The sequence below is a fragment of the Bacillus sp. FSL K6-3154 genome, from assembly GCF_040869395.1.
Taxonomy (GTDB): Bacteria; Bacillota; Bacilli; order Bacillales; family Bacillaceae; genus Bacillus; species Bacillus safensis.
This window is the reverse complement of the sequence record NZ_CP152033.1, coordinates 2356984-2587669: the sequence shown is the minus strand read 5'-3', so window position 1 is coordinate 2587669 and position 230686 is coordinate 2356984. Positions and strand designations below refer to the sequence as shown.

Sequence of the window (230686 nt, the reverse complement as noted above, 5' to 3'; positions counted from 1 at the left end):
TTGCCTTAATTCGAACAGCTACTGTGGTGTTAGGAGTTCTTTCTTCATTTTTAGTGAATTTAATCTTCCTGCCGCCAAAGTATGAAACAAAGCTTGTTCATCACATTATGGAAAATACGGAGGAGATTTTAAAATGGATCCGTCTGACCTCCAGACAGTCTACTGATCATTCCACATTAAAGGATGACATCGATCAAATAAAAGAACGCATGATCAAATTAGATCATATTTACTTGTTATACAAAGAGGAACGAAGCTATTTAAAGAAAACCACCTATGTCAAATCAAGAAAGCTTGTTTTGTTCAGACAGGCCATTATGACATCAAATCGTGCTCTGTATTTACTGAAAAAGCTTCATAAATTAGAAAATGAAATTCATTTGATGCCAGAGCATTTCAGGGAAAGCTTAACGGATGAAATTGATTATTTACTGTATTGGCATGAGCGCACCTTGATGAAATTCGTCGGAAAAATGAAGCCGCAGGACGATGAATTTCAAAATGAATGCTCTCTTCGTCTTGAGACGTTAACGAAATCATTTATTCAGCATCAGCAAAACCAAGAAAATGACTTACTCGATTACAACATGCTGAATGTCATGTCCAGCATCATCGAATACCGTGATGAGCTAGAGCATTTAGATACATTGATTACAAGCTTCCAGACGTATCACCCAAAAGATAGTGAAATTGAGACAGAAGAAAAAGAAGCATAAATAGAAAAGACCGATTCCTAGAATCGGTCTTAAATTGTTGACAAAGAGCTAAAATGATCTTGATTTTAGCTCTTTGTCTTCTTTTCAGCGTGACCTGAAAACCTTTGCAGTCTAGGAAGAACGAGTACCGGAGCGGAGCGAATGAGTATTCGTGAGCACCGGCACGCAGGACTGACACCGAATGCGAGGGTTTGCCCGCGCGCTGAGACCGATTCTGAGAATCGGTCTTATTTTATTTTCTTCATTTTAGGATCTAGTGTGTCTCTTAATCCATCCCCCATCAGGTTAAAGCCTAAAACAGTCAGCATGATCGCTATTCCTGGGAAGATTAATGTCCAAGGGGCTTGAACGAGATAAGGTCTTGCGTCGGCGAGCATTTTCCCCCATTCTGGACTTGGCGCCTGTGCCCCCAATCCTAAAAAGCCTAAAGCGGCTGCCTCAATAATTGCCGTTCCGATCGCTAGCGTCGCCTGTACGATGACCGGCACCATACTATTTGGCAGGATGTGGCGCAGAACGATGCGGCGGTGTGACATCCCCACCGCCTTTGCTGCCAGCACGTATTCTTCTTGTTTAATACTCAGCACTTTTGAACGAACGAGCCGTCCAAAGGTTGGGACATTAATAATCGCAATGGCAATAAGGGCATTTTGTAAGGAGGGGCCTAGGATGGAGACAATAGCAATCGCTAATAGAATGCTAGGAAAAGCAAGTAAAATATCAAACAATCTGGAGATCACAGCATCTAACACTCTTCCGCCATAGCCTGCTATCAATCCAAGCAGTGTGCCTAAAATGACAGACCCGAGGACCGAGAAAAAACCGACCCATAAGGAAATCCGTGCTCCATGCACAACTCTTGAAAATATATCTCTGCCGAAATCATCCGTACCAAACCAGTGTGCAGCTGAAGGGGCACTAAATCGCTCACCGAGTGATTGTTCATTGATTCCATAAGGAGCAATGAGCGGTGCAAAGATCGCTAGGATCAGAAATAAAAAGACAATCACACTGCCAATGACCGCCAGCTTATGCTGAAAGAACTGCTTCATCGATTCAAGAATCAATGATTGAGAGCGTTCATCTTTTGGCTGAGGTGGTTCAAGCTCTTTTTGTGCTTCCATATTGTCACTCTCCCTCTCTAATATTTAATCCTTGGATCAATGACCGCATACAAGATGTCCACAATGAAATTGATCAGGACAAATATAAGCGCAACGACGAGAATACCTGTTTGAATGACTGGGTAATCACGATAACTGATGGCATCATATATATACCGCCCGATTCCCGGCCAAGCAAAAATGGTTTCTGTTAAAATCGCTCCACCAAGCAAGAGGCCCGTCTGAAGACCAATAATCGTCAAGATCGGAATGAGCGCATTTTTCAGGCCATGCTGATAAATGATAAAAAATGAGCGTACTCCTTTTGCTTTTGCTGTTCGAATAAAGTCGGAATGAAGCACTTCCAGCATACTTGCCCTTGTAATTCTCGCAATAATCGCAGCAGGGATTGTTGCGAGTGCTGTACTTGGTAAGATCAAATGCTTGATGCTGTCAGCGAATTGATCAAACCGGTCTTGTAAAAGCGTGTCCAGTGTATGAATATACGTGATCGACTCCACTGGATTCCTTACGTCTTCTCGGCCCGTTGTCGGCAAAATACCTAATTCGATCGAGAACAGCCACTGCCCCATTAAGCCTAACCAGAAAATTGGCATGGACACTCCGATGAGTGCAATAAACATCGCGGCATAATCAAAGAAAGAATGCTTAAACCAAGCACTGATGATTCCGGCATTCACTCCCACAACAATCGCCAGCACCATGGCAAAAAAGGTCAATTCTAACGTCGCAAATAAGTAAGGCTTCATTTCCTGGGCAATAGCCGCTCCTGTTCGAATGGAAGTCCCTAAATCCCCTTTTAAAAGGCCAAGCATATAATGACCGTATTGAACGTACCATGGCTGATCTAAACCGAGCTGGATCGTTAATTGTTCTACAGCCTCTTTCGTTGCCCGCTGTCCTAAAATGACCTGCGCTGGATTTCCAGGTATAAAACGAATAATTGAAAACACGACCAATGTCATTCCGATCAGTACTGGGATGAGCATTCCTGCCCGCTTCATACAATAAGCAAACAAACAGCTTTCACCGCCTTTATCTTTGTTTGATAAGGGAGATACATGATCTCCCTTATTTGCTTATTCGAAATACACGTCAGTTAAAGCTTCTGAACCAGTTGGATGCGGCTGATAGCCTTTTAAATCATTAGAAGCGGCAAGCATTGGAATCGAATGCACCAATGGAATCCAAGGCGCTTCGTCATGAATGATTTCCTGCGCTTTTTTATACAGCTCATTTCGTTTCTTTTGATCTGTGTCTGTTTGCGCTTCAATAAGAATGTCATGCATTTTATCGTTTTCGAAGAATGTATAGTTGTTACCGCCAATGCTGTCTTTGTCCAGCAGTGTGTAAATGAAATTATCAGGATCACCATTGTCCCCTGTCCAGCCTAATAAGAACACATCTGCTTCCCCTTTACTTGCTTTATCTAAGTAGGTTGCCCAGTCATATGTGACAATTTCTGCTTTGACGCCGACCTTTTCAAAATTTGACTGAATGACTTCTGCTACCTTCATCCCATCTGGCATGTATGGACGTGGTACAGGCATTGCCCAAAGCTTGATGCGAAAGCCGTCAGGGAAGCCCGCTTCTTTTAATAGTTCTTTCGCTTTTTCTGGATCATACGGATATGGCTCAATGTCGTCATTGTAGCCTTCTAAAGCTGGCGGCAATGGATTTTTTGCTGGCTCAGCAAGTCCGCCATAAAATGACTCAATAATCGATTCTTTATCGACCGCATAATTGAGTGCCTGACGAACGAGCTTGTTATCAAGCGGCTTTCTTGTGACGGTCAGTCCGATATAGCCTACGTTCATCGATGGTCTTTCAATAAGCTGGAGTGCTTTGTCGGTTTTAATGCCATCTAAATCTGACGGATTCACGCCATCCATTAAGTCGATCTCGCCTGTTTTAAGGGCATTTAAACGAGCAGAATTTTCTGGAATGGAGCGGAAGATGATTTGATTCAGCTTTGGTTTATCCTTCTGCCAATAATCCTCGTTTTTTTCTAACACGATACGGTCGTTTTGCTTCCACTCTTTAAACTTAAATGGTCCTGTCCCCACTGGATTTTCTCTAAATGAATCACCGCTTTTTTCAATAGCCGCTGGACTGGCAATGCCAAATGGTGACATAGCAATGTTTTTGAGGAATGTTGCCTGCGGGCGCTTTAGCTGAAATTCAATTTCATGCTCGCCTTTGACGATGATGTCTTTAATGACATGCCCTTTATCTTTTTTATAGCCGCCAAACATACCATAGTAAGGAAACTTTTCTGCGTCTCCATTCATCCAGCGTTCAAAATTGAATTTCACTGCTTCTGCGTTAAAGTCTGTGCCATCGTGAAATTTCACACCTTTTCTTAAGTAGAACGTGTATGATTTTCCGTCCTTTGCAACATCCCATTCTGTTGCGAGGCCAGGATGGATGGTCGTGTCTTTCTCACCGTAATTCAAAAGCTTTTCAAATATATTCTCTGTGACCTTGAAGGTTTCGCCTTCTGTTGTTGTGATTGGATCTAGTGAAGTGGAATCTCCCCCTCTGCCAAATACGAGGGTATCTTTTGTTGCCTTTTCTTCTGATGTCGGTGAAGACGAGCATCCGCCTAAAAAGAGCGCCAATGCCAGCACAAAAATGAAACTACTGAATAACCATGTCTTCTTCATTGTGTTCCTCCTTTTGATATAAATAACACGCGGCCGCGTGCCCCGGTGCCTCCTCATACAAAGCAGGAACTGCTTTCAGGCATTTCTCCCATCTTTTTGGACACCTTTTGTAGAAAGGACAGCCGCCGCGTTCCGTCATTGTGGTTTCTTCTGCTGCCACATCTTGCGCCTCTAGTACGTGATCCATATGTGGAATGGATTTCAGAAGCAGCGATGTATAGGGATGAAGCGGGCTGTGAAACACCTCTTCGGCAGGCCCCATCTCGACAATGCGCCCAGCATACATGACGGCGATCCGATCGCTCATATACCTGACAACCCCAAGGTCGTGAGAAATAAACAAATACGTCAAAGAAAGCGTCTTTTGTAATTCAAGCATCAAATTCAAAATTTGCGCTTGAACGGATACATCTAAAGCCGAAACTGGTTCATCGGCAATGACAAGACTTGGGTGCGTAATAAGTGCTCTAGCAATACCGATACGCTGCCTTTGCCCGCCGCTGAATTGATGCGCATAACGTTCCCCGTAGGAAGGATCAAATCCAACAATGTGCAGCATCTCTTTTACCCGTTTCCGTCTTTCTGCTTTCGTCCCATGCTGATGGACAATCAGCGGTTCCTCTAAAATATCTTTGATTTTCATTCTCGGATTTAAAGAAGCATATGGATCTTGAAAGATCATTTGAATATCTTTTCTTAAGGAACGCATGTCTCGTTCTTTTAGAAGGGTGATCTCCTGCCCTTTTAATTGAATAGAACCTGACGTCGGTTCAGTCAATCTCATTAGGCTTTTGCCAAGTGTTGATTTACCGCAGCCTGATTCACCAACAATGCCAAGCGTTTCTCCTTCCTTCACGTGAAAGGACACTTGATTTAAAGCCAAAGTCGATTGTTTATGTTTAGAAAAAAAAGCGGCTGTGTCATACCGTTTTGTCAGCTGATTCACTTGCAAGAGTGGGTGACTCAGTGTCTTCTCCTCCTTCCATTAGAAAACATGCCACGCGGTGATTCTGTTCAATGGATTGTAAGGCTGGATCTTTTTCAAGACATTGCGCCATTTGATATGGGCAGCGTGGTGCAAATTGACAGCCGGACCGGATGGCTCCTGGCTTAGGCACATGACCTGCAATAGAGATGAGTTTTTCTTTTTTCTCTTTAAACGATGGAACTGAGGCGAAAAGACCTTTCGTGTAGGGATGCAGAGGTTTTTGAAAAATACGGTCAACGGTTCCTTCTTCTACAATTCGACCGGCATACATAATCATGACTCGCTGGCATATTTGCCGCACGACACCTAGATCATGGGTAATAAATAAAATAGCAGTGTCCATCTCTTCGTTCAGCTTTTTGAGCAGACGAAGGATTTGCGCTTGGATGGTGACATCAAGTGCAGTTGTCGGTTCATCAGCGATCATGAGCTTTGGGTGACAAAGCATTGCCATCGCAATCATGACTCGCTGGCGCATACCGCCTGATAATTCGTGTGGATATTTTTTAAGTAACGATTCCGCTTGCTTCAACCCAACTGTTTCAAGAAGATCAACTGCCTTCGCTTTTGCTTCTTTCTGACCGATTGCTTGATGTGTGAAAAGGGCTTCCGTCATTTGTTTGCCGATGGGCATTAATGGGTTCAGAGAGGTCATGGGCTCTTGGAAAATCATCGAAATGTCATTTCCTCTTATCTCTCGCCACTGTTTCTCTGAAAGTGACAGCAGATTTTGCCCTTCGAAGTGAACCTCGCCCGTTGTATCGGTTTGCTGATTCAATCCCATTAATGACATGCTTGTGATACTTTTCCCGCAGCCAGATTCGCCCACAATTCCTAACGTTTCCCCTTTTTGAATCGAGAACGATATGTGATGGACGATGGGCACTTTTTGCTTTTTCTGCTGAAACGCAATGGACAGCTGTTTGACATCTAGCAGCACGTCTTGTTCTTTCACATATTCACCACCCCGTCATACTTTTTAAAATTGTATTGAGACAAGCTGGGAAATATGTCATGTTTTTGACAAGCATAAAAAAGCCTATCCGCTAGAATCGGATAGGCTTCTACTAATTTAATGTTTGAATGGTAAATAAATGACGATAGTGGCTGTCTTGGTTCATTAATTCTTCGTGTGTTCCTTTTTCCACAATTTCGCCTTGTTCCATGACCACAATTTGGTCAGCGTGTGTAATGGTTGATAATCGGTGTGCAACAATAAAGGTTGTGCGATCCTTCGCCAGCTTTTGCATCGCTTCTTGAATGTAATGCTCACTTTCTAAATCAAGTGCAGACGTCGCTTCGTCTAAAATCAACAGCGGTGGATTTTTTAGAAATACCCTTGCAATGGAAATCCGCTGTTTTTGTCCGCCTGACAGCTTCACGCCCCGTTCTCCTACTTTCGTGTCATATCCTTCAGGAAGAGACATAATAAAATCATGGGCGTTTGCCGCTTTTGCAGCCGACACGATTTTTTCAAAAGATGCTTCAGGGTCACCAACGGCAATATTTTCTTTAATCGTGTCACTGAATAGGAATGTATCCTGCAGCACCATTCCGACTTGATTTCGAAGGCTTCTTGCTTTGTACTCTTTTATATCAATGCCGTCAATTTCAAGTGACCCGTTTGTGACATCATAAAACCTTGGAATTAAGCTGACGAGTGTCGACTTTCCTCCACCGCTCATTCCTACAAGGGCAACTGTTTGTCCTTTTTCTACTTTCAAGGAGATATTGTGCAGAATCTCTTCCTGCGTGTGTTCATACCGAAACGACACATTTTTAAACTCTACCTCTCCTTTTAAATGATTGGCTTCTTTTGCATTCGGCCGGTCTGTGACCTCATATGGCTCATCAATAAACTCAAAGATCCGATCCATTGATGCAACGGACTGGGTTAACGTCGTGGATGAGTTAATGAGACGGCGAATCGGATTGTACATCCGGTCAATATAGCCGACAAAGGCGATCATGGTCCCGATCGACAGCGATCCGTTAATTACTGTATAACCCGCAAATGCAATGATTAATAGCGGTGCAATGTCAGTGATGGTATTGACGACAGCAAATGTTTTGGCGTTCCAATTCGTATGGTTGATTGCTTTGTTTAAGAAATTTTTGTTTTCATCATGAAAATTCTCTTGTTCATATTCTTCAATCGCAAAGCTGCGAATGACCGGCATTCCTTGTACCCGCTCATGCAGGTGCCCTTGCACTTCAGCCAGCGCCTGTGACCGCTCTTTTGTCAGCTTACGAAGCCGTCCGTAAAAATACTTTACTGCAAACGCGTATAGCGGAAAAATAATGACAGACACGATGGTGAGCTTCAGATCCAGTGTACACATAATAGCGATCACGATCAGTACAGTCATCATATCCAGCCAAATGTTCATGAGCCCTGTGATGACAAATTCCTTTGTCTGCTCCACATCGTTGATCACTCTTGAAATAATTTCTCCTGTTCTCGTGTTGGCATAATAACGAAGACTTAGCTTTTGAATATGCGAGAACAGCTTCTCCCGAATATCAAACAATACCTTACTGCCTGTCCACTGTGCGTAGTATTGTCTATAGTATTCAACAGGCGGCCTCAACACTAAAAATAATACGAGCATGATTCCCATTATGATCAGTAGAGTTGATGTCTTTTCTTCAGCTGACCCCGAGCCTTGAATGACATCATCAATGACGTACTTTAAAAGCAGAGGCAATGTTAAGGGAATCGAGAACTTAATCATTCCGATGACCATTGTCAATGCAATCTGTTTTTTATACGGTGTTACAAAAGCCATGTAGCGTTTAATGACCCCCATGTAAATCTCCTTCCCAATCTATCAGTGCCTCTTATCCGTACGCAGTCAAAAACCTGTTAGCCTAAAAAGCCAAACAGGTTTTTCGATGCTCTTGCTTATTTTGTATAATGTAAAAAACGTTCATACCACATATCCACAAATTCAGGAGCAAACGGACCTTTCCGCTGGTGAATCCAATGCAGTAATGTATTCAGATGCTCTCTTAAGATACTATCGATTTCTTTTGGATAATTCATCTGCCTCTTATGATCTGCATATTCGTCCTCATCCAAAATATTGTACGTCATGTCTGGAAAGACTTTGACGTCTAAATCGTAATCAATATACTTAATTGCCTCATCATCTGTCGCAAAAGGAGAGCTGATGTTGCAGTAATAATATACCCCATCATCTCTAAGCATCCCAATTACATTAAACCATTGTTTTGCATGGAAATAGCAAATAGCCGGTTCTCTCGTCATCCAAGTACGGCCGTCGGATTCAGTCACCATTGTACGGTCGTTTGCACCAATGATACACAATTCCGTTGCTTTCAGAATGGTGGTTTCATTCCAAATCCTGTGGATCAAGCCATTATGTTTATAGCTTTGAATTTGGATGGTTTCTCCTTCCTTGGGATAGCCCATATTTTCTCCCCTACTTTCTATAACAAACAAACCTAACAGTCCAAAGACCTAATTTCCCAACTAAACATGTCTCTATTATATTATACCGTTACATCATTAAAAAATGAAATGAAAAAGCCATTCAACCCAATTGAACGGCACACTGACTTACATCACGCTAGAACTCTTTTCCATCTGTTTATATGAGCTGATGACCTCTTCTGTCTGTTTTGTAAACAAGGTTTGCACTTTTTGCAGTTCCTCACGTTTCTGTTTGATCTGATCACAAAGCTTATGCCACTCTTCTTTTTTTTCATCCTGCAGCAATTGTTTTTCTGTTTCTAAGCATAGATCGAGTTCTCCCTGCACATCGAGCAGCTGATCCATGAGCTGCATTTGTTCTTTTACAAGCTGATCGAAATCAGACATCTAACTCCTCCCTTTTCATCGAATCCACTTTTTGTCTGTATACCATTTCTTGAAAGAAGGAAGAAATCCTTTGACTGTTTATGTAGAGGTTTTACAGGTTTTGTCGGATGGTGGTGAGAGGCAAAAAGAAAAGCACTTCATTCGTATATGAAGTGCTTTCCTTTGTTTCAGTGATTAGCTGTTTTGTTGTTTGTTTTGCTCAGCTTTTTGGTTGTATTTTTTTACTTGCTGTGCGTCAGTCTCACTAGCAAATTCAGTACCAAATTGACCGCCTTGTGCAGAAGCTTGGTTTTGTTTCTTCACTTGTTGCGCGTTTGTTTTGTTTTGTTGTTGATCCATCATTATCACCTCCACGCACATTAATTTGTGCAGAAGGTGTACATCCTATTCATGATTTTTTTAAACAAGCAAAGAACGTCCGCCATCCACAATAATCGTCTGGCCTCTAATCATGTCTGCTTTGCCTGATACAAGGAATTCCACGCTGTCGACCATGTCTTTAATTTCCACCATTCGGCCGGCAGGTGTATTTTTCTTCGCATCTTCTAAAAGCTCTTCACGGTTCGGGAAGTGCTTGAGTGCATCGGTATCGATCGCGCCGCCTGATACTGCGTTGACGACGATATTTTTTTGTGACAGCTCTACAGAAAGGTAACGTGTCAAAGCTTCTAGTGCTGCTTTTGATACGCCGACTACTGTGTAATTTTCAAGGTAGCGAATAGAGCCAAGAGAGCTAATGCTGACGATATGTCCGCCGCCGTTTTTCTCCATTAGTTTCGCCGCTTCTTGTCCGCAGAATAACAAAGCTTTCGCATTGATATTCATCGTCCAATCCCAATGATTTTCTTCAAGGTCCATAATTGGACGCTGAACACCTGATGCCGCGTTGTTCACAAATACATCTAAACGGCCAAAGGTTTCGTCAATTTGTTGAAACATGTCTTTGATTTTCTCAGGCTGGCCAACATTGGCTTTGACAACCAATGTTTTAACGCCCATCGCTTCAATTTCTTCCGCTGTTTCAAGTGCGGCTTTTTTGCTTCTCGCATAGTTAATGACAATGTCATATCCTTTTTCAGCGAGGCGAAGGGCAACTTCTTTCCCTACCCCTCTGCTGCTTCCTGTAATTAATGCACATTTACGTTGACTCATTATGGTTCATCTCCTGATTTGAATAGTTTTCGTTCATTCGCTTCACACTAATAGGAAAGTTCCTATTAGGAGGTTACATTCATGTATGTCGGACGCGATTTAAGCCAGCTTGGCATGATGTCCAAGGATCAATGGAAAGATACTGAGCTTGCTTACTTTCATCATGCTTTCCAACAAATTTTACCTTATTTGAATGAAGAAGGGCAATCTAAGTATCGAGAAATCATTTCTGAAATCGAAGACCGCGGGGGATTGCACAGAAATGAAGCTGATTATACCCACGGGACAACGGTTAAATACGACTAGGCTGCTCAAGTGCCAGCTTCCAAATTTTTTGGTGTGAGACTGGCAAAGCATATGCCTCAAATTCTTCTGTTGTGACTTTTTTCAGCTTCGTGTCATCAGATACAGAGGTAACTCGTCCAAAGAAAACAGAAATATTCCAGATGAGGTGGGTAAATACATGCTGGATGGTGCCTTCTAGATCACCAAGCTCCGCTTGTACACCCGCCTCCTCTTTTAAGAAATCAATGAGCTGCTCTTTTTCCGTTTTTCTTCCCTTTGTTGTTTCCATGTTAGGGAATTCCCATAAATTCGCAAGGAGGCCTGTACTTGGCCGCTTATGAATATATAGGTTGCCTGCGTCATCAAATAACACCGCTGCTGCCATTGATTTCGCAGTCGGCTTTTTCTTTTTGCTTTTCACTGGGAGCTCATGCTGAACGCCTTCCTCGAATGCCGAGCAATGCATGTTTACAGGGCAAATGAGGCAGGCAGGGGAAGTTGGAGTGCAAATGAGCGCACCAAGCTCCATCAGCCCTTGATTAAATTCTGACGGCTTTTCCCGGGAAATGAGCTGATCGACCGCAAATTCGAAAACATTTCTCGTTTTTGGTTTTGCAATATCATCCCATATGGACAAAATACGAGAAATGACCCTCATCACGTTGCCGTCTACCGCAGGATACGGCTTGTTATAGGCGATACTCAGCACTGCGCCGCTCGTATACGGGCCTACACCTTTGAGCTTTGAAAATTGCTCTTTCGTATTAGGGACAACACCGCCGTAGGATTCATATACTTCTTTCACAGCTGCCTGTAAATTACGCACTCTTGAGTAGTAGCCAAGACCTTCCCATGCTTTCATGACCTTTTCTTCATCAGCTAAAGCGAGATCCTTCACCGTCGGAAACTGCTCCATAAACCGGTTGAAATACGGAATGACCGTATCTACTCTCGTTTGCTGAAGCATCACTTCTGATACCCAGACACGGTATGGATCTTGATTTTCACGCCATGGCAATGTTCGTTGTTCTTTTTCATACCAATCAATTAAATCATGCTGAAAGCCCGCAATATCTTTGCGGTCCAGCTTTTCTTGAATATCTTTCATATCTATACTCCTTCTTATTGGACCGAGGGCTAACGTTCTGAATAGAACCTTATTTGTTGTATACTGTTTGTAGATACGTTAACATGTTACATTAAATCGGGATAAAGCAAAAGTGATTTTGCACATAGTCTTGATTGGAGACGTATACTTTGTATGATTGTTCCTAAGCATGACAACTAGGAGGTAATCAATTGGACACTGGTACTCATGTAGTAATGGGCATTTCTCTTGGGGGACTTGCACTTTTAGATCCAGCCGTCAGCGCAGATCCACACATGGCACACGCCGTGATGATCGCGACCATCGCCGGCTCCCAAGCACCAGACATTGATACTGTGCTAAAACTAAAAAATAATGCGGTTTATATAAGAAATCACCGAGGATTTACACATTCCATTCCGGCTGTACTGTTCTGGTCATTGCTGATTCCGGCTGTGATTTTCCCATTTGTGCCGGGGGCGAATTTACTTCACCTTTGGTTATGGACACTATTAGCCGTTGTGCTTCATGTGTTTGTCGATATTTTCAATGCATACGGTACGCAGGCCATTCGTCCATTTTCGAAGAAATGGGTAGCGCTTGGGATCATTAATACGTTTGATCCGTTTATCTTTTTTACACACCTTGTCGCTATTGTCGTTTGGGCGATTGGCGGACATCCCGGCTATACGTTTATTACGCTGTATGCCGTGATTTTCTGCTACTATATCGTCAGGGTCATCATGCAGCTTCAAATTAAACGTCAGCTGCGTGCACGATTCGATGAAATTGAAGAGATTATTATTTCGCCTACAATGAAGTTCAGGCAATGGCGCATTGCCGTGAAATGTAAATCCTCTTTCCATGTTGGGCGCAGCATGAATGGAGAAGTCGTCATTTTAGACACCTTTAACCGTGTGCCTGTCCCTGATACTGAAATTATGAAAATTGCCAAACAAGATGAAAACATTTCAGCCTTTCTCTCCTTCTCCCCTGTCTATCGGTGGGAAGTAGATAAATACAAGGATCATTATGAAGTGCGGTTCATTGATTTGCGCTACCGAAGCAAAGGTCATTATCCTTTTGTCGCAATCTGCCATATCGACATGGACCACCAAATCAAAAATTCCTATACCGGCTGGATTTTCAGTGAAGAAAAACTGCAAAAAAAATTAAGACTCGGCTCTGTGTGAGCGAGTCTTTTTTTGTACTTCACTTTTACAACTTCGTCATATATTCCACAATAAACTCCCAAAATCCAGGTCCTTCTTGGTAAATCAGCCGGTCTATTTTTTCGATGAGTTTGATATAGAGTTCTTGTTCGAGGTCTTCTCTTTCTTGATATGCCGTGTTTTGTAGTTTCTTTTTGATCATGGGTGTGAAGGTTTCAATGAGTTCTTCCATTTCTCCATTGGTCATTTTGTCTTCGTGCACGGACATCTCCCCCTGTTTCTTCTTTTAGTTTGTTGAGTGCTTTTTTGTGAATGTTTGAGATGTTTTGTCTTGTTTCGCCTAACTGATCGGCTATTTCCTTCATCGTTTGGCCTTCGACATAGATTTGGGTTAGGACCATTTTTTGTTTGTCTGTGAGCTGCTGGTAGGCCTTGTACAATGTTTGATCTTGCAGATGCTCCCCTAAGTCTTGCTGGTTGAAGAGCACGGCTTCATACGTATCTGTTTGAACAGGGTCTTTCACTTCTTGTGTATCAGGATGATCGAGTATAAGCGGAAAACGCTGCTGTTTCTTTTTCACTCGTTTGTCAAAGTCGACTGAAAAGATGCGTATCATTGTGGAGATATACTTGATGATGCGGATTTTCTGATAGAACTGTTTGAACTCGGAATCTAGTTTTTTGGCATTTTCCTCGTTTGGCTCTTCCATAACTTGCTGGAGCAGCTGCTCGTTTTTCGGGTTGCTTAAAAACTGCTGAATGAGCGGGTGATCAATGATTTCCTTCCATTTTGCTTTCAATAACAGCCGATAATCCATGTGCATCCTCCCCTTTGTTCCCTCTACTAGCATTAAGTGGACAAAAGTTAAAAAAAGTAAACTTCGTGAAACGGGTCTAATGATTCATTTTCTCCCCCTCTGCTTTCCTTTTTCTTCTTTCATACCACTTATATAGAAGACGAGCATCCGCTGGGAGGTGAGACAAATGGAGCCCTTTTTTTCAGAGGAATGGCTGAAGCAGCTCGGTCAGGCTGGCTTCCCTGCCATTTTGACGGTTTACTTGCTGACACGCTTTGAACGAAAGTTTGATGAATTAAGCAAGCTCATCCAACGATTAGTCGCTGCTCAAAAAAATGATGAATCAGATTGACATCTGCCTGATTCGTTTCACCTTATGAAAACGAGGGCGAAATGAAAGGCCTTTTGTCACCTCACACAATACGATGTTGAAAGGGGATTTTATCATGAGTGAAAAGCAAAATGGAATACCACAGCCGATTCGAGGAGAAAAAGGAGCAACGGTCAAAATTCCACGTAATCTCGAGCGGGACAGACAAAATCCAGATATGCTCACGCCGCCAGAAACCGATCATGGAACAGTCTCCAACCTGAAATATTCTTTTTCTGATACACACAATCGTTTAGAAAAAGGCGGCTACGCCCGAGAGGTAACAGTCCGCGAACTACCGATTTCTAAAAGTCTTGCATCTGTTAATATGCGGCTAAAGCCTGGTGCGATTCGTGAGCTTCACTGGCATAAGGAAGCGGAATGGGCGTACATGATTTATGGGGAAGCCCGGATTACATCGGTTGATGCAGAGGGGCGCAATTTTACAGAGGATGTGACTGAGGGTGATTTGTGGTACTTCCCTTCTGGCCTGCCGCACTCTATCCAAGCACTTGAACCGGGAGCTGAATTCTTGCTTGTGTTTGATGATGGGTCATTCTCAGAAAATAGTACGTTCCAAGTAACCGATTGGCTTGCCCACACGCCAGAGGAAGTCGTGCTCAAGAACTTCGGTATGACAAAAGAGCAGTTTGACAAGCTGCCAGAGAAAGAAAAGTATATTTTCCAAAAAGGAATTCCTGGTTCCCTTGAATGTGACAAGGTGAAAACAGAGCAAGGAGAAGTCCCGAATTCCTTTAAATATGAGCTGTTAAAACAGGAGCCGATTACATCAAGCGGCGGACAAGTGTGGATTGCAGACTCTACCAATTTCAAAGCATCTAAAACGATTGCATCCGCTCTTGTGAAAGTTGATCCAGGTGCCATTCGCGAGCTGCACTGGCATCCAAATACGGATGAATGGCAATATTTCATTTCTGGAAAAGCACGAATGACGGTATTTGCTTCTGATGGACATGCGAGAACCTTCAACTATCAAGCCGGAGACGTTGGATATGTCCCATTTGCGATGGGGCATTATGTAGAAAATACAGGCGACGAACCGCTTTATTTCTTAGAAATCTTTAAGAGCGATCATTATGCAGATATCTCACTCAATCAGTGGCTTGCGGTCACACCGAAACAGCTTGTTCTTGATCATTTGGATCAAGGTGAAGATTTCTTAAAACTGCTTGATACTGAAAAACATCCTGTGATCGCTGCACCTAAAAAAGAGGATTAACATATAACTTCCTGCAAAAAGGCTGTCCTTTTTGCAGGTATCTTCATGTAAAGGAGTGTTTGTTCAACTATGCAGCAATCTGTTCATGCTTTATGGCAAGGGCTGAAATGGCTCATGGCGGCGTCTGCTGTCTGTTACATATTTTTGTTGTTTTGTGTACTGTTCTTTCATTTAACGGGTGCTTTTTATCAATCGATTTTATCGATGCTTTTATTTATGGGCATCTATGTGGTACTTGGGATATCCTTTGAGCATGTGGAGCATGTGCTTATGAGAGTTGTTAGAAAATGCCGTTCCAAAAAACGCTCCATCGTTTTCTATGCCATTTCCATTCATCTCTTGTTTATTTGGGGTGCTGTCTATTTATCAGATGAATTGGTAGGCGGCATTTTACTGTCTACTTCTGAGGAAATCCTCTTTGCCCTAAGCCTTTGGTTGTTTCATTTTTTGTTTGATTATGCGACGTTTTCGTTTGAGAAAGAAGCTTAATGATTTGCTTCATATGATGGATATCGTGCTCGATCAGCCTTTGGAAGATAAAAAAACACCACTTATGATGAAAAGTGGTGTTTCTTGTGTTGTCTTCGTGCATATAGGATCGCACCGATCAAACTGACGAGTGAAATCAACGCGAGAATTCTGATATAAGGCGGATAGTAGGTTAGCACAATCTCGTTTTTGCCTTTTTCTATTGGAAAACCGATAAAGGCGTAATTGGCTTGTTCAATATCAGTCTGCTGTCCGTTTACTGTGAGCTCCCAGCCTTTTTCATATGGTACTGGCAGAACCATATAATCATCGCCGCGCTTGTTATCATATGAAATCGTAAAGCGGTTGTTTTCAAGCTTTACTTGCTGGCTGCCATTATCCTGTTTTTCTTTTTCATATGCCTTTTCTAGGATGCGGTAAGGCTCTTGATACAGCCTCAGTTGATTGAGTTCATATGTCCCTTTTGGTACTCGAATGGAAAGGATTTTTTCCGCAGGGACTCGAATCGTCACTTCATTGACGCCTGTTTTGTAGATGGATGTATTGCTTTTTCGTGAGGTGACGTAGTTGTCAACGGATAACTGAAATCCTTCGTTCCGGTCTGTCCGCTTCACATAAAAGCTCACATACACATCCCCAGCGCGGGCCATATCATCTGGCAGCGTGATATTCAGACCGCCTGTTTCTCCGTATACATCAAGCACGCCATGTTCATATATGGCTTGTTCGGTATGAATGTTTGTATCCTTGACTCGATCTGGCGCATGCTCAATTTCAGCGTTTCCTTTTTTGTCTAAAATCACACCTTGCAGCATCGCATGCTCCCTATCAAGTGCTGAGGCATCCTTTAAGGATTCTTCTGAATAAACGGTGCTTGTTGTTCTTGCAAATGGCAACGGCCGTGTATTTTCATACACTTTATAATGCTCGCTTTCCAATATTGGCTTAAAATAAGCTGGCGGTGAGTAAGACATCGTGTTGTCTCTCATATAATACTTTCCGTAGGTCAGGCTGTATAAATTCGCCCTGTCCCCCATTGTTGCATAACGGCTGACACTTTCACGTCCCATATCGATTTGCAGGTCATTCCAATAAAAATTGAGCAAATGTTTATTTAATATACTTGAATACGCACTCATGCCTTGAAAGCCTTCAAATAACGGGGTGTTGTTGCGCACGCCGTTCATCCAATCAATCCGGGCAAGCGGATCTTTTGAAGAGCGGCTTTGAATCTGCTGAATGAGCTTCATTTGTTCATGTCCAGCATATGCCTCACTATTCAGATACGTATCTGATACGCTCTTAATATTGCTTCTTTCAGATAAATAGCCCTGCTGATACACGCCTGCTGTCAGTAAGCTGACAACGATGAGCACAACTGAAAAGAGACGAAGGTGCTGGCGTTTTTCCCCATGAATCACAAGGAAAAACAAGCTGATCACAAGCAGTCCTATGCCTGTAAATACAACAACATCCATATTTCCCTTTGCTCGTTCTGAAAGGGCGACGGCGAGAAGGAACACGATCCAAGCGCCTAAGACCGCACGCTTTTTCCACTTCCACTCGATTTGCGAGAAATGCTTGATGGTGATGGCTGCGACCGCTCCAACTGTAAAGGCAAGAATGTATTCAAACCTGTACTGCGGTGCTGAAAAACCATTAAACACGCTCGCCATCTTTGGACTGTAGTGAAAAACAATGAGCAGAACGCTGATCGATGTAAACATGAAAAACCACCTGTTCCGGTAAAGCGGAACGAGGAACATACAAATGAGAAAAATCACAGGTAATAAATACACCCTGCTTGTAAACAGCAGATGATCATGCAGATCAAACCAAGGTATAGATTGATCATATGGCGGTCTTATATTATGAAGAAATCCATAGACAGACGGGACAAAAAAGGCAGCACTGATTCCAAAGGATAACAGCGTAGAGACCGCCAGCGTCCAGAACACCTTCCACCCGTTCTCCTCACTTCGAAGCTTGATGATATATCTGAAGACAAGATAGATCGCTAAAAAGATAAAATGAATATAAGCAAAGTAAAAATTGTTGATAAGCATCAGGCTGCAACTCGCAATAAACCAAGCCGGCTTACCTGTTTTGAAAATCCGTTCAACCCCAAGTACAAGCAGCGGGAGCCACATCATACTGTCGGTGAAAAACTCCCAAAACGTTTGATGTCGAAAATACACAATAGACAATCCGTAAATTGCGGCTCCTGTTAATGCGCTCAGCCTATGCTGAACCATTGAAAGAAGCACACGGTAAGCGATGAAAAGAATAAGCGTCAGCTTGATCACACTCAGCCAAATGACGGCATTTGCCCAGAAATGAATATCCGTTGACTGGATAAGATGAAGCGCATTCATCAACCAGACGACAGCGACCGTGACCATAAAGACAGTCGACGTTGTGAAATAATAACCTAATTGCGTATATGTACCGCCGCCTAGACCGAATTGATAGGAATAAAAGAAGTTCCCTTTGACGTATTCATCGTACAGCAGCTTTTTAAATGGGAGCATTTGGGAGATCCCGTCTCCATCTCCTGTCATATACCGGCCCTGCGTATATTCATATAAGAAAAAGGAGTGTCCTAATAAAGCGAGAATGAGGCACATTCCTATCATTATCCATCTACGTTTCATCATCTAAATCCTTTCCACAAAAGATCCACTATTCTTTGAAACAAAACAACCCAGCAAGCGATTCGTGCTTGCCGGTTATTTGACTCCACGTTATTTAAATAACTGTGTTAACACTCGGTCTTGTTCCTTTGAGCTTGTCTCTTGTTCCATCACATTTGATTCCTGGATTAAATAATGCGGCCTCTTTTTCGTTTCATAATAAATACGGCCAATATATTCTCCAATCACACCTAGACTCAAAAGCTGGACACCTCCGAGGAACAGCACAGCCGATATTAAAGTAAAATAACCCGGCACCATAATGCCCGTTCTGACGATTTGAATAAAGGTGGCCACGATGTAAATCAATGAGAGAAATAAGATCAGTATGCCAGTATAAAAACAAATTCGCAGCGGGCGGTTGTTAAAAGAAATAACGCCATCAATGCCATAGTTAAATAATTTCTTCAGTGACCATTTTGTATCACCATGCTGTCTTTCTACATTTTCATAATAGATGACCTTTTCTTCAAACCCAATCCAGCAAAAAAGCCCTTTCGAAAAACGATTTCCCTCTTTCAGCTGAAGCAATGCATCGATGGCTTGGCGTGAAATTAAACGGAAATCCCCGACGCCATCACGCAAGTCCACTTCTACTACCTTGTTCATCACCTTATAGTACATGGATGACAGGTAAGAGCGCAGCTTGCTGTCACCTTTGCGATTCCGTTTGGCAATGACTTGATGATAGCCTTCTTCATACCCTCTGACAAAGTCCTGAATTAAATACGTCGGGTGCTGCAGATCGGCGTCCATAATAATCGCAGCTGCTCCTTTTGCATGTTCAAGACCTGCCAAAATAGCGGCTTCCTTTCCAAAGTTACGCGAAAAAGAAATATATTTAACCTTTGCACTTTTGCGAGAGAGCTCTCTCATGTATTGAAGCGTGTTGTCTTTGCTTCCATCATTTACAAAGATGATTTCAAAGTCATAATGAAAATCGCGAAACTCTTCCTCGAGTGCCTCAAAGATTCGTCTGATGTTTTCACCTTCATTGTAAGAAGGAATTATAACAGAGAGCAGTTCCCGTTCCATATCGCACCTTCTCTTCACTTTTTTCACATAGTCTGATATGTTCATTATTCCTTTTTTGTCAGAAAACGAAACCCTTTTTTATTATCCATAAATTACATGTCTCTTCAATCGTTTCATTATATCAGAGTTTTATTTCCAGTGATTTTCAGCAGGATGAATTTAATGTAATTTTAAGTTTAATCATTGTAAAAAGCCTGTAATTTCGATCACAGACTGGGTATTGTTTCATAAAGTTATTTGTTCGTTTGTATATTTTCCTTATGATTGAAAAAGATGAATGGAAGTAAAAGGGCAACCTTTTAATGAAGCAGCCCTCGATTGTTTTGTTGCAGATGCTCGTTTGCCTTTGATTGTTTATTTTGAAATAAATGCAGCTGCGCTCCGTAGCTCTCGATCCACTCTTGAACAATTCGTTCTGTTGTTTCCTGTCCTTTATACTTGCGGCCAGCCTTTGCATAAGTCGTTTCAAAATCACTCCAAAGCAGCTCTACCCATGTACGGGCTTCGTCATATGTCAGCATATTGTTTTTTTCCATAAGTTGTTCTGTTAATCGCTCAAAGTATTGTTCCATGCTTGTTCCTCCTTCATCTAGCAGAAAGTGCCTTTTTAAAAAAACTTCTTTTTTCATATACTACCCTTACGTCTTCAAAAGACGCAAATGATTTGTATTGTTTGGAGGGAATCGATATGCGTAATAAAGCAAAAGGCTTTCCAAATCAGGTAAATCACAAGTTTGAAGGCGAACCAGGCGCTACAGATGCTTATGCGTCTAAACGGCCGAATGGTGAAACGAATACACGTCCACAGGAACGTATGAGGGCATCAGGGAAACGCTAATTTTTCCAAAGGGAGTGCTTGAGATATGAGTTCAAATGGGAAATCGTATATGGCAGACTTTGTTCAATTAAGGACAACCGCTTACCCTCAACCATGGGCAAATGCAAAGCATTCTGCCTCTCAGGTCAACGGAGAAACGCAGCAAACGCAGCACGACATCGTACTTCAGAACAACGTCCGTAAACAGCGTTCGAAGTAAAGAAAAGGACTGATCTCTTTGGATCAGTCCTTTTGCGTCAGCATTGAAATCGGCAGGGCATCTTCTTTATTTGGAGCCGATACTCTGTATCCCCACGCAAAAACGCCATTTAGATATTCTACATAAAACTCTTCGTCTGTGTCTTTGATTTGATAAGTCGTTTTCGTTTGAATCGAGGCTGGATCTAATAAGTAGGCTTTTGCCATATCGATTTTCCGTTCTAAAACTGCGTATTCATTCACAATGCCAAGCTGTTCAGCCTTTCGTGCTTTTTCAGAAAGGGCGGCAATCTCCTGCTTCAATTCGTATTCTGTCATCTCACTATAGCGTTTTTCCATCTGTCATTCCCCTTTGTCTAAAACGTGATCAATTGTATCAAGATCAAAGCCTTTTCTGAACAAAAATTGCTTTACTTTCATCTTCTTTTCAAATGATCCGTCATATCCTACCTTGCGTTTTGCCTTCTCCAGCATATAAAGGAGGGCTTCTTCTTCCTTTTCCTCTTCTTGTCCATCATAGGCTTCTTGAAGGGCTTTATCAATGATCTCAAACGAAAATCCTTTTCGTTGCAGCTGCAGCTTGATGCGCTGCTCGATCTCTTTTGCAGAACGATTTTTTTCTTTTTTGACAAGCTTGAGAACCTGCTTTACAGCTTCCTCGAGCTGTAGGTCATCAGGGTATTGCGATAGCGCCTGTTCAATCGTGTCATCATCTATCCCCTTGAGCTTCAATTCTTTTTTTAGGACGGAGGGTCCTTTGCTGTTCGTTTTTCGGTGGGTGCTGACATAGGCTTCTGCAAATTCAAGATCATTTACATACTTATAATGCTTCAATTTGTGTATAATTTCACTAATAGCAGGTGCAGGGATTTCTTTTTTCGTTAAATAATCGGTGACTTCTTTCACTGATCTCATGCGGTAGGATAAATAATCAACGGCCTGCTGAAATCCTTTTTTCACTGAATCACCGAATTGAATCTCAATGATATCTGCTTCGTCCAGCTCTTTTCCTTTTTTCAAATCATGCTGGACGAGCACATCTAAATCAACGCTAAAGGCGTATTTTTCATCAAGAAAGATGTTGACCCGCTCGGTATTGTTTTTCTGAGCAGAAATTTTTGTAATATAGGGCATCCTGTGATCACTCCTTTTCCAAAACAGTCAGGATGTTTCTTCTGATTCAAAATCGTGAAAGATATAGGTATGTATATGAGAGGAGAGATGTCAATTGAATATCGCCATTACCGGAGGAACCGGTTTTATCGGCCAGCATGTCACAAAAGTGCTCGCTGCTGAGGGACATCATCTATATATTTTAACAAGAAATCCAAAGGAATCCGAACAAAATCATTTACATTATGTGCAGTGGCTGACTGAAGGTGCTGCACCTGAGCATGAATTGCCTGCCATCGATGTATGGATTAACCTTGCTGGAAAATCCATTTTTACACGCTGGACAGACAAGGCAAAAGAAGGCATCCTCTCCAGCCGTCTCAAATCAACACAAGAGGTAAGACGCATTATAGAAGCGCAGGAATCGAAGCCATCTGTACTGATTCAAGCAAGTGCTGTCGGGATTTATGGCACTTCTCTAACAGGAGATTTTACGGAGGAGTCACCTCCTGCAGATACTGATTTCTTAAGTCATACATCAAAGCTTTGGGAAGCTGAGGCGCAAAAAATTGAAGCACTCGGCATTCGTACAGTCTACACCCGCTTTGGCGTCGTGTTAGGCGAAAAAGGTACACTGCCGCTGATGACACTTCCTTACAAGCTGTTTGCCGGCGGGACAATCGGCTCTGGCTCGCAATGGGTTTCATGGATTCATGTTGAGGATGTGGCACATCTCATTGCTTATGCGATTCATAATGACGACCTCTCAGGCCCGCTCAATGTGACATCACCGAATCCTGTTCAAATGAAACAGCTTGGACAAACCATTGCTTCTGCCCTTCACCGCCCCCATTGGTTGAAGGTGCCATCTTTTGTGATCAAAACGGCCCTTGGTGAAATGTCATTACTTGTTTTAGAAGGTCAGCGTGCTCTGCCAAAAAAAGCACTGCTCTCTTCTTATGACTTTTTGCACCCTGAACTAAAAGAAGCGATTTTGCATTCTAAGGAATAAATGTTGTCAAAAACACCCATCCTATTAGAAATGATATGAGGGGGCGATTTTGATGAAGAAAAAAGAACACCAGCCAACTTCGAAGCTGAAGAAAACCCAAGAAGTCCTGTATCAGCAGGAATTCAAAAAAGCGGAAAGAGCAGCAGAAAAAAGAAACAAATAAGACGGATATTCCCCTCCAACAAGCACATAACTAAAGTGATCTTGTAAAGGAGGGAAAGGCTTTGAAAAAAGACCAACACAAAAAATCCAACCACGAGCTCGCGGCACAAGAGACGGATGGCGAATATGTTGAATTTTCCAAAGAACTTGCAGATCCGAATGACGTAAAAGCAATGGCACGTATGAAAGCGGCCGATCAGCGCGCCAAAAAACAATAAGTAAAAAAGCAGACCTTATTCAGGGGACTGACCCCATAAGATGAGACAAATAAAAAACACCTTCAAGTTTGAAAACGGATCGTTGTAATCCGAAATAAAACATGGAGGTGTTTTTTCTATGGGGACAAGAGTGAGTTATCCGGTTGAAGTCAAACAGAAGGCTGTAGAAATGAGATTGGCAGGCGTATCAATGAAAGAGATTTTGCGGGAATTGAATATCAAAAATAAAACGCAGGTTCAGACATGGGTGAGGTGGCATAAGGCTGGGGATACACACCGGTTCGAACAGCCTGTTGGAAAACAATATACCCATAGAAAGGGTCCCGAGTACTCTTCCGAATTAGAGAGACTGCAGGCAGAAAATCGCTATCTGAGTCAACAGAATGAAGTTTTAAAAAAGTACAACGAATTGGAAAGGAAGTTGATAAGGAAACGTCAATCAAACTGGTAGAAGAATTGTGCAAAACAATGACAGTACAGGACATCTGTGTCCATTTAGGCGTCTCACGCGCTTCGTACTATAGATGGAAAAAAGATCTGACTCAGAATCATTCTAAAAAACAACTAGAGGAACAAATCGGCACGTTGTGCCGAGAGCACAAGTATCGATATGGATATCGAAAAATCACAGCCATACTAAAAATGAGGATGCATATTAACCATAAAACTGTTCAACGTATCATGCAGAAAAACCAGTGGCAGTGCCGGGTTAAAATGAAAAAGCGTAAGAAGAATGGGCAGCCCTATGCCGTGGCCGGTAATATACTGGATCGGAACTTTCAATCTGATCGCCCTCTTGAAAAACTAGTAACGGACATCACGTATTTGCCTTATGGACAGAAACAATTGTACCTTTCCAGTATATTGGATTTATATAATGGAGAAGTAATTGCGTTTACGATTGGTGATAAGCAGGACACAGACTTTATTTTAAACACACTTGATCAGCTCCCAGCACTGCCTGAAAACTGTGTGTTACATAGCGACCAAGGTTCTGTGTATACATCTTACGAGTATCAGAAAGCTGTTCATATAAAAGGCATTACCATGAGCATGTCCCGTAAAGGGACGCCCGCTGATAATGCCTCCATCGAATCGTTTCATTCCTCGCTAAAGTCTGAAACGTTCTATCTTAACAGCATTGATCGAACTACAACCAACATTGTAGAACGCACTGTCAAAGAATACATTTATTATTATAACAACATTCGTATTCAAACAAAACTAAACAACCATTCACCGATCAACTATCGGCAATTGGCTGTATAAAGGTGTTTTGATCCCTGTCTCAAAAACGGGGGTCAGTCCCCAGCGGTCTGCTTTTCTTTTATTTGATTTCAGTAAGAAGACTTGATGCTTTCTGGCGTGATTTTTCCTCAGGCACCTCTTCTGGATAACCTATATGAAGGATCGCAGCAAACCGTTCGTTTTCCTTTAATCCCATTTCTTGTTGAAAGCCTTTGTCGTATAAAATACGTCCGCTCTTCCATACCATACCGATCCCTTGATCCCACGCAAGCAGCTGAAGATTTTGAATAAGTGCGCTGACGGCGGCAAAATCATCATTTCTCACGACAGGGTTCTCGTCTTCTTTTAGCACAACAAGTAAAAGCGCTGGAACCTTAGAAAAGTATTCTCTGTATTGATTGATTTTTTCTTCTTTTGCATCTGGGTTGTTGCGCTGAAAGAAAGCAATAAAGCGCTCTACAAAAGTCGCTTTCGCTTCATCCGTCACCGCATATAAAAAGCGCCACGGCTCCGTGATTTTATGGTTCGGTGCATAGACTGCATCCTCTAATAGCGGCTGAAGCTGCTCAATCGTCACCGGTATGTCTTTGAATTTTCGAATCGATCGTCTATATCTGACAGCGTCTCGAACTGTTAACGCTTCTGTTTGTTGTTTCGTTTCTGGCATATATGTCATCCTTTCAATCAACTTAATTGAAATTGATTCTCATTCACATTATAAACGTCATCGCATGCAGTTGCAAATCAAGTATCCCTCCTCCCGTCTAAATAGTTGTTTGACTTTTTCAAGTAATGTTACAATCATATTACGTTTTAAACAAATTTTGAGAAAAAAACCAAGATGATGAAATGATTTTCAAGTATTCCCATTTTGTCTGATCTGTTTTTTTTGTCAAAAGGCTTTCAACCATGATTGGAAGGGAGGCTTCTGGATGGAATGAAAATCAATATTGGACAAATCATTAAACTCTACCGTTATAAACAAAATATGACCCAATCTGAATTGGCAGAAGGAATTTGTTCTGTCTCTCATTTAAGTAAAATTGAAAATGGCTCAAAGGAGGCCAATCAAGATACGATCAATTTGCTGCTTGAACGGCTTGGCATCAGCCAAGAAAAGCTGTCACAAAAGGCGCGTCATCTGCTGTCACTTTTAGATGAGTTTCAAATGAATATGTATTTCTATGCTCTCGATCAGGCTGAACAAAATGCAGAAATGATCATTCAGCACGAGGAGCAGTTCTTTTCGCTCGATTTAGGAATTCAGTACCATTTGTCTTTATTTCAATTTTATTTATTAACGGACAAACAGCCGCTTGCCTTAAAAACACACCGCGTGCTCAAAAAATTCGAAAAAACCTTTATTGAAACGGAAAAAGAAATTTTTGAATATCTTGACGGCATTCATCAAATTAAAATTGGTCAGCTTGAAGATGGGCTCAAAAAGCTTGAAAGCTGCTTTTCCTACGCTTCAGTCGAACAAAGTGATTTGTATTATCACTATGCAAAAGCACTTGGAAACATGGGACAGCTGGGTGATGCGCTTGAAGCGACACATCAAGCGATGGATTTATATAGACAAAAGAACAATTTCAAGCGGATTATTCACTGTACACTCATTCACGGCGTGATCTCACTTGAACTAAAAGCCTATCAAACTGCGAAGAAATATATAAAGGAAGTGATTTTGCACACGTCCCTTCATCCTGATGCCTATATTAAAATGTCCGCTTATTTTTATTACGGGGTGCTCTTAAAACGTGAAGGTGATTTCTCTTCAGCTGTGCCTTATTTACTAGATTCACTCAATTACTTTAATCAAGAACAGATAGAAGACCGTTACTGTGAAACGCTATATGAAATTGCGACACTATATGCTGAATATGACCGCAAAAAAGCACTTCCCTACATACACGAGCTGTTAAAACAGCCTCGTATTCAGCCAAACTGTTTATATATGATCAAAATCTATAAATTGATGATTGAGGAAAACCCACTTGATTTGAAAACCTATTTGGTCGAAGCAGCCCTTCCTTACTTTGAACACAATGAGCTGCACAGTGAATATTTGTTTGCTCTTAGGACCTTACTTACCTATGCAGGTGCTGAGCTTGATGAGCAGGCCTATAAGTCCTACACAAAGAAATTGCTCGATCATTTAACAGTATATCTTCCCTATTACAAAAAAGCATGACCTTCTGCCGATCGAAGGTCATGCTTTTTCTATTTATTAAATGGTCTCTTGTTGATCTGTGTCATGATGGTTCACCCGTTTGACAGAATGAATATACCGTCTTTTTGCAAAGAAATCGTACGCATGCTGTCCAAAGCCAAGCCAGATGCTGAGCACGATGAATGGGACCGTTCCCCATAATGCAGGGATATGGCAGGCCATACGCAGCCAAGTATAAATCCCTGAATTCTTTTGATTTTTGGCTAGGGAAATAGACACAATTCGTTTTTCCGCCTTCTCTTCACTGATTTTATTCAGCCTGAGCAGCTGCGAGTGTCTAAAGGATTCAAAGTGAATCCGATTTTTCCAATCGAGTGATCTTAACACATCAATCGTTTTTGCACATGCAGGGCTTTGTCCGTCATAAAACACAAGCAGCCTCAGTGATTTAATGGAACGCTGTTCTCTTTTTTTCGATTCAGCGAGCTTCTTTTTTTCTTGATCGAGATAAATGATTTTTTTCATAAATTGATCGCCTGTCCTTTTCCATCATTTTTTTAGTTCGTTCAAAGGAGATTACAACTAGATTACTATAGTTGCTGGGCCTCTTGTATTGGGAAAAAGCCAACCGTTGTGCGTTATATGAGCCTTTGGATAAGGGCAAAATCATTGATTTCATGGCATATATGAGGTTTTTCAACTAAAAGTGGTTGGGAAAATCGTGGTGCTTTGCGGTTTTCTGCGGTATTTGATAGAATTCTGCGGTTTTCTACATCTTTATGCGGTGGTTTTGTAGGTAAAACGCAAAAACAAGATAAAAAAAGACTACTTCCCATTGCGGCGAAGTAGTCTTTTGGTTTATATTTTTGCCAAAACTTCTACTATTTCTTTCTCAATATCTTTCCATAAGTAGCGGTCTGTCGTATAGTGATGTGCGGCTTCTTTCGCAAATACTTGAAAAGCTTCTTCATAATCAGGTGCATCTTTGTCCGGTTTTTTCTCGTCGACAAAGCGCTGCGCCTCTACTGAGCGAGGTCCCCATTTGCCCACTTCATTCCCGTCCTGATCAATGATGACGATAATCGGAATCGATCTTGCGGTCCCGTTCGTTAAATACTGATCCATCAGGTCTAGATGCTCATCTCGAATGAAATAGCGCGCATCAATGAGTGCTTCATTTGCAATACGCATGAAAATTGGAACATTGACCATCGCATCTCCGCACCAGTCCGCTGTGATGACAAGTGCTCTGAGCTTTTTCTTTTGCAGCTTTTGAAGCAGCTCTTTTTCTTTTTGATGAATTGCATACTGGTTGTACACCGTGAGCAGATTTTCCCGGTTTTTCTCCATGTTGTGTACATATGTACGTTCAGCTAATCCCTTTGTAAACCATTCATTTAATGTCATATGAACATCCCCCTTACCCTTCAACTTTACCACTTTTGCTATTCTTTTGTCTAAAAAAACCTTCACCTAGTGAAAGGTAAAGGTCTTTTGGTTTATGGACGGCGCTTTCGATTTGGGTCCATCCCGATCAGCTTGGTGACAAGTACCATTGTGACAGGCAGTGACGTATTCTTTTTATACGCTAAATATTTCCCGCGCCATTCAGGCTTATATTTCTGTTTAAATGACCGTAAACCGCTGAAGCTGTACATGTATCTGACATTGTTGAAAATAACACTCGCCAAACGCTCCGTGAGAAAGGACTGATGGAACGTCCCCACATTCGATAAAGGTGCCATTCCCATGTTAAACGATTTGTAGCCTCTTTCTTTCGCCCATTGAAACAGGTGGATAAACAGCGCATCCATCATCCCGTTCGGTGCATCATGCATATGACGCATTAAATCGATGGAAATCTCCCCTTCTTGATACATCGGCATCAATGATACAAAGGAAATGATCTGCCCTTGCTCATCCTTTAGAATTGCAATCGGTGCTTTTTGAAGATAGTCTTCTTGAAAATAACCGAGCGAAAATCCTTTTTCTTTTTTCTTTCCGAGCCAGCTGTCAGAAATCTGTTTTAAGGTTGAGATCAACTCATTTGAAAAGGGAGGTTCCAGCATTTCAAAGGTGTAGCCTTCTCGTTCAAATTTATTCGCCACAGCTCGTAAATTTGATTTTTTCTTACCTGACAGAGTAAACGTTTCTAAATCGACCATGGCTTCTTCCCCAAGCTTAAAGAAGTGAAAGCCTAAGTCATGATAAAGAGCCATCCCTTCTCGTTCTACTTGATAAAAAGCGACGCGGTAGCCGGCTTTTTCTGTCTCCTGTAAAAACTCTTCAAGTACAAGCGGATAAGACGCCTCACGTCCAGATGGATCTCCGAGCACAATGACGCAGCGGCCAATTCGCCCAAACTGAAGCATTGCTTCTCCATCACTTGAGAAAAATAGTTTTTTGTCGCCTAAAAAGCCAAGATGACTGAGGGCATTTCCGCCCTTTTCTTCTAAAAACGTTTTTAGTTTTTCCTCATCTGCTTTTTCTCCAATCGGAAATGCTTTCTTATTAAAGATCAATTTACTAATGAAGAAGAAAAGCGGTACGCCAATGAGAGCGATCATGCTTGTCATCGTGATATGCCGTTCATTATGCACCAAGTAATCCTTACTCAAGAAATGCCCGATTTTTGTCCAAATAAAGTTGCCAATAACATTATAGTTAAAGAGCACGAATAAATAACCAGCGGCAGCCGCCACAAACTGATACAAGGAATAAGGTGCCTGCTGCTTTACAAATTGATTTCGAAGAGAGAAAAACACAGCCATGATGACTGGCAAAATAAAAATCAGACTGAGGTTAAACCCCTTTAACAAAGTAAACACAAAACCGCCTGCTAAAGAGATCATTGTCAGCACATACGATCTTTTCGTTCTTTTATACACTTCAATGGACAAAATCATCAGAATGATTCCGAACATTAAAGAAAGACCATTAAATCCTGATAACAGAAAGCGCGGAATGCTGGTAATCACACCTAATCGATCGACTGGAAGCACAACAGATGCCATGATAAGCAAGCCGCTTCCAAAGGTTAAAATCGATAAAGATCCGTACAATAAACGGATTAATAAAGCACGGTGCAAAACAATTAAAACGTTCGTTGTTTCAATGGCAGGTGCCATTTTCGGATTGCCTTCAAGACGTCTAAGCGTCGTTCCCGTTAAATCGTAAGCAGCTAGACAAAGCCCTAAGATAAACGGGAAAATCGAGTACACGAAGCGGTACAAGACGAGCGCCGTCAGCACCATCTCTTTATCAAAACCAATGTATTGCATGCTCAGTAAAAAGATCAGGTCAAACGAACCAAATCCGCCCGGAACCATACTGATTAAACCGCCGATTGACGCAATCGCAAATACACCTAAGACTATTCGGACATCGACATTCATCCCCATAGAGACGACAGCCATGTACATGACAAGTCCAGCTGCCAGCCATTCTAAAAACGATGCACCGATATAAGCGTAAATTGGATGCTTTAGTCCATTTTCACCGCTCTCGATCGAGCTTTTTCGAATGGATGCCATGACGATATAAATCGGTACAATACAGGCAAAGATAATGACAAATGCCCATAGCCACGGCTCCTGGCTGATAATACTTTCAACAGGAAGCACCCTGACCAAGATCAAATCACTGAAAATAGATAAGCCCAAAAGGACAGAGGAAGTCAAAAGGGCAATGCCTTTCAGCAATTTTTTCGTATCTGTTATGTACTCCTTATAGAGAAGCGTTCTAAGCCCTGCTCCTGATAGACCGCCAAATCCAAGAACACTGTTAAAGGAGTTCGCAATCCATGAAATGCGTATCGTTTTCCAGCCGCTGATGGGCATATCAAGGCTTTTTCGTAAAATAAAATCATATAAGGACATTGATAAAACCGCGACAAGTCCAAGAAAGACAAGAATAAACAAGTCCATTCGGTTCAAGCTGTCAATAATATAAAACGTCTTTTTAATGGAAAGTCCGCTCAGCTCCTGCTTCGCGACAAAAATCAAGACAAGGATAATGACGATCGGAAAAAGCATTTTTAAGATCGTCATACCCGTTTTTTTGTTCCACATGTTTTTCCCAACTTTCTAGGTTGCTTCATTATTTCAACTGAACATTATTATACAACAAATACCACTTGATTCATGCAGTTTAACATTCAAAAGCTTGACGAACCTTTCAATTAGAAGTAAAAATCAGTAATATAAAGAAAAGAGCCGCTTAAAGGAAGTGAACAAGCGTGGAATATAATATTCATGACACCACCGTATTAAAAGAAGAGATTCTATCTCCAGAAGAAAAAAAGACATGGGTTCTTTATATGAAAGTACTCACAGCTGCAGGTCTTGGAGATGTTTCTGAATGGATGAAGCTTGATATGAGTATGCCTCAAATGAAGGTGCTCATGCTGCTCAATAACCATGGCTCTCTCAAAGTATCCGAAATCGCTGAAAAAATGGGCGCTTCTTTGTCCAATATGACAGGTCTGCTTGACCGGTTAGAACAGTCAAACTTTGTCGTGCGAAAGCACTCTGAGCGTGACCGGAGAATCATTGTCGTAGAACTGACAGAGGAAGCGAAAAATATTTTCAGAAGTATTTATCAAAAAGGACACGAAAAAATCAAAAATTCCCTGCAGCGGCTCAATGACGAGGAAAAAGAAAAAGTCAATGAAGGCCTTGCTATCTTAGAAAAAGCACTGCGTCCTGAACGCGGCTAAACATGAAAAGGGGAAAAAGACGGTCACTTGTTGTCCGTCTTTTTTGTTTCTTCTACTTGTCGATCTGGGGTGAAAAGATTTTTACGAATCACTTCCCTGTCATCCCATAAAAGATAGGCTAAGCCAATGATGAGGAAAAAAATGCTGATCCACGTACCGCCAGGAATCAGCTGTTCAAGTTCCTCAATCGTTCTTTCTGAGCCTAAGCTGTTACTATAGCGTATCTCAAAAAGAGCATATTTCGCTATATAAAACAATGCCGCCATACAGATAAACATGGCGCCGACAATTCTTCTTCCAGACATGCGTTTACTCCTTTAATTCCACTGATTTCTTTTGATTAATTCCGTGATATGGGCAAGGTGATGCTTTGAATGCCAGACGTACATTCCTGCTGCATCATATAAGGACACCGTTTGTTGATCGGCAGGGTGATAATAAGAAGCGTTGAAGTCCTCCTCTGACATTCCCCGCAGTAAAGTGACCCACCTGCGATGCAGACTGCTGATCAAAGGCAGGGATAAACTGATGGGCGCCTTGCTGTCAGGAAGTGAGGCAAATCCCTCCTGATCATATGGACGTATGTCAGGTGTATCTTCTGTGAGAGCAAGCTTGAATCGTAAGTATGCATTTAGATGGCTGTCTGCTACGTGGTGAATGAGTTGACGAACAGTCCATCCTCCCGGGCGATAAGGTGTATCAAGCTGAGCATCTGTCAGCGGTGCAGTCACCGCTTCATACTCTTCGGGGATTGCGGCCAGCTCATCAATCCATGCTTCAAGCTGTGCTTTCGTTTTTGTTTCAACCGGTTCATATAAGCCAATCGGATATTGTAATGACGTCATACGCTTTCTCCTCTCTCAAATCCTTCAAGCACAAATTTTCCAATCATCTTTCCTTGCTCAAGCGTTTGATGTGCCTGCTTCAAGTTAGCAGCATTGATCGGACTGAGAACCTTTGTTAAGGTATGCGTTATTTTTCCCTGCTCAAATAACTCACCCGCCTCTGTCAAAAGCTCATGCTGTTTGATCATGTCCGCTGTTTCATACATAGGGCGTGTGAACATGAATTCCCATACAAATGCCGCACTTTTATTTTTGAGTAATTGAATGTCTAGATTGTGCTCGTTTTCGACAATGGTACAGATCGTGCCTTGCGGTTTTATCGCTTCTGCCATGCCTTTGAAATGTCCATCTGTATCATTTAAGCATAAAATAAAATCCACTTCGCCCATTCCTTTTTCCTCGAGCTGCGCTAAAAGCGGCTGATGATGATCAATGATATGATCGGCACCTAATGACAGACACCACTCTTTTGTTTCTGGTCTTGATGCGGTAGCGATCACAGTTGCCTTCGCTAATTTGGCTAGTTGAATGGCGATAGACCCAACACCGCCTGCACCACCAACGATCAGCAAGGTTGAACCTTCAGCATTCCGCTTCATATGCATCCGGTCAAATAAAGCCTCATAAGCCGTAATTGTTGTAAGGGGCATCGCGGCTGCTTCTGCAAAGGATAGATTGGCAGGCTTTTTCGCCACAATACGTTCATCCACAAGCTGATATTCACTATTCGACCCTTGACGCGTAATATCTCCCGCATAGTATACGTGATCACCTGGCTGAAACAATGTACACGCTTCGCCCACTTCTACAACCGTACCGCTTGCATCATAGCCTAGAATTTTCAGTTTTTCTTCCTTCTGATCCTTCGGTGATCTCACCTTTGTATCAACTGGATTCACTGACACAGCCTCTATCTTCACGAGTACATCCCTTCCAGACGCCTTAGGCTTTTCAACCTCCTGATCCATCAGGCTTTGCTCATGCTCAATCGGCAAATACTCCAATAGTCCAACTGCTTTCACTCGCTCGCACTCCCTTTCTCTATTCTTTCTTTCCACATTTTATCATAATTTTCTGATGTTTATGGCTGGATCAAACGAGTGATGGCACATTTATGACCTTTTCAGGGCCTTTCGCTCCCTCGCGATGTATGAAGGACGTGCTTTTTGCAAAGAAGGAACATAAGTGAACCAGCTGTTGGATTTAAAAAACAGCTGAACGTAGTAAAACTGGATGTGTTGCAGGAAAACAATGATGATGAAAAAAGTAATGAAAAAGAGGTTAGACATATCTGCTATCCCCTGGATCCATTCGTTTATAAAAAACACCACAAAACTGATCATCATCAGCTGTTCAAGCCTTTGCACGATCTTGGTCAAGCCATGTCCTCGTTTTGATAGATCACCAGACTGATGCTTTCTGATTTTTCTCGATTTATAAAACCAAATGATACTTTCCGCTAAGTTATGAGTGATAAAAAGTACAATGAGCGCAATGAATAAAGGCGATGGGTGATAAAAGAATGGGATTAAAAATGGAATGACAAGAAAATAAATGGCAATACATGCGTGTCTGACTGATAAGAGAAATAGGTCTTTTTCTATAGATGTTTTCATCTGTTTCACCTCCATATGTACTACGTTTTAATTGCCAAAATGTTCCCCTTCGCTATCAAAAAAAGGATGCCCCAAGAAGGCATCCTTTTCATGAATAAAGCTTAAAAAGCAGCGCTTAGTACGACAGGACCTTGTGGGAGCTTGTTATCCTTTTTTGGTTCAAGGGTCACAGCCACGGTATCCCATGATTCGCTTGCTTCTTTTTCAGATAACGCATAGGTGACGGTTCCTTCCCCTTTGTTATCTGTTTTAAAGGCACCGGCTGGAACCGGCTGATCTCCTTTAATGAGCCACACTTGATAAACAGCAGATGAATCAAGCTGACCCTTTAAGCCGTCTGCACTCACCACAAGTTCTTTTTTGCCGTTATGCTCTATCACTGAAAAAGCACCCGTCGTTTTTGGTGATGCGGCCGATGCCAGTGATTTTGTGGCAACAACCCTGACAGGTTCTTCCGCCTGTTCTTTTCCATTCGATAAGAAATACACATTTCCAGCTGCTGATATGAGAAGCAGTGCCGCAACGAGCGGTAAGAGCCACTGGTTTCGTTTCTTTTGCAGCGGTTTGATTTCGTTTGGCTCAGGTGCAGCCTTGAGCTCTTTTTTATGGCTATTCTTTTCTTCGACTGTCTCCTCTTCAAACACCTGGGATAAAATACGGTCTTTCATCCCTGCCGGAGGTATTTGGTCTTCGGCTAGAAATGGAATGTCAGACATGAGCGATGTCAATTCTTCAAGCTCTTCTTTGCAAGCTGAGCAGTGCTTGATGTGCGCTTCAAATTGCGTTTTTTCTTCTCCTTGTAAATGCCCATTAAAATAATCAATTACTTGATGTTTACACTGATTCATGCCTCTTCCTCCTTTCCACCGAGCGACAGTTTCGATCGCAAATGCTTCAGTGACAATCGAACCCTTCCCTTTACCGTACCAATAGGGATGCCCAGCTTTTCGGCGATGCTCTTTTGTGTCATCCCTTTAAAATAAACATCTTCTATAATGGTTTGCTGTTCTTTTGACAATGTAGATACTGCTTCACGTATGTTCTGTTTTTCCTCGTTCCATTCCACTTCTTTTGATACATCTTCTTGATGATCAGCTAAATATTCAATATGCTCATCATCCAAAGCCGTTTCATTCCGATGCTTTCTTAAAAGGTCAATGGCCGTGTTGCGTGACATCATGAATAACCACGAAGAGAATTTCCCTTTATCGGTATGATATTCTCCTATGCCGCGCCAGAGCTTGATGAAGACCTCTTGAAGTACTTCCTCCGCGAGCTCACGGTTGCCAGTCATTTTATAAATAAACGAATATAGCACACGTTCATAACGATCGTACAGCACTTCAAGCGAAGGCTTGTGACGATCATATTTGATCTTGTGATACAGCTCAAAATCTTGCAATGTGTCCATGGTCATCTCCTTCCTTTTTCATGAGAAAGAGCATGCGCATCCATCATGAAATCCTTCACGTATTGCTAATCACTCGATTTGCTGAAATAAGCCTACCTTGTACTTTACTCTTTTTTCAAGGAGAAAAAAAGAGCGTTGAAATAGGAAGTGTGCTCCTCATGAGAATGTACTTACTTTACGACCTAACAGACCATTTGGATCACCGAATCCATGTGTGACCACTCTCTGATCAGGATTTTAGTAAATCTCATCTCCCTCTCCATTCAATAGAGGTAGAACGCATTCATTCCACATGTCATAATAGGGTGTAAATTGGAGAAATTGGAGTGTCCGTATATGATGGTGACGATTGTTCTTTTTTTATTAGCAGGTTTAGCAGAAATTGGCGGAGGCTATTTGGTATGGCTTTGGCTGCGTGAAGCAAAACCTGTCAGCTTCGGGATCGCCGGCAGCCTCATCTTGGTTGCATATGGCATCATTCCAACCTTCCAGCAGTTCCCGACTTTTGGACGGGTTTATGCTGCCTATGGCGGTGTTTTTGTCATTCTTGCTGTGTTTTGGGGCTGGTGGGTCGATCGGAAAACACCTGATCTATATGACTGGATGGGGGCTTTGATCTGTTTGGCTGGAGTCAGTGTGATGTTATTTGCGCCTCGCAGTTAATGGACCCATATAAAAAGTGCTGCCACATACGGGCAGCACTTTGCTATGTTATTTGAATGCTTCAACGAGCTCCAGCTGTTTGTAATTCTTTGTTTTTCTCCTTAAAGCGTTCGTTATGAGAGGAAACGTATGCCACTTTTTCAGCTTCTGGTTCGATGTAAAGCTTTGCGCTATTCAGTGCATTGACTCCATCAACAAACGTGCCGGCAATTAAGCGGACCTTGCTTTTATGTGTACACAAGTCGCCTACCGCATAGACGCCCGGTAAATTGGTTTCCATTTTTTCATTAACCTCGATCAGTCCCCATTCACCTTGCTTGAGGCCCCATTCTGATAGCACGCTTAAATCGCCTTTCATCCCGTGATTGACAATCACAGCATCTGTTTCGATTCGTTCTTTTTCGCCTGTCTCTATGTTTTGAATAGTGACAGCAGCAATTTTGTCGCCTTGACCATGCAACTCTGTTAGTTCATGCGGGGTTAAAATTCGTTTGCAAGTTGCCTTCATATTGGCGACGTTTTTCTCATGTCCGCCAAACATGTCACGCCGATGCACGACGGTGACACTTTCAGCAATCGGTGCAAGGGCATTGGCCCAGTCAACGGCTGAGTCGCCGCCTCCAGAAATCACAACCCGCTTCCCTGCAAATGTCTTAAGCTCCTGGACAGTGTAATAAAGGTTTGTCACTTCATAGCGGTCTGCATGCTCGATTTCAAGTTTCCGCTGAACTGGAATGCCGTGACCCATCGCTAATATGAGGGTCTTTGTCAAATGACGATCACCATTTTCAGCCGTCAGTATGATGTGATTATGTTCATCTCGCTCAAATGACGTGATTTTTTGATTCAGTGCAATCTCTGGTTCAAATGTTTTCGCCTGTGTTTCCAGCTGCTGTATCAGCTGTTCTCCTCTTGTTGGCGGTAAACCGCCGACATCCCAAATGACCTTTTCAGGATACAGAAGGATTTTCCCGCCAAGGCTTTCGTTGTACTCAAGTACCTTCGTCTTTAAGTCCCGCATCCCACTATAAAAGGCGGTGTACATGCCTGCTGGACCGCCGCCAATAATGGTGACGTCAAACAATTCAAGCTGATCTGTCATTTGAGTCCCTCCAGTTTTCCATCGAATGATCTATTTTTCAGTGATATTGATTCTCATTATCATATGTACCTATTGTAGTCTACTCTAGTGAAGGGAATCAATAGCTTTCTTCAAAAAAAGAACAGGACGAGCGCTCACTCGTCCTGTCATCCATCATACAATGGTTAAACCAAGGTCTTTTAATTCAAGAGAAACAAGTCTTGCAATCGCATCTGCGCCTTCTTTTGTAAAGTGCGTGCGATCCTCAATTCCTGTTGACAGCATAAAGTAAGAGGTCGTTTTCTCTATACCGGAAATTTGATAAAACTGAAGACTTGCGGTATTTAAATCGACGAGAAGAACTTCTTCTTCATCGGCTAATTCTTTCATAGCGGCACAGTAATCAGGAAAATCATTGATAAATTCTCCGTCTTTTTCATGAAAACGTCCGACTGGCGTTAATAAAAGTGGTGTTGCCCCTTTTGCTCTTGCTCCATGAATATATTGAGACAGGTAGCTTTTATAGGTTGTGAAAGGATCTGTATGCCGCTCAGGCTTTTCCTTGGAAGCATCATTGTGCCCCATTTGTGTGAAAAGCCAATCTCCTGGCTGAATGTCAGCCAATATGTCATCAAGGCGTCCTTCTTCAATGAATGTTTTTGAGCTTCTTCCACCAATGGCACGGTTCTCGACGTTCACCCCGTGCGCTGTATAGCGGTGTAAAAACTCTCCCCATCCTCCTTGAACAGGACGATCTGGATAAGATGAAACGGTCGAATCACCAGCTAAATAGATGGTTGTCATGTTCATACGCCTCCCTTTTTCATTGAGCCACTTCACCCGAGCGATACGGACATGCTAGTGGCTGCTGAAAAGATATGAAACAATCAGCATCGCTATTTCAATTATTCTCTTTTTAATGATCAAAACCCTGCTTACCGGTAGATGTGAATGTGTTAAATATGCGGCGGAAGTTCTATTTTTGATTCCACTGCTTGATGTAACGCCTGAAGCATATAGCCAATTCCTTTATATGGAGCCAGCGGATAATTTGCTTTTTGATGAGGCTGTAATAAAGGATCGATCACTTTTCGATATTTCTTTCCACCTAGTACCACCAGTTCATCATATGCGAAAAGATTTTTTTGATGAAATTGCTGGCTCAGTTCTTCTCGTGTGATCTGCTTAGCATGCGGTGTACCAAAAGCCACATCATAATTTTCGTGAATGATATCATCTGCCTTTAAGAAGCCGTGCTTCGCTGATAAGATCATCCAGTCTGAAAAGAACGTTTGAGCATAGCTTTTCGTACGCTGATGCAGGGGACTTAAATAGACATGGTTCGCTGGCTGGCTCCCTGCTTCTGGATCGACATCCCAAATTTTCTTCGCGCCACATGGAATGATACAAACTCGCTTCACTCAAATTTCTCCTTCCTTTTTCGATAGATCTGATACACGATACAGCCTAGTGCTGTGCCAAGCGTATTTAAAAGAATATCATCAATATCGCTGCTTCTTGTAATGATACCAGATTGCGAGAACATCCATTGGAGCAATTCGATCATGGTTGACAGGAGAAAGCCCCCAAGAACCGCCTTTTGCCAGCGCAAGGTTCGAAAGGCTTGATATAGAAAAAAACCGAGTGGAACAAATAACAATATGTTCCCTGCTAAATTTAGAAAGACAAGATTGGGATAGCCATGATGGTACGCGTGAAGATTTTGATAAATGGACTGCAAAGGCATGAGGTTGACACTCACCTGATCTCTTGGGGCGGAAAAACGATTTGGAAAGACCGTTAAATATAGTAAAACATTCGTATAAATAAACAGACTGGCAAGGACCAATTCTGTCCGCAAATAGATAAAACGATTGTGCTTTTTTGCCTGTCTGTATCTCATATGTAAATAGAGCGGGACGAGCAGGAGAAAATAAGCAATGGAAAACATAGCACTGGAAGTCATACAGAGAGCTGCCCCTTTCTCACATGATGATGCTTGACCATATTTACAGCATATTCAGGCTTGCCCGCATCTATTCATCACTTATTCTCACATTCAATGAAGAGAAAACCATATTGACAAATCGTCAGTTTCTCGCTAAACTGAATGACATTCAGTCATTTAAGGTCGGTGATGATATGTCGAAACGAGAAAAGATTATGCTTGCTGCGATTGATGCGTTTAAAGAAAAAGGCATCGAAAAGACGACCATTTCGGATATTGTGAAAGCAGCAGGAGTAGCGCAAGGAACGTTTTATTTATATTTTCCTTCAAAGCTTTCCGTCATGCCTGCAATCGCAGAACATCTTATCGCACAGATGGTGCCTGCAATCGAAAAGGAATTAACTCAGCATGCAGATGTCCTCGATCAAGCAGATGCGCTTGTTGAATTCATTTTCGCTTTTACAAGGCAATACCGTGATGTCCTTGCCCTGACCTACTCAGGCTTAGCCGCCACCGAGCATTTAAAGGAATGGGAAGATATTTATGAGCCGATTTACAAATGGGTCGCTGCTTTTCTAGAAAAAGCAAAGCAGGACAAACGAGTCCGCGCGAATTTGAACTGTCAATATGCAGCCAAATTCATTATCGGTTTACTCGAATCGTCTGCTGAGCAAATGTACTTGTTTACGGAAACAGATACAGAAGAGGTTCTGATTCAAAAGCGAGAGGTGAAGCAATTTCTTCTTTACGCACTTGGCATAGAGACACCTTAACTTAGTACAGCACTTGCTGTACGCAGCGTGTAGACAAACCCTCGCATTCTTTGTCAGTCCTGCGCGCTGGTGCTCACGAATGTCAAATTCGCTCCGCGCCAGTGCTCGTCTTTCCTAGACTTCAAAGGTTTTCTATCACGCTGAAAAGAAGACAAAGGGCTAAAATAAAGTTCATTTTAGCCCTTTGTCGACAATCTGAGTACAGCACTCGCTGTACGCTCTTTTTTGGTTTCAAAATGACGAATCGTCATTTTTAAGTTTTTAGGAGGAAATACGATGAAAAAAAGCTGGATGTATGTTGCACTCACTTGTTTATTCGAATTACTTTGGGTGTTTGGTTTAAATAGAGCCGATGCTCTGTGGGAATGGGCGATCATTATCTGCCTGATCCCAGTTGATTTTTATTTTTTAATGAAGGCATGCGAGAAGCTGCCGACAGGGACCGTGTACGCCGTGTTTGCCGGAGTTGGAACGATAGGGACATCTTTGATGGATTATGCGCTGTTCGGCGGTTCGTTTTCGTTAGAAAAGCTCTTATTTATGGGTATTTTAATTCTCGGGATTATTGGACTGAAAGTGTCTGATGGAGATGCCCATGAGCAGAAAGGAGAAGCGGTATAACATGGGCTGGTTCTTTGTACTGTTGGCCTCTGCCTGCGAAATCGGCGGAACCATAGGCCTCAATATGTTTAGTAAGAAAAAGCAAATCACGACAGGCATTTTATTTGTCGGCGGGTTTGCCTTATCCTTTTTGTTTTTATACGCCTCGTTCTCATCCGTTCAAGTATCCGTCGCCTATACGGTCTGGATTGGACTTGGAACGGCGGGCTCTGTCTTGTTTAATATGATTCTATTTAAAGAGCCGAAAAACATGATTCGTATACTCAGCTTGCTGCTGATTGTGATTGGTGTGGTTGGGCTGAAGTTGTTTGCGTAATTGAGTCACAAGAAAGAAAAAGTTTATGATGGTATTAGCCATTACATTAGCAATAGAAAAAGCAATGGAATTGATTTTCCATTGCTTTTTAAGTTATTTTATAAACTTTTCTTGGTACGCTTTAAATTGTTCTTCGTATTTTTGCAACTTTTCCCCATCAACTTTTGAATTTAATTTCGGTTTTCGCTTTCCAATCACCATCACATCTTTATCTACAATAGGACTTGATAAAAAGATGTATGGTGCAAAACGATCACACTTCGTATTTGGGAGAGTTACGGATAACCTGGCATATTCTTCTGTCGGGAATTGGTTCGAAATTTCAAGTTCCTTGAGTCCCTCTAATTCCGATATCGGCTCTAAAGACTCGTCCTTCACTTTTATATTTGATAAGCACAGATATTTTAAATTCTTGAGGTATCTTAAAGGTTGAAGAGTATTTATATTTAATGTATTCCAAATCCCGCCTGACAATTGTAACAGTTCTAAACCAGTGTTTTTTTGCAAAGGGGCTATGTCATTCAACTTTGAAAAATCTGTTATGGATAAAGATTTTAAATAAGTGTTTTTTGATAAATCCCATAAACTTTGTGCCTTTGTATTCCATTCAAGTGCCAATACCTCAACATCTTTAAGAGAACTTATGATTGATAAATCTTCTACTCTCAGTTCATGCACAAAGAGCATTTTTGGATTAACTAAGCTCAATATCGTATTGAAATCCTTTTGGTTCACTTTGTAAATCCACAATTTCGTCAGGTTAGAAAAACATTCCAACCTTTCAATATTTTTCGTTTTTCCTGTGATTAACAACTCAGTGGAATTTTCATCTACATCGGCTAAATCATGAACAACTTCTGGTCGTGCATCATTACGAAAAATATATTCAGGGTGTTCTTTTAGCATTCTTTTACCTCCACACCTATTAATTACGGATGATCTAAAATGAATTTTATCAGAAGTTTGGAGTCAAAACATGATCATCTTTAGCTCTTTCCGATATTTCTTCCGAAGAAACTGGGGAAGGGATAAAAACTAGATGATCTTCTTTGGTCGCCAATCGTTTAAATTTAGACCATTTTATCAGTCTCCAATAAATCCTCGATGTCCAATTACTTCACAATCCGCCAATGATTACGTCTGTTTTCAATTCATTCTTATGCTAGTTTTTGTACGAATTGAAATAACAAAAGAACTCCAATTCATATACGAATTAGAGTCCTCATTTATGACTGATTTCATTTTTCTAACTTAAAACCGAACCCATTCATCAAAGCCTCTTCCTTTTATCGTTTAATGGGTGTCTTGCTGCTCGAGCAAGAGATCCATTGCGTAAATGGATTCGCCCTTCTCATCCAATAAAAAGTATACAATCAAAGGCTCTCCAAAAGATGCTGTCTGCTGCGTGAACAAAACACAGGTGAATTTCTTAATACCAATTGGAAGCTTTCTTTTTAATATAGGATGAAGAATAGGTGAAGCCCGAATTGTATCTACATCAACTTCCCAACGTTCGTTTTTTAAAGTTGGATAATGCTCTGATAACAATTGGTGTAACATATCGGTCGTGAGCGCTGCTTTTCCATCGCATCCATCATTTATTATGTTGGTGTTATACATCCGATGGCTGCTCACTCTTTGAAGCGTTGATTCGTATTCCTTTTAAGACAAATCGTTTCTGACCATCAAGTGTACAAGTGATCAATGTCAGTTCATTTTTCCCACGGTCCTTTAGTACATCCACATCCGTCGGTTCAATCGTAGCTGAGCTGACAATTTTATATTCGTATGTTTCAGCTTGATGATGTAAGACAACTTTTTCTCCTTTAGGCACCTCTGGCAGCTGATGGAAAAGACGATCGCCTCTATACCCTCTATGCCCTGCAATCGTGAAATTCCCTTCACCTGGCATTTGATGAGATTTAATTTGAGTCAGTGCTATACCTAAATTTTCTTTCGATGTAACAGGAAGCACTTTTTCGTTTAAATCAATTGACGGGATCTCTAGCTCCATCACATCTCGCAGGTCTTCTTCTGACACAGTTAAATGTGGAATAGAAGAAAGGGCATCACCGTCATTTTCTGCAATCATCTTTAATGCCTGTTCCATTGCTGCTGTCTCTTGAGAAGTTCGCCACTCATATAGAAAAGGAACGGAGGTGAGTATCAGCCCGGCGACCACCAAAAAGCTGCCTAATAAGGTTCTTTTTTTCATCAATACACTCGTTCCTTCCTTTTACTGAATGGTTCTTCTTCTGACAACAAGAAGAACAGTTCCAGAAGCTACTAGTAATATCCCTGCATACATCAAGTAACGCAGCCATTCTTCTCCAGTCTTTGGCAGCTCACCGTTTGAGTCATGAGGCGGATGTTGATCCCCTTTATCTGAAGCTGGAGGATTCGTGTGGTCCTCTTCATTCTTCACTGGTGCATTTTTCACAATCATTGTCTTGATCTCCACTTCGCCCATTTGAATTGTAAAAGCGAGCGGTTTCTTTAAAGCTACATAACCATCCGGTGCTTTCGTCTCAGTGAGTAGATACTCTCCAGGTTTAAGCCCTTTGACAATGGCTTCTCCGTCTTTTCCTGTTGTCACAGATTTTATGGTTTTCCCGGCTTTTGTACGAATGTCAAAGGATGCCCCTTTTAAGGTTCTATCTGTCTGCTGGTCTACCTTTATGATACGCAGACTTCCTAAGATCAAGTGATTCTTCGCTGTTAATTGAAGCGGCTTCTGCTGATTTTTCTCAATTGTGAACAGGATCGGCTTATCATCCAATTGATAGCCATGAGGTGCTTTCGTTTCAACGAATTGATATTGTCCCGGTTTTAAATCATTGATGTGAAGCTTTCCTTTTTGGTCCGTTACAAGTGATTTCTTCAACGTTTTTCCTTCTTTACTCAGAAGAGCAAACTCTGCATTTTCCAGCGTGTGTCCCTCATCATCCACTTTGGTCAGTTCCACTGCTCCCGGCGTCAGTTTGTTAATCATTTCTACTTTTGCTGGTTTGTCTTGACCTAATCGAATCTTAAATGAGACAGGTGTCTGATCCAGTTCATAGCCGGCAATGCTTGCTGTTTCGACAAATTGATAGGTGCCTGGCTTCAGTTGATCGACTGTTAGTTGACCATTTTTGTCTGTCTTTAAGTCTTTCTTTATACGTTGATCGTGCTCATCAAGCAGATCGAAGGTCACTCCATTGAGTAACTGACCATCTTCTCCTTTTTTCTGAAGCTGCACAGCACTTGTCGTCCGAATATTTTCTTTTGTCACTTTCACCAGTTGTTTTGGATTGAAATCAATCTTAAAGTCTACTGGTTCTGCATCTAGTTTATGTCCAAAAGGAGCCTTCGTTTCAACCAATTGGTAAGCGCCTGGTTTCAAATCGTTGACAGTGATGATGCCTTTCTCGTTGGTTGTTAAACCTGACATCAATTCTTTACCATCGTCATTGAAAAGGGTAAATTCTGCTCCTTTCAATCTTTCTTTTTCTTCTCCTATTTTTGTGAGTTCAACAGAACCTTTCTTAAGCTGATTGATTGCCTCCACTTGAATCAACTCTTTTTGACCTAATTCAACTTGAAAGACAAGTGGTTTCGCACTCAATTCATAGCCTTCAAGACTCTTTCTTTCAACAAATTGATAGGTTCCAGGTTTTAGCCCTGTGAAGGTGATCTTTCCATCCTGATTGGTTGTGATTCCTTCTCCTCCTGCCACTATCTTTCCTTTATCATCAGATAGGTCAAAGACAACTCCTTCTAATGATTTCCCATCTTCGCCTTTTTTGTGCAGCAGCACTCCGCCTGTAGTGCGGCTATTTTCTTTTGTCACACTAACCAGCTTCTCAGGATTAAATGGAATAGCAAAAGTGACAGGTGTTTCGTCAAGCTCATGACCGAATGGAGCCTTCGTTTCAACAAACTGATAGGTTCCAGGTTTCAGATTGTTGACGATGATTTTCCCGTTCTGATCAGTGACGAGACCTGTTTTTATCTCTTTTCCATTTGCATCTACAAGCTTAAATTCTGCTCCTTCAAGCACATCATCCTTTTCACCGAGCTTCGTGAGCTGAACAGATCCAGTTTTGAGATCATTGATCACTTTGATCTCTGCTGGTGTTTTTTGTGCGATTTCGATGGTAAAAGGATAAGGTTTATTATTCTTTTGGTAACCATCAACACTCTCTGTCTCCACGAGCTGATATTTGCCCGGTTTGAGGTTGTCGACCAAAATCTTCCCATCTTCATCTGTTGTCAAATCTTTACGCACAACTTCGTCATTTTGATCCAAGACTTCAAATCGAACACCTTGAAGCTTCTTGCCATCTTCCCCTTCTTTTAACACTTCTAATGCACTTGTCTCATATAGGTTCTTTTGCGAAATGACGACTGGTTCCTTTGGATCAAGTGGTACTTCAAATTTGATTGGCGTTTCATCTAATACATAACCATCTGGTGCTTTTGTTTCAACGAGCTGATACGTACCCGGCCTTAGTTCGTTTATCGTGATTTTGCCATTTTCTCCTGTGACAAGCGACTTTTGCAGCTCTTGCCCGTCTTGATCTAAAAGCTTGAATTGTGCACCTTCTAGTCTCTCTCCGCCTTCACCTATTTTGCTCAATTCTGCAGAGCCTTTGATAATGTCATTTAATGCAGTTACAATTGTTGTTTCTGTTTGATTTTCTTTAATGGTGAACGGCCATTTTTGCTGATTTAATTGATAACCTTTCGGTGCGTTTGTCTCAACAAAATAATAGGAACCTGGCTCAAGATGTTTGAAAAGGATTTCTCCTTTTTCGTCCGTTTTCAAATCGGTTTGGACGGTCTCTCCAGATTCATTTTTCAGTTCAAATTCTGCATTCTCTAATGCTGCACCCGTCTCTTTGTCTTTTTTCGTTAACTTGACATGCTGGCGGATTTCTTGGTTCTGCACCGTCATGCTATTTCCTGTTTTCGCTTGATCTCCAGATTCGTAAGGCTGATCAATCGTTACATGGATCGGTTCCTTCGTTTTAATATAACCATCAGGTGCTTTCTCTTCTGTCACGATATAATCACCATACAGAAGACGATCAAATCGAAGAGCTCCTTCTTCATCTGTTGTCTTTGTACCAATGACGATGCCGCTCGCAGCATCTGTCAGAGAGAAGCTTGCTCCTTTTAGCGCTTTTCCACTACTCGCATCTACCTTTTTAACGGTTAAAGCACCAATCGATCCTGTGCCATCTCCCATGCCAGCGGTGCGTTTCACCACAATTGAGGCTTCGGATTCCTTTTTGATTTCTTTTACATTTTCACCTCTAAACGTTACTTCGTTTTGAAGTGTACTTCCCACTTTATCTAAAATGAGAGATTGGTATTCTAAAATATATGGTCTTGTGATTTCTTCTTTAAATTTAATTTGAAAAGAATCTGGATCAAATTCAAGGTCTAGCTCATAATCCTTCCCTTTTTCCAGCTCTTCTGCTTTTGTCACTTGCCCCTTTTCATCTATTGTCGTCGAATAGAGATGAAATGAGTTTACTATTATGGCTTGGTTACTGCTTGGATGGTCTATAATCGTCGCATCTTGGACTGTTGATTGACCAAAATTGATATTCAGTTTCCAATCAATGACTTTCCCTTGCTGATTTCCTGATTTGCTCGTGTATTTCCCCCCATTTGGAATGGACACCACTGCATTCACATCAGATTCTTTTGTCTGCCCATCATAAAGGGTCGCTTTATTTTCGTAGGTTTTCTGTACTAACTCCATTCCTTCAACACTTGTTTGATACGTGATTTTGTATGGAGAATCAATGGCTTTTTTGAAAATCACTTCGAAGCCTGTTTCTCCCTTTTCATTTTCAAGGAATTTGATGTCATAATGTTCTTTCGCTAATACCTCTTTTTCTTCTGCTCCATTTTCCCCGCCTTGTAAATCAAGCGAATAGACGATGATTGAATCTTTAAGCAAACGCTGGTTTCCTTGAATGAAATCCTCGATTCTCGCCTCTTCTAAATGTTTCAAGTTATAGTTCACACCGATATTCCATGTGATCTCTTTTTTCTTTGCATTATAAGTTCCGTTTTTGAAGCCATTTGACTGCGTGTATGTGTCAGGCGTGAAGACAGACTGATTTTCCTTCGTCAAATCCTTGCCATCTTCATTTACCCATTCGAGCTTTACATGATTACGCAGGTTCTTTTGGTCTTTATCTGCTCTTTTTTCATAATCAAAAGACGTTGTATATGTGACGGTATGTTCTGTCTTTATTTCTTTCGTAAATTGAATATCAAATCCATTTGCATGTTCAACGATTTGATAATCTGTGCCTTCTTCAAGCACTGTATTACCTGTCGTCACTTTTAAACTATCTTTTTGCAGCGTCAATCCTTCGTTTGTAAACGTATCTTTTAATATCACTTTGTTCATCGTTTGTTGATCTTTGTTGAAGGTGATACGCCATGGAATGGTCTTGGTCTTGTAATTCGGTGTTCCATGATTTTTCGTTAGGATTTGCTGGTCAATTCTTTGCTTCCCTTGTTTGCTCTCTTTGCCAGCTGTTACCGTATTGATAATCTCTTCAGCTTCAAAAATCCGCTCGGTTGCTTTTGTTTGATAAGTGATGAGATAAGCTGATTGAATATCTTGATTGAATTGCAAGGTAAACCCGTTTTGTTCATCCTTTTTTTGAGGTTGAACCACATAATTTTCAAACGCTTTTGTTCCAGCTTCGTTGCCATTCTGATCAATTGTGACTTCTTTGACTTGAATGGAATCAGATATCAGCGCCTGTGTGCCGTTAAAGAAGTCTTCTAACAAAGCGTCCTTTTGAGCCAGCTTTTTTTCGTTATAGTTATAACGAATTTCCCATGTAATTGTTTGTGTGACTGGGTCGTAGTGCGCGGCTTTTTTATTTAAAGGACTGCCTCTTGTCACATTCACTGTTCCTTCTGCTGAACTGATCACTTTATCACCAGAAACAAGGGACGCTTTATTACGAAATGCAGATTGATCCTGATTCGTAATATCCGTTTCATACATTAAACGGTAAGCTAGATGCACGTCATCTTTAAATTCAATCGTGAAATCTTGACCATCTGCAGTTTGGCCAATTGTGTAGTGGTTTTCGTCAAGCAGCTGACCAATCGATGTTTCTCCATTTAGCTTTGTATCAATACGATAAAGCTTAATTGAATCTTTTTTCAACGCCTGACCTTCTTGAATCGGATCTAACAGTTTCGCTTGTTTCACATCTTCTAAATCCATATTAAAATCTACTGTCCATTGAATGGTTTCAGCATTGTAAGATCGATTTGGTTCTCCCTTTTTAGAGACGTTTGGGCCATTTGGAATGTATTGAATCGGGATTGATATTTTATCCTTTCCTTCAATCGGGGTAATGACCACTTCTTTTTCTTCAGTAATTACAGTTTTTTTATCTAATTGCGTCCACACTTGAAGTGTTCCATGAATATTTGAATATTGTTTGATAAAATCGGTGAACTCGATGGAGGCATTTCCGCTTTCATCTACAGAAAAATAACCAATGGTTGCTTGATTAAATTTCATCTCAAGACGATCGATTTTTTCATAAATCACTAATTCCTCTGGAACCTTGAAATGGAATTCATCCCCGCCATTATAGCTATGACCGTTCGGGATGGCCCACTCATAGTTAATGGAAATCAGCGAGTTGATATCAGGCTTTTCAACTGAATTTCCTTCCTGATCTTCAAAGATTAATTTCGCATCAGTGAGGAGATTTTCTTGTATCAGCATTTGTTTTGAAACACTTTGCAGCCCTGCACGCTTAGATACGCTCACTTTGTTTTTTAGTAATTCATCTTCATCGTTTTGTTTCGTTTGAGCGGCTTCTTGATTGTTAGAAGCTTTATCTTTCTCAGATGAGATTGAGTCATCTTTTGGAAGGCTTTCTTCACCCTTATTTTGCTTTGTTTTCTCTTCTTGCTGAGTTATACTGGTGACATCGATGTCAATTGATCCTTCTAAATTTGGATCGATCTCAACATCTTCTTTAAATTTCACCGTCACTTCATTTTGTTTTGAAACGGTATACTCGCCAACAGGTATGTCACCCACAGTAATGGGTTCCTTCTGCTCCTTCTCTACCTGGATGGCTGAAGGAAGAGTGAGAACATACGGATATTGTTTTTTTAGATCAATTCCTTTTATAGACCAATGCACAGTGGCCTTTCTTACTTGCTGATCTTCCATGCTTGATAACTTATTGCCTTCGCTATCAGCAAATTCAATATCCCCATAAATGTTTTCTTGAATTTCTTTTGCTTGTGCCCCTGCTAAAGGCAAGACTCCTAATATACTAGACTGTATGACTAGCACTGTAATGAGTGCCAGCGACAATATTCTTTTCAATACATCCACCCTTTTCTAAAATTAATTTTCAACAACGATAAAAAAATCATTAGTATACTGTCAGATCAATCACCCCGCTTCTGATCAATATTTTCTAAAAATTGCACCTTAAGACCCTATGAATAAAATGAGTTGATCAATCATGAGCTTGAAAGGTCATCATGAGTAGTGGATTGAGTAAATGGATTGGGGTCTATAGAAATGGGGAATAGTGAGAGGATCGTGAAAAGATTAAATGTGAATTTTTATATTTATACTGGAATTAACAATAAACGATGTGTACATGCATATATAAGCATGTATTCACATATGGTTCGTTCATATGAAACAAGCATGTATCATATCGTATGTAAGGTGAGTCAGTTCAGCATTATATAAATCGCATTCCTTTCTACTCCCTTTCATATGGTAATCAAAAATCTGCTGCGTTTTATTCTTACATTTACCGTTTCAACAGCAAAAAAATAAACTTAAATATCTAAAATGATCCATTTTTATAGGATTCATGGCTTACTTATCACCTTTTAAAAGAAATATATGGAGAATCAGGGAATAACATTTGTTTTCGTCTAATTTTTTTCTCTTTTATCATGAAAAGTGAAGACAAAACGATTTAGCCTAAACATTAAAATCATTTTATGCCTATTTAGAAAATCAAATGTTCTTTAAGTGAACTTCATCATATAGAGGCAAGCCAAGGGAAGGAGTTAGTTGTTTAATGGAGCTCATTGATAATAAATCAAAGAGATGGATAAACATTTTAAAACTGCTTGTATCAAAAGATAAGTGGTGGAGCCTTCAAGAGATATCGAATGAAAATATCGGTTCCGTTCGTGCCATTCAAAGCGATTTAGAACAAATGAAGTCGTTCCAAACAGAGAACGGAGAGCCGTTAATCCACATAAAGCCAAGACAAGGCATATCCATTTGTTATACACAGACGATACGAGTCGACTACTATATCAAAGAAATTCTAAAAGATACGATTGAAATTCGATTGATTGACGGCGTTTTCTTTGAACAAAACAGGTCTTTCTATGAATGGATGGACACGCTGAATATCAGTAGATCCACATTGTATAACACCATTCATAAAATCAATTCGCTTCTTATCTCGTATGACATTGAGTTACGACCAGATAGTATGCAGTTCCATGGGAATGAGAAGGAGATTCGTCAATTTTTTGTGGAATTTTTGTTTGAAGTCTATGGAAGCAGGCTTTGGCCATTCGATGATATTCAAAAGCAGGATGCAGTTGATTTTTTACATAAGCTTTTTCAGGTGCTCGAAGTCAATCTACCTGATGTGGCTATAGATAAATTTTGCCTATGGCTCGCCGTTTCCATACACCGAGTGAGGAAAAATTTTTCAATACGACGCAATTATAGGTACTCATTGGATCAGGAAAAACAAACATCTACAGCTAAAGGTATCTATAATCAAATCAAAAACTTGGAAGAACACGTTTGCCAAATGACAAAGGACACTTTTGGTGTTACGTTGGATCGTCACGAATTTGTCTTTTTACTATTGATTGAACCAGCTATTGGCCATTATAAATCAATTGAAACTGTCGAAGAAAAATTGATGTTCTTTCAATCGCATACACCACACCTCTTCGAAGCCATTCATTCCTTTATCAATCAATTGGAGTTGATTTTTCATCAAGAGGTGGCTAATCGCAAGGCAATGACACTGATTCTTCTCCAATATTATGTGTATTCTAGGGAAATTACCGTAAGAGATGGATTCCTTTTCAAAAAGAAATCGAGGTATTTTTCAGAGGTAAAAAAACAGCTTCCTTACTTCTATTCGAGGATTACTCATATCATCCAAGAGCTAAAAACAGACGATATACTTGCTTCTTTAGTGAAAAATGAACGAGAATTGATTCGTATCATTACTTCTAACTGGAGGGGGCTTGTTCATTTGGAAATGGATCGGAGAAACGTGTTGAACATTTTTGTCATTTCAACATTAGGTTATAATCATAGCTTGTTGATTGCGGATTTAATTAAATTAAGATTGCCTCCTCTCATTCATATTTTCACAAGTCCAGAAAATACATTAAATGAACTGACAATGGATCGACTTGGGATTGATATGATTGTGACCGATACTGAGCTTCCTAATCAACTAGGACGGCCTACGCTGCTGATCAGCTCTTTTCCAACAAAGAAAGAATTGGACAACTTGCACTCAAGATTGGTTGATATGACAAACTAATATTCACAAGAAAAGCTGCTGAGGAGCTCTCAAGCAGCTTTTTTGCTTCTGTATTAATGAAGCGCTATTTGTTCATTCATCAAATCAATGGCGTAAAGCGATTGCTCATATTCATCTAATAAAAGGTAGACTTTGAGCGGTGCAGCGGTTTGATCTGTCTGCTGCGTGAATAGAACACAGGTGAATTTTTCGATTCCTTCTGGCAGCTTGCTTTTCAGAAAAGGATGAAGAATAGGAGAAATTCGAAGGGTATCAACATCTTTTAGCCAAAGCTCATCTTGTAACGCAGGATAATGGTCAACCAAAAACTGACGAAACACTTCCAATGTACTCAAGGTAGATATCCTCACTTTCTTCTATTTATGGCTTTAAGCTTACCTAAAAACAAACATGTTCAACTCATCCTATGATCTCAGTCCGCCTATTTTCGCTTACTACTAGAGACATGATTTCATTTTTTCTTCTAAAAGATTTGTAGATCAACTTGACTGCAATGGGTTTTCAATATGTATGACGTTTACTATATGAAATACGAATTCCAACCGATGGACCTATGATCATATTCTTATCTGTTTCTTTCGTGATGAAACGACAACTTCCTTCTACAAAATTCCATTTTTATTCTAAAAAGAGGAAAATGGGATAAAAAAGAACAGTTGCTCACTGTTCTTTTAGAAGTTATGAAAGGTCTGTCAAAGAGAACACTTCACCGCTCACTGCATCAACGCCTTCATGACAGTCGAGCTTGCCACATAAAACATATTGTTTTTGCACATCGTCATAGACATAGATGGGTGTAAGTTCGAAGCGTTCTCTCAATGTTTCAAAGGCTTCTTTCTGAGATATGGTGATTTTACTAGCTGTTTGAGATGGATTGAGTATCCCGCATACTTGAAACATCTCTTTTTTGTCTATGTAATTAACGGCTTCAAAAGTGCCGGCATCAATGAAGACCTTGATCTTATCCATAAAACCACAGCCTTCTTGCTCATTCGTTTTTAATATCGCTTGAATGTAGCCATGATCACGGTGGAGTGTTTTTAGCACCCACTTCCCTGTATCCTTTGAATATTTTTGCGCCAAAAAGGTTCGAACCGCTTTGATACACTCAGCCTGCTCTTCTTTTGAGATCGGGAATGTATCCGGTGAAGGCTCCAGTGAGAAGGCTTGTTCAGCAGTAATGTCCTCGTTTATATCGATTTCCTTTTTTTCAAAGGCTTTGTTTAACGGTTCATTCCACTCCATGACCTGATGCATGTGGATACGATGCGTTTCTTCACGCCCAATTTCAAACGGAAGCGTGCCTGTTCCATCGTTCTTTACATAAATTTCTTCTAACGCATATATAGGGCGGATTCGATTCTGCTCGAAGAATGGCCAATCAAACCGCTGCACTTGCTGCTGGGCTAAATCCTCGATCCTATCAATGGAAAGCACATATTCTTCAGTTTTCAGTCTTTTTTTTGCCATAAATGGCCCTCGATGTATATAGTGAATGAGCTGCCCATGTTCATCCCATTTCACTTCGATTCTGCCTGAAGGCGTCACTTTCATACCATCTATTGCTTCTTCGAAAAAAAGTTCCCCTTTCTCCTTTTGATGCATATGAAAATGCTCACCATAGACCAACCCTGTTTCTTGTTCGATCCATTGAATGACATGAGCTGGATAAGGCCTCTTAAATGTGACACCATTCTTCGCGAAGGTTTTGTCCATGACAAAAATGACCGTTTCAATCTGGCCTGTATTTAAGTTCACGTCAATCACAGCTGTGCCGTCCGGGTTTAGATCATCGTCCTCGGGTTCAGCTTCATGAGAGGGAAACCATTCCATATTCAATGTATAAACCGTTTCATTGAACATATTGACGTAGCGATGAAAACTGTGTCTTTTTAAATAGTAAAGATCTAAACCAAATTTCGCCTTTGTCTGATCGATCAGTTGTTGAATGTTTGCATTCATTTATTTCACCTCAAAATTCAGTTTTATGGAAGAAAAAAGATGACGATAAATCCGAATATGACAATCACTGATAATAATCCTAAAGCCATTGCCATCATGTTTGATTCCTTTGTAAAGCCTTTTAATCCATGCGCTTCCGTCGATCGGTCGATTTTTCTAAAGCGAAAGAGCATGCTTATATTGATAATGGCTAGAGCCATAACAAATAAGAAAATGAGAAACTTAGGTTCTATATGAAAAAATGGGGCTTGCATCGTTTGAAAACTAAATGACTGGAAGAACATTAGCCCGCTCAATACCAATTTCCAAATATTCTCCACTCTTTGTTCTTTCTCCCACTCTTTTCCTAATTTCTCTTTTTCATAAATGGCTACCTGCTCAAATATGGGAATGATAGACTTTGTTGATCCTTTTTTGATCAAGCCGTAAATACCTTGAAGGAGCATGAAGATTCCTAAACAAAGAAAGAAATATGTAAATTGAATTTCAACATTTTGAATCAAAATAAAAAAAATCAAGATCACCATGCCGAATAGTAAATTAGAGGTAACTACTTGTTTCGATCTCATCTTTTTCAGTGCTGCTTGTTCCATGCAATACTCCTCTCCGTTTTAAACGGTTTCTGTTGAACGCTCTATCTTTATTACGATTTTACCGAAAAAATGTTTCAATATTTTCCCTTTCTACTGTCAATTCGGCTTTTTTCGCAAATGAAAAGACGCCCATCATTCAATGAACGTCTGATCCTTCTTCATAAAATCATCACATCATATCTGAGCAGCCGATCTTTCTTTTATTTGCTTAGCTGCTATGTGTTTAAAGTCCTCAATAGACAGCTCTTTTGACGTCTTTTCTCCGTACTGTCTAATATTTAGTGTGTTGTCTTCCATTTCTTTATCGCCAATGACCGCGATATAAGGGATTTTTTGCATTTGTGCTTCTCTCATTTTATAGCCAAGTTTTTCATCCCGCTCATCGATTGTGGCCCTTATTCCGATACTTTTTAATTGCTGCTGCACCTCTAAGCAGTGATCAAGGTGAACAGTTGAGACAGGGATGATTTGTACTTGTACTGGTGCTAACCATAATGGGAAAGCGCCCGCAAAATGCTCGATGAGAATACCTAGGAAACGATCTAGAGAACCAAAAATGGCGCTGTGAATCACAACTGGCCGTACCTTTTCATTTTTTTCGTTGATATATGTTAAATCAAATTTCTCAGGCATTTGAAAATCCAGCTGAATTGTGGCGCACTGATGGCTCCGCTGCAGGGCATCTTTAATATGAAAATCGATCTTCGGGCCATAAAATGCCCCATCTCCTTCATTTAGCTGGTAGTCGACCTTTAGACGATCAAGCACATTTTTTAGCGCTGTTTCGGATATATCCCAAATAGCGTCATCCCCTAAGGCTTTTTCTGGACGAGTGGATAGCTCGACTGAATACTCAAACCCAAACGTCCGATACACATGATCAACTAATTGAAAAATCCGTTTGATTTCAGCTTCAATTTGATCTTCTCTCAAAAAAATATGGGCATCATCTTGGCAAAATGTTCTGACCCTGAACAATCCATTTAACGCTCCGCTAAATTCATGACGATGCACCTGACCAAACTCAGCCATTCTAATCGGAAGGTCTCTGTATGAATATAAGCTGTTTTTAAACATGAGCATATGCCCTGGACAGTTCATCGGTTTTAAAGCGAAGCTTGTATGGTCTACTTCCGAGAAATACATATTTTCATGATAATGGTCCCAGTGCCCTGACTTTTCCCAAAGCTCTTGGTTCATCATAAACGGTGTACTCACTTCTTCGTATTGCGCTTTGCCTCGCACTTCTCTTGAAAAGGCCATTAATTCATTTCTGACAATCTGACCTTTTGGTAAATAAAACGGCATACCTGGCGCTTCTTCTGAAAACATAATGAGGGACAACTGTTTCCCTAATTTCCGGTGATCACGTTTATTTGCTTCTTCCATGAAATGAAGATAATCAGCTAGATGATTTGGATGTTGAAACGCCACACCATACACTCGCTGCAAGACATCCTGATGACTGTCTCCCCGCCAATAAGCCCCTGCAACACGTGTTAGTTTAAATGACTTTACGTACCCTGTAGAAGGTACATGTGGCCCGCGGCATAAATCTACAAATTCTCCTTGCTGATAAACCGTGATGGCTTCTTGAGAGGGTAAATCTTTTAAAATATCCAGCTTATATGGATCATGTGCAAACAGCGTTTCAGCTTCTTTGTAAGAGACTTCTTTTCTTTGGATAGGATGATTCTCATTAATGATGTTCTTCATCTCTTTTTCAATTTCAGCCAAATCCTCTACACTTAATGTTTGATTGAGCTTCATATCATAGTAAAATCCATTTTCAATGACAGGTCCGATCCCCAGTGTGACATTGTCATATAACCTTTTCACAGCCTGAGCTAATACGTGTGCAGATGTATGGCGCAGCACTTCAAGCCCTTCTTTTGAATCTAGTGTGACAATAGACAGCCGAACATCGCTGTATAGCTGCTCACTTAAATCAACCATTTGATCATTGACCTTACCTGCCACTGCTTTTTTTCTTAAGCTCGGACTAATATGGGAGGCAACATCTTCGACAGTCGTACCTGCGGGAAACTCCTTTATCTTTCCATCCGGAAATTGAATCTTCACCATGTTTTCTCTCATAACCGACACACCTTTCCTATTTTTTGAAATAAAAAAACACACCCATCCCGCGTAAAGGGACGAATGTGTAATCCGTGGTTCCACCCAAATTCCCATAAAGCGTATTCGCTTTATGGCTCTGGTGCCGTAACGTGGCATTGACGGTATTGGATACTGCAATTTTCCCCAATACAGCTCAAAGGTGGTAAGACAGCTTTTCTGCGTTAGGAAGATTTCAGCGTGACTCCCCTCTCTGGTAACCGTAAAAGCTGCTCATGTCCTTTTCAAAGCAATAATCCTATAGGAGTGTACAAAAAAACACACCCATCCCTCATAAAGGGACGAATGTGATATCCGTGGTTCCACCCAAATTTCCATAATGCGTATTCGCTTTATGGCTCTGGTGCCGTAACGTGGCGTAGACGATATTGGATACTGTAATTTCCCCAATACAGCTCAAAGGTGGTAAGACAACTTTCCTGCGTTAGGAAGATTTCAGCGTGACTTCCCTCTCTGGTAACCAGTAAAAAATTGCTCATGTCCTTTTCTTCGCTTTTAATTTCTCCATATCTTACATGATGATGATGGATTGTGTAAAGCTTTATTTTGTGCAGTGATAAGAAAATTCATTCTTTAAATGTAATATTGCGCGTATTCACTTGGGCTGTATTCAATTTGAAACGCAGGAGATAAGGCTCGTTTCACTTCTTCAGTGATACGCTCTCCTTCTTGATTGAACTTCCTTTCCATGTCTACACCATTTGGCAGCAAATCATCGGTCTCTTCGTCAAACCAGCGGCCATACTGTATGTTCCAATTCCATATCTTTGAGAAAAGAGTATCACTCATTGGTACATCATCTCTTTCTAAATGACATTCGCAATACCCACACTGAAAAGGTTCACCGTAATCTCCTTCAATTTTCACAAAGGGATGATCCTTAAACTCTCGACAGCACACCCATTTTTTGAAGTTCTGACCGAACTCTGTCAGTTTAATTGAGTAATAACGCATGGAAGTTCGTTTTCCTTTCATGTCAAAAATTCCTTGATCAATTAATGTCTTCAGTCGATATTCAATAAAATCATCGCCAATATACTGATCTAAATGACCAATGACTTCTCCTATTAGACGTGGAGTGACGATGTACTCCTCTTCTGGCGCGGACTGATGAAGCCGCTTAGCCATTTTCACTAAATAAGCATCAAATTCATCTTCTGGTACGCTGATCGTTTGTCCTTTTTGCCATATCCGCAGCGTATGATTTTCTTTAGCAAGTGAAAGCCAATCATTTTGTAATCTTTCTCTTTCTTCTGTTGTCATTGTGTGAATATGCTCTTTACTCTCGTACAAAATTTTAAATTTTTCAGATGTGATTTCTCCGGAATGTCGAAGGATCATTCTTCTTGTATTTGTATTGAACAGCTGATCAAATGCTGTCGTTGTATTGATTACTGACATTTCTATGCTTTTCTCTTTTAATAAATAGACGGCATATCGCAAGCCAATTTGCTCATGGGCATTACTGCCTGTCCAGATAAGTATACGACTGCCAGGTTTTATTTCTTTTATTTGCTGAAGCATTCTGTGCTGATCGTTGACCATGTCGTCAAAATAGCCAAATTCATTTGACATCACGTTACGCAGCCACTCTATACGGTTCGCTTGTCCTTCATCTTCGTGTAAATGTAGAAGTGGTCCAATCGAATAAATATCATCAAAAGCGATGATATCATCTATTTGATCTTGCTTCATTTCACGTACTGCTTGTTTTAAACTACCGGCAGCTGCCGCCCCAAATATGATATGTATCATTATTCGTCTCCCTTTATCTTACAGTTTATTTCATCTTCACCTATTCATGGTTCTTGCGTCAATTCTATTGAGTCAATTTCATTCAAAAGTATGACAAGGAGATCAGGTATTTACAGAAGTAATAAAGCAGAAGTGCAGAGATAAGAATTTTTATAAAAAAAAGCCCACGAAATGGGCCAAGGTACTACCCTAAATCAGTAGTTCCCACAATACAAAACTGAATTTGTGTGATTACTAGTGAATCGAATCATGTTACCTTCCTTGCTCCATCACCTTCAAACTCTTCTGCTGAGAGATTCGGTCAAACGCCACCATCAAGATGGTCATAAGTAAAGCAAGAAGAACCGTTCCAGCGCTGATCCAGCTTAGGTGCAGTATAGATGTCCTGCTCAATACAAGACCTCCTAAACCCGAGCCTAAAGCAAATCCGAATTGAATAAATGATGTATTGACACTTAATGCGATATCAGGAGATTTGGGTACAAGTGTGACGAGATACAGCTGCTGAGCTGGCGATGTGCTCCATGTAGCAATCATCCATATCATGATCACCGCCACCATGACCACGAGATTCCCTGTCACAAATGTTAGCAGCATAAGCATGATGATTTGTAGAATAATTCCAGAGAAAATCGTGAATGTTGGGCCTTTTTTATCTGCTGCAACCCCTCCAAGACTGGAGCCCAAAAAGCTGCATATTCCCGCTAGTAATAAAATGCCGCTGATTTCTGTGATGCTAAGGTTTGCTGATTCTTGCAGGAATGGCGTTAAATAGGTAAATAAAGTGGAATATCCGCCTACATAAAAGAGTGTCACTGCCACTGCAAGCAAAATTCTCTTATCTTTTAATATCGATAATTGCATACCTAGCGTCACCGGTTCTTGTTCTTTTATAGAAGGGATGCGCCTATACACAACAATCAGCGGAATGAGCGTGATCAATCCAATGGCTGCAAATAATGCTTTCCATCCCATCATGCTGCTTAGAAATGTCCCGATTGGCACACCTAAAACTAATGAACTGCTTAATCCCATTAAAATGATGCCAATCGCTGTTCCTCTTTTTTCTCGTTCGACAAGACGAGTAGCCACGGCCATTGCCACCACAATGGCCGTCCCCCCACTAATTCCTTGTAAAACCCTAGTCATCAGCACCATTTCAAACGAATGGCTGACACTTGTGATGATATTACTTAAAGTAAAAATGATCAGCATCCATGATAATATTTTTCTGCGGTCGATATTGATGGTCAGTGCAATGACAATCGGCGCGCCGATTGCTGCTGAGAGCGCTAATGATGTGACCAATAAACCAGCAGCAGATGTCGTGACCTGTAAATCATCTGCGACCATTTGAATAATGCCTGTAATGATATATTCGATCGTTCCAATTAAAAAGGCTGCTAAAGCAAGTAAATAGACAACGGCTTTATTTTTCATCGTGGCTTTTCTCCTTTGGACAATGTTTACGATTTGACTTCATTTTTTATAGGAATTTGAATTTCAATGAGTCTTCCTTCTTCATTTTCAGACAATGGGTAATAAATCTCTCTGCCCGGCTGATCTTCTTTCACGCGATATCCGTTATGTTCAATCCATGTCGCCAGATCAACACAAGCAGTTTGTGCAAATGGAGAATCTGAATGAAATAAGAGCGTCGCCATGGTTTCTTCAGCTGGTAACGTACGCATCGTGATACCCTGAGGCAGAGAGCCCCTTAGCGCTTTCGCTGAATATCCCACCTCAAATTCGAACTCACTTTCTTGAGCAAGTGATTCCCTCCACAGCACGATTTGCGGCTCAGAGTTCAATTCTTGCGGATGTTTATGTAACAAATGATGAAACGTTTGAAAGAATGTTGGGATTTCGTCAACAGTTCCGTTGGATTGAAAAGACATGATGTTTTTACTTTCAACCGATTTGATGATGACCTCCTGTTCTTTTTCAACACACCCCTCTCGTTTGATGAGGTGCATTCGCTCCTTAATACGCGCTAATTTCTGCTGTTCTCTCTCGATCAATTGCTGAATCTCACTCTCTTTCAAGAGAAACATGCCCTGAATCTGCTCGACAGAAATATCTTCACGAAGAAGCTGACCCATTTGCTTTAACGTAAAACCTAATTCCTTGTACAGAAAAATCCGATTGACCTCAAGCAGCTGTTCAGCTGAGTAATACCGGTATCCGGATTCTTGATCGATCTGCTTAGGCTTTAATAAATCTATTTGGTCATAATACCTTAAGGTTTTGACAGGGACTTTACTTAACATAGAAAAATCACCGATTTTGAACATCCTGCATCTCCTCCGATTTGTTGATCTGATCAAAGTATAAACCTTTCAGTAAAGGGGAAAGTCAACAGAAGAATTTAGAATTCAATTTATTGCATATAAAAAGCCCTATTTCAAATAGGGCTCGTTGTTTGATGAACTTTATTTATCCTCAAGAATTTGTTTAGCCGCTTCTAGTGCTGAAGCTGCTTTAGGCCATCCGATATAAAAACTAAGATGAGTGATGACTTCAATCAATTCGTTCTTCGTGACACCATTTTCTTTGGCAAGATGTAAATGGTATTCCAGCTGATTCAGGCTGCCCGTACTTACTAAGGCTGAGACTGTAATCAGACTGCGATCTCTAAGAGAAAGTTCCTCTCTTCTCCACAAATCTCCAAAGAGAACTTTTTCTGAATACTCAACAAATGCTGGGGCAAAATCTCCGAGAGTGAATTTTACAGTTGGCTTGATTGGCCGATGCATAGCTATTTCCCCTTTCATTCGTTCTGTTACTTGATCATCTGCGCAAGTCCTTCTCCAAAGGACCAATTCTCCAACCCTGTCTCAATCAGCATAATGAATACATTTTCTTTCGGGATATGAAGCTGGCAATACAACTGTTCAGCTATTTCCTTATATAAAGACTGCTTCTGCTCCTCGGTTCTTCCTGCACCACATGTAATTTGGATATATAAAAGACGATGATCTCTTTCATGACGAAGAAGATAATGGGGATCATAAAAAAATTCTTCTTTCTTATGTGAACTGAATACCTGAAAGTAGTCTTTTTTAGGAACTTGAAATTCTTTCATCAGCGCCTTCATGATCGTTTGGCTAACAGAAGCTAAGCTTTCTGTATCGTACGCATTTTCCATATAGCTGACTTTTACAAATGGCATGAATGTCATCTCCTTTTTTCTGTCTACATTCATTTTACATCCTAATACTTGTTTTATATAATTGAATAATATATAAAATTGTATTCATAAAATGAATGGAGATTATTAGAAATGGACTTAAAAGAGTTAAAAGCATTTCAAGCCATCATTCAGGAAGGGACATTCTCAAAAGCCGCTCAAAAATTGAATTATGCACAGTCAACCATAACGAATCAGATCAAACGATTAGAGAAGGAGTTAGGATTTCAATTGTTTGTAAGAGGATGGGAGGCTGAATTAACCCCTTCGGGACAATTGTTTGCCAAAGAGATTGATCAGCTGATACTCCATTGGCATTTTGTATTAGAGCAATCACAAAAACTCCAAAAAGAAGAAATCGGAACCTTGAATATAGGCGTCATAGAACCAATTGCTGCCACTATTCTTCCTTCCGTCCTTCAAACATTCAGGAGGCAAAAACCGAATATCACATGCCACTTTATCATTGGTAATACAGACTTTCTTCACAAGCTTCTGCTCAAGGGAGAGCTCGATTTTGCCATTTCAGGGGAACCAGTGATGAATACACTTCCGTTTGAGGAGTTGTACAAGGAGGAAATGTCTTTTATTATCGCAAAACAGCAGGCAGATCAAGTTGGACCGATTTCATTGATCAAAGATCTTTATGAACAGCCTTTGATTATTGGCGGGGAAAGTTGTTTATATCACATAAAATTACAAAAGGAACTCTCAAGAATAAATGTGGAGCCGTTCACTTACACCATCAGCCAGATTTCAGCGATTCCATCATTTCTAAAAAAATTCCCCTCTGTCGGAGTTGTTCTTTCTTCTACTCTATTGTCAGACGAATTTGTGAAAGTTCCAATTGAAATGGAAGACCCTTTTATCCCAATAGGAATCTTAACTCATAAGGAACGCCATCTCTCTCTGGAAAACACCAAGCAGCTGCTGCTTGATCTATTTCGTCAAGAAGTGGAGCAATTCACATGCTCGTAATCTCGTTTCAAAAATAAAAAAACCTAGATGTCATACATCTAGGTTTTTCAATCTTTCAATCCATTTTAAGATGGCTCCACTTTTAAAAGAATCGAATATGGCACCATCGCAAAACCGCTCAGCACTCACCACTCCCATGATGAGAGCAAATACACACTGCGCATTTAAATGTGAGAGGTCCACATTCTCGATTTCGTTCAATCCACCTTCAATGCCATTTTCTTTGAGGATTTCTCTGTAGCGGATAAGCTCCAGCTCTTGATGTTGTTCTGCAAAGGTATAGATATCTTCGATAAAGCGTTGGACCGTTTCGGAATAATGCACAAAAGGCATCTGGATTGGGCGTTCAGCTGTTCCATCATTTTCTTGATCGATCACCCATTCTCCGATATGATCCTCGCGGAGCATCGGTATGTATTTTGTTAGACTATCAAATTGGCTCATCGTTATCCTCCTCTATTTTTAGAATGCTTTCAAGCCCGACAATAATAAAAGGAAACATATGATCAACTGAATCGTACGTTTTATTATTTTTCATCTTTTGTTTCATGGTGGCATCTATTCAAAATTAGGCTGGAGCCTTCAAATATATCAAAGGCTCCATTTCCAACTAAACTGCTTTAGCTAAAATAATAAATCTGTGTTGTTTTGCGTCAAAATAACCCTTTTGTTCAATGATTTTATGAATGGTGTATAATTCATCCTTGAAATTACTTATTTCAAAACCTGGCACTTGCCAAGAAATTGCTTTCAGATAATACACCAATGCTCCGATATCATAAAATCTTTGAATAGGGAACTCTTCTGCACTTTTCAACACCTCAAAATGATTCTCCTGTATTTCGTTTAAAGCTTTCTTTAAGTTCCAATCAATAAAATCTTTATTTATTGGTACCCTTAGATTCTCATTAATCTCTATGCAATCGAGTCCACCGACTTGTTGAGTTAGAAAAATACCTTCTTTCGAGATAATTCTTCTCACCTCTTTAGATGAAAATGACTCATGTTGATTGATGATAAGATCAAATTTTCCAGTCTCAAACGGAAGATTTCCATCATTAGAAATTTGAACTACCTTCACTCCTAAGGGTGTTAATCGTTCTTTTGCGATAGGTACATTAGGCAAGTAACCTTCTGTAGCATAAACTGACGTTGGAAAAGGTCTTAATTTTGATAAAAACTCTCCACCACCTGTTCCCATGTCCAGCATTGATTTTGCATTTTGAACAAGAGAAGTAGCTATACTACCATATGACCATGAAAGCAGCTCACTTTTCATTCTTCCAGTTTCAGATATGAATGAGAAATCCCACCCAACAAAAGGTTCATCTGCTTGTTTTATAAATGAAGAAAACTGTTTGGCATTCATCATAATCCCTCCAATTATCATTTTGAGTTTAATGATTAAATATTTGGCGGGCCTCTTACGAATGTATAAAGTTGTTATTTTTCATGTTCTTTCAGTCTCATATTGAATCACTCCCATTAAAATACTTAAAATTATATTTAAAGAGCACCTTGCCGAAGACCTTGATTTTATATTCATCCAGCTGATAATTGCGTGAGACATAAGTTGTTTTGAGAATCGAGAGTACATGATGGGTGTCTCACTATAGAGAACTAAGTACAATAAGAACCCGAATAGGAAAAATAGATTGTTAGTTAAAGTAAAACCCCTCCTGTTGGAAGGGTTTTTATCATTTAGATACTGCCTTTTCTATTGCTGGTTTCGGTCCATCATAGCTGTTATTTCCTTTTTATTTAAGAGATAAAGACACCACACACTCCACATGCGCGGTATGCGGAAACATATCAACTGGCTGCATGTATTCGATTTTGTAGTCTTTTGACATGTATTGAAGGTCTTTTGCTAGTGTGGATGGGTTGCAAGAGACGTAGACAAAGCGTTTTGGTTTGACTTGTTTGACGGTGTCTAAGAAGGTGCGCTCGCAGCCTGTTCTTGGCGGGTCGACGACGATGACGTCAGGACGGAAGCCTTCTTTGACCCATTTTGGCAGCCAATGTTCAGCTGTTCCTGTTACATAGGTCGCGTTTTTCATGCCGTGTTTTTTGGCATTTTTCTTGGCATCATCAATCGATTCTTTGATGACATCCATTCCTCGTACTTCTTTGGCGCCATCTGAGAGCCACATCCCAATGGTCCCAACGCCGCAATACGCATCGACAACCTTTTCTTTTCCAGTCAGTTTGGCCGCTTTTTTCGCTTCATCGTAAAGCTTTAGCGTCTGCTTCGGATTCAATTGGAAGAAAGCACGTGCACTCAATTCAAAGGAAACGTCTCCTAAAAATTCTTGGATGACCATATTTCCAGCTAGGTGAGATGTTTTATGGCCGAAGATAACCGACGTTTTTTCACCATTAATATTGTGCATGATAGACGTCACTTCAGGCAGACGTTTTTGAATGGCTTCGGCGATTTCTTTTTTCTTTGGAAATTCAGGTTTTGATGTGACAAGAACGACTTGTACTTCACCTGTTTCAAAGCCGACACGCACGACAATCGAGCGTACGTCACCTTTTCTTGTCCGTTCATTGTAGACCGATACGCCGAATTTCTCTAAAATTTTGCGGACAACGCCTGTTGTTTTGTTCGTTTTTGGATGCTGCACGATACATTCCTTGATCGGTACAAGCTTATGGGAATTTAGTCCATAAAGTCCTGCAATGATGTCTCCGCTGTGAGAACGTCCTACTTGGAACTGACTTTTGTTTCGATAATGCCACGGATCTTCCATGCCGATCGTTGGCCGAATATCAAGCTTTTCAACCGATAGCTTTGTATGTCGCTCCATTGATTGAATGACAATATCACGCTTTTCATTTAGCTGCTGCTCGTACGCCAAATGCTGCAGCTGACAGCCGCCGCACTGTTCGTATACTGGGCATGGCGGTTTGACTCGATGCTCGGAGCGCTTTCGCACTTTCCTCACTGTACCTTCAGCATATTTTGCTTGGACATTCGTTGCCTCCACCACCACTTCCTCACCTGGAAGTGCACCTGGGACAAAGACCACTTGCTTTTTAAAATAACCGACCCCTTCACCATTAATGCCAAGGCGTTTAATGGTAAGCGGGAACTGCTGTCCCTTTTGCAAAAGGGCACCTTGCTGTTTTTCTTTCACTTTATTCTCTCCGTTCTATTTAAAACCTTAATAGGTTGTCTTCATTTTATTCCATCTCATTAGTATACCACGTCTTAGACAAAGAGAGAAAATGCCTTTCATTTATTTATCTGTCTCAATGCTTCTCCATAAATATAAAGAAGCGTAGCTTAAATATGGGGTCCACTCCTTGCTTAGCGCTGACATCTCTTCTTTTGTCGGTTTTTCAGGCAGGTCGAAGTGCCGTTTGATTGCATTTTGAATGCCGATATCTGCCATCGGAAAAAGATTTGGTCTTCCAAGCCCATTCATGAGCACATTTTGAACCGTCCAAGGTCCAATCCCTCTAATCGGAAGCAATCGCTCTTCCACCTCCAAATCAGATAAATCGTGTAATTCCTCTAAACAAAGTGAGCCGCTCACAATTCGTTTCGATACATCGATGACATATTCTGCTTTTCGCTGACTAAATTGAAGCTTTCTCAAATCATCTGTTTCAAGAGAGGCAATGGTTTCTGGTAAAGGATCAAACCATACACCTTCTATTTGCTCGCCGTACGTATGGACAAATCGTTTCGTGAGCTCGTAAGCAAACGAAAGATTAAGCTGCTGATGAATGATACATTTCATTAAACAATGATATAAATGAAAATCCAGCATGAGCGGCGTTCCGATATGCTGCTCAAAAATGGGCGCTAGATTAGTTTGAGAAAAATGGTCTTGAATCATGTGTAATTGATGCTCCATGCCAAATATCCGTTTCACCTCAGAAAGAAGGGGTTCCTCTGGGCCGTTTGCCCGTACCCGAAACATAGGCGCATCTTTTGTTCCAGTAGCTTGAACGATGACCACGTACGGTTTTTGCTCTAATCTGATCGGCACTTTGATTTCTCTTTGACTCAAATCGACTGCTTTTAATGGATCACTTGATAAGCGTCTAAGCACTTGATCGAAATGATACGGCGGCTCTACCGCAAGCTGTTTTTCCCACATACATGTCCTCTTCCTTTCTGCAAACATACGCAGATGTGATTGTTTCATTTTGCATGAATGATTCTCTAGATTGAATACTTTTAAACATAAAGAGTACAAGAATTTATCAGTTATATCTTCCTTATTTGTGGTCATTCTCCTTTTGGATAGATGAAAGTTTTTAGTCGAATTCAGCTAAAATTCGACAGCATCCTTCAACATTTTAGGATCATTTTCCTTAAATTAGAAATAGAACCTCTGGGTGATATCTTCCATTCCAAAAATATTTGTATAATTATGACATATCAAGGAGGTGAACAAAGAAATTAGCGGATTAGGCAATCATTTGTTTTATCTTGCAGGAACATATTTACCTCATTGATGACCGGCTTCACTTAGTTTCACATTTTACAAAAAAGAAGACCCAAAATTTAAAAACAAAGGAGATCCGACCAATGAAAAAAACAATTCTTTCTGTTGCCCTTGCCACTGCTGTTTCTTCGACACTGCCAGTATTCGCTGACGCTGCTGAGCCAAAAACTTCAGCACCTGTTTCTACTACACTTCAGCAAACTGTCTTAAACAAAGCTGCTGAAGGTAAAGCTGGCACTAAGGCTAGCCCTAATGTTAACGTAAACTTTGATGTTCTTGGGATTGCCAATGCGATTGTAAACGCAGTAAATGCAAATGCAAACCGTTCTGGATTCGTTAAAAGCGTCATGGAAAGCACATTCTACGCTGCTGGCGGCAGATATAACGTCATGGTCTTTAACCTAAGCCAGAACTACGAAGATCGTTTTAACGGCGTAAAAACTTTCGCTACTGCTAATCTTGGTAATGTTGTTTACGGTATTTGGGTATTCGAAAGCGGTACATTTAAAAATAACGGCGATGGCGGCTGGGATAACTGGGCGTTTAGAGGCTGGTTTGACCGCCAAGATAAATTCGTTACGTTCCACCGTCCTTAATTCTCGGTTTTATCCATCAATCATACACGCACATTGAACCGATCTCAAAAATGAGATCGGCTTTTTTTATGAAGAAAACGTATAAGTTCACCGGTGCTGCTTCATGATATAATGCAAGTCTGGAGGGGTGCACATGCTGAGAAAACTTGCAGTGACAAAAAACGGCGACTTGATTGAACATGCAACATTGCAGCAGCTTTCAAGCCCCGATATCACCTGGTATTGGATTGATTTTCATGCGCCAACGGAAAAGGAAGCAGCGCTTTTAAAGGAATATTTTCATTTCCATCCGCTTGCGATTGAAGATTGTTTTCATTATTTACAGCGGCCCAAGCTTGATTTTTATGAAGGGTATTTGTTTTTCGTGCTGCATGCCCTTAATCAAAAAACGCTTCGTTCTGAGGAAGTCGATCTGTTTGTTGGTGAAAACTATATCGTGACCTTTCATTTGAAGGAAGCGCCGTACGTTGAACGTGTGATTCGAAAGCTCAAAAGGTCTGATAAAGCGAGAAACAGCGGACCTGAGCATATTGCCTACATGCTGATTGATCAGCTTGTTGATGATTATTTCCCTATTATTTATCAAATTGAAGACAGGCTGAATGAAATTGAGGATGAAGAAGGGCATAAAACGTATGGCACGTTGATGAACGAAGTATTCGGGATTCGCTCAGATTTACTCAAACTGCGAAGAACGATTATCCCGATGAGGGACCTTTTATATCGTATTGTGAACACAAATATGATGAAAAGCGATACAAACCGCCAGGCGTATTTTAATGATATTTATGATCATCTATTAAAACTAACCGAAATTGTTGAGTCAAACCGTGATATGACAGCCGATTTACGAGACAGCTATCAGACGCTGAATTCCAACCGGATGAATGCGATCATGATGACATTGACCATTGTGTCGACCATTTTTATTCCACTGACCTTTATTGTTGGGGTGTACGGAATGAACTTTGACAACATGCCTGAATTACATTGGAAGTACGGATATTTTGGCGTGTTGATTTTCATGGGTCTCCTCGTTTCGGGGATGCTTTTGTGGTTTAAACATAAAGGGTGGTTTAGGATTTTTAAATAATGTTTTGAGAGAAGTGCTTGGGAGGAAGATCATATGGAAAACTGGATTCCACTGAAAGACAAAGAATTAAAATTTGCCTGGAAGACATTTGCTCGAGAGTTCAAATTTAAACCAAGCATCTCTCGCTTTCCCGCTTTTCAAGCACCCTCTCCTTACATCACATATGATATCTCTGCTTATTTTGAGGACTCTTCTCTTCTACATACAGATGAAGATCTTGAAAAAAAGGCACTGCTCTCTTTTCAGGAGAATATCACCGGAACGGACGAATATATGCTGGCACTTGATTGGCAGCACGAATGCTACTGGATCACACCATATGGCTTGTTTGAAAAAGATGAATTTGGAGAATGGAAAATTCCTGTTCTCCCTAATGGGGATTACTATTTCTTTTTATCAAAAGAAATGGATTGGGGACTGCTAGGACATCCTTGGGAGCAAAGCATCACCATTTTCGGCGAGGGCTTGATTGACTCTTTTTCACGTCATCATCCTCTTTTGTTTCAGCGTAAAATCAGAGAGGGATAATCAAAAAGCCTGCAGGTCTTCTGCAGGCTTCTTTCTATAGCTGTGGCAGATGCCATACTTTTTCAAGCATGAGATCGTCTAGACTTTTAAAGGAATATCCTTGTTTTTTCAGAGCGGTGATGGCATCATCCAGCGCTTCGGCATTGTCTCTTGAGACGGTATGAAGTAAGTAAATGGCGCCTGGGTGCGCCTGCTTCATCATTTGATCGTAAGCATACTGTTTTCCTTTTTGATGATGGATATGCCAGTCCACAAACGCCACTGACCAGAAAACGGTTTGGTAGCCGAGCTGTTTTGTTTCTTTTAATACCCGTTCACTGAACACACCGCGCGGCGGACGAAGATAGAGGTTATCTTGTTTTCCTGTGATTTTGTACACAGCTTCATTGACACGGTCCAGTTCTTCTTTGATTTCTTTTGTGCTCTTTGTTGTTAAATCTGGATGGTGATAGGAATGGTTTCCAATGATATGACCTTCTTCTGCCATACGTTTGACAAGCCCGGGCTGGTCCTTTACAAAGTGACCTGTCACAAAAAAGGTGCCTGGTACTTGATGTTTTTTCAGCACGTCTAAGATCTTGGGCGTGTACCCATTTTCATAGCCATTGTCGAAGGTAAAATAAATCTCTTTCTTTTTCGTGTTGCCTAAATAGAACGCATCATACTTTTTTAAGAGTGCCGTTAATTCTTTGCCCGCATCTGGCGGCCTGTGCTCTTTACTTTTCGCAAATCCCCAGTGGATGGGCTTATTAGACACGGCTTCCGCTTCTGAGAGAGGCATGGAAACAAAAAGCGCACATAAACAGATCAGCATGTATTTTTTCATTTACGTCACTTCCCGGTTTTTCTTCTATTGTGCAGAATAAGACCAAGACTCATACACCGATTCACCTGCCAATTTAAAGAAAAAAGCCCGCATCGCGCGAGCTATTCTTCCTTCCAATCGTTTTTAAACCGTTCATATTTCGCTTCCAGGTCATCAATCATCTGGATCAGTCTGTCTATATCCTCAACGTCTGTTGATTCGGGATCTAATGAATCAATCACATTCATAAACATATCTAATCGGTTCTTTAAATAATCAACCTGCTGCTCTTTGCTGTCTGCTGCCTTACCCATCGATACACTCCCTTTAGCATTTGTTTATAGCTTATCTTTTTTTCCCTTGCAAATCAATTGTGTCCCCCTTGCGTATAACCGTGATGAGGCTTAAAATTAACTGTTGGCGGGTCTACGTTTGCCCGAATGAAAAGGAGATAGATACCATGAACCAAAAAACAGCACTTCGTCCGATTACACCTGCATACGACCCCTGGGAAGCCTATCTCGATGTGCAGGATTACGGAGAAATGAAGCTGACAAATATTGAATTTACGACAACAACACTGTGTAACATGAGATGCGAGCATTGTGCGGTCGGCTATACCTTACAGCCTAAGGATCCGAATGCGCTGCCGATTGATTTGTTACTTCGCCGTTTAGATGAAGTTCCGCTTCTGCGCTCACTTAGTATTACAGGCGGAGAACCCATGCTTTCTCTTAAATCTGTACGGGAATATGTCGTCCCTTTATTAAAGTATGCCCATGAACGCGGCGTCCGTACACAGATCAATTCAAATTTAACCCTTGATTTGGCGCGGTATGAAGAAATTATTCCATACTTAGATGTCCTTCACATTTCACATAACTGGGGCACTGTCGAAGAGTTTGCAACGGTCGGTTTTGCCATGATGGATCGAAAACCAACCTTTGAGCAGCGCGAGAAATTATTTAACCGCATGATTGAAAATAGTCAGGCACTTGTCAAAGCGGGCGTAACCGTATCCGCTGAAACCATGCTGAATAAGCGCACGCTTCCATATATCGAACACATCCACCGGCAAATCGTTGAGGAAATGAAATGCCAGCGCCACGAAGTTCACCCGATGTACCCAAGTGATTTCGCCAGCGCCCTTGAATCATTGACGCTTCCGCAAATGCGTGATGCGATTCATCAGCTGCTTGATATTCGTGATCAAAACACCTGGATGCTGTTTGGCACCCTGCCGTTTTATTCATGCAGTACAGATGAAGAAGACCAGCGTCTCCTCAACCGATTGCGCCAGGAGAAAAATGTCACGGTACGAAATGACCCTGATGGACGCTCAAGGTTGAATGTGAATATTTTTGATGGGAATATTATTGTGACAGACTTTGGCGATACACCGCCGCTTGGAAATATTGCAACTGATACATTGCAATCAGCCTATACACGCTGGATGAACACAAAATTAGCAAAAGAACTGAATTGTCATTGCCCAAGCGTGCAGTGCCTCGGTCCGAATGTTTTAGTGAAAAACAGCTATTATCAAGATGTTGATTTTACTTCTCGTACAGCCAGGGGGTAACCGATAGATGGATGATACATTTCTGACAGTGGTCAAAAATAAATATATTGAAATTCTCCTTGTTGGACTCGTTCTTTGGCTTGCCGTCTTTATGATTAACAAAGCCCTTCAAATTTTCTTTAAACGAACTGAGTTTATCGAGGACAAGAAGAAGAAAACGATCGAGAGCTTGGTCAAATCGGTCACGCAATACACCGCTTCGATTTGCTTTGTGCTCTATGTCATTTCTCTTTTCTTTCATGACTTTGGGAAAATTCTTGCGGGTGCTGGTGTCGCTGGGATCGTCATCGGTTTTGGCGCACAGACGCTGATTCGTGATATTTTAGCAGGCGTTTTTCTTATCTATGAACGTCAGATTCATAAAGGGGATTATGTGACGGTGAATAACCTCTTTAATGGAACCATTGAAGAGATTGGTCTCCGCTCTCTGCAAATTAGAGAATGGAGCGGCAAGCTGTTAACCATTTCTAACGGGGATATCCGTCAAATCCAAAACTATAACATGCACTACATGCGGATTACGGAATCTGTTTTAATTAGCGCGAATCAAAACCCTGATATCGCCTTTCACGCACTTGAATCAGCATGTGACAATTTAAATCAAATGCATCATGATTTTCTTAAAAAAGATGAATTCCAAAACGCCATTGAACCCTTTCAGGTTCATGGAATTATGGGCTTGAATAAGCTGAATCGCGGGATTGAAATCACAGTAAAGGGAATGGTCGAAGACGAAAAATACTTCGAAGCCGCCCTCGCTGTGCGAAAAGAAATGATCAAACAACTTCATCAGCATGATGTCAAATTGCTTGAGGATCTCGCTTACCCTCAGCCTGCAAAATAACCTCATTTATGATGGGGTTATTTTTTTATATACAAGTTGCCGGGCTGACTCGGGCTTGCGAGAATCTTGGAACAATTAAACATTCGCTAACAATTCTTTTCATTTCAGCCCTCTTACTTCTATCCCCTTGACTGATTCATGTATAATAGATAGCAGAATGATTTCATGCAGCATGGGGACCCTCATACTGTGTATTTTCTAAGTGAAAGAGAGTGAATAAGATGGGTCGTAAGTGGAACAACATTAAAGAAAAGAAAGCATCAAAGGATGCCAGTACAAGTCGTATTTACGCAAAATTCGGGCGTGAAATCTATGTGGCTGCCAAACAAGGTGAGCCAAACCCAGAATCAAACCAAGCACTTCGTTTTGTCCTAGAACGTGCAAAAACATATAGTGTTCCAAAACACATTGTGGATCGTGCCATTGAAAAAGCCAAAGGCGGCGCAGAAGAGAACTTCGATGAGCTGCGCTACGAAGGGTTTGGTCCAAACGGATCAATGGTCATCGTTGACGCCCTCACCAATAACGTAAACCGTACAGCTTCAGATGTTCGAGCAGCATTTGGCAAAAACGGTGGAAACATGGGCGTAAGCGGCTCTGTTGCCTACATGTTTGACGAAACAGCTGTCATCGGTGTCGAAGGGAAAAGCGAAGAAGAAACGCTTGAGCTTTTAATGGAAGCAGACATTGATGTACGTGACATCATGGAAGAAGATGAAACGGTGATTGTGTACGCTGAACCAGATCAATTCCATCAAGTACAAGAAGCATTCAAACAAGCCGGCGTAGAAGAATTCACTGTCGCTGAAATCACAATGCTACCTCAAAACGAAGTGACATTAGATGATGAATCAAAAGCACAATTTGAAAAGCTGATCGATGTATTAGAAGAGCTTGAAGACGTGCAGCAGGTTTATCATAATGTGGATTTAGGGGAATAAGGAAATTGAGACAGACCTTTTAAAGGTCTGTTTTTTTAAAATAAATAACAGAAATTAAAGGAAATAATGTATAATTTTAATAAAAATAAACAACGAGGTGCTTAATGGAATATTTAACGAAAACGAAGTTATCCGAAGCTGTAGGCTGGTCAGAAAGTGGCGGAAGACGTTGGATTAATTTTTTCCAAGAATATATTCCAAGTGTCAAACGAGGTAATTCAATTTCTTTCACTCAACAATCAGTGGACGCTTTAAAAAGAATTAAGCAACTCAGTGAAATATTTTCAATGAAAGAAATGCAAGAATTATTTATTGATAAAGGCTTTCCTAAGAAGGATACAGATATTAAAGATTTAATTAATAGTTTTAGTTCTAGTACAAATGATATTCCATCTACTAAAAAAATCATCATAACATTTCTTAACGTAATAAAAGATCGTAAACCCTATACCTCTAGTTATATAACAGATGAATTGACTAAGTTGTTTAATTTAACTGAAGAACAAAGATCTCGATCCTACGAAAACAGTAAAGATTCAATTTTTATTACAAGAATACGTAGTGCTAGATACAGTCTTAAAAATTCAAACTATATAGAAGAAATTAGTCAAGCTACATACCAAATAACATCAACAGGTTTAGATTTGTTAGATGATAATCAAAAAGAAATGGAAGAAGAATTAGAAGACATTGAAGAAGTAATTGATCCATTTGAAATTATGTCAGAAAAGTCAGGTGAGTTAAGGAAAGAACTGGCACAATCACTCTTGCAACAGATTAAAAAAGCACATTGGAGAAAGCTCGAATATATAATAGTTGAACTACTTATGGCTATGGGTTATGGCGACGGGAAAATTACTGGTAAAACTAACGATGGTGGTATTGATGGTGTTATAAAAGAAGACAAACTTGGCTTAGATAATATTTATTTACAAGCAAAACGATGGGATAATTCTATAGGTAGAGAACTTGTTCAAAGCTTTTCAGGTGCTCTGGATGACATGGGCGCAAAAAAAGGTGTTTTTATAACTACTTCTCATTTTACTAAAAATGCAATTGATTATGCAGATAGACTACAAAGTAAAAAAATTATCCTAATTGATGGTGAACGATTAGCAAAATTAATGATTGATTACGATATAGGTGTTAATCTAAGGGAGAAATTTATTTTAAAAAAAATTGACTTTAGCTATTTCAATGAGGAGTAAAATAAATATTAACAATTTATAAACAAAGCCTCTTTCATCATGAAAGAGGCTTTGTTTGTTTAATTCATCCCTTGAAACCCAAACGTCAGGTGATCCTGAACAGGTATCCAAGCGCCGATTCCTTGTGAGGTCACGTTTTTTACGACGAGTTTTCGTTTATTTCCTTTTAGCACAAGGTACACTTCTCCGTATGTGACCTTACCTTTTTCGTTAATCGCTGGTGCATAGGCATGAAGCGATGCTGCTTTTTTCGGAGAGACGTGGTATGACTGATCTCGTTTTGTTCCTGCACCAATCACGGTGTCAAAAGCGAGGGGCAGCTTTGTTTTTTGAATCGCTTTTTGCATCATCAATGTTTTCACATCTTCTGGGTTCGGCACTTTTGCTGTGAGGCCGCCGCTTACTTTCACTTGCTGCTTTTGAACGTATTTTCCAATGGCTGTTTTGTTGCCGCCTCTGTTATCAATGTGGTTCGTATTCACTTTTTTGTATTCCCAGTTGGCGACCGTTTCATTTGAATCGTAGCTCAGCGCCCATCTCCCGAGGAAAATGGTCGCACGGTATCCAACAGCTAATGGCGTCCCTGAAATGCTGGATTCATTCAGCATTTTAATCAAATGAGTATTCTCGATCGGTACACTTGTTGTTTTGAACAATTCAGCCGTCAGCTCGCTCGGCTGGAGCAGCGGCTGATCCTGTGACGCGTTTGGATACGTATTCTCCTTGGAGATACTGGCGACAGAGGATGGCACTTTAAATGGCTTTGCCGCCTCCGCAGGAAAGCTGTATAGAAAACTTAAGGATAAGAGAACAACAAACATGATGCGGAGCATCTTTTTCATATCATCACTCTTTCTCATTCATTTTTCCATAGTATTTTCCGCAAAGACGTCCCTTATCCACAAAAGATTATAAAAGGAAAAATCCAATCGCCATAATAAAATAGGCAGCGAGTAATGTGGCTCCTTCAAACCAGTTTGTATCTCCATCATTTGATAAAATCACCGTGAGCAGCACAGAGGATGCCATCGCAATGAGCTCTGGCAAGGAGAAAATGAGCGGCATCTGCTTATTAAAAAATAGCGAGCTGATGACTAGGATTGGCGCGACCATCATGGCAACCTGAAGTGTGGAGCCAAAGGCAATTTCCACTGCTACATCCATTTTGTTTTTATACGCCATGATGACAGCTGAAGCATGTTCTGCGGCGTTGCCGACGATGGCCACAATAATGACACCGATAAACAGCTCACTCCAGCCAAACTGTTCTCCTACCGTATCAAATGTATGAACAAGGCGCTCAGAAATGTACGCAACTGCGATCGTCGAAAGCAGCAAAATCACAGTGGCAAACTTCCCAGACCATTCAGGTGTTTCTTCTTCCGTCTCCGCTTCACCTTGCCCACTCTCCTGCTTGGCAACATAGACACCGCGGTGGCTGACTAGTTTGAAATAAAGCGCTGCAACATAAAGCAAAATCATCACAATGCTGATCCCAATGCTTAAAACAAACTGTTTATTCTCTGCCATCTCCACCGAAAATACTTCTGGAACGACAAACGCTACAATGATGGCAAACATGAGCAAGCCTGAATTGTGTCTTGCATCATGGACATTGAACACTTGGCGCTTATATTTTAATCCGCCAACAAAAAAAGACAGCCCCGCCACAAGCAGTAAATTTCCGATGACTGATCCAGTTAATGAAGCAAGTACAATGGCCGTCAGTCCTTGCTTTAAGGCAAAAAACGATATGATTAATTCCACTGCATTTCCGAAAGTGGCGTTTAAAAGTCCGCCAATTCTAGGTCCCGCAATGATGGCAAGACTTTCTGTGGCTCTTCCCATAAAACTAGCAAGACCAATAATGGCGATACAATAAACGGCAAACATGATGACCTGCGGGAAATGAAGAAAACTGCCAATCACCGATAGCGGAACACCGATTGCGACAATTACAAGAAACAAACGATTCATACAGCCATTCTCCTTTACATATGTCTGACTGTTATTCTTTCGTGAGTGCCGGCATCGTATACATTTTAGATTCGCGCGTGTGAGAAAGTGATATCAATAATCCCTTTCACAGACTGCACCATAGAGCAATGCTTCAATGCAAGGGTGATCACTTTATCGATTTGTTCATCAGATGTCTTGATGTCTTCAAATAAGATATGTAAATGAATGCAGGAAATTTTGTTTACAGCCCCTGCCCTTGTCGTTTCAGGTGTGATCGTAAGCCCTTCATAGGATATTCGCTTTTTACGGCATACATGAATAAGCGTTTCTCCAAAGCAGCCTGCAATGGCTGAGGTGAACAATTGAGATGGGCGGAACCCCAGTTCTTCTGTTCCTGAAATAGGCAGCTGCCTGTCCTCAATATGTGCGATCCAATGATCCCTTTTGTATGTCAGCGTCATTCCTTTTCCACCTTTCTATTGAAACCCCTGTGGTTACATTGTACGATGAAAGCATGAACTTGTAAGGAGCATCTTATGTCGAGAATTCACTTTATGATTTTAATTTTACTTGTATCCGTATCTGGTTTTTCACAGGGGGCATTACTTCCTGTCATTTCCATTATCTTTGAACATGCCGGTACTTCTCCTACGTTAAACGGCCTGCATGCCACAGGCTTATATCTCGGTGTACTGCTTGCGTCTCCTTTTATGGAAGCACCGCTTCGCCGGTTTGGATTTAAGCCATTAATCGTCATTGGAGGCGCCGCTGTCTTTTTAAGCTTATTTAGCTTTGTGTTTTTTGAATCTTATGTCGTCTGGTTCTTCCTCCGGCTCATGATCGGGATTGGTGACCATATGCTGCATTTCTCTACACAGACGTGGGTGACCTATGCTTCATCATCAAGAAATCGCGGACGAAATATTTCATTGTATGGATTATCATTTGGACTCGGTTTTGCCGCCGGCCCTTTTTTAACGCCGCTCATTGAGATCAATCCAGCCTTGCCTTTTATTGTTTCTGGTGCCGTTAGTTTATGTATTTGGCTGCTTGTGTTTGTTTTAAAAAATGCATATCCAGATACAGGCGAAGTGCAAACGTCAGAGCAGACAAACAGTTTAAAGCGCTTTAAAAAGGCCTTTCAATTTGGCTGGGTCGCCTTTATGATGCCATTTTGCTATGGCTTTTTAGAAACAACGCTTAATAGTAACTTCCCTGTGTATGCACTCAGAAGCGGTGTGACAGTAGATGCAGTTGCGTTTATTTTACCTGCGTTTGCCATAGGGAGCATTGTCTTTCAGCTTCCTCTTGGGATGCTCAGTGACCGGTTTGGCAGGCGCCGCATCATTTTATGTGTGACACTCGCTGGATCATTCTTTTTCCTTTTGGCAGGGATTTTCATTCAATCCGTTTTGGCTGTAGCCATCTGTTTCTTTATTGCCGGAATGGCTGTAGGCTCTACCTTCTCACTTGGCATCAGTTATATGACCGACTTATTGCCAAAGCATCTGCTTCCCGCCGGGAATTTGATGTGCGGAATGGCGTTTAGTGCAGGCAGTATTCTCGGGCCGGTACTCGGAGGATTCTTTGTGCAAACGTTTGAAGGAATGAATTTACTTTACCTTGTCAGCATCGTGATATTATTTGTGTTTTGCTGCGTTCGATTTGGGAGAACGCAGGCAGTGCTGGAAAGTCACTAAAATGGGGGATCAATCGTTGTTTACATATCACATCACAAATGAATTGACTTTGGCATCTCTACAATTAGATGATGCGGACTCACTATTTAGCCTTATTCAAAAGAATAAGGCCCATTTAGGGGAGTGGCTGCCTTGGGTTCATCAATGCCAAAGCGTAGAAGCTGTCAAAACGTTTATTCAATCAACTCAAACCACCTACAATGAACAAAAAGGGTTGGAAGCTGGCATTCAGCTGAACGAGCAATTAATCGGTGTGTTCCGTCTGACATTTAATCAACAATTAGGCAATATCGGTTATTGGATTGATGAAGACGCGCAAGGACAGGGCATTGTGACAACCATCGTCAAATCTATGACAGAAACCTTTGCTCCTAAAGTCGATGGATTTGAAATTTTTTGTCCTGCTGGCCATGTCAGAAGTGAACGTGTAGCGATAAACGCAGGGTTTCAGCATGATCCTCATTACCAGTCAAAACCTGATACAGCTTTTATCCTTAAGCGATATATACGATTATCGAAATAAAAACTCCCCTGCACCTATGCAGAGGAGTTTTTTCATTTAATGATAACCATTTTGCCCGTTTGCACTGCCGCTTGTTTTGTGCTTTGGCTGATGGCCTTTGTTTTGTTTCGTGTTGCTTCCGCCTTTTTTCGATTGTTTGGACATATGTGATTCCCCCATCCATCAAGATTGAACATGTTGTTCTTCTTTAGGATGCCCGGATTTCTTCACACCTTGCCTGGTACGATTTTACGCTTATGTAAAAGCGCATTGAGCTCGCCGCCAAGGATAATCATGATACCGGTTAAATAGAACCAGATCATTAAAATAATGATTCCCCCAATACTTCCGTACATCGCACTGTAATTCGCAAACTCGCCTACGTAAAATGAGAACAGCATACTCACCAAAATCCATCCAATTGAGGCAAAAATGGCGCCTGGCAGAACAAATTTCAATTTCAGTCTAATGTTTGGGGCGAAATAGTACAAGGCTGTAAACACAATCAATAAAATCAGCGGGCTAATGATCCACCTCATGGCCGTCCAAATGGTGAGAAAGGCATCTGACTGCCCGACTAGTTCAGCGAGAAATAAGCCAAGTTCTTTTCCAAAGACAGGCAGCATTAAGGCAAAAATAATCGTGAGAACCATTGCGATGGTTAAAATGATTGATGTTAAACGTACGAGAATGAAGGAACGATTTTCCTCAACTTCGTAAGCATGGTTAAATGCTCTGACGACGGCATTAATCCCGTTAGATGCAGACCAAAGGGCGGCAATAATCCCGAATGACAGCAATCCGCCGTTACGGCTGTTCAGTGTCTCTTCGGCAATGGATTCAATCATCGAAAGCGCTCCTTCTGGCGCATAACCAGAGATGACGCTTAGGACATCCTTCGACGTCAGCGGCAAATATCCAACGAGTGTCAGCACGAAGATGAGAAACGGAAATAATGAAAGCAAAAAGAAGTAAGCAAGCTCAGCAGATTTTGCCGGTCCTTCATGCAGCAAAAAGCGTTCAATTAACGCTTTAATAAAACCCATACGCCTCATCTCCAATGATCAATCTTTCTATTTCGATCGAAAGTGATCCTTTGTTTCTTCAATAATCTCTAATACTTTTGGGGTTGTTTCCTTTAACTGATTGACTTGTTCATTTAAAAATGACAAATCATCTGAGACTGTTCGCATCAGCTGCTTCGTTTCTTCCATTTTTTCTTTCATACAAGCAGAAATTCTGGCTGGCTCCTGACGGTATTCCGCCAGCTTTTCCTGACAGTCATCCCATTTGTCTTTGAGCGCGATTCTCGTTGGCCGATGAAATAATGTCAGCAGTGCGCCGCAAGCTGCTCCTATCACAGCTCCTCGAAGCATGATTTGATTTTTTTCTTCCATCTCGTCTGATCTCCTTTCAGTTAAAGGTGTTTCTCTTTTTTTACATACGTCAAAAAACGATCAATTCCTTTTTCAATTAAATCATGTACTTCCTCAAAGTTTCCAGTGTAATAAGGGTCTGGCACATCATCTCGATCGTCGTCTTCAACAAAGTCAAGAAGACGGCCAATAAAGTGATGTTTCCCATAGCCGGCTATACTGCGAAGTGCCCCTACATTTTCAGCATCCATCGCAATGATATAGTCGTATGCTGTGATGTCCTCATCTATGATTTGTCTTGCGGACATCCCTTCATAGCTGATCCCTTTTTCATCAAGCAGCTTTCGTGTTCCTTCATGCGGAGGACTGCCTTGATGCCAGCCGCCAATGCCTGCTGAATCAATGACAAAGTGCTCGCTTAGCCCCTCATCTTCTACTCGTTTTCTAAACATGGCCTCTGCCATCGGTGACCTGCAAATATTGCCAAGACATACGAATAATACATGAATCATCCTTCATTCTCCTCCTATCTTTTCCCTAAGAACTGCTTTCGAAAACCTTTTCTCTATCATATCAAGCCCTTTTTCTTTTGAAAACTTTGCAAGAAAAACTCCCATCGGCATTGACACATTATACAAAAAAAGGTGACACTTTAGGAGAAATAAACAAATAAAGGGGGATACATATGGGATGGGTAGAACAGATTGTCAGCAGTATCAATGATGTATTATGGGGACCGCCGCTTTTGTTTTTGATCGTGGGGACAGGGATTTACCTTACCTTTCGCGTGCTCTTCATTCAAATTAGGCTGCTCCCCTATTCGCTTAAGCTGGCATTTTCAAAGCAAGATAAGACATCAGAAGGTGATATTTCTCACTTCCAAGCATTAATGACAGCCCTTGCTGCAACGGTTGGAACGGGAAATATTGTAGGGGTCGCCTCTGCTGTCATTGCCGGCGGACCAGGCGCTGTGTTTTGGATGTGGTTTGCAGCGTTCTTTGGAATGGCGACTAAATATGCTGAAGCTGTTCTCGCAGTGAAATACCGTGTCAAAAATGAAAAAGGGGAAATGTCCGGCGGGCCGATGTACTATTTGGAGCATGGCTTGAAGCAAAAATGGCTAGGGGTGCTGTTTGCTATTTTTGGCGCCACGGCTGCATTTGGGATTGGGAATCTCGTGCAGTCAAATTCTATTTCTGGTGTCATGAATTCAACCTTTCAGATTCCAACATGGATCACCGGCATTATCATTACAGTCTTTACTGCCCTCGTGATTTTAGGCGGGATTAAAAGCATTGGCCGTGTGACGGCTATTTTTGTACCGGTCATGGCTTTATTCTACGTCATTTGCGGACTGATCATTCTTGTCATGAATGCGGATCTTGTCCCAAGTGCCGTCGGGCTCATTTTTACGGATGCATTTACAGGCCAAGCCGTTGCAGGCGGTGCGATCGGAACCGTAATCCGCTGGGGTGTGGCGAGAGGGGTATTTTCCAATGAAGCAGGTCTCGGTTCTGCACCAATCGCTGCTGCTGCTGCAAAAACAGATATGCCTGCTCGTCAAGCGCTTGTGTCAATGACGCAAGTCTTTATTGATACGATGATTGTTTGTTCCATTACAGGGATCACAATTGTCATGGCCGATATGTACGTCACAGAAAAAAGTGATGCACTCACCTCGTTATCCTTTGCTCATTTCCTTGGTCCAATCGGCTCAATCATTGTTGCAATCGGCTTACTTTTATTCGCCTATTCCACCATTATTGGCTGGTCCTATTATGGCGAAAAATGCTTTACATATTTGGCGAAAGATTCATATGTGATGTATTATCGTGTTGTGTTTGTTATTGCTGTCTTTTTCGGTGCCGTGTTTAAGAATGATTTCGTCTGGGGCGTAGCGGATATGCTAAACGGACTGATGGCTGTTCCTAACTTAATCGGCCTCATCGGTTTGTCAGGAGTTGTCGTGTTTGAATCTAAACGAATCATTGATAAGATCAAGCAGGAGAAAAAGGAGAAAAACATCTCGGTGTCGTCTTAATAGCCCTTTTATTCTTTTGCTTTTCTGTTAAAATAGACATATTATTCAACACATATGCAGGAAAGGACGTGCCGCCCTTGTCAGAGCAAAAAGCGGCTGAAGTCAATCAGCTGATTGAAGACATTTCGCAAAAGTTAAATATGCTGAACATTGGAGTCATCAAAGCTGAGGACTTCAGTCCAGACAAGTACGAAGATATTGAATTTCTACACCAAATGGTGATGAAAAAATCTTCATTCAGCCCAAGTGAAATGCAAGCCATCGCAAGCGAGCTAAAAAACTTAAGAAAATAATCGTGCAAAGGAAACTGGATTCGGTTTACGCCGCTTTCTTCCATCCATGCACAGAAAAAGCCAGCACCCCGCAAGGTGCTGGCTTTGTTTATCCTGTCAAAACTGCTTATTTTGCGAGCAGTTTTAATGATTCACGGTTAAATGCTGGAATGTCATCAGGTGTACGGCTTGTCACAAGCTGATCCTGACAAACGACAACTTCTTCATCTTTGAATTTTGCGCCTGCGTTTTCCATATCTACTTGAATGGATGTATAGCCAGTCGCGCCTCTGCCTTCCAGTGTCTTTGCTGTAATGAGCAATTGCGGTCCGTGACAGATCGCAAATACTGGTTTTTTCTCGTCCATAAATGCTCTTGTGAATTGAACATAGCGGTCATCTGCACGCAGAATGTCTGGTGAGAACCCGCCAGGAATCAGAAGTGCATCGAAGTCTTCAGGCTTCACGTTATCAATGGACGCATCCACTCTCACTTCTGCTTCTCCTTGCTTCCCTTTTACTGTTTTTCCTTTTTCGTTTTCAATGACTGTGATCTCATGGCCTGCATCTTTAAAGGCTTTTGCAGGCTCGGTGAATTCAACATCCTCAAAGTAATCTGTTAATACAACTGCAATTTTCTTACCCATGTAGAAACCCTCCTGCTTGATTATCGTTTACACTACACACTATACCCGGGTACATTGAAATCAAACATCCTATCCCGATCAGATAACCCCTTATGATGAAAATAAGCATTTAGACTTATTTATATTTCCTCAACAAGGTAATTCGTATGATTTATGTTATCTTTACAATAATCTGCAAAAAATAACTACAAAAGTTAACGAAACATTTCTACAATAGGTATTGTGGTCAAAAAAATTAGAAAGGCGGAGATCAGGTGAAGAAGCAAGCACATAGGTCTAAACGAAGGAAAAACCTGTCTATTCTGCTCACTTCCATTATGATGATTAGTCTCATTCTCCCAGCAGTACCTACTCATGCAGCAATAGAAAACGGCGATGCCGTAAAAGTCAGCATCTTAGCCACAACGGATGTTCATGCGAACATGATGAATTACGATTATTACAGCGACAAAGAAACAAATGAATTTGGTTTGGCAAAAACAGCCGAGCTGATTGAAAAGCACCGTTCACAAAATCCAAATACACTCCTTGTTGATAACGGAGACCTGATTCAAGGAACCCCTCTTGGAGAATACGTTTACAAAAATGAAAAAGACAGTATCATCAATCAAACAAAGGTTCACCCCATTATTCATACACTCAACAAACTAAAGTACGATGCAGGAACACTTGGCAATCATGAATTTAACTACGGATTATCATTTCTTGATGGTACTATTGCCGGGGCTAACTTCCCGATTGTCAATGCGAACGTCAAAAAGTTAAATGGAGAACACCGTTTTACGCCTTATGTGATCCAAGATAAGACCTTTAAAGATGCAAACGGAGCTTCCCAAACTGTGAAAGTCGGTTACATAGGATTCGTTCCACCACAAATTATGACGTGGGATAAGAAGAATTTAGATGGACAAGTTCAAGTGCAGGATATCGTCGAATCTGCCAATGAAACCATTCCTGAAATGAAGGAAAAAGGCGCAGATATCATCGTCGCCCTTGCCCATACAGGAATTGAAAAAACCGCTTCACCTAAAGGATCAGAAAATATGATCTTTGACCTTGCCACAAAAACGAAAGGCATCGATGCGATCGTGTCCGGCCACCAGCACGGCACATTCCCAAGCGCTGAATATAGCGGCGTCGACAAATTCGATGTCTCAAAAGGAACGATCAACGGCATTCCAGTCGTCATGTCAAAAAACTGGGGAAGCTACCTCGGAGTCATTGATTTAACATTAGAGCCTGACGGCAGCAAATGGAAGGTCACAGATGGAACAGGAAAGATTGAATCTGTTGCAGGAGTCACCTCTCAAAACAGCACTGTGAAAGATTCCATTCAAACAACGCATCAAAACACACTTGAGTATGTGAGAAAACCTGTTGGTAAAACAGAAGCAGACATTAACAGCTTTTTTGCTCAAGTGATGGATGACCCTTCTATTCAAATTGTGACTGATGCACAAAAATGGTATGCACAAGAAAAAATGAAGGACACGTCATACAAAAACTTACCGATTTTATCTGCAGGCGCCCCGTTTAAAGCCGGCGGCCGAAACGGTGTAAATTATTATACAAATATCGCAAAAGGTGATTTAGCAATTAAAAACATCGGCGATCTCTACCTTTACGATAACACCGTGCAGATTGTCAAACTGAAAGGCAGTGAAGTAAAAGACTGGCTCGAGATGTCTGCTGGACAGTTTAATCAGATCAAACCAAACGATTCAAATGAACAGCCTATTTTAAACGAAGAATACCGCTCGTATAACTTTGATGTGATCGATGGTGTCACCTATCAAGTCGATGTGACGCAGCCTGCTAAGTACAGCACAACAGGCACTCTTGTTAATGCGAATGCAAACCGCATCAAAAACCTGTCCTACAATGGGAAACCAGTCTCTGACAATCAAGAATTTTTAGTCGTAACGAACAACTATCGAGCTTCTGGCGGCGGGGGCTTCCCGCATCTGACGCAAGATAAAGTGGTGCTTGCCTCAGCTGATGAGAACCGCCAAGTGCTGATGGATTATATTATCGAACAAAAAACCATCAATCCAAGTGCGGATCAAAACTGGTCCATTGCACCAGTCAAGGGCGCAACAGTCACATTCGAATCTTCTCTTTTAGCTAAGCCGTTTGCTGAAAAATCAAGCAGCGTAGATTTTGTTCGTAACGCCAGCACAGATGGTCTTGGCGTGTACAAGCTAGCCTTTAAAGGGGATGACACAACAGAACCGCCTGCATCAGATAACTGGAATTTAACGGTAATGCATACAAACGATACACACGCACACCTTGATGATGCGGCAAGACGTGCAACAAAGATTAAAGAAGTTCGAGCCGAAAGCAAAAACAACATTTTATTAGATGCTGGAGATGTCTTCTCTGGTGACCTATATTTCACAAAATGGCAAGGACTTGCCGACCTAAAACTGATGAACTTAATGAAATATGATGCCATGACGTTTGGTAATCATGAATTTGACAAAGGTCCTTCTGTTCTTCGTCAATTCCTGACAGGTGATGCATCAGATGTAGATGCGAAAAACCGTCATCAATTTGAAAAGCCTGCATTCCCGATTGTGTCATCAAACGTTGATGTCTCTAAGGAAAAACAATTGAGCGGCTTAGTGAAAAAGCCAGCCACATTCAAAGCTGGTGAGAAAAAAGAAGCTGGGATTTACCCATACATCCTGCTTGATGTAAACGGTGAGAAGGTGGCTGTATTCGGCTTAACGACTGAAGACACGGCCATTACATCCAGCAGCGGTCCTAACATTCAATTCAAGGATGCATACAAGAAAGCAAAAGAAACAGTCAACACGATTCAAACAAAAGAAAAAATCAACAAAATCATTGCTTTAACTCACATTGGCTATAACCGTGATCTTGAGCTTGCTCAAAAAGTAGACGGGATTGATTTAATCATTGGCGGTCACACGCACACCCTTGTTGAAAAATTAAAGGTCGTCAATAAGAAAGAACCAACGATTGTCGCACAGGTGAAAGACTACGGACAATTCTTAGGAAAAGTAGACGTGGCCTTTAATCAAAAAGGAGTCGTACAGCCAAAGGAATCTTCTTTTGACCTCATCACCATCGATGACTCTGTCAAAGAAGATGCCGATGCAAAAGCGATCCTCGATCAGTACAAGGCAGATATTCAAGATTTAAAAACGGAAAAAGTCGGGTCTACCGATGTCCTCTTAGATGGACAACGCGAGCATGTCCGTGCGAAGGAAACGAACCTTGGAAACTTTATTGCTGACGGCATGCTGAAAAAAGCACAAGAATCTGCTGGTGCTGATCTTGCCATCACAAACGGCGGTGGTATTCGAGGCAGCATTGAAAAAGGAGATATCACATTAGGTGATATTTTAACGGTCATGCCATTCGGAAACACACTCTATGTCGCAGATTTAAAAGGCAGCCAAATTAAGAAAGCACTCGAACAAGGGCTTTCAGGCATTGAGGAAGGCGGCGGCGCATTCCCTCATGTAGCCGGCATTGAATATACGTTTACGCTGAGTAAACCAGCTGGCAGCAGACTCATTGATGTCAAACTGAAAGACCAAAACGGCAAACTAACAGACATTCATGATCAAAAAACATACCGCGTGGCGACAAACGCATTTGTCGGCACAGGCGGAGATGGCTACAGCGTCTTTACAGAAGCCTCTCACGGCGAAGACTTAGGCTATGTTGACTATGAAATCTTCAAAGAGCAAATTGAACAGGCAGACGGCGGGCATATTTCTCCTGTCATCGATCATCGAGTGAAAGAAGTGTTCCTTCCGCGTGCGAAAGGAAAAGGCGCCTATGACATTCAAGATGATGAGAAATTCCAAACGTATGTGCAGCATACAAACAAAGCATTGCTTTATTTAGAAAAAGCAAGCGAAGCGAAAAACGTTCAATTGTCTCTATCAAAAGCGCAGGTAGCCGAGCTGAAGAAAAGAGAGCAAGATCCAAACGTCACCATCTATCATGACAAAGTGGGACTCGTATTACCGCTCTCTAATTTGTCCGAAAATAGCGCAGATATATGGATGAAAAAGACGAATAAGGTGAAAAATGCATTAACGGATACGTATGATTTCCAAATCAAACAAGATCAGAAAAAGGTTTCTACCTTTAAAGATCCTGTCACACTATCCTTTACATTAGATGAGCCTCAAAAGGCGAAGAAACCTGGTGTATATTATGTAGACCGCAAGAAAAACCGTTATGCCAAAACAAGTAACGGATCGTTCGAAAATGGGGTCGTATCAGGTCAAACTGAACACTTCAGCGAATATACCGTACTCAACCAAAGCGGGGCAGCTGGAACAACGCCAGATCAAACTGGCGGAGACGGCGGTACATCAGTGCCAGGCGGAGATACAGGTACAGATCCAAACCAAGATGGAACCGGACTCCCAGGCGGAACACTCCCTAATACAGCAACGATGATGTATACAGCTGTATTGATTGGTGTTCTTATGCTTGCCTTAGGCGGTATCCTATATTACTACCAGCGCAAGCGTACAAGAAAAAATGTATCATCCTAAAAAAGGACAGAGCGTATGCTCTGTCCTCATATTGTTGACAAAGGGCTAAAATGATCTTGATTTTAGCCCTTTGTCTTCTTTTCATCTCAATCTTGGGATAAATAAATCCAATTGCGTTTATCAAATTCTTTCACATTATCTGATCCTATATGACGCAGCATTCTATTGAAGAACGTGATATCATCTTCATCATCGATGGCATATAAATCCTCTTGAACATAATCTCTTATAATAAAATTCGTTAAGTTCGTATTATTCACAAAATCAGCAAAATAATCCTCTACAAGAGTTAAATCCTCTTCACTTAACTTTTCATCATTAATAATTGAAATATGAAACACATTCAAAATCGCTTGTATATCTTCTTCATCCATATAACATAATGGCGCTAGTTTTCGATCTTCTTCCGTAAACGGTTTTCGAGTATCTTCAATAATCACGTAACATAATATTCGATGATCTTTCATCACGCTAAAAATTTCTAAATCCCTTAATTTTAATGGTCGATTCAGTCTAATCATTTTTCCTCCTATAAATCATTTCTCCAAAAATTGAAACGGACAGAGCCTATGCTCTGTCCGTTTTTTCTCTTCTAGCAAAATCGACGAATCTGAAGCGGTCTAATCGGTGACGGCTTTCTGTGTATTGAAATAAACTCGTATCCTCTAAGAACACATAATTCTTTACCACAACGACATGGTCAAATCCCTTCAAATCAAGGTACTTGGCATCCTCTTCTGTACATGGCTCTACCACAAATTCCTTTTGAGCATAGCTGATCGATACACCGAGTTCTCCCTCAATATACTCGTAGATTGATCCTTCGCATATGTCTTTAGACAATACTTCGACATGCTTTTGCAAGAAGTAGTCCTTGTCTAAAATCACTTCTTCTCCGCTAATATTACGAGATCGAATGACTTTCCAGACGTCTGTCTGTTCATCAATTTTCAGCTGAGACTGAATATACTGATCCGGTTTAATTAAGCCAAATTCATGAACCGTTGTGACTGTCTTTCGGCCAAGCGTTTGGGAAAGCTCTTTAAAGCTGACAAGACCTGATACAGGGAACTGCATTTTCTCCCGATTCAGTAATACAGAGCCTTTCCCGCGGATTTTTTGAATATAGCCATTTTGCACAAGAATATTTAATGCCTTTCTCACCGTCTCCCGGGACGTGTCGTACATGATAGAAAGTTCATGCTCTGATGGGAGGATGCCTTTATCCTGCCATTCACCTTGCTCAATTCGTCTTGCGAGCTGATCATAAATCACTCGAAACTTATTCTCTTTCATTTTCCCTCCGCCCCATTTTCTAGCGTTTGGTTAAATGATAAACGATTGACTCATATGGGCGCAACGTAAATCCCTTGATATGTGCCGGCACATCCTCATAATTGGATAACAGGACTTGCCCCTCCATCTCATCTACAGCCTGCACAAGCTCATCAGGAAGCGTGAAGTCCGCCTCCCCTGGATAAAAGTGATTGATCACGAGGAGCTTCTCATCCTTGCTTTCTCTAACATAAGCAAACACCTTTGGATCTTCTGCTAAAAGTAAGGAGAAGCTGCCATATGTGATCACATCAAGTTCTTTACGCAGTCTGCAAAGGGCTTGGTAATGATAGAAAATGGACGTCCGGTCTTTTAACGCAGCTTCGACCGAAATGTCGTTATGGGCTGGCTCAATCCAAGGTGTTCCTGTTGAGAAACCTGCATTCTTCTCTGAGGTCCACTGCATTGGTGTTCTCGCATTATCTCTTGACTTGACCTGTAAAATGGCGAGTGCTTCTTCCTTTGATTTTCCCTTTTCAAGCATGACTTCGTACATATTAAGTGATTCGATATCACGGTAAGACGAAATGTCCTCAAAGCGAGGATTCTTCATGCCAATTTCCTCACCTTGATAAATATAAGGAGTCCCCTGCATCAGATGAATCGTGGTCGCCAGCATCTTCGCTGATTGCTGATGATACGTGTCATCATCACCATACCTTGAAACGATCCGCGGCTGATCATGATTGCACCAGAACAGCGCATTCCAGCCGCCGCCCTCATGCATTTTCGTCTGCCATTCAGACAGAATCGACTTCAATTCTTGAAAATCAAATGGTGCGATCGCCCACTTTTCGCCGTTTGGATAATCCACCTTTAAATGATGGAAGTTAAACGTCATATCCAGCTCCTGCCGATCAGGTCTTGTATACCGAATACAGTCTGCGATATTCGTTGAAGACATTTCTCCAACTGTCATGCTATCGTATTTCGAAAAAACCTCCTGGTTCATTTCATGCAGAAATTCATGAATTCTCGGCCCATCCGTATAGTACATGCGGCCGTCGCCTTGCACAGATTGTCCGGCGTCATCTAAGAAGCGCTGATCCTTTGAGATGTTGTTGATGACATCCAGCCTGAACCCATCAATTCCTTTTTCAAACCAAAAGTGCATGATGTCATATACTTTCCTGCGCACCTCATCCTTCTCCCAATTGAGATCTGCCTGAGTGACATCATATAAATGAAGATAATAATCTCCTGTTACTTCGTCAAGCTCCCAGGCTGGGCCGCCAAATTTCGACTGCCAATCATTCGGCGGAGATCCGTCCGCTTTTGGCTCCTTCCAAATATAATAATCTCGGTATGGGTTATCCTTTGACTCACGCGAGGCTTGAAACCACTCATGGAAAATGGATGTATGGTTAACGGCTAGATCCATGATGACTCGTATTCCTCTCTCATGCGCTTCCTTCAGCATGCGTTCAAAATCTGTCATTGTGCCGTACATGTCATGGATTTTTGTATAATTACTAATATCATAGCCGTTGTCATGCTGCGGGGACTCATACATTGGCGTGAGCCAAATACAATCCGCCCCAAGCTCTTTAATGTAATCAAGCTTTTTCGTCACGCCATTGATATCCCCTGTACCAGAGCCCGTTGTATCTAAAAAGCTCTTCGGATAAATTTGATAGACCACCGCTTTTTTCCACCATGGTTCATTTGATTGCTGATTCAATTTCCTTCACCACCACTAGTTAAGTTCTTCTGAAAAATCCTTCTTCTTTTTTAGTTTTGCATATAAAAGAGTACCGATGAATGGAAGGATGAGTACAATCACCATTCCAATTGCAAATGCCCCCCAATATTTCGGGATAATGGAGAAGATTCCTGGAATGCCTCCAACACCAACTGAGCTTGCCAGCACCCCTTGAGAGGCGATAAACATACCGGCTAATCCTGAGCTGATCAGTGCAAAAATAAATGGGAATCGATAACGCAGGTTGACCCCAAACATCGCCGGTTCGGTAATTCCTAAATAAGCAGAAATACTTGATGTCAGCGAAAGTCCTTTTTGCTTTTCATCTTTTAAGACAAACATCATTGCCAGTGCAGCTGACCCTTGAGCGATATTGGACAGTGCAAGCATTGGCCATAGGAACGTGCCATGCAGCTTTGAGTTAATCAATTGAATATCAACAGCGAGGAACGTATGGTGCATTCCTGTAATGACTAATGCTGCATACAGACCGCCGTATAATAGACCGCCAAGTGCTGCGAATTGCTGGAATACGGCTACAAGTCCAGATGTTAAAACATTACCGATTGCAAAGGTAACAGGTCCAATGACGATAAATGATAAAAATCCAATGACTAATAATGTAATTGGTGCAACAACTAACAGCTGAATACTTTCAGGTGTCCGTTTTGTGATAAATAATTCGAGCTTTGCAAGTAAATAAGAGGCAACGAGTATCGGAAGAACCTGTCCTTGATAGCCTACTTTCTGCACTTCAAGTCCAAACAAGTTCCAAACAGGAATGTCACCGGTCTTCTCAGCCGCTCCATAGCCCCATGCGTTTAACAAGTCCGGGTGTACAAGCATTAGACCAAGGACCATTCCTAAAAGCGGATTCCCCCCAAACCGCTTCACAGCTGACCAGCCAATTAATGCTGGCAGGAAGGTGAAGGCAGTGCCTGCAATTAAGTTGATCATATTCGCTAAATCAGCCCATGCCGGATACACATCCACAATCGATTTTTGATCGAAGAAAATATCAGGAGCTGTTAAAATATTATTAATCCCCATTAATAAACCGGCTGTGACGATGGCAGGAAGAATCGGTATAAAGATATCCGCAAGCGTTTTCACAGCACGCTGCAATGGATTTAATTTTTGATCAGAGGCACGCTTGACGTCTTCTTTTGTGGCTTCCCCAATCCCCGTCCTTTTAACCATTTCGGCATATACTCGATTGACGGCCCCTTGGCCGATAACAACTTGGTATTGACCGTTCGCTGAGAAAGATCCCTTCACTTCATCAATTTGTTCAAGTGCTTTCTCATCCACCTTGTCTTCATCTTTCAGCACAAAGCGCAGCCTTGTTACACAATGTGTCGCTTGATCAATATTTTCTTTGCCGCCGATGGCTTTCACAATCTGATCTGCTGCTGCCTGATAATCAGCCATACTATCCCCTCCGAGATCGTTTTTTTATATAAGAAAAAAGAACCAAAAAACTTGTATATACATGTTAATTTATATTTTATATTTGTATATACATGTAGTCAACAACAAAATGTAGCGCTTACATAAAAAAGCTCCCTCAATGTGCTCAGGGAGAGGCAGCGTGTCATCATCTTTTTTTATGCTCCGTTAATTTCTCGTAGACCTTATTTTTGTAAAAGGAGGAGGCTGGGCGGGCAAAAGTTTGGCGCTTAGATGTAAGTTCATCCAGACGTTTTTGTTTTTCTTCACAGATGAGAGACAGTTTCTTTCTTTCCTCTCCATCTATGCTTGATTGAAGTAATTCTTTGACAGTCATGAGTTCTTTTTTCAGCACTGTTTCTTCCCCAGCAAATCCGGCATTTTTCATGATGCGGTAGCCCATTCTAAGTTCTTCTGGTACATGAGCAGCGTCATCTTTTGGCAAAGGCTTCCCAAAGCCAGATAAACCTTCAAAAGCCCCGTTATCCATCGCTTTTTTGATCCGTTCTTCTGATAATCTCTGCGCAAAATCCATAGCGTTTCTCCTTTCGCCGCAAGTATTTGATTAAGCATAGCAAAAAAGCTGGCTCTCTCACAAGAGCCAGCATCAGCGTCTAGACAAGCCCTCGCATTCGGTGTCTATCCTGCGCTCAGGTGCTCGTCCCTTCTTCGCTGAAAAGAGAAAAAGGGCTAAAATATTTTAGCCCTTTCTCGTTATTTATTGTCGACTTTGAAGGTTGAGACCATTTGTGCTAAGTCCTCTGACATGTCAGAGAGCTGTTCAATCGCACTTGAAATTTGCTGCATACCAGCACTTTGCTGTTCTGTTGCTGCCGCCACTTCTTGAGAGCTGGCTGCATGTTCTTCCGATACAACAGAAATTTGCTCAATCGATGTAGAAATCGTTTGATATGCTTGCTCAACTTGCTTAATAGAAGCAAGCAAATTGTTCGTTCTCCTTGAAAACTGAGATACACCGTCGTAAATCAAAGCGAAATTTTGTGACGTGCCTTCCATTTGCTCACGTCCTTCTTCCACTGCTTTACTACTTTCCTCTACACTTTCAAGAACGCGCTGACTGTTTTCCTGTGTGCCGATGACAAGGTCTGAAACGGTTTTAGCCGCATCCGCTGATTGCTCAGCTAACTTGCGCACCTCATCTGCCACAACAGCAAACCCTTTTCCTTCTTCTCCAACACGTGCCGCTTCAATTGAAGCATTCAGTGCAAGCAGATTCGTTTGGGCTGAAATGTCCGTAATAATCGAGATGACACTTTCAATCTCCGTTGAATGAGATTGTAATTCTTCTGCTGCCTGCTTTGAGTTGGTCATCTTGTCATGTAGCATATTCAGATGATCAAGCACATGGTTCACTAATTTTTGACCAGATTCAGATTGCTTTTGTACGTCAGATGAAACAGATTTCATTTCGTCAACTTCTTTTGTGACGCCTTCGATTTGAGTATCGATCTCTGCAACGGATGTCGTACAATCCGTAATATTTGCGACAGAATCATTGATTCCTTCACTCATATTCGTCATAGCTTCTGATACTTGCTGCGCACTTTGACTTGATTCGGTCGTCACCGTACGAAGCTGTGAAGACATTTTCGACACTTCACTAGATGAGTTTGAGATTTTCGAAATAAGCTCTTTAATCCGTCCCTGCATCTTTTGGAAGGATGCGGCAAGCTGGCCGATCTCATCTTTACTTTCAACCTCTACCATACCAGTTAAATCACCGTCAGCAATTCGATTCGCTGATTCCATCAAGGAACGTGCTGGTTTTGCAATCTTTCTTCCCATGAAGTATGAGAAGAGTAATCCACCGATAAGCACAATGGCAGATGCCACTGTGATATAGATCATCAACTTCTGCGTTGTTTGAGGCACGACAGACGCATCTAAATCAATGCCTAAAATCCCTGTCAGCTCACCGCCTGAATCCTTAATTGGCAAAAAGACTGATTTATGTGTACCAAATGAATCTTTGTAAATATCACTTTTGACCATTTTATCTTCAGAGAGCGCTTGTTTCATCTCTTCTGAAAAAGCATAATCTTGATCAAAGTCATTTTCTTCACCGGTTAGTATAATAATTCTTTCTTTACCGCCTTTATTAGATAGCACGTATAAGTTCTCAAGCGTATGATCTTCTTGAAGCTCTGTGAATTTCTTTTTGACCTCCACATAAAGGGGATCATCTTTCCCGCTAATACCAAGGACGTTTCCATCCATATTATCGATCTCTTTCTTCGCTGTATCAATATCTGTTGTTAATCGATAATCAAATTGCTTTAATAACTGGGATGATAAATCCTGGCTCACTAGATAAAAGGTTAGAACGAATAATGCAACGGTTGCGAGTAATGTTACGGTAACGACTGACATGATTTTAGAGGATATCGTGTATCCTCCAAATTTCCTTTGTTTCGCCATTTTTTCCTACATCTCCACTCTCAGATTTGATTTAAGCATGTACATTTTCAAATTGTCCACAAACAGATGCAATCACATCTTTTAAATAAGATACGATATGAGGGATATGCTCTGGTAACGTATAAGGTGAGATGACAAAAAACTTACTAACACTTAGATAGAATTCTTGACCTTCTTTTGAGTTGACAAGTAAAAACTTCGTTGTATCGCCAAAGAACATCTCATCTCTTTTCTCTCCAAGTTTTTCAAACAGCATTTTGTTCAATTCATTGTTTCGCTCAATTTCCATTGAAGTCGCTTCGCCAGAAATCTCTTCTTGAAAACGCGGTGAGCCGTCTAGGTAAATTCTAAATAATGTAGCCATTCCGACGTTGTCATCATTCACGACTTCTGCTTGCGGAATTTCTCGACTAAGTGCTTCTCTGAAGGCAAGGTTCACTTCTAAGAATTGACCGAGCAAGCGCTGATAGCCTTCAACCCCAAACGTTAAGAGCACACTCAGCATACTGATCGAGCTTCCCATTCTTGAGCACTCAAGCGTATAACCCGTATGGTATTCACCGTAGCCTCTATGGCCAACATATGGCGTCTCTTGTTCTTCCAGGTCCAAACGCTTTAAGTCAGCAGCGTTTTTCACTAAGAATAAACTGGATGTGTAAGGTGTTTGGCCGAGCTTTTGAAAATCAAAGCACATCGAGTCTGCAAGAGAAAGATGCTGGAATTTCGCTTTGATTTCTTTTAGCATACGAAGAACACCGACTGAGAATTGCAGCGGGTTTTCTGATACATCATACTCGTTAAAGAAAGCAAAGAATCCACCCAGCGCCGAATCTGCATGAATATGCGGCACCTTCAGACCATACTTTTCAGCAATCGCTTCTGCTGTTTCACGTACCCCTTTAACATCATCAATTGCAATGGCATCTGTTGTTCCGGTTGTTGCCACAATATAAACGGGAATCCCGCCACCCTGTGCAACACGTTCCATTTGACAACGCAAATCTTCCATATCCATTGAATGATCTTTATTCGTCTTAATTCTGATTAAGTTGTTTGTGCCAAGTCCTGTTGCTTCCATTGACTTAAATAAGCTGTAATGTGCAGCATCAGAACAAAACGCATAAAGATTTTGTGGAACTCCTTTTCGCAGTGACTCCGGCGCAGCTTTTGCGATCGCTAAACGAAGTCCTGAAAAAATCGCTCCTTGACCTCCCCATGTTGTGTATCCCCCGCTCATATTTGGATCATATCCGATGAGCTTAGACATCATTGAGACCACTCTGACCTCAGCTTCCGCACCTGCTGGTCCATAAACATCCCAAAGGTTGTTTCCGTTTACCAGCATAGCTGTCAGCATGCCTAAAATTCCTGGTGTACTTGCCATTGGCAAAATGTTCGTGAAGAAATACTTGGTGTGGTATGGATGGTTATGTAAAAGCTTCAGTAATTCTTCATTCACAAGTTCCGCTTGCTGGCCGTTCATCGGAATTTGACTTGTTTCAGTGAGCTTTTTGTAAAAGTCCTCCCCACGATTCTTTTCACCTTTAAGGTGTGCACGGTTGGGATCTTTCAGGTCATCGACCCCTGAAATGATCTGCTCCATCAATTTGATGAGTTCTTTACGCTCTCCTGCATTTCCGTCCTCACTCGGAAACCAGCTCTGAACGAGGTTCTCTGCTCGTACAGTCATATACTATCAATCCTTTCAATGGAAGATTTCCTGTCACTGTCTATATCGACCCCAATTCAGAACTTTATAGTCTCGATATGTTCACTTAAGTATATTTAGATAATTTGTTCACTTATTAAAATAAATGAAACCCTTAAAAAACACATTAAAAGCATTATGTTGTTGAAACACAAAAATATATTGATATATCGTATGAGAGGAATTTTTATCCATCATCTTGTTCCATTCCATTGTTCATTTTTTTTGCTTAACCTGCATAAACATTAATAAACAATGGAAAAACTCTCTAAATGACCATTGTAGAAACTAAATTAATTCTTTAGACTTATGCCTTTTTACCCGTTTTATTGATATAGCAACTGGAAAATCACTGAATTTTCTGTTAATAATAGGTCGATTTTCATAAAAAGTTTTTCGACGGTCGAATATTTTCATTTTCTCCCCTTTTATTGCTCGGACAGGCTTGCAAAGGCGCCTCACCAGTTATGACTTTTCTATTTGTGCATTTCGTGGTATATTCTAATGGTTCGTTTTCTTTCGTTCCGCCTCTTCCGTGTATCGGAGAAAAGGAGTGTTTATATGAAAACATTTATTCAAAAAAGAGGTCTCGGCTTCTTTCTGATTGCAGCCATCTTACTATGGCTCAAAACATATTCAGCGTATTTAATCGAATTTAAACTTGGTATATCAAATGTGCTTCAGCATATTTTGCTTTTCGTGAATCCTATTAGCTCCAGCTTGTTCTTTCTTGGCTTTGCTTTATTGTTCAAGAAAAAATGGCAGCCTGCCGCTATCATTGTGATTCACTTTTTCATGTCTTTTTTACTATACGCAAACATCGTGTACTATCGATTTTTCAATGACTTTATCACGCTGCCTACAGTGATGCAGGCAGGAACGAATGGCGGACAATTAGGTGATAGTGCATTTTCACTCATGCGTTGGACTGATGTGTTTTACTTTATTGATACAATCATTTTGATCGTACTTGCAGTCCGCATGAAAAGGCAGCAGCAAACAAGTACAGCCACGACTGTACCTGTACAAAAGTCAAAATCGTTTAGACTCGTCCTTGTGTCCTCTGTTGTGATCTTTGTTTTGAACTTAGTTGCTGCAGAGATCGATCGTCCAGAGCTTTTATCAAGATCGTTCGACCGCAATTATTTAGTTAAATATTTAGGTGCTTATAATTTTACTGTGTTTGATGCCATTCAAAATGTGAAATCAAACAGCCAGCGTGCTCTGGCAAATTCAAATGACGTGACAGATGTAGAGAACTATTTAAAAGCGAACAGCGCTGATCCTAACCCTGCTTATTACGGGAAAGCGAAAGGCATGAACGTCATTACAATTTCTCTTGAATCTCTGCAAAACTTTGTCATTGATTATAAGGTGAATGGAAAAGAAGTAACGCCATTCCTTAATTCATTGGCACACGACAACAAAACGTTTTACTTTGATAACTTCTTCCATCAAACAGGACAGGGAAAAACGTCTGATGCTGAATTTATGATGGATACTGGGTTATTCCCATTATCACAGGGCTCTGTTTTTATTAACAAAGCGCAAAACACATATCAAGCACTTCCTGGTATTTTGAAGAAGGATCAATATACGTCAGCAGAATTCCATGGCAATACGAAAACCTTCTGGAACCGTAATGAAATGTTTAAATCCTTTGGATATGACAGATTTTACGATTCTGAGTACTACGATATGAACGAGCAGGATACGAAGAACTATGGACTGAAAGACAAACCGTTCTTCAAAGAGTCGATGCCAATCCTTAAAAACATGAAGCAGCCGTTTTATTCGAAATTCATTACCTTATCGAACCATTTCCCATTTGGAATGGATGAAGGTGATACTGATTTCGAGCCTGGTGATTTCGGTGACTCTGTCGTCGATAACTACTTCCAATCGGCCCATTATTTAGATGAAGCGATTGAACAGTTCTTCAACGATTTGAAAAAGTCAGGTCTCTATGACAACACAGTCGTCATTATGTACGGAGATCATTACGGTATTTCTGAAAACCATAATGAAGCGATGGAAAAAGTGACAGGACAAAAAATCGGAGATTATGAAAATGCGCAGCTCATGCGTGTGCCGCTCTTTATCCATGTTCCTGGCGTAAAAGGCGGACAGATTCATAAATACTCTGGTGAAGTCGATGTCGCACCAACCCTTCTGCACCTGCTTGGCGATGATACGAAGAACTATTTAATGTCTGGTTCTGATATCTTATCGAAGAACTTTAAAGAGCTTGTGCCATTTAGAAATGGTGACTTCGTGTCTAAGGACTACACGAAAGTAGGCAATAACTATTACAGCAACAAAACAGGCGAGAAAATCGAGCCAACTGACAAGGCATCCCAAGAAAATGAAACGGTGAAAAAGATGCTGGAGACATCTGATAAGATTGTCACCGAAGATTTACTCCGTTTCTACAAGCCTAAAGGCTTTACACCGATTGACCGCAATGATTATGACTATACAAAGAAAGTACAGGATGAAAAGGATTCCTCTTCCGCCAAAGATGAATCCAGCTCTTCTTCAAAATAACGTTCTCATACTAAGAACCAGCCGATCCTTGATCAGCTGGTTCTTTTTACGTTTGATCATGATTACTCCGGGTATAGGAGAAGAAGGAGGGATTTATCATGAAGAAAACAGCAGCTTTTGTCGTGACAGCCTCACTTGCTTCGTCTGCCCTTTTCGCTTTCAGCCCTGTTGTCTCAGCACACGCCATGACTACACCAGCAGCAGAGCAATCCGTTCCTCAAGGTCCAAAAGCCGCACTTAACAGCATTTATAAGCTGGCACATAAAGGACAAATGCCCTACCATGCTCAGGGACTGAAAATAGGCGTTCAAACAAAAAAAGACGTTCATCATAAGCTCGGCAATCCATATCCAGAAACAGGTCAAAGCAGCTTTGATTTGTATCATGCGGAAATGGGGAATCCCGGATTTGCTTTTCACTATGATGCAAAAGGCAAAATTGATGAAATCCGTTATTTCGGTACAAATGTAGAAAAAGAAACGAATATCGGCGGTATGACCCCTTCGTTACTAAAGAAACAGCTTGGACCAGCGGATTCAGTGAGCACCATTCCGCAGACAAAAGAGAAAAAATATGTGTATCGCACCGGTGATTATGAGCTCGAATTTATCGTTGGACATGATCCTGATATTAGCCAGCATGAACTCACCGTGCTGCATATCAACTTGATAAAAGCCAATTCTTAAATAAAAAAGCATCCTGAGCGTGGGACTGACCCCCGTTTTTGAGACAGGGATCAAAACACCTTTATACAGCCAATTGCCGATAGTTGATCGGTGATTGGTTGTTTAGTTTTGTTTGAATACGAATGTTGTTATAATAATAAATGTATTCTTTGACAGTGCGTTCTACAATGTTGGTTGTAGTTCGATCAATGCTGTTAAGATAGAACGTTTCAGACTTTAGCGAGGAATGAAACGATTCGATGGAGGCATTATCAGCGGGCGTCCCTTTACGGGACATGCTCATGGTAATGCCTTTTATATGAACAGCTTTCTGATACTCGTAAGATGTATACACAGAACCTTGGTCGCTATGTAACACACAGTTTTCAGGCAGTGCTGGGAGCTGATCAAGTGTGTTTAAAATAAAGTCTGTGTCCTGCTTATCACCAATCGTAAACGCAATTACTTCTCCATTATATAAATCCAATATACTGGAAAGGTACAATTGTTTCTGTCCATAAGGCAAATACGTGATGTCCGTTACTAGTTTTTCAAGAGGGCGATCAGATTGAAAGTTCCGATCCAGTATATTACCGGCCACGGCATAGGGCTGCCCATTCTTCTTACGCTTTTTCATTTTAACCCGGCACTGCCACTGGTTTTTCTGCATGATACGTTGAACAGTTTTATGGTTAATATGCATCCTCATTTTTAGTATGGCTGTGATTTTTCGATATCCATATCGATACTTGTGCTCTCGGCACAACGTGCCGATTTGTTCCTCTAGTTGTTTTTTAGAATGATTCTGAGTCAGATCTTTTTTCCATCTATAGTACGAAGCGCGTGAGACGCCTAAATGGACACAGATGTCCTGTACTGTCATTGTTTTGCACAATTCTTCTACCAGTTTGATTGACGTTTCCTTATCAACTTCCTTTCCAATTCGTTGTACTTTTTTAAAACTTCATTCTGTTGACTCAGATAGCGATTTTCTGCCTGCAGTCTCTCTAATTCGGAAGAGTACTCGGGACCCTTTCTATGGGTATATTGTTTTCCAACAGGCTGTTCGAACCGGTGTGTATCCCCAGCCTTATGCCACCTCACCCATGTCTGAACCTGCGTTTTATTTTTGATATTCAATTCCCGCAAAATCTCTTTCATTGATACGCCTGCCAATCTCATTTCTACAGCCTTCTGTTTGACTTCAACCGGATAACTCACTCTTGTCCCCATAGAAAAAACACCTCCATGTTTTATTTTGGATTACAACGATCCGTTTTCAAACTTGAAGGTGTTTTTTATTTGTCTCATCTTATGGGGTCAGTCCCGCGTTTACTCAGGATGCTTTTCTTTTATTATGATGCCACTTCTAATTGCGGCTTTCTTTTCAATTTTCGTTTGAGGACTGGACCTGCTACATAATCAAGACCAAGTTTTCCGGCATTTCCTTTCGCTGCCATGATGAAGACTGCGATCAGAAGAAGCAGCGGGTTCACAGAGACAGTTCCAGCTAGTAAGAAAGAGACATTCATCACGCTTCCAAAAAAGGCTGCTGTTGTTGTAAACAAACCAACAATTAATCCTAGGCCTACTAAGATTTCTCCCCACATGACCATGGCACTGAATAGTCCGGCATTTGGCAAAGCGACATTTTCTAAAAACCATACATAGAACGGATACACTAGATGACCATCTTTGACGACAGGTTCAGATATTGCAAATTGCAAATAGCCTGATGCATCAAATCCACCTGTTAGTTTTCCAATACCAGATGTCAGCCAAGTCCATCCGATATAAAGTCTTGCTGCCAAAAGGATAACGGCTGCCCATACATTCGTTTGTAAGAATTTTGTAAACATGATGATGCCTCCTTTTAAATTATGTGAAATATTTCACATTTTCTTTATGATCTTATTATACTATGCTATATCTAATTTGTGATCTTTTTCACATATATATTCACAAATTGTTCATGAATATCTAATTTTTCCTAATCTCAAAAGAAACAACTTTCTTATTAGGGAGGAGATTCAGCGGCAAAAGCGTTCTACCATGTACAGACCATTCTTCTTCGGCGCTGTGGGAATAGCACGGTCGAGTCATATTCAGAAAAGTGCGGTCAGTTAATATTTTAAAAGAAGCTTTCGTCTGCTGTTCGAGAAAAAGGTCCTTTACTAAGACCTTAGTCAGAGAAAATATAAGCCTCGGGCGGGTTTATTCAATTTCCTTCTTTCTTTATTATCGAAGTAAGTAACACTCACAATTAACTAGAGAAAATTAAGGGAGAGAAAGCGATTGAATAAAGTATGGCGTTTCATCGTGTATGTATGCGTTTTCGTTCTGGTTGTTGGAGGTACCGGAGCGATCGGTTTCATGAGCACGATGCAGGAGGCTATGTCGGTTTATGATAAGCCAGTTCCTGATTCACTACAAAGCATCCAAACTCCTGCGTATGATTCGAAAAAGCCAACAGTGGTCGTTATTTTGGCGAATGAAGTAACCGAGGTGTTTGATTTTCTCGTACCATACGAAATGTTCTCCATGACAGGTTCGTACAATGTGTTTGCAGCAGCTCCCAACAAAAACATAAAATCGTTGACGGGCGGGCTTGATGTCGTACCGCATTACTCTTTCGACGAGTTGGACAAATTGACAGGCAAAAGTCCGGATATAATCGTGATCCCTTTCATGCCGATTTTGGATGAAGCGAAATACAAGCCCGTCCGCGATTGGATAAGGAAGCACTCCGGCAAGGAAACGATATTGTTATCCATCTGCAATGGGGCGGAAAATTTGGCGGATACCGGCCTGCTGAACAGGAAATCTGCAGCAACACATTGGGGAGATATCGGCAGATTGGAAAAGAAATATACCGAGATTACTTGGAAAAGGGATCAGCGTTACGTGCATGACGGTAACATAGTCTCCTCGGCCGGCCTGACTTCCGGGATTGATGCCACGCTGTATGTTATATCCCAGCAAATGGGAGAGCCTGTAGCAGAGAAAGTGGCGAAGGAAATGAATTATCCTTCCTACGATTTTGTTCAGCATCCGCAAATGGAGCCTTTCACGGCCGGATTGAGCGATATCGTCTATATTTTGAACAATGCATTTCAATGGAGCAAGAAAAAGAACGGGGTCCTGCTGTATGACGGTGCCGACGAGCTGATGTTATCCTCGGCTTTTGACACGTACGGGGCTTCCGGAACGACAACAACATTGACGATATCCAACAAACGCGAGCCGGTTGTTACTCGACACGGGCTGAAACTGATCGCCCGATATCAAATAGAGGATGCTCCAAAACTCGACAAAGTGATTTTTGTGGGGCCGGACGTTAAGACGCGCGCTGCAGATGATATCCGAAACTGGAACGTGAACGGTGGAAAGGCTGAGCAGCTTTTCCTGCACAGTGATTCGCCAGAGCGGTTCGCGATGGAACCTGCGTTTGAAGATTTGGCGAAGCAAGAAGATATCTTGACGGCGAAATTCGCCGCCAAGCGGCTCGAGTACCGCGCCACAAGCCAGCTTAAGCTTAAAGGAGCACCATTTTCGTACGAAGCGTTCGGCATACCGATCGGTGTCGGCTTGTTGTCTATGTTCGTCGTATATTTGGTAGAAAGACGTTTCGTAAGAAGAAAGACTGTTCCCGAATAAAACAGAAAGCAAAAGCATCACAGTTTGGAATTATTTAGGGTTTTTTAAAGAAAAATGAGATTGATTATACTTTTAAAGTCGCCATGATGGTTGATTACTATAAATTTAATTAAATTCCTTATTAAACAAACGAGTACCGATAGTTCAACAAGCTATTAGTAATTTTAGGGCTAAGCCCATATTTTAGTTATTCCATTAAAGGGCGCTATTATTTAAGATCAAAGGTAGAACATGATCAAACTTTTTTATAAAACCAAAACTTAAATATGCTCGGGAAGAATCCATTTTGATCAAACTTTTTCCAAAATGGATTCTTCTAATTTATCGTAAAATAAGGGTTTATGAGGTATTTTTGATTAAAATTTATAAAAATACCCTCTATTAAGAGGGTGTTCTTTGAGCTGAGTCAAAACTGAACAGGTCACCACCAGAATTCATCTTATCTTGTTCTTTCTGCTTCATAGAGGTAAACTTTTCCCTTGCTAAAACCGTCTAAGTCATTTCAGACAGTGAAAAGGGGTTTAATTTTGTATGAAAACACTATTTCATTTTGCTTATTTACAGGCCATCTCATGTCTATTCCCCGTCATGATCTTTGCGGCGCTTGCCCTATCAAAGACGGTGTCTATTCCTTTTCTTCACCGGTATGATTTCATTCTACTGCTTTGCCTAGCGGCTCAGATCCTGATGCTGACGCTGCGGCTGGAGACTTTGGCGGAGCTAAAGGTCATTTGTCTATTTCATCTCATAGGAATCTGTTTAGAAGTGTATAAAGTACATATGGGCTCTTGGTCCTATCCAGAAGAAGCTTATACAAAAATATTTGGGGTTCCACTTTATAGCGGCTTTATGTATGCGAGTGTGGCTAGTTATATTTATCAGGCATTTTCACGACTTCATGTAAAAGTAGCCGACTGGCCTCATCCATTTCTTTCAATTGGCATCAGTTTGTGCATTTATCTCAATTTCTTTACGCATCACTGGCTCTATGATGTCAGATGGTGGCTGACATGTCTGCTTGTTGTTGTGTTTCGGAAAACATCGGTTTCGTTTCAGGTTGGTCCATCTTCCTTTCGAATGCCGCTTGTTGTTTCATTTCTCCTGATTGGCTTTTTTATTTGGATTGCCGAAAATGTCACCACCTTTTTAGGCGCATGGCAATATCCAAATCAGCAGCATGCTTGGTCCATTGTTCATCTAGGGAAAATTAGCTCATGGTTCTTACTCGTTGTGATCAGTATTGTGCTAGTGATCGAACAGCGTAAACAAAAAAACGTTCAGCCCATTTGACCTGGCTGAACGTTTTTTTTAATCTCGATCGACTTCCTTACGGAGATCATCTGCGACAAATTCTACATTCGTTCCAATAATAATTTGTACGGATGTTTTTCCAGAAGTCAGCACCCCTTTGGCACCTGCTTTTTTCAATGTACCTTCATTTAATAAATTTGTATCCTCTACTGTTAAGCGAAGACGTGTGGCACAATGATCAATCGTGGTGATGTTGTCTTTGCCGCCAAGTCCCTCTACGAGCATACTCGCCCCACCTGCCGTCACCGCATCATCCGCTGCGATATCTTCCATGTCATCATCTTCCCTGCCTGGTGTTTTCAGCTTTAATAGTTTAATGAGGAAATAGAAAACGACAAAGTACACGACGCCATAAATAATTCCTACTACAAGAAGCAAGATCGGTTTTTGCGCAATACCGAAGCTTAAGACGTAATCAATCGCACCTGCTGAAAAGGCAAAGCCGCTATGAATCCCAAGAGTGTTCACAATAAAAAGCGAAAGCCCCGTCAAAATAGCATGGACACCATATAAAAGGGGTGATAAAAACATAAAAGAAAATTCAATTGGTTCAGTGATCCCTGTTATAAATGATGTAAGTGCCATCCCAATCATCAGACCAGCTGTTGCTTTTCGTTTCTCAGGTTTTGCAGTTACCACCATGGCTAGACATGCCGCTGGCAGACCGAACATCATCACTGGGAAGAATCCAGTCATAAAAACACCTGCACTTGGATCTCCTTTAAAGAATCGCGCTAAATCCCCTGTTGCCCCGCTGAATTCACCGAATTGAAACCAAAATAAGTTATTCAAGACATGGTGAAGACCTAATGGAATGAGCAATCGGTTAAAGAAACCAAACAGCCCTGCACCTGTTGCACCAAGGCTTAAAATCCATTCTCCTAAATCATTGATTACACTTTGAATCGGCGGCCATACATATCCGAAAACGGCTGCTAATAGAATGGTGAAAAGTGCCGTCATAATAGGCACAAGCCGCCTTCCGCTAAAGAAACCTAAGTATTCCGGCAGTTTCGTATCCTTAAATTTATTGTAAACATAACCTGCCAAAAGCCCGCATAAAATACCGCCCAATACCCCCATATTGTTGGTTGAGTTGATCGACGTTGTACCGGCTGACAAAATAAAATAAGAGATCGCACCTGATAATGCCGCTGCCCCGTTCCCATCCTTTGAAATACCAATCGCTACACCCATTGCAAAAATTAAAGCCAAGTTCGCAAAAATTGCATTCCCTGCCGCATGAATAAACGGGATATTGAATACATCCTCCCGCCCAATGGCCAAAATAATCCCTGCTGCTGGAAGTACAGCGATTGGAAGCATAAATGATTTTCCTAGCTTTTGAAAAAACTGAAACACCATCTGATTTCCCCCCTTTGTCATCATCATGACCAAAATCATTCATGATGTTCATAAAAAATATATCATATGCACGTCTAGTTATCTATACCAATTTGTCCACATCCATTTGAATTCCGCTCTTTACTCTTTTTGCGTAAAATGTGGTAAGCTATTGAATAGAATGAAGATATAGAAAGCGGGAATGAACAGTGATTGTCAAACATGATCATGAGTTAGAAGCCTTAAAAAAAGTCGGCCGAATTGTCGCTTTGGCAAGAGAAGAAATGAAAAGCCAAGCGAAACCAGGCATGTCTACAAAAGAATTAGATTTGATTGGGAAAAAAATATTAGAAGAGCACGGTGCCAATTCAGCACCTGAAAAGGAATATGACTTTCCTGGTACCACTTGTATCAGCGTAAACGATGAAGTTGCACACGGTATCCCTAGTGAAAAAACCATTTTACAAGAGGGCGACCTCGTGAACATTGATATCTCAGCAGAGCTTGACGGATATTATTCCGATACAGGTATTTCATTCGTTTTAGGAACAGGTGATGCTCGTCTTGAAGCATTATGTAAGTGTGCGGAGGATGCGTTCCTTGAAGGATTAAAGCATGCAAAAGCCGGTAAAAGACAAAACCAAATTGGCCGCGCGGTCTACAATACAGCGAAAGAACAAGGATTTACTGTCATTAAAAACCTGACAGGACACGGCATTGGGAAGAATCTGCATGAAGCACCCAACCATATTTTGAACTACTATGATCCATTCGATAATGCTTTGTTTAAAAATGGCACAGTCATTGCCTTTGAACCTTTCATTTCAACAAATGCTGAATCGATTTATCAGGCTGATGATGGCTGGACATTTAAAACACCAGATAAAAGTCTAGTGGCACAGATTGAACATACGATTGTGATTACTAAAGACGAACCGATTATTTTAACAAAGCTGTAAGCCAGCTATCCCCTCCTTCACAGGTGGGGATTCAGATTGTTGACAAAGGGCTAAAATGATGTTGATTTTAGCCCTTTGTCTTCTTTTCAGCGTGATAGAAAACCTTTGCAGTCTAGGAAGGACGAGCAGCGGAGCAGAGCGAATTTGACATTCGTGAGCACCGGAGCGCAGACCTGACAACGAATGCGAGGGTTTATCTACACGCTGTATCCCCTCCTTCACTGGAGGGGATTTTTTCATGCCCGTTTCACGAATCTGTCACGACTAAACAAAAAAGCCTGTGGTAAAATAGGCAAAGATATGCGAAAGGGGTCTTAATTGATATGTGGTTCATCATCATAGGTGTTATCTTTTTCATCGAAAGTATTATCTTAACGGTTGTAGGGATTAAGAAAAAACAATCCATGATGACCTATCTTGGTGTTATCATCATGATTATGACGGTCGGCATGATCCTCGTTACCCTCAACCCGCCAAATTCATAAATCAATATTCCCAGCATATACATGGATCATAGGCAGATAGAATCAGTTTTCATTTCTTGACACCTGCACGCTTTTCACCTTCTTTTTTGAGATGTTACAATGCAGGCAGTTTCAATTGAAAGGAGTTTTCTATCATGCATTATGGTAGCAAAGGCTGGTATGTCGAAGAATTAAAGAAGCTTGGTGTGACCAAGCATGAAGGAAGAAAGCTTCAAAGCTTAAAAACATATTTCCTTGCAAATCTTCTTGAGCAAAAGAAACGCAGCTCATAAACGCTGAAAAGCCGTACATCTTAATGATGTACGGCTTTTTTTAAATGTGCTGAATTCGTTTTTCTAAAGACTTCCTCACCACATCTGCTAAAGCATCTACTTCAAGAACGGCTTTCAGTCTCTCTGGACTTGTTTGACGATATTTGACTTCGTTGACCTCATGGACCGTAATGTGATGGGACGCTTTTTCTACTAGTACTAGCGATGCATCAGGCGGCACCATGCCTTCTTTCAATACACGTAAATAAAAGCCTGTATACCCTGTTTTTTGCACTTCCTTTACAAGCTTCATGTTGCCATGCTTAAGAGACAATTTCACACAAGGCTGTCTTGGCTGGCTCACCTCAACAAATGCATCTCCAAGCTGAAACACATCGCCAATATGCACATTCGTTTCGACTAGCTGGCGTACTGTTACATTCTCGCCAAAGGCAGCTTCCTGTAATGGTACCCCTAAAAATTGTTCAAAGTGAGCATAATGAGCATACGGAAAGACGCAGACGGCTTTATCATAACCCCCATGATGAACCAAATCCCCCTGACCATCTCCTTCAAAATTGATCTGACTTAAATACACAGGCTCATGAATGCGCCTTTTGTTGATGGCTGTTTTGATTTCTTTTCCATTCGCATATGTAATGATAGGTTGTCCCACTTGGATTCCTTCTATGTCGTATCTCTTATGTCCCACGATGGCCATCTCCTTTGGTGTCTACTGACCTTTATTTTACATCGTTTGACAATCAAATCATAGTCGAGGCGTGAAGATCAGATGCAGGCTATGGTACGATGTGAAAAAAGGAGAGATGACCATGATTCATTATCACGCCATTGTAAAAGGACGTGTGCAAGGAGTCGGCTTTCGTTATTTTGTTCAGGGAGAAGCCGTCAATCGTGGAATGAAAGGCTGGGTACGCAACACAGATGAAGGTCATGTCGAGTTAAAGGTAGAGGGTGAGCAGCAGAAAGTGATTGATTTCTTAGAGACTGTCCGGAAAGGAAGTCCTTTTTCAAAAGTCACCGACATGCAAATGGAGCCGCTCACCGAGCTTGCTCATTATCAGGATTTTCGAATACGGTCATAAAAAACCTAGCTATATGTAAACATTATTCCTATTCATGATAGTTAAACGGAGCTTTCGTATTATATAGTTCAGCCAGAACTTTCTGGTTGAACTTTTTTTATTTAGATTTAATCTATCAGTAGCCAGGCTAGAACGTACGGAGGCGTGGGACATTGATTCCGTCAAGTAAACTGTTCATCACCATCTACTTGTAGAAATATGTTTGAGGCTGGTTGGGACTTAGACCTCGTAAAAACATCGAATCGGTACGAGTCATGCATAAGATTAATTGGACTGGTTCGATATTGCCTCAAAATAGTCTAGAACTACTTTACGGAATTCCAATGAAGCTTGCGTCATGTATCGACTTGTATGCCATAATAAAGCGATATCACGTACAAGTTCATGATTCTCAACTTGCAAATATTTAATCTTTCCCCATGATATTTTTGCTGTGCTTGGTATGAAGGCAAGTCCAATTTCAGCTTCTACAAGACTGATCAAACGTGTAGGTTCATCGCCCTCATACACATATTTAAGGTCAATTCCAGCCGATTTGCATACAGAGTCTACTAAATCACGAGTGCCGTATCCTCTTTTCATACCGACAAAGCATTCATCCTTAAGTTCTGTTAAACATACGCTAGTTCGGTCTGCCAGTCGATGCCCATTAGGAACTGCTACAAGAATGGGATCAACAAAGACAACTTGACATTCGATGTCTTCCCCTTGAAAAGGAGAGGACGACAAGCAAAAATCGACTTCGCCTCGATGTAAAAGCGTGACCATTTCCAGTGTGGTCAGCATTTGCACATGAAATTGGATATTAGGACGTTTTTTACGAAACTCTCGCATAATCTGAGGCAAAGTGCTTGCTGTGGTTACCGCAAGCTTTAGTGTGCCAGATTCTCCTCTAGACAAATCGCTAATCTCCTGTTTTCCCTGTTCCAACTCAAACAAAGCCCTTTCCGCGCGACGAATGAATTTGTTGCCAAATTCATTTAAACGCAGTTTCCTGCCTGTGCGATCAAATAAAGGCACCCCTAAATCTTCTTCCAGACGCTGAATCGTTTTGCTTAGCGACGATTGCGTAACGTGGAGGCTTCGTGCAGCTTCAGTTACATGCTCTAATCGAGCTACCTCTAGAAAATATTGTAGTTGAAGGAGTTCCATTTCATTTTCTCTCCAATCATTCCTTTTGGTCAATGATATCATAACTTTAAATGCGTTGGAATGAATGTAAAATTCCAAGTAAGATATCAATATAACAAATTTAAAGGGGGAGAAAAAATGAATTCTCGTAGCAGATGGTTAATGATATCCGTTGGACTAGGAATATTATTAAACCCTTTAAATTCATCAATGATTTCTGTTGCTATTGCTAGGTTGCAACATGTGTATAGCATTGATTTTACTGCTGTTTCCTGGATTGTGTTTTCATTTTATATCGCTAGTGCTATCGCCCAACCTGTCATGGGGAAGGCTAGTGATTTATTCGGCAGGAGGAAGATATTTCTGGCTGGTCTTGTTGTATCCTTAGTTTCTTCTATTCTGGCTCCATTTTCTCCAAATTTCGGATGGCTTATTGTGTTCAGAATCGTACAATCCATCGGAACTAGTATGCTGATTGCAGTTGGAACAGCTATAGTACGCATTCATATTACAGAAAAGCAATCAGATGCTTTAGCAGGTTTATCAATTTTCCTAACCGGTGCGGCAGCTATAGGACCTTTTGCCGGAGGAGTACTTATTCAATGGTGGGACTGGCCAGCGATCTTCATCGTCAATACCCCGTTTGTAGTGGCGAGCTTTATATTAGCTTGGAAAATGATTCCTAATGATGGGCCAGCAGCAACGGTTTCACGTGACATGTCGTTTCGAAAATTACTGGGTGTGATTGATGTGCCAGGAATTCTGCTCTTTGCGGTGGGTCTGATTGCCCTTCTAGTTGGCTTGCTGGCAGCGAAATCATCTGGGCATTTCTCTATGTGGAATATCGTTGTTGTGCTAATCGGGCTCGTTGCGGTGGGAATATTCGTACGACATGAGCTAAAAACAGTGTCGCCATTTATTCCTTTACGCACCTTCGCCAAATATCCAGGGATGACTTGGGTCAATATACAATACTTGCTAGTTAACTTCCTTTATTATTCACTCTTTTTTGGGATTCCGTCATACCTGCAAATGGTACGTCATGTCAGTGAATTCCAGACAGGGATTCTTATGTTAACCTTGGGCTTGAGCTCGATTATAGCTTCGCCAATAGCAGGGAAATGGGTCGGTAAATCAGGACCCAGACCTGCATTGATTGTATCCTCATTACTGATGGTAGTAGGGGCAGTGTGGATCGTGACATGGACGCAAAGTTCACCAGTCATCAGTGTGTGCCTGGCGTTAGCCGCATTCGGTTTTAGCAACGGGCTAAACGCTGTTGGTATGCAGGCAGCTTTGTTTAAAAGCTCTCCAAAAGAAATTTCTGGTGTAGCATCTGGCCTATTTAATACATCAAGATACTTGGGTACAATTTTATCTTCACTGTTGACAGGTATCATTATGGGAGATGCGTTCACCTTTACAGGATTCCGATTGCTTGGGGTTTTCCTAACGGTCATTGCATTGGTCTTAGTATTTATAAGTCTGCGGCTCAGATATTCTGAGCAATTGGATGAACCGAGTACAAGCAATTCAAACAAAAAATAAAAATTGGAGTTGAATGTTATAACAACTGTTAATATCAAGGAATGGTCCTCATGGGATCAAACTTGGCAGGGAATGCAAAAGGATAAACAGCCTCAGGGTGAGAAAGTCATCCAGAAGTGGAATGCGAGAGCGCAAACTTTCGCCCATTGTTGTAGTAAGGAAGAGATCTTTTGTGGTCATCATAAATAAATAAAAAGGGATAGATATCTATCCCTTTTGTTTTAATCAATTTAAATGTTCAACATCATATGAGAGGACACATGTATTATGATAAAAGACATCTTTTTATGGAATTACATATAGCTCTCGCTAGGCTTTTTCTGTCCTGTGATAGGGCTTGTCCTGATAAAAATAGTTTGGTTTCACAATGGTATTGTCGTAATGCTTGTGGAATATGTGGGTAGCAGCTGGTGATACTGACGGAATCAGCCATGTCCAGTCCCCAGTCAGCTTGCGTTCAGCCTTTTCTTCCTGCTTTTCAAACTGCTTGAATTGATGTGCTGCTGTATGGTGATCGACAATGGTTACCCCTGCTTCGCGATAAGAATGGAGAACCGCCACGTTCAATTCGACAATGGCTTTATCCTTCCAAAGGGACGCATTCTTGGTTGTGTCCAGTCCTAAAAGAGAAGCGACTTTTTTCAGCATATTGTAGCGGTTTTCATCCGCTAGGTTGCGTGCGCCAATTTCTGTGCCCATGTACCAGCCATTAAACGGTGCAGCATTGTAATGAATACCGCCAATTTCTAATTTCATATCAGCAATAATCGGGACCGCATACCATTTTAGTCCCAAATCACGGAATCCATCATATTCAGGATGGGTGATCTCTACCTCTTGGACGATTTCTTTCGGAAGCTCATATAGAACAGGCGGCTGACCTTTTAGCTGAAACATGAGAGGCAGAATATCAAAATGTGTGCCCTCCCCTTTCCAGCCATGTGCTTCACATAATTTTGTTAATTCAAGAGATGCCTCGTCGCCGACGATGCCGTATTCCGTTTCATAGCCTGCATAACGAACGAGCTGATGATTATAAATGACGACTTCCTTCTGTCTGTTTTTCTCTGGGGGAAAGATCGTAATGGACGGTTTGATTTTCCCGCCATTTGTCGCATACTCAATATGATGAAAGAGCGCCTCCTTCACCTCATCCTCTGTCTTTACATGCCGGCAGTCATGCACTTGCAGGGTCGACCAAAACAAACGGCCAATGCAGCGGTTACTGTTGCGCCATGCCATTTTCGCCCCGTGAGCTAATTCCTCTAGTGTATGCGTATAAATTCCTTCAGACTCAATTTCTTTTTTTATTTCATGCAGACGTGCTGCTTTCTCTTCATTTGACTTGTTTAATTCTTCATAGCATACAGAAATAAAAGCTTCTGCTTCATTCCACAACGCTTCTTGATTACTCAAACATACTCGCCTCACTTTAATACGAATATATCCATTGTAGCGGTTTCTATTGATAAATTCACTCGTTTCAAACCATTTTTTATCAAATCATCCGACCATTGTCCTTAGATCATAGATGAATCAATTCGTTTAAGGGTCTTTTGGAGCCAGCGTACATAGCCTTTTTCCCTTTCGATTGCCCTTGTCAGCACTAAGTAATGCCCAAATTGCGCTGAATGCAGTGATTCAGCAGAAGGGTCTTCCTCTGTCAAAGCGTGCAGCTTTTGTTCCAGCACATCTACTTTCTTGGTGCGCTCTAAAAGTTGATAGGCAAACAGGTCAGCCGCTTCTTTTTTGTCCATGGAGGAGATGAAAAAGGTTTTGAGCATGAATTCATCCTTTGTTGTTTCCGGAATCGGATCTTTTGTTCTTAACCACTGACGCAATTCTTCTTTTCCTGCCGCTGTGATTTGATAGACCTTCTTCTCCAGCTTTTTTCCTTGTATGTGAATATCAAATTCAATAAACCCTTCCTCTGTGAGACGCTTCAGCTCAGGGTAAATCTGACTGTGCTTCGCACTCCAAAACTGTCCAAGGGAATCTTTAAAATGTTTCGTGATATCATATCCCGTCAGCTCATGCTGATCCAGCAAGCCAAGAATGGCATATTTTAGTACTCTCATGATGGGCCTCCAACGCTTATTCTTTGACAATAGTATATCATAGACTTTAAAATAAACATGTAAATCACAACATGTTTGAAAAAACATCATTCTAATGAAAGAAGGAATAAACATGGATCAATTCGTTGGACTTCATATGATTTATACGTATGAAAATGGCTGGGAATATGAGATTTACATTAAAAACGATCACACCATTGATTACCGCATTCATAGCGGAATGGTTGGAGGACGCTGGGTCCGTGATCAAGAAGTAAATATTGTGAAGCTGACAAAAGGCGTATACAAAGTCTCTTGGACAGAACCAACTGGGACAGACGTCTCTCTGAACTTTATGCCTGAAGAAAAACGCATGCATGGCGTCATCTTCTTCCCGAAATGGGTGCATGAACGTCCAGACATCACCGTCTGCTATCAAAATGACTACATCGATCTCATGAAAGAATCTCGTGAAAAATACGAAACCTATCCGAAATATGTTGTCCCAGAATTTGCGGACATTACGTATATCCATCATGCAGGTGTGAATGACGAAACCATTATCGCAGAAGCACCATATGAAGGCATGACAGATGAAATAAGAGCTGGACGAAAATAAAAAAGCGGCACGCCAAGTGCCGCTTTAGATTGGTGAAAAAGGGCTAAAATGATCTTTATTTTAGCCTTTTTTTATTGAATGCCTAACGTCTTTTGAGGAAGCACGAAACGATAGACTGGCAGTTCATCACCTGTTTTTGAAGCAATAAACCCTGATGACATATAGCTGTCCTTTGATTCTGGTTCAAGGGCAAGTGAGAGCAAATTGGTTTGCGGCTGTGCCGTGACATATACCTTTGTTCCTTTTGGCAGCTGACGTTTCTTGTCAACGAGTTTTGTTTCAAGCTGAATATCTGTTTTGCTCTTTTCCTCTCGCTTTGTCACCTGATAGGCTTGTACCGGCACTTTCATGCCAGCCGGCAATGTGACACTTTTTAATCCTAATGTTCTGAGTTTCTTTTCTACTCCTTCATGCCCCGGAAGAATGAGATAAGCTGTCGGCCGTTCTCTTGTTAAGACAGGAACAGCATCGCTCGCACTGTGAAAGCGCACAGGAACTTGAGTCGTTTGTCCCTTCTCAATATCAACCATTTCCAGCGAGTCATTGACAGGTGCTTGGAAATCATCTTGAATGACCACTTGATCATCATCATTTGGCTGCAGTCCTTTTTTGACCAGCTTCAGCCGCTCCGTCACCATTTGCTGCTTCACCTGTTTCGCATGTTTCACCGTGGTCTCAATGATTTTTTCATGGGTGGCTACTTGCGCAGCGACGCGGCGGGCAAAATCCTCTCTTCCAATCCCAATCCCTCTGCTTTCTACAAGAAATGACAGGGCTGGCGAAAGTGCAAGGGCATTACGGCCAATTCGCGCATCCGTACCACCTTCATAGATGTCGATCTTTCCATCCTTTCCTCTTGTGTTTGTATAATACAAATCGTTAGAAAATCCTTTATTCGTCAGCGTTTCACGAACTCCGTTAACGTATAACTCATTTGAAGTCAGCCGGATGCTTTCAGGAATGTTTAAATTCTTCCCTGAAAGAATAAGCAAATCATGATATTTGAGAGCGCCTGATGAACCGATATTTTCAAACTGCTTTTGACCCACATCGTATTCATGGGCATCAATAACTACCTCTGGCGCATACCGATTAAATTCTTGATGCAGGGCTGCCAGTTCTGGAGATTCTAATGTCATATGATCACGGTTTCCGTCTAATCCGTTTGCCAGTCTGCGGTCAAACGCATAAGAACCATCAGGATTGATTCTTGGAACAATGATGATATTGACATGATTGAGTATACGCTCTCCTTCTTCACCTGCTAATCGTTTTGCAATGACGAGAGCAGATTCACCGGAGGCTGGTTCATTTCCGTGTATTTGTGCTTGGAGCCAGATGGTTGGCTTTTTTGAAAGTGGAGTAATGGAGCGATCCTTTGTAAAGTACAGGGCCGGAATGGACCTGCCTTCAATGGATGTTCCAATCTGTTTCTGAGTGGCATATGGGCTTTTGCGGACAATGTCTTTTAAGAAAGCTTGAAGCTCTTCTTGTGTCGTAAATGCTTCTCCTTTTTTCTGAAAGGCAGGGGTTTCAAACGTCTCGCCAGGCTTAGGGTATAGCTTTTTCACTGAAGCCGGCTGTTCATAACTCTTTCCATAATAAGGGGTTTCTGCATGAGCTGAAGCTGGGCTCACCATCGACAAACTGCCTGCCAAGAGGCATGCAGCAGCAAAAAGAATCGTGCCTTTTCGTTTGGACATGCTATCCTCTCCCTTCGTTGATTTGCATTATAAAGAAAAAAACAGAAAAAGTGTCAGTATTTTTCAAAAATAAATCTTTTGGAGGAACAGGAAGATCTTTGTCTAGGGCAAATGAATGGAGACTGCACGGCAATATGACCTAAAAAAAGTGCCTGCCCGCAGCAGACACTTTTTTATTTACCAGATGGAAATGGCCCCAATGAGAACCGCCACGACAGTCATAGCGACGACTGCCAGCACAGCCCATTTCATCCCAAATTTCTGATGCTGATCCAGTGATACGCCAACAAGTCCAACAAGTAAATGAGTCGATGGAACAAGTGGACTTAACATATGAATCGGCTGACCAATAATAGAGGCTCTGGCAATCTCAATTTTATCGACACCGTATGCTGCCGCTGTTTCTGATAGGATCGGCAGTACGCCATAAAAGTATGCATCATTCGGCATAAAGAAAGTAAAGATCCCGCTTGTTAATGCGACAATGACTGGAATAAAGCCGCCAAGCTGCTCTGGAATTGCAGATACAATCGAAATCGCCATTTCATCGACCATTTTCGTTCCAGTTAGAATACCTGTAAAAACACCTGCCGCAAAAATCATCGAGGCAATGGCTAAAACGTTTGTTGAGTGAGCGGCAATTCGCTCACGCTGCTGATCTAAGTTCGGATAGTTCACGATAATCGCCACACAGAAAGCAAGAACAAATAGAACAGTTAAGCTGACTTTACCTGATACAAGCAGCAGCACTAATAACAAAGTCAGCGCCAGGTTAAACCACCAAAGCTTCGGCCGTTTGATGTCATCTTGCAGTGCCGCTGCCATTTCATTTGCATGAATCGGCTGGTCAAGTTCAATCACACCAAGGCGTTTTCTTTCGGCTTTTCCAAGAAAATAAGCAACAATAATCATACTGAGAACCCCTGCACCAATGACTGGAATCATCGGTCCAAATAAAAGTGAAGGATCAACGCCAAGTGCACTCGCCGCTCTAGGTGTAGCTCCTCCCCATGGAATTGTATTCATAATTCCCATGCCAACCCCGGCAATACCCGCTAAAATAATTGGACGGATGCCAAGCAGCGTAAATAGTGGAAGCATCGCTGTTGTTGTAATCATATACGTTGTTGTTCCATCACCATCAAGTGCAACAAGCATCGTCAGGACAGCTGTTCCGACCACGATTTTTAATGGATCGCCTTTAACGATTTTTAAAATTTTCGCCACCATTGGATCAAATAAGCCCGCATCAATCATAATGCCAAAGTACAAAATCGCAAACATGATCATGACCGCTGTTGGTGCGACTTGCTGCACGCCTTTGACAATCATGTCTGAAATTTCAGTAAAATGAAAACCTGCAATAAGAGCAAATGCAATCGGTGTTAACACCAATGCCGTTAAAACAGACATACGTTTCGTCATAATCAAAACCATAAATACAATCATCATAAGAAATCCTAAGATTGCTAACATATTGTTCACCCCTTATGTTGTATACGCTTTCATTAATGTGTTGGTATCCCATTTCCAACCCTTTTTGTCATCATATCTGAGGTGAGAATTGAAGTAAATATTATGAATTTTAATTCTTTTTCGGTCGATAAATGCTTTTTGTTCATTTTGTTCAAACATTGAGCTTTTTGATTCCATGAAAAAAACAAAGGGTTTATTTTAGCCCTTTGTCTTCTTTTCAGCGTGATAGAAAACCTTTGAAGTCTAGGAAAGACGAGTACTGGAGCGGAGCGAATATGAGATTCGTGAGCACCGCACGCAGGAATGCGGGCGAATGCAAGGGTTTGTCTACACGCTGGAAGTGGTCTCACTCGACCGCTTGTTCTCCTTGTATCAATTGCTCATATTGCCTTAATTGATTTTCCATAAAGATCTTTGCCTCTTTGCTGTTCATATAACGACTTGTCCAGCCCTTTTGCTTTAATCGCTTTTTCCAGGACTTCGTTTTCGTCATTTTTTGAAGAAGCTGATCCCATTCACGAATGTCATGCTGACTCATTTGTTTAGGACCCATCACACCGCGCCAATGGGAAAAGATGAGCGGAATGCCCTGCTCTTTCCATGTCGGCACATCTTCAAATCCATCTAAGCGCTGGCTGGTTGTCGTCGCTACGAGCTTCAGCCTCTTTTTTTCATAATCATGACGAACCTCTGTAATGGTAGTCGTTGCTGCATCCACCTCATGGTCAATGAGTGCCTGAAATAAATCATCTGCACTGTCAAATTTCAAAAATTGAATGCGATAGGGATCAATCCCTGCCATTTCTGCTGCCCGGGCGAAGGAGATTTGATCATCATTTCCAAAGTCAGGGGCAAACCCAATTTTTAAGGAATCTGGTTTTTTCTTGAGGGCGTGTAACAGCTCCTTCCCATTTGCAAAAGGAGAATCCATCGGGACTGCGACGACCTGCCACTCTTCTGCAAGGATTGCCAGCGGTGTCACATCATTCATCGTCACGTTACTGCTGCCAAGTAAATTACGGCTTAACAATAAACTTGAATTTAAACTGATATAGTTGGCTTCCCGCTCCATCATGTATGTCCATCCTTTATCCACCGTTCCGCCTCTTTGATAAAGAATGTTCACAGGCCGGTTCACCAGCTTCTCTTGTTCAAGCACTAATTTCATCACCTGAGCCGTTTGGTCAAATCCCCCCTCTGGTACACCCGACACCACAATATATAAGGAGCTTTGCTGCAGGAAAGAGTCTCCGGCTTTTTTTTCATTAAAGGTGAGTGTCATACAAAGGCAGAGCACGATCACAAAAAGTATTCCTTTTTTCATCTTTTAAGACTCCGCTTGTTTGGCAGGGTAATATTTACGTTCAGGTCTGCCAATAATTCCGTATGCAAGCTCTGCCCGGCATTCCCCTGTTGTCACGAGATACTCTACATACCGTCTCGCAGTTGTACGTGATGCGCCCATCTTTTCCCCGAGTTCTTCTGCTGTAATTCCGCTATTCTCTGATGCCATCAATGTTTTCACTTTATCCAAGGTCAGTGAATTGATGCCTGTGGGGAGATCTCTGTCATCCCTTTGTTTTGGCTCTTCCTGCATCTGTCCAAAAAACAGATCGATCATCGTTTGATTGACTTCATCCTTTGAATTGATGATGTCTTTCTTCTCTTTATATTCGGTTAAAACTTGTGCAAACTTTTGTGCGGTCACCGGTTTGATTAAATAATGAACCACTCCGTAATGAAGCGCATCTCTTAAAAGCGTCGTTTCCGTTGCAGCCGTGATAATGATCACATCTACTTCAGGACAGCGTTCTCTTAAAAGCGGCAGCAGGTTTGTGCCGAGCTCATCAGGCATATACACATCAAGCAAAATGAGATCCACTTGTTCCCTTTGGAGCGCCTCCCACATATCTTTTGCACTCTTTGCCTTTCCAGCGACCTTAAATCCTTCTATCTTTTGTATATAAGATTCATGAATGGCAGCGATTCGAAAATCATCCTCCGCAATGAGTACCTTAATCACCATCTATTCCCCCTTTGTGCCTTTCGGTATGTATACAGTGAAGATGGCACCGCCTTCTTTTTGGTTCGCAACTTCAATCCAGCCCCCAAGCTCGTCCAATACTTCTTTCACATTCGCAAGCCCATAGCCTCGTCCTTCTCCCTTTGACGAATGGCCTCTTGTGAAAATCTGTGACAGTTCTTCTTCATTCACCCCATCACCTGAATCTGACACTTCTATGATAATATCAAACCCAATATCTGTGATGAACAGGTCAACCTCACGCTTCTCCTTATTTAATACAGCTTCAAAAGCATTGTCTACGAGATTGCCAATGATGGTGATAAAGTGAGATAAACTTAAATGAGCTGGGAGCGGCTCAAGTGAGCTATTTTCATCAATGTGGAAATGGACTTTCTTCTCAGATGCTTTCCCTAACTTGCCAAGTAAGATGGCTTGTATTTTAGGAGACCGAATCTGCTTCATGAGTAAATCGTGCTGACGGTTTTGCAGATGATATTCTTCTTTAATTAAGTCGATGGCTTCATCGACTTGCTTCAGCTCAAGCAGGCCTAAAATGGCGTACAGCTTATTTGAGAATTCGTGCGTTTGGGCCCTTAGGTCTTCTGAATATTGGCTGACCTCTGTTAATGTATCCAGCAGCTTCGTCAGCTCTGTTTTCTCTCTGAAGCTCACAATCCCTCCGAATACTCGATGATCCTGCATTACTTTTTTCACATTTAAGACATAGGTTTTATCATTGACGACGGTTTCGATGTTAGGTTCAATCGTCTCTGCCTTTAAATATAGAAGAAGTTTGGCATTTGGCAAGACTTGATCAATATGAAGAGGCAGCTTTGATGAGACGCGCAGCATGTGCTCAGCTGATGTATTCATCATCGTAATCGCGCCTTTCTGGTCAAACGCAATGATCCCTTCTTTTATAGCGAGCAGCATCGCTTCTCTTTCTCGATACAACGAAGCAATTTCATGCGGCTCAAGCCCTAATGTATCTTTGCGAATACTCTTCGTTAAAAAAATCGCACCGAATATGCCAGGCAAAAGCACGAGAAGGGCAATATAGCTAAGCTTCAATAGCTGATGAGCTGTCGCTTGATCAATTTCCTTTTTTAAAAATTCGACGGTGACTGTGCCGATAATTTCTTCATGCCCCTCTGTTTCTTTCATAATGGGTGCACTGCCTCTGACAACGGTTTCACCATTAGAATCATCAGTTGATATGGAGGTTCCTCCAAATAAGAGAGTACTTCTTCCTTCCGAAACACTGATGGTTTTTCCTACGTCCTCATGATTCGTATGAACAAGGACCTTTCCTTTTCGATTGGTAATGAAGATGGCATGAGCTCTTACTTGCTCCTTCATTTGCTCAAGCACTGCCTGTTCTTCATTTTGGGACGCTGATAGAGCCACCGATGCTTTAATGGGCGGCATATATGATATCGTTCTAGCGGTCTGCACCGCCAGCTGTTCAGCTTGTGCCTGCCTTTCTGATGTCTGCAGAAAACCAAAACAAATGGTTAATAATGCAATGACAACAAGCAAAAGCCCGATAATTAACCCCAAAATTTTCGTTTGTAAAGTGACTTTCCTTTTGCCCATTCTCACCGCTACAACCCCTAATTCAGTAGATTCACCGAATAGACTCTAAGAAAATGATATCATTTTTTCTTACTAAGTTAAGAGAAAATTCTTTCAAACAAAAAAGACGACTCAAAATCGAGTCGTCCCTGTATGCCTATTACGTGATCGATAAACCAGCACTCGCATAGCCTGCTACGGTATTCACTAAGGATAGACCTGTAGCTGATGCGGAGAATACAACAAGCAATCGTGTTTCAGGTGTGACTGGTACATTTAGACCAGTCGCAATACCATTTGCAATTGCACCTAGCGTTAAAACACCGGTTAAAGCTGGTGCTAAAGTGACACTCGCTACTTGAGTGAAACTGTTATTTGGTGTTGGTGAAGCAAACAAACTAGCTGTGACCGTAATACTTGTGCCAAGCAAAGAAAGAGCAGCTGTCGTACTGAAATAGCCGGCAAATGATGTGATTGTTCCGGCTCTAGGAACTGAGAACGCCATGTTGAGTAAAGTGCCTGCAGCGCCGGTTAAATCAATCACTCCGCCTAAAATACTGACACCTGTCGCTGAGTTACCAAATCCGATCAAGCTGGATGTTCCAACGAGACCGCCTGCAATTGTTGTCAGGACAGCAGGTGTACCTGAAGCAAACGGAATGATCGCACTCGATCCTGTCACTCCTGTTGGACCGGTGGCGCCTGTTGCTCCTGTACCTGTGACTCCCGTGGCGCCTGTTGCACCGGTTAGACCCGTTGCGCCGGTTAGACCTGTAACTCCGGTGACTCCAGTTAATCCAGTTGCTCCGGTTACGCCGGTTGCGCCGGTTAGACCTGTGGCTCCCGTGGCTCCTGTTACTCCAGTTGCTCCGGTTGCTCCGGTTAAACCTGTGGCTCCTGTGACACCGGTCGCTCCGGTGACTCCAGTTAATCCAGTTGTGCCGGTCACTCCCGTGGCTCCGGTTACTCCAGTTAATCCAGTTGCACCGGTCACTCCCGTGGCTCCTGTAGCTCCGGTTACTCCAGTTGCTCCGGTGAGACCTGTATCACCTGTGACTCCAGTCGCACCTGTATCACCCGTTACCCCAGTTGCTCCGGTTACTCCAGTTGCACCCGTATCTCCTGTTACCCCGGTGGCTCCTGTGACGCCGGTGGCTCCTGTATCTCCAGTTGCACCGGTTGCTCCTGTACCCGTGACTCCCGTGGCTCCTGTATCACCCGTTGCACCAGTTGCTCCGGTGGCTCCTGTGACGCCCGTTGCTCCTGTATCACCGGTTGCACCAGTTTCTCCTGTCGCTCCCGTGACACCTGTCGCGCCTGCGGCTGCTAATAACGTATAGTCTGGAGAAGTATCCGGTGTGCCTGTTGGCGGCGCTGTATTCACAACATAGGTTCCACCTTCATATGTCACCACTTGACCTACTGGATAGGTTGGCGCTGTTGCTGGGTCAAATGTCAGAATACCAGTTAATCCTACACCGGTTACTCCTGTTGCCCCTGTATCACCAGTTATCCCAGTTGCTCCAGTTGGGCCTGTGACGCCGGTTACACCCGTATCTCCTGTTACCCCGGTGGCTCCTGTGACGCCGGTTGCTCCTGTATCACCGGTTGCACCAGTTTCTCCTGTCGCTCCCGTGACACCTGTCGCGCCTGCGGCTGCTAATAACGTATAGTCTGGAGAAGTATCCGGTGTGCCTGTTGGCGGCGCTGTATTGACCAGATATGTTCCACCTTCATATGTCACTACTTGACCTACTGGATAGGTTGGCGCTACTGCTGGATCAAACGCTGCAACTCCAGATAAACCGACACCTGTCGCTCCGGTCACTCCTGTTGCCCCTGTATCACCAGTTATCCCAGTTGCACCAGTTGATCCTGTCGCGCCTGTGATCCCTGTTGCTCCTGTGCCAGTAGCTCCGGTTGGGCCAATTTCCCCCGTCGCTCCCGTAACACCAGTAGCTCCGGTTGGGCCAATTTCTCCCGTAACTCCAGTGACGCCGGTAGCTCCGGTTGGACCAACTTCCCCGGTTGCTCCTGTCACTCCTGTTGCGCCGGTGGAACCCGTGACTCCTGTACCGGTTGCACCCGTAACGCCAGTCGCTCCTGCAGCGGCCAATAACGTATAATCTGGTGACGTATCAGGTGTACCTGTTGGCGGCGCCGTATTGACGAGGTAAGTTCCTCCTTCATATGTCACCACTTGACCTACTGGATATGTCGGCGCTGCCGCTGGATCAAACGCTGTGACGCCGGCTAGACCTACTCCCGTCGCTCCTGTAATCCCTGTGGCACCGGTTGCTCCTGTTGCTCCCGTATCACCAGTTGCACCTGTGACACCGGTTGCTCCGGTTGCACCGGTGGTACCCGTTGCTCCTGTGACTCCTGTGCCAGTAGTTCCGGTTGGACCAATTTCTCCAGTCGCTCCTGTAACACCAGTGGCTCCGGTTGGGCCAATTTCTCCTGTTGCTCCCGTGACGCCGGTGGCTCCGGTTGGACCAATTTCTCCTGTTGCTCCCGTAACGCCGGTGGCTCCGGTTGGACCAATTTCTCCTGTTGCTCCCGTACCGGTAGCGCCTGTAACGCCAGTCGCGCCTACAGCGGCTAAAAGCGTATAATCTGGTGATGTATCTGGTGTACCTGTTGGTGATGCTGTATTCACAAGATACGTTCCACCTTCATATGTCACCACTTGCCCCAATGGATATCCTGGTGCTGCTGCAGCATCATACGGTACAACCCCAGTTAAACCCACGCCGGTGGCTCCTGTGGCTCCAGTTGGACCTGGATCTCCTGTGACACCTGTTGGCCCTGTACCTGTTTCCCCCGCTGCAGCTAATAATGTATAATCTGCCGACGTATCCGGTGTACCTAATGGAGGTACTGAATTGACGACGTACGTACTGCCATCGTATGTCACCACTTGCCCTACTGGGTAGGTTGGTGCTACTGCTGGATCAAATGCCAAGATGCCTGTTAAACCTACGCCTGTCGGACCGATTGGACCTGCTGGACCTGCTGGGCCTGCCGGACCCGCTGGACCCACTGCACCCGCTGGACCTGCTGGGCCTCTTCTTCCTCTCCCGCCTGGCGGACCTTGAATCACACAAACACAAGGATCTTTTCCGCAGCAAGGATTTTTTACTGGTTTCCTAGGCTTTTCTGATATCCCTTTTTTACAACTATCACATTCCCAACCATCATCCTTATACGCATCATACCAGCTTCCTTTTTGGTAGTGGTCTGTCGAATGAGTTGGATATGTCTTACCACATTGCCTACATCTTTTCATGGAATCACCCCCATCCATCGTATTCATCATGACTGGGAAAGGTGTATGTACACTTTTATTTTTTTAAAATAATCAAAAGACCTTGCACTTTATGCACAAGGTCCTTCTTTCATTAAAGTCTCATCGTCATTTTTAAATCTTTTCCTACCATACTATAATCCATATCTACCGGACGGATGGCTTCTTTTAATGATTTCGTACCTTCTCCTTCAAAGAAAGTAGGTGCATCTTTCCCTCCAATTAATAATGGTGCCATATAAATAATGACTTCGTTCACAAGTGACGCTTCTAAAAAGGATGCGCTCACACTGCCTCCCGCCTCTACAAGCACCGACATCACAGAGCGCCTTTTCAGCATACGTAACACCGCATGAAGATCTGTCCGATTTTCTCCGCTTGTAACAAATACTTGATGTCCTTTTTGCACCAGTTGATGGTATTTTTTTTGATCATACTTGTTTGAGGTACAAATGATGGTTTCTGCCATATGATCATTTAAACATTTCGCATGAAGCGGAATCCTTAAGGTGGAATCTAAAATGACACGAATGGGCTGTGTCACGAATGAATCTTTTACAATAAGACCTGCATCATCTTGAATAATGGTTTCGACGCCTGTTATCACAGCATCTGCTTCTTGACGTAATTGCTGCACTTCATTCCTCGCTTCTGTCCCTGTAATCCATTTGCTTTCTTGATGAGCTGTTGCAATTTTCCCATCTAACGAAATGGCTGTTTTTAATATGACATAAGGAAGGTCTGATTGTATCGAATGAAAAAAAGGAAGATTTAAGCTGTCCGCTTCCCGCTTACATATCCCTTCTTCTACTTCTATCCCTGCTTGTTTCAACATCGTGACCCCTTTACCTGCTACAAGTGGATTTGGGTCCCCAGTGGCAATGACCACACGTTTCACCCCGCTCTTTATAATGGCTTCTGAGCAAGGGCCTGTTTTTCCATGATGCGAACAAGGTTCGAGCGTCACATATAGATGAGCCCCCTTCGCCTTATCTCCTGCCATTTGCAGCGCATGAATTTCAGCATGCGGCTCGCCCGCCTTCATGTGAGCACCAATTCCAACGATCTCACCTTTTTTGACTACCACTGCCCCGACAAGCGGATTTGGCGAGGTTTGTCCTTTCATGGCCTTTGCGTTGGCAATCGCTAGCTTCATATAAAAAACATCGTCTTTCATGTAAGTCTCCTTTCCTCTCTTTCAAGGGAAAGAACTCCTTCAGGGAATGAAGGAGTTCTATTCTCATGTGCTATATTTTTTCCATCCGTTTCTTTTCAGATCGATCATAGTAAGGCAAGGAATAAAAAAGTTTATAAGATGCTCGTTGTTTACAAAAACAGCATTTGCGACATTCATATTTATTAATGAGGAGCACATGCGGACAATTGAGTACAGACAGACCTTTTTTCATATGTTCCTTGCAAACACTTATCATGAGAATCCCCCGCTTACATTCTTTTTCTTAATGAGAGATTACTTCTTTCGGAAATTGTTCAAATAAGCGTAATACTTCGGTATGCGTCCCATCTTCTCGAACGTGATAAATCCCGCCGTCATATGAGCTTGCGTATACATCATTGCCTAATTGTCTGATGGCACTAATCCCATTTTGGGCAATTCTAATTGGGCCGGTGTTGACATCCAGCTCTGGATTCCACACAACGATATAGCCCCAATAATCACCGCTTACAATATAGCCTGAGTCTGTGACTGTGACCGATTTAATCGAATACTGGTGTTCGTTATGCTGGTCTAAAATTCTTCCTGTATGCAAATCAAACAATCTCACATTCTTGTCGCGGCTGACAATGGCGATACGGTCTCGTTTACTATCAATAAAGACATCATTTAACAGCTCTGTCGCACCAATGTATTCCGCTTTTAAGGACAAACTCTTTTTATCTAAAAGACAGATGGTTCCTTCAACTGCTGCTGTGATGATAAGATCTCCTTCTACCTTTAATGCTTTAACTGCACAATCGTGTGCTTTGGAACGGCCGATTTCCTTTAAGTGTTCTGTCGAAATGACATGGACATAACCGCCATAAGTTCCAATATAAAATTGACGATCCTCCTCGTGAAAATACACGCTGTTGACCGGACCTGTGTTAAGATCAAACGAAACCATTTGCTTTAATGACTCATGAACAATATGCACCTGACTTGCATGATCTCCCCACGCATAATAGCTTCCATCCCGTGCAACAGCTACTCCATTTGTTAAAACGCCCGTCGATTTGGCGATTTCAATCCCATTTTTTCTGAATTTTCCATCATCAGATGCGGTAATAATATCACCCGCATCAGTCAGCGCAATATCATTGATAGATGGTGTCGCCATTTCGATCTCATCTGATATGACTTTGCCCTTTTCGATCGACCATTCACAATATGTTTTTCCAAAGCTGGCCCCTAGTATTGACTTCTCATCCTCTGTCCAGACAAGTGAGCGCTCCCACTGATATTTATGAGGCAGCAGTGTATCGACTAAATCACCTGTTTCATAATTCCACAGCTTAATTAAATGGTCGTAGCCTGCTGTCAGCAAGTAATTGCCGCTTGGAGAAAAATTCACGCGCTTGACGCCCTGTAAATGGGCTTTGATGATTTTCTTCTCCTGTAAAGTAGCTGCATCGTAAATAATAACAGTGCCATCATCTCTGCCAAGTGCGAATACTTCTTTTTGATTGCTGCCGCTGATTGTATCGAGCTCATAATCAAACGGGCCGATTTCCCCTACAATTTCTCCGGTTTCATACAGCCATACAAGGACATATCCATCATCACCTGTTGTATAAGCTTTATCACCATGTATCCATACAGCTAATACATCTTTGCTATGGCCATGGAATTCTCTTAAAATAGCGCCCGTTTCGATATCCCAGACTAAGCATCTTCTATCTCTGGACACGGATACAAGTAAAGTATCCTGCTTCGCAAAAGCGACGGCTTCTACATCATCTGCATGACCAAACAACGTGCGGATTCGGGTATGTGTGCCTGTATCATACAATTGAATGGTATAGTCTGACGATGCACTTGCTAAATACTTTCCGTTTTCAGAAAGAGATAAAGAGTTAATGATATGCTCGTGACTGCCAATAAACGTTCCTTCTCCCGTCGCCCGGTTCCACTGATAAATACAGCGGTCATAGCCGCCAGTGTAAACAATTTGGTCGTGCTGAGTTGATAAAACAGATGTAATTGGTCCTCTATGCATAGTTTTACACTCCCACCTTTATATGTTGTTTTTGACGAGTCACTAAACGAAAACCAGTAAATCGAAAAACAGGATCTGGGTGCTTCCCGTGTCTTCTTGCGACTCTGCATAAATCTCCGCCTCTTGCGAAAGAGCCGCCTTTTAAAATGTAGTAGTCACTTCCGAGTGTTTCCGTTAAATCATCGACGACCTCGATGCCGCCTTCATAAACGTGATATTTGGTGTTGACCCATTCCTCGACGTTTCCTCCCATATCATAAAGACCAAATAAGGATCGGCCCTTTTCGTAATGACGGACAGGCGTCGTTTTTTCAATATTTGATTCGTGCGTATTGCAGTAAGAAGGATCAAACTCATCTCCCCACGGGTATTGATTTCTCGTGTTTCCCCGGGCAGCATACTCCCATTCTTCTTCAGTAGGAATCGAAACATCAATCCCAAGTTTCCCGCTCAGCCACTGACAGAACGAGAAGGCATCCTCAATGTCCATGCCCCAAGCTGGATGATCTTTTCCCCCGCCAAGCTCTTCGTTCGTTAAACTCTCCGGGTATGTCTGGCCTGTTTCATCACAATAGCTTTGATACAGTTCATTGCTGACGACCGTATCTGAGATAAAAAATTCGTTGATATACGGCTGATAGGACGGAAATTCTTTGTACAGCCATTTTTGAAATTTTTTCTCACGGCCGTAGGTTGGATTGAGCAGCTTGTCCTTCCAGAATTCTGCTGCCTTTTTCATATCTTCTTCATTACTTCCAATCGTTGCATAGCCGCTTGGGATTTGAATCCAATTGATATCAGGTTTCACGCTTTTCTCCCGCCTTCTTTCAATAAACTCGTCTATTGATTAATTAATTTCTTCTCATCGACCATATGCCCTGAGGCTGCTTTTGCCTTTAAATAGGCTTCATTGTAGAGAGAGGCTTCGACCGTATGATCAAACCGCAAAACAGGAAGACCGAAAGCTGCAATAGAATCGACTTTATCTGGATTGTTCGTTAGTAAATGCAATGGTTTTCCTTTGTTTAAATAGTGCAAAACAGCTGCTGCTTCCTCGTAATGCCGATCATCATCCCCGCAGCCGATCAGGCGGTTGGCTTCAAAAGTATCCAGCTGCATCTCCTGTAATTTATACGTCAACGCTTTTGCCATCAGCCCAATAGACCGACCTTCTTGATTGGCCATATACACAAGCATGCCTTTTCCGTAATCGGTGATTTTCTTCAGCGATAATGCAAGCTGTGGACCACAATCACATTTCAGTGACCCAAACACATCTCCTGTTTGGCAGACACTATGGATTCGCACAAGCGGCGGCCGTTCATTTTCAAAGTCGCCAAATAAGAGACAAGAGGAAAAGGTTTGCTGCGCGGTACTCATTTGGACAATCGATTCGATCGTTGGTTTTGTATCCCGTTCAACAGGCGCGAAGGCATACCACTTAAATGGCACTTCTTCATGTTGAATGGAAATTGGCAAATTCACAGGCCCCACGAGCAAATAGTGTTTATCTTGAAAGGTAAAATGATGAATCATTGATTGTAATTCATCTACAAACTTGTTCATTAGTCTCCCCCCTATTCATCACTGCACCCAAATCGACTCCCATAGCGCAGTGATGGAGTGATGAATATGTGTACGCACCCCTCAGCTTGTGTGCTCCCGCAGAAGGAAATGGATGTGCGATGTCTCTCATCGTTTTAGACCTTGTCTTTTTCCAGTACAAAGGAGCAGAAATTTTGGTTCATATGCTTTATTTTCTGTCAGAGCAGCAAACGCTCTTGATTGGCAGACGCTCTTTCTTCCCATGAACTCCTCTGCTAGCTTTGAATCACTCACCTTTGTACTAGATTTTGACGGCAATGACATGATGCTGGCTTATTCCAGCCTTCGCTTGTAACGGTGATATGGATACAAGCTCAAGACCTGATGTACAAATTTTTTCGCCAAGCTGAGAATCTGAAAATGAAAAATGGAAACGGCCATCTTCTCCGATTAATCCTGTTTTCCACTGTTCTCCCCAGACAACAAGTGAAAAGACACCGCCTTCATGAAGTAAAGAAGAGACCTGTTTTAAATAACGTTCATGATCATCAGGATGTTGATGATGAAAGCAGCCATGATCTAAAATTAAATCAAACTGCATTCCGCGTCCCTGATCCATGGACCATGACATAAAATCTTGATGAACAAAATGGACAGGAACTGTTTCTCTTTTCTGTAACCCTTCCCACTCCTCATGCTCATACAGGTCGATACCGACATATGCGGAAAGCCCGCTTAAATGTTCTAGTGCACGGCCGTTGCCGCACCCGATATCCAGCACAGAAGCAAGTGCATTCTTTTCCCTTGAACGCCATGCCTTTAATGACATCACTGCTGCGTCTGTTAAGGATGGATCAGTAGACCACATATCTGTTCTTTGCTCATAATGCTCTTGGAATGCCATGCGCATCTTTTCTAAATACAATCCACTGTCTTCATGGTACAAAGCCTTTTTCATCATGAAACCTCCTTCAATTCACAATCTTCTTTTCGGGCAAAGGTGGTTTTCAAGCCAAAAACCTTATGTTAAAATGAAAGATGGATTTTTTAGGAAAATCTGTTTTTCTGAAAAAGAAGAGAAGCACCCCACATGTTTACTCTTCTTTTTCAGCATTCATCCTCATATGCAGCCCTTCGAAGGCCGCATCGCCTCAGCTTGTTCTCTCTTTTTTTCATATGAGTTCACCTCCTTTACCGTTCGATCAACTCACATTTCTTATTGAAACCGCTTTCTCTTTTTTATAAGGACTTAACGTCTTTTGGACAATCTCTTACACTGTGCTTATCAATCTACTGTTTAGAATGGCGATCATTTTTTCTTCAAGTAAACGACGATTTGTTCAGTTCTAGTAGACATTTTTGTATCTAAGAGGCGCTTACGCTTTGGTTCTTGCCACCCCCTTTCACTAGATTATGCTTCGAATAAACCCGCCGGAAATTTAACAACTAATTCCATAATGACTGGATTAAGCCAAATATATTGTTTTTAGTTTATTTTGTCAACAAATTATTTCCTAAACATTAAAATGAATTTTCTAATTGAAAATACAGGTAATTTTCGTGGTTTTTTGACCTTAAAACACTTATTTCTACACAAAAATACAACTTAAACCAATAGAACTAAGAAATTTATCTACTAAATTACACAAGTTTTTTATTTAATTTTAAATCAAAATAGAAAGATACAATAATTATTTCCCGAATGGTTTTTTGTGATATTTCGACTATTTTTTTCTGATTCTTCATGATTTTCATTGGTATAACGGCATTTTCAATTAGAGAGTTTACTATTTATTCCATACTTCTGTATTTACTTATTATCGTAAAAAAGATATATGTCTCTCTTTCAGACATGGAAGCATGAAAAAAAGCCCCTTACAAAAGTAAGAGGCTTTTTCGGTTGGCGTTTACGCCCAGTTTTTCACTTTTTCATGATCTGTGACAAAGAGAAGGACTTTCCCTTCGTCTAAATGTTCTTCAAATGTCTCAGCTTCTTCTTTTGAGAAACCAATTTCATGAATTTTATTGCGGAGCTCATCGCCCTTTTTACTAAAGATGTTCCCAACCGCATGTTTGAGTCCAACTTCTCTTGAGCCAATCGTATTGGCATCTGCATTACTTGCAATACGCTCTGTTCGGTCATCGTCATGGGACAGAACATAAATGTCCTCTCTTGCAACACCGAGTGCCTTTAACTGCTCTACATCTTTTTGAAGTGTTTCATCATTTGAATACTCTCTTACAACAGGTTTCATTTTATATTCCTCCTTTAACGTCTTACGAATCTTTTACCCGTCACTTTTGACATTAAACCTTCCACGAGCACATCCAAATTGCTTGATCGACGTACCATGTCTATCGACTTATTTTTGACAAAAAGCCTGTAAAAATGACTAAATTTTCTGAATTATTATGTTCAATCCTGTTGATTTGTTGTACAATTCTTATACTGGAGGCTAGAAATGAGGGAGAGCTGATGTATTACTTTTCAGCGGAGCAGCAGTTTAATGCTTGGGTTGTCAGTGATTTGGTGAAACAGCTTTTTCAAAAGTGGAATCCTGAAGAAGCAAATACAAAGCCGCTTACATTGTTTGCCGAACAGCACTTTCGCATCTCCATTGATTATCTCTTTTCCATCATTATTAACATTGGAGATATCGAGTCAATTGAACAAGATCCACAAGACCTGTTGTCCTCATACTTGAATATCCTTTTCCCTTTTGTGACGCGCGATATGATGAAAGCCTCCATGAAAAATGCAAACGAATATTTGTTAAAAGAACGTGATGCGGATGTGTATCAGCTGTTTGGCTGTCTCCCGCCGCTCCTCTCTGTATCTTTTCAGAAAAAGTAGTCCCTTCGATAAGATGGCGGCTGCTTTTTTGTGTGTGTTTTGAAAAGACCGTATGTTTTGAACGAAAAGAAGCATCATGTTAATGTAAATCTAGGCTGTAAGTGAAAGGGAGGATTTGACATGAGTCAACAAAAGCAAATTCAATTAGCCAAACGCCCAAAAGGATTACCTACAAAAGATGTTTTTCATTTTGAAACAGTAGATATACCTGTGCCTCAAGATGGAGAGGTCTTGATTCAAACGAAATATGTTTCTGTAGATCCTTATATGAGAGGGCGAATGCAGGATACAAAATCCTATACACCTCCGTTCAAGCTAAATGAAGTGATTCAGGGCGGTGTTGTCGGAGAAGTCGTTGAGTCGAAATCGCCTCAATTTGAAAAAGGTGATTTTGTCCTTGGATTCCTTGGATGGCAAGAATATTCCACTGCCAAAGCTGAATCTCTCACTAAAATTGATCCGTCCATTGCGCCATTGTCCTATTATTTAGGCATTTTGGGCATGCCAGGGCAAACCGCTTACTTCGGCCTGCTTGCGATTGGCCAGCCAAAAGAAGGCGAGACGGTTGTCATCTCTGGAGCCGCAGGAGCTGTTGGTTCTGTTGTAGGACAAATTGCTAAAATCAAAGGCGCACACGTCGTTGGAATTGCCGGATCTGATGATAAACTCGCTTATTTAAAAGAATTGGGCTTTGATGAAACGATTAATTATAAAACAACAAATGATTTAGATGATGCCATTGCAAAAGCCTGTCCTAACGGCGTTGATGTGTACTTTGACAATGTAGGCGGCGAGATTTCAGATGCGGTGATGAATCATTTAAACCGTTTTGCACGCATTCCAGTGTGCGGCGCCATTTCTTCTTATAATATTAGCGCAAGCGAGGACATCGGGCCGCGTGTGCAAACAAAACTCATCAAAACAAGCGCATTGATGCAAGGCTTCATCGTTGGCAACTATTCAGATCGTTTTGGAGAGGCAGCGAAGGATCTCGCACAATGGGTAAAAGAAGACAAACTCACATATAAAGAAACGATCATTGAAGGCTTTGACAACATTCCTGATGCATTCCTTGGACTATTCAAAGGGGAAAATGTCGGAAAACAGCTTGTCAAAATTTATTGAAAAAATTAAACAGCCAAATGTCTTCTCAGACATTTGGCTGTTTTTTATGATTCTTCGGTGAACAAACCTTTTGCTATTTTCAAGCGTCGAATATAAAAATAAGAAGATCCTACAATGATGAATAATAAAACAGCGACAACGGAAATACCTTGAACTGCTAAGATAAATTGTTGTTGTATTGACATTTCTGTTGACTGCAATTGATTCATTACTGTAATAATGACAGTTCCAAGAAGAATAGAACATGCAAAATAAAAAAGCATTTCATAAACAAGCTCTAAAAATAAAATGAACCTTCTTTTTCCAAGTGCAATTTGGATGGAATAAGCTGACTGTCTCTCAACCAATTTCCCATAAAGCATCATGACTAAGAGAATAAATAAAATAATAAGGATACTGAACGAAAGAGTTTGCCCTAATTTCATCGTATAGTCAGCTAATTCCTGCTGTTGCTTTGTTTCTTCACTTTTTGAGGCGAAATAACCGCCTTGGAATGGTCCAACCATTTCTCGAGATTTCGTTTCAATTTGATGTTGTATATTAGATGTAACATGATCGTAAAGATAAATATACAATTCTTCATAACCATCAAACAACTTTTTCTCAATCGCTAATTTTTGAGGTATAACTACAGTTAATCCATCATTTTCAACGCCAATTCCATTCATCTGTAAGCGGTATGGTTCATTCACCAAATCACCAATATTGAATTTCCACTTTTTGTACTTTAATTCCCCCTTTGAATCTTGCTCGACTCTTCCAATATAAATATTTTCGTCTTTATTTAAAGTGTCTTCAGATAACCCATTCATCTCAGGGAAAAAAAGGAGTACAGAATCATCAAAATTGTTACTTGTAAGATTATACTGCCTTTTTAATTGACCAAACTCTTGATTATTTACTACATAGAATTTTACATTTGGAATATACGTAGTATTTTCTGGAATATAACGTTCATAAGAATTCTCTTCTAATTGATTTGAGTGAGAGTCGTCTAGGTTATTACTCGTCCAATTTTTTAAATATTTTGAGACTTTTTCATTTTCAACAAACAGACCAGAATCTTTAGTATTTGGATATTTTTCTATATATTTTATACCTTTGCTTTTCTCAAAATTGTCTACATTTCGAAAACTAAAGCCTTTTGATTCTCCAATTTCCAACATATAATTATTAATTATTTGATATGAAATAGATCTTTTAGAAAAGAGGGAGAAATCTGGTTGTGTTTTTAAGTCTCTTGGTTTTGTTTCTTCTACAATTAAATACGTTGTATAAAAAACAGTAATAAATAATCCAATTGTTATAACAAGTAATAAATTTGTCTTCCATTTTAAAACTAGATTGTGAAATAATATTTTAAATGGATATGATATTTTCGAGTAAAACTTTACATTTATTATATTTTTAGATGTTTTCAAACGACTGTTATTGTTATTTAAATTACTGATAATATCTTTAGAAAAGATTTTTTTTACTTGTTTGAACGATGTCCAAATAATTATAACTGTCAAAATCAAAATAAATAACATAAAACTTGATATATTTGTGTCGCATTCAACTTTGAAGAGATTTATTCCGAGAATGTAAGTACATAAAAATATAATAAATACAATAGAACTTAAGCCTAACAATAAAAACTTCTGAAATAATAACATTAGCAATGCTTGTTTTTTATCGAGTCCAAGTGCTCTAAATACTCCTATTTTTTTAGTGTGATCTCGAAAAAACACATGGAATAGATACATGATGCAAGCAATGCTAAGCGATAATAAGATAGCGTTAAATAAAAATTTTAAAATTTGAAATGAATCTAGGTATTGGGTTTTAGCTTCTAATAGATTTTCATTCGAGGTTAACCACTCATTATTCGTTATATCAGTAAGTATTTCATAAACTTCATTTTCATTGACAGTTTTAGTCAACTGAACGAGCACGTTTTTTTTGTTATTTTTTAAATGTATACTATTTTCATGAAAAAGTACATTGGGATAATTGATATTCCTAGCTCCATCAACCTTTGGTGGTGTCCAAACAGCTGAGTAATTTTTAATAATCCCAACTATTTTATATTTTTTTTCTTTACCATTAACTTCTAAATCAACATAACTTTTTACTGCATTTTTTGAAAAAGCATGTTTAAGAAAAGATTCAATGACAACCTCATCTTTGTGTTGAGGGAACCTTCCGCTTTCTAATTGGATATGACCCAACTCAACTGCATTTTGATCTAAAACACCATAATTTGCAGGTAGATTGGAATCGTGAAACGACTCTGTTCTTCCTAAATTTTGAATATGACCGATCTTCTTAACTGCGTTAGCGCTTTGAAGTTTCTTTAAATCCTCACTCTTTATATCATTAATAACAGCATGAAATTCGCCATATTTTTGATAAGCTTTTTCTTCTGTTTTTAAAATCATTGTATTAGTAAGACTGTTTCCAAAAACGAGCAAAAAAGAAGATATGCTTGCTAACAATATCAAGGCTAAAGACAATCGTTTCCGAGAAACAATTGTCTTTAAAGCTAATTTAAATAGTACCATTCTCATGCACACCTTTATATATACTCACTCTACCTTCTTCTACCTCTAAAATTTGGTCTGGATGCTTTATCATTCTCTCATCATGTGTAACAAGCACGATGGTAGTCTCTTGTTTCTCACACAAATTAGTGAGTATCTTCATCACACGCTCACTATTTTTTTTATCCAAATTCCCTGTGGGTTCATCAGCAAAAACAACGAGTGGTCGATGGATTAATGCTCTAGCAATCGCTACCCTCTGTTGTTGTCCACCTGAAATTTGAAAGGGATACTTTTTAATTAAATCAGTAATGTCTAAAACTTCTATTAATTCCCGGAAATATGATTGATCTACTTGTTGATTGGCAATCAACAAAGGTAAACAAATGTTGTCCTCAACTTTTAGTTCAGGTAATAGATGAAATGATTGGAAGATGAAGCCGAAGTCTACTGCTCTAATTCTAGTTTGTTTTTGTTCTGATAACCCATAAAAGTTGCTATTTTGGAATAAAACTTGGCCTTTTGTTGGTTCATCTAAACCGGCTAACATATTAAGTAACGTGGTTTTACCAGAGCCACTTCTTCCCTTAATTAGATTCATTGTACCTCTATCTATTTGAAAAGAAACAGGGTGCATGCCATAAATTGGCTGCACACCCTGCTGGTATATTTTAGTTAGTTCCTTTGCTTCAATAAGTTTCATCGCAAGTTCCTCTTATTGTTTAATTTTACCAGTTCCTTTAAGACCTAATCCTGGTGCTGTATACGTATGTTTCGTTATATTAACTTTATAAGAACCTTTTGAGATTTTACCTAGCTTTTTAGTATTAGCAGCTGGTGTCTGAAAACTGGCATTATAAGCTTTTCCAAAAAACAGTTTATCTTCTTTCAATTGAATACTGTATTTGTGTTTACTATTATTATATCCTTTCTTAGATTCGTTCCAAATTCTCGCATTTGAGAAAATAGAAGTAGATTTATTTGCTAAGCTATAAGCAGTCTTTCCCTCAACAGCTGATCTTACAAATTTAATTTGAAAAGTTTTCGTTGCTGCTTCTCCTACTTGAGATAATCCAAAAACCGTAATTAAAGCAACTAGAATACCCATAAATAATTTCTTACTTTTTAACATTTTACCCATTTTGTACCTCCTAGATTTTATATATAAATAGTAATATACAAAATTGGAAAAATCAACATTATAACCCATTTTTCTTCCTTAATTTAACCTTAAAATTATAAAAAAACGATTACGAAGAGAATTTCTTGTAATCGTTTTGATCCATCAATTTTTATATTGTTTTTCTGCAAGGTGCAGCTGGCCTTGCTTATACACAATTTCTTCAAGCGAAAGATTCAGCTTTTTCGCCATTTTTTTCAGCATTGATTGCTCTTGAGGTGTGACAAGACTGATGACTGCGCCTTCTTTTCCTGCGCGTCCGGTTCTGCCTGAACGGTGGATGTAGCCCTCTTCATTTGGCATATCTGCATGAATCACATATGGCAGATCATCAATATCGATTCCTCTTGCTGCAATATCTGTTGCAAGGAGGAGCGGGAATTCACGCTGTTCAAATGACTTCAAGATCACAGCACGTTCAGCTTTTTTTGCTTCACTATGAAGGACACCAAGGTCGACATGATGGTACGCTAATTTCTCTGCATAAATGCTTAAGTTCGTAATGTCGCGCACAAAAACGAGCGCCTGCATGTCTTCAAGCCGTGATAGCTTTTGCAGCAGTTTCACTTTGTCACGCTGATCACATAACAGATAATAGTGACCCACTTTCTGCGCTTCTTCCTCGCTTCTAGCAATTTTCAATACTTCTGGTTCAGATGTCATTTCTTTGATCAGCTGAACGGTTTCTTCTTTCAATGTTGCAGAAAAACAAAGGATTTGTCTTTCTTTTAATGTGGACTTAATGATCCCTTGGATCGTTTGCATATGCTCTGGCACAAGAAGCTGATCTGCTTCGTCTAATACAATCGTTTTGACTTCATGCATTTTCAGTTTCTTGATTTTGATTAATTCTTGTACTCGGCCCGGTGTCGCCACAACGATGTTCGGATGTTTCTTTAGTTTTTCTTGCTGCTTCTTGATGTTCGCTCCACCAATCAAGGAGACCGCTTTGATGTCTGATCCTTGTTTGAACTCTTGCACGACATCAAAGATTTGCATCACAAGCTCTCTTGAAGGTGCCAAGATTAAGACTTGGGGATGCTTGATATTGACATCAATTTTATTTAAAAGCGGCAGTACATACGCAAGTGTCTTCCCCGTCCCAGTTGGCGATTCTGCGATCACATCACGCTTCTCCGTAATCCACTCTGCTGTTTTTTCTTGTATAGTTGTTGGTTTTTCGAAGCCAGCCGCTTGAAAATTTTCCTGAATAAATGGCTTTGCTTCTTTCAAAAATGCCCAATTTTCCGTCATGTCGATCTCCTTTATCCTCATTCAATCTATCCTTTAGTATCTCAAAATCAGCTTTGAAACGCAATTTTTCTTTTGATGCTTTTATCGAGCCGGACAGTTCGATATAATCATGAGAGGCACTAGCCGTTTTGAATCTATTTGAGGTGTAAAAAATGATATTATCTGTTAAAGATTTAAGTCATGGCTTTGGCGACAGAGCCATTTTCCACGAAGTTTCCTTCCGTTTATTAAAAGGCGAGCATGTCGGCTTAATCGGCGCCAACGGTGAAGGAAAGTCAACGTTTATGAATATTATTACTGGCAAGCTGGAGCCAGATGCAGGAAAAGTCGAATGGGCGAAAAATGTCCGTGTCGGCTACCTTGATCAGCATACCGTGCTAGAAAAAGGAAGAACGATCCGTGAAGTCCTTCAGGATGCATTCCATTATTTATTTTCAATGGAAGCTGCGATGAATGACATTTATGGCAAAATGGGTGAAGCCGATCCTGATGAGCTGGAAAAGCTGTTAGAGGAAGTTGGCGTCATTCAGGACGCATTGACAAACAATGATTTTTATATCATTGATTCTAAGGTCGAGGAGATTGCAAGAGGTCTTGGGTTAACGGATCTTGGGCTGGACCGTGATGTGACGGAGCTCAGCGGCGGTCAGCGTACGAAGGTCCTGCTAGCAAAATTGCTGTTAGAGAAGCCAGAAATTCTCCTTCTCGATGAGCCGACCAACTATTTGGATGAGCAGCATATTGAATGGCTGAAGCGTTATTTACAGGAATATGAAAATGCGTTTATCCTCATTTCACATGATATTCCGTTTTTAAACAGTGTCATCAACTTGATTTATCATGTTGAAAATCAAGAGCTCACGCGCTATGTTGGCGATTATGATCAATTTAAACAAGTGTACGAAGTTAAGAAGCAGCAGCTTGAAGCAGCCTATAAAAGACAGCAGCAGGAAGTGGCTGAACTAAAGGATTTTGTCGCAAGAAACAAAGCACGTGTCAGCACAAGAAATATGGCGATGTCCCGTCAAAAGAAACTGGATAAGATGGACATGATTGAACTAGCAGCAGAAAAGCCAAAACCAGAATTCCACTTTAAACAGGCACGTACGTCTGGGAAACTGATATTTGAAACGAAAGATTTGGTCATCGGTTATGATGAACCGCTCTCTCGCCCATTGAATTTGAAAATGGAACGTGGGCAAAAAATTGCGCTGTACGGTGCTAACGGTATCGGAAAAACGACGCTGCTCCGAAGTCTTCTTGGGGAAATCACACCTATTTCTGGTGAGGTGGAACGTGGAGAATTCTTGCATATTGGCTACTTTGAGCAAGAAGTAAAAGAGCAAAACAGCAATACTTGTATTGAAGAAGTATGGAGCACCTTCCCTTCTTACACGCAATACGAAGTCAGAGCCGCTCTTGCAAAATGCGGATTAACGACAAAACATATTGAAAGCCGTGTGTCTGTATTAAGCGGAGGAGAAAAAGCAAAGGTCCGTCTTTGCAAGCTGATCAACGAAGAAACCAACTTACTTGTTCTCGATGAGCCGACAAACCATTTAGATGTCGATGCAAAAGAAGAACTAAAACGCGCGTTAAAAGAATATAAAGGCAGCGTCTTATTGATTTCTCACGAACCTGAATTTTATCAAGATGTGGCAACCGAAACTTGGAATTGCGAATCTTGGACGACAAAAGTATTATAACGACAAAAAAGCCTTATATCTTCAAAAGATATAAGGCCTTTTTCTAATTAATGACCTGCTTGGATATTCACCAAATGCTTACGTCCAAGGAGCAGAATAATCATGCCTAGAAGAACAACAGCAGCCCCGACATAATAAGGTGTACTTGCTGTATAGGATTCAGCGAGAACTCCGGCAATCCAAGGAGCAATCGCGCCCCCAATAAACCGAACAGCACTGTAAGAGGATGAAGCAATTGAACGTTCAACCGGTGCTGACCCCATCACAGCTGTTGTGAGCACTGTATTGATCATACCGAGAATTCCCCCAGCAATGACAATTCCGCATATCACGACCACAACATGAGACGTCCATACCCCAATGCCGAATAAGATCACAGCAAACGAAGCAAACAGAACCACAAGCGAGGTCAATGTTCCAAGTTTGCGATGAATGACCGGCGCTGAGAAGACGGAGGTCACAGCTAAAAATAGACCCCAACCAAAAAAGACATAACCAAGTCCATGCTCATCAAGATGGAGCACAAATGGTGAATACGCTAAAAGCACAAAGAAACCGAAATTGTATAAGAAAGCGGCAGATGCCATCGTTAAAAGTCCTTTATATTTTAACGCCCCGACAGCCTCGAAAAATTTCACTTTTTTCTGCGGCTTTTGCATAGGTGGAAGCATAAAGGTAATCGCTAAAAGAGCAATGAGCATTAACACAGCAACGCCAAAGAAAGGCCCGCGCCAAGAAATTGTTCCAAGCTCACCGCCAAGCAGCGGTCCAACCGATATCCCAAGACCTAATGCTGCCTCGTATAAAATAATGGCCTTTGCACTTCCTCCAACAGATACACCGACAATGACAGAGAGTGCAGTTGAAATAAATAAAGCATTCCCAATGCCCCATCCGCCTCTAAAGCCAATCAATTCATTAATCGTTGAAGAAGTACCTCCTAAAGCAGAAAAAACAATAATAAAAATGAGTCCTACTAATAATGTCCATTTCGCACCAATCCGGCTAGAAATAAAGCCGGTGAAAAACATCACAAAGCCGGTCACAAGTAAGTAGCTTGTAAATAAAAGAGACACCTGACTTGGAGATGCATGTAATTGCGATGCAATGGCTGGCAGAATCGGGTCCACGAGTCCTATTCCCATAAACGAAATCACACACGCAAAGGCAACAGCCCAAACGGCTTTTGGCTGCCTAAGCAGACTTGTACGCTGTTTCAACACTTCTTCTTCCTTCATTCCATCAGAACCTTTCCTTCAAATGTTGACAAAATAAAATAAACACGCAGAGGTGTTTATTTTTGTAATTGCTCAATTGCATGAGCCGCTCTTTCTTTCATCGCTTCAAGATCCTTTTTAAAGGATTGAATGGTTTCAAGCTTTTTTGAAATCAATTGATGCTGCACAGTCAGCTGCGCCTCAATATCTAACAGCTTCTCTAATCGTTCCTTCGGATCAAGCGACAGCAAGTAGCCTTCTTTATTCAGCTCTAGCTGCTTTCCGATTTCCATAAACGATTGAAGCTCCTGTAAAGAAAAGCCGAGTACCTCTTTTGCCTGCATCACTTTCTCTAGCTCTTCCATGTCGTCCTCTGAGTAAAGTCTGACTCCGCCCTCTGTCCGCTTTGGTGCTGATAATAAACCAATCTCTTCATAGAAACGAATCGTCCGTTTTGTTAGTCCGCTTCTTTTCGCCACTTGATCAATTTTCATCCATTCCATCACCAGTGCCTCCTGCTCATCAATTCATGTTTTATTATACACCTTTATAACCTTAACGTAAACGTCAAAGTTTTAACCCTTGATTTCCTCCCTGTTTTATCGCAAAATAAATAGTAATTATTACGATTTAAAGGAGGTACTATATGCGCTCATTTCTATCTAAAGAAGAACGGCACCAGCTATTCGGATCTGTACCGCCAAGTCTTGGCACAAAGCCTTGGCAAAAAGAGAACATGACGGACATTCAAAAAACAGAGCAGGACTTTTATTTTCATCTTGAACAAGTCGGGATCTGCCGCATGTCCTATCCGGTGCATATCGTATCTAAAACAGCACCACAGCGCCAGACAACTACTGCTGAATTTTCACTGAGTACTTCCCTGCCAGCTCATCAAAAAGGCATTCATATGAGCCGTCTCACTGAACAGCTGCACTCGTTTTATGAGAGCAGCAAGCCGCTTGATGTGAATGCCCTAAAAGAATTGACGGCAGCGCTCGCCCGGAGAATGAATCAGCCCTCTGCTTCCGTTCAAGTTGCCTTTCCATGGTACATGGAAAAACAGAGCCCAGTCACCGGTCAGTCAGGCTTGATGCATGCGACTATCAAATATGACGTCCATTTTCATGAAAAGGACGGATGGACCTGTCACGTCGGCTGTGATGCACAGGTCACGACATTATGTCCCTGTTCCAAGGAAATCAGTGAATATGGTGCACATAATCAGCGCGGATCTGTTTCCATTCTAGTAGGATTGTTTGAACAAGCATCGCATCCTGACGACATCAAGGCCGCTCTTTTACATATCATTGAGTCCAATGCGAGCGCACCGCTTTATCCCGTGCTCAAAAGACCTGATGAAAAGAAAGTGACGGAAGAGGCTTATGAAAATCCGCGCTTTGTAGAAGATATCACAAGATTAATTGCCATCGAATTATATGAGCAGCCATGGATTAAATCCTTTCAAGTCGAGTGCCGTAATGAGGAATCCATCCACCAGCATGATGCGTATGCCAAATGCTCCTATGAAAAAAACCTGTAGATCGCTCTACAGGTTTTTTATTTCCACTTCTTTATTCATTTAATTCCTCAATCATAAGCGACAGTTCTGTCCAGCGGTCCATTGCTTGTTCTAGTTCTTCCGCAACGGCTTTTTGTTCGTCCATCAGCTCTTGAATTTTCCCAAAATCACTGCCTGCCTCCGCAATGCCGGCTTCGAGCTGCTGATGTTTTTCTTCTAATGCCTGTATCCGGTCTTCAATCCCGTCCCATTCAAGCTGGTCTTTATAAGAAAGTTTTTTTCTCTTTTTCGGCGCAGCTTCTACTTGTTTTTCAGCAGGCTTTGCCTCTGTCCGCTTCTGCTCTTTTTCCTGTTCCATATAATCGCTGTAAGCACCTTGGAAGTGTGAAATGCGGCCATTTCCTTCAAAGACAAGCAGACGGTGAACCACTCGGTCTAAGAAATAACGATCATGGGACACGGTGATGACGACGCCAGGGAACTGTTCTAAATAATCCTCTAAAATACTGAGGGTTTCTGTATCAAGGTCGTTCGTCGGCTCATCTAAAAAGAGAACATTCGGTTCTTCCATTAAGACCTTCAATAAATACAATCTGCGGCGTTCTCCCCCTGACAGCTTACGAATAAACGTCCGCTGCATCGATCTTGGGAAAAGGAAGCGCTCCAGCATCTGCTCTGCTGTGACAATGGCGCCATCAGACGTCTTGACGATCTCAGCTGTTTCCTTGATATACTCAATGATGGTCAGCTCATCATTCATTTCCTTGTGATCCTGCGTGTAGTAACCAATACGAACAGTTTGTCCAATGGTCAATTGTCCTGAGGTCGGTTCGATTTTACCCGCTAAACAGTTCAGCAGAGTGGTTTTGCCGACTCCATTCGGTCCGATGAATCCGATACGATCACCCGGCACGACTAAATCTGTAAACCGCTCCACAAGGGTCTGGCCAGCAAATGAAATCGATAAGTCTTCTGCCTCGATCACTTGTTTTCCTAGGCGGTGCGAGCCGATGGCAAAATCAAGCTCTCCCTTCGCATCAGGCCCTTTTTGGTCCTTCAGCTCTTCGACTCTGCCGATACGTGCTTTCTGCTTTGTCGTTCTTGCTTTTGCTCCTCGTCTCAGCCATGCAAGCTCTCGTCTAAGCAAGTTTTGACGCTTCGTTTCTTTCACCTGAGCCTCTGCTTCCCGCTCCGCTCTTTTTTCTAAAAAGACTTCATAATTTCCTTTATACGTATAAAGCTGTCCTTGATTTAACTCATAAATCCGATTGGCTACCCGGTTTAAGAAATAACGATCGTGCGTCACGAGAATGACAGCACCGCTATATTGGCTTAAATATCCTTCAAGCCATTCAATGGTGGCATTATCAAGGTGGTTGGTTGGCTCATCTAAAATCAGCAAACCTGCAGGCTGAATTAAATTTTTAGCAATGGCGACACGTTTCTTCTGTCCGCCTGATAATGCATGTACAGAGCGGCTCACATCTTTCACGCCAAGCTTTGTCAAAATCGTTTTGGCTGAAAGGTTCGCATCCCAAGCGTCTTCCTGATCCATTCGGTTTTGCATGCGCATCAGCGCCTCTTGTTTTGCCTCATTTTGCGGGTCATGCTCTAAATCAGCGAGTGCCTGTTCATACGCCTTCATCGTTTGAATCATTGGTGCCGTTCCAGAAAAAATGTAGTCAAGAATCGTTTCATTTCCGCTCATTTCAGGATCTTGCTCAAGAAATTCGATATCAAGTGTCCCTGCTTTCGTGATGTCACCTTCCTCAAACGATTCAAGCCCCGCGATTACTTTTAGAAGCGTTGACTTCCCTGTACCATTTGGTCCAATCAATCCGATGCGCTCCTTCGGTTCTATATGAAACGAAATATGATCAAACAGCGTTTTCTCGCCATAGGTTTTATATAATCCTTCAACATTCAATAAACTCATTTTATCAGCCCTTACATAGATTCTTCCTTTATTTTAAATCAGCCAGTAGCAGAAAACTAGTTTTAAAAAACCCGCTGCTGAAAAGAATGTTTCCTTTTGATGCTCGATACACTATGAAGAGGTGATCTAAAGATGATAACCATTAGCTTATGTATGATTGTGAAAAATGAAGAGGAAGTGCTGGCAGACTGTCTTTCTTCTGTTCAAGACATTGTCGATGAGATGATTATCGTTGATACGGGATCAACAGATCAAACGAAGGAGATCGCTCATTCTTTTTCAGCAAAGGTACTGGATTTTGAATGGGTGCAGCATTTTGCAAAAGCACGTAACTTTGCTTTCTCACATGCAGCGAAAGAGTATATTTTATGGCTCGATGCTGACGATGTTCTGCTTGAAGAAGACCGCCAAAAACTGCTTCATCTCAAGCAGACACTTGATCCCTCGGTGGATGCCGTTTCGATGTTTTATCATGTGGGATTCGATGAAAGCGGTCAAGTCAATTTTAAATATAGAAGAAATCGCCTTGTGAAGCGCTCCTTAAACTTTCAGTGGTATGGGGCCGTTCATGAGTTTCTTCAAGTGTATGGAAACATCCTTCCAGCAGATATCGCCGTCACACATCAAAAACGCAAGAAAACAACTCTTGGTGAGCCTGGGCGCAACTTGCGAATTTATGAAGACATGCTGGCAAAAGGAGAGGACATGACGCCCCGTGATCTCTTTTATTTTGCCAATGAATTAAGAGACAACGGGCAACATGTCAGGGCGATTCGTTTTTATCATGAATTTTTAAACACAAAACAGTGCTGGATTGAGGATGAAATTCGCACATGCCAATATTTAGCGGACTGCTATTATGCGGCAGGCTTTGAGGAAGCGGCCTTATCCTCATTATTACGATCCTTCTTATATGATCAGCCCCGGCCAGAATTTTGCTGCCGGATCGGGGATCATCTAAAAATACAAAATAAACATCAGGCGGCCATCTTTTGGTATGAGCAGGCGCTGAAGGCTCCTGAAAACGAAACAGCCTTCACACTTACACAATATAAAACGTGGTATCCTCACCTTCAGCTTTGCTACTGTTATTATCAGCTCGGCGACCTGGAGCAAGCCAAAATACATCACCATGCCTCCTCCGCCCATCATCCAACTCATCCAAGTGTCCTGTACAATGAAAAAATATTTGCTGAACAGACATAGGTCGTCTGTTACCACATCCGCCTTCCATCTCCCGGCGGATGTCTCTTTTTATACACTTATTCGGTTGTGACGTTTAACACTTTAGTGATTTAAAGCGTTTTTCAACCAATTGACTAAATTGTCATTTCCGCATATACTAACATTCGTCTTACGAAAAGATTTATCCATTAGGAGGTCAACATGAGTTCTTTATTTCGAAAAAAATCTCTCGACCAGCTCATGCTTGAAAGTCAAACAAAGCGGCTCAGCCGTTCGTTGAATACGTTTGATTTAATCTTGCTTGGCATTGGCTGTGTGGTCGGGACTGGAATCTTTGTCATTACGGGGGTTGCTGCGGCAAATGATGCAGGACCTGCGATTATTATATCTTTTATTTTGGCTGCGATCGCATGCGCCCTTGCTGCTTTTTGCTACGCTGAATTCTCCTCATCCATTCCTGTGTCAGGAAGCGTTTATACGTATTCCTACGCAACACTTGGGGAATTTCTCGCCTTCTTAATGGGCTGGGATCTCATGCTTGAATATGTTATTGCGCTCTCTGCTGTAGCAAGTGGATGGTCGTCCTATTTTCAATCACTGCTCAGCGGATTTGGCCTGCACATACCGAAGGCTTTATCAGCTGCACCTGGAGCCGCTGACGGGGCCGTCTTTAACCTTCCAGGCGCACTCATTATTTTGCTCATCACCTTTATCGTCTCAAGAGGCGTCAAAGAAAGCACAAAGCTGAATAACATTATTGTGCTGATCAAAATTGCCATCGTCCTGCTCTTTATCATTGCAGGCTTTGCTTACGTCAAACCTGAAAACTGGACACCGTTTATGCCAATGGGCTTCCATGGCGTGATTGCTGGAGCGGCAACTGTCTTTTTTGCTTACCTTGGATTTGATGCAATCGCTAATGCATCTGAAGAAGTCAAAAACCCGCAAAAGGCGATGCCAATTGGAATCATCGGTGCGCTCGGTGTTTGTACGATTTTATATATCGGGGTTTCATTCGTCTTAACAGGCATGGTTCACTATACGAAGCTGAATGTCAGTGATCCTGTCGCTTTTGCTCTTCAAGTGGTTGGCCTGAATAGTGTCGCTGGCATTATATCCGCAGGTGCTATTATCGGGATTACGACAGTGTTAATTGCACTTGTCTACGCTCAGGTTCGTTTAACCTTTGCCATGAGCCGAGATGGACTCATGCCGAAAATCTTTTCAAACGTTCATCCGAAATCGAAGACACCGGTTGCCAACACTTGGCTGACAGGCGCTGTTGCGTCATGTATCGTTGGATTCGTCAACTTATCAACACTTGCTAATTTAGTCAGCATCGGTACACTTGCGGCCTTTACGGTGATCTCTATCGCTGTGATCGTACTCCGAAAAAAACATCCGAATATGAAGACAGCGTTTAAAGTACCCTTTGTCCCTGTCCTTCCTATCATTAGTGCGGTCATTTGTATGATCTTGGCTTTCACACTGAAATGGGAAACATGGAGAGCCTTCCTCATCTGGATCGTCATCGGTGTTGTTGTCTATTTCACCTATGCAAGACGAAAAAGCCATCTCAACGAAACACATTAGAAAAGAGACTCGGGGGTTCCCGGTCTCTTTTTTTTGTTTAAATCACGCTGTTTTTGACTGAATTTGAGTCCACCATATCTGGATCTAACACGCTTGAAATCGGAATGACAAGCGGTGAACAATCTCCATTGTCCTCACCAAAACCTTGGTTCATTTTCATTGAGAGAAAATAATCAATCTGCTGATAAGGTCCTAGCGTCAGTGATGCACCCCGATCCATTGCATTGATTTTAAAAGCACCGACATTGACGACTGAGGGTGAGAATAACATCACACGTCACTTCCTTTGAATGGGTTTAGCTGCTGGTGAAAAAGAGGCAGGTGAGTCCACTTGATCTCGATCATCTACATGGCTTTTTGTACCGACAAAACCGCTGGCATCTCCAAAATTCTGTCCGTAACCCTGATTTTTTTTATCTGAGTTTTGCCACTCTGCTAACAAATTTTGTCCGACATTCACCGCCGACGCATTTTCAAAGGAATTAATTTTTAACATGAAAATATTAATATTGATATACGGAGTTGGTTGAACCACAGATAAACCTCCTTTTTATAGGTATATGCAAGCACCCATCAAGTATGTTAACGGGAGGTCTTCACATGGACTTCGAAAAAATGAAGCAGTGGATGGATATTGCCCAGCAAATGCATGGAGATGATTTTTGGAAAATGATCTTCGATGATGAGCAAAGATCCCCCTTTATGGCAAACGGTCCATCTCCATTTACATTCACACAGCAGGATCAGCGGGGATCAGATGCGTCATTTCCTCCAATCGACATGGTGGAAACCCATGCAGAAATTCAATACTTAGTTTACTTGCCTGGCTACCGAAAGGAAGATGTTCAGGTGTTATCATATGGTGAATATTTGGTTGTGAAAGGACAGCGTTTTTCCTTTTTTAACGAGCAGGACTTTCGCCAAAAGCAAGGGAAGTATGGTCCGTTTGAAAAGAAAATCCGCCTTCCAGAGATGATTCTCGGTCAAATGAATGCTGCCTTTAAAGACGGTGTACTTTACATCCGCCTGCAAAAGGATGAAGGAAAAGCGACGGCTATCATCATAGATGACGAATATTGATACTCACTGCGTCTATTTGATCACGATCATCAATTGTTTCAATTGGCAGGATCGTGATCACGCCATCAGCATTCTGTTCCCCAAAGCCATTGTTTCGTTTGATCGAACTGCAATGATTGCGAACAAACGTCGAGCCAAACGTCATAGATGATCCTGTGCCAATCGAATTCGTTTTCATATGAGCAATGTGAATCTGAGTAGGCAGCATGTGCGTCTCCCCTTTCTTGTCATCTCTATAAGTATATACGGGGCAGCTTTTCCATAGACTAGAGTAAGGCGGAAGAAAAGGTTGTGGTCTACTTGAAACATTTCATTCAATCACTCTTTAAAAAAACTGAATCCAATCCATCCCCATCTGTCATTGAGCTAGAAAAAAGACTCGCCGCTCTTGAGCAAAAAATGTCTGCACCAGCTGCTCCTGTCTCAGAGGATACACACATCCATATTGAATCCCTGCGCGTGGACAAAATTGATTACCATTTAGAATTTGGGGAGCTTTCTATTGACCAGCTTCAAGGCAGGCTCAATATTGGGGCAACCTATTACACGCCAAAGGACACATGCATCAAAAAATCCACACAAACACCGAAGCCAAAAGAAACAAAAACACCGGTTGTCTCGATTCGATCAAAGCCTTCCTCTTCTTAATGCGCTCAGCTTTTCAGCACTACCGGCAGCCAGAAATAGACCGCAAGAACAATCACCACAATACTGATGATATTTAACCAAAAACCCGCCCTGACCATATCAGATATTTTCAGCACGTCCGCACTAAAGACAGCAGCGTTTGGGGGTGTGGAAATCGGCAGCATAAACGCACAGGAGGAAGCCAAAGCAGCCGCGGCCATTAACCCATACGGCTCGATTCCAATCGCAAGCCCAAGCCCTACCGTTATCGGAATAATCATATTGGCAACAGCCGTATTAGACATAATTTCAGTCATAAACAGAATCGCTCCCGTTAAAATAATCAACAGCATGATATACGAAAGCCCGTTTAAATGCTGTAAATTTTCTCCGATCCATCCTGTTAGATTGGTTTCTGCAAAGCCCGTAGCGAGCGAAAGCCCTCCTCCAAACAAAAGCAAAAGCCCCCACGGCAGTTCTTTCATATCCTGCCATTCTAATATTCTCTCTCCATTTGTTGCTGGAATGAGAAATAACAGCATGGCACCGAAAATGGCGATAGACGTATCAGATACGGTCATCCCTCCAAACAAAAAGAGCTTAAAAATCCATAAGAACGCCGTCATGAGAAAAACAACAAATACCCATTTTTCCTCTCTTTTCATTTTTCCTAAATCCTCTAATCCCTTTTGAATGAACGCTGCACTCATTTCACCTTTGTGTTCTACCTTGAACTGTATCCTCGTCAAATACAAAAATAAGAGAATAAGCAGAATTATCGCAACTGGAAAACCAAACAAAAACCATTCGAAAAACATAATCTCTCGATCTAGCAGTTTTTTTGACATCGCAGCAAACACCGCATTTGGCACAGACCCGACAAGTGTTGCCAAACCTCCAATTGACGCTGAATAGGCTACCGACAATAAGATGCTTTTACTGAATCGATCAAGAGATGGACCAGATAAGATTTCATTTGTCTTGACCTCTTTAATCACTGCAAGTGCCACTGGCAGCATCATGAGTGCTGTCGCTGCATTCGAAATCCACATAGATAAAAAAGCAGTCGCGATCATGACACCTAAGACAATGCGGTCACTTCTTGTGCCAATCACCCTTAAAATGTGTAAGGCCATTCTTCTATGTAATTTCCATTTTTCAATGGCAATTGCGATCATAAACCCTCCCATGTACATAAAGACGATCGGATCTCCATAAGCCCTTGATGCCTGTTCCATAGAAAGCCCGCCAAGTGTCGGCAGCAGGATGATGGGCAATAAAGATGTAGCAGGAATGGGCAGTGCTTCAGTCACCCACCATGTAGCTGTCCAAGCTGTAATGCCCAAAACTACCCTCGCAGCATAGGTCAATTCATCTTCAGGTATGAGAAAAAAAACGAGCAAAAAGAGTGTCGGTCCAAGAACAAGTCCAATCAAATTAACCTTTTTATAAACGATAACAATTCCCCCCTTTTGAAAGCGCTTGTCATATTTTTTCTAACATTCGATGATCTTTTAAGAAATCCTTTAAATCATAAGAAAAAATGAAGATATCTTTCATGATGAATAGCAGTTATTTTACTCCCATTACCCAACCATGACATGATCCCTTGGTCTATTTTCATAGGAGAAACTATACAAATCACGACCAATCACTGTAAAATATAGAGGATCTAATCAAAAATTGAGGTGTTTTCATTGTATACGGATCAAAAAAAATCATTTTGGAAACAGAAAAAGGTCATTATCCCTCTTCTTAGCATCATCGTCGTTGCTGCTGCTTTCTTTTTCTTAAAAGATACTCTTTTCTCAAAAGAAAAAGAGGCTTTAAAAGCCGCTCAAAGCTTTACGAAACATATGGAGAAGAAAGACTTTACGAAGCTGGCAGATGAGGTGACAAGTGCATCTTTGAAAGCCAATGACTTTTCAAAAAAACAACTAGCCGAAAAATACGACAATATTTTCAACGGCATTGGTGCTTATGATCTGAACATTTCAAAGCTCAACGTTGAAAAACAGGACAAAGGAGATGGGTATCAATTCTCCTATGATGTAACGATGAAAACGTCTCTTGGCAAGCTGCATAAGCTGTCTTACAAGGGCATTCTCACCGAAGAAGATGACAAGTGGAAAGTGGACTGGAAACCAAATCTCATCTTCCCGCAAATGGAAAAAGGAGATACCATCAAGGTCAAATCTGACCCTGCTGTCCGCGGAAACATTGTCGACCGAAAAGGACGTACCCTGGCAGAAACAACTGGTGGAAACGCCCTTGGCATCATCCCAGGAAAGCTCGGAACAGGAGAAGAAAAAGAACACAATATCAAAAAGATCAGCAAAGCTTTTGATATAGAGGAAGAACTAATCAACAATCAGCTGAAACAAGCATGGGTCACAGACGACACGTTTGTCCCGCTCAAATCGATGTTAAAACAAAAGCCAATTCCAAAGGACGTAAATGGCGTTACCTATCAAACGAAGGAAATGCGCTACTATCCATATAACAAAGCCGCCGCTCATCTCACCGGATATGTAGGAAAAGCAAATGCGGATGATATCAAAAGAAATCCAGCATTAAAGGCGGATCAAATCATCGGCAAAACCGGCCTTGAATTCACATTTGACAAAAACTTACGCGGACAAGATGGCGGAAGCATTCTCATCGTCCATGATGAAACAGGCATTGAAGAAACATTGCAAAAATCAGCTCGAAAAGATGGAAAAACAGTGAAGCTGACGATTGATGCTTCTTTACAGAAAAAAGCCTATGATCAGCTGAAAGGTGAAAAAGGGGCCGTCACCATCATGAATCCATCAACAGGTGATCTATTAGCACTTGTCAGCGCCCCTTCCTACGATGTCAATCTCATGACAAACGGGATCACACCTAAGCAATATCAGGCATACAGTGAAAATCCAGACCTTCCATTCCAAGCTCGATATGCGAGCCGGTTTGCACCAGGGTCCACATTCAAAACCATTACAGCCGCCATTGGGCTGGAAACAGGTGTCACAAAGCCTGACAAAGTGCGCACCATTCACGGACTGAAATGGCAAAAGGATCAATCTTGGGGAAATTATCGCATCACACGTGTTCACGATAAAGAAAAAGTAAGTATGGTCGATGCCCTTGTGTACTCAGACAATATTTATTTTGGACAGGAAGCACTCGAAATCGGCAAAGACACCTACGAGAAAAAAGTGAAAGCATTTGGATTTGGCGAAGACTTACACATGCCATTTACAATGAAGCCTGCACAAGTATCGAACGATGGTATTCAATCGGATATCTTACTGGCTGACTCGGCGTATGGCCAAGGTGAATTACTCATGTCACCAATTGAACAAGTACATGCCTATTCTCCATTTGCTACAGGAGGCAAGCTTGTCTACCCTCGAGTGATTCAAGATGAAAAAACAGCATCACCAAAACAAATCATCAAAGAAGGCTCGGCAAACACAGTAAAAGATGCATTGACTAAGGTCGTGACCAGTCCAAACGGAACAGCCCACTCCTTACAAATCGAAGGAGCGGATATTGCCGCTAAAACGGGAACGGCAGAATTAAAGAGCAAACAAGGTGCAACAGACGGCACTGAAAATGGATTTTTACTTGCGTTTAATCCTAAAAAAGAAGATTACGTCCTCGTCGGCATGATCGAAGGGGTGAAAAACCGCGGCGGCAGTGGACTCGTCGTTCAAAAAATGAAACCTGTCATTGCTTCTTTTTACAAATAACTCTTTAGAGACACAAGCTCAATCAAATGCTTGTGTCTCTTTTTTTCTAAATCATGACAATTTGCTATTGTTTTATAGTTCACCTTATGAATAAAATGAGAAGAATGCAAAAATCAGAAAACAGATAAATGAAGGGAGGAAGTCTCATTGGCCATTGCTGCTCGTACAAAGGATAAACCTCAACATTCTGTTACCGGCTCAACGGTTTATCCCATCTTATTGATTATTGGTATTTGTCATATGCTGAACGACACATTACAAGCCGTTATTCCTGCGATGTTCCCTATTTTGGAACGCTCAATGGGGCTGACCTTTACACAATTAGGGCTGATTGCTTTTACATTAAATATGGTCTCCTCCGTGATGCAGCCAGCTATTGGGTGGTACACAGATAAACGGCCGATGCCTTATGCACTTCCGATTGCTTTATTTTCAAGTGCTGTCGGTATATTCGGACTCGCGTTTGCTCCGTCGTTTGCCACCATTCTGCTTTGCGTTGTCTTTATCGGACTCGGCTCTGCGATCTTCCATCCAGAGGGCTCCCGTGTTGCCAACATGGCAGCTGGTCCAAGACGAGGACTTGCCCAGTCCATCTATCAAGTAGGCGGGAATACAGGTCAAGCCTTTGCTCCGCTTATCGCTGCATTAATGCTCGTCCCGCTCGGTCAGACAGGCGTGGCTTGGTTTACGATTGTTGGAATGTTGGCGGTTGGTTTCCTTCTTTATATTTCAAGATGGTACGCAGGAAGGCTTCAAACCATTCGGGCCGAAGCGAAAAAAGCTCCTGCAAAAGCTGTCAGATCTGATATTCATCGTAAATCAGCACTCATTGCACTTGGCATTATCGTCTTTCTCATCTTTGCCCGCTCTTGGTATGGAAATGCCATTTCGAATTTCTATGCGTTTTATGCGATTGAACAATACGGTTTGACGATTAAAGAATCACAGACTTATATCTTCTTATTTCTTATTCTAGGTGCAATTGGGACATTTTTAGGCGGGCCGCTTGCAGACCGCTTTGGCAAGAAAAACGTGATTTTAGTTTCCTTATTGGCATCCTTCCCGCTTGCCCTGCTGCTGCCATTTGCCGGACCGGTTTTTGCTTATGTTTTACTCGGACTGATTGGGCTCATTTTGACATCAAGCTTCTCTGTCACCGTGGTTTATGCCCAAGAACTATTTCCCGGGAAAATTGGCACAATGTCTGGTTTAACTGTTGGGCTTGCGTTTGGTATGGGTGCAATCGGATCGGTTGCCCTCGGCTCATTCATTGATGCCTTCGGCTTAACGCCTACCATGATCGGTGTTGCCTTTTTACCGATATTAGGCATCCTAGCCTTCTTACTTCCCAGCGACCAAACCATCTCCAAATGGAATGAATCATAAAAAGAAAACCGCTCAATAAATGAGCGGTTTTTCATCTCTCATAAAAATGCGTATCAGGAACATGCTTCTTCGCAATAAATCCTTGCTTAAATTCTGGAAATACCTTTTGCACCTGTTTAATCTTTTGATGAACCAAGTCGGCATACGGAATATACAAATGATCCACAAGCTTCTGTTCTTTCATATAGTAATACCAATTAAGGTTAAAGGTATTCTCGTCAATGATCGTGAAGGCAGAAAAATGATAGAACAAGAGTGGACATTCGTCGAGATACATATCTCCTTTTACAACTGAAAGCTTGTAGTTTTCAATGTTCCAAATCGCCGCATTGGCTCCTTTAGATGCAACGATATGAACCCCTTCAAAATCATCAACCCATCTTTCCACATACCGCTGATCTCCGTACGTCTTTTTTTCTGTATCCATTTCTACTGTACAATGGGCAAGACAGTTTTCTTTCCATTGCGTGACTGCCTGTTTGGCAACATCTGTGTTACGGCAGCCTACAAACCCAGTATTAAAGCGGCCAGACAACTCATAAAAATGATAGAACCGCTTGGAATTCATATGATCCGTCAAAAATAAATGAGCGCTTGGATTCTCTGCAAAAATCGCCTCTGGATCATGATAAAAATACAAATCCGTATCCAGATGGGCAAGATAATCTGCATCTGAGGAATCAAGAATTTTGAGCAGAAAAGCAGGCTTTAATGTCCAGCAATACTCATGAAACGTTCGATCTTCTTTTGCCTTTCGCAGCGTATCATCTTCAATGTCCTCAAGCTGTTCATATTGAACATGCGGATGAGGGAACTCCTTTAATACCTTATAAGCCAAAGGGTCTGCACATAAAACGGACAGCTTGAAGGCATGCGCGTTTTGTTCAAGCGAATGAATCAGCGCCAAAAGCTTAAAAACATGGGTATTCGACACAATGGTTGTAAAGTGATAAGACGCCATTTACAACACATCCACTTGGAACAAATCAACGCGCAACAGCTCTTTCGTCAGCCCTTGAATGGCTTCTACAAGCACCATGCAGCCATACTCCTCACGTGCAAGCTGCGCCGCTTCTGCCAGCTTTTTCAAAGGAACATGCTTGGCTGTCAGCATATCTTTTTTATCCCGCTTGATGCCTACATTCCGCTCTGTGATCAAATGAAGCAGCTCTAAAAAATAGGATAATAGGTCATCAAATGCTGGATTCTCGCGCAGCTGGCGAACTTCTTTCACAATATCATTTGTCACAGTGTGAGAAAACGGACCTGAGAAAGCCAAATGGACATCAATAGCATCAATATGATTGTACTTCTCACACATATACAAAATGTTGTATTTGATGTCATCAAATGACGTTAAATTACTTGGATGCTCTTGATGCACACTCATGATATCCTCTCGCAATTCAAAGGAGAGACCAAGCTGATTCAATCGAATCCCTAAATCATAATCCTCAAATCCGTACCGAACGATATTTTCATCAAACATCCCTAGTGCCATGACATGCTTACGTTTAACAGAGGAGTTATTTGTAATAAAAAATCGCCATGGCAGCTCATAAGAACCTAAATCATAGTGGTACGTTTCCAAAATGTCTTTCAGAATATCAATAAACTCAGACTGCAAATCGAAGCTTTTCTCTAAAAACGCACCATTTTCGACTTCTTCCAATGATAAAAGAGGTGTTTTGTCCTCCATTTTCCGTTTATACAGTCCTTGCTTTTTCAACCGCTTCATATGATCCTTATCAAACGCTTTGTAAAAATAGCGATAAATCCGCTTCCAGCACACACCGCAAATGACAAGATCCTCCCTGTCAGCATGAGCCTCTGCATGCTTTTGAATAAATCTCGGTTCTGCCAGCATATCACTGTCATGAAAAATGAGCAGATCTCCCTCCGCCTCGCGAATGGCATGATTACGCCCCTTTGCAATCCCTTGATTGACAGGAATACGCACCTTTTTAAATGGGAAGTTCACCTCAATATTCTCGAGCATTTCCATCGTGCCATCCGTTGAGCCATTATCGGCAACAATGACCTCAAATGGAATATCTGTTTCCTGAAGCGTTAATGAAAAAAGGCTTCCTTCTAAACGCTCTTTGGCATTATAGCTTGGAATAATGACGCTTACCTTTGGCTTTTCGTTCATGCGTCATCCTCCTCCCGTTTGGCATAGCCGTTAAACAGCGGATCGACCTGCTCCACAGATTCAATCACATGGCGAAGCACTTGCCGATAGGCTTCTTGGAAAAACGGCAGGTCATTTCGTCCTTTTTCATGAATTTGCTGCATCTCATCCTTGCTCACAATCCGAAAGCCGCTGTAATGATAGCAAATGAGCGGGTGCCCATCCTCCAGAAGAATACGTCCATTCTCCTCCCGATAAGAATGCTGCCCATAGTTCCAATGACCAATATTCACGCCTTTTGTCTCAATATCTTCTACTTTGTCAAACAGCCTCGGCATATGATCTAGATATCCTTGATCGCCAAACTTGCCTTCTCCCGGTGCATTTTTACATTCTTTTAAGCATTCTTCTTTCCACCAGCTAAGGCATTTTCGTCCGGCTTCATCTCCTTTAAAATGCAGAAAGCCTGAGTTATAGCGTCCTAAAAGCTTCTGAAGCATCTTCACTTCCTCTGCATCAAAGCTTGGAATGACAATATCCCCTCTCGAAATTAAAACAGAAGCATTCGGCTGATGTTGAAAAATCACCTGAGGACTCTCATAAAAGAACAAATCCGCATCAAGATAGGTCACGCTCTCTGCCTGCTCCTGTTCAAATAACCACTCAATCCAAATCGGCTTTAAGGTCCAGCAATATTCCGATGCATCCCGTTCCTCTTTTTTCTCCAGCAGCTCTGGTGTTTCGAGCTCCCGTACATGAACAAGATCCACATGCGGAAAATTCATTTGATGAAGCAAATCAAATGCAGCATCATCCATGCATAACGTCTTGATGACAGCATCATCTTCTACTTGCTTCAACGATAAGAAAAACGCAATGGCTTGATAAAGTCTTCCACTTGAAAGAACCGTACAATATATGCTGTTCATCTTTTTACACCTCTATTTTTGAAAGAATTCGCGGTACCATTCAATCGTCTTCTCTAAGCCTTCATCAATGGAGTAATCAGGCTTCCAATCAAGCAGCTTTCTCGCTTTCTCTGCTGACAAATATTGATGCTTAATTTCATGTGTTCCTTGGTTGAGAATACGAGGCTTCAGTTCACTTCCCATTGCCTTTAAAATCTTATCCACAAGCTCAAGCACTGTCAGCTGAATTTCGTTACTAAAGTTAAAGGCTTCTCCCGCCAGCCCTTTTTCCTCCATCTTCTCAGCTAGCAGTAAATAAGCCTTCACTGCATCTTCAATGTAGAAATAATCACGAATAAATGTCCCGTCACTTCTAATTTCCGGCGCCTTTCCTTCTAACACAAGCTGAATGGTTTGCGGAATGATTCTGTTGAAATTCAAATCTCCGCCTCCATATAAATTACCGCAGCGTGTAATACAAACTGGAAGACCATATGTGTTGTAGTACGTATGAGAAATGAGATCTGCACAGCTCTTCGAAACATCATACGGATGTTTCCCGTTTAACGGCATGTCTTCATCGTATGGCAGCTGCTCTTGATCACCGTAGGCTTTGTCACTTGATGCCACGATCACTCGTTTGATCAGCGGCTGTCTTCTGCATGCCTCCAGTACATTCCATGTCCCTAAAATATTCGCTTCAAATGTAGAAACAGGATGTCTATTTGCGACCCCAACAATGGCTTGGGCAGCCAAATGGAAGACGGTGTCAATTTCATATTCTCCTAACGCACGTTCAATCGTCTGCATATCCTCTAATGCGCCTTGCACCACATTCATTTTTTCAAATTGACTGCCTTGATATAAATTCGATCGAGGCACCTGATCACGCACAAGTCCAGTCACGTTTGCCCCTTGATCAATCAATTCCTTAACGAGATAGCTCCCTAACAGCCCTGTACATCCAGTTACAAATACGTTCTTTCCATTCCAAAATCCGCTCATGCTGTCACCAAACCTTCCATGGTTGTTTTCCATCTGTCCACATGTCGTTAATTTCCTTCAGGTTTTTATACGTATCAATTGCTGTCCAAAATCCGTGATGCTCATAAACGGCAAGCTCTCCATCATCCGCCAGGTTTTGAAGAGGCTCCGCTTCAAACACGCATTGATCATCATCTGTCAAATAATCAAATACCTTTGGAGACAACACAAAAAATCCTCCATTGATCATCCCGATACTGTCTGTCTTCTCAGAGAAGGATTGTGCCATCCCGTTATACACCTTCAGTGTCCCGTACTGGGACTTCTTTTCAATGCCTGTGACAGTCGCAGCTGCTCCAAGATCCTGATGACGTTTCAGCAAATGAAACATATTGATATTGGCCAGTCCATCACCATACGTCATCATAAAGGTCTCATCACCAATGTAATCCTGTGCCTGCTTTAAACGTCCGCCTGTCATCGTATCTTCACCTGTATCTAAAAAGGTGATTTTCCAGTTCTCCTTTTTCCCTAAAAGCTTCATTTCTCCTGTCGCCATATCGAGCTGCATGCTGTGATGCTGCCAGTCGTAGTTCAGAAAGTACTCTTTGATCTTCTCTCCTTTATATCCAAGCAATAGGATAAATTCGTCTACACCGTAATACTGATAGATTTTCATAATATGCCATAGAATAGGCCGATCTCCGATCATAGCAAGTGGTTTAGGAAGCGCTTGTGTGACCTCACTCATTCTCGTTCCCTTTCCTCCGCAGAGAATGACTGCTTTCATCTTCTCCCCTCATCTCTCTATGAAGATTTTTTGATTAAAAACCCTATCTTTATGCGGAAAATCAGTACATGTACCCCCATACTTTGTCCGACATCAGGTTTTGAATCTACTCTATTCATATGTCGAAATGAGAGAGTGTGCCACCTAGCATTTAACTATTTTTACAAATAAAAAAAGAGCGAGATTCATATTCTCGCTCTTCCAAAGTTTAAATTGTATATTTTCAGGGTAGATGGTATGATAAACATGTGCATAACCAGCACAAACAGCCTCTTTCTACAAAGAGACTACTAGATTGAATGAATTCAAGTGGCAGCTTGTTTCATTCTCAATATGAATTACGGAGGTGAATTCCCTTGGCACAAAACGTTCTTTGTGAAGTGAACTCTTGCCGTTTTTGGGCTGAAAACAGCTGTACCGCTTCTACCATTAAAATCGGTAAAAACACGATGACTGAAGTGACTCGCAATGCTGAAACTGATTGCGAAACATTTGAAACAAAATAATATTTTTCTCTGAGATGAAGGAACTGGCAGGTTCCTTCTTTTCTTTTACCATTCTATCAAGAATGATAATTATTATCAAGTGTTTTTCAATAAACATTTCTCGGGAAATAATGACACGATATTTCTCCATTCGTTGACGATTTTCACTCCTTTTTCTATACTCAACATATCCGAAGAAGAAAAAGTGGTGACCAATCAATGGATTTTACGATACGTTTTCTATCATTCTTTGTCGTGGAAATCGAAGGCAAAGATGAACAAGCAAATAAACGATTTAAACATTATCAAACACTAGATCAAGAAGAATTTGAACAAAGTGAGCTGAAGGACTTTTTAGACGGTGAACTGAAAAAAATCGTCAAACGAAAAGTGGACCGACACCCTAAATCTGAACAAGTACCGACCAAAATTGGCCGATTTATTGTAGAACCCGGTCATGAGCTCGATTCAAACCCAAACTACAACCTATTTCATCAAACGAGATTTGCAGATACAAAAGAATTGTTTAATGAATGCAGTGAACAGTTTGTTCGCACATATTTAGATACAAGTGCTGTCAGAGGCGGCGTTTTTTTAGTTGCTTCTGCTGTTCCTAAAAAGTATTTCGATGATTCCTTTGTCTTTATTATGAAATGCGATTTCGAACAAAAAGTGGCTTCTATCGCTGATACATCTACCTTGATTAGAAAAGTCGAAATGGCTATTACGACAAAAAACATGAAATCGATTCAATACCCGTTTATGCCAGAAGAGGGAATGACTGAAGAAGCTGAAGTGAAAATTCACCAATCTTCACACGCTCGTTATTTTGAAGACTTTTTGAAGTTCGTCGAATACGGTGAATCCATGCCTGAAATCATGAAATCACAGGTTATGAATATGGTACAGGAACAGGTTTTTGAAACATTACAGGATGAAAGTGAAGAATTAAAGCAGTTTGAAGAGGATCTTGAAATATGGGAAGCGAGTGAAAAGCGAGAAATTAGAGAAACACTCGATACAGAACAGGTCACACAAGCGGCCTCCCATATTGTTGAACAAACTCCTGATATCACAATGAAAATGCGTCTAGGCGAAACGGAAATCAAAGGTCTTCTAGCAGACTTTGGCCACTCGATCCATATTGCAAAGCTCAACAATCGATATGTCGTGCTCGTTGAAGCAGATCAAATCGTCTTCGAAAAAGGAAGCACACCTGTTGAGTTTCATAAACCAAATGGGTTAAAAGAGGTGGTCAGCCAGCTGACGCAAAAAGCCTATGATTCAGATCTAGAATAAAAAAACACGACTGCCTCTTGCATTCAGCGCATGAGGCAGTTTCTTTGTATAACGCTTGATTTATTAAGCTGGATCAGAAGTAACATGCAGCTCCCTGCCTCTTGCCCACATGCTGACAAGCAATAAGCTTATGATGAGCATCAGCCAAAAGACGCTGCTTGATCCAAAAAACTGAATCATCGTATACCCGCACAAGGGTCCTAAAGCCGCTCCCATATCTTGAACAAAGGAATAGCTTGCGAGGAAGCGGTTTTTATCTGTTTGAGCAGACGCTTTTTGAAAAGCAAGCGTATCCGTTAATGTCGTTAAGATTGTTGAGAGCAGCTGGATCAAAAGCAGCATCACAAGAAACCAGCCGCTTACCTTCAGCATGACCGCTAGAAAACTGAGACCTCCAAATGAAAGAAACATCCAGCAAAGCGTTCGTTCCTTCATCACAAGCCCATCAAACCATCTGCCCGTTTTCGGTGCGACAAATGGTTCCCACCCCCATCTGAGCGCTTGAATGATTCCACTTAAAGCCGAAGCTCCGATGACAAAGCCGAACAGAGCAAATTCTCCATGACCGATCCTTGCTTCAATGACATGGCTGAGTGTTGATGCGAATAACCCTTGGATCACAAGTGCGATCAGCATTCCTGTCATTAATACTTTTACAACATCTCGTGCAAGCCACCTCTGTTTGATGACTTGATACACCTGCCCCTCTTCTCCCTTTTCAATCTCATCCAAAGAGACATAAAAAATAATTCCTAGTAATGTGAGTAAACCAAAAACAAGCGTCATGGACTGGAAGCCGATCAGGCTGGCAAATATTCCGCCAAATAACATGCCGAATAAACTGCCAAGCCGGTAAAGCCCATTATAAATGCCCGTATAATGCCCTTGAGAGCTTTCCTCCATCTCAGCAATTAATCTCATTCCACTCATACGCAATAACGTCCATGCCAGCCCCCAAGCGCAGCGGCAAATCAGCAGCAGCCAAAAACCGCTCACACCATAAAGCACTGTGGTCACGGACGCAATCAAAATAGCGATCAATACACCAGTCTTCATTGGGACAAACCGATAAAGCCACCAAACGACAGGTGTTAGCGGGATGCGGATGAATCGGTTAATGGACAGCAGCAGCCCGACCTCCCAAATAGATGATAAACCAACCTCTTTCCAATAGATCGGAAGAACAATATAAAGCATTGAATCCCCAATCAGTGCAAATGCTGTGATAAGTGATATTGACACCACTTGCTTTTGACGATGATCCATTTTCCCTTCCCCCTTCGCTATCTTTACAATAAGGGATGCCTTATAATAAATCTAATGAATGTTTTTGATTAAACCATCAAAATAATTGATAGGTGGTGCAAAGTTGAATTTACATGCCCTTCGGATTTTTGCAAAGGTCGCAGAGACAAAAAGCGTTACACAAACAGCAGACGTGCTATCTTTGACACAGCCAGCTGTGACGGCTCAGCTTAGAAGCATTGAAAGTGAGATCGGTTTCCGTCTTTTTAAACGAAATGGCAGAGGCATTACACTTACGGAAATGGGGAAAATTCTATACCCTTATGCCCGGCAAGTGTTCGAGGCTGAAAAAGAAGTAGAATATCAGATCACGCTTTTACAAAACGGAAAAAAGGGGCGGCTCCGCATCGCTTCTACCTATGTACCACTCAACTTTTTACTGCCAGATTGGCTTGCTGCTTTTAAAACATCTTCACCACAGACAGAAATTGAATTAAAAAGCGGCAACTCCGCTCAAGTTTTAGAGAGCCTGCTTCAATATGAATCAGATGTAGCCATCGCTGTGATCGAGGATTTGCACCATGAGGAGATTCTCACTTCTCATTTAACGAATTTAAGCTATGATTTTATTGTGCCGGCAGACCATCCGTTAAACGGAAAAACCGTCCCGCTGGAGCGCCTGAGTCAGGAGCCTTTTTTGATGCGTGAAGAAGGCAGTTCCACAAGAGATAAGCTCTTTTCTCTTTTTACCTCGAAAGGAATCAAAAAACCGACCGTTGATTTACAATTCAGCGGTGTTCATGAAGCGATTCAAATGATCAAAGCTGGATATGGCATCACACTTGTTCCCCGTGATGCGGTTCATGGCAGTCTCAAGCGGAAAGAAATTGGGCGCGTGTACATTGAAGGCATTGAGATCGTCAGACCGGTGGTTGTGTGCAAACGGGCGAATGATCTTGAAGAAAATAGAACCGTGGATGCCTTCCTGCAAATGAAAGGTATCGGTCCATTTACTACGCCTGCTGCCAATTAAAAAAGTGCCTGCTTCTGAAACAGGCACTTTTTTTCTCTATTCAGCTGGCTGCACGATGTCAAACGGTACAGCTTTTGAGGCTTTCACCAATTGTTCTGGGGTGATGAGGATTTCATTTCCCCATTCGCCTGCCCCAACACCTAATATTTCCTCTTCTAATAACGAAGCCTCAATAATGGTGCGGAATCCTTCTGGCTGCCAGCAAAACGGCGGAATCGAACCAATTCGATAGCCCGTCACTTCAAGAACCTTCTCTGGTGAAGCCATTTTAATATTACGAGAGCCGGCCGCTTTCTTAAGTTTCCCTGACTTAATATGCTGGTCAGCGCCAACCATCACAAGCAGCTGCTCCCCTTCTCCTGTTTCAAAAATCAATGTTTTAATCATTTGTCTTTCACGAAAACCAAGAGCTGCTGCTACATTTGCTGCTCCCTTTTCTGTTTCGGCAGAAAATGTTTTGATCTCATATGGAATGCCATGTTTGTCCAAAAAGTCATGTGCAGGTAATTTTTTCAATCGATTGAGCCCCTTTCCTTACAATGTCCTTCATTTAGCTTATCACAATCTTCTCATCCTTAAGATGTATTTTTCAATGAAAAACCTCTGGACACACCATCACCATGCTATACTGAACTTGTTTTTGAAAAGGAGCCGGTTTGATATGGGAAACAAGTTTTGGTGTTATACAAGCAGTAAAAGCCTTCTCATGCTGAGTGATATTTTATTTGTGATGACGATCACGTTTGTCATTTATCAAGATACACAATCTGTTGCCTATGCGGCTGTATTTCCGCTGATTAGAACAATATGCCAGCTATTGGCTGGGCTCTTCTCTCCTGTTTTAACCGATTACTTTCAAGCTGGCCGGCTATTGAAATGGGTCCCGCTTTTACGTCTTGGGATGCTCATCGTGTTTACAGCCCAATTTCATTTGTTTCAGCAGCATATGGTCTGGTTGTTTAGTGCGCTTATTTTGATTTCCCTCACAGGCGGGTTCATCAGTCCTTTAATGCAGGCCATCATGCCGATGCTTGTACCAGCAAATCAGCTTGTGAAAGCAAACAGTACAGCCTCCATTTTTCATCAAATGGTTCAAATCGCCGGTTATTCGTTCACTGGAATGCTCGTCCTATGGATCGGGCCGTTTTATTTAATGTGGATAACCTGTGTCATGATTGTGTTGTCTTATCTATTATTCATCCCTGTTTTTCCTCTTCTCAAGCAAGAAGAGACGGTTCGAAAAACAAATAAGATGAACAGCTTCAAAGATGGCTGGACGATCATTTGGAGAAATAAAACGGTGCGCACCCTGACCTTTATGGATGTTTGTGAAAATATTGCGGGTGCTGTGTGGATCGGGGCGATTACGCTTGCCTTTGTCACCCATGATTTAAAGCAAGGTGAGGAATGGTGGGGATTTATCAATGCCGCTTATTATACAGGTGCCATCATAGGCGGGCTCTTAGCTGCATGGATGAGTCAGTTTATTCAAAAACAGCTTCTCCTCTATATGGCAGCTGGTTCATTCATTTATGCAGTGCTGACCATTGTCTATTCACTGAACAGCCTGCCGTGGCTTGCTTTGGTGCTTTGTATTTTGATGGGGCCTGCCTACCAAATCCGAGATGTTTCGCAGCAAACCATTCTTCAAACGGAAACGCCAGTACATGACTTATCAAAGGTGTATTCGGCTCACTACGTCCTTTCTTCAGTATCGGTCGGTTTATCTATTTTCTTTGTTGGATTGATTGCAGATGTATACGGGGCGAGGTCTGTGTATTTACTGGGCGGTCTATTTGTGCTCGTTTGTTCCGGCATTGCCATCCTTGCTTTTATGAAGCAGAAAAAAGAGAGCAGCTGATGTATGCAGCGGCTCTTTTACTTTTCTTTTAACATCGCAAACATGTCACGGGCCATGGCTTCTAAAATATACACAACTGGCGTCTGTGTGGTGATATTGGCTCTGTGGACCCGCTCATCTGTGACGTAGTAGGCAATATTTAAATCTGAAATGCGTGAAATCGTGCAGTGCTGGTTATTCGTAATACTAATGATCTTGCTGCCTTCTCTTTTTAACTTCGAAATATGATCAATTGTAATACTGTTCTCCCCTGATACAGACAGCACAATGGTGACACTATTGTCTAAATACTGCATATTCATCGGAAAAAACGGATCATTGATGTAAAATGAAAATTTCTCAAGACTTGAAAAGTACCTCGCCCCATACTGCGCCAAAATGCCAGAACTGCCAGTTCCGATAAACAGCACATTTTTTGCCTCAGCAATGAGCTTCGCGGCCTCCTTAATTTTCCCCTCAAAGTCTCCCTTCAATGTTCGTTCAATAAATTCATATAGAAAGTGCTGTGTGCTTTTTAAAGAAGGTGTCTGCTCTGATTCTAAATACATTTTGAGCTTCACTTTAAACTCTGAAAAGCCTTCACAATTTACTTTTCGGCAAAAGCGAAGGACAGACGAGGTGGAAATATGTGCAGCATCTGCAAGATCTCGAATTCTCATGTACACGACCTTTTCACTGTTTTCCATGATATATCGGTATAAAGCGCTTTCTAGTTCATTAAAGCTGGAAATGACCTCACTTGAAAACATCTGACTTCCCCTTTCTCCAACTACATGTCACAATGTGTTTCTTTTATGTAACAAATCTCTAAATAGGGCACCCTTGCCTAAAGACGCTGAAGTCATTTACGCACATGATGCTCTCACGATAAGCTATAGATGTACAAACAAGAAAAAAGACTTTTCTCTATTATAACATTGCGCGTTACATTATTCGGAGGTGCAGAACATGGCAAAAGGATTAAAGGTTGTTACAATTGGCGGAGGATCAAGCTATACACCAGAGCTTGTAGAAGGATTTATTAAACGATACGATGAATTTCCGATTAGCGAGCTTTGGCTCGTTGATATTGAAGCGGGAAAAGAAAAACTTGAGATCGTCGGAAATCTTGCAAAACGCATGGTCAAAAAAGCAGGGCTCCCAATCGAGGTTCATTTAACATTAGATCGCAGGAAAGCTCTTGTAGATGCTGATTTTGTCACAACACAATTCCGTGTCGGACTTCTTGAAGCACGTATGAAGGATGAACGCATTCCTTTAAAATATGATGTCATTGGTCAAGAAACAAATGGTCCAGGAGGTCTATTCAAAGGACTTCGCACCATTCCTGTCATTCTTGATATTGTCAAAGATATTGAAGAGCTTTGCCCGAATGCATGGCTTGTGAATTTCACAAATCCAGCTGGTATGGTCACTGAAGCCGTTCTTCGTTATTCAAACCATCGTAAAGTCGTTGGTTTATGTAACGTGCCGATCGGCATTCGCATGGGAATCGCCAAAGGGCTTGGTGTCGATGCAAGCAGAGTCGAAGTCAGCTTTGCTGGATTAAACCATATGGTCTTTGGACTCAATGTATTCTTAGATGGCAAAAGCATCATGGATCAAGTCATCGAAGACATGGCTGATCCAAACTCCAGCATGTCGATGAACAACATTCAAGCGATTCCGTGGGATGCTGATTTCTTAAAAGGGCTTGGCGTCATTCCTTGTCCGTATCACCGTTACTACTACAAAACAAGTGATATGCTGGCTGAGGAAAAGAAAGCAGCAGCAAATGAAGGAACACGTGCTGAAGTCGTTCGCGCATTAGAAAATGATTTGTTCGAGCTTTACAAAGACCCTGATCTCGACATCAAGCCGCCACAGCTTGAAAAACGAGGCGGTGCCTACTACAGTGATGCGGCTTGTAACTTGATTGCATCCATTTATAACGACAAGCATGACATTCAGCCTGTAAACACCATTAATAACGGGGCTATTAGTGACATTCCAAATGATTCTGCGGTTGAACTCAACTGTGTGATCACAAAAGACGGTCCTAAACCAATCGCTGTTGGTGAAATGCCGGTCGCTGTCAAAGGACTTATTTCTCAAATTAAATCCTTTGAACGTGTAGCTGCTGAAGCAGCCGTGACAGGCGATTACAACACAGCACTTGTCGCAATGACCATCAACCCGCTTGTTCCATCAGATGCCATTGCAAAAAGCATCCTAGATGAAATGCTAGAAGCACACAAAGAATATTTGCCACAGTTCTTCAATAAAGTAGAAGCATAAAAAGAAGCCGCACTTGTCGAAAGTGCGGTTTTTTTATTTGGCTGCAAACAGCCGGTCCATCTTAGGACGATCATAGTCTAATAGCCAGTGCTGTAAGCCTTCATAGACTGGACGTAGACGCTCAGCATCTGCCGCAATGAGATCACAGCCTCGATCATCATATAAGTGAAAAATCATTTTTTTTGAGAGATTCATTAAGTAAATTTCATACCCCAGTTTTCCCTTCAAGATTTGATTCGGTGCATAGAAGTCCTCCTGACACATCGCATGGAGAAGCGGACGCAATCGAATGTCTTGCAGCTGGCATTTGAGTGTAAATCTCTCTAATGTCAGTGAATCTTCTACTTCTGGACGTACATAGGTCAAAAGCTCGTGGCGCAATCTGTTCCTCACTTGCCGATGCACATATTTTTGATAGACAAGGAGCTTACGCTTCGTTAATTCATGTTCATGATCTGTATACACATCCGTCACAAGCAGCATCTCGTCTTCTGGATCAAAAACATATTTCACAATCTCTAAAGCACGATCTCCCGCTTTTTCTAATACAATCGATTCTTTTCCTAATGACCAATCTGCCACTTCAAACCGAAGTCCAATAGGCCACTCATAAAAAAGAGGCGGCGTGAGGATAAGATGAGGAAAATGATTTTTTAGAAACATATTTGTTTGATCACTCATTTGCTTTCCTTTCACTCGTTTTATTTTTCATTTTACCGTTGAAACATACAGGAAAACAATTGGAAATTAACTGTCATTTCTTATATGATAGAAAGAGATGGAGGTGTGACCAATTGAAAAAATGGTTTTTACAAGTGTTCCTTACAGCACTGATCACCATGTGGATACAGGCTGGACTTGATCAGGCGAACGTCATTCAGATCACCAATGTATGGGTCGATGTCAGCAGCTGGATCCTGATCTTCTTTGTCATCTACGCACTTTTTGAATGGACAGCTCACGTCTTAGCAAAACGGAAAACCGCTCTCCGCTGAACATCTCTTTTCATAGAGATGTTTTTTCTTGAAACTCTTCTTGCACAAGTTCATGAATGACACCCATTCCTGCCTGGCTTCCAGCAGCTGCTGCGAGAACTAACTGAGCAGGACCGCCTAGATTATCACCACATGCAAAGACACCACTGACGGTTGTACGTCCAAGGATATCTGTTTCAATACCCGTATTCTTCGTCATTTGACAGCCAAGCTTTTCGGCAAATGGGGCTGACTGCTTGAATTCACTTGCGACAAAACCGCCTTCCCTTTTCACTGTCTCCCCATTTGCAAGCTGGAGAGAGCGCAGCTGCCCATTGTCATGACCAATCGACACAATTGGCACATCAATGACTTGAATAGAATGTGCCGTCAGAAGTACCTTGTCCTCTTCAGCCAACACGTGCCCATTCGTAAACACGATCAAATCCTTTGTCCAATTGGAAAGAAGCTTAGCCATATGCAGGGCTCGCTGATTCTCTGCAATGAGGGCAAGTGCTTTGTCCTTTAATTCCCATCCATCACAGAAAGGACAGCTAAACAACGTTTTTCCGTACACATCATGAATTCCTTCGATCTCTGGCAGTATATCCTGAAGACCTGTTGCCAAAATGATTTTTTTCGCTTCGAATCTATCCCCCTCGTGTGTTAGTAACGTAAATCTTTCCTCTTTCTTTTGTATATCAACAATTCGACTTCGTTTGATTTTGATATTAGGGTATTTTTGAAGATCTGCCTCTCCCGCTCGTCTGATCTCAAACGGTGTCATTCCATCGTTTGTAATAAATCCATGTGATTCCTGCGTCACTCGATTTCTTGGCAGCTCATCATCAAATACAATGACCTGCTTTCTGCCTCTCCCTACAACAAGTGCTGCACTTAATCCGGCTGGCCCGCCTCCGATAATGGCACAATCTAATAACATATCAATCTCTCCTTTTCCATTCAAGACTTTAAAGACTTTTAATATCTATAATTAGTTCAAAAAAATCACATGCTGAAAAATGGATTTTTTTCTGTCTGTTCAATTTGGCTCGCAATATCAATTAACCGTTTTTGACTTAATGTCTCCTGCATTTTCGTTTCCACATCCTGCATAACTTGTTCAATCAAACAGCCATCATGAGGCATAAAGGAGTCATGCTCTAAGGAACAGCGAAATAAATTCGTTTGTCCTTCTACAGCCTGAATGACATCTAAAAACGAAATGTCTTCCTTTCGTTTGATAAGGGTATAACCTCCCTTTGCACCAGGAGTTGATTCAATCAATCCCGCCTTCACAAGCTTTGTTAAAATTTTGGATAAATAAGTTGGTGAAAGGTCTTGCATCTTAGCAAGAGGCTCAACGCCAATCGCTTTACCCTTTGGCGCAAGAGTTAAAAACACCATCGTATGCAGCGCATAGTTGGTTGCTTTAGAATATTTCATAAGGAAACTCCTTTCTATCTATTATAGACCTTTTATATCTGTAATTGATCATAGATGATTCAAGAGAAAAAAGCAAGAGTTGTGAATCTGCTCACTTTTCATTCCACATTTCACATTTCCTTCCGATAATAGAAGTAAGCACGAAATAAAGTTTTGATTGAGAACGAGAAGGAGTGAATAAAAATGTCAGATCAACAGCACAATGCAGCACACGAAGAAGAAGAGGAATTTAACGTATACGACATGCTTCCGCCCGCAGGTACAATCATCGGAGAAGCAACAGAAGAAGAAATGGATGCCGCAGCAGCACTTGAAGTGAGACATGTCGCGTTCATGCGTCTTCAAGATATGTTCATTCAATTTGATGGCTCGTCTTACAAAGACTTATTAAAAGACTTTCAAGAATTCGAAATGGATTCCACAAAATTCTGGAGAGCCATTGCTAGACGTCTTCAAATTCCGTACGAATGGCCAATCCGAATCGACCACGCAAACGGCCCTATTTATATTGGTGAAACAGAGGATAGCCGTGAGGTTGAGGAGAGCGCAGAGTAAGGAATGGCGGCCCCCTTTTGGTAAGGAGGCTTTTTACAATACATCGGTTGAAAAAACAAATAAGCAATATGAGCGCTGTCACGCCCATATTGCTTATTCTCGTGTTATGTTAACTCTGGCCAAAATGCTTGATTTACCACAATTAAGTCGTCTAAAATATCTTTTGCTACTTTAGCACTCGGCACCGTTTTCGATAATGTGATGGCCTGCCATAATTTTTGATAGGACCCTTCTTCAAATGCTTCTACTACTAGTTTTTCTACGCCAACTTGCTGCTCCATAAGACTTTTTTGAAATCTAGGAATCTCTCCAACTACTAATTTTTCTGGACCATTGCTGCCAACAATACAAGGAATTTCGACCATGGCTGTTGGATCAAAGTTCCTAATAGCGCCATTGTTCTCTACGATCATCAGCATCCGTTCCTTTTTATTAAAAGCAATGGCTCGTGCCAAATCAACGATATAGGAAGCGTGTTCATCAATGGTCAGCTTTGTTTCCTTTGCAGTTCCTTTATCAATGATGGCCTGACATTCACTAAAAACAAAAGCTTCCCGCCCCTCCATCACTTCATTGGCACGCGTGAACTCGATATTTGAATGTGCCACTTCTTCATCTGGAAATAGATAGTATTTCAAATACGTATTCGGTACCGTTTTTGGATCAAGCGCTTGAATATCTTTGGCCTTTTTTAATGTGCTGTTCCAGCTCTTCTGCTGTTCTAGCTCAGATGTTCCATCTGTTGCATAACCATGCTGGCTTACATGCTTAATCACCTCAGGCATTAAGCTATTTCCTGCTTTATCTCGAATATCTGTCCACCAGCCAAAATGATTCAAACCATAGTAATCGACTTCTAGTTCTTTCCGCGAAGATAAGCCTAAATTTTTTGCAATTAATTCTTCAATGCCAATTGGCATATCGCATATGTTTAAAATTTTGGCATTCGGTCTTAGCTTACGTGTTGCCTCTGCGACTATCGCTGCAGGGTTCGAATAGTTTAACATCCAAGCTTCAGGTGAGTATTTTTCCATATAATCGACAAGTTCTAATACACCTGGAATGGACCGCATTCCGTAAGCTATCCCGCCTGGGCCGCATGTTTCCTGTCCGACGACTCCATGCTTCAATGGAATTTTCTCATCTAATTCTCGCATTGCATATTTCCCGACACGAATATGTGCCATCACAAAATCGACTTGAGTAAAGGCTTCTTCTGGATCCGTGCTTGCCAGTAATCGCACTTCTGGTGCTCGTTCTTTTAACATAATCTCACATGCATCTGCAATCGTCTTTTGTCTAGCTTCATCATTATCATAGAGTTTAATTGTATGAATTGGGAACTCATCTAGATAGTCTAACAGCATCAAAATGATCCCCGGTGTAAATGTACTTCCGCCTCCAGCGATGGTAATATTAAATTTTTTCATCATATCCAGCTCCTTTTTCAATCTAATGAAAGTTTTGTCTCAAAGGACTCTCTTACTTGCGGTACACTTAAGCCAACAATGATTTGAATGCTTTGACCACTCTTCGCCATGCCGTGGGCCAGTTTATTTTTTGTAAAGTAGTCCCTATCTTTCACCAAGCCAGGGTCAATCACTGTAATACGCAGACGTGTGGCACAGTTTGTCACATCTTTAATGTTTTCTTTACCGCCAAGGCCTTCTAAGAAATACACGGCTTTCTCTTCATACTCAGACGCATAAACGGGCGCTTCCTTTTGCTCATGACCTTTTTTATGAGCATTCTCATAATCCTGTTTTGTATATAGCCTCGTCTCCTCCTCATGTTTTCGTCCTGGTAATGGAATATCGAATTTCACAATCATCCATCTAAATATGACAAAATACACGGCTGTAAAAAGAAGTCCAATCATCGCTTGGATCAGATAAGTCCCTCCATGATTTGAAGAGAGCGGAATCCAATTCAATGCAGCTATTTCAATAAGCCCGGAACCCATCATTCCGACAACACCAAACATATTCATGATTGTCACCATGGTCGCACCAAGAAGTGCATGTATCACAAATAAATAAGGCGCGAGGAATAGGAATGTAAATTCAAGCGGTTCTGTAATTCCGGCAAATACCGCTGTTAATGTGGCGGGTAATACCAATGCCAAAACCTTTTTTCTGTTTTCTTTCGGTGTAGAAAAATACATGGCTAAAGCTATCCCTAAACAGCCAAACATCTTAATATTCCCATGCAATAAAAATCCGTATGGATAAAGATCCTTCAAATCGGAAGTGGAGGACGCAAATTCATTTAAGTGAGCAATCCAATATGGTTTTAATCCCCCATTTACAGCCGCTGGACCAAACTCAAAAGGTGTATAAATAAAATGGTGAAGTCCTGTTGGAATTAACACCCTTTCCAAGAAATGAAACAGCCAGACACCAATATAACCAGACTGTGCCATGAACCCTTGGAGAGATTGAATCCCCTGCTGAACATAGGGCCATACAAAAGCAACGATAAAAGCAATAGGAATCATCACAAAGAATCCGATGATGACAACAAATACAAGCCCCTGGAAAATCCCAAGCATTTCAGGCAGCTTTTGATCATAAAAACGATTATGGATCCAAATGACGATTCCAGATATCATCACCGCACCAATGATACTTGTATCCAGCGTAGGTATACCCGCAATTTCTTTTACACCCGCTACGTTCTCGACACCTTGCGATAAATCAACGCCAAAAGTAGACGGCCAAAGTGTCAAAATAGCATGAATATAATTGTTAAATACAAGATAAATCATCAAAGCTGCGAGCGTCGCACGTGCTTGCGCTTTTTTTGCAAGTGAGATGGGCAATCCAATCACAAAGGCTAATTCCATATGATTGAAAATCGTCCATCCCCCGCTTTCAATCAGTGACCACACCTTGTACCACATCGTACCTTCTCCAGCCATTTCCCCCATAATCGCTGGATTCTTACATAAAGTCGCGAGGCCGACAACAATACCAAAAAACGCGAATAAAAGTACAGGAACTACCATAGCACTGCCAAACCGCTTGATTGCATTCATAAGCATAACCCCTTTGCTTGATCCATAACATCACTTTAAAGGTAGCGCTTACAAAAACCAATAGGTTTGACGTATTTAGAAATCAAGTTGTAACATTAGATTATATTTTCACAGGAAGAAAATATTTTCATGTTGGAGGGCACATCGCATGATACTGGACAAGCTGGTTAATAAACACTTCGAAGATTTAAACAAGAATGACCTGCACATTATTAAAACGATCCATGATCATCTTGAAGAAATGAAGACAATGAAAATTCAGGACCTTGCCCGTTATGCTCATACTTCCATCTCATCCATCCATCGGCTTGCTAAGAAAATAGGGTTCGACGGCTACAGTGACTTAAAGTCTTATGTGAAATTAAATGCTTTCACTGAAGAGACCACACAGGATTTAATGCAGCTGCTTGATCAAGACATCCGGCAGACAAGAAAATATATGGAGCAGCTGGACTTTCATCAATTAAATCAACTGATTGATCGTGCACCGTATATTTATATTTATGGGACAGGCACTGCACAGCTTGATTTAGCAAATGATATACAGCGGCAGCTATGGTCACTGCATAAGAAATCTCAAGTATTACGAAGCAAGCGGGACTTAACAGATGGAATCATTGAATTTGGTGAGGATGACCTTTTATTTATCATTTCTTTATCGGGTGAATCGAAGAATTTAGATGAAATCATTCAATTGGTGAAAACAAGACATATCAAATTTATCAGCATGACCACATTAAGGAATAACCTCCTTGCACAAAATGCCATGTTTAACATCTATGTAAGCAGCACCCCGTTTCACTTATATAACAAAGTGGACAACTCCAGCTTTCTGCCATTTTACATTGTGGCAGATATTATCGTCAGAAAATTTAGTGAGTGGAAAGTGAACCAATTGAATAATAAGACTTAAACATAACAGATACAGTTTTGGAGAGAGATTCAATGTTGCTTCGCAAAAAAAGAGAGACTCTTTTGTCTCTCTCAAAAAATACTGTATAACAACGGTTTTAATGAAATATATCTACTTGCGGCTGTCTTTTCCTATTCATGCTATTCAGCGGTATAATGCCCAGCAAGCAGTTCATCAAACGAATCCGCTAATTTGAAATCCGTCTCATCTTCTAGATCAAAGTAGTGAATCGGCGGATGCTCCTTTGTTTCTCTGTAATCCAATGCAATCCACGTATGACCATCCCCACAAATAAGCACAAGTCCCTCAGGCAATTCCCATTCTTCTATTAAATAATCACTATCCATAATGCCTTCATTCTTGGCAATTCCTCTTAAATGATCAAATGACACATGATCCTCTGCCCATCCATTCGGCTGATCCGTTGGAAAAGCGTTATGCAGGGTATAACCGCCATTTTGTTCGAGGATCAGTTGCTTATATGTATCAGGCAGGATGACGCCTAGCTTCTTTTCCGCTTTTGCAATGCCTTTCTCATTGATTTTCTTAAATGTTTCTTCGCTTTCTCTATCTTTATCCCAAAATGGTTTCAAATAAAATACCTCCAATTGTTATTTCTATCTCATTTTACCATTTAAGATAACTAGTTTAATACTCCTATTTAATAAAAAAGAGAAGGGTTCCCCTCCTCCTCTTGTTGGTCATGATTGTTCTTAATTTCTCGCTTCAAATTCATCCAGCATGGCACGCACTTCATCTGTTGATGATGTGTTCATTAATTGATTTCTTAAGAAACTCGCTCCTCTGAATCCTTTTACATAAATCTTAAAGAAACGATGCAACGCCTTGAATGGACGCAAGCCTAATGAAGAATATTGATCATGAAGGTCAAGATGTAATCTTAAAAGACCAAGCAGTTCATCGCTTGTATGCTCCTTCGGCTCTTTTTCAAAAGCAAATGGGTTATGGAAAATTCCGCGCCCAATCATCACGCCGTCTACTCCATACTGTTCAGCGAGCTTTAAGCCTGTTTGACGATCAGGAATATCACCATTGATCGTCAAAAGAGTTTCAGGTGCTACTTCATCACGAAGTTTTTTGATCTCAGGAATGAGCTCCCAATGCGCATCCACCTGGCTCATTTCCTTTCTTGTGCGAAGATGGATTGATAAATTCACAATATCTTGCTCCAAAATATGTCTAAGCCACCCGCGCCATTCATCGACCTCAGTAAAACCAAGTCTTGTTTTCACACTGACAGGTAATCCCCCTGCTTTTGCCGCTTGAATCAGCTCTGCCGCAACGTCTGGACGAAGAATCAAGCCGCTGCCCTTTCCGTTTTGCGTGACATTCGGGACAGGACAGCCCATATTAATATCAAGCCCCTGAAATCCCATTTCCGCCATTCCAATGCTCATTTGTCTAAAGTTCTCAGGCTTGTCTCCCCAAATATGAGCAACAATCGGCTGCTCATCCTCTGTAAACGTTAAACGCCCCTTCACACTTTGAATGCCATCAGGATGGCAATAGCTCTCACTGTTCGTAAACTCTGTAAAAAACACATCCGGTCTCGCCGCCTCACTCACAACATGACGAAACACAACATCTGTCACTTCTTCCATTGGTGCTAATATAAAAAATGGCCGCGGTAAATCACGCCAGAAATTTTTACACATCTTTCATCCAATTCCTCTCATGACATAGCGCCTTAAAGGGCATGTCCTTCTGTAAATTCTTTCAGCAATTTTTATCATTATATACTTTAATATGAACCGTGCAAAATTGCAAAAAAGGACATTTGGTGATGAATTGCGGGATAAAAATATAATTCCACTTCCAAATATCATTTTTTAGGCCGATTGAACATACAAAAATAAAAACATCCCGATATCAATGTTTTTCACAGAATCGGGATGTCACAATACATTACTGATTAATCACAAGACTTGCTACACATTCTACATGGTTGGTATGCGGAAACATATCCACAGGCTGCACTTCCTCTGTCACATACCCGCCATCTTCAAGAATTCTCAAATCACGAGCAAGCGTCCCTGGATTACAGGACACGTAAACAACTCGTTTTGGTTTCATCTTTAAAATGGTGTCAAGCAGTGCTTCGTCACAGCCTTTTCTTGGCGGATCAACGACTAATGTATCTGCTTTGATGCCTTCTTTGTACCAATTCGGAATAACCGCTTCTGCTTCACCGACTGCGAATTCAACATTGTTGATTCCGTTTAAGGCAGCGTTGCGTTTTGCGTCTTCAATTGCTTCTGGAACAATTTCAACCCCATAAACTCTGCCTGCTTTTTGTGCGAGAAATAAGGAAATCGTACCGATTCCGCAGTAGGCATCGATGACGGTTTCTTCGCCTTGCAGCTCTGCATATTCAAGCGCTTTGTCATAAAGCACCTTTGTTTGAGCTGGGTTCACTTGATAAAATGAGCGGGCTGAAATGGCAAATTTGATGTCGCCAATCGTGTCATAAATGTATTCTTCGCCCCATAAAACGGTTGTTTCGTCTCCGAAAATGACATTTGTTTTCTTTGAATTCACGTTTTGTACAATTGACCGAACATGTGGGAAGCGTGCTATAATCTGCTCAATCACCTGCTGCTTTTGCGGAAAGTCAGCCGTTCTAGTAACAAATACAACCATCATTTCACCTGTTGCAATACCGTAGCGAACCATCACATGACGCAGCCAGCCTTTGTGCCGCTCTTCGTTATATGCTTTAATACCAAACGCATTGCATATGTCTTTTACTGCCTGTACCACATCGTCGTTTTCTGACTGCTGAATCAAACATTTTTCCATATCAATGATTTCATGAGTACGCTGCTGATAAAAACCTGCAACAAGTCCGCCTTCTCGTTCGCCAACTGGAACTTGTGCTTTGTTTCGGTAATTCCAAGGGTCTTCCATGCCGAGTACAGGATGAACTTTTACACGGCTCATATCAAGCTTGCCGATCCGCTCTAAAACGTCCTTTACTTGTTTCTGTTTAAATAGCAGCTGGCCTTCATAGCTCATATGCTGAATTTGGCAGCCGCCGCACTGTTTGTAAATGGGACATGGCGCATCTTGCCTGTGCTGACTTTCCTTTGTCAGCTCCATAAGTCGTCCAAAAGCAAATCCTTTTTTGACTCGTGTGACTTTGATTTTCCCTTGTTCGTCAGGAAGGGCATTCGGTACAAAGACAGGGAATCCTTCAATTTTCGCTACACCTGCACCTTCATGCGTTAAGTCTTCGAAGGTTACATTGTAGTATTCATTCTTTTCAACAGGCGGTTTCATTTTCACCAACTTTATCACCTCATTTGCAAAGAAAAACTTGGCCGCCATAAGGAACCAAGTTCAGTCTTCACCCTATTTTTTCAGCTGTTGCTTTTGGCACAATAAATTCAATATGGCGATACAGGTTTTCAAATTCACCTGGCAGCATGCCGCCGTATTCACCATCTAAATTTAATTGCATTTTATCTTTTACATCTACCTTCACGCGATTCGCTTTTGCGTAGATGACATTGTTATCATGAATATGCTCGCCTCTAAGAGCAAGACTGACCACTCGAATGGCTTCTGCTAAATTGACCTTCTTTAGAATAATCAGGTCAAACATCCCATCATCTAAAATGGAATCTGGCGCTAGTTTTTCAAAGCCGCCTACTGAGTTTGTGAGTGAAACAAGAAACAGCATGATTTCTCCATGAAACAATTTGCCGTCATATTCAATTTCGACTTCTGTCGGGCGGATAGAAGGAAGCATCTCCATGCCTTTTAAATAATAAGCAAGCTGTCCAAGCATGGTCTTCAGCTTACTAGGCACCTCATAGGTGAGCTCTGTTAACCGGCCGCCGCCAGCAATATTAATAAAATAATGACCATTGACTTTACCGATATCAAGCGGCTTCGCTACACCCTCAATAATGGCATCTGTCGCTTTTAAAACACCTTCTCGTGGAATGCCAAGTGCTCTTGCGAAGTCATTTGTCGTTCCAACTGGAATAATTCCTAGTTTCGGTCTTTTTTCAAGCGGTGCTAGTCCGTTGACGACTTCATTGATCGTGCCGTCTCCACCTGCTGCTACAATTAAATCAAAATCTCTCTGTGCGGCTTTTTCTGCTGCTTGCGTGGCATCTCCTGCACATGTCGTCGCATGACAAGAAGTTTCATAGCCAGCTTGTTCAAATTTTTGCAAAACCTGCGGTAAATTCTTCTTGAAGAGTTCACGCCCAGATGTCGGATTGTATATAATTCGAGCACGTTTCATTCATCATCATCCTATATTCATTATGCAATCTATTTTCACCACTAACAACCTTTAATTATACTATGAGATTTGAAAATGGCAACAAAACAACCACCTAATTATGTGAAATCTCCTAGCCAATCTCCCCCAGCAAGAAAGCATTCTGATAAGATAAAAGAAAACGCTGTAAAGGATGATATGCGATGAAAAAGCCTGTCTATTTTAATCATGACGGCGGTGTTGATGACCTCGTCTCTTTATTTCTTCTCCTTCAAATGGAACATGTGAAAGTCATCGGTATGTCTGTGATACCTGCTGATTGTTATTTAGAGCCTGCTCTCAGTGCATCTCAAAAAATCATTGATCGATTCAGCCCTTATGAAATTGAAGTCGCTGCTTCAACTTCTAGAGGCGTCAATCCGTTTCCGAAGGATTGGCGTATGCATGCTTTTTATGTAGATGCTCTGCCAATTTTAAATGAAAAAGGCACTGTTGATACAAAGGTGTCCAAGCTGCCAGCACACCTTCATCTGATTAAAACGGTTAAGAAGGCAAAAGAACCTGTCACCCTGCTCTTTACTGGTCCGCTCACAGATCTTGCACGCGCTTTAGAAGAAGATCCTTCTATCTCTAATAAAATTGAGAAATTAGTGTGGATGGGCGGCACGTTCCTTGAAAAAGGCAATGTTGAAGAACCCGAGCATGACGGGACAGCAGAATGGAATGCCTTTTGGGACCCTTATGCTGTGAGCACTGTCTTTCAGGAACCGTTCCCTATTGAAATGGTCGCACTTGAAAGTACAAATCAAGTCCCGCTTACACTTGATGTACGTCAGCGCTGGGCTTCTCTTCGTTCTCATATTGGAATAGATTTTATCGGTCAGTGCTACGCCTTTTGCCCGCCGCTCATTCATCATGAAACGAACTCGACGTATTACTTATGGGATGTGCTGACAACGATTACTCTTGCATCTACATCATTTACCCGTTCGAAAGAAGTTAATGCGATCGTTTATACCGAAACGCCAAAGCAAGGTCGCACTGAAGAGCATCCAGATGGAAAATCAATTCAAGTGATTGACCATGTAGATCGTGATGCCTTTTTCCACGCATTTGAAGAGCTTATGAGAAAAGCTGTTTGTCAGATTTCAAAATAAAAAAAGCCCCGCCAATACACGGGGCTTTCAAATAATTGACAAAGGGCTGAAATGATCTTTATTTTAGCCCTTTGTCTTCTTTTCAGCGTGATAGAAAACCTTTGCAGTCTAGGAAGGACGAGTACCGAAGCGGAGCGAATTTAATATTCGTGAGCACCGGCACGCAGTCCTGACAAAGAATGCGAGGGTTTGTTTACACGCTGAAAGCCCCGCCAATGAGCGGGGCTTCCTCTTATTCTTCTTCTGCGTACTTTTTCTTACGTCTAAACTTGCTTAACATTTCATACACGATTGGGACGATGACCAATGTGAGAAGTGTAGAACTTGTTAAACCGCCAATTACGGTTACGCCAAGTCCTTTTGATACGATCTGGCTTCCGCCTTCAAATCCTAATGCGAGTGGCAGCAGTGCACCGATCGTCGCAAGTGCCGTCATTAAGATTGGGCGTAATCTTGTTGTTCCAGCTTCAAGTAATGCTTCTCTTGTTGAGAGACCTTCTTTTTCTTTATGAATCACGCGGTCAATCAAGACAATGGCATTTGTTACAACGATACCGATCAGCATGAGTAATCCAATCATGGCATTTAAGCTGATGGTTTCTTTTGCTATAAACAATCCAAGCAGTGCGCCAATAATCGTAAATGGCAGTGAGAAGAGAATCGCAAATGGTGCAAGTCCTCCGCCAAATGTGATGACGAGAACGAGATACACAATGGCAATCGCTGCAAGCATTGCAAGGCCAAGCTGTGTAAAGGATTCCTCAATATCCGCACTTACGCCGCCTGTGTCAATCGTTACGCCAGATTTTAGATCAAGCTTGTCGACTTTCTTCTGAACATCCTGCGTTACACTTGAGACGTCGTCTGTTGTCATGTCACCAGACACTTCTGCGTAGATTTTCCCATCACGTTTTGTCACTGTATTTGCTGTCGTACCATCTTTTACTTTGACGACATCACCAATACGGACTTCTTGCCCTGTTGGTGTGGTGATCTTTTTATTTTCTAAATCTTTTTTGCTCTTATATTCATCTTTTTCCGTTTGAAGCTTCACATCAAGTTCTTTGCCGTCCTCTGTGACTTTCGTCAGTGTTGTTTCACTATTTTGAGGTGCAATCGCTTGAGCGATTTGTGAAGCAGTTAGACCTAGTTTCGCTAGTTTTTCTTGATCTGCATTAAACGTATATTCGTCGTATTTCTCAGATAAGCTTGTGCTGACATTTTTCAGGTTTTTCTCATCTTTTAAGATGTTCTCAACATCTTTTACTGTGCCTTCAATATCACTTGCTTTATCCCCGTACACATAGTACGTCACCGTATTGCTTGCACCAGCAGATGAGAAGTCTTGTGATTTCCATTCCCCTTTAGATGCTTTATCTTGCAGAGCTTTGACCACGCGATCTTTTTCTTTATCAAAGTTTGGCGTGTCATCATCATATTGTACGAAGAATAATGCACCGTTAGAGTTACCGCCAACACTTGCTGTCATGGCATTTGAAGAGCCTAGTGAATACTGAACTGTATTGACATGATCACGTTTCATCAAATAATCTTCAGCTTTTTTCGTTTCATCAATTGCTTGCTCTCTCGTTTGTCCAGGCTCTGGCGTGTATGTCACCATGGCCGTTTTCTCTGCTTCCTGTGGTAAGAAGCTGACACCGACAAGTGGTGCTAAGAATAAGCTTCCGACAAGCATAAGAATGGCAATTCCTGATGTGATCCATTTATGGTTGAGTGTCCAATTAAGTACACGTCTATAACCGCCAGCAAGCTTGCTTGGTTTATGTTCTTTTACTTTTTTCGCTGTGCCGTAGAGATTCTTTTTAAATAGACTGTGTGCCATCATTGGAACAATTGTAATGGCGACAAGCAGTGAAGCAAGTAACGCAAACACAATCGTTAGGGCAAATGGGATGAATAGTTCACCAATCATTCCACCTACTAATGCTAACGGTAAGAATACTGCAATTGTCACAATGGTCGAAGACATAATCGGGATAAACATTTCTTTTGTGGCTTCTCTGACGAGTGCCTTGCCTTTTAATGGTTCATCCTTTAATGCCATTCGTCGATAGATGTTTTCTATGACCACTATCGAGTCATCGACAACACGCCCAATGGCGACGGTCATGGCACCAAGTGTCATGATATTTAATGTAATATCCAGCTGATTTAATAATAAAACAGCAATCAACAGAGATAACGGAATGGAAATGACCGAAATTAATGTTGATTTGATATCTCGAAGGAACAACATAATGATAATGATCGCAAAGATTGCTCCGATGATCGCCTTGTTCAGCATTGTGCTGACAGACTCTTTAATCGGTCCTGCTTGATCATATGTGGTGCTTACTTTGATGCCTTTGTTGTCTTTTTTAAATTTCTCAAGCTCTTTTGTCACTTCTTCTGCTACACTCACTGTGTTGGCATCAGAACCTTTAACAATTTGCAGACCGATACTGTCTTTTCCGTTCGTTCTAGAGATCGATTCTGCATCTTTTACGACTTTAATATCTGCTATCTCAGATAGCTTGATCGTCGGCAGCTCTACAGATTGACTGCTTGCTGCACCTGCTTGCTGCTGACTTGCACTTCCAGCCTGCTGCTCCGCACCTTGCGCACCTGGGTTTTCTGAGCCGTTAGAAGGTGCTTCAGCTCCAGCGCTTCCCGCACCGCCGCCTGCACTTGGTGTGACTGGAATACGCATGTTTTTCAAATCTTTGACGCTTAAAATATTGCCGTCCACGACAACTGATTTTTGTTTGTTGCCAAATGTGTATAGACCTAATGGTACATTCACATCAGAGCCTTTGATCATGTTTTGGACGGTATCTTCATCTAGACCGTATTCTTTCAATTTCTTTTGTTTAAACGAAAATTCTACTTCTTTGATTTGCTGTCCTGAAGTTTCGACAGAAGAGACACCGTCTAATCCTTGAAGTGAAGGAACGAGATCATTTTCTACTTTTTGTGTAAGGTCTTGTAATGATTCTTTATCACCAGAGACACTAAGAGCTAGGATTGGAATCGCATTAATACTAAAGCGTGCGATTTTAGGTTTTTCTGCATTTTCAGGGAAATCGATATTGCTAATCGCATCTTCAATTTCCTTTTTTGCTTCATCCATGTCTTTGTTGTAATCGTACTCGATTTGAATGGATGATGCATTTTCAAATGAATTAGAAGTGACCACGCTGACCCCATTGAGGTTTTGAATCGATTTTTCAATTGGATCTGTCACCTTATCTGATACTTCGTCCGGCGTTGCGCCAGGGTACGTTGTAGAAACCGTAATGACTGGCGTGTTGATATTAGGGATTGATTCTTGTTTCATATTCAATCCGGCATATAGACCAGCAACTGTTACGATAATCGTCATGAGCCATACAGCGAACTTATTCTTTAATACAAAATTGATGATCGAATTCATTATATCCTCCATTTTCCTTTATGTATTGACTGACTGGTCATTCTATATCATAATAAACGGTGATATACAATGCCGTCAACCATTTCACTTGCGTTTGACGTAACATTCTAAAGCTGAAGGGGCCTTATTTCATGAACGAAAAAAAAGAAAAAATCATTAAAGCAAGCATCCAATTGTTTGCGAAAAAGGGTTTTTCTTCTACGACCATTCAGGAAATTGCAGATGAATGCGGAATATCAAAAGGCGCATTTTATTTACATTTCAAATCAAAAGAACAGCTTTTCAACCGAGCGTTTGAATATTATATCGACACTTCGATGCAAACTATCGAAATGATTCGAAAAGAGAATCAGCATCTCGCGCCGAGAGAGATCTTTCAGAAACAAATCGCTGAACAGTTTCAGCATTTTGCTGAGAACAAGGATTTTATCATTCTGATCCTCAGCGAGAACATTATTCCGGAAAACCAGCAGATTAAAAAGTATTCAAAAACTGTGAAAAAGCAAATGAACGATGAAATTCAAATTTCCATCTTGACCACTTATGGACAGGAGATCGAACCATATGTAACTGACCTGTCAGTCATGATCCAAGGCATTATCCAATCATATGTGCAGGTTCTGCTTTTACAGGATCAAATGCAATTATCATTTGATGAGCTCTCATCCTTTATACTCGAACGGTTTGATGATCTGGTCTACGGCTTGCTTCGTTCTCAGACGAAGCCGATTTTGAAGCAAACCATTTGGGATGATGAAGCGCCGAGTGCTGCTTCCCTTCAAGAGGAGCTTCGTTCGTTAAAGCTTGAGCATCTGCTTTCAGATGATACTGTTGTATCCATTGAAGTGATTGAAGAAGAGCTGGCAAAAGCTGAACCTCGTAAGCCAGTCATCCAAGGGATGCTGACGAATTTAGAAAAGTGTGAGGACCCTGCTGTTCTTAGAGCAGTTGAGCAATTGAAGCTGTTTCTTCAGTAACATGACGTGCTGTTTTCGATTTAGCTCACCTTTTCCCCTTCGAATGTGCACTTTCGCTTATGCTTCATTATAAGAAAAGATTCTCTAAATTGATATACGGCGGTGGTCTGAATCTATGATAAGACCCTGTCATTTCAAGCAAAAAAAACCGCCTATTACATAAGGCGGTTTTTTGCGATTTAGCGCTTTTTGATTTCTTCAAGGAGAATCTTGTTCACCATCGGCGGGTTAGCTTGGCCCTTCGATGCTTTCATGATTTGTCCGACTAAGAAGCCAATCGCGCGGTCTTTACCATTTTTAAAGTCTTCAATGGATTGCGGGTTGTTATCAAGTGCTTCTGTAACAAGTTTAAGCAGCGCACCTTCGTCAGAAATTTGGACAAGTCCTTTTTCTTTGACGATTGTTTCTGCATCTCCCCCATTTTCAATGAGCTCTTTGAATACCTTTTTCGCAATCTTTGAGGAAATTGTTCCTTTTTCAATGAGCTTGATCATGCCAGCAAGTCCTTGCGGCGTTAGCTTTGTATCGTTCAGCTCTTTTTGAGCAGAGTTTAAGTAAGCAGACACTTCACCCATGAGCCAGTTCGATGCTTGCTTCGCTTCTGCACCTTCTGAAATGGTCGCTTCAAAGAAATCAGACATTTCTTTCGTCAGCGTGAGTACCATTGCATCGTATGCAGGCAGTCCAAGCTCATCGATATAGCGTTTGCGGCGCTCGTCTGGAAGCTCTGGAATCGATGCTCTTACGCGTTCTTTCCACTCGTCATCAATGTACAGTTCCACCAAATCTGGTTCTGGGAAGTAGCGGTAATCATCAGATCCCTCTTTGACACGCATAAGGATCGTTTTTTTAGACGCTTCGTCATAACGGCGGGTTTCCTGTTCGATCAAGCCGCCAGAAAGCAATACTTGCTCTTGACGCTTTTCTTCGAATTCAAGGCCTTTTTGTACGAAAGCGAATGAGTTCAAGTTTTTGAGCTCTGTCTTTGTACCAAACTCTTCACGGCCGATTGGGCGAAGAGAAATGTTGGCATCACAGCGAAGTGAGCCTTCTTCCATTTTACAGTCAGAAACGCCTGTATATTGAATAATGGATTTTAATTTTTCTAAGTAAGCATACGCTTCTTCTGGTGTGCGAATATCTGGCTCAGATACGATTTCAACTAGCGGTGTGCCTTGACGGTTGAAATCGACGAGTGAGTAACCGTCGCCTGTGTGCGTCAGTTTCCCAGCATCCTCTTCCAAATGAAGACGCGTAATACCGATTCGTTTTGTTTTGCCTTCTACTTCAATTTCAATCCAGCCGTTTTCACCGATCGGTTTATCAAATTGAGAAATTTGATACGCCTTTGGGTTATCAGGATAGAAGTAGTTTTTACGGTCAAATTTTGTATCTGTTGCGATTTCACAGTTCAGCGCCATGGCCGCTTTCATCGCAAAGTTCACCGCTTCTTTGTTCAGTACAGGCAATACGCCAGGATATCCAAGGTCGATGACACTTGTTTGCGTGTTGGCAGCTGCACCAAAAGGTGTCGGCGAGCTTGAGAAAATTTTCGATTGTGTTTTTAGCTCTACGTGGACTTCAAGTCCAATTACCGTTTCAAAGTTCATTCTGATTCACCCCTTACAGTTCAGGTTTTGCTTTATGATGATCTGTTGCTTGCTCAAAAGCGTGAGCCACGCGGTACACTGTTCCTTCGTCAAAGTGCTTGCCGATGATTTGCAGTCCTAACGGAAGGCCATTTGCAAATCCACAAGGCACACTGATTCCTGGAACGCCTGCAAGGTTAACAGGGATCGTTAAAATATCGTTTGCATACATGGTTAGCGGGTCGCTTGTCTTTTCACCAATGTTAAATGCAGGAGTCGGTGTTGTTGGTCCTACAATGACATCATACTTTTCGAAAACATCTTCAAAGTCTTTTTTGATCAATGTACGGACTTTTTGTGCTTTTTTATAGTACGCATCATAATATCCTGAGCTTAGCGCGAATGTACCAAGCATGATGCGGCGCTTCACTTCGTCTCCAAAGCCTTCAGAACGAGTATTTTTGTATAAATCAATCAGGTTGTCTGCATTATCTGTACGGTAGCCATAGCGGATGCCATCAAAACGAGCAAGGTTTGCAGATGCTTCTGAAGAAGACAGTAAGTAGTAAGTCGCAAGCGCATATTTAGAGTGCGGAAGAGATACTTCTTCCCACGAAGCACCAAGTCCTTCTAATACTTTTAACGCTTGAAGAACAGATTCTTTTGCATCCTCGCCAACGCCTTCGCCAAGGTATTCTTTCGGCACAGCAATTTTCAAGCCTTTGATGTCGCCAGTTAATGAAGAAAGAAAATCTGGGACATCGACATTTGCACTTGTTGCGTCCATTTGATCGACACCTGCAATCGCTTGAAGAACATATGCGTTGTCTTCTACATTACGTGTAATCGGACCAATTTGGTCTAATGATGAAGCAAATGCGATTAATCCGTATCTGGATACACGGCCATATGTCGGCTTAAGACCGACAACCCCGCAGAAAGATGCCGGCTGACGAATAGAACCGCCTGTATCTGAACCAAGTGAGAACGGTACTTCACCTGCCGCAACAGAAGCTGCTGATCCACCACTTGATCCGCCTGGAACAGTGTTTAAATTCCACGGGTTTTTCGTCGCTTTGTAGCCTGAGTTCTCTGTAGAAGATCCCATTGCGAATTCGTCCATATTTAATTTACCAATTGTGACTGCTTCAGCGTCTCTTAGGCGGTTCACAACGGTTGCATCATAAATTGGATCAAAGTTTTGCAGGATTTTACTTGAAGCTGTAGTACGCAAATCCTTTGTAACAATGTTATCTTTCACACCGATCGGCATACCGAACAATAGGCCAAGCTCGTCCTTTTCACCAACTGCCTCGTCCAATTCCTTTGCATACGCACGTGCTTTCTCTTCGTCCAGTGCAAGGAATGCTTGTACTTTTCCGTCTACTTCATTGATTCGTTTATAAGACTCGTCCACTAAATCAGAAACAGACAGTTCCTTTTTATGTAAAAGCTCTTTTAATTCAGAAATTTTGTGATCAAACAGTGACATGTCTCGGGCCTCCTTTAGTCCAAAATTGATGGCACACGAATATAGCCGTCTTTATGATCAGGCGCGTTTTTGACGACTGCCTCAATGGAAAGACCTTTATTCGGAACATCTTCTCTCATGACGTTTTTCATTTTTAATACGTGTGTAGTAGGTTCAACGTTTTCCGTATCTACCTCGTTTAACTGCTCTGCAAATGAAATGATGCTATCAAGCTGTTCTGTAAACATCTCAGCTTCTTCTTCTGTAATCGCAAGCCTTGCTAAATGCGCAACGTGCTTGACTTCTTCTATTGAAATTCTTGACATGCAGGTTCACCTCCAAAAATGATGCGTACTCGTGGTCATGATCATAAGTCATATACACTTTATCATATCAAATTTTACTGTTCTAAAGCAACTTTACGCAGGTGCGGTAAAAGGTCCGTTCTCTTGAAACGTCTTTATAATCAAATCGATAAAAGAAATATTCAACAGGTGACTTTTATTTTTCAGAAAATTTTTACTTTTATTTGTTTTTGTAATCGCTTACATATTGATTCTTATCATCGATCTGCCCATTTTTCCTTCAAAATGAAGAGGTTTAGGCAGGTTGATCACTTGGGAATACTCTGTTAGGTTAAGTAACCATAGCAGTGAGCGGGACAGTCAAGCAAAAAAGCTGCCTTCGCACTTCTGTATATTTTGATTGAGGTGATGTCAAATTAATACGAAAAAGGTGAGAACACAAAATGAGTATTGAAGTTACAATTTCCTTATCTATTTATTTTATCGGGATGCTTGCCATTGGCTGGTATGCATTCAGGAAAACACATAATTTAAATGATTATATGCTTGGCGGACGCGGGCTTGGCCCATTCGTTACAGCCCTTTCAGCAGGTGCTGCGGACATGAGCGGATGGATGCTGATGGGTGTGCCAGGTGAAATGTATAAAACGGGTTTATCGACAGCCTGGCTTGCGATTGGTTTAATCGTTGGTGCTTACTTGAACTACCTCATTCTTGCACCTCGTTTACGTTCTTATACAGAGATTGCGGATGATGCGATTACGATTCCTGATTTCTTTGATAAACGCTTCAAAGGTTCATCTGCTTTATTAAAAGCTGTTTCAGCCGTCATCATTTTAATTTTCTTTACCCTGTATACATCGTCTGGGATGGTATCAGGCGGACGTTTATTTGAGTCAGCATTCGGTGCTCACTACATGTTTGGACTGATTTTGACGTCAAGTATTGTCATTTTGTATACATTGTTCGGCGGTTTTTTGGCAGTGAGCTTAACGGACTTTGTCCAAGGAGCTATCATGTTTTTAGCATTAGTGCTCGTGCCGATCGTTGCCTTTACACAATTAGGCGGACCTGTTGCTACATTCCAAGATATTCAACAGATTGACCCTAAATTGCTTGATATTTTTAGAGGAACGAGCGTCATTGGCATTATTTCCTTCCTTGCTTGGGGACTAGGTTACTTTGGACAGCCGCATATTATTGTGCGCTTTATGGCCATTACGTCCGTTAAAGATTTAAAACCAGCACGCCGAATCGGAATGAGCTGGATGATTATTTCAGTGATTGGATCACTGTCTGTCGGTTTAGTGGGTGTTGCCTATGTTCATGAAACGGGTATGAACCTTGCTGACCCAGAAACCATCTTTATCGTCTTTTCTAAAGTATTGTTCCATCCATATATCACTGGATTTTTACTTTCTGCCATTTTAGCTGCGATTATGAGTTCAATTTCGTCTCAGCTGCTTGTCACAGCAAGTGCCATGACAGAGGATCTATACAGAACGTTCTTTAGAAAAACAGCATCAGACAAAGAGCTCGTCATGATTGGCCGGATGTCTGTACTCGTTGTCGCTGTGATTGCTCTCTGCCTTTCACTTAACCCAAGTGATACCATTCTTGACCTTGTCGGTTATGCGTGGGCAGGATTTGGTTCTTCATTCGGTCCAGTCATCTTGCTTTGCCTATACTGGAAACGAATGAATCATCACGGTGCCCTAGTTGGAATGATCGTTGGTGCGGTTGTGGTTCTGACATGGATTACAACTGGCCTCAACCATGCGACAGGTATTTATGAAATGATTCCAGGCTTTACGCTTAGTGGATTAGCTGCCATTATTGTGAGCTTGTTGACAAGTAAGCCGTCAAAAGCATCAAAACAGCTTTTCAACAAAATGGAAGATCATCTTGAGGAAGAAACAAAATAAAGAATTGAAGAGTCATCTGCCCTATGCGGATGACTCTCTTTTTAAATAAAATAAAAAGCTTTTCTTTCTTCAGAAACTGAATAAAATAAGAGTTGTGCAGCCATATGGGCTGTGAGAAGATCATATACATGTTGTGAAACGTACATGAAGTGAAAGGAGCGATACGCATGTTTTGGACAATTGAATGGGATACAGTCTTAAAATTAGCCGTGGCCACCTTAATCGGTCTGATTATCGGGCTTGAACGAGAGCTGAAGAAAAAGCCCCTCGGATTAAAAACGTGTATTGTCATTGCTGTCAGCTCCTGCGTCTTAACCATCATCAGCATTGATGCAGCCTACAATTTCCCTCGAGTCTCTAAGCTTCAAATGGACCCACTCAGGTTACCGGCACAAATTATATCTGGTGTTGGTTTTATTGGAGCAGGTGTGATTCTTCGAAAAAGCAATGATGTCATCTCAGGACTCACGACTTCTGCAATGATCTGGGGAGCAGCAGGGCTTGGGGTTGCAACAGGTGCAGGGTTTTATAAAGAAGCCTTCCTCAGTCTTTTCTTTATTCTCATTAGTGTCGAATTCCTGCCATGGCTCTTCCAGCGGATCGGACCGATTCGCCTGCAGGAAAAAGAAATCCGCATCAGAATGTCTCTTTCTGACAGAAACCGCATGACCGATATTTTAAAAGAAATGAAAGCTCTCAATATCCGCATTCATTCTGTACGAATTGATGATTTAAAAGAAAAGGACTATCCGATCATGGAAGTACGCGTACGTGTGCATAAAGACCGCTATACAACCGATGTGTACTTTGATATTAAAGATCTAGAAGGCGTCGTTGGCGTGAAGTGTGATACGGTATAGTCATAAAAAACCCCTTGCTGTTTAACACAGCAAGGGGTTTCTTTTATCGGGCCAGCTGTTGAAAGTCAAAAGGAGTAATTGGTGTGTTTTGCTCAATTTCCTTTCGAAAACATGACAGCATGGCTTTTTGGTCAGAAGTCATTGTTTGGAGATCAAATGCTTGATGTAAAAGCCCATAAATAAGCATATGACGCAGCATGAGAAAATCGGGAATTGTTGCCAGCCACGCGTCATCAAGCTCATTCTCCTGTCGATAGCCTTTTAGAAAATGACTCATAAATTCTGCTGTAAATTCAGCTTTATCATCATATGGAATCACTGGATACCAAAGAACATTGTATAGCAAAATACTAATATCATTGATAAACCAGTGATATCCAATATCATCAAAATCGAATGCGATAATCTCTCCTTGATGATAATGAAAGTTCCCATGATGCAAATCGGCATGCACCAGCCCATACACATCCTTCGAAATTCGGAGCTGGTGAAGCTTTTGCATCAGTTCATCTTTTCTTCGCAACACAACCGTTTGATCAGACGGAATATATTGATCAAGCTTTAATTGCTCCTCTTCATACCACTCTTGACGCTTATAAAGAGGATCTTTTACTTGATATCGTTTTGTTATTTGATGCATTCGTCCTGTATAGGACCCTAACGCTTCAAACAGCTTCCCATTCCAATCTCCTTCATTCACTTTTCTCCCCGGTGCTTTTTCATACACACGGAGTAAAAATGCGCCTCCGGCTTGATCAGGAATGGTTTCAACGTCTTTTCCTCTTGCTGATGAAATCGGCTTTGCTACGGAAATACCATGATGAGACAGGAATCGAATCCAGTCCATTTCTCCTAAAATATATGTGGGTGAACGACGAATGGTATGGGTGATTTTTAATATATAATTCTCCCCATTCTTTGCCTTATATTCATACACATAATTTTCTGCATCGGCTAGAAATGTGACTTGATCAAGCTGAAAGTCATACAAGTGAGCCGCTTTCTTTAAGACTTTCTGTTCATCGTATCGTGCTTTTACTTCTTTATGCATGCTGATTCTCCTTTATCGTCTTTTTAAATGTTCTTGACGGTAATCAGCATTATACGAGCATCAACATACCTGCCTTTCTTCTTGGTTTCTACTAATACTTTGACAATCAGTTTGAAAATCCCTCTTATTTAGTCATATATATGAACAGTCGGTTCTTTGTCTTCAGCATTTTTCGTAATCAAGGCTTCTTGTTGATCAGAAGATGTAATGTTGATTTCGATATTGGTACTCTTGTAGTAATCCATGACTTCACCGGTTAAATATTGTGTGAAAGCTACGACTTCCGTTTTTCCATAGAACTGCATTGGAATTTCGATTTTCATTTTTTGCAGGTTGCCGTTTTTGTAAAAGCCTTTTCCTACAACACCAGTGTAATTCGGGAAGTAGTCTTCGACCTTTGTCTTGAAGCGGTCAAATCGCTCTGAATCATCTTTGTAGCTGCTTTTCGCATTATCTGAAGGGAAGAATACATTCTCCTCATCGATCGTATCCCAATTTCCGATATCAGCAGAGCCTGCTTTCACATCCGTTTTGGCGATAAAGTTACCTGGAACGATAGATGATTTTGGTGCTTGCTTATAAAGGGCAATCATGACAGGCACTTTTTGCAGTCCGTCCATTTGACGAATGCGCTTGATCACTTGTTCAGCGATTTTTTCACCCTCTGCCAAAAGTTTCTTTGAATTTTTCGATGAATCGATGGTCACCTCTTGCTGTGGGTCACCGATCTTTTCACGGTAATAATAAACAGAGTTCAGTGCAAGACCAATGACAACTCCGCCAAGCTGTAAGCTGTTTTTATCTTTTCTAATTAAGTAATTATGCTCTAGCATCGAAGCTAAGTAGATGGGACTATTTTCATTTTTAGACTTTGTTGAACCTGAGTTTGGAAGAGCAGGATTCAAGCCTAGATTCTTAAAGTCTTTATCATCTTTTTCTGCCTTTTTCAGATCACTGCCTGTTTTTTTGCGTGCCAGCCAGCTGAGAACGGTATCCTCATCTAAATGCTGTCCTTCTTGGAAAAGATAGTCGTTTGTATTAAATGACTCGGTTGCGAGGCGCATGAGTCCTGTTTCAAATTCATCAATGTCCAAGCGTGTGTTGAGACGCTCCGCTGTTAAACCTCTCGCAGCTCCTTGTTTAAACGGCAGCACCATTTTGTAATAGGAGTCTGAGATATTGTACATCGGGATGATGGCTGTTTCCTTTGTTTCCTTCGTTTCATCCGTTTTTTGTGTGACCTCTTCCTCTTCCTTTCCCCCAAAAGGTGCACACGCTGACAATACCAGTGTGAGCATTGTCAGCAGCAATAACAACTTTTTCAATAGAAAACACTCCTCTTATTTCTTTAGCTCCTCGAGCATTTTAGCTTCGTCCCAAATTTCAATATTGAGTTCTTCTGCCTTTGTCAGCTTACTCCCCGCTGCTTCTCCGGCAATGACTAGGTCTGTTTTTTTACTCACACTGCCTGCCAGCTTGCCGCCTAACGCTTCGATCGCTGCTTTTGCATCGTTTCGAGCCATTTCTTCTAACTTTCCTGTCAGCACAATGGTTTTTCCTGTAAAGTAGGAATCACTTTCTTCTGCTTTTACCGGCTTTGGTCCTGTATAGGTCATATTGACTCCAAGCTCTTTTAGTTCGTTCAGCAGATCGAGTATTTCTTCTTTCTCAAAGTACGTGACGACGGCATCAGCCATTTTTTCACCAATTTCGTCGACTTCAAGTAATTGTTCTTTCGTTGCTTGCTTTAATTGATCGATGTTTTCGAAATGCATCGCCAAGGTCTTTGCCGCCTTTGAACCAATAAATCGAATGCCGAGTCCAAATAGTAAACGCTCAAGAGAGTTTTCTTTCGACTGCTCAATTGAACGCAGTAAATTGTCGACAGATTTTTCGCCCATTCGTTCAAGCTGAATGAGCTCTTCTTTCGTTAAACGGTAAAGGTCGGACACACGAGAGACTAGCTGTTCCTTGAAGAGCTGTGTAATGACCCGTTCACCAAGCCCATCAATATTCATTGCATTTCGGGAAACGAAGTGAATGAGTCCCTCACGTATTTGGGCAGGACATTCTGGATTGATGCATCGCAAGGCCACTTCGCCTTCGATTCGCACCAGCTCACTATGACACTCTGGACATTCAGTTGGCATGTGAAACGGCTTTTCTTCGCCTGTACGCTGATCGACAAGGACACCTGCGACTTCAGGAATAATATCGCCGGCTTTTTTCACAATCACTTGATCAAACAAGCGAATATCCTTTTCTTTGATCAAATCTTCATTATGAAGAGATGCTCGCTGCACTGTCGTCCCTGCTACTTTGACAGGCTCAAGAATCGCTGTTGGTGTAATCACGCCTGTTCGCCCGACGCTTAGTTCAATATCAAGCAGCTTCGTTACGACCTCTTCAGCCGGAAACTTGTACGCAACCGCCCAGCGCGGGCTTTTTGCTGTAAAGCCGAGTTCTTCCTGCTGAGCCAGTGAATCGACTTTAATGACAATTCCATCGATTTCATATGAAAAATCGGCACGCTTTACTTTTAATGTTTCAATAAGGTCGATGACTTCTTCGATCGTTTGGCACATCCGTCTTTCTTTGTTTGTTTTAAAGCCAAGTTCGTCGAGAAGATCAAGTCCTGCACTTTGCGTTTCAACACCAATTTCATCAAGCTCCGCTATACTGTAGACGAATATATCAAGGTTTCGTTTCGCTGCAATTTTCGTATCAAGCTGACGAAGTGAACCTGCAGCCGCATTACGCGGGTTTGCAAACGGCTCTTCTTCGTTTTGTATTCTTTTTTCATTTAATGCTTCAAAAGAAGGTTTTGGCATAAATGCCTCGCCTCTCACTTCAATCGACAGAGGGCGTTTGATTTTAAGCGGGATGGAACGAATCGTTTTGAGGTTTTCAGTAATATCCTCCCCCGTTGTTCCATCTCCGCGTGTCGCTCCTCGGACAAACACGCCATTTTCATAACGGAGAGAAACAGCGAGTCCATCAATTTTCAGCTCGACATTGTATGCGATATCGTCACCGACTGCTTGACGAACCCGGCGGTCAAAATCAAGAAGGTCCTGTTCATTAAACGCATTCCCAAGGCTGAGCATCGGTGTGCCGTGACGCACTTTTTGGAAGGCGTCTAAAACAGCGCCGCCTACTCTTTGTGAAGGAGAATCTGCTGCTTTTAAGTCAGGGTGTTCTTCCTCCAGAGAGATCAGCTCACGCATCCGCGCATCATATTCAGCGTCAGGAACACTTGGACGATCAAGTGTATGATATTCGTAGTTGTATTGATTCAAAATCTGGTGCAGTTCCTCGATCCGGCGTTTCGCTGCTTCTTTATCCATCTGCTTCTTCCTTTCAATTCATCCGTTTTGTCCTATCAGTTTATTGCTTCTCGATTGGTGCAAATGCTGCGAGAAGACGCTTAATGCCTGTAGGGCTTGGGAACGCAATATCAAGCTCTGTACTGTCTCCGCTGCCTTTCACACTGACAACCGTACCAACGCCCCATTTTTTATGGGCCGCTTTATCGCCCACAGCCCAGCCAATACTGCCGCCGCCTGTGTTTTGAATCGTTTGTGTTTGCGGACGTGAGACAGGTCCCCGTCTTTGCGGTCTTTCTCTTGTTTGGCCAAACGGTGTTTTTGTTTCTTTTTTCTCATTTAGGTTGTCCAATAAATCGGCTGGTATTTCTCGAATGAATCTAGATTCAAGGTTCATGTTTGTCCGGCCGAAAAGTGTTCTCATTTTCGCACTTGATAAATAAAGCTCTTCTTCAGCCCGTGTGATGCCTACGTAAGCGAGGCGGCGCTCTTCTTCCATCTCTGCATCTTCCATTAATGAACGGCTGTGCGGGAAGACACCTTCCTCCATTCCCATTAAGAAAACAACAGGGAATTCTAGACCTTTTGCGGCGTGAAGTGTCATTAAGATGACGGCATCCTGATCTTCTTCTTCATTCTCATCCAGCTTATCAATGTCTGCGACGAGGGCGAGATCTGTCAGGAAGGTCACAAGTGACTTGTCTTCATTTTGTTCTTCAAAGTTCTTAGTGACGGATAGAAACTCGTCAATATTTTCTAAGCGGCTTTGTGCTTCAATCGTTTTTTCGAGCTTCAGCGCTTCACGATAGCCTGTTTTCTCTAGAATTTCTTCTGTTAATTCAGTGACAGATAAATAGTCCTGCATGTTCGTCATTTGATCAATGAGCTGTTTGAACTCATCAAGCGCATTGGCTGCCCGTGCACTCAGTCCAATGAAATCCACCTGACCAAGTGCTTCAAACATAGACAGGTCATTCATCTCCGCATATGCTGCAATTTTATCAACAGATGTCGCACCGATTCCGCGCTTTGGTACGTTGACAATTCGCGCAAAACTAATATCGTCATCTGGGTTTGCCACTAGGCGTAAGTATGCCAAAATGTCCTTGATCTCTTTTCTGTCATAGAACTTCGTGCCGCCGACAATGTTGTATTGAATGTTGGCTTTCATTAACGTTTCCTCTATGACACGAGACTGGGCATTTGTCCGGTAAAGGATCGCAAAATCGGATAATTTGCGCTTTCCGCTCTGATGAAGCTGACGAATCTTTCCTGCGACAAATTGTCCTTCACCGAATTCATTATCTGCACGGTAATAGGCGATCTTCGCTCCTTCATCATTTTCTGTCCAAAGATTTTTCGGCTTCCGGTTTGCATTGTTTTGAATGACCGTATTTGCGGCATGCAAAATGCGTTTCGTCGATCTGTAATTTTGCTCAAGCAGAATCACTTCACTGGATGGATAATCTTTTTCAAAGGAGAGAATGTTTGTAATATCCGCTCCGCGCCAGCGATAAATAGACTGATCCGAGTCACCGACAACACATATATTTTGAAAGCGCTGCGCGAGCAGTTTCACAAGCATGTACTGTGCTCTGTTCGTATCCTGATACTCATCCACATGAATGTATTGGAATTTCCGCTGATAGTGCTCTAATACTTCAGGAATGCGCTCAAACAGACGAATTGTCATCATAATTAAATCATCAAAGTCGAGTGATTGGTTTTTGAGTAAACGCTTTTGATAATCTGTATAGACATCGCTGACCACTTGATCATAGAAATCACCAGCTGTTTTGGCGTATTCCTCTGCGTCAATGAGTTCGTTTTTTGCACTGCTGATTGATCCTAAAATACTGCGCGGGTCGAACTTTTTAGGATCGATATTCCGTTCTTTTAAAATGTTTTTGATGACTGAAAGCTGGTCAGATGTGTCTAAAATAGAGAAGTTGCGATTCACACCAATGCGGTCAATATCACGTCTTAAAATGCGGACACACATGCTGTGGAACGTAGAGATCCAGATGTCATCAGCGCCAGGCCCTAAAATAGCTTGGACACGTTCACGCATTTCACGTGCTGCTTTATTTGTAAATGTAATCGCTAAAATGTTCCACGGAGCCACATGCTTTTCTGCCATTAAGTAGGCAATTCGATGTGTGAGCACCCGTGTCTTCCCGCTTCCTGCTCCTGCCATCAACAATAAAGGACCGTCTGTTGCTTTGACTGCTTCTTTCTGTGCGTCATTCAGCCCTTCTAATAGATGATTCGATATTTCATTCATTCCATTCACCGCCAATTCGAACTTATGTTCTATTTTAACCCGTTTCGTCTTATTTGACTATGATGACTTTTTGACTGCATCCACTGTCTTTAATGCTTCTTTGAAATTGTCATAAATGACGTTTCCTACAACCACGACGTCTGCATGCTGGGAGAAGTCTTTTGCCTGCTTAGCGTTCTTAATGCCGCCGCCATAAAAAAGAACTGTTTCATCAAGCACTGCTTTTGTTTCTTTGACAAGCTCTATGTCTCCAAGCGTTCCGCTGTATTCCAGATAAAAAATGGGCAGCTTCATCAAATGCTCTGCCACTCTTGCATATGCCCTGACGTCATCGATATCCAGCGCTGTATTTGCCTCTGTGAGCTTGGCCGCTTTACAATCTTCATTTAAGATGACATAACCTTCAGGCACAATCTCTTCCATTGACATCAAATCACCGAATTCCTTCATCGCGTCCTTATGGAGCCCAACAATCCAGTCAGGGTGAGAGCTGTTTAAGACGGTTGGGATGAAATACAGATCAAAGCCAGGCACAATCATCTCATGTGTGGAGATTTCGAGCACACATGGCACTAGAAACCGGCGGACCTTTGACATCAATTGAAGCACGTTGTCCTCTGTCACATGATCACTTCCGCCAATCAATATGGCATCCGTCCCAGATTCGCAAATCGCTTCTAGCTGTTCATCAGAAATTTCTTTATTTGGATCGAGTTTAAAGACATGCTTCCACTCGGTAACATCATACATGAAAAACGTTCCTCCATTCGTTTCATTCCATTTAAATATTATAACAAAATCAAAGGCCGCAAAAAATGGGTAACCTCCTTTAGCTAAAAGTTTCATTCTTTTGAAAATGGGTGGCGTGATTTAAAGATTTAGAAACAAAAAAGCAGATGCTAAGCATCTGCTTTTTAAATAAATGAACACAGTTTTTTTATTTTTCAAGTGGAGCAACTTGTGCTGTTGGTGCACCACATAGCAAGAAAAAGCCAAATAATACAGGAGGTGATACCGCAATTCCAGTTAAAGTTAGGAACCCTAGAACACTTAACCATTCACCTTTTTCAATAGCCTTTTGAACCTGATTTAAAGCTCCCTTGGTTATACCAAGAGCATCTTCAAGACAACGTTGAACAGTGTTTTTTTGTGTAGTAGCAATACCTTTTTGTTGATTCATATAGTTCGCAAAAGCGATCATGCCTTCTTTTTGATAAACTGGGTATGAAGCTTTTTCTAATTCCTTTTCGTTAACAACATAACCTACTTCGTCATCAAAAACTAGAATTTTAGTAAAGATATACTCTATTTCAGCTACAGATTTTTCAATTTGTTCTTTTGTTAACCCTTTCAATCCAGCCTCAGGATTTACTGAATTTTCAGCTGATGCTACTGGCACTATTGTTGCAATAGAAAGTAATAAAGCCAATGTGAATACAAATAATTTTTTCATCAGTGTATAAAATCCCCTTTTTCTTAAAATAACCTAACAAAAAACCATAAATTTGATTTTATGGTCATTTTTGATAATAATATATAGTGTTAGTTTAGTTTTCGTTTTAAGGTAGAAATAATTTGTTTTTACATAAATAGTGCTAATTCGACTTTTTTCGCAGAATTATGAGACTGTTAAAACCACAAATGAGATTCCCCAAGTTAATACTCCAAATAAAATAAAATATTTTAGAAAAAGTTCAAAATTAGTGAGCTTCCTCTCATTTCTAGTTTTCTTCAGTCTCCAATATAGTTAATTTATCCCATTAAAGCATCCTGCTATGTTCTTAATTTTAGTTTATTATAATAATTGATATTCTTTAATTTATCTTCGATACCCATTCATAATTTCAAATCTCGTTAATTAGCTACAGTTAAAATTAAAATGAAGCAGGTGACCCCATTGAAAAGAACGATCACATATGAACAAAATATAGACATCGGATACATCTATATCACCCCACAAGCGGAGCATATGAAAATCAAAGAAACCATTGAATTAGATGTCAATGAATGTGTCAATGTAGATATCGATCAAGAGGGCCGAGTGGCTGGCTTGGAGTTATTTGCACAAGAATCCGAAGTGCTGCGGAACGTACCGGTTTATGAGGATGAGCTTTCTTTACGTTTGACGGATCAGGAAATTCTCTCAACCTATCAACTGTCAGGCGTTGAATTCCAATTCTCAACACCTGATCACAATGAGCTGATCGGTTTTACTATTGTCGATCCTCTTCGCTATAACATCACAAGAAAAAAACCGTTTTGATCTTTCAAAACGGTTTTTTCAAACTATTGTCTCACTTCATTAAAATAATGGACGGATGTCATGGCCCCTTCGTCGACCATTTTGTTGTCTTGGATATCTAATGGATCTGGGTGGCCGGCTTTTTCAGGAATCTTTTCATCTGACCGGAACATGCTTGCCCATTTTTTCAGATGCTGTTTATTTTTTACCGCTAATAACACAGCTCCTCCAACCCCTAATCCTGCAAGTACATACGCATTTGGACGCTTATTCATGTATGTTCCCTCCCCTTATGATCTTATTTGTAAGTTACCCCGCCTTTTCATTTCTAAACGTCACAATATGCTGGTGTGGTTTCTCTTTCATTAAAAAGTGGAATAACAACAGCAATGAAAGAGAAAAGAGGGGATCTTCGTGACAACAACTTTAATTGTCATCGGCGCATTAATAGTCATTTGTTTGATCATCCCAATCATTCTATTGATCTGGATTTGGATGAGGGATGAAAAACAAGAGGAACATTCAGTTCTGCGAAATTATCCGGTCATTGGAAAGCTGCGGTTTATTTTTGAAAAAATAGGACCTGAGCTTCGCCAATATCTGTTTCTGAATGACCGAGAGGAGCTGCCCTTCTCAAGAAGAGAATACGAGCAGGCGGTCATGTCTGGGAAGTACAAAAGCCGGACGATGGGCTTTGGATCAAAACGTGATTTTGACAAGCCAGGCTATTACATTCGAAACGTCCTGTTTCCAAAGCAGCGAGATGAACTACGAATCGATCAATCAGAAAAAATCAAAACAAAAGTGTATCAGATTGATCAAGACAATTTACTGCGAAGAAGTGAACATTTCAAAGAAGTCGAAGCAAATCCTTACTTTCTCCATCAAGAGGATGTACAAGTCATTGGCGAACACACATGTCAAAAGCCTTTCCATGTGAAAGGACTGATCGGTCAATCTGCCATGAGCTACGGCTCCTTAGGCGACAGGGCGATTACAGCTCTATCCTCAGGATTAAAAATGGCCGGCGGGACGTGGATGAACACAGGTGAAGGCGGGCTTTCTCCTTATCACCTCAAAGGCGGCGCAGATATCATTTGCCAGATTGGGCCCGGTTTATTTGGCGTTAGAACAGAGGATGGCGCATTTTCCTTTGAAGAATTCAAGAAAAAAAGCGAACACGAGGAAGTCAAAGCCTTTGAACTCAAGCTGGCACAAGGAGCAAAAACACGCGGCGGTCATATTGACGGCGAAAAGGTGACGGAAGAAATTGCGAATATCCGTAAATTACCGCCTCACCAATCCATTGACAGCCCAAACCGCTTTGAGATGTTCCACTCCATTCCTGACATGTTTGATTTCATTGAACAGCTTCGGAGTATAGGCGGAAAGCCAGTTGGAATCAAACTTGTTGTCGGACATAAAGAAAATATTGAAGAGCTTGCCAGCTATATGAAAAAAAGCGGAAAACACCCTGATTTCATTACAGTGGATGGCGGAGAAGGCGGTACAGGGGCGTCCTTTCATGAATTGGCAGATTCCGCAGGGCTTCCGATTTTCACGGCACTCCCAATGGTTCATCAAATATTGAAAGAATACGGTGTCAGAGATCAGGTGAAGCTCTTTGCTTCTGGCAAGCTTCTCTCGCCTGATAAAATTGCGATTGCCCTTTCAATGGGAGCTGACTTTGTGAATATTGCCAGAGGTCTCATGTTTTCAGTCGGATGCATTCGCGCCCAAGTCTGCCACACGAATAAATGCCCAGTCGGGGTCGCCACGACTGATCCAAAGCTGCAAAAGGGTTTATCGATTGAAGAAAAAAAATACCGAGTGTGCAATTATATCCTGTCTCTTAGAGAAGGTTTGTTTAACTTATCCGCAGCTGCGGGAATAGAATCGCCTATTCATTTTAATGAAAAACATATTATTTTTAGACAAGAGAATGGCCAGACAAGCGAAGTGCCGATGTTCTCAGGCACACAGCCATCTGTCTAGCTCGAAATGGTGCGGAAACGCACCTTTTTTTATAGACATTTTTCGTATAAAGTTAGCAAGCAGTAGAGTTTAAGGAAATCATCTCAAGCGAAGATGGCATCTCCTATGAGGGAGAAAGATGGTTTATGGGCGAGCTAAAGTAAAAAACAAGGACACTTTATCAGCCCCTGCCCGCCTTTTCATAAAAAAACTGCAAACAAGTCCATTTTTCGTAAAAAGGATTGTTTACAGTGAAAGCTGCTTTATTTTGTTTCGTTATTTTCCTGCTGTTCTGCTACGCGGTCAAGAGCCATCGTATAGGCATCGTTTCCGTAGTTCAAGCAGCGTTTGACACGTGAGATAGTTGCAGTGCTTGCACCTGTTTCCGTCTCAATTTTATGATACGTGTTTCCCTCGCGAAGCATACGCGCTACTTCAAGACGCTGTGATAAAGATTGGATTTCATTGATGGTACATAAATCATCAAAGAATCGATAACATTCTTCCAGGTCTTTAAGGGATAAGATGGAGTTGAATAACTGATCTAAGCTTTTGCCCCTTAATTTATCAATTTGCATCTTAATACATCTTCTCCTTTACTATTGCCACACCGCTTCGCACGATCTTCTTCTAAGAAAGCGGTATCTTTCCTGACTAATTTTTTTAAAACCTCAGCAATGAGCTTTGAACAGATCATGACAGGTTTGGGTCTACGCTGAAAATGCCGTCAGGTTCTTTCGTAAGCCGAAGCTTCTTTATCGTAAACAAATTCGACAAGTTCTGTCATTTTCCTTGTATGACAATCTGACAAACTTGTTTGCTTCCAGTATAAAGATGACTTCTGCTTGGTTAGGTCTTCTGCCCTCATATACAGGCTTTGCAGAAAGCTCGGCGAGACCACAAATATGCGCCCCGCCTTGCTCGGGTTATTCAAAATATGTTGGCCGGTCAGCGTAACCGGCAAATTCATTTTACAATTAGAGTACTTCATTCGTCATGTCAAAGCCCTCTGCTTTGTCAACAGCTCCACATAAGATCACGATCACTTACATGGCAGTGAAGAGAACCATGGCTCACTTCTGCCCTATAACAGCAGTCAGAAATGCAGCAAAGATGATACAGCTCCACTCTGTTATATTTTAACGCATTATAGACGGAAAGAGTACAGTTTTTTTCATGACATCAAATATTCCTCTTGGTGTCACTCGAATATACGGCAAATGTGTACTTTGGAAAAAGACAAGTGTATCAATTGGGCAGTCAAATGGATAGCCGCGCTCAATGAGCAGCTCGCGTAATGTTTGTTCCTGCTGAAGAACAGTCTCAAATGGTTCAGCCGATGCACAGCCTGATAATTGCAGCGGGATTTCGTGCAAAATTTCCCCGTTCTCTGTGAGTACGATTCCCCCGCCAATTTCTTTCATCCGCTTATGTGCCAGCATCATATCTTCTTTATTTTTCCCGATCACTAAAATGTCACCCGTGAGCGAAAATGAGCTAACAAAGCCCTGCACTTTATTTGCGAACCCTTTTAGCATCGTATTCACACGCCACTCACCTTTTCGGTCAATCAGGCTAAAGAAGCTTTGATCATGGTCACATGAGAGCTGGTTGATGGAGTTATCAATTTCCACTGTATAAGGCTCCATAATAACGGCATTTCTCATCTTGACACCTAGCGGCATAGAAAATTGCAAATCACTCATCGTGAGGTCGTAGCTTAAATCTAATGGAAGAAGCCCGCCATTTTCCCATTTTGTTTCTTGGAATTGATGCTGGTTCTCGCCATCTAATTTGAGGATAATCCCTTTAGATATGACCGTTTCTGGATTTGGGTTCATTGGATCATCTAAAATATTCAAAGAAGCCAGCCGGCCTGGGCCAACAACGCCTAGTAAATCATCAATTTGATAGTATTTTGCAATGTTAAATGTCGCCATATTATACGCATCAATGATCGGCACGCCTTCTTCAAGGGCAATCGAAATCAAACGGTTAATCATGCCTTCCTCATAAAAGTGAGGAGCAGCACCATCTGTTGTATAGAAAAAATGGTCATAGTGTCTAAAGTCACGCTCATGCAGTTCTCTTAAAATGTTCACTAAATCTGGGCGGATGGAAGAATGCCGCAATGAAACATGATAGCCAAGGGACAATCGTTTTAACACATCGTCCGCATTCATCGCTTCATGATCACTGTCCGCGCCAAACAGCTTCATTTTTGTTAGCGTTTTCTCAGAAGCTCCGGGAAAATGCCCTTCAATTCGTTTTCTCTGCTTCTTCGTTTCTTGCATGCAATATAAAATGAGATCATCACCGTCCATCAATCTTGGCCAGCTTGTTAATTCGCCGCCTTGGAGGACGTCAGGATGATCAATCCATTCCTTCCGGTAGTTGACTGGCAGCATCTCATCTTCATATCTGACTTCCGTTTGAAGATCGTATCTGGACCACCAGAAATACTGAAATGGCTGCTTTTTTAATTCACATAGAGTGGAAAGCGCTTTCTTTTCATTGCTTTGCAAAAGAAGAAATAAGTTATCGCTGACCATCGTTGTTGTGCCAAATTGAGACACATATTCTGCAAGTGATTGGGGATTATAAATATGGAACGGATGCGCGTGAGGCTCTATATACCCAGGCACAATGTATTTCCCTTCACAATCAATCACACGTTTAGCTGATTTATTTTGAGGAAGCTCTGCTCCGACATAAACAATTCGATCATCATGTATCCAAATATTTGCCTTCACCCATTGCTTCAAAAACGGGTTAAGCACGAGTCCATTCGTTAAAAGGAGTGTTGGAACTATTTTTGAGTCGACTACATCGATTTGTGTGCGGATGTCATTGTTTCTCCAATTAAAAGTACGTTCGGACATTCACATACTCTCCTTCATTTGTATTAGCCCTATCGTAACATAACGAACTACGTTACGCATTAATGAAACGTTACAATTTCTTGAAATCACACTTAAAATAATTTAAAAAAGGAGATTCACCTTCAATGAAACCTAATCTCGGCTTAATGGAAGCGCTCATTAGAATTGCCTGCGGAATGACGATATGTACTGTGGCTGGATCCTTATATGCTAGAAAACCATGGAGTAAAATGCTGCTTTTGGGCATCATGTTTGGCGGTATGAAACTAGGATCTGGCATTCTTCGTTTTTGTCCAGTGACATATATGTGTGAGCAGCAGGACACACATAAAGAGAAGGCTGAGTAAGGCAGCCTTCTTTTTTTGTGATCAATCTCATTCCGCTGCTTCACACCATTCTACTATTGTACCTGCAATAATTTCTGCTGCTTCAATCACATGCTCAATGTCAATGGATTCATTCGGAAAATGGGCAAGCTCCGTTGTTCCAGGTCCAAACACGATGATCGGAATACCAGCCGCCTGTGACAGTAATCCGCCGTCCGTTCCCCAAGGGGCGGCTTCGATCTTCGGCGGCTGCTTCATGACCGCTTCATATTGTTCCTTCAATAAACCTAAAAGCGGATGATCTGTATCGATTGAACCCGGAAGCCATCTTGCACCAAACCATTCGACCTCAACAGGATGTTCTTGGAACCATTCATCTTTTTCTCCGAGTCCTGCCATCCAATTTTCTAATTCCTTCTCTGCCTGTTCTACCGTTTCACCCGGCATCACCCCGAGCCTGCCTTCCATTGTGACAAGGTCTGCTACAGAGGATGGCCAATCACCGCCTTGAATTTTCCCGATATTGATTGGGATCGGGATTGGGATATGCTGAAACAGCGGCTCAGTGATTCGCTGATTTCTTTCTTCTTCAAGTGCCGCTATATGTGAAAGGACTATCGTGCTCTTTTCAATAGCAGAAACGCCGTGATATCTTGTTCCGCCATGAGCAGCCCTTCCTTTAATATGCAGTCTGAACCATTTAGATCCTTGCTGAATCGGAAAGATTTTCATATGACTTGGCTCTGGAATGATGGCTGCATCTGCTGTATATCCTCTCAGTATGGCTGCAAGGGTGCCTGCGCCGCCGCTCTCTTCTTCGACAACACTATGAAACACGACATCTCCCTTCAGCGGAATCTGAAGCGCATGCAGTGCTTCAAGTGCAAAGAGTAAAGAAACGTTTCCACCTTTCATATCTGTTGCCCCGCGTCCATAAAGTCTCCCGTTTATGATATGCCCGCTGTAGGGCGGATATGTCCATTGTTTGTGATCACCTGCCGGGACAACATCGACATGCCCATTTAATAAAATAGATTTGCCGCCGCCTTTACCTTTCAATCGTCCGGCGACATTGGGACTTCCTTTAAAGGAACGTCTCGGGGAATAAAAATACGGATGATTCAGCAAGTCATCTCCACCAATGTCCCATACGTCAACATCAAAGCCAATGGCAGAAAGTTTATTTGCTACGATTTTCTGTACTTCTTGCTCATTTCCTTGTGTGCTGTCACATTGCACCATTTGCTGAAGAAGCGTCACGGCTTCTTCCTTATGCTCTTTCATCCAGCTTCTGATACGTGTAATTGGCTGCAAGTCGGTCATCCTTTCTACACAACAGATTTGACATCAGGCGCTAAAATGAGCGGCGCCTCTGTCGCCCTCATGACATCTTCCGGCTGAAACGGCGGCATGACTTCACGCAAAATGAGCAGCTGTGACTTGACCTCAATGACTGCCATATCCGTAATAATCAGATCCACACAAGACTTAGCAGTTAAGGGCAGCGTGCAGGCTGCTTTTATCTTAGATTGTCCATGTTTATCAAGGTGGCTCATCACAACCACCACCTTTTTCGCTTTTTGCGCAAGTTCAATGGCTCCACCCATACCCGGCACTCGTTTCCCTGGCACAATCCAATTGGCAAGATCCCCACGACTGCTGACTTCAAGTGCACCTAAAATGGTCATATCCAGCATCCCTTTGCGAATGATGCCAAAAGCGGTTGTGCTGTCCATATATGATCCGCCTTTTGTTAACGTAATGGGAAAACCCCCGGCATTGCACAAATTCGGATCTTCTTCCCCTTGTGCTGGTGAAGCGCCTGCCCCCATAATGCCGTTTTCTGCATGCAGCCACACCTCGTAATGTGCTGGGATGTAGTCAGCTGCAAGGGTCGGGATGCCGATCCCAAGATTCACAATCATGCCATCTTCAATTTCCTGTGCCGCGCGTTTGGCTATGCGGTGTCTTAAATCGATGTCTCCCATGCCCATGTCCAGTTCACTCCTTTTGATTGCACGATCTGGTTCACAAATACGCCTGGTGTGACGATTTCCTCTGGATGAAGCCCGCCCACAGGCACAATCTCTTCTACTTCCGCAATGGTCCAGTCTCCTGCCATCGCCACAATCGGGTTTGTATTCCGTGCACTTTTATCAAAAATCAGGTTGCCTGCTTCATCTGCTTTGAGGGCATTCACAATCGCGATATCCGCGGTCAGTGCAGGCTCAAGAATATACTTCTTTCCATCCAGCTGAACCAATTGTTTCTCATCAAGATTGAGGCTATCCATGCCGACATCTGTCACAATGCCCGCTAAACCCATCCCCCCTGCCCTGATCTTTTCTGCTAGGATGCCCTGCGGGTAAAAAAGAACGTCTAGTGTATCTGCCTGCATTTTCTGCCCGGCAATTGGATTTGAGCCAATATGAGAGGCAATGATTTTCTTCACTCTTCCTTCTGTGATCAGCCTGCCAACACCGATTTGCGGGAAGCCTGCATCGTTTCCGATCAATGTCAGGTCTTTAATATTGGCTTCTAGGATGGCATCGATCAATGATGGCGGGGACCCCACACCGCCAAACCCGCCAAACATAATGGTCATTCCGTCTCTAAAATGCGTGATGACTTGATCTAAGTTCGCTGTTTTGTTCATCATCTTTCCTCCCTACATGGCAGATGGGAAAAACCCTCGATTGATGACTTCTTGCTCGACCTGCGTCATTGTCTGCCCGAATAAATGAATCAGTTCATCCATCTCCTGCTGCGTAATGGAAAGCGGCGGTGCGATCATGACCGCTGCACCTCCTACACCATCCTCTCCAGCGCTTGCTGGGTAAACAAGCAAACCATTTTGCTTGGCCGTCTCCACAACTAAATGTGTCATTTGAGCATGAGCAGGAAATGGTGTTTTCGATAATCGGTCTGCGACAAATTCAATGCCAATGAGCAGCCCCTTTCCTCTCACATCTCCTATGATGGAATGATTTGTTTGCAAATCCTTTAAAGCATTCATTAAATATCGGCCAGACAAATCAGCCCGTTCTGAAAGCTGGTGTTTTTTCATGTATCGAATGACAGCCAGTGAGACGGCTGCTGAAAGCGGGTTGCCACTATAAGTGTGGCCTGCCATCACAGAGCCCGAACCGCTGAGAATCGGTGCAATCACATGATCTGCTGAGACAGCTGCAGCAATCGGTGCATAGCCGGCGCTCATGCCTTTTCCGAGTACCATGATATCTGGTACGACGCCCCAATGTTCCATGGCAAACATTTTCCCAGTTCGTCCAAAGCCTGTCATGACTTCATCTGCAATCATTAAAATATCGTTTTCCTCACAAACTCGCTTCATCGCCGCAAAATATCCGTCTGGCGGAACAAGCGCCGCACCCGCTGCTCCAACAATCGGCTCTGCAATAAAAGCCGCAATCCTCTCTTTTCCTATACGCTGGATGACAGTTTTAAATTCCTGTACATACCATTCGACCTGCTTGCTTTCTTCCTTTGGCAGCCACGAACGATAGCTGTATGGCGGAGACAGCACCGGGTGTTTTTCGAGCAGTGGTTCAAAGCGCTCTCTCCTAGCAATATGACCTGACATCGACAGCGCACCGAGTGTGATGCCGTGATAACTCATCCATCTTGAAATGATGTGATTCTTCTCAGCCTTCCCCTGCTCCTGCCAATGCTGAATGGCAATTTTCATGGCGGTCTCTGTTGCCTCTGATCCGCTTCCGACAAAAAAAGACCAGTTCAGGTCCCCTGGGCAGAGCGTACTCAATTCATAGGCAAGTTCTTCTGCTGGTTCATTTGTGAATTGTGATCTGTACGTAAAGCTCACCTTTTCCGCTTGCTCTGTCATGGCATCAATGATGTCCCGTATCCCATGTCCAATACTTGCCGTGACAGCACCAGATGAGCCGTCTAAATATTTTTTCCCGTCCCGATCATATAAATAAATCCCCTCTCCTTTCACAGCCACAGGATAATGCTGATTCAACATCGGTTTGATTAAGTAATCCCGGGTCTCCACTTTGTCATTCCTCCCTCTCTCGTCAGCAGCTGCATCTTTCTTTTTTCATGAATCGCAAGAAAATTTTGTATACTTGTTATAAGATTAGCTTAATCAAGAGGGCAGTCATCCTCCATTCGCCACATGCCCGAATTTCACACGCATTTTTTATACATTGTGTATAAGAGTGTTCAAAAGGAGGTCATGAGTCTATGGCGATTCTCGTCAAAGATGCACTCTCGCTCGATATCATGAAGGAAACAAAGCTGCTTGCTGGGGAAAATGGACTAGACCGCCTCATTCAGTGGGTGACCATCGTGGAAATTATCGAAGATACTTCAAGGCTTTCAGAAGGGGAACTGCTCGTCACAACCGGTTTTGGGCTTGCAGACAATCTAGAAAGGCGCGCCCGGCTTGAGGAGCTGATTCAATCTCAACGTCTATCGGCCATTGCGATTTATAAAGGCGTATACTTAACGGAAATTCCGGCATCACTGATCGAAGCTGCCAAAAACAGCGGCATTCCACTCATCGAGATTCCTTCACATGTCAACTTCTCAGACATTACAAAAGCTGTCCTAGAGCAAATCGTCAGCAGCCAGCTCCATCAGCTTAAATATTCTTCAGCCATTCACCAAAGACTAACCCATTTAAATGTCAGCAATAAAAATGTCACACAAATTACAGATGAGCTGGCACACCTCACTTCGGCGAACATCGTTGTGCTTGATGTTTTTTTACATCAAACCGCAGCTCATCTCATCAAAGATGAAGTGACGTACTCTCCTGCTTTTGGCTTTATGACAGATCATGAACCAATCGAAACGACGCCTCTTCTCAAGCAGGCTGAGGAGAAAGGAAGGCTCGTTTATGACACGTGCGGTGCGTTTGTCCTCGCTGCATGCCCAGTGATTGCGATGGGCGATATTTTCGGATTTATTGTATCTTTAAAGAAAAAGGATGCGTGGCATCATCTCGACGCGATTGCCATCGAGCATGCCGGGGCGGTGTATGCGATTGAATGGCTGAAGCAAAAAGCCATTCAAGATACAGAAAACCAAATGCAAGGTCATTTGTTAGATGATATTTTGCAGCAGCAATACACAGAAGAAAGCTATGTGGTCGAACAGGCAACAAAGCTGCAATACGATATGAGCGATGAGCAGGTGGTCATCTACTTTCAATTTCAGCATCAGCACACACAGCTCGATCACCAAATGATGCAGCGCCTATCTCAATTGCTCACGTCGATATTTGAACGCAGACATATTCCTTTTTTACTTAAGACAAGGCTCGATTCCATTTTTGTTCTTACACCGGCAGGAAAAAAAGCGTTTCAAGAAGCGGAGTGGTATCGTGCAGCAGAAGAGTGCCGGAGCACTTGGTCTTATTTTTTTCCCGTCCATCCGATTGTGATTGGCATTGGGAGAGCCTATGACCAGATCGGTCTCTTTTCAAAAAGCGCGAAGGAAGCGCAGTATGCAGCAAGGCTTCTTCCGCTTTTAAAGACAGACGAATGCATCATTCATTATCAGAAGCTCGGCTTATACGGGATGCTGCTTGAAATGAATGAAGCGGGTATGAATTTGCATGACTTTTACGTGGAGCTGTTAAGTCCCTTGCTTTATACGAAAAAACAGGGCGCTGACCTGATCCATACACTCGAAGTGTATTTGGCACACAATGAAAATATTCAAAAATCTGCGGGAGAATTGTTTATTCACAGACATACATTAAGCTACCGGCTGAAACAAATTGAAACGAGAACAGGCTGCAGCCTCAAATCCACAGATGATCGGATGAAGCTGCAGCTCAGTATCATGGCGTACCGCTTATCTGGTCTGCTTGATCAGATGAGAACCATTTCATGATTCATTCGGCGTTTTCACCCATAGATTCATATCTTCAATTTTGTCAAAAATATAGCAGTTGTTTTGGAAACGCCCGGTATACGTATAGCCGAGCTGATAAAACACTTGGTTCATTCCATAGGACAGTGCACGTGCGAGAGAATAAAAGACATAGATGTGCATGGATTGAAGTTCTTTTTCGAGTGCTAGAATCAAATGATGCATGAATCCTAGTTTTCTGTATGATGGAAGGGTCGCACAATCTGTTAATTCCGCATGACCATACGGCGCATTGATTTCAGCGGATGCTGCACTCACAATGTGACCGTCATGTTCAACGGCATAAAAGACGGTCCCTTCCTCCATCACCTTTTGGATGTAATCTGGCTCATTCATTGGCGTAGGATACGTTTCAAAAACGGTATCATAGAGCTTTGCCAGCTTGTGAATATCCTGCGTATCTGCTTTCCTCATCACAAACTCATCCTGCCACGTGCCTTGGTCTTTTTTGAGAGGCTTTTCCTGAATAGACGCAACAATTTCATCTTCCTTCAGCCAATACAGGCTGTTCATCCGATCCTCCGTCAGAAAGAGCGACATGCCGTACGCATCACTTCCAAGAAAATAATGAGAAAACACGCCTTCAAGCCGAAAGCCTTTTTCTAAAAAAAGAGACATATGCTCACGCCTGACTTTCACAATGACCTTAGAAGCCTTGCAGTCTGCCGCTTCCTTAAGAACCGACTGAATCACATCCCGCACCTTGCCGCTGTAGTCATCCAAACGGATTCGCTCATTAAATGAATCAATACAGATCGAGGCAGAAAAACGCTCGTTCGCAAGTTCCTTCAATTGCACCATATACTCATCCTCTCTTATAAATCAGCTAATAAAAAAAATCCAAATGGAAAATGAAACAATGACGATACCAGAAAAAATCGACATGATCATATACCGAATGGCTGAGTCTTTTTTGGCTTTGTTTTGCTTTCTCGCTTCATACATGATGAGATTTGAGAACAGTATAAATAAAATAAGTAACACGATTGCAAATAGAATAATTCCTTGAATGACCATGCTGCCTCCTCATAAACTCGTCATCCCATACTACTTCTTCATATTCGAGCATCATCCCTTCTCATGAACAAAAAACACCTTTCCATCTCATCAGATAGAAAGGTGTTTTGATTAAACGTTTTTCCCCGCAGCCTTCAGTGCACGGGCACCGATGTCACGGCGATAAAATAGACCTGGCTGTATGATTTCTTCAACCGCTTCATACACTCTTGATCTTGCCGCTTCAAATGTGTCGTCAAATGCGGTCACATTCGCTACACGTCCGCCATTTGTGACGAATTGATCGTTTTCTTTTTTTGTTCCTGCATGGAAGGTCACGACATCAGAGACAGTCGTTTGCAAGGCACCGATCGGTGTGCCTTTTGCATAGTCTTCTGGGTATCCTTCTGATGCAAGAACCACACTGACAGCCGCAGTGTCTTTCCACTGTAAGTCCACATCTTTTCCATCAAGAATATCGAGGAATACTTGGACTAAATCTGATTCAAGACGAGGGAGAACCACCTGCGTTTCAGGGTCGCCAAAGCGTGCATTGAATTCAATCACCTTTGAGCCTTCTGGTGTCAGCATTAAACCTGCATATAAAATGCCTGTAAATGGACGCCCTTCCTGCACCATCGCGCGAGCTGCCGGTTTCACAACATCTTCCACGGCTTTCTGAACCACTTCATCTGAAATTTGCGGAACTGGTGAATAAGCGCCCATTCCGCCGGTGTTCGGCCCTTTGTCATCTTCAAAGGCCCGTTTGTGATCCTGCGCAATCACCATCGGGTACACCTTTTCTCCGTTGACAAAAGCCATGAGTGAAAATTCTTCGCCTGTTAAAAATTCCTCGATGACAACAGATGCACTTGCATCGCCAAACTTTTCATCCTCTAAGAAATCATGCAGACAATCGACCGCCTCTTCCAGCGTCATGGCCACTGTGACGCCTTTTCCTGCGGCAAGCCCGTCTGCTTTAATGACAATCGGCGCACCCTTTTCTTCTACATATGCTTTTGCTGCTTCAAACGATGTAAAGGCAGCGTAAGCGGCTGTTGGGATATCGTAGTTCTTCATTAAGTCTTTTGCAAATTCCTTTGAGCCTTCAATGACCGCAGCTTTTGCATTCGGTCCAAATACTTTTAGACCTGCTTCTTCAAATGCATCAACGATACCTGCGATTAAAGGGACCTCTGGACCGACAATGGTTAAGCCGATTTCGTTTTCTTTTGCAAAACGAATTAACGCCTCATGATCGCCTTCGTCGATTGGTACAAGCTTCGCAGCATCTGTCATTCCATCATTGCCGGGTGCGACAAATACTTGGCTGACAAGTTCACTTTGATTCACTTTCCATGCGATGGTATGCTCTCTTCCGCCTCTGCCGATAATTAATACGTTCACACTGTCATCCCCTTAATGTTTGAAATGTCTAACGCCAGTGAAGACCATGGCGATGCCGTATTCATCTGCTTTTTGAATCGATTCTTCATCACGAATAGATCCGCCTGGCTGAATGATCGCTGTGACGCCTGCCTTTGCAGCAGCTTCCACTGTATCGCCCATTGGGAAGAATGCATCAGAGCCTAGTGCGCTTCCTTTTGCCTTTTCACCAGCTTGCTCAATTGCAATGTTAGCTGAGCCCACGCGGTTCATTTGACCAGCACCGATTCCTGCTGTCATTTGATCTTTCGCAAGGACAATAGCATTTGATTTCACATGCTTGACTACTTTCCAAGCAAGCTTTAAGTCTTTCCATTCGTCTTCTGTTGGTTCTCTTTTCGTTGGAATAGAAATCGTTGCTTCCTCTAAGCCGTACGTGTCAATATCCTGAACAAGCAGTCCGCCATGAACACTTGTCAGCTGTTTTTCTTTTTTCCCAAGATCTGCTTCTACATCTAATGTTAATAGACGAAGATTCTTTTTCGCTGTTAACACGTCAAGTGCTTCTTGGCTGAACGATGGGGCGATGACAATTTCTAAGAAAATCGTATGCAGCACCTCAGCCGTTTGTTTGTCTACTTCACGGTTAAGTGCCACAATGCCGCCAAAAATAGACGTCTCATCTGCTTTGAATGCTCTGTCAAATGCTTCTGCAATTGTTTCTCCTGTACCAACGCCGCACGGGTTCATATGCTTCACAGCAACAGCTGCTGGCTCCGTGAATTCACGTACAATTTGAAGAGCGGCATCTGCATCTTTGATATTGTTGTAGGAAAGTTCTTTTCCATGTAATTGCTTTGCAGTAGCCAAAGAACCTTTGGCTGGAAGAGCATTTTCATAGAAAGTCGCCGCTTGGTGCGGGTTTTCTCCATAACGAAGGGATTGTTTTTTCTCAAACGTGACAGTGAACTGTTCTGGCTCTGTTTCGCCCACAAAGTTTGTTAAGTAATCCGCAATCAGAGCATCGTATGCAGCCGTATGACGGAATACCTTTGCAGCGAGCTCACGTTTTTTCTCGAGTGACACGCCGCCTTCTTTGATTTGCTGGATGACTGTATCATAGTCACGAGGATCGACAATTACTGTGACGTCTTGGTGGTTTTTTGATGCTGCACGAAGCATTCCCGGTCCGCCAATATCAATGTTTTCAATCGCTTCTTCATACGTCACATCGTCTTTTGAGATCGTCTCTTTGAATGGATAGAGATTCACGACAACAAGATCAATCGGCTGAATGCCATGCTTCTCAATCTGTGCCATATGCTCATCGTTTTCTCTCACTGCTAAAAGTCCGCCATGAATGTTCGGGTGAAGTGTTTTGAGTCGTCCGTCCATGATTTCAGGGAATCCAGTGACTTCTGAAATTCCAATGACATCAATGCCGTTCTCTTGAAGAAGCTTGTGTGTACCTCCAGTTGAAATCACTTCAACGCCAAGTTCTGTTAATTCTTTCACAAAAGGTACAAGATTCGTTTTATCGGAAACACTGATTAATGCGCGTTTGATCGTCATGCCTTCGTCACCTCATTAAGATAATTCTAAAAGTGATTTGATCACTTTTGGATATAGTGTGTGTTCTAGTTCATGCATTCTTTTTTCAATCGATTCAAGCTCTTCCCCTTGTTCGATGTAAATCGACGCTTGGTCAATGATCGGACCTGTATCCATGCCTTCATCGACAAAATGGACGGTGATCCCTGCCACTTTGACGCCTGCTTGATAAGCTTGTCCAATAGCATCCAGCCCTGGGAAGGCTGGCAGCAAGGACGGGTGGATATTGACAATTTTCCCTCTGAATGCTTCAAGTAATGTCGGACCAATCAGTCTCATATACCCAGCAAGGAAAATCCATTCCACTTCATGCAGCCTAAGCTGTTCAATGATCGTTTGTTCAAAAGCGGCTTTATTCGGAAAAGCCTTCGGGGTAAAGGCAAAGGAGGGAATGCCCTCTTTCTCAGCACGCTCCAGCACCTTTGCACCCGGTTTATCACAAATCACAATGGCGGCCTCTGCCTGCCACTGTTCTTTTTTTAATGTATCAATAATGGCTTGAAAATTCGTCCCGCTTCCAGAGGCGAAGATCGCAAACTTCTTCATGAGAGGCTTCCACCGCCGAATGTGACACCTTCTCCTTTTTGAACACGGCCGATGAGAAATGCTTTCTCTCCGTCTTCTTCAAGTCCTCTGATCACTTCGACAAGGTCATCTTCTTTTACCGCTAAGACAAAACCAATGCCCATATTAAACACATTGAACATTTCTTCTGCCTTTAACTGTCCTTTTTCTTGAATAAAGGAGAAAATTGGCGGTACTGGCCATGAGCCGTTATCAATCTCAACGCCAAGCCCTTCAGGCAGCATACGCGGTAAATTTTCAATAAAGCCGCCGCCTGTCACATGTGCCATGCCGTCAATCTTGCCGGCTTTCACTTGTTTGAGAACAGGCTTCACATAAATTTTGGTCGGTTCAAGAAGCTCTTCTCCAAGCGGTCTTGTAAAAGGTTCATACGTTTGATGCAGATCCAGACCAGCGTCTTCCAACAATACTTTACGAACAAGAGAGTACCCATTGCTATGAATTCCGCTTGAGCTGAGTCCAATAAGCAAGTGCCCCTCTTTGATGCTCTCTCCTGTCACGATTTCATCCTTTTCAACGACGCCTACTGAAAAACCAGCAATATCATATTCATCTTCTGTGTAAAGACCCGGCATTTCTGCTGTTTCTCCGCCGACAAGCGCTGAACCAGACTGCTCACAGCCGTCAGCCACACCTTTGACGATTGATTCAATTTTTATCGGATCTGCTTTTCCAACTGCTAGGTAATCTAAGAAAAAGAGCGGTTCTGCCCCTTGTGCAAGCACATCGTTGACACACATTGCCACGGCATCGACGCCGATCGTATCGTGTTGATCCATTAAAAAGGCAAGCTTTAATTTTGTTCCGACACCATCTGTTCCTGAGACAAGAACGGGCTTTTTGTATGGCAGCTCAGATAAATCAAACATACCGCCAAATCCGCCTAGAGCACCCATGACGCCTGCTCTTTTTGTACGTTCTACGTGTGTTTTCATTCGTTTGACGGCTTCGTATCCTGCTTCGATGTCGACACCGGCGTTTTTATATGCTTCTGACATCCCATTCACTCCTTTTAGCTGCTTCTCTTCCATTTATTTTCAGCAGAATGAAAGAGCAGCATATCAAATCATCTTGACTGCTGCTCCTTTATTCGATTATTTCGTCAGTGCTGTTTCCTTCACATGTGGAAGAACAGTATCTTCATAAATTTCAGTCGGGTATTTCCCAGTAAAGCATGCTAAACATTGACCGCGCTGCGGATCATCATACTTCCTGCCAATCCCGTCCATTAAACCGTCTACAGATAAAAATGCAATGGAGTCTGCACCGATTTCCTGTCTAATTTCTTCCACTGAATGAGAAGAAGCAATCAGCTCTTCATGTGTGGACGTATCAATTCCATAAAAACAAGGATGTGCGATTGGCGGTGAACTAATGCGTACATGGACTTCCGTCGCACCCGCTTCTCTTAGCATCGTCACAATGCGGCGGCTCGTAGTTCCGCGTACGATGGAATCATCGACCATCACGACACGTTTTCCTTCGACGACCCCGCGCACAGCTGACAGCTTCATGCGCACGCCCTGCTCACGCAATGCTTGAGACGGCTGGATAAAGGTCCGTCCGACATAACGGTTTTTAATTAAACCGAGCTCATATGGAATACCTGTTGCTTCGGCATATCCAATCGCTGCAGAAATACTCGAATCTGGTACACCTGTCACGACATCTGCTTCGACATGCGCTTCCTCGGCAAGCTTTTTGCCAAGGTTCTTTCTCGCACTATGCACGTTGATGCCGTTGATATTGCTGTCAGGTCTTGAGAAATAAATGTATTCCATGCTGCACATGCTGCGGTTAATGTTCATGGAGAAGCGTTCAGATTTCAGGCCTTCATCATTAATGATCAGCATTTCTCCAGGCTCTACATCTCGTAAATACGTGGCACCGACAACATCAAATGCACATGTTTCAGAAGCAACAACATACGCGTCCCCAAGCATACCAAGTGAAAGCGGACGTAAGCCGTTCGGATCAAGAGCCACAATCATTTCTGTTTCCGTCATAATTAAGAAAGCATATGCGCCTTTAAGCATGGATAGGGCATTTTTGATCTGCTCTTTCAATTCAACATAGCCGCTGCGCTTAATTAAATGAGCAAGCACTTCAGTGTCAGAAGATGTTTGGAATATACTCCCCTGGTTCTCTAGCTGCTGCTTTAATTGCGTTGCATTCACTAAGTTCCCATTATGAGCAAGGGCAAGACTGCCGTTGTTTTGCGAGCGGAAGAAGAGGGGCTGCACATTTTCAAAGCCGCCTCCGCCTGCTGTCGCATACCGAACGTGTCCGATCGCACCTTTTCCTTTCAAATCCTTTAGCTCACCGTTTTGAAAGACTTCCGTAATCAGTCCAAGGCCTTTATGTGCCGTCAGGTTTTCACCATCTGTTGCAATGATTCCCGCACCTTCTTGTCCTCGGTGCTGAAGGCTATGCAATCCGTAATATGTGATTTGCGGGGCTTCTTCGTGTCCCCAAACCCCAAAGACGCCACACTCTTCGTTTAAGCCTCTGATTTCAGCAAGCATGGGATCGCTCCTTTCCATGCGCGTTCAAGCTCGTTGACCGCTGCTTGAATCCATTGTTGTCCTTCTTGATTTTTGACAGTGAATACCCCATCATTTGTGACCGTTCCAACTTCTGTCGCATCTTTGACAGCCGCAGCAAATGCTTCACGGTGCTCTGGTTTCACTGTGACGACAAAACGTGACTGTGTTTCACTGAATAATGAAGCTTCGCTGTTTAAATCAATTTGGATATGAGCGCCAAGACCGTCTGTTCCAAATGTACTTTCAGCAAGTGCAACACCAAGACCGCCTTCAGACACATCGTGTGCTGATTGAACAAGTCCGTTTTGAATCGCAGCAAGAAGGGCTTCCTGACGAGTGAGCTCTACATCCAAATCAATTTCTGGTGCTTTTCCGTAAATACGGCCTTCTGTCATCTTTTGAAGCTCACTGCCTGCGAATTCTTCCTTCGTCTCACCAATGACGAAAATCACATCGCCAGCCTGCTGGAACGACTGCGTCGTAATATGAGCTGTATCTTCCACCAAACCAACCATCCCAATGACTGGTGTTGGGTAAATGGCTGTTCCATTTGATTCGTTATATAAAGAGACGTTACCACCGATAACTGGTGTGCTTAGCTTGCGACACGCTTCGCTAATACCGTCAGCAGATTTTTCAATTTGCCAGAAAATTTCTGGTTTTTCTGGGTTACCGAAGTTCAGGTTATCTGTTACTGCAAGCGGACGAGCGCCTGAGCACACAATGTTACGTGCTGCTTCTGCGACTGCGATTTTCCCGCCGACCTCTGGATCAAGGTACAGATAACGTGCGTTACAATCGGTTGTCATCGCAAGGGCTTTTTTCGTTCCGCGGATTCTTAAAACGCCCGCATCAGAGCCTGGTGCAACGACTGTATTTGTCCGAACCATGTAGTCATATTGGTCATAAACCCATTCTTTACTTGCAATTGTCGGCTGCTGAAGGAGCTGCTTTAACGTGTCGGCTGCATCTGTGATAGCAGGTGCTTCAACTTTTGTTTCTAAAAACTCACGATAGTATGCAGGCTCACTTGACGGTTTGTGATAAACCGGCGCTTCTTCTGCAAGTGCATCAACAGGAAGCTCACATACCACTTCACCTTGGTGAAGTAAGCGAAGCATTTTATCGTCTGTCACATGACCGACTGATACTGCTTCAAGATCGTATTTTTCAAAAATATCAATGATTTCTTGTTCACGGCCTTTTTCAATAACCAAAAGCATTCTCTCTTGAGATTCAGAGAGCATCATTTCATATGCTGACATGCCTGTCTCACGCTGCGGGATGAGATCTAGATTCATCTCGATACCAGAACCTGCTTTACTCGCCATTTCCGCACTTGAGCTTGTTAAGCCAGCCGCTCCCATATCCTGAATTCCAACGAGTGCATCGTTTTTGATGACTTCGAGGCACGCTTCAAGTAGCAGTTTTTCCATGAATGGATCGCCGACTTGAACTGCTGAGCGTTTTTCTTCTGATTCATCAGAAAATTCCTCAGACGCAAATGTTGCACCATGAATTCCGTCACGGCCCGTTTTGGCACCAACGTACATGACCGTGTTGCCGACACCTTTGGCCTGCCCTTTTTTGATGTCTTCATGGTTGATTAATCCAACACACATCGCATTTACGAGCGGGTTGCCTTCATAGCTTTGATCGAAATGAACTTCTCCGCCGACTGTTGGAATTCCGATACAGTTTCCATAGCCTGCGATCCCTGCCACTACTTCTTCAAACAAGTACTTCACGCGCGGTGAAGTCAGTTCACCAAAACGAAGAGAGTTTAATACAGCAATTGGACGCGCACCCATGGAGAATACATCACGGATAATTCCGCCGACACCTGTCGCCGCTCCTTGATACGGTTCAATCGCAGATGGATGGTTATGTGATTCGATTTTAAATACAACCGCTTGGTTGTCTCCAATATCAACGATTCCAGCGCCTTCCCCAGGACCTTGAAGGACGTGCTCTCCTTTTGTCGGGAATTTGCTTAAAACAGGCTTTGAGTTTTTATAACTGCAATGCTCTGACCACATGACAGAAAAAATGCCCGTTTCTGTGTAGTTTGGCAGCCTGCCAATAATGGATTCGATTAAAGCGAATTCTTCATCACTCAATCCCATTTGCTGATACAATTTCTCTTCTTTAATTTGCTTGTGACTTGGTTCAAGCAGTAGTGACATGAGTGTCCCTCCAATTTTTCACGATAGATTGAAACAATTTAAGTCCGTCTGCGCTGCCTAGTAATGAATCAACCGCGCGCTCAGGGTGCGGCATCATGCCGAGTACATTGCCCTCTTCATTCGTTACACCTGCAATACGATTCACACTACCGTTAATATCGTCTCCATAAGTGAAAGCGATTTGGCCGCGTTCAATGAGCTTCGCTAAAGTGTCTTCGTCACAGTAGAAGTTGCCTTCACCGTGCGCTACAGGAATCGTAATGGATTCGCCTTTTTGATAACCGCTTGTAAATTGCGTTTCGTTGTTTTCTACAATGAGTTCAACTGGACGACAGATAAATTTCAAGTCTTTATTTCGTCTCATCGCACCCGGAAGAATACCTAGCTCCTGAAGAATTTGGAACCCGTTACAAACACCAAGAACAGGTTTTCCTTCCTCAGCTGCTTTTTTCACCGCCGGCATGATGTTTGAGAAGCGGGCGATCGCACCACATCTTAAGTAATCCCCATAAGAGAAACCGCCTGGTACGAGTACACCGTCAAATCCGTCAAGACTCGTTTCGTCGTGCCATACATATTCAACTTGTTCACCTAACTCATCTTGAATCGCATGGTACATATCGATATCACAGTTAGAGCCAGGCAAGACGATCACTGCAAACTTCACTGTGCGACAACCTCCTCCACCTCATAGCGGTAATCTTCAATCACCGTGTTGGCAAGTAATTTTTCGCACATTTCTTTGACGACTGTGTCTAAATCACGATCTGATTTTTCAATGACAAGCTCCATGTATTTCCCGATACGGACATCCTTTACTTCCTGATAAGACATGCTGTGCAAAGCATGCTGCACGGCACTTCCTTGAGGATCAAGAACGCTCTCTTTTAAGCTGACAAAAATTTTCACTTTATACATGTTTATGGCCTCCAAGTCTTTTGAAAATTTCTTCGTATGCATTCGTTAAGCCGCCTAGGTTTCGTCTGAACACATCTTTATCAAGCTTTTCGTTTGTATCTTTGTCCCAAAGCCTGCACGTATCAGGTGAAATCTCATCAGCTAGCAAAATACGATTCTCGTGATCTATTCCGAATTCAAGCTTGAAATCAATTAAATTCACATGACAGTCTGAGAAGATTTGCTTTAACTCTTCATTCACTTGTCTTGTGATCTGTTTCATTTCCTCGACCTGCTCAGGTGTCGCTGCATGTAAAATGCGAATATGATCTTCTGTAATGAGCGGATCGCCGAGCGCATCATCTTTGTAGTAAAACTCAATCAAAGGTGTGTCCAGTTTCGTTCCCTCTGGAATGCCAAGGCGTTTTGACATGCTGCCTGCCACTACATTTCGTACAACCACTTCAAGCGGAACAATCTGTACCTTTTGAATGAGCTGCTCTGTTTCAGTAAGGCGTTTCACAAAGTGATTGTTGATTCCTTTCTCATGCAGCATTTGAAAGATTAAGCTCGAAATTTCGTTGTTCAGTCTGCCTTTGCCTTCGATTTCGGCTTTCTTTTCGCCGTTAAATGCTGTAGCTGAGTCTTTATATTCGACATATAAAATATGCTCGTCATCGGTCTGATAGATTCTTTTCGCTTTGCCTTCGTAGAGAAGTTCTTGTTTCACAGTCATTCAGGTTGGCCTCCTAATTTGAATGTTGGCAATTTTCAGGATTGGGCGCCTGGCAAGCAGGCGGCCCATTTCTTACGCAAGACCTAGACGTTCGAAAATCATATCGACATTTTTCAAATGATAGTTGTAATCGAAGCAGTCAGCGATTTGTTCCGGTGTTAAGCGTGACGTGATTTTTTCTTCTGCTTCTACTAATGAACGGAACGGTACTTGCTTCTCCCACGCTTCCATTGCCTTTGGCTGAACCGTGTCATATGCCTCTTCACGTGCCATGCCTGTATCGATTAATGCAAGAAGAACGCGCTGTGAGTAAATTAAGCCAAGTGTGCGGTCCATGTTGCGTTTCATATTTTCAGGGAAAACCGTTAAGTTTTTCACGATGTTTGAGAAACGGTTGAGCATGTAGTTCAGTGCAATCGTTGCATCTGGTAAAATGATGCGCTCAGCAGATGAATGAGAAATATCACGCTCATGCCAAAGCGGTACATTTTCGTAAGCTGTCAGCATATATCCACGGATCACGCGGGCAATTCCCGTCATATTTTCAGAGCCGATTGGGTTACGCTTATGCGGCATCGCTGATGATCCTTTTTGTCCTTTTGCAAAGAACTCTTCTACTTCACGTGTTTCACTCTTTTGAAGACCACGAATTTCAACAGCAAATTTCTCAATGCTCGTTGCGACTAAAGCAAGAGTAGCCATGTAATCTGCATGGCGGTCACGCTGCAAGGTTTGGGTTGAAATTGGTGCAGCTTTGATGCCAAGTTTCTCACATACATATTGCTCAACAAACGGGTCGATGTTCGCATATGTGCCAACAGCTCCAGAGATTTTGCCATATTCAATGCCAGCTTTTGCTTGTTTAAAACGTTCTAAGTTACGCTTCATTTCCTCGTACCAAAGAGCAAGCTTCAGGCCAAATGTTGTCGGTTCAGCGTGTACACCGTGTGTACGGCCCATCATGACGGTATATTTGTGCTCTTTTGCTTTTTCTTTTAGTATGTCAACAAATCTCTCAATGTCCTTGAGCAAGATATCGTTCGCCTGTTTTAATAGATATGAAAGCGCCGTATCCACTACGTCTGTCGATGTTAATCCGTAATGAACCCACTTTCTTTCTTCTCCTAGAGATTCAGAGACAGCACGCGTAAAGGCAACCACGTCGTGGCGCGTGTCTTGTTCAATCTCTAAAATACGTCCAATATCAAAGCTTGCATTTTTGCGCATTGTCACAACGTCTTCTTTCGGAATGACGCCAAGCTCTGCCCAAGCTTCACAAGCGAGAATTTCTACTTCAAGCCATGCATTAAATTTGTTTTCCTCTGTCCAGATTGCTGACATTTCTGGTCGTGCGTAACGTTCGATCATTTCCCGTTTCCTCCATCTCTTTCAGTCCATATCTTTGTGATGTTTGTCATCCACTCATCATCGAGCTGTTTCATAAACGTCATATGCCCCATTTTGCGGCCGGCTTTTACTTCATGCTTTCCATATAGATAAAGCTTCGCTTCTTTGAGAAGCTCAGGATGCTCTTTTGGAATGTCCACTTCATCGCCTAATAAATTCACCATCATTCCCTCTGATAAAAGGGCTGTACCGCCAAGCGGCAAACCACATATAGCGCGGACGTGCTGTTCAAACTGACTTGTCTCACATAAATCGAGTGTATAATGACCAGAATTATGCGGGCGCGGTGCCAGTTCATTGACGAGCAGCTTTCCGTCATTTGTCAGGAACAGTTCTACAGCAAGAGTACCAACCAGCCCCAGCTTTTCAGCTAGTGTTGTTGCCAATTCTTTCGCCTTCTCCTGAATGCGGTTCTCTACCCTTGCAGGCACAATGCTTTGGAACAAAATATTATGCTTATGAATGTTCTCAGCGACTGGGAATACTGCAATCTCTCCATGAACAGAACGAGTGACGATCACCGAGAGCTCCATTTGAAATGGAACCCAGCTTTCTAAAATACAAGTTCCATGTGTGAGCAGTGCAGCTGCTTCCTGAAGCTGTTCTTTTTCTTTAATGACGTACTGTCCTTTTCCGTCGTAGCCGCCTCTGCATGTTTTCAGCACGGCTGGCAAACCAAGCACGTCCACTGCGTCTTCCAGCTCTTTTTCATCATGAATGATGCGGTAAGGCGCTACTTCACAGCCTGCGTCTACAATTCCTTTTTTCTCGGTCTCACGATTTTGAGTTAAAAGGAGAAGGTCGCTTCCTTGTGGTAAATAGGCTTCTTCCTTCAGCTGATTGAGTGCATCATAATCAATATTTTCAAACTCATAAGTCACCACATCGCTGATGTCTGCCAGCTTTCGAATCGCTTCAAGGTCACTATATGCGGCTGTGATTTCTTTATCGGCAACCTGTCCGCAAGGAGATTGTGCAACTGGGTCTAGAACTGCTGCCCGGTACCCCATTTGCTTTGCGCTGACAGCCATGTATCTGCCAAGCTGTCCGCCGCCAATGATCCCGATGGTTGCGTTTGGAAAAATGGTCTGCTTAGCCAAGCTGATCACTGCTTTCTAGTACAGTCTGTTTTGTCTGTTCTCTTCTTTCTTCAAGGCGAGCTGCGACCTTTTCATCAAATGCTGAAATCATTTGTGCGGCAAGAAGGCCTGCATTTGTTGCACCGGCTTTGCCAATGGCTACTGTAGCAACTGGTACACCGCCTGGCATTTGAACAATGGATAATAAGGAATCCAGCCCGTTTAGTGCCTTTGATTGTACAGGCACACCAATGACCGGCAGTGTCGTTTTTGCTGCGACCATCCCCGGTAAATGTGCTGCGCCTCCAGCACCGGCAATGATGACCTTTAGTCCTTTACCTCTTGCTTCAGTCGCATATTCAAACATCAAGTCAGGTGTCCGGTGTGCGGATACTACCTGTTTTTCATACGGAATGTTTAATTCCTCTAAGATGTCGCACGCATTTTTCATTGTTTCCCAATCAGATGTACTTCCCATGATGACACCTACAAGCGGCTTCATTTTGTCCCCACCTTTAAGCTGATATTCGATTTTGTATCGTTTGACACGCTTCCCAAACCTAAGCAGCTTGTCAAACGCCGAACAAAAAGGCCCGGTCTGTATTGCAATGTTAGGAAGCAACACAAACCGGGCCATGGTAAGCGCTGTTCGCTTTTGAAACGCCATGTCAGTTTTGTTCACTATCCTGCATAGTCCAGTCATTTACGGTAACTGGGTAGAAACTTATGGGCCATATTCCCAAGATTATATGAGGCTCGTGTTTTGATTTCATGTTTATCTTAACAACGGATGTTCATGATGTCAACGGATTTATCGAACAATCTATGAAGTCGTCGTTTTAATGTTCGGATTTAGACTATTTTTCCTTCAAATACGATTTTTTTCCCAATCGGAATGATCTGAATCGACCCATTTTCCTTCTTTTCTTGAAAAATCGGTTCCTCCATTCGACGGACAGGCGAGTAGCCTTCCGCTGCCATCTGGGACAACACTTGATCAATCGTCATGTTGTCTTCCACATAGAATTTTTTCTTCTTTGGTTTTGCGGTCATTCTTTAATTCTCCTTTTCTTCACAGCCTTCACCCAGAAGCCGCCGTGAATCGATTTGGGCTCATATGAAATGATAAACGCCTTTGAATCCAGCGTCTTAATCGTTTCATATAATTGCAGTTCATATTTTCTCGGAGTTAAAATTTGCAATGCTGTCCGGTCTCCTTCAAGACCGCCTGCTACCCAGCTGGTGACACCATATCCTTTTTCTCTCAATTGTCTTGGGAGATCGACATCCAATTCTTTTGTGATCACGTTAACAGTTGTGTAGCCAAGTGCCAGCTTCTCTTCAATTTTCATCCCGACAATGATCCCCATCCCATAACCTAGCGCATACGCAATGACATTTTGTATTTGATCTAAGTTATCTAAAACGATACTTAACCCAATGACATAAATGAGCATTTCGATCGTACCCGCAAAAGCAGCTGCGTACCGTCTGCCTTTCATCGTTAAAATCAAACGCATGGTGGAAAAAGAAACATAAACAATATTAATCACTAAAATGATTAAAACCATGGTGAACGCATTGGATAAAAGTTGTTGAAGCACGATTCGAACCCCCTGCACTAAAAAATCAAATAAAGCACCCCATATTCTACTAGAGAACATACCTTGATACAATCAAATTTACGCGATCAAAACACATATATCTTTCGACAACAAGGATGGTGTTTGTTACCAAGAGTTTACCCGTTTTTTTCTCTTCTCAACATGAAAACCTCCTTTTTCAAAAAAGGAGGTTTTCAGTGTGTTTTATCCAAATCGAACAGGAACAAGTGATGGAATCAAATACTCCCCGACTATGCCCCAGAGCAGCGCGATGATAACAAGCTCAACCAATAAAAAGGCCCAGCCCGCATACATCAAATCTCCATGTTCGGCATCATGCTCCGATTGAATCGAGCGAAAGAGCACGATCGCAATCAACTGGAGGCCGACAAACATCATCACAGATATTATGACGGTCACATATGGAATATTCAGCATGGCAAATACAAGCCAAAGGATGGATAAAACCAACACCGGCACAAGCGCAGCACCAAACTTCATGATCACTTCTTTCAGTGATATGTTGCCTTTTAGCATGTACTTTCCGAGCAGCCAGACGGTAAGCATCATCAATGTCAACACAATGAGTGTAAAGACTGCCACTCTCAAAAAGGCGTCGCCAAAAGAATAATGAATGCCAAAGCCTAATAAACGGGTCTTTGACGCCTTTAATTGAACATAGTTGCCTAAAGCAAAAAACACGCTGAATAACACAATCGAGATCCAGGCGTACTTCATACGCAATGTTTCCGCTTGATTAATGGCCCGGCTCGGTGATTTTAACATCGCCAGTCCATATGAACCATACCGCTTAAACGCGCCTCCTACACCTTGCAGTATACGCTGGATAGCTGAGCGCTCATCATCCGCTGTTTTTGAGGTTCTTCCTCGTTTTGCAGCGCTGCGGCTGAGGCGGGATTGCCTTGTTTCTTGATCTATTGATGACTCTTCGTTTTTCTTTTCAGATGTCCCCTGATCTTGATCTTTCTCTAACATCTCATATCAACTCCTATCCAATCCTTACAGTGCTAAAAGTGCATGAACTGTTCGGATGACTCCTCTTAAAGTAGCGGAGTCTCTCTATTCAGTCAAGATTCCTTGACGTTCATACGAATAGACGGATAAAAGGCAGCAGAGGTTTTAAAATGGAGAGAAAATAAGACAAAACAAAAAAGCTGACGGCCTCCATCAGCTTTTTATCAATGTTGAAATTCATGATCAACGATATTGACTCCGCTTTCCTTGCTGAACCCGGAGATTCTCCTGATGAGCGGGGAACCGAGTCTTCTTGGTCGTATCAACCTGTGTAATATGTCCATTATGAATGGTGATGACCACTGATCCATAGTCGATCCCTTTTAAGGCAGATAAAATATAATTCAGCTTTTGTTCATCCATCGCTCATCCCCCTATTTTTGTTTTCGCTCTTTTAAATAGAGAACCTCATTTTCCAGCTCATGAATCGTGTAATGCATGAGTGCTTCCTGCCCTTCTTCATGCCCCCATAAAAGGAGCTTTTGAATCAGCACCTGCTTTTTTCGTTCAATCACCTGTCGAAGCCAGCGTGACAAAAGACATCTCCTCCCCTTTTGAATGTCTGCAAGAAAAAAAGGCACCCTGAAACCTTCTATTAAAAAGGAAATCAAAGCGCCTTTGGTGATCCAATCAGCGAATTATGTCTTTTTATCATAAACACATAATTCCTATAAGTCAACTATGTTTTGATTTTTTTAACAAAAAAACAGCAGCTCCCATGAGCTGCTGTTTCAGATGTTCAATTAATGATTTAAGAAAGCAAAATATAGAATAAAGATGACAAACAATCCGTACATAATTGGATGCACTTCTTTGGCTTTCCCTTTAAAGATCATCGTAATCGGGTAGAAAATAAAGCCAACCGCAATCCCTGTTGCAATACTGTAAGTCAGTGGCATCATAATCATCGTTAAGAAAGCTGGTACCGCAATTTCAAAACGATCCCATGCAATCTTCGCCAGCGGAGCAACCATCAGCGCACCGACAATGATTAAAGCAGGTGCTGTCACATTCGATGTAACGATGGATAAAAGTGGTGAGAAGAACATCGCAAGCAAGAAGAAAATGCCTGTGACGACAGCTGCAAAACCAGAACGCGCACCAGCAGCAACACCTGAGCTAGATTCAACATAAGATGTCGTTGTAGATGTACCAAGAATAGAACCTACAACAATAGAAGAAGAATCCGCCAGAAGCGCTCTTCCTGCACGAGGCAGCTCATTATTTTTCATTAAACCAGCCTGTGTTGCCACAGCCACAAGTGTACCAGCTGTATCAAAGAACCCAACGAATAGGAACGTTAAAATCACGACAAGCATTTGAATGGAGAAAATTTCTGGCAAGTGAATCAAGGCTTGACCAAAGGTTGGAGACAAGCTTGGAATACTTCCCACAATTTGAGATGGTACTGGCACAAGACCAAAAATCATCCCGGCAATAGCTGTCACAAGCATCCCAATGAAGACACCTGCATTCACTCGAAGTACCATTAAAATGACCGTCACAACGATACCAAATACCGTTAACAGAACAGGACCACTATGAATATTTCCAAGCGAAACGAGCGTATTATCATTATTGGCGATAATCCCAGAGCCTTGAAGGCCGACAAACGTAATGAACAAACCAATACCTGCACCAACTGCCAGCTTCAGCTCAGCCGGAATGGCATTGATGATTTTTTCACGGAAACCTGTTAAAGAAAGAGCAACGAAAATCAATCCTGAAACGAACACACCTGAAAGTGCAGCTTCCCATTTAATGCCCATGCCAAGCACAACCGAAAAGGCGAAGAACGCATTCAGACCCATACCGGGTGCAATCGCAATCGGATACCTGGCGATCAATCCCATCAGGATACACCCTGCAGCAGAAGCTAACGCCGTCGCTGTAAAGACTGCCCCCTGATCAATTCGTAATTTATCTGGAAAATCCGGCACAGACACTAATGCAAGTGTGATCGGATTAACAAACAGAATGTAAGCCATCGACAAAAATGTGGTTAAACCACCGATGATCTCTCTGCGGTAATTCGTACCTAATTCATCAAACTGAAAAAACTGTTTCAAGCCAACTGACTCCCTTCATGTCCTTTTGCTTTAGCCTGCCCCATTCACTAGTCAAATAAAAAACGCCCCAACAATTTTGGGACGCTTGACTACATATGTGAATTCAGACTGTGACATAAAACAAGAACAATGCATGATTTATATCAAACGAGTGTGAATTGACGTAGTCAAGCCATTTACGGTAGCTTGGTAGAAACTTGCGGGCCATATCCCCGCGATTATACGACTTCTATCTATTTGATTTCTGTGTCTATTGTACCAACTTCATTTTTAAAACACAATACGAAAAGCGAACATTTTTCAAAGAAATGTCCGCTTCATTCGTCTTATTACACGAATTTGGAAATTCACAGCTAGTTCTTTATACACCCTTCCCCAAATCCTTCTCTTTTGCAAAAACCGCTTCGGCTACATGGAAAAACTCTTTCACTGCCGGCGAAGCTTGAGAGAGCGACGGACAGGCGAGCGCAACCTCACGATGATGAGAGACATTCAGCTGGCGAATATGCACAAGCTGCTGCGTTTTTAAAAACAACTCCGGACCTATCGTGACACCAAGTCCTTCCCCGACCATACGGGCAATGGTCGTACAATCATGAACTTCAAATAAAACAGCCGGCTTCATTTGCGCCTCTGAAAAAATATCCTCTACATGTGATTGATACATGCCAGTCGGCATAATAAATGGTTCACCCGCCAAATCTGTTATATCCACAATGGGCTGCTGTTCATATCGATGATTTGGGTGATAGGCGACGACCATCTCATCTTTCATAAGCGGCATTAAATCAAAGGCTTCATCCGCATGACCTTTTACAACGAATCCAACATCAATGATGCCAGAATCCAGCCACTCCAATATTTCTTCATACGTTCCCTCATAGAATTTAAATTCGATTTTCGGATGTTTTTTCTGATAGCTCACAAGCAGTTTAGGCAATAAACAAGCAGAGGCACTGGCAAATGTGCCGATACGAATCATACCTGTTTCAATATTTTTCGTTAACGCAATTTCTTGCTGGATTTTCTCCACTCTATTTAACACTTCTCTAATATGCGGGAGAAGCGTTTGACCAATGTCCGTTAGCATAATGCCCTTTTTTCGGTCACGAATGAATAAAGACACACCCCACTCTGACTCTAAATTCGCCACTGCATGACTCACAGCTGACTGCGTCATATTTAATGCTTCAGCTGCTGCTGTAAAACTGCCAAGCTCCACAACTTTTGCGATAATATCAAAGCGAACAAAGCTCATGAGTATTTACTCATCTCCTTCATGAAAAACATCAATTTTACTTATGTTAGCACGGAATTTAAACTAAAGACAACGTATCAACATGAAGGAAGGGTTCAAAAATGAAAAACACATCTCATCAGCTATTGATTATTCTTTTAGCTGTCGGTTCATTTGTCACAGGCACGTCAGAATTCGTCGTGTCTGGCATTCTAGATATCATTGCTGTTGATTTACACATCTCCATTCCTGCTGCCGGTCAGCTCATCACCGTCTATTCTCTTTTTTATGCAGTAGGCGCTCTCTTTTTAGTCATGGCAACATCGAAACTGAACCGAAAAAAGGTTTTGTTATCAGCTATTTTTGTGTTTATTTTAGGCAATATGCTCGCCTTTTTCAGCCATCATTTTGTGCTGCTCCTGCTCTCTCGTGTCATCATGGCCATGAGCGGCGGTTTATATATTGTCGTCGCCACGAATTATGCAGCGCAGATCGCCCCGCCAGAAAAAAAGGGAAGTGCAATGGCAACTGTCATCACTGGATTCACCGTTTCACTCGTACTTGGTGTGCCTATTGGGACATTTCTATCAGGTCATGTGGATTGGCACTATATTTTTCTCATCATTGCACTAGGTACTGCTTGTCTCTTCTTGCTTCTTTATCAATTGCTGCCACGCATAGAGGGACATTCACATCTACCTTTAAAGCAGCAATTACACATTCTTCAAGACCGCAGAGTGATCAGCGGCTTAGCAACGACCGCCCTTTGGATCTTAGGCTACACGATGGTCTTTGCTTATATCTCTCCTTTATTGCGACAGACCGCCGGCTTTTCACTTGAAATGACAAGCATGGCCTTGCTCGTCTTAGGCATTTCTGCTTTTATCGGCTCACGCTTTGGCGGCTTCGCCGTTGATCAATGGGGACCAAACCGAACCATCTCGATCAGCATCATGATCCAGATGTTCGCTCTCTTTGCCTTATTCTTTACGCAATTCTCTACAATTAGCGTCTTGATCACACTCGCCATTTGGGGCATCGCCACATGGACAACAACACCAGCGAAGCAATTTTATCTGATCTCCCTTAAACCCCAAGCATCAGAAACCGTGCTGAGCTTTAATACAGCGATTATGAACATCGGCATGATGCTTGGATCGTCAATGGGCGGCGTGATTATACAGTATACAAATGTGACTAATTTAAGTTGGATAGGCGGGTTAGCTAGTTTTGTGGCGTTGATGTTGATTAGGTATTCGTTCAACCGTAATCGACTGGCGGAACAGCAGACAAAAAGCGAACATGTATAACCATGTTCGCTCTCTTATTTATTGACTAGCTTTTGAAGTTTCTTTTTTGACTGGAATGGTTACCTTTATTGCTTTCTGTGGTGCCAACATATTCAGTTCTGACAAATCAAGGTAAAGCCCATATTCTTTAAAAGAAAAATGCTTTAATGATAAAGTTTCTAAATTCTTATCATCAAATTCAAAGGTGGATTGCATGGAAGCTGTCTTTAAATTCGTCATCTTCGCATGGTTCCCCTTCAAGTAATATCCGCTTTCATAGTCTGCTTGTGGATCGGGCCATGATTTCATCTTTTCAACATCGCCTAATCCAATGAATTCACCTATATTCTCCATCACATCCTGATCTAATTCTTTTTGATCTACTCCAGTAAATTGATAATCAACAATCACAGAACGGTCTTTTTGCTCTATCTTAATGATTTTGATTCCGATGCCATGGTGTTTTGTTTTGAACTGAACAGGCAGCTTTGTCTTGAGAGGAATGATGTGGCTGTATTCTCGTTCGTAGCTCACATCTGTGTAAAATGTCAATTCAGTCGCCTTTGGATTGATCGGCTGATTCAAAATTGTCAAATGATCTTTTCTAGTTTTGTCAGAAGTCAGTTGTTTTTTTCTTAAAACGGTTCCAATCTCAAGCTCATACTCATTCCCTAAATTATCCTTCATTCTATCAATACTAACTCTATCATCTTTGGCAAAACCATTGTAATCAATGGCATATTGAATAGCAGAGCCTTTCACTCCATTTTCTACCTTTACGTTTCTTATTTGATAACGTCCATTTAAAATAGACACGTCTTTTTGTCCCGCTAATAAAGTGGTTTTTTGCTTCACTACAGGTAATTCAAAACGCCAATTCCCTACAATATCTCCAATTTTTGAAATGACGAGTGGCACTTGCTGACCTTGTTTGATCGTTTGTCCATTTGTATAGACTTCCGTCTGCCCAACATAGCGGCCATCTTTTAATTTTTTCAACTCTGTTTTATCATAATTAAGTTGGAAGTTTCCATCGATTTTTTCTGCATTCACTCTGAACGATACAGAATCTTCTTTT

The 230686-nt window shown here is 41.8% G+C and carries 220 protein-coding genes, 3 pseudogenes, 2 riboswitches and 2 other annotated features (2 of these 227 running past the window's edge); of the genes and pseudogenes, 70 read left to right on the top strand and 153 right to left on the bottom strand.

Annotated elements, in window-relative coordinates:
* Positions 1-716 carry the 3' portion of an aromatic acid exporter family protein gene (locus tag MHH61_RS13240; RefSeq protein ID WP_024425203.1) on the top strand. 358 nt of this gene lie to the left of the window's left edge, so 716 of the gene's 1074 nt are visible here — the last part of the coding sequence; the start codon falls outside the window, past its left edge; it ends in the stop codon at positions 714-716.
* Positions 717-943: 227 nt separating this feature from the next.
* On the opposite strand, the gene MHH61_RS13235 is transcribed toward MHH61_RS13240, so the two are convergent.
* The 10 genes and pseudogenes from MHH61_RS13235 to fabL form a co-directional block, all read right to left on the bottom strand.
* Positions 944-1840: an ABC transporter permease gene (locus MHH61_RS13235; RefSeq protein WP_125587596.1), complete on the bottom strand. Its 897-nt coding sequence runs from the start codon at positions 1838-1840 to the stop codon at positions 944-946.
* Between the two features lie 17 nt (positions 1841-1857).
* Positions 1858-2859 (bottom strand): ABC transporter permease, encoded by a 1002-nt coding sequence (locus tag MHH61_RS13230; RefSeq protein WP_125587597.1) that lies wholly within the window; start codon positions 2857-2859, stop codon positions 1858-1860.
* Positions 2860-2919: 60 nt separating this feature from the next.
* Positions 2920-4506: an ABC transporter substrate-binding protein gene (locus tag MHH61_RS13225; protein ID WP_125587598.1), complete on the bottom strand. Its 1587-nt coding sequence runs from the start codon at positions 4504-4506 to the stop codon at positions 2920-2922.
* Positions 4481-5458 (bottom strand): ABC transporter ATP-binding protein, encoded by a 978-nt coding sequence (locus MHH61_RS13220; RefSeq protein ID WP_125587599.1) that lies wholly within the window; start codon positions 5456-5458, stop codon positions 4481-4483. The genes MHH61_RS13225 and MHH61_RS13220 overlap by 26 nt, the downstream gene beginning before the upstream one ends.
* A complete protein-coding gene (locus MHH61_RS13215; RefSeq protein ID WP_125587600.1) occupies positions 5427-6449 on the bottom strand; it encodes an ABC transporter ATP-binding protein in 1023 nt (340 codons plus the stop codon). The genes MHH61_RS13220 and MHH61_RS13215 overlap by 32 nt, the downstream gene beginning before the upstream one ends.
* Before the next feature lie 112 nt (positions 6450-6561).
* On the bottom strand, positions 6562-8304 hold the full coding sequence (locus MHH61_RS13210; protein WP_025093468.1) for an ABC transporter ATP-binding protein: 1743 nt from the start codon (positions 8302-8304) through the stop codon (positions 6562-6564).
* Between the two features lie 95 nt (positions 8305-8399).
* Positions 8400-8930: a DUF402 domain-containing protein gene (locus tag MHH61_RS13205; RefSeq protein WP_024425209.1), complete on the bottom strand. Its 531-nt coding sequence runs from the start codon at positions 8928-8930 to the stop codon at positions 8400-8402.
* A 147-nt stretch (positions 8931-9077) separates the two neighbouring features.
* Positions 9078-9338: a YgaB family protein gene (locus MHH61_RS13200; RefSeq protein ID WP_024425798.1), complete on the bottom strand. Its 261-nt coding sequence runs from the start codon at positions 9336-9338 to the stop codon at positions 9078-9080.
* Positions 9339-9512: 174 nt separating this feature from the next.
* A pseudogene (locus MHH61_RS13195) lies at positions 9513-9662 on the bottom strand (gamma-type small acid-soluble spore protein); the annotation flags it as partial.
* 75 nt (positions 9663-9737) lie between these two features.
* Entirely contained in the window at positions 9738-10490 is a 753-nt protein-coding gene (fabL, locus tag MHH61_RS13190) for an enoyl-[acyl-carrier-protein] reductase FabL (protein ID WP_024425211.1), read from the bottom strand.
* Positions 10491-10571: 81 nt separating this feature from the next.
* On the opposite strand from fabL, the gene MHH61_RS13185 reads away from it, so the two are divergent.
* Positions 10572-10796 (top strand): hypothetical protein, encoded by a 225-nt coding sequence (locus tag MHH61_RS13185; protein WP_003217808.1) that lies wholly within the window; start codon positions 10572-10574, stop codon positions 10794-10796.
* Here the strand turns inward: MHH61_RS13185 and mutY are convergent.
* Complete coding sequence (gene mutY, locus MHH61_RS13180) at positions 10783-11883, bottom strand: A/G-specific adenine glycosylase (protein WP_125587601.1); 1101 nt, start codon at positions 11881-11883, stop codon at positions 10783-10785. The genes MHH61_RS13185 and mutY overlap by 14 nt on opposite strands.
* 191 nt (positions 11884-12074) lie before the next feature.
* Between mutY and MHH61_RS13175 the strand changes: the two genes are divergently transcribed.
* The gene (locus MHH61_RS13175) at positions 12075-13055 is read left to right on the top strand and encodes a metal-dependent hydrolase (RefSeq protein WP_034623275.1); all 981 of its coding nucleotides are present in this window, start codon (positions 12075-12077) and stop codon (positions 13053-13055) included.
* A gap of 25 nt (positions 13056-13080) precedes the next feature.
* Here MHH61_RS13175 and rsoA read toward each other — a convergent pair whose 3' ends face one another.
* Both rsoA and MHH61_RS13165 read right to left on the bottom strand, forming a co-directional pair.
* On the bottom strand, positions 13081-13302 hold the full coding sequence (rsoA, locus tag MHH61_RS13170) for a sigma-O factor regulator RsoA (RefSeq protein ID WP_029707333.1): 222 nt from the start codon (positions 13300-13302) through the stop codon (positions 13081-13083).
* Positions 13250-13852, bottom strand: a complete 603-nt coding sequence (locus MHH61_RS13165) for a sigma-70 family RNA polymerase sigma factor (protein WP_046314317.1) — start codon at positions 13850-13852, stop codon at positions 13250-13252. The genes rsoA and MHH61_RS13165 overlap by 53 nt, the downstream gene beginning before the upstream one ends.
* Before the next feature lie 166 nt (positions 13853-14018).
* Between MHH61_RS13165 and MHH61_RS13160 the strand changes: the two genes are divergently transcribed.
* The 3 genes from MHH61_RS13160 to MHH61_RS13150 all read left to right on the top strand — a co-directional run bounded on the left by MHH61_RS13160 (position 14019) and on the right by MHH61_RS13150 (position 15930).
* Positions 14019-14183 carry a YvrJ family protein gene (locus MHH61_RS13160; protein ID WP_098676622.1) on the top strand — a complete coding sequence of 55 codons (165 nt, stop codon included), beginning with the start codon at positions 14019-14021 and terminating at the stop codon, positions 14181-14183.
* A gap of 94 nt (positions 14184-14277) precedes the next feature.
* The gene (locus MHH61_RS13155; RefSeq protein ID WP_024425215.1) at positions 14278-15441 is read left to right on the top strand and encodes an oxalate decarboxylase family bicupin; all 1164 of its coding nucleotides are present in this window, start codon (positions 14278-14280) and stop codon (positions 15439-15441) included.
* A 69-nt stretch (positions 15442-15510) separates the two neighbouring features.
* Positions 15511-15930 (top strand): regulatory YrvL family protein, encoded by a 420-nt coding sequence (locus tag MHH61_RS13150; RefSeq protein ID WP_024425804.1) that lies wholly within the window; start codon positions 15511-15513, stop codon positions 15928-15930.
* A 62-nt stretch (positions 15931-15992) separates the two neighbouring features.
* On the opposite strand, the gene MHH61_RS13145 is transcribed toward MHH61_RS13150, so the two are convergent.
* The 3 genes from MHH61_RS13145 to MHH61_RS13135 form a co-directional block, all read right to left on the bottom strand.
* Positions 15993-18587 (bottom strand): YfhO family protein, encoded by a 2595-nt coding sequence (locus tag MHH61_RS13145; protein ID WP_125587602.1) that lies wholly within the window; start codon positions 18585-18587, stop codon positions 15993-15995.
* A gap of 87 nt (positions 18588-18674) precedes the next feature.
* Positions 18675-19658, bottom strand: coding sequence for a glycosyltransferase family 2 protein (locus tag MHH61_RS13140; RefSeq protein ID WP_024425218.1), 984 nt, complete (start codon positions 19656-19658; stop codon positions 18675-18677).
* A gap of 299 nt (positions 19659-19957) precedes the next feature.
* Positions 19958-20230 (bottom strand): YfhJ family protein, encoded by a 273-nt coding sequence (locus MHH61_RS13135; protein WP_024425219.1) that lies wholly within the window; start codon positions 20228-20230, stop codon positions 19958-19960.
* Positions 20231-20346: 116 nt separating this feature from the next.
* Between MHH61_RS13135 and MHH61_RS13130 the strand changes: the two genes are divergently transcribed.
* Together MHH61_RS13130 and MHH61_RS13125 are read left to right on the top strand one after the other, a co-directional pair.
* Positions 20347-20496 (top strand): small, acid-soluble spore protein K, encoded by a 150-nt coding sequence (locus MHH61_RS13130; RefSeq protein ID WP_003217849.1) that lies wholly within the window; start codon positions 20347-20349, stop codon positions 20494-20496.
* 25 nt (positions 20497-20521) lie between these two features.
* Positions 20522-20695, top strand: coding sequence for a YpzG family protein (locus tag MHH61_RS13125; RefSeq protein ID WP_008360604.1), 174 nt, complete (start codon positions 20522-20524; stop codon positions 20693-20695).
* Positions 20696-20718: 23 nt separating this feature from the next.
* On the opposite strand, the gene MHH61_RS13120 is transcribed toward MHH61_RS13125, so the two are convergent.
* Together MHH61_RS13120 and recX are read right to left on the bottom strand one after the other, a co-directional pair.
* A complete protein-coding gene (locus tag MHH61_RS13120) occupies positions 20719-21033 on the bottom strand; it encodes a YfhH family protein (RefSeq protein ID WP_024425807.1) in 315 nt (104 codons plus the stop codon).
* Positions 21034-21036: 3 nt separating this feature from the next.
* Positions 21037-21828 carry a recombination regulator RecX gene (gene recX / locus MHH61_RS13115; protein WP_024425808.1) on the bottom strand — a complete coding sequence of 264 codons (792 nt, stop codon included), beginning with the start codon at positions 21826-21828 and terminating at the stop codon, positions 21037-21039.
* A 94-nt stretch (positions 21829-21922) separates the two neighbouring features.
* Between recX and MHH61_RS13110 the strand changes: the two genes are divergently transcribed.
* From MHH61_RS13110 to MHH61_RS13095, 4 genes are all read left to right on the top strand, one after another.
* Positions 21923-22819: a TIGR01777 family oxidoreductase gene (locus MHH61_RS13110; RefSeq protein WP_125587603.1), complete on the top strand. Its 897-nt coding sequence runs from the start codon at positions 21923-21925 to the stop codon at positions 22817-22819.
* Positions 22820-22871: 52 nt separating this feature from the next.
* Positions 22872-22982, top strand: coding sequence for a YfhE family protein (locus MHH61_RS13105; RefSeq protein ID WP_017358836.1), 111 nt, complete (start codon positions 22872-22874; stop codon positions 22980-22982).
* A 61-nt stretch (positions 22983-23043) separates the two neighbouring features.
* On the top strand, positions 23044-23199 hold the full coding sequence (locus MHH61_RS13100) for a YfhD family protein (protein ID WP_024425223.1): 156 nt from the start codon (positions 23044-23046) through the stop codon (positions 23197-23199).
* 118 nt (positions 23200-23317) lie between these two features.
* Positions 23318-24468, top strand: a protein-coding gene (locus tag MHH61_RS13095; RefSeq protein WP_368004452.1) for an IS3 family transposase whose coding sequence is annotated in 2 segments (ribosomal slippage) — positions 23318-23591 and positions 23591-24468 — 1152 coding nt in all. Because the reading frame shifts where the segments join, the coding sequence is not laid out codon by codon here.
* Positions 24469-24526: 58 nt separating this feature from the next.
* Here the strand turns inward: MHH61_RS13095 and MHH61_RS13090 are convergent.
* Positions 24527-25114: a nitroreductase gene (locus MHH61_RS13090; protein ID WP_125587473.1), complete on the bottom strand. Its 588-nt coding sequence runs from the start codon at positions 25112-25114 to the stop codon at positions 24527-24529.
* A gap of 270 nt (positions 25115-25384) precedes the next feature.
* On the opposite strand from MHH61_RS13090, the gene MHH61_RS13085 reads away from it, so the two are divergent.
* Complete coding sequence (locus MHH61_RS13085) at positions 25385-26641, top strand: transcriptional regulator (RefSeq protein ID WP_024425225.1); 1257 nt, start codon at positions 25385-25387, stop codon at positions 26639-26641.
* A 36-nt stretch (positions 26642-26677) separates the two neighbouring features.
* Here MHH61_RS13085 and MHH61_RS13080 read toward each other — a convergent pair whose 3' ends face one another.
* From MHH61_RS13080 to mprF, 3 genes are all read right to left on the bottom strand, one after another.
* On the bottom strand, positions 26678-27145 hold the full coding sequence (locus tag MHH61_RS13080) for a thiol-disulfide oxidoreductase DCC family protein (protein WP_024425226.1): 468 nt from the start codon (positions 27143-27145) through the stop codon (positions 26678-26680).
* A gap of 333 nt (positions 27146-27478) precedes the next feature.
* Positions 27479-28027 (bottom strand): thioredoxin family protein, encoded by a 549-nt coding sequence (locus MHH61_RS13075; RefSeq protein ID WP_125587472.1) that lies wholly within the window; start codon positions 28025-28027, stop codon positions 27479-27481.
* 92 nt (positions 28028-28119) lie between these two features.
* Positions 28120-30690 (bottom strand): bifunctional lysylphosphatidylglycerol flippase/synthetase MprF, encoded by a 2571-nt coding sequence (gene mprF / locus MHH61_RS13070; protein WP_025093478.1) that lies wholly within the window; start codon positions 30688-30690, stop codon positions 28120-28122.
* A gap of 167 nt (positions 30691-30857) precedes the next feature.
* Here mprF and MHH61_RS13065 point away from each other — a divergent pair, with 167 nt between their 5' ends.
* Positions 30858-31337: a MarR family transcriptional regulator gene (locus MHH61_RS13065; protein WP_024425228.1), complete on the top strand. Its 480-nt coding sequence runs from the start codon at positions 30858-30860 to the stop codon at positions 31335-31337.
* 23 nt (positions 31338-31360) lie between these two features.
* Here the strand turns inward: MHH61_RS13065 and MHH61_RS13060 are convergent, their stop codons facing one another.
* The 6 genes from MHH61_RS13060 to MHH61_RS13035 all read right to left on the bottom strand — a co-directional run bounded on the left by MHH61_RS13060 (position 31361) and on the right by MHH61_RS13035 (position 35209).
* Positions 31361-31642, bottom strand: coding sequence for a hypothetical protein (locus tag MHH61_RS13060; RefSeq protein WP_125587471.1), 282 nt, complete (start codon positions 31640-31642; stop codon positions 31361-31363).
* A 12-nt stretch (positions 31643-31654) separates the two neighbouring features.
* A complete protein-coding gene (locus MHH61_RS13055; protein ID WP_025093479.1) occupies positions 31655-32182 on the bottom strand; it encodes a YfiT family bacillithiol transferase in 528 nt (175 codons plus the stop codon).
* Entirely contained in the window at positions 32179-33204 is a 1026-nt protein-coding gene (locus MHH61_RS13050) for a zinc-binding alcohol dehydrogenase family protein (protein WP_125587470.1), read from the bottom strand. Before MHH61_RS13050 ends, MHH61_RS13055 begins: the two co-directional genes overlap by 4 nt.
* Positions 33205-33294: 90 nt before the next feature.
* Entirely contained in the window at positions 33295-33798 is a 504-nt protein-coding gene (locus MHH61_RS13045) for a hypothetical protein (protein ID WP_024425232.1), read from the bottom strand.
* A 101-nt stretch (positions 33799-33899) separates the two neighbouring features.
* Positions 33900-34646 (bottom strand): anti-sigma factor, encoded by a 747-nt coding sequence (locus MHH61_RS13040; protein ID WP_125587469.1) that lies wholly within the window; start codon positions 34644-34646, stop codon positions 33900-33902.
* Positions 34643-35209, bottom strand: a complete 567-nt coding sequence (locus MHH61_RS13035) for an RNA polymerase sigma factor (RefSeq protein WP_125587468.1) — start codon at positions 35207-35209, stop codon at positions 34643-34645. Before MHH61_RS13035 ends, MHH61_RS13040 begins: the two co-directional genes overlap by 4 nt.
* A 336-nt stretch (positions 35210-35545) precedes the next feature.
* On the opposite strand from MHH61_RS13035, the gene MHH61_RS13030 reads away from it, so the two are divergent.
* Positions 35546-35872, top strand: coding sequence for a YnfA family protein (locus MHH61_RS13030; RefSeq protein ID WP_034283743.1), 327 nt, complete (start codon positions 35546-35548; stop codon positions 35870-35872).
* Positions 35873-35933: 61 nt separating this feature from the next.
* Here MHH61_RS13030 and MHH61_RS13025 read toward each other — a convergent pair whose 3' ends face one another.
* The 4 genes from MHH61_RS13025 to MHH61_RS13010 form a co-directional block, all read right to left on the bottom strand.
* Positions 35934-36974, bottom strand: coding sequence for an NAD(P)/FAD-dependent oxidoreductase (locus tag MHH61_RS13025; RefSeq protein WP_125587467.1), 1041 nt, complete (start codon positions 36972-36974; stop codon positions 35934-35936).
* 153 nt (positions 36975-37127) lie between these two features.
* Entirely contained in the window at positions 37128-37757 is a 630-nt protein-coding gene (locus tag MHH61_RS13020; protein ID WP_024425819.1) for a rhamnogalacturonan acetylesterase, read from the bottom strand.
* Between the two features lie 152 nt (positions 37758-37909).
* Positions 37910-38374: a DUF6884 domain-containing protein gene (locus tag MHH61_RS13015; protein WP_103132720.1), complete on the bottom strand. Its 465-nt coding sequence runs from the start codon at positions 38372-38374 to the stop codon at positions 37910-37912.
* Positions 38371-38919 carry a VanZ family protein gene (locus MHH61_RS13010; protein WP_125587466.1) on the bottom strand — a complete coding sequence of 183 codons (549 nt, stop codon included), beginning with the start codon at positions 38917-38919 and terminating at the stop codon, positions 38371-38373. Before MHH61_RS13010 ends, MHH61_RS13015 begins: the two co-directional genes overlap by 4 nt.
* A 176-nt stretch (positions 38920-39095) precedes the next feature.
* On the opposite strand from MHH61_RS13010, the gene MHH61_RS13005 reads away from it, so the two are divergent.
* From MHH61_RS13005 to MHH61_RS12995, 3 genes are all read left to right on the top strand, one after another.
* Positions 39096-39674 (top strand): TetR family transcriptional regulator, encoded by a 579-nt coding sequence (locus MHH61_RS13005; protein WP_024425822.1) that lies wholly within the window; start codon positions 39096-39098, stop codon positions 39672-39674.
* A gap of 276 nt (positions 39675-39950) precedes the next feature.
* Positions 39951-40295 carry a multidrug efflux SMR transporter gene (locus tag MHH61_RS13000; RefSeq protein WP_024425239.1) on the top strand — a complete coding sequence of 115 codons (345 nt, stop codon included), beginning with the start codon at positions 39951-39953 and terminating at the stop codon, positions 40293-40295.
* Between the two features lies 1 nt (position 40296).
* On the top strand, positions 40297-40611 hold the full coding sequence (locus MHH61_RS12995; protein ID WP_003217878.1) for a multidrug efflux SMR transporter: 315 nt from the start codon (positions 40297-40299) through the stop codon (positions 40609-40611).
* Positions 40612-40704: 93 nt separating this feature from the next.
* Here MHH61_RS12995 and MHH61_RS12990 read toward each other — a convergent pair whose 3' ends face one another.
* The 4 genes from MHH61_RS12990 to MHH61_RS12975 form a co-directional block, all read right to left on the bottom strand.
* Positions 40705-41517 carry a leucine-rich repeat domain-containing protein gene (locus MHH61_RS12990; RefSeq protein WP_125587465.1) on the bottom strand — a complete coding sequence of 271 codons (813 nt, stop codon included), beginning with the start codon at positions 41515-41517 and terminating at the stop codon, positions 40705-40707.
* A 387-nt stretch (positions 41518-41904) separates the two neighbouring features.
* Positions 41905-42231 (bottom strand): hypothetical protein, encoded by a 327-nt coding sequence (locus MHH61_RS12985; RefSeq protein WP_125587464.1) that lies wholly within the window; start codon positions 42229-42231, stop codon positions 41905-41907.
* Positions 42224-42826, bottom strand: coding sequence for a class D sortase (locus MHH61_RS12980; protein WP_125587463.1), 603 nt, complete (start codon positions 42824-42826; stop codon positions 42224-42226). Before MHH61_RS12980 ends, MHH61_RS12985 begins: the two co-directional genes overlap by 8 nt.
* 21 nt (positions 42827-42847) lie before the next feature.
* Positions 42848-49000 (bottom strand): SpaA isopeptide-forming pilin-related protein, encoded by a 6153-nt coding sequence (locus MHH61_RS12975; RefSeq protein WP_241218615.1) that lies wholly within the window; start codon positions 48998-49000, stop codon positions 42848-42850.
* 709 nt (positions 49001-49709) lie between these two features.
* Here MHH61_RS12975 and MHH61_RS12970 point away from each other — a divergent pair.
* Positions 49710-51218, top strand: a complete 1509-nt coding sequence (locus MHH61_RS12970; protein WP_125587461.1) for a helix-turn-helix domain-containing protein — start codon at positions 49710-49712, stop codon at positions 51216-51218.
* A gap of 53 nt (positions 51219-51271) precedes the next feature.
* On the opposite strand, the gene MHH61_RS12965 is transcribed toward MHH61_RS12970, so the two are convergent.
* The 11 genes and pseudogenes from MHH61_RS12965 to MHH61_RS12915 form a co-directional block, all read right to left on the bottom strand.
* Positions 51272-51553, bottom strand: coding sequence for a hypothetical protein (locus MHH61_RS12965; protein ID WP_024425245.1), 282 nt, complete (start codon positions 51551-51553; stop codon positions 51272-51274).
* Positions 51554-51896: 343 nt separating this feature from the next.
* Positions 51897-53180, bottom strand: a complete 1284-nt coding sequence (locus tag MHH61_RS12960; RefSeq protein WP_125587460.1) for a hypothetical protein — start codon at positions 53178-53180, stop codon at positions 51897-51899.
* A 23-nt stretch (positions 53181-53203) separates the two neighbouring features.
* Complete coding sequence (locus MHH61_RS12955; RefSeq protein ID WP_070326765.1) at positions 53204-53773, bottom strand: hypothetical protein; 570 nt, start codon at positions 53771-53773, stop codon at positions 53204-53206.
* A gap of 174 nt (positions 53774-53947) precedes the next feature.
* Complete coding sequence (gene thrS / locus MHH61_RS12950; RefSeq protein ID WP_368004473.1) at positions 53948-55612, bottom strand: threonine--tRNA ligase; 1665 nt, start codon at positions 55610-55612, stop codon at positions 53948-53950.
* A gap of 40 nt (positions 55613-55652) precedes the next feature.
* On the bottom strand, positions 55653-55706 hold the full coding sequence (locus MHH61_RS12945; protein WP_349905973.1) for a hypothetical protein: 54 nt from the start codon (positions 55704-55706) through the stop codon (positions 55653-55655).
* 29 nt (positions 55707-55735) lie between these two features.
* Positions 55736-55858: pseudogene (locus tag MHH61_RS12940) on the bottom strand (TGS domain-containing protein); the annotation flags it as partial.
* Positions 55859-55922: 64 nt separating this feature from the next.
* Positions 55923-56146 (bottom strand) — a binding site (T-box leader).
* A gap of 37 nt (positions 56147-56183) precedes the next feature.
* Positions 56184-56408 (bottom strand) — a binding site (T-box leader).
* Positions 56409-56482: 74 nt separating this feature from the next.
* The gene (locus MHH61_RS12935) at positions 56483-57664 is read right to left on the bottom strand and encodes a DUF1835 domain-containing protein (protein WP_125587458.1); all 1182 of its coding nucleotides are present in this window, start codon (positions 57662-57664) and stop codon (positions 56483-56485) included.
* 252 nt (positions 57665-57916) lie between these two features.
* Positions 57917-59104 (bottom strand): MFS transporter, encoded by a 1188-nt coding sequence (locus MHH61_RS12930; protein ID WP_125587457.1) that lies wholly within the window; start codon positions 59102-59104, stop codon positions 57917-57919.
* A gap of 26 nt (positions 59105-59130) precedes the next feature.
* Entirely contained in the window at positions 59131-59958 is an 828-nt protein-coding gene (locus MHH61_RS12925; protein WP_125587456.1) for a MerR family transcriptional regulator, read from the bottom strand.
* 138 nt (positions 59959-60096) lie between these two features.
* Complete coding sequence (locus MHH61_RS12920; RefSeq protein WP_125587455.1) at positions 60097-60420, bottom strand: carboxymuconolactone decarboxylase family protein; 324 nt, start codon at positions 60418-60420, stop codon at positions 60097-60099.
* Between the two features lie 26 nt (positions 60421-60446).
* Complete coding sequence (locus MHH61_RS12915; protein WP_125587454.1) at positions 60447-60836, bottom strand: tautomerase family protein; 390 nt, start codon at positions 60834-60836, stop codon at positions 60447-60449.
* Positions 60837-60947: 111 nt separating this feature from the next.
* Between MHH61_RS12915 and MHH61_RS12910 the strand changes: the two genes are divergently transcribed.
* The gene (locus MHH61_RS12910) at positions 60948-61832 is read left to right on the top strand and encodes a LysR family transcriptional regulator (RefSeq protein WP_034623179.1); all 885 of its coding nucleotides are present in this window, start codon (positions 60948-60950) and stop codon (positions 61830-61832) included.
* 30 nt (positions 61833-61862) lie between these two features.
* On the opposite strand, the gene MHH61_RS12905 is transcribed toward MHH61_RS12910, so the two are convergent.
* The 4 genes from MHH61_RS12905 to MHH61_RS12890 all read right to left on the bottom strand — a co-directional run bounded on the left by MHH61_RS12905 (position 61863) and on the right by MHH61_RS12890 (position 65947).
* Positions 61863-62276, bottom strand: a complete 414-nt coding sequence (locus MHH61_RS12905; RefSeq protein WP_056767715.1) for a DUF6508 domain-containing protein — start codon at positions 62274-62276, stop codon at positions 61863-61865.
* Positions 62277-62442: 166 nt separating this feature from the next.
* Positions 62443-63201 (bottom strand): methyltransferase domain-containing protein, encoded by a 759-nt coding sequence (locus tag MHH61_RS12900; RefSeq protein ID WP_034623173.1) that lies wholly within the window; start codon positions 63199-63201, stop codon positions 62443-62445.
* Positions 63202-63589: 388 nt separating this feature from the next.
* The gene (rlmD, locus tag MHH61_RS12895; protein ID WP_073204320.1) at positions 63590-64975 is read right to left on the bottom strand and encodes a 23S rRNA (uracil(1939)-C(5))-methyltransferase RlmD; all 1386 of its coding nucleotides are present in this window, start codon (positions 64973-64975) and stop codon (positions 63590-63592) included.
* Between the two features lie 102 nt (positions 64976-65077).
* A complete protein-coding gene (locus MHH61_RS12890; protein WP_122631774.1) occupies positions 65078-65947 on the bottom strand; it encodes a DNA-3-methyladenine glycosylase in 870 nt (289 codons plus the stop codon).
* Between the two features lie 434 nt (positions 65948-66381).
* On the opposite strand from MHH61_RS12890, the gene MHH61_RS12885 reads away from it, so the two are divergent.
* The 3 genes from MHH61_RS12885 to MHH61_RS12875 all read left to right on the top strand — a co-directional run bounded on the left by MHH61_RS12885 (position 66382) and on the right by MHH61_RS12875 (position 68515).
* Entirely contained in the window at positions 66382-66894 is a 513-nt protein-coding gene (locus MHH61_RS12885; RefSeq protein ID WP_087977875.1) for a stress protein, read from the top strand.
* A gap of 133 nt (positions 66895-67027) precedes the next feature.
* Complete coding sequence (gene corA, locus MHH61_RS12880; protein ID WP_125587453.1) at positions 67028-67987, top strand: magnesium/cobalt transporter CorA; 960 nt, start codon at positions 67028-67030, stop codon at positions 67985-67987.
* Positions 67988-68020: 33 nt separating this feature from the next.
* On the top strand, positions 68021-68515 hold the full coding sequence (locus MHH61_RS12875) for a DUF2716 domain-containing protein (RefSeq protein ID WP_125587452.1): 495 nt from the start codon (positions 68021-68023) through the stop codon (positions 68513-68515).
* Positions 68516-68549: 34 nt separating this feature from the next.
* Here MHH61_RS12875 and pdaA read toward each other — a convergent pair whose 3' ends face one another.
* Positions 68550-69341: a delta-lactam-biosynthetic de-N-acetylase gene (gene pdaA / locus MHH61_RS12870; RefSeq protein WP_024425259.1), complete on the bottom strand. Its 792-nt coding sequence runs from the start codon at positions 69339-69341 to the stop codon at positions 68550-68552.
* 101 nt (positions 69342-69442) lie between these two features.
* Positions 69443-69634 (bottom strand): SE1561 family protein, encoded by a 192-nt coding sequence (locus MHH61_RS12865; protein WP_012009274.1) that lies wholly within the window; start codon positions 69632-69634, stop codon positions 69443-69445.
* 146 nt (positions 69635-69780) lie between these two features.
* On the opposite strand from MHH61_RS12865, the gene yfkAB reads away from it, so the two are divergent.
* The 4 genes from yfkAB to MHH61_RS12845 all read left to right on the top strand — a co-directional run bounded on the left by yfkAB (position 69781) and on the right by MHH61_RS12845 (position 73895).
* On the top strand, positions 69781-70902 hold the full coding sequence (gene yfkAB / locus MHH61_RS12860) for a radical SAM/CxCxxxxC motif protein YfkAB (RefSeq protein WP_024425845.1): 1122 nt from the start codon (positions 69781-69783) through the stop codon (positions 70900-70902).
* A 7-nt stretch (positions 70903-70909) separates the two neighbouring features.
* Positions 70910-71746: a mechanosensitive ion channel family protein gene (locus MHH61_RS12855; protein WP_034623166.1), complete on the top strand. Its 837-nt coding sequence runs from the start codon at positions 70910-70912 to the stop codon at positions 71744-71746.
* Positions 71747-71967: 221 nt separating this feature from the next.
* The gene (locus tag MHH61_RS12850; RefSeq protein WP_034283703.1) at positions 71968-72687 is read left to right on the top strand and encodes a YebC/PmpR family DNA-binding transcriptional regulator; all 720 of its coding nucleotides are present in this window, start codon (positions 71968-71970) and stop codon (positions 72685-72687) included.
* A gap of 104 nt (positions 72688-72791) precedes the next feature.
* Entirely contained in the window at positions 72792-73895 is a 1104-nt protein-coding gene (locus MHH61_RS12845) for a restriction endonuclease (protein ID WP_052470330.1), read from the top strand.
* Between the two features lie 59 nt (positions 73896-73954).
* On the opposite strand, the gene MHH61_RS12840 is transcribed toward MHH61_RS12845, so the two are convergent.
* From MHH61_RS12840 to MHH61_RS12830, 3 genes are all read right to left on the bottom strand, one after another.
* Positions 73955-74716 carry a YfkD famly protein gene (locus tag MHH61_RS12840; protein WP_223255680.1) on the bottom strand — a complete coding sequence of 254 codons (762 nt, stop codon included), beginning with the start codon at positions 74714-74716 and terminating at the stop codon, positions 73955-73957.
* An 88-nt stretch (positions 74717-74804) separates the two neighbouring features.
* The gene (gene cax / locus MHH61_RS12835) at positions 74805-75872 is read right to left on the bottom strand and encodes a calcium/proton exchanger (protein ID WP_125587451.1); all 1068 of its coding nucleotides are present in this window, start codon (positions 75870-75872) and stop codon (positions 74805-74807) included.
* Positions 75873-75937: 65 nt separating this feature from the next.
* Positions 75938-76315, bottom strand: coding sequence for an OsmC family protein (locus MHH61_RS12830; protein WP_125587450.1), 378 nt, complete (start codon positions 76313-76315; stop codon positions 75938-75940).
* A 75-nt stretch (positions 76316-76390) separates the two neighbouring features.
* Here MHH61_RS12830 and MHH61_RS12825 point away from each other — a divergent pair, with 75 nt between their 5' ends.
* Both MHH61_RS12825 and MHH61_RS12820 read left to right on the top strand, forming a co-directional pair.
* Positions 76391-77554 (top strand): MFS transporter, encoded by a 1164-nt coding sequence (locus MHH61_RS12825; RefSeq protein ID WP_125587449.1) that lies wholly within the window; start codon positions 76391-76393, stop codon positions 77552-77554.
* A gap of 16 nt (positions 77555-77570) precedes the next feature.
* Entirely contained in the window at positions 77571-78077 is a 507-nt protein-coding gene (locus tag MHH61_RS12820) for a GNAT family N-acetyltransferase (protein WP_034623158.1), read from the top strand.
* A 206-nt stretch (positions 78078-78283) separates the two neighbouring features.
* Here the strand turns inward: MHH61_RS12820 and MHH61_RS12815 are convergent, their stop codons facing one another.
* The 3 genes from MHH61_RS12815 to MHH61_RS12805 are packed head-to-tail and all read right to left on the bottom strand — an operon-like array spanning position 78284 to position 79944.
* The gene (locus MHH61_RS12815) at positions 78284-79102 is read right to left on the bottom strand and encodes a YihY/virulence factor BrkB family protein (RefSeq protein WP_024425272.1); all 819 of its coding nucleotides are present in this window, start codon (positions 79100-79102) and stop codon (positions 78284-78286) included.
* Positions 79103-79129: 27 nt separating this feature from the next.
* Positions 79130-79453 carry a YtxH domain-containing protein gene (locus MHH61_RS12810; RefSeq protein WP_041106306.1) on the bottom strand — a complete coding sequence of 108 codons (324 nt, stop codon included), beginning with the start codon at positions 79451-79453 and terminating at the stop codon, positions 79130-79132.
* Between the two features lie 20 nt (positions 79454-79473).
* Positions 79474-79944: a low molecular weight protein-tyrosine-phosphatase gene (locus MHH61_RS12805; RefSeq protein WP_024425273.1), complete on the bottom strand. Its 471-nt coding sequence runs from the start codon at positions 79942-79944 to the stop codon at positions 79474-79476.
* A 173-nt stretch (positions 79945-80117) separates the two neighbouring features.
* Between MHH61_RS12805 and MHH61_RS12800 the strand changes: the two genes are divergently transcribed.
* The gene (locus MHH61_RS12800; protein ID WP_024425851.1) at positions 80118-81473 is read left to right on the top strand and encodes a sodium:alanine symporter family protein; all 1356 of its coding nucleotides are present in this window, start codon (positions 80118-80120) and stop codon (positions 81471-81473) included.
* Positions 81474-81550: 77 nt separating this feature from the next.
* Positions 81551-81766: a DUF1128 domain-containing protein gene (locus MHH61_RS12795; RefSeq protein ID WP_003214000.1), complete on the top strand. Its 216-nt coding sequence runs from the start codon at positions 81551-81553 to the stop codon at positions 81764-81766.
* A gap of 106 nt (positions 81767-81872) precedes the next feature.
* Here the strand turns inward: MHH61_RS12795 and MHH61_RS12790 are convergent, their stop codons facing one another.
* Entirely contained in the window at positions 81873-82391 is a 519-nt protein-coding gene (locus MHH61_RS12790; protein WP_024425275.1) for a type 1 glutamine amidotransferase domain-containing protein, read from the bottom strand.
* Positions 82392-82645: 254 nt separating this feature from the next.
* On the opposite strand from MHH61_RS12790, the gene MHH61_RS12785 reads away from it, so the two are divergent.
* Positions 82646-86938, top strand: coding sequence for a multifunctional 2',3'-cyclic-nucleotide 2'-phosphodiesterase/3'-nucleotidase/5'-nucleotidase (locus MHH61_RS12785; protein WP_125587448.1), 4293 nt, complete (start codon positions 82646-82648; stop codon positions 86936-86938).
* Positions 86939-87024: 86 nt separating this feature from the next.
* Here MHH61_RS12785 and MHH61_RS12780 read toward each other — a convergent pair whose 3' ends face one another.
* From MHH61_RS12780 to MHH61_RS12750, 7 genes are all read right to left on the bottom strand, one after another.
* Positions 87025-87459 (bottom strand): terpene synthase, encoded by a 435-nt coding sequence (locus tag MHH61_RS12780; RefSeq protein WP_125587446.1) that lies wholly within the window; start codon positions 87457-87459, stop codon positions 87025-87027.
* Positions 87460-87505: 46 nt separating this feature from the next.
* Complete coding sequence (treR, locus tag MHH61_RS12775; protein WP_024425854.1) at positions 87506-88234, bottom strand: trehalose operon repressor; 729 nt, start codon at positions 88232-88234, stop codon at positions 87506-87508.
* Positions 88235-88253: 19 nt separating this feature from the next.
* Positions 88254-89954, bottom strand: coding sequence for an alpha,alpha-phosphotrehalase (gene treC / locus MHH61_RS12770; protein ID WP_024425855.1), 1701 nt, complete (start codon positions 89952-89954; stop codon positions 88254-88256).
* Positions 89955-89969: 15 nt separating this feature from the next.
* A complete protein-coding gene (gene treP, locus MHH61_RS12765) occupies positions 89970-91406 on the bottom strand; it encodes a PTS system trehalose-specific EIIBC component (RefSeq protein WP_024425280.1) in 1437 nt (478 codons plus the stop codon).
* A gap of 166 nt (positions 91407-91572) precedes the next feature.
* Positions 91573-91959: a DUF1992 domain-containing protein gene (locus MHH61_RS12760; protein ID WP_125587445.1), complete on the bottom strand. Its 387-nt coding sequence runs from the start codon at positions 91957-91959 to the stop codon at positions 91573-91575.
* Between the two features lie 179 nt (positions 91960-92138).
* Positions 92139-93863, bottom strand: coding sequence for a methyl-accepting chemotaxis protein (locus MHH61_RS12755; RefSeq protein WP_024425858.1), 1725 nt, complete (start codon positions 93861-93863; stop codon positions 92139-92141).
* Positions 93864-93894: 31 nt separating this feature from the next.
* Positions 93895-95553, bottom strand: coding sequence for a pyridoxal-dependent decarboxylase (locus MHH61_RS12750; RefSeq protein ID WP_125587444.1), 1659 nt, complete (start codon positions 95551-95553; stop codon positions 93895-93897).
* Between the two features lie 579 nt (positions 95554-96132).
* On the opposite strand from MHH61_RS12750, the gene MHH61_RS12745 reads away from it, so the two are divergent.
* Both MHH61_RS12745 and MHH61_RS12740 read left to right on the top strand, forming a co-directional pair.
* A complete protein-coding gene (locus tag MHH61_RS12745) occupies positions 96133-98118 on the top strand; it encodes an LTA synthase family protein (protein ID WP_125587443.1) in 1986 nt (661 codons plus the stop codon).
* A 98-nt stretch (positions 98119-98216) separates the two neighbouring features.
* Entirely contained in the window at positions 98217-98804 is a 588-nt protein-coding gene (locus MHH61_RS12740) for a YjgB family protein (RefSeq protein ID WP_125587442.1), read from the top strand.
* Positions 98805-98865: 61 nt separating this feature from the next.
* Here the strand turns inward: MHH61_RS12740 and MHH61_RS12735 are convergent.
* Together MHH61_RS12735 and MHH61_RS12730 are read right to left on the bottom strand one after the other, a co-directional pair.
* Positions 98866-100016 (bottom strand): IS3 family transposase gene (locus MHH61_RS12735; protein WP_098677243.1). Its coding sequence is split into 2 segments (ribosomal slippage): positions 98866-99743 and positions 99743-100016, totalling 1152 coding nucleotides; the frame shifts between segments, so codons are not numbered across the junction.
* A gap of 122 nt (positions 100017-100138) precedes the next feature.
* Positions 100139-100642, bottom strand: a complete 504-nt coding sequence (locus MHH61_RS12730) for a DoxX family protein (protein WP_024426621.1) — start codon at positions 100640-100642, stop codon at positions 100139-100141.
* Between the two features lie 436 nt (positions 100643-101078).
* On the opposite strand from MHH61_RS12730, the gene MHH61_RS12725 reads away from it, so the two are divergent.
* Positions 101079-102440, top strand: a complete 1362-nt coding sequence (locus MHH61_RS12725; protein ID WP_125587258.1) for a DJ-1/PfpI family protein — start codon at positions 101079-101081, stop codon at positions 102438-102440.
* A gap of 531 nt (positions 102441-102971) precedes the next feature.
* Positions 102972-103730, top strand: a complete 759-nt coding sequence (locus MHH61_RS12720; protein ID WP_125587257.1) for a DUF817 domain-containing protein — start codon at positions 102972-102974, stop codon at positions 103728-103730.
* An 18-nt stretch (positions 103731-103748) separates the two neighbouring features.
* On the opposite strand, the gene nagE is transcribed toward MHH61_RS12720, so the two are convergent.
* Positions 103749-105116, bottom strand: coding sequence for an N-acetylglucosamine-specific PTS transporter subunit IIBC (nagE, locus tag MHH61_RS12715; RefSeq protein ID WP_034623129.1), 1368 nt, complete (start codon positions 105114-105116; stop codon positions 103749-103751).
* Between the two features lie 188 nt (positions 105117-105304).
* Between nagE and map the strand changes: the two genes are divergently transcribed.
* From map to MHH61_RS12700, 3 genes are all read left to right on the top strand, one after another.
* Positions 105305-106054 carry a type I methionyl aminopeptidase gene (map, locus tag MHH61_RS12710; RefSeq protein ID WP_024424611.1) on the top strand — a complete coding sequence of 250 codons (750 nt, stop codon included), beginning with the start codon at positions 105305-105307 and terminating at the stop codon, positions 106052-106054.
* A gap of 323 nt (positions 106055-106377) precedes the next feature.
* A complete protein-coding gene (locus tag MHH61_RS12705) occupies positions 106378-106539 on the top strand; it encodes a hypothetical protein (RefSeq protein ID WP_087976421.1) in 162 nt (53 codons plus the stop codon).
* A 134-nt stretch (positions 106540-106673) separates the two neighbouring features.
* Positions 106674-106811, top strand: coding sequence for a YflJ family protein (locus tag MHH61_RS12700; protein ID WP_064497716.1), 138 nt, complete (start codon positions 106674-106676; stop codon positions 106809-106811).
* A gap of 40 nt (positions 106812-106851) precedes the next feature.
* On the opposite strand, the gene MHH61_RS12695 is transcribed toward MHH61_RS12700, so the two are convergent.
* Positions 106852-107502 (bottom strand): MOSC domain-containing protein, encoded by a 651-nt coding sequence (locus MHH61_RS12695; protein ID WP_125587256.1) that lies wholly within the window; start codon positions 107500-107502, stop codon positions 106852-106854.
* A gap of 121 nt (positions 107503-107623) precedes the next feature.
* Between MHH61_RS12695 and MHH61_RS12690 the strand changes: the two genes are divergently transcribed.
* Entirely contained in the window at positions 107624-107896 is a 273-nt protein-coding gene (locus MHH61_RS12690) for an acylphosphatase (protein ID WP_024426625.1), read from the top strand.
* Positions 107897-108160: 264 nt separating this feature from the next.
* Here MHH61_RS12690 and MHH61_RS12685 read toward each other — a convergent pair whose 3' ends face one another.
* Complete coding sequence (locus MHH61_RS12685; protein WP_024426626.1) at positions 108161-109048, bottom strand: LysR family transcriptional regulator; 888 nt, start codon at positions 109046-109048, stop codon at positions 108161-108163.
* Between the two features lie 117 nt (positions 109049-109165).
* Here MHH61_RS12685 and MHH61_RS12680 point away from each other — a divergent pair, with 117 nt between their 5' ends.
* Positions 109166-110575 carry an MFS transporter gene (locus tag MHH61_RS12680; protein ID WP_368004451.1) on the top strand — a complete coding sequence of 470 codons (1410 nt, stop codon included), beginning with the start codon at positions 109166-109168 and terminating at the stop codon, positions 110573-110575.
* 309 nt (positions 110576-110884) lie between these two features.
* Here the strand turns inward: MHH61_RS12680 and MHH61_RS12675 are convergent, their stop codons facing one another.
* Complete coding sequence (locus MHH61_RS12675; RefSeq protein ID WP_125587254.1) at positions 110885-111991, bottom strand: nitric oxide synthase oxygenase; 1107 nt, start codon at positions 111989-111991, stop codon at positions 110885-110887.
* A gap of 104 nt (positions 111992-112095) precedes the next feature.
* Positions 112096-112653 (bottom strand): PadR family transcriptional regulator, encoded by a 558-nt coding sequence (locus MHH61_RS12670; protein WP_024426629.1) that lies wholly within the window; start codon positions 112651-112653, stop codon positions 112096-112098.
* A 112-nt stretch (positions 112654-112765) separates the two neighbouring features.
* Between MHH61_RS12670 and MHH61_RS12665 the strand changes: the two genes are divergently transcribed.
* Positions 112766-113251, top strand: coding sequence for a phenolic acid decarboxylase (locus MHH61_RS12665; protein ID WP_008341777.1), 486 nt, complete (start codon positions 112766-112768; stop codon positions 113249-113251).
* Positions 113252-113322: 71 nt separating this feature from the next.
* Here MHH61_RS12665 and MHH61_RS12660 read toward each other — a convergent pair whose 3' ends face one another.
* The 10 genes from MHH61_RS12660 to MHH61_RS12615 all read right to left on the bottom strand — a co-directional run bounded on the left by MHH61_RS12660 (position 113323) and on the right by MHH61_RS12615 (position 128122).
* Complete coding sequence (locus MHH61_RS12660; protein ID WP_024424605.1) at positions 113323-114954, bottom strand: M14 family metallocarboxypeptidase; 1632 nt, start codon at positions 114952-114954, stop codon at positions 113323-113325.
* 177 nt (positions 114955-115131) lie between these two features.
* On the bottom strand, positions 115132-116430 hold the full coding sequence (locus tag MHH61_RS12655) for a citrate:proton symporter (protein ID WP_024426631.1): 1299 nt from the start codon (positions 116428-116430) through the stop codon (positions 115132-115134).
* A gap of 346 nt (positions 116431-116776) precedes the next feature.
* Positions 116777-117754 carry a tripartite tricarboxylate transporter substrate-binding protein gene (locus tag MHH61_RS12650; RefSeq protein ID WP_125587252.1) on the bottom strand — a complete coding sequence of 326 codons (978 nt, stop codon included), beginning with the start codon at positions 117752-117754 and terminating at the stop codon, positions 116777-116779.
* A gap of 3 nt (positions 117755-117757) precedes the next feature.
* The gene (locus MHH61_RS12645) at positions 117758-118453 is read right to left on the bottom strand and encodes a response regulator (protein ID WP_025092679.1); all 696 of its coding nucleotides are present in this window, start codon (positions 118451-118453) and stop codon (positions 117758-117760) included.
* 3 nt (positions 118454-118456) lie between these two features.
* The gene (locus tag MHH61_RS12640) at positions 118457-120052 is read right to left on the bottom strand and encodes a sensor histidine kinase (protein ID WP_044335448.1); all 1596 of its coding nucleotides are present in this window, start codon (positions 120050-120052) and stop codon (positions 118457-118459) included.
* Between the two features lie 139 nt (positions 120053-120191).
* Positions 120192-123320, bottom strand: a complete 3129-nt coding sequence (locus MHH61_RS12635; protein WP_241218602.1) for an exosporium glycoprotein BclB-related protein — start codon at positions 123318-123320, stop codon at positions 120192-120194.
* A 112-nt stretch (positions 123321-123432) separates the two neighbouring features.
* Positions 123433-124515 (bottom strand): bifunctional diaminohydroxyphosphoribosylaminopyrimidine deaminase/5-amino-6-(5-phosphoribosylamino)uracil reductase RibD, encoded by a 1083-nt coding sequence (gene ribD / locus MHH61_RS12630; protein WP_125587250.1) that lies wholly within the window; start codon positions 124513-124515, stop codon positions 123433-123435.
* Between the two features lie 283 nt (positions 124516-124798).
* On the bottom strand, positions 124799-126556 hold the full coding sequence (locus tag MHH61_RS12625) for a WD40 repeat domain-containing protein (RefSeq protein WP_024426638.1): 1758 nt from the start codon (positions 126554-126556) through the stop codon (positions 124799-124801).
* Positions 126557-126560: 4 nt separating this feature from the next.
* Positions 126561-127364 carry an SUMF1/EgtB/PvdO family nonheme iron enzyme gene (locus tag MHH61_RS12620; RefSeq protein WP_024424597.1) on the bottom strand — a complete coding sequence of 268 codons (804 nt, stop codon included), beginning with the start codon at positions 127362-127364 and terminating at the stop codon, positions 126561-126563.
* Between the two features lie 32 nt (positions 127365-127396).
* Positions 127397-128122, bottom strand: a complete 726-nt coding sequence (locus MHH61_RS12615) for a GTP cyclohydrolase II (protein WP_024426639.1) — start codon at positions 128120-128122, stop codon at positions 127397-127399.
* 119 nt (positions 128123-128241) lie between these two features.
* Here MHH61_RS12615 and MHH61_RS12610 point away from each other — a divergent pair, with 119 nt between their 5' ends.
* Entirely contained in the window at positions 128242-128367 is a 126-nt protein-coding gene (locus tag MHH61_RS12610; RefSeq protein WP_368004450.1) for a hypothetical protein, read from the top strand.
* A 35-nt stretch (positions 128368-128402) separates the two neighbouring features.
* Here the strand turns inward: MHH61_RS12610 and MHH61_RS12605 are convergent, their stop codons facing one another.
* Together MHH61_RS12605 and MHH61_RS12600 are read right to left on the bottom strand one after the other, a co-directional pair.
* The gene (locus tag MHH61_RS12605) at positions 128403-129059 is read right to left on the bottom strand and encodes a class I SAM-dependent methyltransferase (protein ID WP_024424594.1); all 657 of its coding nucleotides are present in this window, start codon (positions 129057-129059) and stop codon (positions 128403-128405) included.
* Between the two features lie 949 nt (positions 129060-130008).
* Positions 130009-130356 (bottom strand): general stress protein, encoded by a 348-nt coding sequence (locus tag MHH61_RS12600; protein ID WP_024424592.1) that lies wholly within the window; start codon positions 130354-130356, stop codon positions 130009-130011.
* Between the two features lie 221 nt (positions 130357-130577).
* Here MHH61_RS12600 and MHH61_RS12595 point away from each other — a divergent pair, with 221 nt between their 5' ends.
* On the top strand, positions 130578-130955 hold the full coding sequence (locus MHH61_RS12595) for a YfmB family protein (protein ID WP_368004449.1): 378 nt from the start codon (positions 130578-130580) through the stop codon (positions 130953-130955).
* Positions 130956-131075: 120 nt separating this feature from the next.
* On the top strand, positions 131076-132080 hold the full coding sequence (locus MHH61_RS12590; protein WP_125587249.1) for an NADP-dependent oxidoreductase: 1005 nt from the start codon (positions 131076-131078) through the stop codon (positions 132078-132080).
* 44 nt (positions 132081-132124) lie between these two features.
* Here MHH61_RS12590 and MHH61_RS12585 read toward each other — a convergent pair whose 3' ends face one another.
* From MHH61_RS12585 to MHH61_RS12570, 4 genes are all read right to left on the bottom strand, one after another.
* Positions 132125-134626 carry an FtsX-like permease family protein gene (locus MHH61_RS12585; protein WP_164512180.1) on the bottom strand — a complete coding sequence of 834 codons (2502 nt, stop codon included), beginning with the start codon at positions 134624-134626 and terminating at the stop codon, positions 132125-132127.
* On the bottom strand, positions 134613-135308 hold the full coding sequence (locus MHH61_RS12580; RefSeq protein WP_125587247.1) for an ABC transporter ATP-binding protein: 696 nt from the start codon (positions 135306-135308) through the stop codon (positions 134613-134615). Before MHH61_RS12580 ends, MHH61_RS12585 begins: the two co-directional genes overlap by 14 nt.
* Before the next feature lie 12 nt (positions 135309-135320).
* Positions 135321-135746: a hypothetical protein gene (locus tag MHH61_RS12575; protein WP_125587246.1), complete on the bottom strand. Its 426-nt coding sequence runs from the start codon at positions 135744-135746 to the stop codon at positions 135321-135323.
* Positions 135747-135890: 144 nt separating this feature from the next.
* On the bottom strand, positions 135891-137039 hold the full coding sequence (locus tag MHH61_RS12570) for a DEAD/DEAH box helicase (protein ID WP_125587245.1): 1149 nt from the start codon (positions 137037-137039) through the stop codon (positions 135891-135893).
* Positions 137040-137191: 152 nt separating this feature from the next.
* On the opposite strand from MHH61_RS12570, the gene MHH61_RS12565 reads away from it, so the two are divergent.
* Complete coding sequence (locus tag MHH61_RS12565) at positions 137192-138745, top strand: ABC-F family ATP-binding cassette domain-containing protein (RefSeq protein ID WP_025092670.1); 1554 nt, start codon at positions 137192-137194, stop codon at positions 138743-138745.
* Positions 138746-138792: 47 nt separating this feature from the next.
* On the opposite strand, the gene MHH61_RS12560 is transcribed toward MHH61_RS12565, so the two are convergent.
* Together MHH61_RS12560 and MHH61_RS12555 are read right to left on the bottom strand one after the other, a co-directional pair.
* Complete coding sequence (locus MHH61_RS12560) at positions 138793-139983, bottom strand: MFS transporter (RefSeq protein ID WP_087978288.1); 1191 nt, start codon at positions 139981-139983, stop codon at positions 138793-138795.
* A gap of 56 nt (positions 139984-140039) precedes the next feature.
* Complete coding sequence (locus MHH61_RS12555; RefSeq protein ID WP_024424586.1) at positions 140040-140465, bottom strand: MerR family transcriptional regulator; 426 nt, start codon at positions 140463-140465, stop codon at positions 140040-140042.
* Positions 140466-140608: 143 nt separating this feature from the next.
* Here MHH61_RS12555 and folE2 point away from each other — a divergent pair, with 143 nt between their 5' ends.
* Positions 140609-141505, top strand: a complete 897-nt coding sequence (gene folE2 / locus MHH61_RS12550) for a GTP cyclohydrolase FolE2 (RefSeq protein WP_125587244.1) — start codon at positions 140609-140611, stop codon at positions 141503-141505.
* 31 nt (positions 141506-141536) lie between these two features.
* On the opposite strand, the gene MHH61_RS12545 is transcribed toward folE2, so the two are convergent.
* Positions 141537-143420, bottom strand: coding sequence for an ABC-F family ATP-binding cassette domain-containing protein (locus tag MHH61_RS12545; protein ID WP_125587243.1), 1884 nt, complete (start codon positions 143418-143420; stop codon positions 141537-141539).
* Between the two features lie 132 nt (positions 143421-143552).
* On the opposite strand from MHH61_RS12545, the gene MHH61_RS12540 reads away from it, so the two are divergent.
* Positions 143553-144626: a glycosyltransferase family 2 protein gene (locus MHH61_RS12540; RefSeq protein WP_125587242.1), complete on the top strand. Its 1074-nt coding sequence runs from the start codon at positions 143553-143555 to the stop codon at positions 144624-144626.
* A 180-nt stretch (positions 144627-144806) separates the two neighbouring features.
* A complete protein-coding gene (locus tag MHH61_RS12535; protein WP_125587241.1) occupies positions 144807-146198 on the top strand; it encodes an amino acid permease in 1392 nt (463 codons plus the stop codon).
* 37 nt (positions 146199-146235) lie between these two features.
* Here the strand turns inward: MHH61_RS12535 and MHH61_RS12530 are convergent, their stop codons facing one another.
* A complete protein-coding gene (locus tag MHH61_RS12530) occupies positions 146236-146469 on the bottom strand; it encodes a hypothetical protein (protein ID WP_034282744.1) in 234 nt (77 codons plus the stop codon).
* A 6-nt stretch (positions 146470-146475) separates the two neighbouring features.
* Positions 146476-146733 (bottom strand): hypothetical protein, encoded by a 258-nt coding sequence (locus tag MHH61_RS12525; RefSeq protein ID WP_003213975.1) that lies wholly within the window; start codon positions 146731-146733, stop codon positions 146476-146478.
* Positions 146734-146798: 65 nt separating this feature from the next.
* On the opposite strand from MHH61_RS12525, the gene MHH61_RS12520 reads away from it, so the two are divergent.
* Positions 146799-147278, top strand: coding sequence for an Hsp20/alpha crystallin family protein (locus MHH61_RS12520; protein ID WP_125587240.1), 480 nt, complete (start codon positions 146799-146801; stop codon positions 147276-147278).
* Here MHH61_RS12520 and MHH61_RS12515 read toward each other — a convergent pair.
* On the bottom strand, positions 147259-147486 hold the full coding sequence (locus tag MHH61_RS12515; RefSeq protein ID WP_125587239.1) for a hypothetical protein: 228 nt from the start codon (positions 147484-147486) through the stop codon (positions 147259-147261). The genes MHH61_RS12520 and MHH61_RS12515 overlap by 20 nt on opposite strands.
* A 92-nt stretch (positions 147487-147578) precedes the next feature.
* Between MHH61_RS12515 and MHH61_RS12510 the strand changes: the two genes are divergently transcribed.
* Positions 147579-147926: a hypothetical protein gene (locus MHH61_RS12510; protein ID WP_025092664.1), complete on the top strand. Its 348-nt coding sequence runs from the start codon at positions 147579-147581 to the stop codon at positions 147924-147926.
* Positions 147927-147931: 5 nt separating this feature from the next.
* Here MHH61_RS12510 and MHH61_RS12505 read toward each other — a convergent pair whose 3' ends face one another.
* Positions 147932-149341 (bottom strand): DASS family sodium-coupled anion symporter, encoded by a 1410-nt coding sequence (locus MHH61_RS12505; protein ID WP_211484857.1) that lies wholly within the window; start codon positions 149339-149341, stop codon positions 147932-147934.
* 261 nt (positions 149342-149602) lie between these two features.
* Between MHH61_RS12505 and MHH61_RS12500 the strand changes: the two genes are divergently transcribed.
* Both MHH61_RS12500 and MHH61_RS12495 read left to right on the top strand, forming a co-directional pair.
* The gene (locus tag MHH61_RS12500) at positions 149603-151642 is read left to right on the top strand and encodes a penicillin-binding transpeptidase domain-containing protein (RefSeq protein ID WP_125587237.1); all 2040 of its coding nucleotides are present in this window, start codon (positions 149603-149605) and stop codon (positions 151640-151642) included.
* Positions 151643-151789: 147 nt separating this feature from the next.
* Complete coding sequence (locus MHH61_RS12495) at positions 151790-153028, top strand: MFS transporter (RefSeq protein WP_024426656.1); 1239 nt, start codon at positions 151790-151792, stop codon at positions 153026-153028.
* 31 nt (positions 153029-153059) lie between these two features.
* Here the strand turns inward: MHH61_RS12495 and MHH61_RS12490 are convergent, their stop codons facing one another.
* Genes MHH61_RS12490 through rfbF form a run of 5 tightly spaced genes read right to left on the bottom strand, consistent with a single transcriptional unit; the run spans position 153060 to position 157841 of the window.
* The gene (locus MHH61_RS12490; RefSeq protein ID WP_125587236.1) at positions 153060-153989 is read right to left on the bottom strand and encodes a putative nucleotide-diphospho-sugar transferase; all 930 of its coding nucleotides are present in this window, start codon (positions 153987-153989) and stop codon (positions 153060-153062) included.
* On the bottom strand, positions 153990-155180 hold the full coding sequence (locus MHH61_RS12485; protein WP_056767615.1) for a glycosyltransferase family 2 protein: 1191 nt from the start codon (positions 155178-155180) through the stop codon (positions 153990-153992).
* The gene (locus MHH61_RS12480) at positions 155177-156088 is read right to left on the bottom strand and encodes a putative nucleotide-diphospho-sugar transferase (RefSeq protein ID WP_024426658.1); all 912 of its coding nucleotides are present in this window, start codon (positions 156086-156088) and stop codon (positions 155177-155179) included. Before MHH61_RS12480 ends, MHH61_RS12485 begins: the two co-directional genes overlap by 4 nt.
* Before the next feature lie 12 nt (positions 156089-156100).
* Positions 156101-157072, bottom strand: a complete 972-nt coding sequence (locus tag MHH61_RS12475) for a GDP-mannose 4,6-dehydratase (protein ID WP_025092661.1) — start codon at positions 157070-157072, stop codon at positions 156101-156103.
* A gap of 4 nt (positions 157073-157076) precedes the next feature.
* On the bottom strand, positions 157077-157841 hold the full coding sequence (gene rfbF / locus MHH61_RS12470; RefSeq protein ID WP_024424573.1) for a glucose-1-phosphate cytidylyltransferase: 765 nt from the start codon (positions 157839-157841) through the stop codon (positions 157077-157079).
* Positions 157842-158197: 356 nt separating this feature from the next.
* Between rfbF and MHH61_RS12465 the strand changes: the two genes are divergently transcribed.
* Complete coding sequence (locus MHH61_RS12465; protein ID WP_073204211.1) at positions 158198-158347, top strand: DUF1540 domain-containing protein; 150 nt, start codon at positions 158198-158200, stop codon at positions 158345-158347.
* Between the two features lie 198 nt (positions 158348-158545).
* Positions 158546-159625: a DUF3900 domain-containing protein gene (locus MHH61_RS12460; protein WP_024426661.1), complete on the top strand. Its 1080-nt coding sequence runs from the start codon at positions 158546-158548 to the stop codon at positions 159623-159625.
* A 63-nt stretch (positions 159626-159688) separates the two neighbouring features.
* Here MHH61_RS12460 and MHH61_RS12455 read toward each other — a convergent pair whose 3' ends face one another.
* Positions 159689-160891, bottom strand: coding sequence for an MFS transporter (locus MHH61_RS12455; RefSeq protein ID WP_125587235.1), 1203 nt, complete (start codon positions 160889-160891; stop codon positions 159689-159691).
* A 103-nt stretch (positions 160892-160994) separates the two neighbouring features.
* Between MHH61_RS12455 and MHH61_RS12450 the strand changes: the two genes are divergently transcribed.
* On the top strand, positions 160995-161903 hold the full coding sequence (locus tag MHH61_RS12450) for a LysR family transcriptional regulator (protein WP_125587234.1): 909 nt from the start codon (positions 160995-160997) through the stop codon (positions 161901-161903).
* Positions 161904-161939: 36 nt separating this feature from the next.
* On the opposite strand, the gene MHH61_RS12445 is transcribed toward MHH61_RS12450, so the two are convergent.
* Positions 161940-162419, bottom strand: coding sequence for an aminoacyl-tRNA deacylase (locus tag MHH61_RS12445; RefSeq protein WP_024424568.1), 480 nt, complete (start codon positions 162417-162419; stop codon positions 161940-161942).
* Positions 162420-162564: 145 nt separating this feature from the next.
* Between MHH61_RS12445 and MHH61_RS12440 the strand changes: the two genes are divergently transcribed.
* Complete coding sequence (locus tag MHH61_RS12440; protein ID WP_125587233.1) at positions 162565-163764, top strand: MFS transporter; 1200 nt, start codon at positions 162565-162567, stop codon at positions 163762-163764.
* Positions 163765-163781: 17 nt separating this feature from the next.
* Here the strand turns inward: MHH61_RS12440 and MHH61_RS12435 are convergent, their stop codons facing one another.
* Positions 163782-164513: a MurR/RpiR family transcriptional regulator gene (locus tag MHH61_RS12435; protein WP_024424566.1), complete on the bottom strand. Its 732-nt coding sequence runs from the start codon at positions 164511-164513 to the stop codon at positions 163782-163784.
* Positions 164514-164712: 199 nt separating this feature from the next.
* On the opposite strand from MHH61_RS12435, the gene MHH61_RS12430 reads away from it, so the two are divergent.
* Entirely contained in the window at positions 164713-166041 is a 1329-nt protein-coding gene (locus MHH61_RS12430) for a 6-phospho-beta-glucosidase (RefSeq protein WP_024424565.1), read from the top strand.
* Between the two features lie 33 nt (positions 166042-166074).
* Here MHH61_RS12430 and MHH61_RS12425 read toward each other — a convergent pair whose 3' ends face one another.
* Positions 166075-166722 (bottom strand): DUF3885 domain-containing protein, encoded by a 648-nt coding sequence (locus MHH61_RS12425; RefSeq protein WP_034623082.1) that lies wholly within the window; start codon positions 166720-166722, stop codon positions 166075-166077.
* Between the two features lie 113 nt (positions 166723-166835).
* Here MHH61_RS12425 and MHH61_RS12420 point away from each other — a divergent pair, with 113 nt between their 5' ends.
* Entirely contained in the window at positions 166836-167036 is a 201-nt protein-coding gene (locus tag MHH61_RS12420) for a hypothetical protein (RefSeq protein ID WP_125587232.1), read from the top strand.
* Between the two features lie 10 nt (positions 167037-167046).
* On the opposite strand, the gene MHH61_RS12415 is transcribed toward MHH61_RS12420, so the two are convergent.
* Together MHH61_RS12415 and MHH61_RS12410 are read right to left on the bottom strand one after the other, a co-directional pair.
* A complete protein-coding gene (locus MHH61_RS12415; protein ID WP_125587231.1) occupies positions 167047-167958 on the bottom strand; it encodes an NAD(P)/FAD-dependent oxidoreductase in 912 nt (303 codons plus the stop codon).
* A gap of 65 nt (positions 167959-168023) precedes the next feature.
* Positions 168024-168461 carry an Rrf2 family transcriptional regulator gene (locus tag MHH61_RS12410; protein ID WP_125587230.1) on the bottom strand — a complete coding sequence of 146 codons (438 nt, stop codon included), beginning with the start codon at positions 168459-168461 and terminating at the stop codon, positions 168024-168026.
* A gap of 183 nt (positions 168462-168644) precedes the next feature.
* Here MHH61_RS12410 and MHH61_RS12405 point away from each other — a divergent pair, with 183 nt between their 5' ends.
* Entirely contained in the window at positions 168645-169016 is a 372-nt protein-coding gene (locus MHH61_RS12405; protein ID WP_024426669.1) for a hypothetical protein, read from the top strand.
* Positions 169017-169120: 104 nt separating this feature from the next.
* Here MHH61_RS12405 and MHH61_RS12400 read toward each other — a convergent pair whose 3' ends face one another.
* Positions 169121-170446, bottom strand: a complete 1326-nt coding sequence (locus MHH61_RS12400; RefSeq protein WP_125587229.1) for a 6-phospho-alpha-glucosidase — start codon at positions 170444-170446, stop codon at positions 169121-169123.
* Between the two features lie 17 nt (positions 170447-170463).
* Entirely contained in the window at positions 170464-172053 is a 1590-nt protein-coding gene (locus tag MHH61_RS12395; protein WP_125587228.1) for an alpha-glucoside-specific PTS transporter subunit IIBC, read from the bottom strand.
* Between the two features lie 148 nt (positions 172054-172201).
* Between MHH61_RS12395 and MHH61_RS12390 the strand changes: the two genes are divergently transcribed.
* A complete protein-coding gene (locus MHH61_RS12390; protein ID WP_125587227.1) occupies positions 172202-172966 on the top strand; it encodes a MurR/RpiR family transcriptional regulator in 765 nt (254 codons plus the stop codon).
* Between the two features lie 143 nt (positions 172967-173109).
* Here the strand turns inward: MHH61_RS12390 and MHH61_RS12385 are convergent.
* The 4 genes and pseudogenes from MHH61_RS12385 to MHH61_RS12370 all read right to left on the bottom strand — a co-directional run.
* Positions 173110-173559 (bottom strand): annotated as a pseudogene (locus MHH61_RS12385) (SMI1/KNR4 family protein); the annotation flags it as partial.
* A gap of 120 nt (positions 173560-173679) precedes the next feature.
* Complete coding sequence (locus MHH61_RS12380) at positions 173680-174642, bottom strand: tRNA-dihydrouridine synthase (protein WP_125587226.1); 963 nt, start codon at positions 174640-174642, stop codon at positions 173680-173682.
* Between the two features lie 250 nt (positions 174643-174892).
* The gene (gene rlmD / locus MHH61_RS12375; RefSeq protein WP_125587225.1) at positions 174893-176272 is read right to left on the bottom strand and encodes a 23S rRNA (uracil(1939)-C(5))-methyltransferase RlmD; all 1380 of its coding nucleotides are present in this window, start codon (positions 176270-176272) and stop codon (positions 174893-174895) included.
* A 61-nt stretch (positions 176273-176333) separates the two neighbouring features.
* Positions 176334-177242: a diacylglycerol kinase gene (locus MHH61_RS12370; RefSeq protein ID WP_024424554.1), complete on the bottom strand. Its 909-nt coding sequence runs from the start codon at positions 177240-177242 to the stop codon at positions 176334-176336.
* Between the two features lie 182 nt (positions 177243-177424).
* On the opposite strand from MHH61_RS12370, the gene MHH61_RS12365 reads away from it, so the two are divergent.
* Positions 177425-178378: a nucleoside hydrolase gene (locus MHH61_RS12365; protein ID WP_125587224.1), complete on the top strand. Its 954-nt coding sequence runs from the start codon at positions 177425-177427 to the stop codon at positions 178376-178378.
* A gap of 232 nt (positions 178379-178610) precedes the next feature.
* Here the strand turns inward: MHH61_RS12365 and MHH61_RS12360 are convergent, their stop codons facing one another.
* Entirely contained in the window at positions 178611-181811 is a 3201-nt protein-coding gene (locus MHH61_RS12360) for an efflux RND transporter permease subunit (protein ID WP_125587223.1), read from the bottom strand.
* 131 nt (positions 181812-181942) lie between these two features.
* Here MHH61_RS12360 and MHH61_RS12355 point away from each other — a divergent pair, with 131 nt between their 5' ends.
* A complete protein-coding gene (locus MHH61_RS12355; protein WP_125587222.1) occupies positions 181943-182788 on the top strand; it encodes a TetR/AcrR family transcriptional regulator in 846 nt (281 codons plus the stop codon).
* A 179-nt stretch (positions 182789-182967) separates the two neighbouring features.
* Here the strand turns inward: MHH61_RS12355 and gatB are convergent, their stop codons facing one another.
* From gatB to gatC, 3 genes are read right to left on the bottom strand one after another with little or no spacing between them, the layout of a single operon-like run.
* Positions 182968-184398, bottom strand: a complete 1431-nt coding sequence (gene gatB, locus MHH61_RS12350) for an Asp-tRNA(Asn)/Glu-tRNA(Gln) amidotransferase subunit GatB (RefSeq protein ID WP_024426678.1) — start codon at positions 184396-184398, stop codon at positions 182968-182970.
* Positions 184399-184411: 13 nt separating this feature from the next.
* Positions 184412-185869 carry an Asp-tRNA(Asn)/Glu-tRNA(Gln) amidotransferase subunit GatA gene (gene gatA / locus MHH61_RS12345; RefSeq protein ID WP_125587221.1) on the bottom strand — a complete coding sequence of 486 codons (1458 nt, stop codon included), beginning with the start codon at positions 185867-185869 and terminating at the stop codon, positions 184412-184414.
* Between the two features lie 14 nt (positions 185870-185883).
* Positions 185884-186174 carry an Asp-tRNA(Asn)/Glu-tRNA(Gln) amidotransferase subunit GatC gene (gene gatC / locus MHH61_RS12340; RefSeq protein WP_024424549.1) on the bottom strand — a complete coding sequence of 97 codons (291 nt, stop codon included), beginning with the start codon at positions 186172-186174 and terminating at the stop codon, positions 185884-185886.
* Positions 186175-186596: 422 nt separating this feature from the next.
* Here gatC and putP point away from each other — a divergent pair, with 422 nt between their 5' ends.
* Together putP and MHH61_RS12330 are read left to right on the top strand one after the other, a co-directional pair.
* On the top strand, positions 186597-188078 hold the full coding sequence (gene putP, locus MHH61_RS12335; RefSeq protein WP_024426679.1) for a sodium/proline symporter PutP: 1482 nt from the start codon (positions 186597-186599) through the stop codon (positions 188076-188078).
* A gap of 161 nt (positions 188079-188239) precedes the next feature.
* Positions 188240-188938, top strand: coding sequence for an MgtC/SapB family protein (locus tag MHH61_RS12330; protein ID WP_169510856.1), 699 nt, complete (start codon positions 188240-188242; stop codon positions 188936-188938).
* A 43-nt stretch (positions 188939-188981) separates the two neighbouring features.
* Here MHH61_RS12330 and MHH61_RS12325 read toward each other — a convergent pair whose 3' ends face one another.
* The 6 genes from MHH61_RS12325 to MHH61_RS12300 all read right to left on the bottom strand — a co-directional run bounded on the left by MHH61_RS12325 (position 188982) and on the right by MHH61_RS12300 (position 197052).
* A complete protein-coding gene (locus MHH61_RS12325; RefSeq protein ID WP_024426680.1) occupies positions 188982-189989 on the bottom strand; it encodes a phosphotransferase enzyme family protein in 1008 nt (335 codons plus the stop codon).
* Between the two features lie 128 nt (positions 189990-190117).
* Entirely contained in the window at positions 190118-191287 is a 1170-nt protein-coding gene (locus MHH61_RS12320; RefSeq protein ID WP_224427106.1) for a CamS family sex pheromone protein, read from the bottom strand.
* A gap of 42 nt (positions 191288-191329) precedes the next feature.
* A complete protein-coding gene (gene ligA / locus MHH61_RS12315; RefSeq protein WP_125587220.1) occupies positions 191330-193336 on the bottom strand; it encodes an NAD-dependent DNA ligase LigA in 2007 nt (668 codons plus the stop codon).
* A 40-nt stretch (positions 193337-193376) separates the two neighbouring features.
* Positions 193377-195599, bottom strand: coding sequence for a DNA helicase PcrA (gene pcrA / locus MHH61_RS12310; RefSeq protein ID WP_024426683.1), 2223 nt, complete (start codon positions 195597-195599; stop codon positions 193377-193379).
* Between the two features lie 57 nt (positions 195600-195656).
* On the bottom strand, positions 195657-196349 hold the full coding sequence (locus tag MHH61_RS12305) for a heptaprenylglyceryl phosphate synthase (protein ID WP_024424529.1): 693 nt from the start codon (positions 196347-196349) through the stop codon (positions 195657-195659).
* 187 nt (positions 196350-196536) lie between these two features.
* Positions 196537-197052, bottom strand: coding sequence for a hypothetical protein (locus MHH61_RS12300; protein WP_125587219.1), 516 nt, complete (start codon positions 197050-197052; stop codon positions 196537-196539).
* Between the two features lie 444 nt (positions 197053-197496).
* Here MHH61_RS12300 and MHH61_RS12295 point away from each other — a divergent pair, with 444 nt between their 5' ends.
* Positions 197497-197862 (top strand): DUF2283 domain-containing protein, encoded by a 366-nt coding sequence (locus MHH61_RS12295; RefSeq protein ID WP_034667492.1) that lies wholly within the window; start codon positions 197497-197499, stop codon positions 197860-197862.
* Between the two features lie 23 nt (positions 197863-197885).
* Here the strand turns inward: MHH61_RS12295 and MHH61_RS12290 are convergent, their stop codons facing one another.
* Complete coding sequence (locus tag MHH61_RS12290; protein WP_003214314.1) at positions 197886-198116, bottom strand: hypothetical protein; 231 nt, start codon at positions 198114-198116, stop codon at positions 197886-197888.
* Between the two features lie 139 nt (positions 198117-198255).
* Between MHH61_RS12290 and MHH61_RS12285 the strand changes: the two genes are divergently transcribed.
* Complete coding sequence (locus tag MHH61_RS12285; RefSeq protein WP_368004448.1) at positions 198256-199836, top strand: FMN-binding glutamate synthase family protein; 1581 nt, start codon at positions 198256-198258, stop codon at positions 199834-199836.
* A gap of 242 nt (positions 199837-200078) precedes the next feature.
* Here the strand turns inward: MHH61_RS12285 and MHH61_RS12280 are convergent, their stop codons facing one another.
* Both MHH61_RS12280 and MHH61_RS12275 read right to left on the bottom strand, forming a co-directional pair.
* Positions 200079-200393, bottom strand: a complete 315-nt coding sequence (locus MHH61_RS12280) for a YerC/YecD family TrpR-related protein (protein ID WP_024424524.1) — start codon at positions 200391-200393, stop codon at positions 200079-200081.
* A gap of 561 nt (positions 200394-200954) precedes the next feature.
* Positions 200955-202697: an adenine deaminase C-terminal domain-containing protein gene (locus MHH61_RS12275; protein ID WP_125587218.1), complete on the bottom strand. Its 1743-nt coding sequence runs from the start codon at positions 202695-202697 to the stop codon at positions 200955-200957.
* A 125-nt stretch (positions 202698-202822) separates the two neighbouring features.
* Between MHH61_RS12275 and MHH61_RS12270 the strand changes: the two genes are divergently transcribed.
* Positions 202823-203044 (top strand): DUF2892 domain-containing protein, encoded by a 222-nt coding sequence (locus MHH61_RS12270; protein ID WP_024424522.1) that lies wholly within the window; start codon positions 202823-202825, stop codon positions 203042-203044.
* Between the two features lie 27 nt (positions 203045-203071).
* Here MHH61_RS12270 and MHH61_RS12265 read toward each other — a convergent pair whose 3' ends face one another.
* Genes MHH61_RS12265 through MHH61_RS12250 form a run of 4 tightly spaced genes read right to left on the bottom strand, consistent with a single transcriptional unit; the run spans position 203072 to position 207056 of the window.
* Positions 203072-204337, bottom strand: coding sequence for a peptidase (locus MHH61_RS12265; RefSeq protein ID WP_125587217.1), 1266 nt, complete (start codon positions 204335-204337; stop codon positions 203072-203074).
* A 14-nt stretch (positions 204338-204351) separates the two neighbouring features.
* Positions 204352-205017 (bottom strand): 3-oxoacid CoA-transferase subunit B, encoded by a 666-nt coding sequence (locus MHH61_RS12260; protein ID WP_125587216.1) that lies wholly within the window; start codon positions 205015-205017, stop codon positions 204352-204354.
* On the bottom strand, positions 204993-205679 hold the full coding sequence (locus tag MHH61_RS12255) for a CoA transferase subunit A (RefSeq protein ID WP_084096353.1): 687 nt from the start codon (positions 205677-205679) through the stop codon (positions 204993-204995). Before MHH61_RS12255 ends, MHH61_RS12260 begins: the two co-directional genes overlap by 25 nt.
* Before the next feature lie 12 nt (positions 205680-205691).
* Complete coding sequence (locus tag MHH61_RS12250; RefSeq protein WP_125587215.1) at positions 205692-207056, bottom strand: aspartate aminotransferase family protein; 1365 nt, start codon at positions 207054-207056, stop codon at positions 205692-205694.
* A gap of 191 nt (positions 207057-207247) precedes the next feature.
* On the opposite strand from MHH61_RS12250, the gene MHH61_RS12245 reads away from it, so the two are divergent.
* Positions 207248-208906 carry a PucR family transcriptional regulator gene (locus MHH61_RS12245; protein ID WP_125587214.1) on the top strand — a complete coding sequence of 553 codons (1659 nt, stop codon included), beginning with the start codon at positions 207248-207250 and terminating at the stop codon, positions 208904-208906.
* Here MHH61_RS12245 and ablB read toward each other — a convergent pair.
* From ablB to MHH61_RS12140, 21 genes are all read right to left on the bottom strand, one after another.
* Positions 208901-209746 carry a putative beta-lysine N-acetyltransferase gene (gene ablB / locus MHH61_RS12240; RefSeq protein ID WP_125587213.1) on the bottom strand — a complete coding sequence of 282 codons (846 nt, stop codon included), beginning with the start codon at positions 209744-209746 and terminating at the stop codon, positions 208901-208903. The two genes, MHH61_RS12245 and ablB, sit on opposite strands and share 6 nt — an antisense overlap.
* A 21-nt stretch (positions 209747-209767) precedes the next feature.
* Complete coding sequence (locus MHH61_RS12235; RefSeq protein WP_125587212.1) at positions 209768-209962, bottom strand: hypothetical protein; 195 nt, start codon at positions 209960-209962, stop codon at positions 209768-209770.
* A gap of 111 nt (positions 209963-210073) precedes the next feature.
* Entirely contained in the window at positions 210074-211348 is a 1275-nt protein-coding gene (purD, locus tag MHH61_RS12230) for a phosphoribosylamine--glycine ligase (RefSeq protein ID WP_125587211.1), read from the bottom strand.
* A gap of 12 nt (positions 211349-211360) precedes the next feature.
* A complete protein-coding gene (purH, locus tag MHH61_RS12225) occupies positions 211361-212899 on the bottom strand; it encodes a bifunctional phosphoribosylaminoimidazolecarboxamide formyltransferase/IMP cyclohydrolase (protein ID WP_025092624.1) in 1539 nt (512 codons plus the stop codon).
* Positions 212900-212914: 15 nt separating this feature from the next.
* Positions 212915-213484 carry a phosphoribosylglycinamide formyltransferase gene (purN, locus tag MHH61_RS12220; protein ID WP_095407892.1) on the bottom strand — a complete coding sequence of 190 codons (570 nt, stop codon included), beginning with the start codon at positions 213482-213484 and terminating at the stop codon, positions 212915-212917.
* A complete protein-coding gene (purM, locus tag MHH61_RS12215) occupies positions 213481-214521 on the bottom strand; it encodes a phosphoribosylformylglycinamidine cyclo-ligase (RefSeq protein ID WP_024424511.1) in 1041 nt (346 codons plus the stop codon). The genes purN and purM overlap by 4 nt, the downstream gene beginning before the upstream one ends.
* Positions 214522-214617: 96 nt before the next feature.
* The gene (purF, locus tag MHH61_RS12210; protein WP_024424615.1) at positions 214618-216048 is read right to left on the bottom strand and encodes an amidophosphoribosyltransferase; all 1431 of its coding nucleotides are present in this window, start codon (positions 216046-216048) and stop codon (positions 214618-214620) included.
* A complete protein-coding gene (gene purL, locus MHH61_RS12205) occupies positions 216024-218255 on the bottom strand; it encodes a phosphoribosylformylglycinamidine synthase subunit PurL (RefSeq protein ID WP_125587210.1) in 2232 nt (743 codons plus the stop codon). The genes purF and purL overlap by 25 nt, the downstream gene beginning before the upstream one ends.
* Entirely contained in the window at positions 218239-218922 is a 684-nt protein-coding gene (purQ, locus tag MHH61_RS12200) for a phosphoribosylformylglycinamidine synthase subunit PurQ (protein WP_024424510.1), read from the bottom strand. The genes purL and purQ overlap by 17 nt, the downstream gene beginning before the upstream one ends.
* The gene (gene purS / locus MHH61_RS12195; protein ID WP_003214349.1) at positions 218919-219173 is read right to left on the bottom strand and encodes a phosphoribosylformylglycinamidine synthase subunit PurS; all 255 of its coding nucleotides are present in this window, start codon (positions 219171-219173) and stop codon (positions 218919-218921) included. The genes purQ and purS overlap by 4 nt, the downstream gene beginning before the upstream one ends.
* Positions 219166-219888: a phosphoribosylaminoimidazolesuccinocarboxamide synthase gene (gene purC / locus MHH61_RS12190; protein ID WP_046314143.1), complete on the bottom strand. Its 723-nt coding sequence runs from the start codon at positions 219886-219888 to the stop codon at positions 219166-219168. The genes purS and purC overlap by 8 nt, the downstream gene beginning before the upstream one ends.
* Positions 219889-219960: 72 nt before the next feature.
* Positions 219961-221256, bottom strand: a complete 1296-nt coding sequence (purB, locus tag MHH61_RS12185) for an adenylosuccinate lyase (RefSeq protein ID WP_008355754.1) — start codon at positions 221254-221256, stop codon at positions 219961-219963.
* Positions 221253-222395: a 5-(carboxyamino)imidazole ribonucleotide synthase gene (purK, locus tag MHH61_RS12180; RefSeq protein ID WP_111927667.1), complete on the bottom strand. Its 1143-nt coding sequence runs from the start codon at positions 222393-222395 to the stop codon at positions 221253-221255. The genes purB and purK overlap by 4 nt, the downstream gene beginning before the upstream one ends.
* Positions 222388-222876, bottom strand: a complete 489-nt coding sequence (gene purE, locus MHH61_RS12175; protein WP_024424506.1) for a 5-(carboxyamino)imidazole ribonucleotide mutase — start codon at positions 222874-222876, stop codon at positions 222388-222390. The genes purK and purE overlap by 8 nt, the downstream gene beginning before the upstream one ends.
* Positions 222877-223045: 169 nt before the next feature.
* Positions 223046-223147, bottom strand: a riboswitch (purine riboswitch).
* A gap of 79 nt (positions 223148-223226) precedes the next feature.
* Positions 223227-223427, bottom strand: coding sequence for an NETI motif-containing protein (locus tag MHH61_RS12170; protein ID WP_012009137.1), 201 nt, complete (start codon positions 223425-223427; stop codon positions 223227-223229).
* Positions 223424-223978, bottom strand: coding sequence for a DUF2179 domain-containing protein (locus tag MHH61_RS12165; RefSeq protein WP_024424505.1), 555 nt, complete (start codon positions 223976-223978; stop codon positions 223424-223426). Before MHH61_RS12165 ends, MHH61_RS12170 begins: the two co-directional genes overlap by 4 nt.
* A 204-nt stretch (positions 223979-224182) precedes the next feature.
* On the bottom strand, positions 224183-224974 hold the full coding sequence (locus tag MHH61_RS12160; protein WP_125587209.1) for a hypothetical protein: 792 nt from the start codon (positions 224972-224974) through the stop codon (positions 224183-224185).
* Positions 224975-225196: 222 nt separating this feature from the next.
* Positions 225197-225376: a YezD family protein gene (locus MHH61_RS12155; RefSeq protein WP_024424503.1), complete on the bottom strand. Its 180-nt coding sequence runs from the start codon at positions 225374-225376 to the stop codon at positions 225197-225199.
* Positions 225377-225387: 11 nt separating this feature from the next.
* Positions 225388-225549 (bottom strand): hypothetical protein, encoded by a 162-nt coding sequence (locus MHH61_RS12150; protein WP_162860200.1) that lies wholly within the window; start codon positions 225547-225549, stop codon positions 225388-225390.
* Positions 225550-225756: 207 nt separating this feature from the next.
* Positions 225757-227082, bottom strand: a complete 1326-nt coding sequence (locus MHH61_RS12145; protein ID WP_024424502.1) for an NCS2 family permease — start codon at positions 227080-227082, stop codon at positions 225757-225759.
* Positions 227083-227226: 144 nt separating this feature from the next.
* Positions 227227-227328, bottom strand: a riboswitch (purine riboswitch).
* 115 nt (positions 227329-227443) lie between these two features.
* The gene (locus tag MHH61_RS12140) at positions 227444-228340 is read right to left on the bottom strand and encodes a LysR family transcriptional regulator (protein WP_125587208.1); all 897 of its coding nucleotides are present in this window, start codon (positions 228338-228340) and stop codon (positions 227444-227446) included.
* 101 nt (positions 228341-228441) lie between these two features.
* On the opposite strand from MHH61_RS12140, the gene MHH61_RS12135 reads away from it, so the two are divergent.
* Positions 228442-229629: an MFS transporter gene (locus tag MHH61_RS12135; protein WP_125587207.1), complete on the top strand. Its 1188-nt coding sequence runs from the start codon at positions 228442-228444 to the stop codon at positions 229627-229629.
* Between the two features lie 18 nt (positions 229630-229647).
* Here MHH61_RS12135 and MHH61_RS12130 read toward each other — a convergent pair whose 3' ends face one another.
* Positions 229648-230686: the 3' portion of a DUF4179 domain-containing protein gene (locus MHH61_RS12130; RefSeq protein WP_125587206.1), read on the bottom strand. 407 nt of this gene lie beyond the right edge of the window; 1039 of the gene's 1446 nt are visible here — the last part of the coding sequence; the start codon falls outside the window, past its right edge; it ends in the stop codon at positions 229648-229650.

What these genes read in the sequence shown, in the direction of transcription:
- MHH61_RS13235 (WP_125587596.1), bottom strand. Translation starts at nt 1,840, where the DNA reads ATGGAAGCACAAAAAGAGCTTGAACCACCTCAGCCAAAAGATGAACGC.
- MHH61_RS13225 (WP_125587598.1), bottom strand. Translation starts at nt 4,506, where the DNA reads ATGAAGAAGACATGGTTATTCAGTAGTTTCATTTTTGTGCTGGCATTG.
- MHH61_RS13210 (WP_025093468.1), bottom strand. Translation starts at nt 8,304, where the DNA reads ATGGGGGTCATTAAACGCTACATGGCTTTTGTAACACCGTATAAAAAA.
- MHH61_RS13205 (WP_024425209.1), bottom strand. Translation starts at nt 8,930, where the DNA reads ATGGGCTATCCCAAGGAAGGAGAAACCATCCAAATTCAAAGCTATAAA.
- MHH61_RS13200 (WP_024425798.1), bottom strand. Translation starts at nt 9,338, where the DNA reads ATGTCTGATTTCGATCAGCTTGTAAAAGAACAAATGCAGCTCATGGAT.
- fabL (WP_024425211.1), bottom strand. Translation starts at nt 10,490, where the DNA reads ATGAGTCAACGTAAATGTGCATTAATTACAGGAAGCAGCAGAGGGGTA.
- MHH61_RS13185 (WP_003217808.1), top strand. Translation starts at nt 10,572, where the DNA reads ATGTATGTCGGACGCGATTTAAGCCAGCTTGGCATGATGTCCAAGGAT.
- mutY (WP_125587601.1), bottom strand. Translation starts at nt 11,883, where the DNA reads ATGAAAGATATTCAAGAAAAGCTGGACCGCAAAGATATTGCGGGCTTT.
- rsoA (WP_029707333.1), bottom strand. Translation starts at nt 13,302, where the DNA reads ATGTCCGTGCACGAAGACAAAATGACCAATGGAGAAATGGAAGAACTC.
- MHH61_RS13165 (WP_046314317.1), bottom strand. Translation starts at nt 13,852, where the DNA reads ATGGATTATCGGCTGTTATTGAAAGCAAAATGGAAGGAAATCATTGAT.
- MHH61_RS13160 (WP_098676622.1), top strand. Translation starts at nt 14,019, where the DNA reads ATGGAGCCCTTTTTTTCAGAGGAATGGCTGAAGCAGCTCGGTCAGGCT.
- MHH61_RS13155 (WP_024425215.1), top strand. Translation starts at nt 14,278, where the DNA reads ATGAGTGAAAAGCAAAATGGAATACCACAGCCGATTCGAGGAGAAAAA.
- MHH61_RS13150 (WP_024425804.1), top strand. Translation starts at nt 15,511, where the DNA reads ATGCAGCAATCTGTTCATGCTTTATGGCAAGGGCTGAAATGGCTCATG.
- MHH61_RS13145 (WP_125587602.1), bottom strand. Translation starts at nt 18,587, where the DNA reads ATGATGAAACGTAGATGGATAATGATAGGAATGTGCCTCATTCTCGCT.
- MHH61_RS13140 (WP_024425218.1), bottom strand. Translation starts at nt 19,658, where the DNA reads ATGGAACGGGAACTGCTCTCTGTTATAATTCCTTCTTACAATGAAGGT.
- MHH61_RS13135 (WP_024425219.1), bottom strand. Translation starts at nt 20,230, where the DNA reads ATGGAACAATACTTTGAGCGATTAACAGAACAACTTATGGAAAAAAAC.
- MHH61_RS13130 (WP_003217849.1), top strand. Translation starts at nt 20,347, where the DNA reads ATGCGTAATAAAGCAAAAGGCTTTCCAAATCAGGTAAATCACAAGTTT.
- MHH61_RS13125 (WP_008360604.1), top strand. Translation starts at nt 20,522, where the DNA reads ATGAGTTCAAATGGGAAATCGTATATGGCAGACTTTGTTCAATTAAGG.
- MHH61_RS13120 (WP_024425807.1), bottom strand. Translation starts at nt 21,033, where the DNA reads ATGGAAAAACGCTATAGTGAGATGACAGAATACGAATTGAAGCAGGAG.
- recX (WP_024425808.1), bottom strand. Translation starts at nt 21,828, where the DNA reads ATGCCCTATATTACAAAAATTTCTGCTCAGAAAAACAATACCGAGCGG.
- MHH61_RS13105 (WP_017358836.1), top strand. Translation starts at nt 22,872, where the DNA reads ATGAAGAAAAAAGAACACCAGCCAACTTCGAAGCTGAAGAAAACCCAA.
- MHH61_RS13090 (WP_125587473.1), bottom strand. Translation starts at nt 25,114, where the DNA reads ATGCCAGAAACGAAACAACAAACAGAAGCGTTAACAGTTCGAGACGCT.
- MHH61_RS13085 (WP_024425225.1), top strand. Translation starts at nt 25,385, where the DNA reads ATGAAAATCAATATTGGACAAATCATTAAACTCTACCGTTATAAACAA.
- MHH61_RS13080 (WP_024425226.1), bottom strand. Translation starts at nt 27,145, where the DNA reads ATGAAAAAAATCATTTATCTCGATCAAGAAAAAAAGAAGCTCGCTGAA.
- MHH61_RS13075 (WP_125587472.1), bottom strand. Translation starts at nt 28,027, where the DNA reads ATGACATTAAATGAATGGTTTACAAAGGGATTAGCTGAACGTACATAT.
- mprF (WP_025093478.1), bottom strand. Translation starts at nt 30,690, where the DNA reads ATGTGGAACAAAAAAACGGGTATGACGATCTTAAAAATGCTTTTTCCG.
- MHH61_RS13060 (WP_125587471.1), bottom strand. Translation starts at nt 31,642, where the DNA reads ATGTCTGGAAGAAGAATTGTCGGCGCCATGTTTATCTGTATGGCGGCA.
- MHH61_RS13055 (WP_025093479.1), bottom strand. Translation starts at nt 32,182, where the DNA reads ATGACGTCATTACAATATCCGATTGGCTTATATGAACCGGTTGAAACA.
- MHH61_RS13045 (WP_024425232.1), bottom strand. Translation starts at nt 33,798, where the DNA reads ATGAAAACATCTATAGAAAAAGACCTATTTCTCTTATCAGTCAGACAC.
- MHH61_RS13040 (WP_125587469.1), bottom strand. Translation starts at nt 34,646, where the DNA reads ATGAATCAGTGTAAACATCAAGTAATTGATTATTTTAATGGGCATTTA.
- MHH61_RS13035 (WP_125587468.1), bottom strand. Translation starts at nt 35,209, where the DNA reads ATGGACACATTGCAAGATTTTGAGCTGTATCACAAGATCAAATATGAT.
- MHH61_RS13030 (WP_034283743.1), top strand. Translation starts at nt 35,546, where the DNA reads ATGATGGTGACGATTGTTCTTTTTTTATTAGCAGGTTTAGCAGAAATT.
- MHH61_RS13025 (WP_125587467.1), bottom strand. Translation starts at nt 36,974, where the DNA reads ATGACAGATCAGCTTGAATTGTTTGACGTCACCATTATTGGCGGCGGT.
- MHH61_RS13020 (WP_024425819.1), bottom strand. Translation starts at nt 37,757, where the DNA reads ATGACAACCATCTATTTAGCTGGTGATTCGACCGTTTCATCTTATCCA.
- MHH61_RS13010 (WP_125587466.1), bottom strand. Translation starts at nt 38,919, where the DNA reads ATGACTTCCAGTGCTATGTTTTCCATTGCTTATTTTCTCCTGCTCGTC.
- MHH61_RS13005 (WP_024425822.1), top strand. Translation starts at nt 39,096, where the DNA reads ATGTCGAAACGAGAAAAGATTATGCTTGCTGCGATTGATGCGTTTAAA.
- MHH61_RS13000 (WP_024425239.1), top strand. Translation starts at nt 39,951, where the DNA reads ATGAAAAAAAGCTGGATGTATGTTGCACTCACTTGTTTATTCGAATTA.
- MHH61_RS12995 (WP_003217878.1), top strand. Translation starts at nt 40,297, where the DNA reads ATGGGCTGGTTCTTTGTACTGTTGGCCTCTGCCTGCGAAATCGGCGGA.
- MHH61_RS12990 (WP_125587465.1), bottom strand. Translation starts at nt 41,517, where the DNA reads ATGCTAAAAGAACACCCTGAATATATTTTTCGTAATGATGCACGACCA.
- MHH61_RS12985 (WP_125587464.1), bottom strand. Translation starts at nt 42,231, where the DNA reads ATGTATAACACCAACATAATAAATGATGGATGCGATGGAAAAGCAGCG.
- MHH61_RS12980 (WP_125587463.1), bottom strand. Translation starts at nt 42,826, where the DNA reads ATGAAAAAAAGAACCTTATTAGGCAGCTTTTTGGTGGTCGCCGGGCTG.
- MHH61_RS12970 (WP_125587461.1), top strand. Translation starts at nt 49,710, where the DNA reads ATGGAGCTCATTGATAATAAATCAAAGAGATGGATAAACATTTTAAAA.
- MHH61_RS12960 (WP_125587460.1), bottom strand. Translation starts at nt 53,180, where the DNA reads ATGAATGCAAACATTCAACAACTGATCGATCAGACAAAGGCGAAATTT.
- MHH61_RS12955 (WP_070326765.1), bottom strand. Translation starts at nt 53,773, where the DNA reads ATGGAACAAGCAGCACTGAAAAAGATGAGATCGAAACAAGTAGTTACC.
- MHH61_RS12935 (WP_125587458.1), bottom strand. Translation starts at nt 57,664, where the DNA reads ATGATACATATCATATTTGGGGCGGCAGCTGCCGGTAGTTTAAAACAA.
- MHH61_RS12930 (WP_125587457.1), bottom strand. Translation starts at nt 59,104, where the DNA reads ATGAAAAATAAAGCCGTTGTCTATTTACTTGCTTTAGCAGCCTTTTTA.
- MHH61_RS12925 (WP_125587456.1), bottom strand. Translation starts at nt 59,958, where the DNA reads ATGTTCAAAATCGGTGATTTTTCTATGTTAAGTAAAGTCCCTGTCAAA.
- MHH61_RS12920 (WP_125587455.1), bottom strand. Translation starts at nt 60,420, where the DNA reads ATGCATCGGCCAATCAAGCCAACTGTAAAATTCACTCTCGGAGATTTT.
- MHH61_RS12915 (WP_125587454.1), bottom strand. Translation starts at nt 60,836, where the DNA reads ATGCCATTTGTAAAAGTCAGCTATATGGAAAATGCGTACGATACAGAA.
- MHH61_RS12910 (WP_034623179.1), top strand. Translation starts at nt 60,948, where the DNA reads ATGGACTTAAAAGAGTTAAAAGCATTTCAAGCCATCATTCAGGAAGGG.
- MHH61_RS12905 (WP_056767715.1), bottom strand. Translation starts at nt 62,276, where the DNA reads ATGAGCCAATTTGATAGTCTAACAAAATACATACCGATGCTCCGCGAG.
- MHH61_RS12900 (WP_034623173.1), bottom strand. Translation starts at nt 63,201, where the DNA reads ATGAATGCCAAACAGTTTTCTTCATTTATAAAACAAGCAGATGAACCT.
- MHH61_RS12890 (WP_122631774.1), bottom strand. Translation starts at nt 65,947, where the DNA reads ATGTGGGAAAAACAGCTTGCGGTAGAGCCGCCGTATCATTTCGATCAA.
- MHH61_RS12885 (WP_087977875.1), top strand. Translation starts at nt 66,382, where the DNA reads ATGAAAAAAACAATTCTTTCTGTTGCCCTTGCCACTGCTGTTTCTTCG.
- corA (WP_125587453.1), top strand. Translation starts at nt 67,028, where the DNA reads ATGCTGAGAAAACTTGCAGTGACAAAAAACGGCGACTTGATTGAACAT.
- MHH61_RS12875 (WP_125587452.1), top strand. Translation starts at nt 68,021, where the DNA reads ATGGAAAACTGGATTCCACTGAAAGACAAAGAATTAAAATTTGCCTGG.
- pdaA (WP_024425259.1), bottom strand. Translation starts at nt 69,341, where the DNA reads ATGAAAAAATACATGCTGATCTGTTTATGTGCGCTTTTTGTTTCCATG.
- MHH61_RS12865 (WP_012009274.1), bottom strand. Translation starts at nt 69,634, where the DNA reads ATGGGTAAGGCAGCAGACAGCAAAGAGCAGCAGGTTGATTATTTAAAG.
- yfkAB (WP_024425845.1), top strand. Translation starts at nt 69,781, where the DNA reads ATGAACCAAAAAACAGCACTTCGTCCGATTACACCTGCATACGACCCC.
- MHH61_RS12855 (WP_034623166.1), top strand. Translation starts at nt 70,910, where the DNA reads ATGGATGATACATTTCTGACAGTGGTCAAAAATAAATATATTGAAATT.
- MHH61_RS12850 (WP_034283703.1), top strand. Translation starts at nt 71,968, where the DNA reads ATGGGTCGTAAGTGGAACAACATTAAAGAAAAGAAAGCATCAAAGGAT.
- MHH61_RS12845 (WP_052470330.1), top strand. Translation starts at nt 72,792, where the DNA reads ATGGAATATTTAACGAAAACGAAGTTATCCGAAGCTGTAGGCTGGTCA.
- MHH61_RS12840 (WP_223255680.1), bottom strand. Translation starts at nt 74,716, where the DNA reads ATGTTTGTTGTTCTCTTATCCTTAAGTTTTCTATACAGCTTTCCTGCG.
- cax (WP_125587451.1), bottom strand. Translation starts at nt 75,872, where the DNA reads ATGAATCGTTTGTTTCTTGTAATTGTCGCAATCGGTGTTCCGCTATCG.
- MHH61_RS12830 (WP_125587450.1), bottom strand. Translation starts at nt 76,315, where the DNA reads ATGACGCTGACATACAAAAGGGATCATTGGATCGCACATATTGAGGAC.
- MHH61_RS12825 (WP_125587449.1), top strand. Translation starts at nt 76,391, where the DNA reads ATGTCGAGAATTCACTTTATGATTTTAATTTTACTTGTATCCGTATCT.
- MHH61_RS12815 (WP_024425272.1), bottom strand. Translation starts at nt 79,102, where the DNA reads ATGGGTTTTATTAAAGCGTTAATTGAACGCTTTTTGCTGCATGAAGGA.
- MHH61_RS12810 (WP_041106306.1), bottom strand. Translation starts at nt 79,453, where the DNA reads ATGGAAGAAAAAAATCAAATCATGCTTCGAGGAGCTGTGATAGGAGCA.
- MHH61_RS12805 (WP_024425273.1), bottom strand. Translation starts at nt 79,944, where the DNA reads ATGATTCATGTATTATTCGTATGTCTTGGCAATATTTGCAGGTCACCG.
- MHH61_RS12800 (WP_024425851.1), top strand. Translation starts at nt 80,118, where the DNA reads ATGGGATGGGTAGAACAGATTGTCAGCAGTATCAATGATGTATTATGG.
- MHH61_RS12790 (WP_024425275.1), bottom strand. Translation starts at nt 82,391, where the DNA reads ATGGGTAAGAAAATTGCAGTTGTATTAACAGATTACTTTGAGGATGTT.
- MHH61_RS12780 (WP_125587446.1), bottom strand. Translation starts at nt 87,459, where the DNA reads ATGATTAGACTGAATCGACCATTAAAATTAAGGGATTTAGAAATTTTT.
- treR (WP_024425854.1), bottom strand. Translation starts at nt 88,234, where the DNA reads ATGAAAGAGAATAAGTTTCGAGTGATTTATGATCAGCTCGCAAGACGA.
- treP (WP_024425280.1), bottom strand. Translation starts at nt 91,406, where the DNA reads ATGGCTGATTATCAGGCAGCAGCAGATCAGATTGTGAAAGCCATCGGC.
- MHH61_RS12760 (WP_125587445.1), bottom strand. Translation starts at nt 91,959, where the DNA reads ATGGATTTTGCGCAGAGATTATCAGAAGAACGGATCAAAAAAGCGATG.
- MHH61_RS12755 (WP_024425858.1), bottom strand. Translation starts at nt 93,863, where the DNA reads ATGGCGAAACAAAGGAAATTTGGAGGATACACGATATCCTCTAAAATC.
- MHH61_RS12750 (WP_125587444.1), bottom strand. Translation starts at nt 95,553, where the DNA reads ATGACTGTACGAGCAGAGAACCTCGTTCAGAGCTGGTTTCCGAGTGAG.
- MHH61_RS12745 (WP_125587443.1), top strand. Translation starts at nt 96,133, where the DNA reads ATGAAAACATTTATTCAAAAAAGAGGTCTCGGCTTCTTTCTGATTGCA.
- MHH61_RS12740 (WP_125587442.1), top strand. Translation starts at nt 98,217, where the DNA reads ATGAAGAAAACAGCAGCTTTTGTCGTGACAGCCTCACTTGCTTCGTCT.
- MHH61_RS12730 (WP_024426621.1), bottom strand. Translation starts at nt 100,642, where the DNA reads ATGTTTACAAAATTCTTACAAACGAATGTATGGGCAGCCGTTATCCTT.
- MHH61_RS12720 (WP_125587257.1), top strand. Translation starts at nt 102,972, where the DNA reads ATGAAAACACTATTTCATTTTGCTTATTTACAGGCCATCTCATGTCTA.
- nagE (WP_034623129.1), bottom strand. Translation starts at nt 105,116, where the DNA reads ATGGTGTTTCAGTTTTTTCAAAAGCTAGGAAAATCATTTATGCTTCCA.
- MHH61_RS12705 (WP_087976421.1), top strand. Translation starts at nt 106,378, where the DNA reads ATGTGGTTCATCATCATAGGTGTTATCTTTTTCATCGAAAGTATTATC.
- MHH61_RS12700 (WP_064497716.1), top strand. Translation starts at nt 106,674, where the DNA reads ATGCATTATGGTAGCAAAGGCTGGTATGTCGAAGAATTAAAGAAGCTT.
- MHH61_RS12690 (WP_024426625.1), top strand. Translation starts at nt 107,624, where the DNA reads ATGATTCATTATCACGCCATTGTAAAAGGACGTGTGCAAGGAGTCGGC.
- MHH61_RS12685 (WP_024426626.1), bottom strand. Translation starts at nt 109,048, where the DNA reads ATGGAACTCCTTCAACTACAATATTTTCTAGAGGTAGCTCGATTAGAG.
- MHH61_RS12680 (WP_368004451.1), top strand. Translation starts at nt 109,166, where the DNA reads ATGAATTCTCGTAGCAGATGGTTAATGATATCCGTTGGACTAGGAATA.
- MHH61_RS12670 (WP_024426629.1), bottom strand. Translation starts at nt 112,653, where the DNA reads ATGAGAGTACTAAAATATGCCATTCTTGGCTTGCTGGATCAGCATGAG.
- MHH61_RS12665 (WP_008341777.1), top strand. Translation starts at nt 112,766, where the DNA reads ATGGATCAATTCGTTGGACTTCATATGATTTATACGTATGAAAATGGC.
- MHH61_RS12660 (WP_024424605.1), bottom strand. Translation starts at nt 114,954, where the DNA reads ATGTCCAAACGAAAAGGCACGATTCTTTTTGCTGCTGCATGCCTCTTG.
- MHH61_RS12655 (WP_024426631.1), bottom strand. Translation starts at nt 116,430, where the DNA reads ATGTTAGCAATCTTAGGATTTCTTATGATGATTGTATTTATGGTTTTG.
- MHH61_RS12650 (WP_125587252.1), bottom strand. Translation starts at nt 117,754, where the DNA reads ATGAAAAAAGGAATACTTTTTGTGATCGTGCTCTGCCTTTGTATGACA.
- MHH61_RS12640 (WP_044335448.1), bottom strand. Translation starts at nt 120,052, where the DNA reads ATGGGCAAAAGGAAAGTCACTTTACAAACGAAAATTTTGGGGTTAATT.
- MHH61_RS12635 (WP_241218602.1), bottom strand. Translation starts at nt 123,320, where the DNA reads ATGAAAAGATGTAGGCAATGTGGTAAGACATATCCAACTCATTCGACA.
- ribD (WP_125587250.1), bottom strand. Translation starts at nt 124,515, where the DNA reads ATGAAAGACGATGTTTTTTATATGAAGCTAGCGATTGCCAACGCAAAG.
- MHH61_RS12625 (WP_024426638.1), bottom strand. Translation starts at nt 126,556, where the DNA reads ATGCATAGAGGACCAATTACATCTGTTTTATCAACTCAGCACGACCAA.
- MHH61_RS12615 (WP_024426639.1), bottom strand. Translation starts at nt 128,122, where the DNA reads ATGAACAAGTTTGTAGATGAATTACAATCAATGATTCATCATTTTACC.
- MHH61_RS12610 (WP_368004450.1), top strand. Translation starts at nt 128,242, where the DNA reads ATGTCTCTCATCGTTTTAGACCTTGTCTTTTTCCAGTACAAAGGAGCA.
- MHH61_RS12605 (WP_024424594.1), bottom strand. Translation starts at nt 129,059, where the DNA reads ATGAAAAAGGCTTTGTACCATGAAGACAGTGGATTGTATTTAGAAAAG.
- MHH61_RS12600 (WP_024424592.1), bottom strand. Translation starts at nt 130,356, where the DNA reads ATGAAACCTGTTGTAAGAGAGTATTCAAATGATGAAACACTTCAAAAA.
- MHH61_RS12595 (WP_368004449.1), top strand. Translation starts at nt 130,578, where the DNA reads ATGTATTACTTTTCAGCGGAGCAGCAGTTTAATGCTTGGGTTGTCAGT.
- MHH61_RS12590 (WP_125587249.1), top strand. Translation starts at nt 131,076, where the DNA reads ATGAGTCAACAAAAGCAAATTCAATTAGCCAAACGCCCAAAAGGATTA.
- MHH61_RS12585 (WP_164512180.1), bottom strand. Translation starts at nt 134,626, where the DNA reads ATGGTACTATTTAAATTAGCTTTAAAGACAATTGTTTCTCGGAAACGA.
- MHH61_RS12580 (WP_125587247.1), bottom strand. Translation starts at nt 135,308, where the DNA reads ATGAAACTTATTGAAGCAAAGGAACTAACTAAAATATACCAGCAGGGT.
- MHH61_RS12575 (WP_125587246.1), bottom strand. Translation starts at nt 135,746, where the DNA reads ATGGGTAAAATGTTAAAAAGTAAGAAATTATTTATGGGTATTCTAGTT.
- MHH61_RS12570 (WP_125587245.1), bottom strand. Translation starts at nt 137,039, where the DNA reads ATGACGGAAAATTGGGCATTTTTGAAAGAAGCAAAGCCATTTATTCAG.
- MHH61_RS12565 (WP_025092670.1), top strand. Translation starts at nt 137,192, where the DNA reads ATGATATTATCTGTTAAAGATTTAAGTCATGGCTTTGGCGACAGAGCC.
- MHH61_RS12560 (WP_087978288.1), bottom strand. Translation starts at nt 139,983, where the DNA reads ATGAAGGAAGAAGAAGTGTTGAAACAGCGTACAAGTCTGCTTAGGCAG.
- MHH61_RS12555 (WP_024424586.1), bottom strand. Translation starts at nt 140,465, where the DNA reads ATGGAATGGATGAAAATTGATCAAGTGGCGAAAAGAAGCGGACTAACA.
- folE2 (WP_125587244.1), top strand. Translation starts at nt 140,609, where the DNA reads ATGCGCTCATTTCTATCTAAAGAAGAACGGCACCAGCTATTCGGATCT.
- MHH61_RS12545 (WP_125587243.1), bottom strand. Translation starts at nt 143,420, where the DNA reads ATGAGTTTATTGAATGTTGAAGGATTATATAAAACCTATGGCGAGAAA.
- MHH61_RS12540 (WP_125587242.1), top strand. Translation starts at nt 143,553, where the DNA reads ATGATAACCATTAGCTTATGTATGATTGTGAAAAATGAAGAGGAAGTG.
- MHH61_RS12535 (WP_125587241.1), top strand. Translation starts at nt 144,807, where the DNA reads ATGAGTTCTTTATTTCGAAAAAAATCTCTCGACCAGCTCATGCTTGAA.
- MHH61_RS12530 (WP_034282744.1), bottom strand. Translation starts at nt 146,469, where the DNA reads ATGTTATTCTCACCCTCAGTCGTCAATGTCGGTGCTTTTAAAATCAAT.
- MHH61_RS12520 (WP_125587240.1), top strand. Translation starts at nt 146,799, where the DNA reads ATGGACTTCGAAAAAATGAAGCAGTGGATGGATATTGCCCAGCAAATG.
- MHH61_RS12515 (WP_125587239.1), bottom strand. Translation starts at nt 147,486, where the DNA reads ATGCTGCCTACTCAGATTCACATTGCTCATATGAAAACGAATTCGATT.
- MHH61_RS12490 (WP_125587236.1), bottom strand. Translation starts at nt 153,989, where the DNA reads ATGGCGTCTTATCACTTTACAACCATTGTGTCGAATACCCATGTTTTT.
- MHH61_RS12485 (WP_056767615.1), bottom strand. Translation starts at nt 155,180, where the DNA reads ATGAACGAAAAGCCAAAGGTAAGCGTCATTATTCCAAGCTATAATGCC.
- MHH61_RS12480 (WP_024426658.1), bottom strand. Translation starts at nt 156,088, where the DNA reads ATGAACAGCATATATTGTACGGTTCTTTCAAGTGGAAGACTTTATCAA.
- MHH61_RS12475 (WP_025092661.1), bottom strand. Translation starts at nt 157,072, where the DNA reads ATGAGCGGATTTTGGAATGGAAAGAACGTATTTGTAACTGGATGTACA.
- rfbF (WP_024424573.1), bottom strand. Translation starts at nt 157,841, where the DNA reads ATGAAAGCAGTCATTCTCTGCGGAGGAAAGGGAACGAGAATGAGTGAG.
- MHH61_RS12460 (WP_024426661.1), top strand. Translation starts at nt 158,546, where the DNA reads ATGGATTTTACGATACGTTTTCTATCATTCTTTGTCGTGGAAATCGAA.
- MHH61_RS12455 (WP_125587235.1), bottom strand. Translation starts at nt 160,891, where the DNA reads ATGGATCATCGTCAAAAGCAAGTGGTGTCAATATCACTTATCACAGCA.
- MHH61_RS12440 (WP_125587233.1), top strand. Translation starts at nt 162,565, where the DNA reads ATGGGAAACAAGTTTTGGTGTTATACAAGCAGTAAAAGCCTTCTCATG.
- MHH61_RS12435 (WP_024424566.1), bottom strand. Translation starts at nt 164,513, where the DNA reads ATGTTTTCAAGTGAGGTCATTTCCAGCTTTAATGAACTAGAAAGCGCT.
- MHH61_RS12430 (WP_024424565.1), top strand. Translation starts at nt 164,713, where the DNA reads ATGGCAAAAGGATTAAAGGTTGTTACAATTGGCGGAGGATCAAGCTAT.
- MHH61_RS12425 (WP_034623082.1), bottom strand. Translation starts at nt 166,722, where the DNA reads ATGAGTGATCAAACAAATATGTTTCTAAAAAATCATTTTCCTCATCTT.
- MHH61_RS12415 (WP_125587231.1), bottom strand. Translation starts at nt 167,958, where the DNA reads ATGTTATTAGATTGTGCCATTATCGGAGGCGGGCCAGCCGGATTAAGT.
- MHH61_RS12410 (WP_125587230.1), bottom strand. Translation starts at nt 168,461, where the DNA reads ATGAAATATTCTAAAGCAACCAACTATGCGCTGCATACGATGGTGTTT.
- MHH61_RS12405 (WP_024426669.1), top strand. Translation starts at nt 168,645, where the DNA reads ATGTCAGATCAACAGCACAATGCAGCACACGAAGAAGAAGAGGAATTT.
- MHH61_RS12400 (WP_125587229.1), bottom strand. Translation starts at nt 170,446, where the DNA reads ATGAAAAAATTTAATATTACCATCGCTGGAGGCGGAAGTACATTTACA.
- MHH61_RS12395 (WP_125587228.1), bottom strand. Translation starts at nt 172,053, where the DNA reads ATGAATGCAATCAAGCGGTTTGGCAGTGCTATGGTAGTTCCTGTACTT.
- MHH61_RS12390 (WP_125587227.1), top strand. Translation starts at nt 172,202, where the DNA reads ATGATACTGGACAAGCTGGTTAATAAACACTTCGAAGATTTAAACAAG.
- MHH61_RS12380 (WP_125587226.1), bottom strand. Translation starts at nt 174,642, where the DNA reads ATGTGTAAAAATTTCTGGCGTGATTTACCGCGGCCATTTTTTATATTA.
- MHH61_RS12370 (WP_024424554.1), bottom strand. Translation starts at nt 177,242, where the DNA reads ATGAAACGTGCTCGAATTATATACAATCCGACATCTGGGCGTGAACTC.
- MHH61_RS12365 (WP_125587224.1), top strand. Translation starts at nt 177,425, where the DNA reads ATGAAAAAGCCTGTCTATTTTAATCATGACGGCGGTGTTGATGACCTC.
- MHH61_RS12360 (WP_125587223.1), bottom strand. Translation starts at nt 181,811, where the DNA reads ATGAATTCGATCATCAATTTTGTATTAAAGAATAAGTTCGCTGTATGG.
- MHH61_RS12355 (WP_125587222.1), top strand. Translation starts at nt 181,943, where the DNA reads ATGAACGAAAAAAAAGAAAAAATCATTAAAGCAAGCATCCAATTGTTT.
- gatB (WP_024426678.1), bottom strand. Translation starts at nt 184,398, where the DNA reads ATGAACTTTGAAACGGTAATTGGACTTGAAGTCCACGTAGAGCTAAAA.
- gatA (WP_125587221.1), bottom strand. Translation starts at nt 185,869, where the DNA reads ATGTCACTGTTTGATCACAAAATTTCTGAATTAAAAGAGCTTTTACAT.
- gatC (WP_024424549.1), bottom strand. Translation starts at nt 186,174, where the DNA reads ATGTCAAGAATTTCAATAGAAGAAGTCAAGCACGTTGCGCATTTAGCA.
- putP (WP_024426679.1), top strand. Translation starts at nt 186,597, where the DNA reads ATGAGTATTGAAGTTACAATTTCCTTATCTATTTATTTTATCGGGATG.
- MHH61_RS12325 (WP_024426680.1), bottom strand. Translation starts at nt 189,989, where the DNA reads ATGCATAAAGAAGTAAAAGCACGATACGATGAACAGAAAGTCTTAAAG.
- MHH61_RS12320 (WP_224427106.1), bottom strand. Translation starts at nt 191,287, where the DNA reads ATGCTCACACTGGTATTGTCAGCGTGTGCACCTTTTGGGGGAAAGGAA.
- ligA (WP_125587220.1), bottom strand. Translation starts at nt 193,336, where the DNA reads ATGGATAAAGAAGCAGCGAAACGCCGGATCGAGGAACTGCACCAGATT.
- pcrA (WP_024426683.1), bottom strand. Translation starts at nt 195,599, where the DNA reads ATGAATGAAATATCGAATCATCTATTAGAAGGGCTGAATGACGCACAG.
- MHH61_RS12305 (WP_024424529.1), bottom strand. Translation starts at nt 196,349, where the DNA reads ATGTATGATGTTACCGAGTGGAAGCATGTCTTTAAACTCGATCCAAAT.
- MHH61_RS12300 (WP_125587219.1), bottom strand. Translation starts at nt 197,052, where the DNA reads ATGAAAAAATTATTTGTATTCACATTGGCTTTATTACTTTCTATTGCA.
- MHH61_RS12290 (WP_003214314.1), bottom strand. Translation starts at nt 198,116, where the DNA reads ATGAATAAGCGTCCAAATGCGTATGTACTTGCAGGATTAGGGGTTGGA.
- MHH61_RS12280 (WP_024424524.1), bottom strand. Translation starts at nt 200,393, where the DNA reads ATGCAAATTGATAAATTAAGGGGCAAAAGCTTAGATCAGTTATTCAAC.
- MHH61_RS12275 (WP_125587218.1), bottom strand. Translation starts at nt 202,697, where the DNA reads ATGTCCGAACGTACTTTTAATTGGAGAAACAATGACATCCGCACACAA.
- MHH61_RS12270 (WP_024424522.1), top strand. Translation starts at nt 202,823, where the DNA reads ATGAAACCTAATCTCGGCTTAATGGAAGCGCTCATTAGAATTGCCTGC.
- MHH61_RS12260 (WP_125587216.1), bottom strand. Translation starts at nt 205,017, where the DNA reads ATGGGCATGGGAGACATCGATTTAAGACACCGCATAGCCAAACGCGCG.
- MHH61_RS12255 (WP_084096353.1), bottom strand. Translation starts at nt 205,679, where the DNA reads ATGAACAAAACAGCGAACTTAGATCAAGTCATCACGCATTTTAGAGAC.
- MHH61_RS12245 (WP_125587214.1), top strand. Translation starts at nt 207,248, where the DNA reads ATGGCGATTCTCGTCAAAGATGCACTCTCGCTCGATATCATGAAGGAA.
- ablB (WP_125587213.1), bottom strand. Translation starts at nt 209,746, where the DNA reads ATGGTGCAATTGAAGGAACTTGCGAACGAGCGTTTTTCTGCCTCGATC.
- MHH61_RS12235 (WP_125587212.1), bottom strand. Translation starts at nt 209,962, where the DNA reads ATGGTCATTCAAGGAATTATTCTATTTGCAATCGTGTTACTTATTTTA.
- purH (WP_025092624.1), bottom strand. Translation starts at nt 212,899, where the DNA reads ATGACGATCAAACGCGCATTAATCAGTGTTTCCGATAAAACGAATCTT.
- purN (WP_095407892.1), bottom strand. Translation starts at nt 213,484, where the DNA reads ATGAAGAAGTTTGCGATCTTCGCCTCTGGAAGCGGGACGAATTTTCAA.
- purM (WP_024424511.1), bottom strand. Translation starts at nt 214,521, where the DNA reads ATGTCAGAAGCATATAAAAACGCCGGTGTCGACATCGAAGCAGGATAC.
- purF (WP_024424615.1), bottom strand. Translation starts at nt 216,048, where the DNA reads ATGCTTGCTGAAATCAGAGGCTTAAACGAAGAGTGTGGCGTCTTTGGG.
- purL (WP_125587210.1), bottom strand. Translation starts at nt 218,255, where the DNA reads ATGTCACTACTGCTTGAACCAAGTCACAAGCAAATTAAAGAAGAGAAA.
- purS (WP_003214349.1), bottom strand. Translation starts at nt 219,173, where the DNA reads ATGTATAAAGTGAAAATTTTTGTCAGCTTAAAAGAGAGCGTTCTTGAT.
- purC (WP_046314143.1), bottom strand. Translation starts at nt 219,888, where the DNA reads ATGACTGTGAAACAAGAACTTCTCTACGAAGGCAAAGCGAAAAGAATC.
- purB (WP_008355754.1), bottom strand. Translation starts at nt 221,256, where the DNA reads ATGATCGAACGTTACGCACGACCAGAAATGTCAGCAATCTGGACAGAG.
- purE (WP_024424506.1), bottom strand. Translation starts at nt 222,876, where the DNA reads ATGAAGCCGCTTGTAGGTGTCATCATGGGAAGTACATCTGATTGGGAA.
- MHH61_RS12170 (WP_012009137.1), bottom strand. Translation starts at nt 223,427, where the DNA reads ATGACCGCAAAACCAAAGAAGAAAAAATTCTATGTGGAAGACAACATG.
- MHH61_RS12160 (WP_125587209.1), bottom strand. Translation starts at nt 224,974, where the DNA reads ATGTTAGAGAAAGATCAAGATCAGGGGACATCTGAAAAGAAAAACGAA.
- MHH61_RS12155 (WP_024424503.1), bottom strand. Translation starts at nt 225,376, where the DNA reads ATGGATGAACAAAAGCTGAATTATATTTTATCTGCCTTAAAAGGGATC.
- MHH61_RS12140 (WP_125587208.1), bottom strand. Translation starts at nt 228,340, where the DNA reads ATGAGCTTTGTTCGCTTTGATATTATCGCAAAAGTTGTGGAGCTTGGC.
- MHH61_RS12135 (WP_125587207.1), top strand. Translation starts at nt 228,442, where the DNA reads ATGAAAAACACATCTCATCAGCTATTGATTATTCTTTTAGCTGTCGGT.